The sequence below is a fragment of the Actinomycetota bacterium genome (assembly GCA_030776625.1).
Classification (GTDB): domain Bacteria; phylum Actinomycetota; class CADDZG01; order CADDZG01; family WHSQ01; genus MB1-2.
Window position 1 is genome coordinate 224,231 of sequence record JALYHL010000001.1, and the last position, 230,686, is coordinate 454,916.

At 65.8% G+C, this 230,686-nt stretch carries 204 protein-coding genes and 5 pseudogenes (2 of these 209 cut by a window edge); 74 read left to right on the top strand and 135 right to left on the bottom strand.

The features are described 5' to 3' along the window. Both M3N53_01195 and M3N53_01200 read right to left on the bottom strand, forming a co-directional pair. A protein-coding gene (locus tag M3N53_01195; GenBank protein ID MDP9066949.1) for a metallophosphoesterase crosses the window boundary here: on the bottom strand, positions 1-129 show its beginning. Its footprint begins 807 nt before the window's first position; only the first 129 of its 936 coding nucleotides appear in the window; its start codon is at positions 127-129; the stop codon falls past the left edge of the window. Then, complete coding sequence (locus M3N53_01200) at positions 126-752, bottom strand: protein-L-isoaspartate(D-aspartate) O-methyltransferase (GenBank protein MDP9066950.1); 627 nt, start codon at positions 750-752, stop codon at positions 126-128. Before M3N53_01200 ends, M3N53_01195 begins: the two co-directional genes overlap by 4 nt. A 36-nt stretch (positions 753-788) precedes the next feature. Between M3N53_01200 and M3N53_01205 the strand changes: the two genes are divergently transcribed. Continuing rightward, positions 789-2,171: a wax ester/triacylglycerol synthase family O-acyltransferase gene (locus M3N53_01205; protein ID MDP9066951.1), complete on the top strand. Its 1,383-nt coding sequence runs from the start codon at positions 789-791 to the stop codon at positions 2,169-2,171. A 4-nt stretch (positions 2,172-2,175) separates the two neighbouring features. Here the strand turns inward: M3N53_01205 and M3N53_01210 are convergent, their stop codons facing one another. Continuing rightward, a complete protein-coding gene (locus M3N53_01210) occupies positions 2,176-2,850 on the bottom strand; it encodes a hypothetical protein (protein ID MDP9066952.1) in 675 nt (224 codons plus the stop codon). Positions 2,851-2,894: 44 nt separating this feature from the next. On the opposite strand from M3N53_01210, the gene M3N53_01215 reads away from it, so the two are divergent. Both M3N53_01215 and M3N53_01220 read left to right on the top strand, forming a co-directional pair. Then, positions 2,895-3,386, top strand: a complete 492-nt coding sequence (locus tag M3N53_01215; protein MDP9066953.1) for a cupin domain-containing protein — start codon at positions 2,895-2,897, stop codon at positions 3,384-3,386. A 2-nt stretch (positions 3,387-3,388) separates the two neighbouring features. Continuing rightward, on the top strand, positions 3,389-4,171 hold the full coding sequence (locus M3N53_01220; protein ID MDP9066954.1) for an SDR family oxidoreductase: 783 nt from the start codon (positions 3,389-3,391) through the stop codon (positions 4,169-4,171). A 16-nt stretch (positions 4,172-4,187) separates the two neighbouring features. Here the strand turns inward: M3N53_01220 and M3N53_01225 are convergent, their stop codons facing one another. From M3N53_01225 to M3N53_01240, 4 genes are read right to left on the bottom strand one after another with little or no spacing between them, the layout of a single operon-like run. Next, entirely contained in the window at positions 4,188-4,844 is a 657-nt protein-coding gene (locus M3N53_01225) for a 2-dehydro-3-deoxyphosphogluconate aldolase (protein MDP9066955.1), read from the bottom strand. A 27-nt stretch (positions 4,845-4,871) separates the two neighbouring features. Beyond that, on the bottom strand, positions 4,872-5,831 hold the full coding sequence (locus M3N53_01230) for a hypothetical protein (GenBank protein MDP9066956.1): 960 nt from the start codon (positions 5,829-5,831) through the stop codon (positions 4,872-4,874). Beyond that, complete coding sequence (locus tag M3N53_01235) at positions 5,828-8,221, bottom strand: SMC family ATPase (GenBank protein ID MDP9066957.1); 2,394 nt, start codon at positions 8,219-8,221, stop codon at positions 5,828-5,830. The genes M3N53_01230 and M3N53_01235 overlap by 4 nt, the downstream gene beginning before the upstream one ends. Continuing rightward, complete coding sequence (locus M3N53_01240) at positions 8,202-9,383, bottom strand: exonuclease SbcCD subunit D (GenBank protein MDP9066958.1); 1,182 nt, start codon at positions 9,381-9,383, stop codon at positions 8,202-8,204. The genes M3N53_01235 and M3N53_01240 overlap by 20 nt, the downstream gene beginning before the upstream one ends. A 101-nt stretch (positions 9,384-9,484) precedes the next feature. Between M3N53_01240 and M3N53_01245 the strand changes: the two genes are divergently transcribed. Together M3N53_01245 and M3N53_01250 are read left to right on the top strand one after the other, a co-directional pair. Next, positions 9,485-11,182, top strand: a complete 1,698-nt coding sequence (locus M3N53_01245; GenBank protein ID MDP9066959.1) for an ATP-binding cassette domain-containing protein — start codon at positions 9,485-9,487, stop codon at positions 11,180-11,182. 91 nt (positions 11,183-11,273) lie between these two features. Next, a complete protein-coding gene (locus tag M3N53_01250; GenBank protein ID MDP9066960.1) occupies positions 11,274-13,055 on the top strand; it encodes a VCBS repeat-containing protein in 1,782 nt (593 codons plus the stop codon). On the opposite strand, the gene M3N53_01255 is transcribed toward M3N53_01250, so the two are convergent. Continuing rightward, complete coding sequence (locus M3N53_01255; protein ID MDP9066961.1) at positions 13,052-14,716, bottom strand: ATP-binding protein; 1,665 nt, start codon at positions 14,714-14,716, stop codon at positions 13,052-13,054. The genes M3N53_01250 and M3N53_01255 overlap by 4 nt on opposite strands. 199 nt (positions 14,717-14,915) lie before the next feature. Then, entirely contained in the window at positions 14,916-15,410 is a 495-nt protein-coding gene (locus M3N53_01260; protein ID MDP9066962.1) for a flavin reductase family protein, read from the bottom strand. 64 nt (positions 15,411-15,474) lie between these two features. Here M3N53_01260 and M3N53_01265 point away from each other — a divergent pair, with 64 nt between their 5' ends. Then, complete coding sequence (locus M3N53_01265; GenBank protein ID MDP9066963.1) at positions 15,475-16,800, top strand: adenylate/guanylate cyclase domain-containing protein; 1,326 nt, start codon at positions 15,475-15,477, stop codon at positions 16,798-16,800. Between the two features lie 2 nt (positions 16,801-16,802). On the opposite strand, the gene M3N53_01270 is transcribed toward M3N53_01265, so the two are convergent. Both M3N53_01270 and M3N53_01275 read right to left on the bottom strand, forming a co-directional pair. After that, positions 16,803-18,038 (bottom strand): hypothetical protein, encoded by a 1,236-nt coding sequence (locus M3N53_01270; protein MDP9066964.1) that lies wholly within the window; start codon positions 18,036-18,038, stop codon positions 16,803-16,805. A 91-nt stretch (positions 18,039-18,129) separates the two neighbouring features. After that, positions 18,130-19,797 (bottom strand): HD-GYP domain-containing protein, encoded by a 1,668-nt coding sequence (locus M3N53_01275; protein MDP9066965.1) that lies wholly within the window; start codon positions 19,795-19,797, stop codon positions 18,130-18,132. Positions 19,798-19,867: 70 nt separating this feature from the next. Between M3N53_01275 and M3N53_01280 the strand changes: the two genes are divergently transcribed. Continuing rightward, on the top strand, positions 19,868-21,448 hold the full coding sequence (locus M3N53_01280) for a M14 family metallopeptidase (protein MDP9066966.1): 1,581 nt from the start codon (positions 19,868-19,870) through the stop codon (positions 21,446-21,448). Between the two features lie 38 nt (positions 21,449-21,486). After that, a complete protein-coding gene (locus tag M3N53_01285; GenBank protein ID MDP9066967.1) occupies positions 21,487-22,164 on the top strand; it encodes an alpha-ketoglutarate-dependent dioxygenase AlkB in 678 nt (225 codons plus the stop codon). 7 nt (positions 22,165-22,171) lie between these two features. Here the strand turns inward: M3N53_01285 and M3N53_01290 are convergent, their stop codons facing one another. After that, complete coding sequence (locus tag M3N53_01290; GenBank protein MDP9066968.1) at positions 22,172-22,696, bottom strand: hypothetical protein; 525 nt, start codon at positions 22,694-22,696, stop codon at positions 22,172-22,174. 109 nt (positions 22,697-22,805) lie between these two features. Further along, positions 22,806-26,027, bottom strand: coding sequence for an AAA family ATPase (locus M3N53_01295; GenBank protein ID MDP9066969.1), 3,222 nt, complete (start codon positions 26,025-26,027; stop codon positions 22,806-22,808). A 98-nt stretch (positions 26,028-26,125) separates the two neighbouring features. On the opposite strand from M3N53_01295, the gene M3N53_01300 reads away from it, so the two are divergent. Continuing rightward, positions 26,126-26,881: an N-acetyltransferase gene (locus M3N53_01300; protein ID MDP9066970.1), complete on the top strand. Its 756-nt coding sequence runs from the start codon at positions 26,126-26,128 to the stop codon at positions 26,879-26,881. A gap of 125 nt (positions 26,882-27,006) precedes the next feature. On the opposite strand, the gene M3N53_01305 is transcribed toward M3N53_01300, so the two are convergent. After that, positions 27,007-27,735 carry a S1 family peptidase gene (locus M3N53_01305; protein ID MDP9066971.1) on the bottom strand — a complete coding sequence of 243 codons (729 nt, stop codon included), beginning with the start codon at positions 27,733-27,735 and terminating at the stop codon, positions 27,007-27,009. 90 nt (positions 27,736-27,825) lie between these two features. Here M3N53_01305 and M3N53_01310 point away from each other — a divergent pair, with 90 nt between their 5' ends. The 3 genes from M3N53_01310 (at position 27,826) to M3N53_01320 (ending at position 30,877) form a co-directional block, all read left to right on the top strand. Further along, entirely contained in the window at positions 27,826-29,454 is a 1,629-nt protein-coding gene (locus M3N53_01310) for a phospholipase D-like domain-containing protein (protein MDP9066972.1), read from the top strand. Beyond that, the gene (locus M3N53_01315; protein MDP9066973.1) at positions 29,455-30,162 is read left to right on the top strand and encodes an MBL fold metallo-hydrolase; all 708 of its coding nucleotides are present in this window, start codon (positions 29,455-29,457) and stop codon (positions 30,160-30,162) included. Between the two features lie 157 nt (positions 30,163-30,319). Then, positions 30,320-30,877 carry a hypothetical protein gene (locus tag M3N53_01320; protein MDP9066974.1) on the top strand — a complete coding sequence of 186 codons (558 nt, stop codon included), beginning with the start codon at positions 30,320-30,322 and terminating at the stop codon, positions 30,875-30,877. 71 nt (positions 30,878-30,948) lie between these two features. Here M3N53_01320 and M3N53_01325 read toward each other — a convergent pair whose 3' ends face one another. The 4 genes from M3N53_01325 to M3N53_01340 form a co-directional block, all read right to left on the bottom strand. Next, on the bottom strand, positions 30,949-32,049 hold the full coding sequence (locus tag M3N53_01325) for an aminotransferase class V-fold PLP-dependent enzyme (GenBank protein ID MDP9066975.1): 1,101 nt from the start codon (positions 32,047-32,049) through the stop codon (positions 30,949-30,951). Between the two features lie 86 nt (positions 32,050-32,135). Then, the gene (locus M3N53_01330) at positions 32,136-32,351 is read right to left on the bottom strand and encodes a hypothetical protein (protein ID MDP9066976.1); all 216 of its coding nucleotides are present in this window, start codon (positions 32,349-32,351) and stop codon (positions 32,136-32,138) included. A 196-nt stretch (positions 32,352-32,547) separates the two neighbouring features. Then, entirely contained in the window at positions 32,548-32,688 is a 141-nt protein-coding gene (locus tag M3N53_01335) for a hypothetical protein (protein MDP9066977.1), read from the bottom strand. Positions 32,689-32,943: 255 nt separating this feature from the next. Beyond that, complete coding sequence (locus M3N53_01340) at positions 32,944-35,577, bottom strand: penicillin acylase family protein (protein ID MDP9066978.1); 2,634 nt, start codon at positions 35,575-35,577, stop codon at positions 32,944-32,946. 185 nt (positions 35,578-35,762) lie between these two features. Between M3N53_01340 and M3N53_01345 the strand changes: the two are divergent. After that, positions 35,763-36,407, top strand: a pseudogene (locus tag M3N53_01345) (serine/threonine protein kinase). Between the two features lie 465 nt (positions 36,408-36,872). Then, a pseudogene (locus M3N53_01350) lies at positions 36,873-36,977 on the top strand (energy transducer TonB). A 20-nt stretch (positions 36,978-36,997) separates the two neighbouring features. Here M3N53_01350 and M3N53_01355 read toward each other — a convergent pair. Then, a complete protein-coding gene (locus tag M3N53_01355) occupies positions 36,998-37,621 on the bottom strand; it encodes a response regulator (protein ID MDP9066979.1) in 624 nt (207 codons plus the stop codon). A gap of 267 nt (positions 37,622-37,888) precedes the next feature. On the opposite strand from M3N53_01355, the gene M3N53_01360 reads away from it, so the two are divergent. Then, the gene (locus M3N53_01360) at positions 37,889-39,475 is read left to right on the top strand and encodes a S8 family serine peptidase (GenBank protein ID MDP9066980.1); all 1,587 of its coding nucleotides are present in this window, start codon (positions 37,889-37,891) and stop codon (positions 39,473-39,475) included. Between the two features lie 202 nt (positions 39,476-39,677). On the opposite strand, the gene M3N53_01365 is transcribed toward M3N53_01360, so the two are convergent. Beyond that, complete coding sequence (locus tag M3N53_01365) at positions 39,678-40,781, bottom strand: hypothetical protein (GenBank protein ID MDP9066981.1); 1,104 nt, start codon at positions 40,779-40,781, stop codon at positions 39,678-39,680. 63 nt (positions 40,782-40,844) lie between these two features. Further along, positions 40,845-42,548: a CocE/NonD family hydrolase gene (locus M3N53_01370; protein MDP9066982.1), complete on the bottom strand. Its 1,704-nt coding sequence runs from the start codon at positions 42,546-42,548 to the stop codon at positions 40,845-40,847. Positions 42,549-42,778: 230 nt separating this feature from the next. Here M3N53_01370 and M3N53_01375 point away from each other — a divergent pair, with 230 nt between their 5' ends. Then, complete coding sequence (locus M3N53_01375) at positions 42,779-43,312, top strand: Lrp/AsnC family transcriptional regulator (GenBank protein MDP9066983.1); 534 nt, start codon at positions 42,779-42,781, stop codon at positions 43,310-43,312. Positions 43,313-43,437: 125 nt separating this feature from the next. On the opposite strand, the gene M3N53_01380 is transcribed toward M3N53_01375, so the two are convergent. Further along, positions 43,438-43,983 carry a hypothetical protein gene (locus M3N53_01380; protein ID MDP9066984.1) on the bottom strand — a complete coding sequence of 182 codons (546 nt, stop codon included), beginning with the start codon at positions 43,981-43,983 and terminating at the stop codon, positions 43,438-43,440. Positions 43,984-44,616: 633 nt separating this feature from the next. Further along, a complete protein-coding gene (locus M3N53_01385; protein MDP9066985.1) occupies positions 44,617-45,801 on the bottom strand; it encodes a branched-chain amino acid ABC transporter substrate-binding protein in 1,185 nt (394 codons plus the stop codon). A gap of 402 nt (positions 45,802-46,203) precedes the next feature. Here M3N53_01385 and M3N53_01390 point away from each other — a divergent pair, with 402 nt between their 5' ends. Then, positions 46,204-46,695, top strand: a complete 492-nt coding sequence (locus M3N53_01390; protein ID MDP9066986.1) for an RNA polymerase sigma factor — start codon at positions 46,204-46,206, stop codon at positions 46,693-46,695. 1,199 nt (positions 46,696-47,894) lie between these two features. Here M3N53_01390 and M3N53_01395 read toward each other — a convergent pair. Further along, complete coding sequence (locus tag M3N53_01395) at positions 47,895-49,049, bottom strand: LuxR C-terminal-related transcriptional regulator (GenBank protein ID MDP9066987.1); 1,155 nt, start codon at positions 49,047-49,049, stop codon at positions 47,895-47,897. Between the two features lie 86 nt (positions 49,050-49,135). Between M3N53_01395 and M3N53_01400 the strand changes: the two genes are divergently transcribed. Both M3N53_01400 and M3N53_01405 read left to right on the top strand, forming a co-directional pair. Then, on the top strand, positions 49,136-49,492 hold the full coding sequence (locus tag M3N53_01400; GenBank protein ID MDP9066988.1) for a hypothetical protein: 357 nt from the start codon (positions 49,136-49,138) through the stop codon (positions 49,490-49,492). Continuing rightward, positions 49,489-49,983 carry a quercetin 2,3-dioxygenase gene (locus tag M3N53_01405; GenBank protein MDP9066989.1) on the top strand — a complete coding sequence of 165 codons (495 nt, stop codon included), beginning with the start codon at positions 49,489-49,491 and terminating at the stop codon, positions 49,981-49,983. The genes M3N53_01400 and M3N53_01405 overlap by 4 nt, the downstream gene beginning before the upstream one ends. A 577-nt stretch (positions 49,984-50,560) precedes the next feature. On the opposite strand, the gene M3N53_01410 is transcribed toward M3N53_01405, so the two are convergent. Then, entirely contained in the window at positions 50,561-51,445 is an 885-nt protein-coding gene (locus M3N53_01410) for a glycoside hydrolase (protein ID MDP9066990.1), read from the bottom strand. A 791-nt stretch (positions 51,446-52,236) separates the two neighbouring features. Here M3N53_01410 and M3N53_01415 point away from each other — a divergent pair. From M3N53_01415 to M3N53_01425, 3 genes are all read left to right on the top strand, one after another. Further along, the gene (locus M3N53_01415; GenBank protein ID MDP9066991.1) at positions 52,237-52,590 is read left to right on the top strand and encodes a response regulator transcription factor; all 354 of its coding nucleotides are present in this window, start codon (positions 52,237-52,239) and stop codon (positions 52,588-52,590) included. Between the two features lie 210 nt (positions 52,591-52,800). Then, the gene (locus M3N53_01420; GenBank protein MDP9066992.1) at positions 52,801-54,372 is read left to right on the top strand and encodes a sensor histidine kinase; all 1,572 of its coding nucleotides are present in this window, start codon (positions 52,801-52,803) and stop codon (positions 54,370-54,372) included. Further along, entirely contained in the window at positions 54,360-55,016 is a 657-nt protein-coding gene (locus M3N53_01425; protein ID MDP9066993.1) for a response regulator transcription factor, read from the top strand. Before M3N53_01420 ends, M3N53_01425 begins: the two co-directional genes overlap by 13 nt. An 11-nt stretch (positions 55,017-55,027) precedes the next feature. Here M3N53_01425 and M3N53_01430 read toward each other — a convergent pair whose 3' ends face one another. The 3 genes from M3N53_01430 to M3N53_01440 form a co-directional block, all read right to left on the bottom strand. Further along, positions 55,028-55,606 (bottom strand): thermonuclease family protein, encoded by a 579-nt coding sequence (locus M3N53_01430; protein MDP9066994.1) that lies wholly within the window; start codon positions 55,604-55,606, stop codon positions 55,028-55,030. A 123-nt stretch (positions 55,607-55,729) separates the two neighbouring features. Continuing rightward, entirely contained in the window at positions 55,730-56,188 is a 459-nt protein-coding gene (locus M3N53_01435) for a PKD domain-containing protein (protein ID MDP9066995.1), read from the bottom strand. Positions 56,189-56,529: 341 nt separating this feature from the next. Beyond that, positions 56,530-57,108: a hypothetical protein gene (locus tag M3N53_01440; protein MDP9066996.1), complete on the bottom strand. Its 579-nt coding sequence runs from the start codon at positions 57,106-57,108 to the stop codon at positions 56,530-56,532. Between the two features lie 280 nt (positions 57,109-57,388). On the opposite strand from M3N53_01440, the gene M3N53_01445 reads away from it, so the two are divergent. The 6 genes from M3N53_01445 to M3N53_01470 all read left to right on the top strand — a co-directional run bounded on the left by M3N53_01445 (position 57,389) and on the right by M3N53_01470 (position 65,769). Next, positions 57,389-57,610, top strand: coding sequence for a hypothetical protein (locus M3N53_01445; protein MDP9066997.1), 222 nt, complete (start codon positions 57,389-57,391; stop codon positions 57,608-57,610). Positions 57,611-57,769: 159 nt separating this feature from the next. After that, the gene (locus tag M3N53_01450) at positions 57,770-59,566 is read left to right on the top strand and encodes a hypothetical protein (GenBank protein ID MDP9066998.1); all 1,797 of its coding nucleotides are present in this window, start codon (positions 57,770-57,772) and stop codon (positions 59,564-59,566) included. Between the two features lie 6 nt (positions 59,567-59,572). After that, positions 59,573-61,075 carry a CehA/McbA family metallohydrolase gene (locus M3N53_01455; protein MDP9066999.1) on the top strand — a complete coding sequence of 501 codons (1,503 nt, stop codon included), beginning with the start codon at positions 59,573-59,575 and terminating at the stop codon, positions 61,073-61,075. Between the two features lie 68 nt (positions 61,076-61,143). After that, complete coding sequence (locus M3N53_01460) at positions 61,144-61,386, top strand: dodecin family protein (GenBank protein ID MDP9067000.1); 243 nt, start codon at positions 61,144-61,146, stop codon at positions 61,384-61,386. Positions 61,387-61,496: 110 nt separating this feature from the next. Next, a complete protein-coding gene (locus M3N53_01465; protein MDP9067001.1) occupies positions 61,497-64,478 on the top strand; it encodes a hypothetical protein in 2,982 nt (993 codons plus the stop codon). A 127-nt stretch (positions 64,479-64,605) separates the two neighbouring features. Continuing rightward, complete coding sequence (locus M3N53_01470; GenBank protein MDP9067002.1) at positions 64,606-65,769, top strand: acetyl-CoA C-acyltransferase; 1,164 nt, start codon at positions 64,606-64,608, stop codon at positions 65,767-65,769. 9 nt (positions 65,770-65,778) lie between these two features. Here M3N53_01470 and M3N53_01475 read toward each other — a convergent pair whose 3' ends face one another. Further along, complete coding sequence (locus M3N53_01475) at positions 65,779-67,194, bottom strand: ATP-binding protein (protein MDP9067003.1); 1,416 nt, start codon at positions 67,192-67,194, stop codon at positions 65,779-65,781. 202 nt (positions 67,195-67,396) lie between these two features. Here M3N53_01475 and M3N53_01480 point away from each other — a divergent pair, with 202 nt between their 5' ends. Beyond that, positions 67,397-68,872, top strand: coding sequence for a glycoside hydrolase (locus M3N53_01480; GenBank protein MDP9067004.1), 1,476 nt, complete (start codon positions 67,397-67,399; stop codon positions 68,870-68,872). Positions 68,873-68,901: 29 nt separating this feature from the next. Next, positions 68,902-69,498, top strand: a complete 597-nt coding sequence (locus M3N53_01485) for a hypothetical protein (GenBank protein ID MDP9067005.1) — start codon at positions 68,902-68,904, stop codon at positions 69,496-69,498. An 11-nt stretch (positions 69,499-69,509) separates the two neighbouring features. Here M3N53_01485 and M3N53_01490 read toward each other — a convergent pair whose 3' ends face one another. The 5 genes from M3N53_01490 to M3N53_01510 form a co-directional block, all read right to left on the bottom strand. Then, positions 69,510-70,397 carry a haloalkane dehalogenase gene (locus M3N53_01490; GenBank protein MDP9067006.1) on the bottom strand — a complete coding sequence of 296 codons (888 nt, stop codon included), beginning with the start codon at positions 70,395-70,397 and terminating at the stop codon, positions 69,510-69,512. Between the two features lie 14 nt (positions 70,398-70,411). Next, positions 70,412-73,081 carry a pyruvate dehydrogenase (acetyl-transferring), homodimeric type gene (gene aceE, locus M3N53_01495; GenBank protein ID MDP9067007.1) on the bottom strand — a complete coding sequence of 890 codons (2,670 nt, stop codon included), beginning with the start codon at positions 73,079-73,081 and terminating at the stop codon, positions 70,412-70,414. Between the two features lie 70 nt (positions 73,082-73,151). Then, positions 73,152-73,466, bottom strand: a complete 315-nt coding sequence (locus M3N53_01500) for a CBS domain-containing protein (GenBank protein MDP9067008.1) — start codon at positions 73,464-73,466, stop codon at positions 73,152-73,154. Between the two features lie 2 nt (positions 73,467-73,468). Continuing rightward, positions 73,469-74,299, bottom strand: a complete 831-nt coding sequence (locus M3N53_01505; protein MDP9067009.1) for a DNA glycosylase — start codon at positions 74,297-74,299, stop codon at positions 73,469-73,471. Beyond that, positions 74,292-78,704 carry a DEAD/DEAH box helicase gene (locus tag M3N53_01510; protein MDP9067010.1) on the bottom strand — a complete coding sequence of 1,471 codons (4,413 nt, stop codon included), beginning with the start codon at positions 78,702-78,704 and terminating at the stop codon, positions 74,292-74,294. The genes M3N53_01505 and M3N53_01510 overlap by 8 nt, the downstream gene beginning before the upstream one ends. A 113-nt stretch (positions 78,705-78,817) precedes the next feature. Between M3N53_01510 and M3N53_01515 the strand changes: the two genes are divergently transcribed. Continuing rightward, positions 78,818-79,672 (top strand): class I SAM-dependent methyltransferase, encoded by an 855-nt coding sequence (locus tag M3N53_01515; GenBank protein ID MDP9067011.1) that lies wholly within the window; start codon positions 78,818-78,820, stop codon positions 79,670-79,672. Between the two features lie 61 nt (positions 79,673-79,733). On the opposite strand, the gene M3N53_01520 is transcribed toward M3N53_01515, so the two are convergent. Continuing rightward, positions 79,734-82,874, bottom strand: coding sequence for an ATP-dependent helicase (locus tag M3N53_01520; GenBank protein ID MDP9067012.1), 3,141 nt, complete (start codon positions 82,872-82,874; stop codon positions 79,734-79,736). After that, positions 82,871-85,936 (bottom strand): ATP-dependent helicase, encoded by a 3,066-nt coding sequence (locus tag M3N53_01525; GenBank protein MDP9067013.1) that lies wholly within the window; start codon positions 85,934-85,936, stop codon positions 82,871-82,873. The genes M3N53_01520 and M3N53_01525 overlap by 4 nt, the downstream gene beginning before the upstream one ends. 95 nt (positions 85,937-86,031) lie before the next feature. On the opposite strand from M3N53_01525, the gene M3N53_01530 reads away from it, so the two are divergent. Beyond that, positions 86,032-86,322: a hypothetical protein gene (locus M3N53_01530; GenBank protein MDP9067014.1), complete on the top strand. Its 291-nt coding sequence runs from the start codon at positions 86,032-86,034 to the stop codon at positions 86,320-86,322. A 27-nt stretch (positions 86,323-86,349) separates the two neighbouring features. On the opposite strand, the gene M3N53_01535 is transcribed toward M3N53_01530, so the two are convergent. The 3 genes from M3N53_01535 to M3N53_01545 form a co-directional block, all read right to left on the bottom strand. Continuing rightward, entirely contained in the window at positions 86,350-87,573 is a 1,224-nt protein-coding gene (locus M3N53_01535) for a hypothetical protein (GenBank protein ID MDP9067015.1), read from the bottom strand. A 113-nt stretch (positions 87,574-87,686) separates the two neighbouring features. Then, positions 87,687-89,084, bottom strand: a complete 1,398-nt coding sequence (locus tag M3N53_01540; GenBank protein ID MDP9067016.1) for a hypothetical protein — start codon at positions 89,082-89,084, stop codon at positions 87,687-87,689. Between the two features lie 39 nt (positions 89,085-89,123). After that, a complete protein-coding gene (locus M3N53_01545) occupies positions 89,124-91,349 on the bottom strand; it encodes a hypothetical protein (GenBank protein ID MDP9067017.1) in 2,226 nt (741 codons plus the stop codon). A gap of 85 nt (positions 91,350-91,434) precedes the next feature. Between M3N53_01545 and M3N53_01550 the strand changes: the two genes are divergently transcribed. After that, positions 91,435-93,261 carry a TIGR03767 family metallophosphoesterase gene (locus M3N53_01550; GenBank protein ID MDP9067018.1) on the top strand — a complete coding sequence of 609 codons (1,827 nt, stop codon included), beginning with the start codon at positions 91,435-91,437 and terminating at the stop codon, positions 93,259-93,261. Between the two features lie 6 nt (positions 93,262-93,267). Here the strand turns inward: M3N53_01550 and M3N53_01555 are convergent, their stop codons facing one another. Then, positions 93,268-93,558 (bottom strand): hypothetical protein, encoded by a 291-nt coding sequence (locus M3N53_01555; protein ID MDP9067019.1) that lies wholly within the window; start codon positions 93,556-93,558, stop codon positions 93,268-93,270. A 24-nt stretch (positions 93,559-93,582) separates the two neighbouring features. Beyond that, positions 93,583-94,791: pseudogene (locus M3N53_01560) on the bottom strand (S8 family peptidase). A 156-nt stretch (positions 94,792-94,947) separates the two neighbouring features. Between M3N53_01560 and M3N53_01565 the strand changes: the two are divergent. From M3N53_01565 to M3N53_01580, 4 genes are all read left to right on the top strand, one after another. Beyond that, complete coding sequence (locus tag M3N53_01565) at positions 94,948-96,189, top strand: mandelate racemase/muconate lactonizing enzyme family protein (protein ID MDP9067020.1); 1,242 nt, start codon at positions 94,948-94,950, stop codon at positions 96,187-96,189. A gap of 107 nt (positions 96,190-96,296) precedes the next feature. Next, on the top strand, positions 96,297-98,201 hold the full coding sequence (locus tag M3N53_01570) for a DUF1929 domain-containing protein (protein MDP9067021.1): 1,905 nt from the start codon (positions 96,297-96,299) through the stop codon (positions 98,199-98,201). Positions 98,202-98,317: 116 nt separating this feature from the next. Then, a complete protein-coding gene (locus M3N53_01575; GenBank protein MDP9067022.1) occupies positions 98,318-98,572 on the top strand; it encodes a hypothetical protein in 255 nt (84 codons plus the stop codon). Between the two features lie 26 nt (positions 98,573-98,598). Further along, complete coding sequence (locus M3N53_01580) at positions 98,599-99,804, top strand: D-alanyl-D-alanine carboxypeptidase (GenBank protein MDP9067023.1); 1,206 nt, start codon at positions 98,599-98,601, stop codon at positions 99,802-99,804. On the opposite strand, the gene M3N53_01585 is transcribed toward M3N53_01580, so the two are convergent. Next, on the bottom strand, positions 99,785-99,988 hold the full coding sequence (locus M3N53_01585) for a hypothetical protein (GenBank protein ID MDP9067024.1): 204 nt from the start codon (positions 99,986-99,988) through the stop codon (positions 99,785-99,787). The genes M3N53_01580 and M3N53_01585 overlap by 20 nt on opposite strands. A 108-nt stretch (positions 99,989-100,096) precedes the next feature. Between M3N53_01585 and M3N53_01590 the strand changes: the two genes are divergently transcribed. Continuing rightward, positions 100,097-102,661, top strand: a complete 2,565-nt coding sequence (locus M3N53_01590; GenBank protein ID MDP9067025.1) for a hypothetical protein — start codon at positions 100,097-100,099, stop codon at positions 102,659-102,661. Between the two features lie 14 nt (positions 102,662-102,675). Beyond that, positions 102,676-103,380: a DUF6081 family protein gene (locus M3N53_01595; protein MDP9067026.1), complete on the top strand. Its 705-nt coding sequence runs from the start codon at positions 102,676-102,678 to the stop codon at positions 103,378-103,380. Positions 103,381-103,518: 138 nt separating this feature from the next. Here M3N53_01595 and M3N53_01600 read toward each other — a convergent pair whose 3' ends face one another. After that, positions 103,519-103,770, bottom strand: a complete 252-nt coding sequence (locus tag M3N53_01600; protein MDP9067027.1) for a hypothetical protein — start codon at positions 103,768-103,770, stop codon at positions 103,519-103,521. 125 nt (positions 103,771-103,895) lie between these two features. Between M3N53_01600 and M3N53_01605 the strand changes: the two genes are divergently transcribed. Next, the gene (locus M3N53_01605; GenBank protein MDP9067028.1) at positions 103,896-104,591 is read left to right on the top strand and encodes a PAS domain S-box protein; all 696 of its coding nucleotides are present in this window, start codon (positions 103,896-103,898) and stop codon (positions 104,589-104,591) included. Here M3N53_01605 and M3N53_01610 read toward each other — a convergent pair. Together M3N53_01610 and M3N53_01615 are read right to left on the bottom strand one after the other, a co-directional pair. Continuing rightward, positions 104,576-106,141 carry an NAD(P)/FAD-dependent oxidoreductase gene (locus M3N53_01610; protein MDP9067029.1) on the bottom strand — a complete coding sequence of 522 codons (1,566 nt, stop codon included), beginning with the start codon at positions 106,139-106,141 and terminating at the stop codon, positions 104,576-104,578. The two genes, M3N53_01605 and M3N53_01610, sit on opposite strands and share 16 nt — an antisense overlap. A 216-nt stretch (positions 106,142-106,357) precedes the next feature. Continuing rightward, complete coding sequence (locus tag M3N53_01615; GenBank protein MDP9067030.1) at positions 106,358-106,957, bottom strand: histidine phosphatase family protein; 600 nt, start codon at positions 106,955-106,957, stop codon at positions 106,358-106,360. A 29-nt stretch (positions 106,958-106,986) separates the two neighbouring features. Between M3N53_01615 and M3N53_01620 the strand changes: the two genes are divergently transcribed. The 5 genes from M3N53_01620 (at position 106,987) to M3N53_01640 (ending at position 110,653) form a co-directional block, all read left to right on the top strand. Next, the gene (locus tag M3N53_01620) at positions 106,987-108,063 is read left to right on the top strand and encodes a saccharopine dehydrogenase NADP-binding domain-containing protein (GenBank protein ID MDP9067031.1); all 1,077 of its coding nucleotides are present in this window, start codon (positions 106,987-106,989) and stop codon (positions 108,061-108,063) included. Positions 108,064-108,074: 11 nt separating this feature from the next. Continuing rightward, entirely contained in the window at positions 108,075-108,470 is a 396-nt protein-coding gene (locus tag M3N53_01625) for a hypothetical protein (GenBank protein ID MDP9067032.1), read from the top strand. A 92-nt stretch (positions 108,471-108,562) separates the two neighbouring features. Next, positions 108,563-108,877 (top strand): hypothetical protein, encoded by a 315-nt coding sequence (locus M3N53_01630; protein MDP9067033.1) that lies wholly within the window; start codon positions 108,563-108,565, stop codon positions 108,875-108,877. A 104-nt stretch (positions 108,878-108,981) separates the two neighbouring features. Further along, positions 108,982-109,773, top strand: coding sequence for an alpha/beta hydrolase (locus M3N53_01635; protein ID MDP9067034.1), 792 nt, complete (start codon positions 108,982-108,984; stop codon positions 109,771-109,773). A 49-nt stretch (positions 109,774-109,822) separates the two neighbouring features. Next, positions 109,823-110,653 carry a PD-(D/E)XK nuclease family protein gene (locus tag M3N53_01640; protein MDP9067035.1) on the top strand — a complete coding sequence of 277 codons (831 nt, stop codon included), beginning with the start codon at positions 109,823-109,825 and terminating at the stop codon, positions 110,651-110,653. Between the two features lie 161 nt (positions 110,654-110,814). Here the strand turns inward: M3N53_01640 and M3N53_01645 are convergent, their stop codons facing one another. Both M3N53_01645 and M3N53_01650 read right to left on the bottom strand, forming a co-directional pair. Beyond that, positions 110,815-111,207 (bottom strand): DoxX family membrane protein, encoded by a 393-nt coding sequence (locus tag M3N53_01645; protein ID MDP9067036.1) that lies wholly within the window; start codon positions 111,205-111,207, stop codon positions 110,815-110,817. 8 nt (positions 111,208-111,215) lie between these two features. Then, complete coding sequence (locus M3N53_01650; protein ID MDP9067037.1) at positions 111,216-111,974, bottom strand: enoyl-CoA hydratase/isomerase family protein; 759 nt, start codon at positions 111,972-111,974, stop codon at positions 111,216-111,218. A 25-nt stretch (positions 111,975-111,999) separates the two neighbouring features. Here M3N53_01650 and M3N53_01655 point away from each other — a divergent pair, with 25 nt between their 5' ends. Continuing rightward, a complete protein-coding gene (locus tag M3N53_01655) occupies positions 112,000-112,809 on the top strand; it encodes a thioesterase family protein (GenBank protein MDP9067038.1) in 810 nt (269 codons plus the stop codon). 59 nt (positions 112,810-112,868) lie between these two features. Here M3N53_01655 and M3N53_01660 read toward each other — a convergent pair whose 3' ends face one another. From M3N53_01660 to M3N53_01680, 5 genes and pseudogenes are all read right to left on the bottom strand, one after another. After that, positions 112,869-113,024 (bottom strand): DUF5679 domain-containing protein, encoded by a 156-nt coding sequence (locus M3N53_01660; GenBank protein MDP9067039.1) that lies wholly within the window; start codon positions 113,022-113,024, stop codon positions 112,869-112,871. A gap of 90 nt (positions 113,025-113,114) precedes the next feature. Beyond that, positions 113,115-114,209 (bottom strand): prolipoprotein diacylglyceryl transferase, encoded by a 1,095-nt coding sequence (locus M3N53_01665; GenBank protein MDP9067040.1) that lies wholly within the window; start codon positions 114,207-114,209, stop codon positions 113,115-113,117. Continuing rightward, positions 114,182-114,805 (bottom strand): annotated as a pseudogene (thyX, locus tag M3N53_01670) (FAD-dependent thymidylate synthase). Before thyX ends, M3N53_01665 begins: the two are co-directional and overlap by 28 nt. Positions 114,806-116,121: 1,316 nt before the next feature. After that, on the bottom strand, positions 116,122-116,577 hold the full coding sequence (locus M3N53_01675) for a YbjN domain-containing protein (protein ID MDP9067041.1): 456 nt from the start codon (positions 116,575-116,577) through the stop codon (positions 116,122-116,124). A gap of 71 nt (positions 116,578-116,648) precedes the next feature. Further along, positions 116,649-117,155: a DinB family protein gene (locus M3N53_01680; GenBank protein ID MDP9067042.1), complete on the bottom strand. Its 507-nt coding sequence runs from the start codon at positions 117,153-117,155 to the stop codon at positions 116,649-116,651. A gap of 84 nt (positions 117,156-117,239) precedes the next feature. On the opposite strand from M3N53_01680, the gene M3N53_01685 reads away from it, so the two are divergent. Continuing rightward, positions 117,240-117,560, top strand: coding sequence for a hypothetical protein (locus M3N53_01685; GenBank protein ID MDP9067043.1), 321 nt, complete (start codon positions 117,240-117,242; stop codon positions 117,558-117,560). Positions 117,561-117,579: 19 nt separating this feature from the next. On the opposite strand, the gene M3N53_01690 is transcribed toward M3N53_01685, so the two are convergent. Further along, on the bottom strand, positions 117,580-118,221 hold the full coding sequence (locus tag M3N53_01690; protein MDP9067044.1) for an FMN-binding negative transcriptional regulator: 642 nt from the start codon (positions 118,219-118,221) through the stop codon (positions 117,580-117,582). 70 nt (positions 118,222-118,291) lie between these two features. Next, positions 118,292-118,765, bottom strand: coding sequence for an isochorismatase (locus M3N53_01695; GenBank protein MDP9067045.1), 474 nt, complete (start codon positions 118,763-118,765; stop codon positions 118,292-118,294). Between the two features lie 104 nt (positions 118,766-118,869). Between M3N53_01695 and M3N53_01700 the strand changes: the two genes are divergently transcribed. Continuing rightward, positions 118,870-119,331: a hypothetical protein gene (locus M3N53_01700; protein ID MDP9067046.1), complete on the top strand. Its 462-nt coding sequence runs from the start codon at positions 118,870-118,872 to the stop codon at positions 119,329-119,331. A gap of 12 nt (positions 119,332-119,343) precedes the next feature. Here the strand turns inward: M3N53_01700 and M3N53_01705 are convergent, their stop codons facing one another. Next, the gene (locus tag M3N53_01705) at positions 119,344-119,754 is read right to left on the bottom strand and encodes an arsenate reductase ArsC (protein ID MDP9067047.1); all 411 of its coding nucleotides are present in this window, start codon (positions 119,752-119,754) and stop codon (positions 119,344-119,346) included. A 112-nt stretch (positions 119,755-119,866) separates the two neighbouring features. Between M3N53_01705 and hutU the strand changes: the two genes are divergently transcribed. Next, positions 119,867-121,516: a urocanate hydratase gene (gene hutU, locus M3N53_01710; protein MDP9067048.1), complete on the top strand. Its 1,650-nt coding sequence runs from the start codon at positions 119,867-119,869 to the stop codon at positions 121,514-121,516. Positions 121,517-121,519: 3 nt separating this feature from the next. On the opposite strand, the gene M3N53_01715 is transcribed toward hutU, so the two are convergent. Further along, complete coding sequence (locus M3N53_01715) at positions 121,520-122,839, bottom strand: amidohydrolase family protein (protein MDP9067049.1); 1,320 nt, start codon at positions 122,837-122,839, stop codon at positions 121,520-121,522. Between the two features lie 43 nt (positions 122,840-122,882). Here M3N53_01715 and hutH point away from each other — a divergent pair, with 43 nt between their 5' ends. The 3 genes from hutH (at position 122,883) to M3N53_01730 (ending at position 126,356) form a co-directional block, all read left to right on the top strand. Then, positions 122,883-124,409, top strand: a complete 1,527-nt coding sequence (gene hutH / locus M3N53_01720) for a histidine ammonia-lyase (protein MDP9067050.1) — start codon at positions 122,883-122,885, stop codon at positions 124,407-124,409. A gap of 136 nt (positions 124,410-124,545) precedes the next feature. After that, positions 124,546-125,289: a fibronectin type III domain-containing protein gene (locus M3N53_01725; protein ID MDP9067051.1), complete on the top strand. Its 744-nt coding sequence runs from the start codon at positions 124,546-124,548 to the stop codon at positions 125,287-125,289. 323 nt (positions 125,290-125,612) lie between these two features. Further along, positions 125,613-126,356, top strand: a complete 744-nt coding sequence (locus M3N53_01730) for a fibronectin type III domain-containing protein (protein ID MDP9067052.1) — start codon at positions 125,613-125,615, stop codon at positions 126,354-126,356. A gap of 62 nt (positions 126,357-126,418) precedes the next feature. On the opposite strand, the gene M3N53_01735 is transcribed toward M3N53_01730, so the two are convergent. Next, positions 126,419-127,087, bottom strand: coding sequence for a Crp/Fnr family transcriptional regulator (locus M3N53_01735; protein MDP9067053.1), 669 nt, complete (start codon positions 127,085-127,087; stop codon positions 126,419-126,421). A 51-nt stretch (positions 127,088-127,138) separates the two neighbouring features. Here M3N53_01735 and M3N53_01740 point away from each other — a divergent pair, with 51 nt between their 5' ends. Next, a complete protein-coding gene (locus M3N53_01740) occupies positions 127,139-130,627 on the top strand; it encodes an AAA family ATPase (GenBank protein MDP9067054.1) in 3,489 nt (1,162 codons plus the stop codon). A 1-nt stretch (position 130,628) separates the two neighbouring features. Here the strand turns inward: M3N53_01740 and M3N53_01745 are convergent, their stop codons facing one another. Beyond that, the gene (locus tag M3N53_01745) at positions 130,629-130,832 is read right to left on the bottom strand and encodes a hypothetical protein (GenBank protein MDP9067055.1); all 204 of its coding nucleotides are present in this window, start codon (positions 130,830-130,832) and stop codon (positions 130,629-130,631) included. 2,866 nt (positions 130,833-133,698) lie between these two features. Here M3N53_01745 and M3N53_01750 point away from each other — a divergent pair. After that, a pseudogene (locus tag M3N53_01750) lies at positions 133,699-133,904 on the top strand (calcium-binding protein). 202 nt (positions 133,905-134,106) lie between these two features. Next, complete coding sequence (locus M3N53_01755; protein MDP9067056.1) at positions 134,107-134,778, top strand: response regulator transcription factor; 672 nt, start codon at positions 134,107-134,109, stop codon at positions 134,776-134,778. A 96-nt stretch (positions 134,779-134,874) separates the two neighbouring features. Here the strand turns inward: M3N53_01755 and hutI are convergent, their stop codons facing one another. From hutI to M3N53_01775, 4 genes are read right to left on the bottom strand one after another with little or no spacing between them, the layout of a single operon-like run. Continuing rightward, a complete protein-coding gene (gene hutI, locus M3N53_01760) occupies positions 134,875-136,125 on the bottom strand; it encodes an imidazolonepropionase (protein MDP9067057.1) in 1,251 nt (416 codons plus the stop codon). Continuing rightward, a complete protein-coding gene (locus M3N53_01765) occupies positions 136,122-137,150 on the bottom strand; it encodes an MBL fold metallo-hydrolase (protein ID MDP9067058.1) in 1,029 nt (342 codons plus the stop codon). Before M3N53_01765 ends, hutI begins: the two co-directional genes overlap by 4 nt. Positions 137,151-137,156: 6 nt before the next feature. Then, the gene (locus M3N53_01770; GenBank protein MDP9067059.1) at positions 137,157-137,366 is read right to left on the bottom strand and encodes a dodecin family protein; all 210 of its coding nucleotides are present in this window, start codon (positions 137,364-137,366) and stop codon (positions 137,157-137,159) included. Between the two features lie 59 nt (positions 137,367-137,425). Next, the gene (locus M3N53_01775; protein MDP9067060.1) at positions 137,426-137,626 is read right to left on the bottom strand and encodes a hypothetical protein; all 201 of its coding nucleotides are present in this window, start codon (positions 137,624-137,626) and stop codon (positions 137,426-137,428) included. A 197-nt stretch (positions 137,627-137,823) separates the two neighbouring features. Between M3N53_01775 and M3N53_01780 the strand changes: the two genes are divergently transcribed. After that, complete coding sequence (locus tag M3N53_01780) at positions 137,824-138,321, top strand: hypothetical protein (protein MDP9067061.1); 498 nt, start codon at positions 137,824-137,826, stop codon at positions 138,319-138,321. 7 nt (positions 138,322-138,328) lie between these two features. Here M3N53_01780 and M3N53_01785 read toward each other — a convergent pair whose 3' ends face one another. The 6 genes from M3N53_01785 to M3N53_01810 form a co-directional block, all read right to left on the bottom strand. Then, the gene (locus M3N53_01785; protein ID MDP9067062.1) at positions 138,329-139,654 is read right to left on the bottom strand and encodes a glutamate dehydrogenase; all 1,326 of its coding nucleotides are present in this window, start codon (positions 139,652-139,654) and stop codon (positions 138,329-138,331) included. A gap of 9 nt (positions 139,655-139,663) precedes the next feature. Continuing rightward, positions 139,664-140,524 (bottom strand): patatin-like phospholipase family protein, encoded by an 861-nt coding sequence (locus M3N53_01790; GenBank protein MDP9067063.1) that lies wholly within the window; start codon positions 140,522-140,524, stop codon positions 139,664-139,666. A 121-nt stretch (positions 140,525-140,645) separates the two neighbouring features. After that, positions 140,646-141,170, bottom strand: coding sequence for a hypothetical protein (locus M3N53_01795; GenBank protein MDP9067064.1), 525 nt, complete (start codon positions 141,168-141,170; stop codon positions 140,646-140,648). Positions 141,171-141,230: 60 nt separating this feature from the next. Continuing rightward, positions 141,231-141,467, bottom strand: coding sequence for a hypothetical protein (locus M3N53_01800; GenBank protein MDP9067065.1), 237 nt, complete (start codon positions 141,465-141,467; stop codon positions 141,231-141,233). Continuing rightward, positions 141,464-142,225 carry an AAA family ATPase gene (locus M3N53_01805; GenBank protein ID MDP9067066.1) on the bottom strand — a complete coding sequence of 254 codons (762 nt, stop codon included), beginning with the start codon at positions 142,223-142,225 and terminating at the stop codon, positions 141,464-141,466. Before M3N53_01805 ends, M3N53_01800 begins: the two co-directional genes overlap by 4 nt. 2 nt (positions 142,226-142,227) lie before the next feature. Beyond that, positions 142,228-142,695: a DUF5319 domain-containing protein gene (locus M3N53_01810; protein MDP9067067.1), complete on the bottom strand. Its 468-nt coding sequence runs from the start codon at positions 142,693-142,695 to the stop codon at positions 142,228-142,230. Between the two features lie 113 nt (positions 142,696-142,808). Between M3N53_01810 and M3N53_01815 the strand changes: the two genes are divergently transcribed. Then, positions 142,809-143,996: a diguanylate cyclase gene (locus M3N53_01815; GenBank protein MDP9067068.1), complete on the top strand. Its 1,188-nt coding sequence runs from the start codon at positions 142,809-142,811 to the stop codon at positions 143,994-143,996. Next, on the top strand, positions 143,993-145,018 hold the full coding sequence (locus M3N53_01820) for an HD domain-containing protein (GenBank protein MDP9067069.1): 1,026 nt from the start codon (positions 143,993-143,995) through the stop codon (positions 145,016-145,018). The genes M3N53_01815 and M3N53_01820 overlap by 4 nt, the downstream gene beginning before the upstream one ends. Here M3N53_01820 and M3N53_01825 read toward each other — a convergent pair. The 4 genes from M3N53_01825 to M3N53_01840 form a co-directional block, all read right to left on the bottom strand. Further along, complete coding sequence (locus tag M3N53_01825; protein ID MDP9067070.1) at positions 145,015-145,812, bottom strand: prepilin peptidase; 798 nt, start codon at positions 145,810-145,812, stop codon at positions 145,015-145,017. The two genes, M3N53_01820 and M3N53_01825, sit on opposite strands and share 4 nt — an antisense overlap. A 12-nt stretch (positions 145,813-145,824) precedes the next feature. Beyond that, on the bottom strand, positions 145,825-146,196 hold the full coding sequence (locus M3N53_01830; protein MDP9067071.1) for a response regulator: 372 nt from the start codon (positions 146,194-146,196) through the stop codon (positions 145,825-145,827). Between the two features lie 69 nt (positions 146,197-146,265). Beyond that, positions 146,266-147,096 (bottom strand): dihydropteroate synthase, encoded by an 831-nt coding sequence (folP, locus tag M3N53_01835; protein ID MDP9067072.1) that lies wholly within the window; start codon positions 147,094-147,096, stop codon positions 146,266-146,268. Then, complete coding sequence (locus M3N53_01840) at positions 147,093-148,001, bottom strand: DMT family transporter (GenBank protein MDP9067073.1); 909 nt, start codon at positions 147,999-148,001, stop codon at positions 147,093-147,095. The genes folP and M3N53_01840 overlap by 4 nt, the downstream gene beginning before the upstream one ends. Before the next feature lie 18 nt (positions 148,002-148,019). Between M3N53_01840 and M3N53_01845 the strand changes: the two genes are divergently transcribed. Both M3N53_01845 and M3N53_01850 read left to right on the top strand, forming a co-directional pair. Continuing rightward, positions 148,020-148,412 carry an NUDIX hydrolase gene (locus tag M3N53_01845; GenBank protein ID MDP9067074.1) on the top strand — a complete coding sequence of 131 codons (393 nt, stop codon included), beginning with the start codon at positions 148,020-148,022 and terminating at the stop codon, positions 148,410-148,412. Positions 148,413-148,637: 225 nt separating this feature from the next. Next, complete coding sequence (locus M3N53_01850; GenBank protein ID MDP9067075.1) at positions 148,638-150,239, top strand: S8/S53 family peptidase; 1,602 nt, start codon at positions 148,638-148,640, stop codon at positions 150,237-150,239. A 112-nt stretch (positions 150,240-150,351) separates the two neighbouring features. Here M3N53_01850 and M3N53_01855 read toward each other — a convergent pair whose 3' ends face one another. Then, positions 150,352-151,518: a hypothetical protein gene (locus tag M3N53_01855; protein ID MDP9067076.1), complete on the bottom strand. Its 1,167-nt coding sequence runs from the start codon at positions 151,516-151,518 to the stop codon at positions 150,352-150,354. A 393-nt stretch (positions 151,519-151,911) separates the two neighbouring features. Between M3N53_01855 and M3N53_01860 the strand changes: the two genes are divergently transcribed. Next, positions 151,912-152,133 carry a hypothetical protein gene (locus M3N53_01860; protein ID MDP9067077.1) on the top strand — a complete coding sequence of 74 codons (222 nt, stop codon included), beginning with the start codon at positions 151,912-151,914 and terminating at the stop codon, positions 152,131-152,133. 265 nt (positions 152,134-152,398) lie between these two features. On the opposite strand, the gene M3N53_01865 is transcribed toward M3N53_01860, so the two are convergent. The 5 genes from M3N53_01865 to M3N53_01885 form a co-directional block, all read right to left on the bottom strand. After that, positions 152,399-153,754, bottom strand: coding sequence for a PQQ-like beta-propeller repeat protein (locus tag M3N53_01865; protein MDP9067078.1), 1,356 nt, complete (start codon positions 153,752-153,754; stop codon positions 152,399-152,401). A gap of 278 nt (positions 153,755-154,032) precedes the next feature. After that, on the bottom strand, positions 154,033-155,484 hold the full coding sequence (locus M3N53_01870; protein MDP9067079.1) for a S8 family serine peptidase: 1,452 nt from the start codon (positions 155,482-155,484) through the stop codon (positions 154,033-154,035). 176 nt (positions 155,485-155,660) lie between these two features. After that, positions 155,661-157,505 carry a Stk1 family PASTA domain-containing Ser/Thr kinase gene (pknB, locus tag M3N53_01875; GenBank protein ID MDP9067080.1) on the bottom strand — a complete coding sequence of 615 codons (1,845 nt, stop codon included), beginning with the start codon at positions 157,503-157,505 and terminating at the stop codon, positions 155,661-155,663. A gap of 28 nt (positions 157,506-157,533) precedes the next feature. Beyond that, entirely contained in the window at positions 157,534-157,965 is a 432-nt protein-coding gene (locus M3N53_01880; protein MDP9067081.1) for a hypothetical protein, read from the bottom strand. 116 nt (positions 157,966-158,081) lie between these two features. Then, a complete protein-coding gene (locus M3N53_01885; protein ID MDP9067082.1) occupies positions 158,082-158,756 on the bottom strand; it encodes an endonuclease/exonuclease/phosphatase family protein in 675 nt (224 codons plus the stop codon). A 39-nt stretch (positions 158,757-158,795) separates the two neighbouring features. Here M3N53_01885 and M3N53_01890 point away from each other — a divergent pair, with 39 nt between their 5' ends. Continuing rightward, positions 158,796-159,632, top strand: a complete 837-nt coding sequence (locus M3N53_01890; protein MDP9067083.1) for a rhomboid family intramembrane serine protease — start codon at positions 158,796-158,798, stop codon at positions 159,630-159,632. A 3-nt stretch (positions 159,633-159,635) separates the two neighbouring features. On the opposite strand, the gene M3N53_01895 is transcribed toward M3N53_01890, so the two are convergent. From M3N53_01895 to M3N53_01930, 8 genes are all read right to left on the bottom strand, one after another. Next, positions 159,636-160,739, bottom strand: coding sequence for a hypothetical protein (locus M3N53_01895; GenBank protein ID MDP9067084.1), 1,104 nt, complete (start codon positions 160,737-160,739; stop codon positions 159,636-159,638). 157 nt (positions 160,740-160,896) lie between these two features. Then, positions 160,897-161,736 (bottom strand): MaoC family dehydratase N-terminal domain-containing protein, encoded by an 840-nt coding sequence (locus M3N53_01900; GenBank protein MDP9067085.1) that lies wholly within the window; start codon positions 161,734-161,736, stop codon positions 160,897-160,899. A gap of 15 nt (positions 161,737-161,751) precedes the next feature. Continuing rightward, positions 161,752-162,237, bottom strand: a complete 486-nt coding sequence (locus M3N53_01905) for a MaoC family dehydratase N-terminal domain-containing protein (protein MDP9067086.1) — start codon at positions 162,235-162,237, stop codon at positions 161,752-161,754. Continuing rightward, positions 162,234-162,683 (bottom strand): MaoC family dehydratase N-terminal domain-containing protein, encoded by a 450-nt coding sequence (locus M3N53_01910; GenBank protein MDP9067087.1) that lies wholly within the window; start codon positions 162,681-162,683, stop codon positions 162,234-162,236. The genes M3N53_01905 and M3N53_01910 overlap by 4 nt, the downstream gene beginning before the upstream one ends. Before the next feature lie 20 nt (positions 162,684-162,703). Next, positions 162,704-163,636, bottom strand: coding sequence for an SDR family oxidoreductase (locus tag M3N53_01915; protein ID MDP9067088.1), 933 nt, complete (start codon positions 163,634-163,636; stop codon positions 162,704-162,706). Between the two features lie 467 nt (positions 163,637-164,103). After that, entirely contained in the window at positions 164,104-164,583 is a 480-nt protein-coding gene (locus M3N53_01920) for a phosphate-starvation-inducible PsiE family protein (protein MDP9067089.1), read from the bottom strand. 32 nt (positions 164,584-164,615) lie between these two features. Then, positions 164,616-166,610: an NAD-dependent DNA ligase LigA gene (gene ligA, locus M3N53_01925; protein MDP9067090.1), complete on the bottom strand. Its 1,995-nt coding sequence runs from the start codon at positions 166,608-166,610 to the stop codon at positions 164,616-164,618. Between the two features lie 140 nt (positions 166,611-166,750). Further along, complete coding sequence (locus tag M3N53_01930; protein MDP9067091.1) at positions 166,751-168,337, bottom strand: hypothetical protein; 1,587 nt, start codon at positions 168,335-168,337, stop codon at positions 166,751-166,753. A gap of 222 nt (positions 168,338-168,559) precedes the next feature. Here M3N53_01930 and M3N53_01935 point away from each other — a divergent pair, with 222 nt between their 5' ends. Continuing rightward, positions 168,560-169,216: an MOSC domain-containing protein gene (locus M3N53_01935; GenBank protein MDP9067092.1), complete on the top strand. Its 657-nt coding sequence runs from the start codon at positions 168,560-168,562 to the stop codon at positions 169,214-169,216. On the opposite strand, the gene M3N53_01940 is transcribed toward M3N53_01935, so the two are convergent. The 10 genes from M3N53_01940 to M3N53_01985 form a co-directional block, all read right to left on the bottom strand. Further along, positions 169,213-169,956, bottom strand: coding sequence for a class I SAM-dependent methyltransferase (locus tag M3N53_01940; GenBank protein ID MDP9067093.1), 744 nt, complete (start codon positions 169,954-169,956; stop codon positions 169,213-169,215). The genes M3N53_01935 and M3N53_01940 overlap by 4 nt on opposite strands. A 1-nt stretch (position 169,957) precedes the next feature. Next, entirely contained in the window at positions 169,958-171,028 is a 1,071-nt protein-coding gene (mnmA, locus tag M3N53_01945) for a tRNA 2-thiouridine(34) synthase MnmA (protein ID MDP9067094.1), read from the bottom strand. Positions 171,029-171,051: 23 nt separating this feature from the next. Further along, entirely contained in the window at positions 171,052-172,197 is a 1,146-nt protein-coding gene (locus M3N53_01950; protein MDP9067095.1) for a cysteine desulfurase, read from the bottom strand. 112 nt (positions 172,198-172,309) lie between these two features. After that, positions 172,310-172,861, bottom strand: a complete 552-nt coding sequence (locus M3N53_01955) for a hypothetical protein (protein MDP9067096.1) — start codon at positions 172,859-172,861, stop codon at positions 172,310-172,312. 81 nt (positions 172,862-172,942) lie between these two features. Further along, positions 172,943-173,326 (bottom strand): oxidoreductase, encoded by a 384-nt coding sequence (locus M3N53_01960; protein MDP9067097.1) that lies wholly within the window; start codon positions 173,324-173,326, stop codon positions 172,943-172,945. A gap of 5 nt (positions 173,327-173,331) precedes the next feature. Continuing rightward, positions 173,332-174,285, bottom strand: a complete 954-nt coding sequence (locus tag M3N53_01965) for an electron transfer flavoprotein subunit alpha/FixB family protein (GenBank protein MDP9067098.1) — start codon at positions 174,283-174,285, stop codon at positions 173,332-173,334. Beyond that, the gene (locus M3N53_01970; GenBank protein MDP9067099.1) at positions 174,286-175,053 is read right to left on the bottom strand and encodes an electron transfer flavoprotein subunit beta/FixA family protein; all 768 of its coding nucleotides are present in this window, start codon (positions 175,051-175,053) and stop codon (positions 174,286-174,288) included. A gap of 62 nt (positions 175,054-175,115) precedes the next feature. Next, the gene (locus M3N53_01975; protein ID MDP9067100.1) at positions 175,116-176,087 is read right to left on the bottom strand and encodes an MBL fold metallo-hydrolase; all 972 of its coding nucleotides are present in this window, start codon (positions 176,085-176,087) and stop codon (positions 175,116-175,118) included. 103 nt (positions 176,088-176,190) lie between these two features. After that, entirely contained in the window at positions 176,191-178,122 is a 1,932-nt protein-coding gene (locus M3N53_01980; GenBank protein MDP9067101.1) for a hypothetical protein, read from the bottom strand. Between the two features lie 110 nt (positions 178,123-178,232). Continuing rightward, positions 178,233-179,015: an enoyl-CoA hydratase-related protein gene (locus tag M3N53_01985; protein ID MDP9067102.1), complete on the bottom strand. Its 783-nt coding sequence runs from the start codon at positions 179,013-179,015 to the stop codon at positions 178,233-178,235. A 67-nt stretch (positions 179,016-179,082) separates the two neighbouring features. On the opposite strand from M3N53_01985, the gene M3N53_01990 reads away from it, so the two are divergent. Both M3N53_01990 and M3N53_01995 read left to right on the top strand, forming a co-directional pair. Beyond that, the gene (locus M3N53_01990; GenBank protein MDP9067103.1) at positions 179,083-179,715 is read left to right on the top strand and encodes a CoA pyrophosphatase; all 633 of its coding nucleotides are present in this window, start codon (positions 179,083-179,085) and stop codon (positions 179,713-179,715) included. A gap of 160 nt (positions 179,716-179,875) precedes the next feature. Next, on the top strand, positions 179,876-180,688 hold the full coding sequence (locus tag M3N53_01995; GenBank protein ID MDP9067104.1) for a hypothetical protein: 813 nt from the start codon (positions 179,876-179,878) through the stop codon (positions 180,686-180,688). A gap of 17 nt (positions 180,689-180,705) precedes the next feature. On the opposite strand, the gene M3N53_02000 is transcribed toward M3N53_01995, so the two are convergent. From M3N53_02000 to murA, 7 genes are all read right to left on the bottom strand, one after another. Further along, entirely contained in the window at positions 180,706-182,535 is a 1,830-nt protein-coding gene (locus M3N53_02000; protein ID MDP9067105.1) for an AAA family ATPase, read from the bottom strand. 140 nt (positions 182,536-182,675) lie between these two features. Next, positions 182,676-184,331 carry a methylmalonyl-CoA mutase family protein gene (locus M3N53_02005; GenBank protein MDP9067106.1) on the bottom strand — a complete coding sequence of 552 codons (1,656 nt, stop codon included), beginning with the start codon at positions 184,329-184,331 and terminating at the stop codon, positions 182,676-182,678. Between the two features lie 40 nt (positions 184,332-184,371). Further along, a complete protein-coding gene (gene meaB / locus M3N53_02010; GenBank protein ID MDP9067107.1) occupies positions 184,372-185,307 on the bottom strand; it encodes a methylmalonyl Co-A mutase-associated GTPase MeaB in 936 nt (311 codons plus the stop codon). Between the two features lie 11 nt (positions 185,308-185,318). Next, positions 185,319-185,561 carry a NifU family protein gene (locus M3N53_02015; protein MDP9067108.1) on the bottom strand — a complete coding sequence of 81 codons (243 nt, stop codon included), beginning with the start codon at positions 185,559-185,561 and terminating at the stop codon, positions 185,319-185,321. After that, positions 185,558-187,249 carry a SpoIID/LytB domain-containing protein gene (locus M3N53_02020; GenBank protein ID MDP9067109.1) on the bottom strand — a complete coding sequence of 564 codons (1,692 nt, stop codon included), beginning with the start codon at positions 187,247-187,249 and terminating at the stop codon, positions 185,558-185,560. Before M3N53_02020 ends, M3N53_02015 begins: the two co-directional genes overlap by 4 nt. Before the next feature lie 5 nt (positions 187,250-187,254). Beyond that, a complete protein-coding gene (locus tag M3N53_02025; protein MDP9067110.1) occupies positions 187,255-187,734 on the bottom strand; it encodes a hypothetical protein in 480 nt (159 codons plus the stop codon). Further along, positions 187,731-188,990: a UDP-N-acetylglucosamine 1-carboxyvinyltransferase gene (gene murA / locus M3N53_02030; GenBank protein ID MDP9067111.1), complete on the bottom strand. Its 1,260-nt coding sequence runs from the start codon at positions 188,988-188,990 to the stop codon at positions 187,731-187,733. The genes M3N53_02025 and murA overlap by 4 nt, the downstream gene beginning before the upstream one ends. A 92-nt stretch (positions 188,991-189,082) precedes the next feature. Between murA and M3N53_02035 the strand changes: the two genes are divergently transcribed. Next, the gene (locus M3N53_02035; GenBank protein ID MDP9067112.1) at positions 189,083-190,021 is read left to right on the top strand and encodes a hypothetical protein; all 939 of its coding nucleotides are present in this window, start codon (positions 189,083-189,085) and stop codon (positions 190,019-190,021) included. A gap of 38 nt (positions 190,022-190,059) precedes the next feature. Next, positions 190,060-190,566 carry a hypothetical protein gene (locus tag M3N53_02040; GenBank protein MDP9067113.1) on the top strand — a complete coding sequence of 169 codons (507 nt, stop codon included), beginning with the start codon at positions 190,060-190,062 and terminating at the stop codon, positions 190,564-190,566. Between the two features lie 109 nt (positions 190,567-190,675). On the opposite strand, the gene M3N53_02045 is transcribed toward M3N53_02040, so the two are convergent. The 18 genes from M3N53_02045 to M3N53_02130 form a co-directional block, all read right to left on the bottom strand. Then, positions 190,676-191,962, bottom strand: a complete 1,287-nt coding sequence (locus M3N53_02045; GenBank protein MDP9067114.1) for a hypothetical protein — start codon at positions 191,960-191,962, stop codon at positions 190,676-190,678. Positions 191,963-192,036: 74 nt separating this feature from the next. Then, positions 192,037-194,133, bottom strand: a complete 2,097-nt coding sequence (locus M3N53_02050; protein ID MDP9067115.1) for a protein kinase — start codon at positions 194,131-194,133, stop codon at positions 192,037-192,039. 39 nt (positions 194,134-194,172) lie between these two features. Then, positions 194,173-196,266 (bottom strand): AAA family ATPase, encoded by a 2,094-nt coding sequence (locus tag M3N53_02055; protein MDP9067116.1) that lies wholly within the window; start codon positions 196,264-196,266, stop codon positions 194,173-194,175. A 228-nt stretch (positions 196,267-196,494) separates the two neighbouring features. Beyond that, positions 196,495-196,704 carry a hypothetical protein gene (locus M3N53_02060; protein ID MDP9067117.1) on the bottom strand — a complete coding sequence of 70 codons (210 nt, stop codon included), beginning with the start codon at positions 196,702-196,704 and terminating at the stop codon, positions 196,495-196,497. Between the two features lie 26 nt (positions 196,705-196,730). Beyond that, positions 196,731-197,132 carry an ATP synthase F1 subunit epsilon gene (gene atpC, locus M3N53_02065; GenBank protein ID MDP9067118.1) on the bottom strand — a complete coding sequence of 134 codons (402 nt, stop codon included), beginning with the start codon at positions 197,130-197,132 and terminating at the stop codon, positions 196,731-196,733. After that, positions 197,132-198,580 (bottom strand): F0F1 ATP synthase subunit beta, encoded by a 1,449-nt coding sequence (gene atpD / locus M3N53_02070; protein ID MDP9067119.1) that lies wholly within the window; start codon positions 198,578-198,580, stop codon positions 197,132-197,134. The genes atpC and atpD overlap by 1 nt, the downstream gene beginning before the upstream one ends. A 24-nt stretch (positions 198,581-198,604) precedes the next feature. After that, positions 198,605-199,525 carry a F0F1 ATP synthase subunit gamma gene (locus M3N53_02075; GenBank protein ID MDP9067120.1) on the bottom strand — a complete coding sequence of 307 codons (921 nt, stop codon included), beginning with the start codon at positions 199,523-199,525 and terminating at the stop codon, positions 198,605-198,607. Continuing rightward, positions 199,526-201,226 carry a F0F1 ATP synthase subunit alpha gene (gene atpA, locus M3N53_02080; protein ID MDP9067121.1) on the bottom strand — a complete coding sequence of 567 codons (1,701 nt, stop codon included), beginning with the start codon at positions 201,224-201,226 and terminating at the stop codon, positions 199,526-199,528. Next, on the bottom strand, positions 201,227-201,772 hold the full coding sequence (gene atpH, locus M3N53_02085; GenBank protein MDP9067122.1) for an ATP synthase F1 subunit delta: 546 nt from the start codon (positions 201,770-201,772) through the stop codon (positions 201,227-201,229). Continuing rightward, positions 201,772-202,341: a F0F1 ATP synthase subunit B gene (atpF, locus tag M3N53_02090; GenBank protein MDP9067123.1), complete on the bottom strand. Its 570-nt coding sequence runs from the start codon at positions 202,339-202,341 to the stop codon at positions 201,772-201,774. Before atpF ends, atpH begins: the two co-directional genes overlap by 1 nt. 18 nt (positions 202,342-202,359) lie before the next feature. After that, positions 202,360-202,620 carry an ATP synthase F0 subunit C gene (gene atpE / locus M3N53_02095; GenBank protein MDP9067124.1) on the bottom strand — a complete coding sequence of 87 codons (261 nt, stop codon included), beginning with the start codon at positions 202,618-202,620 and terminating at the stop codon, positions 202,360-202,362. 33 nt (positions 202,621-202,653) lie between these two features. Further along, positions 202,654-203,508, bottom strand: coding sequence for a F0F1 ATP synthase subunit A (gene atpB / locus M3N53_02100; protein ID MDP9067125.1), 855 nt, complete (start codon positions 203,506-203,508; stop codon positions 202,654-202,656). Between the two features lie 14 nt (positions 203,509-203,522). Next, the gene (locus M3N53_02105) at positions 203,523-203,924 is read right to left on the bottom strand and encodes a hypothetical protein (GenBank protein MDP9067126.1); all 402 of its coding nucleotides are present in this window, start codon (positions 203,922-203,924) and stop codon (positions 203,523-203,525) included. Positions 203,925-203,942: 18 nt separating this feature from the next. After that, positions 203,943-204,143 (bottom strand): AtpZ/AtpI family protein, encoded by a 201-nt coding sequence (locus M3N53_02110; GenBank protein MDP9067127.1) that lies wholly within the window; start codon positions 204,141-204,143, stop codon positions 203,943-203,945. 221 nt (positions 204,144-204,364) lie between these two features. Continuing rightward, on the bottom strand, positions 204,365-205,498 hold the full coding sequence (locus M3N53_02115) for an undecaprenyl/decaprenyl-phosphate alpha-N-acetylglucosaminyl 1-phosphate transferase (GenBank protein MDP9067128.1): 1,134 nt from the start codon (positions 205,496-205,498) through the stop codon (positions 204,365-204,367). 12 nt (positions 205,499-205,510) lie between these two features. Beyond that, positions 205,511-206,707: a serine hydroxymethyltransferase gene (locus tag M3N53_02120; protein MDP9067129.1), complete on the bottom strand. Its 1,197-nt coding sequence runs from the start codon at positions 206,705-206,707 to the stop codon at positions 205,511-205,513. Between the two features lie 65 nt (positions 206,708-206,772). After that, entirely contained in the window at positions 206,773-207,222 is a 450-nt protein-coding gene (gene rpiB / locus M3N53_02125) for a ribose 5-phosphate isomerase B (GenBank protein ID MDP9067130.1), read from the bottom strand. 224 nt (positions 207,223-207,446) lie between these two features. After that, a complete protein-coding gene (locus M3N53_02130) occupies positions 207,447-207,983 on the bottom strand; it encodes a low molecular weight phosphotyrosine protein phosphatase (protein ID MDP9067131.1) in 537 nt (178 codons plus the stop codon). Between the two features lie 50 nt (positions 207,984-208,033). On the opposite strand from M3N53_02130, the gene M3N53_02135 reads away from it, so the two are divergent. Beyond that, positions 208,034-209,533, top strand: a complete 1,500-nt coding sequence (locus tag M3N53_02135; GenBank protein ID MDP9067132.1) for a carboxypeptidase M32 — start codon at positions 208,034-208,036, stop codon at positions 209,531-209,533. A 57-nt stretch (positions 209,534-209,590) separates the two neighbouring features. Here the strand turns inward: M3N53_02135 and M3N53_02140 are convergent, their stop codons facing one another. Next, on the bottom strand, positions 209,591-210,649 hold the full coding sequence (locus M3N53_02140) for a GerMN domain-containing protein (protein ID MDP9067133.1): 1,059 nt from the start codon (positions 210,647-210,649) through the stop codon (positions 209,591-209,593). A 71-nt stretch (positions 210,650-210,720) separates the two neighbouring features. Next, the gene (locus M3N53_02145) at positions 210,721-211,233 is read right to left on the bottom strand and encodes a hypothetical protein (protein ID MDP9067134.1); all 513 of its coding nucleotides are present in this window, start codon (positions 211,231-211,233) and stop codon (positions 210,721-210,723) included. Positions 211,234-211,446: 213 nt separating this feature from the next. Between M3N53_02145 and M3N53_02150 the strand changes: the two genes are divergently transcribed. Beyond that, positions 211,447-213,495 carry a CocE/NonD family hydrolase gene (locus tag M3N53_02150; protein MDP9067135.1) on the top strand — a complete coding sequence of 683 codons (2,049 nt, stop codon included), beginning with the start codon at positions 211,447-211,449 and terminating at the stop codon, positions 213,493-213,495. A 25-nt stretch (positions 213,496-213,520) separates the two neighbouring features. Here the strand turns inward: M3N53_02150 and M3N53_02155 are convergent, their stop codons facing one another. The 3 genes from M3N53_02155 to prfA all read right to left on the bottom strand — a co-directional run bounded on the left by M3N53_02155 (position 213,521) and on the right by prfA (position 215,972). Continuing rightward, on the bottom strand, positions 213,521-214,120 hold the full coding sequence (locus tag M3N53_02155) for an L-threonylcarbamoyladenylate synthase (protein MDP9067136.1): 600 nt from the start codon (positions 214,118-214,120) through the stop codon (positions 213,521-213,523). Then, a complete protein-coding gene (gene prmC, locus M3N53_02160; protein ID MDP9067137.1) occupies positions 214,108-214,818 on the bottom strand; it encodes a peptide chain release factor N(5)-glutamine methyltransferase in 711 nt (236 codons plus the stop codon). Before prmC ends, M3N53_02155 begins: the two co-directional genes overlap by 13 nt. Positions 214,819-214,898: 80 nt before the next feature. Further along, complete coding sequence (prfA, locus tag M3N53_02165) at positions 214,899-215,972, bottom strand: peptide chain release factor 1 (GenBank protein ID MDP9067138.1); 1,074 nt, start codon at positions 215,970-215,972, stop codon at positions 214,899-214,901. Positions 215,973-216,101: 129 nt separating this feature from the next. Between prfA and M3N53_02170 the strand changes: the two genes are divergently transcribed. Then, positions 216,102-218,072 (top strand): hypothetical protein, encoded by a 1,971-nt coding sequence (locus tag M3N53_02170; GenBank protein MDP9067139.1) that lies wholly within the window; start codon positions 216,102-216,104, stop codon positions 218,070-218,072. Positions 218,073-218,083: 11 nt separating this feature from the next. Here the strand turns inward: M3N53_02170 and M3N53_02175 are convergent, their stop codons facing one another. The 6 genes from M3N53_02175 to M3N53_02200 form a co-directional block, all read right to left on the bottom strand. After that, positions 218,084-218,965 (bottom strand): DUF1385 domain-containing protein, encoded by an 882-nt coding sequence (locus tag M3N53_02175; GenBank protein ID MDP9067140.1) that lies wholly within the window; start codon positions 218,963-218,965, stop codon positions 218,084-218,086. Positions 218,966-219,036: 71 nt separating this feature from the next. After that, positions 219,037-219,255 (bottom strand): 50S ribosomal protein L31, encoded by a 219-nt coding sequence (rpmE, locus tag M3N53_02180; protein MDP9067141.1) that lies wholly within the window; start codon positions 219,253-219,255, stop codon positions 219,037-219,039. 167 nt (positions 219,256-219,422) lie between these two features. Continuing rightward, a complete protein-coding gene (rho, locus tag M3N53_02185) occupies positions 219,423-221,153 on the bottom strand; it encodes a transcription termination factor Rho (protein MDP9067142.1) in 1,731 nt (576 codons plus the stop codon). A 12-nt stretch (positions 221,154-221,165) separates the two neighbouring features. Further along, the gene (gene fsa, locus M3N53_02190; GenBank protein MDP9067143.1) at positions 221,166-221,846 is read right to left on the bottom strand and encodes a fructose-6-phosphate aldolase; all 681 of its coding nucleotides are present in this window, start codon (positions 221,844-221,846) and stop codon (positions 221,166-221,168) included. Then, positions 221,843-222,892, bottom strand: coding sequence for a 2-phosphoglycerate kinase (locus M3N53_02195; GenBank protein MDP9067144.1), 1,050 nt, complete (start codon positions 222,890-222,892; stop codon positions 221,843-221,845). Before M3N53_02195 ends, fsa begins: the two co-directional genes overlap by 4 nt. Further along, positions 222,889-224,250: a 2,3-diphosphoglycerate synthetase gene (locus tag M3N53_02200; protein ID MDP9067145.1), complete on the bottom strand. Its 1,362-nt coding sequence runs from the start codon at positions 224,248-224,250 to the stop codon at positions 222,889-222,891. Before M3N53_02200 ends, M3N53_02195 begins: the two co-directional genes overlap by 4 nt. A gap of 88 nt (positions 224,251-224,338) precedes the next feature. Here M3N53_02200 and M3N53_02205 point away from each other — a divergent pair, with 88 nt between their 5' ends. Together M3N53_02205 and M3N53_02210 are read left to right on the top strand one after the other, a co-directional pair. Beyond that, a complete protein-coding gene (locus M3N53_02205) occupies positions 224,339-225,034 on the top strand; it encodes a hypothetical protein (protein ID MDP9067146.1) in 696 nt (231 codons plus the stop codon). A gap of 101 nt (positions 225,035-225,135) precedes the next feature. Next, positions 225,136-225,576: a hypothetical protein gene (locus M3N53_02210; protein MDP9067147.1), complete on the top strand. Its 441-nt coding sequence runs from the start codon at positions 225,136-225,138 to the stop codon at positions 225,574-225,576. A 7-nt stretch (positions 225,577-225,583) separates the two neighbouring features. On the opposite strand, the gene thrB is transcribed toward M3N53_02210, so the two are convergent. The 3 genes from thrB to M3N53_02225 all read right to left on the bottom strand — a co-directional run bounded on the left by thrB (position 225,584) and on the right by M3N53_02225 (position 228,929). Beyond that, positions 225,584-226,498, bottom strand: a complete 915-nt coding sequence (gene thrB, locus M3N53_02215; GenBank protein MDP9067148.1) for a homoserine kinase — start codon at positions 226,496-226,498, stop codon at positions 225,584-225,586. 68 nt (positions 226,499-226,566) lie between these two features. Further along, positions 226,567-227,640, bottom strand: a complete 1,074-nt coding sequence (gene thrC, locus M3N53_02220; protein ID MDP9067149.1) for a threonine synthase — start codon at positions 227,638-227,640, stop codon at positions 226,567-226,569. Further along, positions 227,637-228,929, bottom strand: coding sequence for a homoserine dehydrogenase (locus tag M3N53_02225; GenBank protein MDP9067150.1), 1,293 nt, complete (start codon positions 228,927-228,929; stop codon positions 227,637-227,639). The genes thrC and M3N53_02225 overlap by 4 nt, the downstream gene beginning before the upstream one ends. Before the next feature lie 71 nt (positions 228,930-229,000). On the opposite strand from M3N53_02225, the gene M3N53_02230 reads away from it, so the two are divergent. After that, a complete protein-coding gene (locus M3N53_02230; protein ID MDP9067151.1) occupies positions 229,001-229,831 on the top strand; it encodes an Fpg/Nei family DNA glycosylase in 831 nt (276 codons plus the stop codon). After that, positions 229,828-230,686, top strand: the 5' portion of a protein-coding gene (locus tag M3N53_02235; GenBank protein ID MDP9067152.1) for a DNA-3-methyladenine glycosylase 2 family protein. Its footprint extends 35 nt past the window's final position; the window shows 859 of its 894 coding nt (coding positions 1-859); its start codon is at positions 229,828-229,830; its stop codon lies off the right edge, out of view. Before M3N53_02230 ends, M3N53_02235 begins: the two co-directional genes overlap by 4 nt.

Below are 230,686 nucleotides of genomic sequence, written 5' to 3' on the forward strand. Positions count from 1 at the left end.
CGACGTCGCAGGCGCGGTCTCTGTGGGAGTTGCCGTAGTCGTGGCCACCTGGGCCGGGACGTCAACGGTGGCGTCTGCGCAGGAAACTACTGCGAGCAGAGCGCACAACACGAGAGCGACTCGTCTCATTGCACCCCATCCTTCACGAGAGGCACGAAACGAGCCGGCGTTAGCAAGGCGATCCTCTCGACGCTTCCACCGCGCCTGACGAAGAGCAAGACCTCGTCGCTGGATGCGCCCTTAACCGGGATCACGAGCCGTCCTCCCTCCGCGAGCTGATCCTGGAGCGCCGGAGGGACCTCGGTGGCCGCGGCGGACACAACTATCGCGTCGAAAGGTGCTTCCTCCGGTACGCCTTTCCACCCGTCACCGACGAGCACGGCCACCTTTTCTATGCCCGCTTGCTCGAGATTCTTGCGCGCCTGCTCGGCAAGGAGCGCCGAGCGCTCTATAGAGACCACCTGGTCCGCCAACTGCGCGAGCAGCGCCGTCTGATACCCGAACCCCGTCCCCACCTCGAGCACGCGATCGCGCGGACCCACCTTCGCGGCTTCGATCATCCTCGCGATCAGAGAGGGTTGGCTGGTGGTCTGACCTTCGGGCAACACCACGGGACGATCCGAGTAAGCCTCCGCACGCGCTGCCTCCGGCACGAAGTCCACTCTCGCGACCCGGGTGAACGCCTCCACAACCCGAGGATCGATGCGCTGTCGCTTGAGCAGCCGGACCAGACCTTCCTTGCTCCGGGGCATCGTATGACCCTACCCAGGCGCGCTAGCATCGGTCGCATGTCCCGCTACCAGCGCCTCAGCGTGCTCGACGAACTGTTCCTCCATCTCGAGGGGCCCAACACGCACATGCACGTGGGCGGAGTTGCGGTGTTCGAGGGACCTCCGCCCGAGTACGACGACGTCATCGACACGATCGAGCGTCGCCTATCAGAGGTGCCGCGCTTCCGTCAGAAGCTGGCGACGGTGCCGTTCGGGGTCGGGCGCCCCGTGTGGGTGGACGACACCCACTTCAACATCGAGTACCACGTCCGCCACACCGCCCTTCCGGCACCGGGGAACGACGAGAAGTTCAAGGCGCTCGTATCGCGGATCATGTCGCAGCAGCTCGACCGTTCGAAGCCTCTGTGGGAGATGTGGTTCGCCGAGGGCCTCGGCGGCGGACGCACCGCCTTGATCACCAAGACGCACCACTGCCTGGTCGATGGCGTTTCCGGCGCCGACATCATGTCGGTGTTGCTGGATCTCACGCCCGAGCCGCGACGGGTCGAGCGGAGCCGGTGGATCCCAGAGCCCGAGCCGACGCCGGACGCGCTGTTGATGGACGCGTTGAGGGAACGGATCACGTCACCAGCGGAGGGGATCAGAACCCTCCAGTCGGCCGTGCTGGACCCCGCGAAGCTCCCGAACCGCGTCATCGAAGGGGCGAGGGCGCTCGGCGCTTTCGTCGGCGGAACCCTGGATTTCGCGCCCGAGTCGACGCTGAACCAAGCGATCGGTCCGCACCGGCGGTTCGAGACGGTGCTGGCGAACCTCGACGACATAAAGCGGATCAAGAACGATCACGGGGGGACCGTCAATGACGTTGTTCTGTCGGTCGTAGCTGGGGGGCTGCGGAGACTTTTGAAAGGCCGCGGCGAACGGGTCGAAGGGCTGGAGCTGCGCGCGATGGTCCCCGTGTCGGTGCGGGCCGAGCACGAGAAGGGCGCACTGGGCAATCGGGTCGCTTCTATCTGGGCGCCGTTGCCGATCTGGGAGGCGGACCCGGTGATGCGTCTGCACGCGGTGAGCGAGCGGATGAGCGCTCTGAAGGAGAGCGGTCAGGCGGTCGGCGCCCAGCTGCTGACGACCCTCGGCGAGTACGCGCCGCCGACGATCCTTGCCCAGGCATCGCGCCTCGTGGCGCGCCAGCGCGCTTACAACCTGGTGGTCACCAACGTTCCCGGCCCCCAGATCCCCCTGTACTCGATGGGACGAGAGATGCTCGAGGTCTACCCGGTGGTGCCGCTGAGCGACAACACCACGATCGGGATCGCCCTGCTCTCCTACAACGGCCAGATCGGCTTCGGGCTCCTCGGCGACTACGACGCGGCACGCGACCTCGGCGTTCTGGCCGAAGGGATAGAGAAGTCGATCGCGGAGCTGCTGGAGACGGTCGGCTAGGAGACTAGCGGGGAAAAACGAAGCGGAGCTTGGAGAAGTCGCCAGCCTTCATCGCGTCGAGGTTCCGCTTCATGTCGCACTCGGTGATCATCACACCGGTCTCCATGAAGGCGCCGAAGAAGCCTTTGCTCGTCAGCTCGTGGCCGAAGGCGTCGACGGTCGCGGTTGCCGGTTGGAACGAGCCCCCGCCGTGGCCCTCGCCACTCTCCTCCTCCTCGCCGTTGCTGCCGAGGGTGACGCACCCCTCTGTGGCCGAGTAGAACCCGGCGGGCCCCGCCGCCTCCCAGGCCACCCGGTAGGTCGTTCCCTTGTTCTTCAGCTCCAACGATGCGGCCCGCATCAGGGGGTCCATCTGGAACTCCCGATCGGTGAGTTCGCCGTGCACCCCCGCGGTGCCTCGGCACGTCGTCATCGATCCGTTCTTGACCTTCTCGTGGATGCAGCGCATCCGAAACAGTGCGCCGAAGAGCGCCTCATCGGCGGGCTCGTCCTCGCCGCGCTCGCCCCAGACGAAGGCGCCCACCGCGGTGAAGCGATCCGCACCCCGTGGACCGATACGCCAGAAGCCGTGGGCGGCTCGCTCGATCTGGACGTGGTCGGGAACCCGAGCAGACGCGACGGGAGCCGATCCCATCACGAGGAGCGCCACCAGGGCCAGAGAGAGCCTGCTCACCTTCACCCGGCACTGGTTCGCCGCCCGATGACGCTTTCCCTCCCCGCGCCATGACATCTGCGTGCGCCGTAGCCTGTAGCGACATCTACAGAGAGGACCAGCATCCAGTGTCCAAGGACGCCAGATATTTCGCGCAACAAGCGGGCGCGCAGCCTGCCGGACGAGGATCGTTCTTCAAGTGGGACGATCAGGAGCAGATCGAGATCCTGCCCGGTCTTCTGTTCCAACCCATACTCGGCGAGCAGCTGATGGCGAACTTCGTGTCGTTCGAGGCGAACGTGGTCGCGCCGGTCCATTGGCACGACGAAGAGCAGATGTCGATCGTGCTCGAGGGCGAGTTCGAGTTCGAGGTGGACGGCGAGAAGAAGCTGATCCGCCGCGGAGAGGCCGTCCTCATCCCGCCCAACGTGCCGCACGGCGCCCGCACCTACGACTCCACCTGTCTGGAGCTCGACATCTTCAACCCGCCGCGTAGCGGGCTGCTGGAGCTGATGGGGTTGATCGGTCCCGACGGGCAACGCCTCTCCCCCGGGACCGCCTAGCCGTGGACCTGGGGCTGCTCGGGCGCAAAGCCGTCGTCACAGGTGGATCGAAGGGGCTCGGCCGCGCCATCGCGGAAGAGCTGGCGCGGGAGGGTGCGGACGTCGCGATCTGCGCGCGGAACGAAGAGGAGGTGGCGCGGGCCGCGAGCGAGCTGGACTCCCTGGGCGTCGAAGTCTTCGCGCAGGTTGCCGACGTGACGGACGCCGATCAGGTCAAGCGGTTCATCGCCGGCTCCGCCGGCGCGCTCGGCGGGATCGACATCCTCGTGAACAACGCGGGCCGCGCCCGTCCCGGGACGTTCGCGACGCTGACGGATCAAGACTGGCACGAGGACCTCGACGTAAAGCTGTTCTCGATGATCAGGTGCTCCCGCGAGGCATTGCCTCACCTGCGCACCAGGGGCGGCGGGCGGATCATCAACATCAACGCGGTCCATGCGAAGGCGCCGGACCATCGCTTCTTCGCGACGTCCACCAACCGCGCCGCCTGTCTCGCCTTCACGAAGGCGCTATCGCTGGAGGTAGCGGCAGACAACATCCTCGTGAACGCGGTGAACATCGGCTACGTCGTCACGCCGCAGTGGAAGAACATCCACCAACGCCGCGCGCCGGACCTGTCCGAAGAGGAGTTCTTCAGCCAGATGGCCGCGGAAGAGGTGCCGCTAAGGCGCTTCGGTCAACCAGACGAGGTTTCGGGCATCGTCGCCTTCCTCGCCAGCGACCGCGCCAGCTTCATCACCGGGACCAGCGTCGACGTGGGTGGAGGCATGGGCCGCTTCCTGTGACCCAGGAGGAAGTGACCTAGCCGCCGGCGGTGTACATGTCAAGGCGACGCGTGACCTCTAGTGCCCGGCGCTCCAGCTCCTCGTAGTCGCCCTCGGCCGCGATCTCGGCGTCGAACACCGTGCCGGCGAAACCAACGAGCTCGGCCCCCGCGTGCAGGTAGCCGAGGTAGTTCTCGGCCGTGAGACCACCGGTCACCAGGATCGGGGTCCCGTCCAGAGGCCCCAGGACGTCGGCGATGTAGTCCGGCCCGCCGAGGCTCTCGCCGGGGAACACCTTGACCCAGTCCGCGCCGGCTTGGCGCGCGTGGAAGATCTCGGTCGGAGTTGAAGCCCCCATACAAACCGGGATCGAGAGTGAGTGCGCCGCCTCGACCACGTCGGGGACCACCACGGGAGTCACCACGAACTCCGCGCCGGCGTCGTACGCCTCCTTGACCTGCTCCGGAGCAAGGATCGTCCCGACCCCCACGATGGCTTCGCCTCTCATCGCCATCTCCGCAACCGCGTCGGTCGCGCCTGGCGTGTTCATCGTGACCTCCAGCGCCTCGAAACCCCCGCGCACCGCGGCCGCCGACGATTCCACCGCCTGCTCGGCAGAACGCGCGCGGAATATCGCGATCACGGTCGCGTCGCGCAGGCGCTGCTTGCGGGATTCGAAGAGCTTGGGGTTCATGCTCACGAGGCTACCCGAGCCCCCGGCCTACCCGGTCAAGCGGTCTACGGGTGCGGGAACGCTGGCACGTTGTTGTGCCGCAGCCACGCGCAGTCCGCGATACAGCAGCGCGGGGTCGCCGAGCCTGCGGCGCAGGTCGCGCTCCAAGCCGGCGATCGGGTACAGGTTCTGCGGAGCGCGCGGGTCTTTGTGTTCCTCGGATGCGTAGCGAGGCAGTGCCGCGGTCACCTTCGCCGCCAGCGCGATAGCGGCCGCGGTCTCGTGATCGGCTGCGGTCTCGCACCGCACGACGCCCGACCACGGGTGACCCCCCGGCCCCCCCGGAAGCTTCACGTACCACGAGAACCGCCCCCACCGCCCGAGGGTGAGAAACAGCGGCGTCCGTTGACCCGGGCGCAGACGGGCCACGACGCCCGAGACGGCGGCCGGCAGATAAGAGACGTGATGGGTCTTCACGTAGCCGACCGCGTTCGGCAGTGACTGCCCGCCCTTCAACGGCCCGTCCACCACCACCAGATCAGCCTTGATCGCGGCCGCGATCTTCGCCTCGAGCTCGCCCATCCTCTGCTGGATCGCCAGCCATAGCTGCTCCGGGGCGTCCCCCTCAGCGCGACGCACCTTGTAGGTCCCGTGACGGCACTCGATCGAGCTCGCATCCCGCACCGCGGAGAAGAAGCCGCGCTCTACCTGGAAGTCGATGAGCTTGGCCCTGCCGTCGCAGCAGACCGCACCGGCCGCGTACGTCGCGCATACGCCCGGCCGGCTCTGTCCGGCCTCGTCGTCCACCCACACGCGCGCGTCGATCCTCCGCACCCCATCGGTGAACAGAACCCGCTCTGGAGCGTTTTCGGCCGCAGGAGTCAGCGGCTCCCAGCGATCGATCGTCCGTTCGACCTCGCAGTCGATCTTGTCCTCGGACAGCTCGAGCAGCTCTGCCTCCATCGGGGTCCCGTAATCCGTCGCCCATGCCTCGACCGCGAACCTCATGCGACCACTCTCTCGACCGTCGACGACCGGAGGTCTTTCTTCACGCGGAACTGGACCGGGACCCGCTCCGCCAGCTCGCGCACGTGCGTCACGATCCCGACCATTCGCCCGCTCTCGGCGAGGTTCTCGACGGTGGCCGCGACAGTGTCGAGCGTGTCGGGGTCAAGCGTTCCGAAGCCTTCGTCCAGGAAGATCGCCTCCAGGCTCGCGGCCCCGTCAGAAGCGAGGTCGGCCAGCTGATCCGCGAGTGCGAGCGCGAGCGACAACGACGCCAGGAACGTCTCTCCTCCAGACAGCGTCTTCGCCGAGCGGGTCTCGTCGGCGTTGTGCCGGTCGATCACGTGGAAGGAACCCTGATCGTCCGTCGTCAGCGCGTACTGGCCGTTCGACAGTTGATCGAGGATCCGGGTCGCGCCGTCTACCAAGCGCCGGAGCGCGGCATTCACCAACCAGGTCTCGAAACGACCGGGACGCGCCGACAGATGAAGCGCCAGCTCCTCTGCCGTCTTGTGCTCTATCTCGAGCGTCTTCAGCGCGCGGCGGAGTGTCTTCGCCGCTTCGATCCCGCTGGCTATCTCCTGTGCCTGCTGCTTCGCGCGGGCTTGAGCCTCCACCACCACCTCGAGCGGGTCTTCCTCGCGCGCGACCTCCAGCTCGCATTCGCTGCACGCCGACAGCAGCTCGTCGACGAGCGCACCGCGATCGCGTTCGGCCGCGGCCGCAGCCTCCTCGGACGCGTCCGCGTCTTCCGCCAGCTCGAGCGCCCGGGACGACGCCCACGCCGACAGCTCCCGCCAGTCGGCCGCGAGGCTTTGTCGCTGAGCGGAAGGCGGGCCCAACTGGGCGACCCGGTCGCGATCGCTCTCGAAACGCGCCCGCGCCTTTGCCTCCTGCTGCTGCAAGGCGGCGAGGTCGCGGCGTGCGCGATCCGCCTCCTTCCGAGCAGCGTCCTCCTGCGAGCGCGCCGCGTCGACCACGCGTTCTGCCTCCTCGATGGCTTCCAGAGCGGCGGCTACGGCAACTCGGTCGGGATGGCCCGCAAGCTCCCGTTCGAGCTCCGCGAGCTGAGCCTCGAGCACGTCCAGCTCGGCCTGCGTCTTCGCGTGGACGGCCGACTTCCGCTGGGCTGCCTTGCCCGCCGCGCTCACAGCGGTGCGTGCGCGCTCTACATCTGCAGCCGCTTTATCGAGGCCTGCGACGTCCTCGTGCTTCGGAAGCTTCGCGACCGGCTGCAGGCACACGGGGCAGGGCTCGCCCTTCTCTAGATGCGTCGCCACGTGTTGTGCCGCGTGTGCCCGTTCGATCTCGCCCCGCGCCCGCTCGGCGACCGCCACGGCTGCCTCGGCCTCCTCCAGCGCCTTCAGCGCCGCGGCCTCCTCCATCGCGGCGACCGTCGAAGCTGCCGAGATCGGCTCCACCTTCGCCGCTAGGGATGACCTCCGGTCGTGAGCTGCGAGCGCGGTAGACAGAGGCCCCCGCTCGGGCAGCTTCACGCGGGCGTCCAGCGCAGCCTCGACCTCTGCGCGCGCCTCGGTCACCCGGCGCTCGGCGCCCGTGACCGCTTCGGCGGCAACGGCAACCTTGTCGCCGAGCTCGTCGACCCCATCAGGCACCTCCAGCGCAGACACCAGCTTCACCCAGCGCCGCGATTCCTCGGCCCTGGCCCGAGCCTCCCGGGCGGCCGCCGCCACCTGGTCGAGCCGCGGCTTCGCCTCGTTCACACGCTTGCGGAGCTGGTCCAGTCGCTTCACTGTGGCCTTCGCCTGGCCCAGCGCTTCGGTAGTGGCGAAGGCCAGATCGCCGCCCAGCCTCTCTTGCCCTCTCTCGAGGTCGAACTTCTTCGTCGCGGCGCGCGCTGTAGCCGCCTGCCGCATCCGTTCGTAAACCCCGAGGTTCAAGAGCTTCACGACCAGGTCTTGTCGTTCGCCGGGCTTGTCGTGGAGGAACCGGGCGAACTCGCCCTGCGGCAGCACCACGCACCTCGTGAAGTGCTCGAAGCTGAGCCCCACGAGCCGCGTCACCTGCTCGGTGAGCTCGTCGGCCGTACCTGCCAGCACCTCACCACCCGATTCGAGGCGCGCCTCCTTGGTGGTGGCGCCCTTACCCGAACGCTTCACCACCCGCACCGCCGTGTAGTCCTTGCCGTCGATCGAGAAGTCCAGAAGCACCTTCGCCTCGACCTTCCCGTGACTGATCACAGGCGCGACCAGATTGCGGTTGTCGTAGCGCGGAACGCTGCCGTAGAGCGCGAAGCACATCGCGTCGATCACCGACGACTTACCGGACCCGGTCGCGCCGACGAGCGCGAAGAAGTCACTGCCTTCGAAATCGATGTCGGTGGGCTCCTTGAAGCTGGTGAAGCCCGCGAGCTCAAGCCGTCGAGGTCGCATGTGCCTCCTCGTGCAGCTCGTCGAACAACGCCACAAGGCCGTCGTCTTCGACCTCTTTCTCGCCCAGGTAGAGAAGGAACAGCTCGTGAGGGGTCAGGCTCGACCGATCGAGCTGAGTCTTGCGGCCATCGCCGCCGGTGGCCTCGTAGTCGATGATGACCTTCACGGCGTTCGGGAACAGCTCTCGCACCTCTTCGCCGAGGCCGACCCGCGCCTTTTCGTTCACGATCACCCTGAGGTAGTCGTCACCGGTGGTTCCCGCGAGTGGCTCGAGGTCCGCCAGCTTCCCCCTGAGCGTCCGCAGCCGGCGGCCCGCCTGAAGCTTCACCGGCTCGGTCGTCGCCGGCACGCCCGCGGCCGCCTCGACGAGCAGCGCATAGCGGTTCAGGTCGGTCTCGCCGAAGTCGAGCTGCAAAGGGGACCCGGGGTAGTGGATCGGGCACGGCCCGATCACCGACTGCATCTTGTGCAGGTGCCCGAGCGCCACGTAGTGGGCATCGCTGGGGAACAATGTCGAGTTGACCCAATAGTCGAAGATCGTCTGCGCGGTCCGCTCTCCCCCGCCGATCTCCGCCCCCACCATCGGCAGATGAGCCATCACGATGTTCACCGCATCCCGCTGGAAAGACTTCGTCAGGCTCTCTACCACGAGCGCCATCCGCTCCTCGTAGCGCGCGCGGCTGTCCGCGGCCTCTTCATCCATCAGATGAGCGGCCTTCACGATGTACCGCTGGCTGAGCCACGGTACGCATGCGACGCGGACCGTTCCGCCCGCGGTCTGCACCTCTACGGGATCACGGCTGACACCGGCGCGGATCGTCACCCGGGCGAGATCGAACAGCGGTGCGAGCGCGGAGAGACGCCGGTCCGAGTCGTGGTTGCCCGGTATGGCCACCACCGGTGCCAGCTCCGACAGCGCCAGCAGGCCGCGGTACACGATCCGCTCGGCCTCCGGCGTGGGGGCCGAGGTGTCGAAGAGATCGCCCGCCACCAGCACAAGATCGACCTTCTCCCGGGCCGCGACCGCCGCCAGCTCCGCGAGCACCGCCTCGTGCTCGTGCGCTCTGCTCTGCCCTTGGATGGTCTTTCCGACATGCCAGTCGGCGGTATGGAGGATCTTCACGTTCGGCCGCCGCTTCGGTCGCTGATTTTCAGCTCGCATCCCCTCTTCTTTGCAGTTTCGATTCACCCTACCGACGCCCTGTGACAGAAACCTGGGAATCCCGGTTGTTTGCGGGTGCGGAGTCGGGGATGCTGCCGGACATGGCGAAGGCGGCAGTGCAGGCGAGGGCGCTGGACGCTGTCGGGGGGATCTGCCTCGACGCCTACCGCCTGACGCGGACGGCTGCAGGCAGGCGCATCCTGAGCGACGTCTCCTTGCGGATCCACCCCGGCGAGATCGTGGCCGTCGTCGGAGGCAGTGGGGCCGGCAAGTCCACTCTGGTCGAGACGCTCGCCGGCGTGAACCCCCCGGATAGAGGACGCGTGCTCCTGGGCCGTACCGATCTCTACGACAACCTCGAGTCCGTGCGGCCCTGGGTCGGCTACGTGCCGCAGGAAGACATCATCCACATGGACCTCCCGCTCGAACGAACGCTGCGGTACGCGGCCGCGCTGCGCATGCCGCCGGCGTCCAGCGAAGGCGAGATAGCCGCGGCCGTCGAAGCATCGCTGGCAGCGCTGGATCTGATGGAGCGCCGAGATACCCCAGTGGCGGCGCTGAGCGGCGGTCAACGTAAACGGGCCAGCATCGCGGTCGAGCTCCTGACGCGGCCTCGCGTGTTCTTCCTCGACGAACCCACCTCGGGGTTAGACCCGGCAACTTCGGCAGGCCTGCTGCGGGTGCTCGTGGGTCTCGCGCAGGCAGGCACGACCGTGATCTTCACGACGCACGCGGTCCAGGACCTCTCCTACTGCGACCGAGTGCTCTTCCTCGCGCCCGGAGGGCGACTAGCTTTCGCAGGCAGCGTGGGCGAGGCTCTGCAGCATTTCGGCGTGGAGAGGGTGGAACAGGTCTATGAACGTCTGCTGGATCCGGCGATCACCGCGGTCGCCGCGAGCCTGGAGCCGCCGCCTTCCACGGGTCGCTTGGTGCCCACGCCCGATACCGCCGCGCGCCCCGGTCCGCTGCGTCAGCTACGGACGCTGACGGCGCGGACGGCAGAGGCCCTCACGCGCAACAAGCTGACGCTGGCGATCCTGCTCGGCTCCCCCGCGATGATCGTGGCACTGTTCGTGATCCTGTTCCGCCCCGACGCGTTCGCCTTTTCGGATCCGCAACCGACCGCCATCCTGATGATCCTGTTCTGGATCACCTTCGGCGCGTTCTTCTTCGGTCTCACCTACGGACTGCTGCAGATCGTCGTCGAGAGACCCATCCTGAGACGCGAGCGACTGGCCGGGCTGAAGCTCAGCTCCTATCTGGTGTCGAAGATCGCGGTGATGCTGCCATTCCTCGCCGCGGTGAACATCACGATGCTGTTCGTTCTTCGGCTACTGGACCGGTTGCCGTCTGCAAGTCTCGCCACCTACGCGTCGGTCGCCTTCACGCTGATACTCACGTCACTCGCCGCGCTAATGCTGGGCCTCCTCGCTTCCGCGGCGGCCGACAACCCGTCGCAAGCGACGCTGACCTTGCCGATGCTGTGCTTCCCGGCCGTCCTGTTCTCGGGCGCGATCCTGCCGGTCAACATCATGGCGACCGTCGGCAGGTGGATAGCCGCGGTCGTGCCGAGCCGGTGGGCGTTCGAGGCCGTGGGTCATGACCTGGGCATCCGACAGCTGATGGCAGAGGGAGGCTCGCCGCTGGGTCCGCCGCTGCTCGAGACCTTCGGGTCGGCCGGACAGCGAGCGACGACCACCTACTGGGCGATCCTCGGCGCGTTCGCGCTGCTGTTCTTCATCGGCGCGTGGGCCGTGCTGGTTCGCAACAGCGCCCGTAGCCCCCGCGCCGCCCGCTAAGAATCGTCGTCGCCACGATGCATCGTCCCCGCGTACCCGTGCGTCTCCTTATCAGAACCGGACATAACCGGCATAGGAGAGGGACAGGGGGATGGATCTCAACCTGGGGCCGCGCGCGATCCTGCTCGGGATGATCACCGTTGCGATCGCCTCACCGGCGTTCGCGATCGCGCCGGAACCAGCAGAGACGACCCGGGTCACTCCAGCGGCTGCGGATGACCCTCTCCTACAAGACATCGTCCAACTGTCGTTCCCCTCGCCTGCATCGACATCTCGCGAGCTACTGAGCCACACGGTCCGAAGGACCCGGACTTACTACGACCCCGTCCCGGACATGAACGGAGACGGCTACCTGGATGTGCTCAGGCAGACCCGCAGCTTTGAGATGTTCGACGACGCCTCGGCTCCCGGCGACTACTCCTACAGCCTGGCACTAGAGGTCCTGGACGGAACGGACGGCACGACGCTATGGAAGGCGTACGAGAGCGCCTACGACAAGCTCTTCTTCCCGGCTCTAGCGAAGGTCGGGCGCGGGGTCCGCAACGGGCTGCATATCTTCGAGTACGACGAACGTTCTTATCCGGCGACGGTAAGCGTCACCGCCCTGCATGGGTCCGGGAAGAAGGCGTGGCGGCAGACCATTCCGGAGCGCAGGATCGTCGCGCTCGACCACATCAACTCGGCGCCAGGGCGAGCAACCGATCTGCTGGTCGGTTACTTGCTGCGTCAAACCCAAGCGGGCCATCTGCGAGAGCCGCTGTTGACGTCGACCTCGGCCCTGGTCATCGACGGCAGAGGTGGCAGGATCGTGCGTCACCCCTCGATCGAGACGCGGGTAGGCAGACGCGCCGTTCCGCTTGCTGCCCCCGACCTAGATGGAGACAAGCTCGAGGACTACGTGTTCGTCGACGAGTGGGACCCATACGCCCGCGTGTTCACTCAAGGCGAAGGCCACGTCGTAGCGCGGGAGGGCCGCGAGGGCGACGAGCTCTGGGAGAGCGAGCCCGTGCTTACGGGACACAGCTCCTGGGTGACCGGAGTCGCCGACCTCGACGGCAATCAGAGATCCGATCTCGTGCTCGAGACGGAGCTCGGGGACGGGTACGGGTACGGCGCCGAGTCGGATGCTCCACTACACGCCCTGGAGGGAAAGGCAGGGAGCGTGTTGTGGAGCCACACGGGGTGGCTCTTTGAAGAAATCGGGGACATAGATCGCGATGGGACCTCGGAACTGATGACGGCAACCCCCGTCAAGGAACAGCGCGGATCCGGAGTTCGCGTGACGGCGCGGGGCGGCAGCGGCAGGGCCATCTACAGCAAGTTCCTCGAGGTCGAGGACGCTCCGCTGGGCGCCGAGTTCTACGCCGGCTTGTATAGCCCGGGGGATCTGGACGGAGACGGTCACCCCGATCTGTTGGCAAAGCAGACGGCCTACTCGGGGCGGAAAGCGTTGCGCGACGCCACCACCGTCAGCAGCAGAACAGGACGTGCGATGTCCACGCCGGAAGCGGCGCTCCCGGCGTACGCGGGCTTCTCTCAGGGCCGCGACGACCTGTTGCTACTCGACCGGACAGACGATGACGTGATCGAGGTCGAGGCACCCTGGCGCAACGGTTGGTCGGACGTGTTCGAGGGGCGCATCACTGCCACCGGCCTGGGCGAGTACCCCTACTCTTCGGTCCAAGGAGGACACTTCTACCCGGGCGCCTGTCCCGGCCTCTTCATCACATTGGAGTCCTCATCCGAGTACGGCGGCCCCTCCGCCGCGCTGATGGTGGACGCGGCCACGGGCCGCGCTCGGTGGTCTCACGGTTCCGTCGAAGGAGTGAGCCTGTCCACCGAAGGCACCTTGACATCGGGGTGCGCAAGCTAGGGCGTCGGCAGGCCCTCTAGTGGGTCGTCGGGATGATCCGCCGCATCGGGGTTGGCTCCGGCCTCCGAATGGCGGGTCGCCCAGGCTGGGAAGGGGAACTCGAGCACGAGCGGGATCGGGATCTCCGGTTGGCTGAGCATCATCGTGCCCGGCTTCATGATCGTGGCGCGCTCGCGCTGGGGGCCGCGCAGGAACCCGTACTGACCCCGTTCGGCCTCGGCGGAATCCAGTCGACCGACCACGCGGATCGCGCTCTGCCCGACTATCCGCGGCTCCACCTCGCTGGCGGTCTGTTGTGCACCGATCAGGATGATCCCCAGCGAGCGGCCGCGCTCGGCTACGTCAAGCAGGATCTCTTTGATCGGCGAGTTGCCCTCGCGCGGAGCGTACTTGTTCAGCTCGTCCAGCACGACGAACAGCTGCGGCCGGGCCTTACCAGAGCGCTCCTTCTCCTCGAACGAGCGCCGGAGGATGACGCCCACGACGAAGCGCTTGGCCCGGTCGGGCAGGTTGTGCAGGTCCACCACCGTCACCTGCTTCGACAGCCGCACCTTGTGCTTCTCGGCGTCCGAGATATCGCCGCGGATCAGCCGCTCGAGCGGACGCCGCGCCGATACGAGGCGACGAACGAAAGCGTTGATCGTCCCCGCGCCGATGACCGGCCCCGCCCAGTCGTCCACCTGGACCTTCTGCATGATGAGGTCGATGAGCTCCGCGAACGTGCGGATCGCACTCCCGTCGATGGAAACGCCGCCGTCACCCACGGGGGTGTGCTCGTTCTTGAGCTTCGCCGCGACGTTGTGCACGACCATCGTGTAGTGCTGCCGGTCGTCTTCGGCGTCCGCGAACACGAACGGCAAAAGCTCGTCCTTGCAGAACTCCTCGATCGTCCAGAAGAAGGACGTCACGCCGCGCTGGCGCGTAGCAACGTCGGGAGAAGCGTTGCGGTCGTCCAGCTTGGGCGGTGCGAAGAAAGCGGTAGACGGAAACGGCCCCGGTTCGAGCTCGAGCGCCCGGAACCGAGACCGGTCGTCGTCGGTCAGCTCGATGTTGTGGTGGTCGAGGAACAGAAGGTCCTCGCCTTTCACGTTGAAGATCAAGGCCTTCGTGTTCAGCGCGTCGCGGCCCAGCGCGCCCGAGTTGAACAAGCTGTAGAGGAGGAACGTGGCGTAGCTGGTCTTCGTCGCGATCCCGGAGATCCCCGAGATGTTGACGTGCGCCCCCTTGGTTCCGTCCAGGAACTCGAGGTTGATGTAGATGGGCTCGTTGTCGCGCGTCACGCCCGCAGGGAGCTTCTTGGTCATGCCGTCGAAGAACAGCGCTCTCTCGCGCTCCTTCCCGCGGGCCTTCTGCACCGCGGCCCCCGGAAGAGGCGGCACGTAGACCTCGGGCTCCACCCGGGTCGCGGTCACCTGCGCGGCCTCCGAGAGATCGCCGGGCAGGATGCCGTCTTCGATCAAGAAGATGTCGGAGTCGAAGCGGGCGCCGTCGATCTTCGCCGTCACCTGCGTCACGACGCCCGCGATCTGCACGGGCTCACCGCCCGGTGGGGTCCTCTCGGTCGTCACGACCTCGTCCAGCTGCAGGTACTCGCCCTCCGCCACGCCCACCCAGAACTCCAGAGGGGTCGAGGGCTCGGTCCCGAGGACCCTCCCCACCATCGGCTCCCGTCCCGCTTCCGCTTCTTCCGCCACCCGTCACAGCCCCCTTCGGCACCGCCACAACCGCCTTTGGAACAGCCTACTTAGGGGGTGTGACAGGTTCACGGACATCGAACGGAGTCACGGATCATGGGCGTGATCCCGGCGTTCTGTGGTCAAGATCAGGCGCAGGGCGCCATCTGACGCGCGGGTTTGGAGGTCAGGCCTCGTGACCGGGCTCCAGCTCCTTCGCCTGCGAGAACGCAAGGAAGGAGCCGCCGCCGGCGTAAGCCTCCAGCGGCTCGAGCACGAATCCGACGTGGTCCCCACCCTGGGTCGAGAAACGGTCGACGATCCGGCCCACGAACCGGTCCGCGCATCCGTCCACCACCGGCAGACCTAGTGGCCCCTCAATCCATCCGCAACGCTCGAACTTGTCGACCTCGTCACCGGTCTCTTCACCGAACAGACTCGCCAAGTCCCCGGCATCGGCGGGGACGACGTGTACCGCCAGAGCTTCGGCGTCCAGGGCCACCCGATAGGTGAAGTTCTTGTTGGATAGGAAGACCACGAAGCGCGGCGGGTCGATGCTGCACTGCGTGCAGAACCCGACAAGGCATCCCGCTCGCCGGGCGCCATCCGACGTCGTGACGATGAACATCGGGTAGTCGAGGTGCGCGACGAGCTCCTGGAACCGCTCCTCCACCTCGGCCATCCCGACTTACTTCCCCTCTCGGTGCTCTTGCAACCGCCGCGGGGCGTCGTAGGAAGATGGCCCTATGGCCTCGCCCGTCCACTACGCCAAGAACGGCGACATCCACATCGCCTATCGCGTTCTCGGTGACGGACCGATAGACATCCTGTTCGTCCCGATCTGGACCTCGAACCTGGACCTGTACGACGCGTGGGCTCCCGTGGCTCAAAGCCTCGAGGCGGTGACCAGCTTCGCGAGACTGATCGTCGTGGACCGCCGCGGGACGGGCCTCTCCGACCGCACGCACGGGATCGCGACGCTGGAAGAGGGCATCGACGACATGCTGGCGGTCCTGGATGACGTGGGCAGCGAACAGACCGCGCTGATCGGATTCAACGAATCCGGCTCGCTGTGCGCATTGATGGCGGCCACGCATCCCGATCGCATCTCGGCGCTGATCCTCTACAGCTCGTATGCCGCCACCGTTCGCCAGGACGACTACCCCTGGGCCCCTACTCCTGAGGAACGAGACGCTCAGATCCAGTTCATGATCGAGGTGTGGGGGTCGGAGGAGTTCGCCTTCATCCTGAACCCGGCCAGCCACAGCGATCCCGACTTCCGCGAGTGGGCGGCGAAGTGGCAACGAAACTCGGTCACGAGGGATGCGCTCCCGGCCGCGTACGACGTGCTGGCTCGAACCGACGTCCGCCACGTATTACCTCTCATCCGCGTTCCCGCCCTCGTGCTTCACCGCAAGGACGACCCGCTCGTGATCGTCGACAACGGCCGCTACCTCGCGGAGAAGATCCCCGGAGCTAGATACGTGGAGCTCGAGGGGGAGGACCACATCCCCTTCCTCGGTGACTGGCAAGCGATCGTGGACGAGATCGAGGAGTTCCTCACCGGCGCACGGCGAGCCCGCGAACCCGACCGGGTCCTCGCGACGATCCTCTTCACCGACATCGTCGGCTCTTCGCGCACCGCGGCAGAGCTCGGCGACCGCCGCTGGAAAGAGCTTCTGGACCGGCACGATGAGGTCGTTCGGAACGAGCTCGCTCGCTTCAACGGGCGGCTCGTGAAGACGGTCGGGGACGGCGCCCTCGCCACCTTCGACGGACCAGCGCGGGCGATCCGGTGTGCCTGCCGGATCCGTGAGCGCGTTAAGGAGCTCGGGTTGGAGACCCGCGCCGGACTGCACACGGGTGAGGTGGAGGTGCGCGGTGACGACGTCGGCGGCATCGCCGTGCACATCGGTGCCCGCGTGGCCGAGAAAGCGCAAGCCGGAGACCTGCTGGTATCGGGGGCGGTCCCGTCGCTCGTCGCAGGGTCGGGGATCCGGTTCGAGAAGGTGGACGAAACCGAGCTCAGAGGCATCGAAGGCAGCTTCAGCCTCTATCGCGCCGTGCTGTAGAGCTAGGAGCAGCTCGGCGGGCGTCGAAGAACGACCTCGCTTCCGCCGCCGGTAGATCGATACCCGGCAGCGAAGACGCTTCCGTTGCCCGCGTGCTCGACATCTTCCAGGTGGGTGGAGTCCTCGAACCTGTTCACGTCCTCTTGGACGAACCTCTGTCCGTTCCACTCGAGTATCAGCGCCTCGAAACCGTCGCGGGGCGTGCTTACGTAGCCGACGGCGACGACCTCGTCGCCCCAGGATGAAACACCTCGCAGCTCGGCTTCGCTCCTTCCCCCGAGGTCAGGGAGGTCCACCAAGCGCCAGCGGGTCCCGTTCCAGTGCATAGCGATCGGAACGTCGCCGTAGTGGTAACCGACGGCCCAGGCATCGTTCGGTCCGGCAGCGTGAACCGCGTTCAAGATGTGGGGCCGGTCGTTGACGTTCGGGCTCGGAACCTGTTTCCAGCGTCGACCGTTGAAGTGCAAGATCAGCGTCCGCAGCAGACCTCTGCGAACGGTGCGACCCACCGCCCATACATCTTTCGCCGTTCTGGCGTGCACGCCATGGAGCAAACCGTTCATGCCCACCGACGCGACCGACCAGCGTCGCCCGTTCCAACGCTCGACCAGAACAAGGTGATTGCCCGAAGCGTCCCAGCGCGTCCCGACCGCCCACGCTCTTCGGCCCGACAGGACCGACACGTGGTCGAGGGCATTCAAGCTCGCGCTCGGGTCCGCGCTGTCCATCCGTCGCCAGCCGCCCCCGGGCCGGCGCCTGATGACGAAGGTGCGCGACACCGTCCTGCTGTGCTGGCCCACAGCGAACACTCCGCCGCGACCCACGTCGATGTCGCTCAGGATCGTCGCGTTCCCGCGGACCGACGGAGTGTCCTCCCGGCGCCAGCGCCGCCCGTTCCACCTTCGAACCAGCGACCGCTCCCAAGTGTTCCCGCTGTAGTCCGTGCCGGCTCCCCAGACGCGATCCGCGGAGGCGACGGCGACGCCGGACAACCAGTGGTCCGAACGGCGGTCGTCGGTGTCGATGCGGTGCCACTCATCGTCGCACGGTGGTGGGGTCGGCGTCGGCGTAGGCCCGGGTGTCACTGTGGGCGTGGGTGTCGGAGTTCCCGTCGCGTACGGCGCAACGGCCGGCGGAGCCACGATGGCCTGCGCGGGTGATGTGTCGCCAGACGCCTGCGCGAACAGCAAGGACAAGGATGCCGTGAACGCGCCGAACGCAACCCCCACCCGCCTCACGCGGGGAATCGTTCCCGTCTTCGGCTGATCTACTCCTCGCTACGTGAGGCCTGCAGGCGCCTCCCGCCGGCGCTGCCATCGCAGGGGGAAATCAGTTGTCCTTCCCTTCTGTGTCGGTTGCCGGCGCCGCCGGTTCCGGAGCCTCGGGAGCGGTGTCTTCTACCTTGTCGGTAACGGCCGCAGCAGCATCGTCCGGCGCCGGGGCGGGTCCGGGCTCGTTCTTCACCGCGCCCGCGTCGCCGTCGGTGGAGGTGCCCGAGGCGGCCGTGACCTCCTCGGATCGCTCCGAGCCCTCGGACTCCGGCCGCTTGTCGTCCGCGGCTGCCCCCTCGTTCTTCTTCAAAGTCTCGCGGTCCCGCTCGCCCCCGGAGCGCCCTGTTCCGTCGCCATCCGACCGTCGCGACCGCTTGGTGTTGCTGTCGTTGGAGGCCGCTCGTGCATGGGAGGTGGAGACACCGTCCGAGGCTTCGCCCGCCGCGTATAGCACCGGCGGCTTCTTCCCGTCTCTCTTCGACTCGCGCACCTGTCGCTGACGCCCGTCGGGCTGTGCTCGCTCCGTCTCAACGAGGCCGTGCATCATCGCTCCGGCCGCGAACACCACGGCTGCTCCACCCACCGCGGCCGCGTTCGCCACGCCCACGAGGCCGAACCTCGGCAGACCGACGAGGAGCGCATCGAGACCGTGGCGCCATCCGGCCATGAGGAAGAACCACCACCGGATCGAACGACGACCCGAGTAGTAGGCGTTGAAGGCGTGCACGACCTCCACGTCCAGTTGTCTTCCCGCCTCGCGCTGCAGGATCTCGATAGCGGCCTTGTGCCTGGACGCGGCGCGGTAGGGGCGACGCGAGGTGATGGCGTCGAAGGTATCCGCAACCGCGATGATGCGCGCGCCCAGGGGGATCTCCTCCGCTCGGCGGCGCTCGGGGTAGCCGCTCCCGTCGATCCGCTCGTGGTGGTAGCGGATCATCGCGGTGAGCTCGTCGTCGCCCAGGACCTCAACCATGTCGGCGCCCGCGGAGGGATGCCTTTTCACGACTTCGAACTCAGCTTCTGTCAGGCGGCCAGGATTGTTCAGGACCTCCCGTGGCACGCGCAGCTTCCCGACGTCGTGCAGCAACGCCGCCAACCTGACCTTCTCGCGCTCCTTGCGGGGAAGCTGCATCGCCCTGGCGATCATGTCCGCGTGACGCGCCACCCGCTGGCTGTGCCCGTGCGTGTACTGATCACCCCGCTCCAGATCGGCAGCGAGTACCTTGAACAGCTTCAACTGCCGCTCACGCGTGAGTCCTTGCTTCTCCGCTGACGCCCCGACATCTAGTCCCAGGCGCCGGACGTTTTCGATCAAGGCGCGTTCCGAACGCAGCCGGCGCAGGAAGCTCCAGGCAAGCAGGTCGTCGAATACGAGGTCCTGGGAAGCCTCGGTGCGGATCCACAACGCGGCTCCCACGCGACCGACAACAAGGGCGAGCACTATCGAGACGACGGTGGCACCGACGGGATGACCGTCGGTCAGCCACAGCCCCAGCCACAGTGGCGCCACAGCAACAACCGTCGTAACGCACAGGACCAGCGGAAGAAAACGTTGAAGATCTACCTCGTCGGGCTGTGCTTCGACCTTGATGTGTGCCCCCGTCGCTCGGTCTCCCAGATGAACGACCCTCCCAGTTACAGAGCCACCTTCCGTATCGGCAGGTCGCGCCGCCTCTGAAGCGGCTCCAACGGCTTCACGACCGATTTCGGCGTCGGTTGATGTCAACGACCGAGATGTCCGATTCGCGACGGGGGCCGCAGCAGGAGGTCCGCGGCGGCGGGCGAACCATAGGCGCATGACCCTCCGCCACCGCGCGCTCGTCGCGGCCCTAGTCGGTCTGCTGGTCCTCGCGCTGAGCCCCATCGGCAGGACGGATCCGGCCCGACCCATGATCGTGCGCGTGCACGTGGAAGATGCCGAGCAGGCGGGCTTTCTCTTCGAGAGCTTCGACGAGACCCACAACCACTCGCATGGTGAGATCGAGCTCCTGCTGTGGCCCGGCGACCTCGCTCGCCTCGATGCGCTGGGAATGGACTACGAGGTCGTCATCGAGGACCTCTACGCGCACGATATGGCCGAAGCGGCACGTCCAAAGCCGGTGCTGTCGCTGCCGGGCCCGAACCGGAGTGACTACCGCCGCCTTGCCGACTACAACGCCGAGATGAAGCAGCTGGCTAAGAAGAAGCCGGATCTGGTCAAGCTCGTCGAGCTGCCTCGCCCGTCGCTCGAGGGTCGCAAGATCTTCGGCGTCGAGATCGCGTCGAACGTCAACGCTACGGCGACCGACGGCCGGCCGATCTTCTACATCGACGGCCTCCACCATGCGCGCGAATGGCCGGCCTCGGAATACACGATGCTCTTCATCCATCACCTAGCCGAGAACTACGGCAAAGACAAAGAGATCACATCGCTTCTGCGGAAGGTGCGTGTGATCGCGATCCCGATCGTCAACGTCGACGGCTTCGACTACTCGAGGGAGTCTCTGGCTCAGGTCTCGCTCCTCGGCGCCGGGAACGGGTTCGAGGGCTACTGGAGGAAGAACCGCCGTTCCTTCACGGGTGCCACGGTCCCCGTCGTGCAGAAGAACCCCGACGCGTACGGTGTGGACCCGAACCGCAACTACGCCTACCTGTGGGGTGACCAGGAAGGTGGCTCTTCGGGACTGATCATCAACCAGACGTACCGCGGCGCGGCCCCCTTCTCGGAGCCGGAGACCCAGAACGTGCGCGACGTCATCCTCGGGCGCAATGTGGTCGGAGTGATCACGAACCACACGTACCAGGCGACCGTGCTGCGCGCGGGCGGCGGCAGAGCTCCAGAGGACAGCCTCTTGGAGGCGATCGGGGCGAAGATGGCAGCCATCTTGGGCTACCAGAACAACGGCTCGGTCGGCTACCCCACCACCGGGACCACCGACGACTACGCCTACTCGACCACCGGCGCGCTTGGCTTCACCATCGAGAACGGCTCGCTCGGGTTCCACCCCGCCTACGACCGCGAGGTCGGCGCCTTCACGGAGGAGCACATGGAGGCCTTCGAGGTCATGCTGGACGTCAGCGCGAACCCTCGCTACCACTCGGTGATCAAGGGCCGCGTGGCGGGCGGAGCGGCCCAGCTGGTGCTGACGAAAACCTTCAAAACGCCCCTGTCGCCCGGCAACCCGACCGGCGAGAAGTTCTTCATCGAGAAGATCAACAGGACGCTGAAGACCCGTCCCGACGGAAGCTTCGAATGGCACCTCGGTCCCTCCAGCCGTCCGTACGAGTCCAAGGCAGAGAGCTACACGCTGAAGATCGACGGCGCCTCGGGGACCAAGACGATCCAGATCCGCGTGGACCGAGGCGAGACCATCAACCTCGGATCGATCCAGCTCTAGCGTTCGCAGCTCGCTCCGCCCCCTCCTATCCTCGAACCATGTCCCCTTCCCCGGGCTTCGTGTGGCAGCCGTCGCTGCTGGGGGCCGGCGAGGCTCCAGCCGTTGACGCGCGCTTCGCTTCGCTCACCCGCGTCGATCTGGACACGGAGTCATGGGTAGACCACGCGCCCGGGTGGGTGAGCGGGTCCGACGCGCTGTTCGGCGAGCTGGTCGAGCGGCTCGACTGGGGGCAGCGGTCGCGCAAGATGTACGACCGCGAAGTGACCGAGCCTCGCCTCACGTCGCTGTGGCGCAAGAGTTCCGGCTCGCCGCTCGAGCCGGAGATCCTCGAGGAGATGCGCGCCCTGCTCTCGCAGCGCTACGGCATCGAGTTCGACTCCGCCGGCTTCAACCTCTACCGCGACGGCCGCGACAGCGTGGCGTGGCACGGCGATCGCATCCGCAAGGGCATCGCCGAGCCGCTGGTCGCGCTGGTGTCGGTCGGCGAGCCGCGGCGGTTCCTGTTGAAGCCACGCGAAGGCGGATCATCGCGCGCCTTCATGCTGGGCCGAGGAGACCTCTTGGTCACGGGCGGGCGCACCCAGCGCACCTGGTTGCACAGCGTGCCGAAGGTCGCATCCGCCGGTCCGCGCATCAGCATCGCCTTCAGGCACGGGCTGGACCCGACGATCTACGACAACTCCGACGCGACGAGCGAAGGGTTGAGCGAGAGCTAGGTCGGCGTCAGCAGTACTCGTAAGGTGCGGCCTCAAGCTGCACGACGACATCGTCTACGACCTTCGCCAGCAGCTTGGTGCCGTAGCGTCCCTCGCCCAGCTTGTAATGGGTGTGGCCAGCATGCGTCATCGGGTCGGCGTTCGGATACAGCTCCCGCAGGCGCCGCTGGGAGTCGCCGACCCTCAAGCCACGACGGGTGTGGAAGGTGTAGCTGGACCCGTCTGCGGCTTCGACCTCGCGCGCCAGCACCCTCACGTCTACGACGCGCCGCTGCTCGTCGGCCCGGTACGCGAAACTCTGGATCTGCCCCCTCCAGCGGAGCCTCACGACGCGGCTGCACCCGACCCGGATGACGTCTCTATACGAGGGGCGCCCGAACATGTCTCTCATGTCGGCGTTGTTCGTGCGGCCGTTCTGGATAGGCCCAACCTTCCCGCCAGCGGTGATCAGATCCCGCTGGTGGGCGACGCCTGGACCCGTCATCAACGCGAGCGCTACCAAAGTCGTCGTCGCCACCGTCTTTACGCTCATAGCCTCACCTTCGTCTTTCGTGCGGGGTCTCTTCAACAGCACTGCCATAGACGCCGGACTGGCCGTAAAGGTTCCTCCAGAGGCGCCCCACGCTCAGAAACATCGTGAGCTAGTGCGAGGCGCCTGGTGCCAACTTGCTATCCCGCTCCAGGCGAAGCTGGTCCATCAAATGCTCCACGCGGCGTGCTCCGGCAGTGTGTTCCTTCGTCTTGTACAACGAAAACGCCCGCCGAGCCTGTTCGAATGCCTCTTCGTGCCGTCGCCCACGGGCAATCACCTCGGCCAGGTTCGCGAGCAGGTCCGCCTGCAAGAACAACCAATCCGTCTGCCTAACCCGCTCAAGCGCCGCGTGCAAGATCCGCTCTCCCCGCGAGACGTCCCCGCGGTGGGCGAGGACACGTCCAAGCGTGGAGCCGCAACGGATCTGAACGTCCCAGTCATCCGGCGCAGCCAGTCGTTGCGCCTCTTCCGCCAGCTCTTCGGCTTCGTCATACCGGCGCTGTTCGAGTAGCAGGCTTGCCAGCCTGACAGCGATGCTGGCGCTGACGCCGGTTTCGCCGGTCTCGCTTAGGGACGCCAAACTTCGCTGTAGATCTTGCTCACCCCTTCGCGGGTCAGCGACGCATTGTGCAATGTCGTAGGACACCAAGCCAGTCACGGCCGCGTCGGGGACGCCACCGACATCGTGGAGGATCGTCTTAGCGAGACGGAAAGAGTCGGCAGCGGCATCGACCAGGCCCAGATAGGCCTGAGCTCTTGCCAGCGCCGCGAGCGCTTCTCCTTCGTTGGCACGGATCTGAACCACTCTCGACCACTCCACGAACTCCTCAGCTGCCTGAAGCGCCTCGCGGACACCAACCAGGCCGTGAAGCATGGAAGACGTTATGCGCCGGCGCGCCCAGCCCTCCTCCAGAACGTTATGGATCTTTCGAGCATGCCCGAGGGTCTTCCCGGCGAGGACAAGAGCCGCCTCTTCATTGCCGCTGACCGCATACAGGTAGGCGAGATAGTTCCCCGCTCGAGCAAGGCCCTCGTCGTCATCGAGCGCGTCGAAGATTTTCAAGGCCTGTTCCGACTCCCGGATCGGTTCAGCCGTACCGAAGACATCCCACCTCGTCGACTGATGGGAACGGAACAACAGCAGTTCCGCCTGGGCGCGGGAATCGCCGAGTTCGGCAGCGCGCTCGAGCTCCGTGATCGCCAGCTGGCTGTCGGCGGCTCGGTCGGAGAAGACGAGAGCGTCCGTAAATGCCGCAAGCACCCGGAAGGGTACGGGTCCCAGCCGCGCGAGCAGTTGTACTGCTCGGCTGAGGATCGCGGACGCAGACGGCATGTCGTGCCGCGCATGCGCCTCCAGCCCAGCCGCGGCCAGGTGCTCACCTGCACGACGGGCAAGTTCAAGGAGGCGCCGACTAGCAACTCCTACTGCTACTAGATTTTCATACGCCTGTTCGAAGTGATGACCGATCACTTCCTCGGGCTCGTCGATCCCTCGCCCGCGCCTGGCTTCGAGCCACTCTCCAAGCCGCTCGTGAAGCTGCGCGCGTCGCTCCCGTGAGATAGCTCGGTAGGCGGCATCGCGGATGAGCGCGTGTCGGAAGCGAAAAGTTTCAGCACCCGGCACCTCCCAGCGAAGCGGTGCGATGAATTCCCTCGTTACGAGCGAATGCAGGTGCACCCGTAGCTCCCCCGACGGTAGTTCCGGCGTGAGGTCCTCCACGGCCGCTCGTGAAAATTCGCCCCCGGCAACAGCACCGGCTTCCAAGACGGCACGCTCCTCGCGCGACAACGCGTCCAGACGGGCAGTGAGCAGCGCATGGATCGACGGAGGGATGGAGAGCTCCAGAGGCGCCACGAGCACCGACTTCCCGCCCTGGTTATGGATGGCACCTTCCTCTATGAGCATCGACAACATCTGCTCGATAAAAAGCGGATTGCCGCCGGTGACCTCCGCCACGTGAGCGGCGGTGTCCGTTCCGGCTTCAAGATCACCGAGGATGTTCCGCATCAATTGCTCGGAGTCGCTTCTGTTGAGGGGTGTCAGATTGATCAACGCCGAGGCTTTTCTGCTCCAGTTCGGATGGTCGTCCACGAATTCAGGTCGGGTGGAGCAAATGATCAGAAGAGGACCACCCCCCCACCAATCCGTGATGTGCTCCAGCAGCTGAAGCGTGGGGCTCTCCGCCCAATGCAAGTCTTCGATCAAAACGAGTGTGGGCTGCTCACGCGCAACCACTTCGAGAAATTTGCGCACGGCCCAGAAGATCTCGTCGCTTGTCGTCGTTACCTCGCTGACACCGAGCAGTTGACAAACTCTTGGAATGATCAGTGATGCATGCTGGTGTGCTCCCACAACCGCCGCAACCTTCGACTCGCTGCTTCGCTCATCATCTTGATCGTGGATGCCGGCTGCCTGCTTGAGCATCTCGACGACCAGCGAATAGGTGACCGCGTCGCCGTAAGCGGCGGTTGCTCCGGCCAGTACGCGCGCCCGGGGCTGAGCAGTCTCGGCGGCCTCTCGAAGCAGGCGGCTCTTGCCGACGCCGGGGCCAGCGACCACGAGTACCAACTTGCATGACTCGTCCGCGATTACGCGAGCGAGGCCGTCATGGATCCTCGCTAACTCCTCCGCGCGTCCGACGACCGGTCGGGTGAAGTCGCGCGTGACTCCTGTGGCATCCGAAGCCACACGCAGCAGCGCGTACGCAGTAACGGGATTGGACTTGCCCTTGAGCTCTAGTAACGTCGCTTCTACCTCGACGGCGTCCCTAACGAGACGGTACGTGGACTCACCCATCAAGATCTGCCCAGGCAAAGCCGCCTGTTCCAAACGCGCCGCGACGTTGATGGGATCCCCAACGGCGAAAGCTTCCTCGTCGAGCTCGGGGGTCAGTACCTCGCCCGTGTTGATACCCGTGCGCGCTGACAATGCGACGTTGTAGTGGATCAGCACCTCTTCGTTCAACCTCGCCAGCGCCTCGCGCATCTCGACCGCGGCGCGGACCGCCCTCAACGCGTCGTCCTCATGAGCTCTTACCAGGCCGAAACTCGCCTTGACTCCGTCTCCGACGAACTTCTCGACCGAACCCCCGTGGCGCTCGACCACCGCGGCCATTTCGTCGAAGAAGGCAGTGAGAACCTTCCTGTAGGGCTCGGGGTCCAGCTTTTCTGCCAATGAGGTAGAGCCGACGACGTCGCAGAAGACAGCGGTGATGATCCTCCGAGCCGAATCCGTTCGCCCGTCCGCGTCGAGCGCGAGTTTCGCACCGCAGGTACCACAGTAGGTCGACTCCGCTGGATTGCTAGATCCACACGCCCGGCAGAACGCCATCTGATCAGCGTATTCCCGGCCGGGCGCCGCGAGAAGAGCAGGCAACTACCCGTAAGCCGTCCACCGCTGTGCCGCGGTGTAGCCGCTACGCTGCGTTCGTGATCCGGCGCGTGCTCTACTCCGAGCGCCCCGAGCTCTGGGAGCGGATCGAGGACCTGTCAGAGCAGGTGTGGCCCGAGTACAACCGGCACGGCGACACGCTCAATCAGTTCTGGGGGCGGCTCTACGAGGTCTTCCCCGAGTTCCAATTCGTGCTCCACGATGACGACTCCGACGAGGTCCTGGCTGAGGGTCACACGATCCCGTGCGCCTGGGACGGCAGCGAGGACGACCTGCCCGAGGGGATCGACGCCGTGCTCGCGGACGCCTTCGCGCTGCATGAGCGCGGGAAGTCACCCAACACCTTGTGTGCCCTGGCGGTCGAGATCCCGCCCCACCACCGCCGCCGGCGCTTGAGCCCGCAAGCACTGGGGGCGATGCGCCAGATCGCGTCGGAGCACGGGCTCCGCGACCTGCTAGCCCCCCTGCGGCCCAACTGGAAGGATCGCTACCCGTTGAACCCGATCGAGCGGTACGCCCGGTGGAGAAGGGACGACGGCTCGCTCTTCGACCCGTGGCTGAGGGTGCACGTGCAGCTCGGAGCAGACGTTCTCAAGCCGGCGCCGCGATCGCTCCTCATCACGGGCAGCGTGGGCGAGTGGGAGTCCTGGACCGGGATGGCTTTCCCGGAGACGGGGACGTATGTCTTCCCGGAGGGACTTGCCCCCGTCGAGATCGACCGCGACGCGGACCAGGGAAGGTACTGGGAGCCGAACATCTGGGTGCGCCATCGCGTGGAGGCGGCAGGCCCCTAGGGTCGCGCGAAAGCTCCACCCACCTGCATCCGGCGACGCAGCGCCGTCTAGACCTTGCGTGGGGGGTGTCCCGTCTCACCCTGATAACCGGCCCGCTGGGCGTCAGCCGTAACCGCCGAAGGGCCTCAGCGCGAGACGGTCGCGAGCCGGACGTTGAAGCCGGCCGCCTTCAGCTCCTCGAAGATCCACGGCATCAACGGGCCGAGATCCGTCGACGGCGGGATCGCGATCCCGTAGCGGCTGATGATGCCGAGGGCCGCACCGGTCTCGTGGTGGATAAGGGGTGAGCCGCTGTCGCCGTTAACGGCGGGCATGTCCGCCTGGTACTCCTTCTCGTTGTAACCGACCAGGAACCCGTAGCGCGGTCGGGTCTGCTCCGTCGCCCCGAGACCCACGCCGTAGCCATAGATATCGATGCGGTCGCCGATGGCGAGGTCATCGGCGGTGATGGACCGGGTCGGTCCGCCCCAGTGGAGGACCTCGGGGTTGGTCTGCGAGACCTTGTCGCGGTCGATCTCGATCAATGTGAAGTCGACCTCGCTGTTCACGAGGTCCGAGTCGTACACGACGGTGCCGATCTCGCCGACGCTCGCATGCTCGACACGCTCCCCTACCTTGTCGGTGCAGTGAGCGGCGGTACCTATGAAAGCGCGCGGCTGCTTCCTCACGGTTCCGGGGGTGTAGAAGACGAAGTTGAAGGTGCACCCGCCCATCGAGGAACCGGGGCGGATCGGGCTATCGGCGCCGCCCCACGCGGGTTGCGTGGCCCGCCTCTTGCCGTGCACGGGCGCTACTGCCACACCGAGGACCAACGCGCAGGCGGTGACCACGCCCAGGACCCGCCGAAGAACCATCTCTGCTCCTTGAGTTGTCGTCTGCGGGAGGGTTCGACCTCGGTCAGCGAGGACCTGCCGCGGGGCGGATGACCCTCTATCGTGCAGGCGATGACAGACGAGGATCTCGCGGGTTCAGACGCAGCGCGCACGAAGTGGTTCCTCATGCCGCAGGAGCGCGGGAACCCCTGGACCAAGATCGACAGCCGGCGCGGCGACGGAACCGCGTGGACCACTGGTAATCACCTGACCCCACTGGTCCACGGCGCCACCTACTTCAAGCGGCTCTACGAGGCGATCTGTGAGCTGGAGCCGGGCGACTGGGTCCACTTCACCGACTGGCGCGGCGATCACGACGAGCTGCTGACGGGGTCCGGGACCGAGGTTGGGAAGGTCCTTGCCGACGTCGCCGAACGCGGCGTCCACGTCCGCGGCCTGATCTGGCGCTCACACCCAGCGATCATGAAGTTCAGCGAGGAGGAGCATCTCGAGCTTGCCAAGATGATCAACACGAAGGGGGGCGAGGTCCTGCTCGACGAGCGGGTGCGTCGCGGGGGATCCCACCACCAGAAGCTCTTCCTCATCCGGCACCCGCGCGACGAGGACCGAGACGTGGCCTTCATGGGGGGCATCGACCTCTGCCACGGCCGCCGCGACGACGAGCGCCACCTGGGAGACCCTCAGGTCTACGAGTTAGATGAGCGCTACGGCGAGACGCCGCCGTGGCACGACGTCCAGCTAGAGGTGAAAGGTCCCGCGATCGACGACCTCGCCTACACGTTCCGCGAGCGGTGGGAGGACCCGACACCGCTGGATCATCGCAACCCCGTCCGCAAGCTGTTCGCGGACCGCGCGCACGAACCGGATGAGCCCTCGCCTCTGCCGCCCATGCCGGACGCACCGAAGCCCATGGGGACGCAGGCGGTGCAGGTGCTGCGGACGTATCCCGCGAAGAAGCCGCCGTTCCCGTTCGCGCCGAACGGCGAGCGCAGCATCGCCCGGGCGTACCACAAGGCCTACAGGCGGGCAAAGAAACTGATCTACCTCGAAGACCAGTACTTCTGGTCGCGCGAGGTGCCCGGCGTGCTGGCAGAGAGCCTGCGGCGATCGCCGGACCTGCGGTTGATCGTGATCCTGCCCCGTTATCCGGAACAGGACGGGGCCGTGGCGGGCGTCACGAACAGGATCGGGCAACGACAAGCCATCCAGACCGTTCAAGACGCGGGGGGCGACCGCGTCGCCTTCTACGACATCGAGAACGAGCACGGCACGCCGATCTACGTTCACGCGAAGGTGTGCGTCGTGGACGACGTCTGGTGCGCCATCGGCTCGGACAACATCAACCTGCGCTCGTGGACGCACGACTCGGAGCTGTCCTGCGCGATCCTCGACGAGGCGCGCGATCAGCGGGAGCCGACGGATCCGGCCGGGCTCGGCGACGGAGCCAGGGTCTTCGCCCGCGACCTGCGGCTCCTGCTCTGGCGGGAGCACCTCGGTCTGGATTCGGACGAGGAGATGATCGATCCCCACGAGGGGTTCGACCTCTTCAAGACGCACGCCGATGCTCTCGATTCGTGGCATGCGCGGGGTCGCGTGGGGCCGCGGCCCCCAGGTCAGGTGCGCGCCCATCATCTCGAGCACGATGCTGCGATCATGCAGAAGCTGACCGCACCCGTGTATCGGGTCGCGCTCGACCCCGACGGTCGGCCGCGCAGGTTGCGCAAGAGGAACACCTTCTAGATGAGAGACCTCGAGAGCGTCGCGGCAGACGTCTGGCTGCTGCGCGGCGGGGTCCCGCCCACGATGAACGTCTACTTCCTGCGCGGCGTCGACGGCGTCACGCTGTTCGACGCGGGAATCGCGCCGATGGCCAAGCAGATCGCGGCTGCGGGGGCGCGCCTCGGCGGAATCAACCGGATCGTGCTGGGTCACAGTCACGTAGATCACCGCGGCGCCGCTCCCGCGCTGGACGCGCCCGTGTTCTGCCACCCGTCCGAGCGCGCGGACGCCGAAGGCGACGGCGGTCGTCACTACGCCGACTTCTCGAAGTTGCCGCCACCGGCCCGCTGGGTCTACCCGCAGCTGTTCCGGCTGTGGGACGGCGGACCCGTCACGATCGAAGGCACCGTCAACGAGGGCGATCGCGTGGCCGGCTTCGAGGTGATCCACCTCCCGGGGCACGCGCCCGGACAGATCGCTCTATGGCGCGAGCACGACCGCCTCGCGTTGACAACCGACTGCTTCTACACGCTGGATCCGCGCACCGGCCTGAAGGGACGGCCGCGCCTCGCGCCCGACGCCTTCAACCTCCATACGGAAGAAGCGGTGGAAAGCATCCGGAAGCTTGCGACACTGAAACCTTCGGCTGCCTGGCCCGGCCACGCCGATCCGCTGACCGGAGACGTGCAAGGTCAGCTCGAGCGCGCGGCTGACCGCGCACGCCGTTGATTCAGGGAACAGTGGGATCAGCAAGGCGAGGGGCTGTTCCTCGAAGGGAAAACCATGTGGCATCCGTACCTCGTATATGAGGGAAAGAAGGATTCGTCGCAGGCGGGCAGCAGCACACGGCGAACCAAGCGCTAGACGCCACGGAAGGATCGGATAAATGAAACGAACCTTGCGCTCGACCTTGGGTGGAATGCTCCTCACCCTGGCCCTCATCACCAGTGCCAGCGCCGCAACCACCACAAGCGCTAACGATCCAGATGACACCGGCGGACGTCTGGACATCCGCTACGTCGAGTTCCGGCGCGACGCCGGCAAAGTGACTTTGACCCTCCGCACCGCCGAGAAGTGGCGCTGCCACCTGCTCGAAGACGACACCTCTACCGCCCAAGGAGCGGCGGAGGCCTACGACGACGGGAAAGCCGCGTTTCTCCTGTGGAGCTTTGAGAACGAGCGGCACAACAACGACGATCATTCCGGGTTCTTCCGCTGCAAGAACGGGCGCCTGAAGTTCCAGTTCGATCGACCGGAGATCTCGTACGACGTTCGCAGGCCCAACGGACGGACGGTCAAGGTGACGCTACCCGTCGACCGCTTCGGCCTCGATCATCGGGGTTTGCGTCTCCACGCCATCAGTCAACTGAATGGGCAGTTCGGCGACCGAACGTTCTTCGAAGAGCGCGACGACTCACCGCGCCTGCGCCCATACAACAACTGAGGGAACGGCGGTCGGCCCCTCGAAGCTGAGTGGGGCCAACCACTGGGAGAACGAGCGACTCGCCTCCGCGGCTAGCGGTTCAGCGCCTCCTCCACCAGCGACAGCACGCGGTCGACCATCTCCGGTGTCGCGGTGCGGCCCATGAGCCCGACCCTGATCGCCTTTCCCATCGTCGGGTCGAGGCCGCCCGAGATCATCAGCCCGTTCGCGAGCAGGTGCTTCTGGATCGAGGCTGGATCGTCTGCCCAGGCCGCAACCACTAGGTTCGCCTCGGCCCCCGCCTCCGGAACCGGATCCAGCCCGAGGTCCCGCAGCCCTTCACGGCACCTCTTCGCAAGATCGGCGCGCGCCGCCACCCACGCCTCGATGCCGGCCTCGTCGATGCGGGCGAGGCTTGATACCAGAGCCATGATGAGGTTCGTCGGCATCGTCACGGGATGGGGGTGCCAGGCTCCCCATTCGTCGCGGTACTGATCCCACACCTTGAGGTCGAGGTACCAGGAGTCGGGTCGCTGGCTGCGCGCCTCGACGCGGGCTCTGCCCCCCGGACTCAGGGCGATGATGCCGAGCCCCGGCGGCGCCTCGAGGCCCTTCTGCGTCCCCGTCACGAGGAGATCGATCTCCATCTCGTCGACGTGGATCAGCTCGCCGCCCGCGGACGCGATCGCATCGACCATGCAGACGGCACCAGCGCGGTGCGCGACCTCCGCGATCTCCTGGATCGGGTGGCGAACTCCGGTAGCGGTCTCGACGTGGGTTGTGAGCACACCGTCGAGTCCTTGGACAACGTCTGCCACCCGCGTTGGATCCACCGGAGCGCCGACGTCGACCGGAACCTCCACCACCTCGAGACGGTGTTGGCGGGCGATGCCGATCAGGCGGGCGCCGAAGAACCCGGTGTTACACACCGCTACCTTCTGGCCCGGCTCGAACAGGTTGAAGAACCCCGCGTCGAGACAGGTCGTCCCGGTTCCGGGCACGAGATAGGGAAGATCGGCCGCCCCAAGGAACTTGCCGACGGCGGCAACGGCGTCGGTATGGATCTGCGTCCATACGTCGCCGTAGTGGGCGATGACCTGTTGGCCGAGGACCGCGCGGTCTTGCTCGTGTAGCTCGCCGGGCCCGGCGATCATCAGCTCCGGCATCGGCGGAAGCTTCCTTGCATCCGTCATGCGAGCGAGACTACTCGACCCCTTTAACGGTGAGAGGCCGCAGCGCGTTCACGCGGCGGCCTCTCGATGGTGCTTAAGCCGTGTCTCTAGAGCGGGTTCCTCGTGCTGACGCTGCGGGAGCGATCGGGCAGACAGACGATCTGTTCGCCGCCGGCCGTTGTGACCTGTTGACGAGGCGTCTTCGTGTAGAAGCGGCGGCCCTTGTCGTCGGGCAACGGGATCCGGTACTTGCCTTCTCGGTTCGTAACCGTCGCCGCCACCCGGGGGTCGCGGCCCTGCTTGCGGTCGCGCTTCAGGATCACTCGGCGTCCTCGCTCGCAGACGGCCTTGCCCGACCTGACTTCGCCGCTGAAGCGCTGTCTGTTGCCGCTGTACTGGAGCGTGATCTGGGATTCACACCTTGTCGTGCTGTCCGGCGGTGGGTTCACGGGTGATTCACTCGGCGATCCTGTGGGTGTGGCGGTGGTCTGCGCGGGTAACGGAGCCTGCTGGGGTGGCTCACTCGCGCTCGGCGAGGCCGTCGGCGAGGCCGTCGGCGAGGGGCTCCGGCTCGGCAACAGGTTGGTCGGGAGCAGGCCCGGCGTGGTCGTGGATGTGGAGGTCGGCGATGGCGAGCCTTCGCCTCCTCCCCCACTGCAACGTGGAGGCGCTGCTAGCGCGGTGTCGCCCTGCTGTCCCAGAATCGGCGCGGTGCTTAGCACCAGCGCCAGCGCGACGGCGCTCGCGACGGCCGTCCCGAGTACGGCCAGTGAAGTTGACGCTGGCTTGCTGTGGCCCATCCGCCGGTCTCCCCTCGATGTCGGTTTTCAGGGTGATTACCCCGAAATGTCCCCTCAGACACCAGGTACCACACAGGGGGCCCCATCCCTGCACCGGCGGCCACTTCGATCGCGGTCAGCGACCTGCGTCCGAGAGCACCTCCACGACGTGGTTGTGGGTTCCTCGGTTCTGCCACGGGATCGGGTCGACCGAGCCTGCCCCGAGCTCCTGGAAGACGATGTTCTCCGCCTCCTTGGTCCACTTGCTCATGTCGTCTCCCTGCTCTTTGCGCACCTGCGCCAGCGCAGCAACGAAGGACGCGGCGATCTGGTCCCGGCAGCTCTCGCTCTTGCCCGTCGACATGTCGTCGCAGTAGTTGCGTGCGTAGGTCTTGCGCGTGGAGCCCCGGAACAGGTTCTCGAGGTAGCTCGAGAAGTCGAAGAAGAAGCTGTTGCCCTGGTGCCTCGGATTGCGGTGCGTGATCGGGGCGGGAACCAGGTCGTAAGCATCGGGACCGATCTCATCATCGAAGATCTTGTGGACTAAGGTCTCGTACCAGGTGTCGAAGAGGACGAGGGCCGCGGCGTCGTCCATCTGGTCATCGCGGTCGAGGTTCTTCCGATGGGCACCCCCCGCTATCCACTTGCGAACGACCTCTAACGCCTCGGCGTCCTTCACGTCTCCACCGGCGAGCGCATCCTCGGTAGCAGCAACCATCTTCGGCCCGAGATACCGGCCCCGCGCGTCTTGCGTCGCCGCCACCCGTATGACGTCGACGAGATCCGACAGCTCTGCTTTGCGCTCACCCTCGAGGAGAGCCCGCATCTGGTCTTGCAGCAACTCCACTCGATGCACCGACCCGAACTTGAAGCCGTCGAAGTTGTTCCACTTCTGTGCAGGCTTGTTGTTCCAGTTCGCGACCCACCCCTGCGCCGGGTTGATCACTTTCGGGTGCCGGCTGAAAGGAAGCCGCCCCTGCCACTCCCACCGACCGGTCCCCCAGGTGGGAAGCGACGGATGTACGCCCCGTGCGCGCTTGGGATAGAAGCCGACGTGGAAGTAAGCGATGTCGTCGGAGTCCGCGTAGAAGGAGTTGAACGACATCGTGAAGTCGGCGGCCGCGGCGGCGAAGTCATCGATGTCTTTGATCTGGGTGTTCCACCGGTAGAACTGCGGGACCGAGTCGAGCTCCTTCATCCAGAAGAAGCGCTGCTTGACGAACGCGACCGGCTTCCCCTTCACCTTCCCGCGCTCGAAGACGGGTCCGTGCTTGGTCCTATAGAAGGTGCGCGTCTCTTGCCGCGGCGGGCCCGGATCGACCGGAGTCGGTTTCGCCACGAAGGTCTCTTTCCGAGACTGCATCTCGCGGCACTCGCCCTTGAACATGTAGCCAGTGGAGTCCATCGTCGGCTCGCCCCCCTTTGGGTCACACAGCAGCTCGACGCGCGTGTCCACCGCATCCGAGTAGCCGGTGGTGAGGGACCACGCATAGTCCGCCCCGCGGCCCAGGGGAACGAGGGCCGAGGCGCCCGGCACGGCCGGACCCCGGAAATCGACGCCGGGAGCATGCACGTCGATGTCCATGAAGAAGGACGGAACCGCGTAGCCGACCTGCGGTGCTCCGATCTGAAGCGGGTTGCCCGACGTCGACTCGTTACCCGCTACCAACAACGCGTTCGACATCGACCCCGTTGGGAACCCGATGCTGCGCAGCACCTCGAGACGGTTCTTCTCTGCCAGCTCAGTATCACGTGCGAGCTTTTCGGCATCGTCCGGGATGGCGAATGAAGCACGCTGAACCTTCCCGGTCCTCTGCGACGGGAATCCCGCTTCGTCCGGCGCGATAGAGGTAGCGGCAGAGGGATCGTTCTGTGGAGCAAGGTCGTTGTAGAGCTTCTTTCCGAGCTTCTTGCCGAGCTTCTTCGTCAGGTGCGCGTACAGCCCCGCCTGGTCCAGCTCGCCGCCCGCGGTCTCTCCGAACACCCTCAGCTGAAGCACCACGAGGTGAAGTGTGTCGACGATCTCCCAGTCCTCGGGGTGGGGCGGACACGCGTTCCCGGTCGCTTGGTATGCCGCGTCGCACCGCGCGGGGTTCGCCCGGATCTCTTCGATCTTGGCGTTGATGCCGTCGACGTATGCCTGAAGGCCCGTCTGCACCTCTTTGCCGACCTCGCCGAACTTCTCGTCGAAGCGATCGAAGAGCTTCTGCACCTCTTCGTCGGTGTAGCTCTCGCGTCGGGTCTGGATGTCCATCTTTAGGTACTGGTCGTCCTCGCCGGGGCCGATGAACTCCGCGAGGGTGCCTCTGGCTGCGTGCCGGAACACGTCCATCTCGAACATCCGATCCTCGGCCGAGACGTACCCGAGCGCGAAGCTCGCGTTCTCGAGGGAGGTCCCGTAGATGTGGGGGATGCCGAACGTGTCCCGGTAAACGGTCACGCCTTCTCTGGGCGAGTACTCGTTTTCTATCTCGGCCCCCGGCCCGAACTGCATCGAGTGGAAGTACTTGCCGAGCTCGTCGTCCGTGACGTCGTCGTCCTCGATCAACTTCGCGTACATCTCGAGCTGGTCGGCGTAGTGGGGACCGTAGTCACCGGACAGGAGCTCCGCAGGCGTCACGTTTCCCTCTTGACCCGGCGGAACGATCGAGTAGGCGCGCAGGTGATCGGGAACCTTCGGCGGGCCCGTCTGGGCGGCGCCTACAGATTGCAGGACCGACGCCGAAAAGAAAGAGGCAAGAAGGAGCAGGCTGAGAGCACGACGAAGCAAGGGAAACCTCCGCGTTTGTTTGTCGGGCGCGTCGAAGCTGAGAAGGAAGATTTCACCTCTTTGCCCCGTTTTCCTGCGGGCGGAGCGTTCATAGAGTGCCGGTTTGGGAGACTCAACCAGAGATGCGTGCGGACGAGTTCATCCAGGGGCGATATCGCCTCCAACACACCCTCGGCAAGGGCGGTATGGCCGAGGTCTGGTGCGCGCGCGACGAACGCCTTGCGAGGCCGGTCGCCATCAAGTTCCTGGCGCCTCAGTTCCACGACGATCCTGAGTTCCTGGTGCGTTTCTTCTCCGAGGCGCAGTCGGTAGCGCAGCTCTCCCACCCGAACGTGGTGGGCGTGCTGGACTTCGGCGACTACGAGGATCGGCCGTATCTGGTGATGGAGTACGTCGCGGGCGGGTCCGCAGCAGATCTGACCGGGCAACCAGTGCTCCCGGAACGAGCCGCGGAGATCGTGGCGGGCGCCGCTCGGGGGGCCGGAGCCGCCCACGCGCAGGGCCTCGTGCACCGGGACATCAAGCCCGCCAACATCCTGCTGACGGAGGAAGGCGACCCCAAGCTCGCGGACTTCGGCATCGCTTCTTCCAAAGGTGGCGAGAAGTTCACCGCCACCGGCCAGGCGATCGGCTCGCCGCACTACATCTCTCCAGAGCAGGCGACCGGCGCCGGCACGAGCCCGCGCTCCGACGTTTACGCGCTCGGCGTCGTCCTGTACGAGCTCCTGACGGGCAGACCCCCCTTCGACGCGGAGAACGTGACGGCGATCGCCATCGCCCACGTCGACAAGCAACCGGCGGCGCCGGGCACGATCGTGGCGGGGATCGACCCGCACCTCGAGGCGCTGGTCATGAGATGCCTGGCGAAGGATCCGGAGGAACGTTTCGGCGACGGGACGGAGCTCGCTATAGCTCTGGAAGACCCCGCTGAGGCGCCCGCGCTGTTCCCTGTTGGTTTCGGTGAGCCCGCTACGTTCGACGATCAGCGGCCGGGCGGGCGGCGCGTCCTGACGGGCCTTTTGATCGCGGGAGCCTTGGTCGGGCTCCTCGCCGTGGGCGTATGGGCGAGTGGAGACGGAGACGAGGTCCGGCCTCGCTCCTTCGACTCAGAGACCGTCGACCGGCGCGAGGCCAAGCCCGAGGACAAGAAGGCGCCGTCGCCCACGGTCCCAACGGTGACGGAGCAGAACGATGTTGCTTCGTCGCCGACGCCCACACCGTCTCCGACCAAGACTAGAGACGCTTCCGACCAGGGCTCGGCGCGGGGCTCAGGCGCGGGCTCTGGAGGTAGCGATCCCCAGCCGCAGCCCGTTCCGAGCTCGAAGCCGACGGTGGAGCCGACGCCCGAACCAACCGCCGAGCCGACACCCGAGCCGACGCCGGAGCCGACCACCTCTCCTTAGCGGCTTAGGTTCGCCGGCTACGCGTCGTCAAGGGCGGTCACCACGCGTATATGCGCCTTGCTCACCTGAACGAACGGTGCCTCGTACAGGACCTGCCCATCGAACGTCATCGCCCGCACCGCGGTCATCGGGACGAAGGATCGTCCATCCACCATCAGCTCCTCGACGCCGTCCGAGAACCGGTTGCCCCCGCGGGGAAGATAGACATTTCCCTCCAGCGCGAACGAATCGAGGACCACCCGCGCAGCGTGCGTTAGAAGCTGTGCCTTTCGGTCGTAGCCGATTAGGTGCTGGACGCGCGCAAGGAGATCATCTGGTTCGAACGGTTTCTGCATAAGGTCGCAGCGAAGCTCCGAGGCCTTGCGCAGGTCACGCTGGTCGATACCGCCTGACACGATGAGAACCGGCAATCGCTCGCGGGTGCGGTCTCGCCGGAGCCGCTCGATGAACTCCCAGCCGTGGACATCCGGAAGATGAACGTCCACGATCGCCGCGTCGAAGTGCCGCTCCTGCACTCTTTGCCACGCGTCGCCGACGGTCCGAGCCTCGACGGTGCGGAATCCAACGGTACCGAGCTGGACCTCCAAGAGCCTCATCAACAACGGGTCGTCCTCTAGAAGAAGGATCGTTCGCTCGGTCATCGACGCCGCTCCTGCCGGACTTCCTGTTACCGGTTGCAGACGGAGCTATTCAAGCATGAAACAGGTTCTGCACCGGTCGGGCGAAAGCTGTCGCTCCCGCAGACTTCCCAACCGAAGGACGGCCCCTCGAGTCATGTTCCGGCCGGTCCCGCCTCGAATCTGCGCACCGGAAAAGACACGCCAGTGGTGTGCAAAACGGGATGGAACAAGTGTTCCGTTGTAGCTCACGCTCCTCCGATAGGTAGCCACCGACACAGGGGGAACAACATGAACTCGGTCCTTGCAGGACGCGCCCGAGCTGGGATCATTCTCGTCCTGACCTTCACGCTGATCGCCTCCTTCACGGCGGGAGCCGCGGCCTCGGGGCCGGCAATGGATACGACGACCTGGCCCGCTCCGCAAGGCGACGATGGACCTCCGGTCCACGACGGCCTCCACGTAGTCGTGGAATTCGGGCCCACCGCGCACGCTGCCGACCGCGCCGTCGCTCACGCGGCCGCGAATGCGACGGCGGTGAACCGGATGGACTGGGCGAACGCGGACGTCGTGCGGGTCGCCTCGGGCGACGATCCCGATGACGTCGCAGAGCGGTACCTGCGCAACCCGAAGGTCGCCTCCGCGGAGCCCAACTGGCTGCTGCGACCGGCCTCCATCCCGAACGACTACTTCTTCGACTACCAATGGAACCTCCACAACACGGGACAGGCGCTCTATGGCGGGGATGAGTACGGCACCGCCGACGCCGACATCGACGCACCCGAGGCCTGGGACCTCGCTTTCGGTTCCGGGGAGTTCCCGCAGACCGGCGGCATCCGCGTCGGCATCCTCGACACGGGGATAGATCAGGATCACGAGGACCTTGTGGGCAAGACCCAGGCGTGCGCACAGGCGGTGCTTGGCATCGGCGTGGTCGAAGAGGGCGTCTGTCACGATGACGACCGCCACGGCACCCACATCGCGGGGATCATCACGGCGCACACGAACAACTGGAAGGGCGTTGCGGGAGTAGCCCCGAACACCGAGCTCGCTGTATTCAACTTCTTCTCGGGAGGCGTCGGCTACTTGGCGGATGCCATCGCGGGGATCCGATGGCTGCGCACGACCGGCCAGGCACGGATCATCAACATGAGCTTCAATGGCGGAAAGCTGCTGGGGGTGGGAACCCTCGACACCGAGCTTTCGGAGGCGTACGCCGCGGGGACGCTCCTGGTCGGTGCCGCCGGCAACTCCGGCTGCTACCCGTGCTACTCCTACCCCGCCTCACATCCCGATGTGATCTCCGTGGCCGCCACAGACAAAGACGACGTCGACGCGTACTTCAGCAACTGCAACGACGACGTCGAGATCGCGGCGCCGGGGGTGCGGGTCGGGTCGACGTGGCCCGCCAACAGCTATGGGGAAGGGAGCGGGACCTCATTGGCCACGGCACACGTCACGGGCGCGGCGGCCCTGGTGATGTCGGAGTTGGCGACGTCCGCCGCCGACACGAGGGCGATCCTTACCTCGACCGCCGACGACCTCGGGCCGGAGGGGCGCGACGTCTGTTTCGGCGCCGGCCGGGTGAACCTGCTCCGAGCCCTGGGAGGTACGCCTGAGTCTGTGCCTCTACCGGGCGCGCTGGCGGGGACGATCACCGATCAATCCGGGAACCTGCTCTCGGGCTGGGTCAACTGCGGAGACGGTTACTACGACGATGCGGGAGTCGGCTACTACGAGATCCGCCCCATCGCCGCCGGCTCGTACACGTGCACCGCGGACGCGTACGGCAGTTACCGGAGCAAGAGCCAGCATGTGACGGTGACGGAGGGCGCGACGACGACCGCGAACTTCATCCTCAGGAAGGGCAACGGGTAGTCCCGGCTCTTGGTTGGTGCCGGAGTTGATTTCACGGACGCATACATAACGTCGGGATCCGGTAGCAACGTCCTGGGGTACCGCCCGGGACGTTGGGCCGAAGCGTCCGTCTTCACGGGCGGGGACAACTGCATCAAGACGATGCTGTCGACCGGAGACCTCGCCGGGTTGGATGTTTCCCGGCGAACGAAGACTTTGGCTTCTAGAGGTCTGTCGCGTCCAGGATCCAAGCACCGGATGCCGAGTTGACCCAGACGCGGTCTTTGTAGAAGTAGGACGACCAAGCGGCATGCGTGTCTGGCTGGAAGAATGAGACCTCTTTCGGCTTCGCGACGTTCGAGATATCGATCACTGACGTTCCCGCCTGCCACCAGGCGACCACTATGGTGCGGTTATCGACAAAGTTGAAATTGTGCGCCCAACACACCGACGGACCTCGTGGCGCATTCATGAATCCGACCAACCTTGGTTTTCCGCGGTTCTGAATGTCGTAGATCGACAGAGCACCCAGCTCGCGCGTGTCCGTGTTGCCCGAACATGATCCGCCGCTGTCTTCGTCGCCGATCAACAGGTACCGCCCGTCCGGCGTCGCCATCGCCTCGTGGTGGTACGCGATCTGCTCGTCGCTGATGGTGGAAATCACGGCAGGCGCGAGAGGAGAGGACACGTCCCAGATCTGGGTGTTGGGGCTGCCTCCAGCGCAGAATGCGAGTTCCTCGTTCTTTGTGAAGTGAAAGGTGATGTCATGGCACGTCTGCATGCCGGTCGGTATCGGAATCGGCGTCATGGGATTGCTCACGTCGATGACGAAAGTCGGGTCGTTGATCGAGTTCGATGCGTAGATCAACGGCTCGGTAGGGTGCGCCGTCAGCGTGTGAGTCCCCACCGGTAGCAGCGCGAATCCGAGCTGCTTGGGGTTCTTCGGGTCGCTCACGTCAAGCAGGTTGATGCCGCTGGCGGGCTGAGCCATGCACCTTCCGAAATGGCTTCCGACGGCGATGATGTTTTCGCTCAGCGCTGCGATGTCGTTCTGGGTTCCTCCACAGGCAAACTCGCCAATCAACTTCGGCTTCAAACCCGACGTTTCGAAGATCCTGACCCGACCGTTCGTGACACCGCTCTGCGTGAAGAAGGCCCTGTCGCCGGCGAAGGTGATGTCCGTGCCACCCGAATAAGCGACGTGCTTCAACAACTTCAGAGCGCGAGCAGGGCGTTTGGCTACGACCGGCTGGTGGAGCGTCAACAGCAAAAAACCAACCAGCGCCATCGCGACGACGCTGTGGCTCCTCCTCGTTAGACCTGTCATGACCGGAGGTTCTTCTCCATCCTGGCTCTCCTCTGTGAACGGGCGGGGTCCACCCCGGCTTCGCTAGACCTTCGCGACCGGCAAGACAAGACGCGTGCGGCCGGCACCCTCTTTGACAGTGACTTTAGCGGCCGTCGTGTCAGACACCACACCCGAGGAGCTGCAGTGCGCCCGGCCGATGCTTCCCCCGATGGCCCACGTGCAACTGTCACTCGAGGCAAGCAGGACCTGGAGCCGGTGCCCTTTCTCGAAGACATAGTCGCGCGCATGCAAGACGATCTGATAGCCATACTCTTTGCCGGGCTTGACGTCCTTCGGCTTGGTCAACCCGTCGCGATGACGAGCGTCTAGGTATCCCCGTGACACATACTCGGCGGTGCCGTCGGCCGCGACGTCGTATAGAAGCGCGGCGAAGTTCGTATCGCGCTTGTCTATCGAAGCGACCACGTCGAAGATCGGCGAACCGTAAAGCCGGGTTGAGGCTGTCAATCGCGTACCGGTATAGATGAGCCGTGCGCCTTGCGCCTCTCTCAAGGCGCCGCGATAAAGACCCGGCACGTCTTGGTAGTTGGCGGAACCACTGGCCGCGTCCTCCTGCAGCTCTCCTTTGGCGGCATGCAGAACCATCTGTTGGCCGGGTCGCGCTGGCCACGCGTCGGCCGTCCGCACCCGATCCTTCTGGTCGATCGTCGTAATGGCCGGCTCATCCATCATCCCCGTGTCGTTGTCGTTGAGCCAGTGCTCGTACCAACGCAGAGCAGTGAGGTACCAGTGGTCGACGGGTGGCTCCTGATGATCCCACGGTCCGATCAGCGCCTTTCGAGGCACGTCATGTCGTTCCAGCCCGTCCCACATCGCCGCGAAGTGGTCCATCTTTACGTTCTCGTCTCGGGTCCCGTGGACGTGAAACACGGCCGCACGAATCTTCCCGGCCATCGACGGGTAGTCCCGTTGTCTCCAATACTTCGTCATCGTTCCGTCGAGCGACATGCCCCGCACCACGTTTTCTCCACTGCATGAGGTCTGCACCAGATTGGAGAAGTAATTCGGCGCACTGGCGTTGGTGGGCGGTGGAGCCGCCGTGAGACCCTCGTACGCGGCCGGAGTGAGCATGTTCGTCTCGTAGTGGACTCCGCCGTTATAGAGATACCGGTAGAACGACGTCACAGGCGCGATCGGAATGATCGCCTTCAGTGCCGGAGGGGAAGCTACCGCCGCCGCATACTGACTCATCCCGACGTGGCTGACGCCATACATCCCGACCTTCCCGTTAGACCACTTTTGATCTGCGATCCATTCGACCGTGGCGTAACCATCCTGTTGGTCGCCGGGTCCGCCGTAATCGAAGCAGCCATCGGAGTTGTGTGTTCCCCGCATGTCCGCGGCGACCACCGCATAGCCCCGCGGCAGGAAGTACTCAGCTACACATTGGGCCCGCTGCAGTACCCCGGCATCCTCGAGCTCCTTGTAATAGATCCCGAAGAAAGCGTGGTACGGCGACATCACCAGGATGGTCGGGAGGGGTCTTCCCTCGAAAGCATCAGGGCGATAAACGCGAGCAGAGATGAGCGTCCCATCCCGACTCTCGATCTGTACGTCGCTCTTCGTGACGCGAGTCTCTCGGGGTTCGGGCATCTGTGATGCCCACTCCGGCGCCTTGCTCTTCGATTCCGGCTCGTAGCACGGCAACACTGCGGCAGTCGGACGAGCCATAGCGACGGGAACGAGCGCGGCCAGTACGACCACGATCGCAAGTACTGAACCCAACCTGAATCTCCGCACAAAAGCCCCCGCTCTTCGTCTCTTTCCGCCTGGTCTAGAGGTATTTGCCGCCTCTCACCCCTTCTCCTGCTCGGTCACAGCGGAATGTCACACTTGTTTTGCCCAGGGAAGAAGATATTGTCTGTGAAGTGTGCCAACCGTCGAAGAAGTCTGCGGTTTTGCGCCTTGACCCCGACGTTTTATTAGGATGAGACATCCCAGGAGACGTATCGAACGTGGCCCGTAAGCCGAAGGCCCGACAGCCGGATAGGCAGCCAGATCCAGACGCTCGTCTGGACGACGCAGACCTGGCGCTACTCGCTGCGCTAAGGGATGAGGGGCGTACGACGATCCAGGCGTTGGCTGCGCTAGCAGGGATCGGATCTGCGACTGCTTCCGTTCGTGTTCAGTCTCTGAGGAACCGGAAGGTCATCCGAGGGATCCACGCTCGGATCGATTACTCCGCTCTCGGCTACGCGCTCTGCGCCTACGTTTTGCTGGAGGTGAAGGAGGTCACAGGCCGGCGCGGCGGAGTGTCTCGGCAGCTTCTCGCGCTCCCGGAAGTAGAGGAGGTCGCATGGATCACTGGCGAGTACGACGTCATTCTCAAGATCTGGGCGAAAGACACGAGTCACCTCGAAGCGATCGTCGTCAGCATCGATGAGATCGGTGCCCGCAGCAAGACATTGATCGTGTTAGGTGAAGGACTCCAGAAGTCTGGGATCACTTTTGAGGCTCCGGTCACGAAACTCGAACCAGGCGACCCGTAGCGCCTCCGAGGCACCACCGATCGTTCCGGTCGAGGAAGCTCGCGCGCGGGTCGTCGCAGGGAAAGGGCGGCGGTGGGAGGTGCAAAGGAGGGAGCAGCGAACTACGAGCGCTGAGCAACGGGCTGCTACTCCTCGAGCGGGATCCGGAACGGCCGCCGCGGCCAGGTGACGATCGCCCGCCTGATCTTGTAGCGGAGTCGGCCTCGGTCGATCGTCACGCCCATCGCGGCTGCCAGTTCCTCGCAGCGATCCAGCTCTTCATCCACCTTGTCCGGGTTCGGCGAGCCCGCCCAGTCGATGCGCACGCCATCGGTCCACGCTGTGAACCGATCGCCGAGGTCCTCCCACAGCGTCGCGTCGCGGCCTACGCCGAGGGCCGCTGTCACCGTGTCGGAAGGCTGGGGACCCCAGCCGACGTCCTCGGGTGTGAAGCGACAGTCGAAGCCCTCGGCGGTGAAGATCATCGGAGCCGTCTTCATCTCCTCACCGCGCGCGGTCAGGACTTCCTCCGCCTCGGTCCGGCTCAGTCCGCCGACGTCCAGGTCTTCGACGGCAACACCGCGATGGATCCGACCCGCGTTCACCGCAAGATCGACAAGGACCAGGTAAGCCGCCGCCGCAACGACCAGGACGAGAACCAGAACCGTCTTCACGGGCGGCGACAACTGCATCAAGACGATGCTACGACCGGACGTTCAGTTTGGGTCAACCAGCCATCATCGAAATGCCAAACCAGGACCTTGACCTCCCACCGCTCCTCCGTCGCGGCTCCCCCTGATCTGTCCTGCGGCTTCAGGAGCTTTTTCAACCGCTGCAAGAAGACAATCGCGAGTCGGCGCTAGCGTGCCAAGTGGTTGCGCAGAAAGGCGGTTACGGCAGCTGCATAGGCGGTTGGATGTCCCTACCTCATCGAAGGTTAGGCGGCGGCCGCCCACGACGACCGATCTCATGTCCATGATGGTAAGCAGCACCCGCATCGTCGGCGAAATGAGCGCGAGCAACCACCAGCGCACTCATCGTCGTCCGCAGATGGTCGTGGAGAAGGTCGCTCGATAGAGACCTTCGACTCCCCCTCGTACAACTCACACCTGCTGCCGCACCCGTGGATCGGTAGATCTCGCCCAACTACAAGTCTTAGCGGACCAACCGCCCCCTGCCGTTGTCCCGACCCGCTCTCTCCAGCTGCACGAACAACTCCGAATGGCGAACGTTCGTCGAGTATCGCTAGATGTAGCCGTGGGCGATGAGCCTCGGCTCCGCCGTCGAGGGCCCAGACCAGGTGGTAGAGGCTGCTGGGCGCTCGCTCAAGGCTGGTCGATCAGCTCTGAGACCCTTCCGACGTATTCGAAACGCCGTGCTCGGTCCAGCCACTTCCAGATGAAGACGTCGCTATCGTCGGCAACGAGCTCGCCGCGCTCGTTCCACGTGTAGTCCTTGACCGTGCCGTCGATGCCGTCCGCTGCGTCGAAGTACGACACGACGTGAGCTCGGACTTGCTCGAGCGTCTCGGTCCCTGAGAGCCCTCGCAGGGCGTCGATGGCGATGTTCGTGACGTCGAACGCATCCGCTGCGTAGATCCTCGGCCGCTCGCCGAAGCTGGTTTCGTACTCGGCGACGAATGTCGATGCCGCTTCGATCTCGGTTGGATCGGAGCAGGGACACGCGGCCTTGGTTCGGGCACGCCCGTCATACCCCTGAAGAGGGCGCCCGAGGCCCCCGTGCATGGCTCCGTCGGCGGTAACGAATACAGATCGGACCCGCACCTCTCGCAACTGGCGCAGCAGCATGCCGGCCTGGGGCCAGTACCCACCGAAGTAGACGACGTCGGGGTTCCGTCGCTTGATCTGAGCCACGACCGCGCTGTAGTCGCTTTCTTCCGGATTGATCACGTAAAGGCCGTCCAAACGATCGCCTACGCCGGCCGCGACATCTTTGGCGAGCCCTTTTGAATAGTCCTGGTTGTCGTGCACGACACTCACGGATCCCGCTGGGAGGGCATCGACGATGTATCTCGCAGTGGCGGCACCCTGTTTCGGATCGGCAGCGATCGCCCGGAACCACGTGCCGAATCCCTGTTGATCGATGACCCGGTTGGTCCCGGTCGACGCCATTAGCAGACCGCCCTCGTCGAAGATCGAGCCGGTAGCGAGCGTCTCTCCGGAGAAGAAGCCGCAGATACAGGCGACGACCTGATCGTCCTCCACCAATTCCCGGGCCTGCGGGACGGCCTGGTTAGGGTCTCCTTGACTGTCCTTGACGTGTAAGGCAAGAGCACAGGCGAGGTCCCGTTCGCGATTGGCGAGGTCGACGGCCAAACGGATGCCGTTCGCGATTGGCCTTCCGAGGCGAGCCGCGGGACCGCTGAGCGCTCCCATCACCCCGATCGACCACGTGCACGTCGGCGGGGTCTGCGCACGTCCCGACCCCGCGAGGGGGACGACCAGTTGTGTCGCCGCGACCAATCCGGCAAGTACCCGGCGGAAGCCCATTGCTCCAGACTTACACATCGGGGCCGGGGGGTCGCAGCCGCTAACCGTGCAACACCCCTTGTCATCCTCGTCATTCGCGGTCTCTCATTGCCGCTTGGAGCGGTCGCCGTTCACCGACGCAAAGGACCAGACTAGGGATTGCCGCTACATGTATCCGGGGACCAGAGACCGCGGTTTTCCTCCCGGGCCTCACGTTGGAGTTGCACGAATATTTCCGAATGACGTTCGTCAGGTTTCGCTAAATGTAGTCGTGCCCTTTCGGCGTGGCAGACCCGTCGGCGCCGGCCTCCGCCTTCCTGCGCCTAGCTAAGTCGTCGATCAGTCTGTGGATTCAGACTCTGATGAAACGAAGTGAAGGGTTCAAGCGTGTTGGATATGTGACAGATCAACACGGGGAGACCTTTGGACGACGAGGTGACCGAGTTCTGCCGGCAGAACCATCCGCGCCTGGTCGGGGCCCTCGACCTCTACTGCGGCAGTCTCGCCGTAGCGGAAGAACTCGCCCAGGAGGCCCTGACGCGAGCGTGGCTCCGATGGTCCAAGGTGAGGCGGATGGAGCGGCCCGAGGCGTGGGTCACGCACGTGGCTTTCAACCTCGCTCGGTCGCACCTGCGCCGCGCGATAGTCGAGCGGCGTCTTGGCCCGAAGGTGCAAAGCCTGAGCAGCTTCGACTACCGGGATCCTGCGGATGCGCTAGCGCTGCGGGCGTCTCTTTCGAGGCTTCGTCGTCGCCCGCGGGAGGCCCTGATCCTGCGGTTCTTCCTGCAATTCACCTACGCCGAGATCGGCGAAACGTTGAATATCCCCGCAGCATCGGCTCGGACCCTGGTGCACCGAGCCCTTCCGAGGCTTCGGAAGGACTTGCAGCAAGAGGACATATCTGATGCCGATTGACCTAGAGCACTTGTTCGAGCGCGCTGCTCGCTCCCCAACTCGCCCTCCGGACCTCCACGCGGTCCAAGAGAGAGCTCAGAGGCTCCGGAAACGGAGACTTATCTCGGTTGGAGCCGCGTGCACGGTGGTCATCGGCGGAGGAGCCTACCTAGCCATGAACTCCCTATCCGGGTTGAACAAGCCGCCCGCGCACGAGATCGACACCGTTGCCCCACCGCCTATTCGCGGCGTTGCGCCATCCGAGTCCGCGACCACCGCGGAAGAAGGGGGCGAATCTAAAGGTCCCGAGGGCCCGCCACCTGTCACGATTCACTACGGAAGCGAGTCATCGCGGCTCCAACCGTGGAGCTATTGCTACAACACAGGCTGCATCTCCGGCTTTCCCCCAGCCGCGCCCCTTCATGTAGGTAGCCCCGGCGAGATCGTGGTCGAGTACCCCCTTGAGGACTGGACATTCACGGCCTGGTTCCAGCGAGCTGAGGATGATTGCGGACGTCGGCAAGAAGCGCCTCTTGAACGTGACGATGCCGGACGATTCATCCTGCGGCCCGCGGGATATGCCGACACCTACGACGTCACTCTGTTCGGCCGCGGTGACGGTGACCTATCCGTCACTTTCAGATGGTCGACACCAACCGACGGGCCCCTACCGGAACCTCAGGCCTACCTTGGAGTCGTCTCGGACGACAGCGACGAAATAGTCAGCTACGGCGTGGAGATGTCGATCACGAACCTGGCAAGCGATCCGCGATCGGTCGACGCACAGATCACGGTCACATCACGTGAAGGCCGCTCAGTCACGTTCGAACCACGGCTAAGACGGGGGAGGTGTCGACCGGAGGGGTCACTTTTCTGGGACGGACCCGACGATTGGGGTCAGGAAGCGACAAAGCTCGGATCTGCGCCGTTCGAATACGAGGTCCGCTTGAAACTCGACGGAAACCGATATCTCGGAAGAGGCACCTGGCCCACGAACGAGATTCGCGGTGAGGAACCGTACGTGCGGCTCGAATTCGACCCACCTCTTCCACGGCTTCAGTAACCCGGCCCCGGCGTCAGCTGTTACCGCTGCACGTGTCAGGCGCCCACAGTCCTCGATCGTTCTCACGAGCCTCTCGCTCCAGTTGCACGAAGAGGGCCGAGTGGCGGACGTTTCGTCAAGTCTCGCTAAATGTAGTCGTGAGCTCCGGAGTGCCGACCTAACTCTTTGCTTGGGCCGGCATCGGGCCGCCCCGCAACGGCCGACCTTCGGCTGCGCGGCGCTCGTTGTCACGCAGGCGCGGCTCGTAGTGATTAAAGAACACCTTGCCCACGAGCTCGCGCCGACTGCGGACGCCCGTCTTCTCGAACACGTTTTTCAGATGCTCCTGGACGGTATGCGGTGAAAGGAACAGACGTTCGGCGATCTGTCGCGTCGAGTCGCCCGACAGGACGAGACGCGTGACCTCCTGCTCGCGGTCGGTGAGCCCGTACGCGGCCATGAGCAGTGGCGTGATCCGGATCGAATCCGCAGGCTCCACGATCACGGCGACGCGGCGAGTCGCCTTTGTCACGAGCGCGGCGCCGTGGAGGACCAGCCAGCGTCCCTCGCTCGACAGAACTCGCGCAACCGCGACCTCGCCTGGTGCGTCGTCCCCCTCGACCGTGCGAAGTGCACGACCGGCCACGGCAAGCACTGCCGGAGGCAGACGCTTCTGACGTTCCCAGTCGCCGTCGGGCAACTCGTTGAGCCAGGTCTCCGCCCCCGGTGTGAGTGAGTCCACGCTCCAATCGTCGTTCAGGACGACGAGCCCGGGTGGCTCCGGTCCTTCCGGGTCTGACGCCTCGCCAACAAGCAGCCCGCGTCTCGCGCCCTGGGCAAGGTGTGGCGCCACCGCTCGCAGGAACTCCAGCTCGTCGGCGTCGAACCACGGCTTTCCTGTTTCTCGATACAGACCCATCAGGCCCCAGGCCTCACCTGTGCGCGTGCGGAGAGCTACAAGGACCTCCTGGTCACCTCCGTACTGGATGTTTGTTTGCCAGCGGGGGGTCTGACTGGGGTCTCCGCCGGCGGCTTCATGCAGCGTCGAGATCCCCGGGTCCGAACGCGCGACGCTGGCGATGTTGTGAACGTCGTCCTCGTAGTACTCGTGAGCGAGCCACTCAGGAGGAAGGCTGGGGATCTGCCCGTGGTCGTAGTGGCTGGTCACGAGCAGTGAGGCAGGATCGAGCGTGAACCAGCATGGCGCACCGAAATGCGGGACGACGCCGGACAGAACCTCCGCCGAACCGTCCCAGAAGGCCTTCAGGTCCAGGCCTCGGCCCGCGAGCTCGGAGATCCGGTCCGTCGCTCGTTCTTTGGCATCCGTCCTCACACGAGCATGCTAGGTCGCTCCGCCGCTCAACGGAATACCAACTTCTTGGTATCGACCTCGACCGTGTGTCCTCCTACCTTGCTGGAATGAGATCAGGAGCGCGAACCCCCGAGGAGCTCGAGATCCTTCTGGAGGACGCCTTCCTGACGGGTGATCCGCAGGCCCTTTGCGACATCTTCGAGCAGGGCGCGGTCTTGGTTGCCGGCAGTCCCCCTCGGGAGGCTCATGGCGCAGACGCGATCTGCCGTCTTGCACGGGCGATCGTGGAAAGCGGTTTGAGCTACCTCGCCGAGCCAGTCAGGGTCGTGCAAGCGCGTGACACGGCGGTGGTCCTTGCGAACGGCGGGATCAATGTTGTCCACCGCGGAAGCGACGGCGACTGGCGCTACGCAATCGCGGTTCTGGCACATGAGGAGACGGCTCACAAGGAGGAGGAAAGATGACGCAGCAAAGCGAAACGGCCCTACAGCCGTCGATCGTCCGAAAGGGCGAGGGGGAGGCGCGTTGGTGGTTCGGTGGGCTGGCAGAGATCAAGGCCACGGCCGCCGACACCGGCGGACTGATGTCCATCATCGAGGTGACTGAACCGCCCGGCATAGAGGCTCCGCTTCACGTCCACTACCGCGACGACGAGGGGTTCTGGATCCTGGACGGCGACGTCACGTTCGAGGTCGGCGACATGACCATCGAGGCGAGCGCCGGCGACTACGTCTTCGGCCCCCGCGACATCCCGCATCGGTACACCGTGGGTGACCAGGGCTGCCGGATGCTGTTCATCATGGTGCCAGGAGGTCTCGAGAACGTCCTAAGGGCGACCAGTGAGCCCGCCGCGAGCCGCACGATTCCGCCCCCCGCCGAGGAGGAGCCGAGTCCCGAGGAGATGGAGAGACTCAAGGCGATCATCAAGGAGCACGGCTACGAGTTTCTTGGCTGACATCGCTCAGTCGGTCAGGGTTGCGACGTCAAAGGAGTCACCATAAAGAGGAGCACCGCCCGGCGCCCGTGATCCTGTTCCAACTTCTCGTGCGAGAGCGCTAAGAGTCGCCGCCGCAGGTGTCGGGGGACCACAGCCCGCGGCGGCTCTCTCTCGCTTCTTGTTGGAGTTGCAGGAATAATTCCGAGTGGCGGATGTTGGTCGGGTATCGCTAAATGTAGTCATCTGCAAGGAGCCGCAACCAAGAAGCGAGGCAACTCTGATCAGCAGCGGGCGCCTGTCTCGCGTCCAACCTCTGTTGGAATCATCGCAAGCACGTAGCGGTCTTGTGAGCGGCGCATTTCCGCCGCCAACCACTCGCGAACCGTGCGGAGCCAACCACGCCGCGTCGTCCCTCTCTTGATCACGAAGGGTGCCGCAACAAGACGAGTCTCAACCTGGGACATCTGATCTCCTCCTTTACCTACGGGACGCGCTGCGCGTTCCCCCGACTTTCAAACCTCTACGTGGTGATCATCTGCATCTCCCGACGCCGAGTCGTCGGGGCGCGCCCGTGTTTTCGCGTAGGGGTAAGGCCCTAGAAACCGCCACGAGGTTGTGCGGAAGGCTCATCGGAATCAGCGCGACGATGCCGGCACCCCTCACCATTTATCTCCGAGGGCACGGCTGCTGTACCCACAAACATGTCCGCACTGCCATCGACTGCGTAGGGTCGGCCCAGCGCGAAGATGGCGGTGAGCCCGCATTTCGTGGCAACCACGCTCTGGTGATCGCCTAGGTATGGATTGTGAGACTCGAAGGGCGTGCCTTCAGCAAACGTCACCCAATCGCCGTCTTCGACGGAGAATGACGATGCAAGGGTTAGTTCCTCCCATGTCGCCCCTCCGTCCGTGGACTGGAGTAACCGGACCTCTGCTGTCTTCCCTTCGTCGCCCTCTTGATCGTTGCGCAGATCATCGAACACGACCCCGACAGTGCCATTGGGCGCCACCGTGACCGCTGGCAGGAATGCCGAGAAATGGGCGGCTTCGATGTGTCGCGCCGGCAACCACGTGGCCCCGCCGTCACTTGATCGACTAATCACCAAACCGGGTCGGCCTTCAACCTCCGGCGTCTCCCAGACAACGTAAACGGAGCCGTCGGGCGCGACAACCGAAGCGTGGATTCCTTCTATGTGTTGACCTATCGTCGCCGGATCGGACCAGGACTCGCCTCCATCCTCCGAACGAATCGCGAAGAGACCCAGTTCCCCGCCTTGCAACCCACCAGCGATGAATCCAGGCGTCGAGAACGATTGATAGGTGATGAGCAGATCACTATTCGGCAATACCTGGACATGGTTGAGAGCGATCTCATCCGGATGTAAACGAATGGCGCGGGCGGGCGTCCACGTCAAACCACCGTCGGCGGTGCTAGAGAAGGCCGTCAAGAGCGGGGCGTTCTGCCAGACGAGATGCGCCACACCCGGGCGACGGGGATCGGCCGCGATCGTGGGAAAGTCGTTACCCCCAGCGGCCACTACGACTGGATCTGAAAAATTGCGTCCCCCGTCGACAGAACGGCTCACGACTACTCTCGTATCCGCCGAGCGCGGGTCGGGAAACGGCTGTCCCTGTTGCGTCGCAACTACATAAACGATTCCCTCAGGATGCTCGCTGCTGCTTGGGCCGATGGACACCCGGACGTCGTAAACGGTTCGGTATTGATGCGGACCTCCGGTACAAGACGTGATTCCGGGCAGAGGTGCGGTCGTCCAGGTATCGCCCGCATCGTGTGACACAGATGTCATGACGGCGAGACCTCCATCCTGAAGCCATACCGCCACTAGATTCTCTGGGTCCGTGGGACTTGCCGCCAGCGTCGGCTCCGCCTCCACGTCTCTCGCGAGGTCCCATAGGTTCGCATTGACGTCAAAAGCGCAGCCGCCCACATCCCCAGCGGTTTCGGGGAGAGGGCTGGGTCCGGATATGCGCGATAGCGAGGTGCGGACGGGAGAAGACGCAAGGCCGGGAAGCGCTAATGAGAGAAGCGTCACCACACCGGCCGTAACGACGCACAACCCACGCAGGTTTATGTGTCCCCGCTTGTCCATTCGCCACCTCCACCTTGCTTTGAATGAAGTTGCTCTTAGAGTCACTTTGGGCGAACGTCAAGACGGAGTCGTCGGGGGGCTCCCTGAAATCAACGGCGCCGAACAAGAATCAGGGAATGCCCCTATAGCACCCGAGCGAGGGCTTACTTCATGATCGGAATGTGAACACGACTGTTCTGATAGTGGACGATCACCCTTCCTTCCGCGGAGCTGCTAGACGTCTTCTGGAAAAGGCAGGGTTCAACGTCACAGGCGAGGCCGCCGACGGCCAGACCGCCATCGAAGAGAGCCTTCGTCTGGCCCCCGACATCGTTCTTCTGGACATCCAGTTACCCGACATGGATGGATTCGAGGTCGCTCGTCGATTAGCGTCCTATCCCGGATGTCCCATCGTCATCCTTGTATCGACACGTGAGCCAGCTGACTACGGTGACGAGGTCGAGCGGGCTCCCGCCCGCGGATTCATCAGTAAGGCCGAGCTATCAGCCGCAAAGATCTCGGAGCTGTTCCGCTGAATGAATAGTTCCGTTTTGGTTGGACTCATTGGGGCTGCTGCTGTCCTCGGCGGCATCCTCCTGCTACCCCACGCCTTCGATCCCATCCACCCGATGGCGGACGGACCGCTTTGGGGGCGACTCCTGCACGTCGCGGTTGGGTGGGCCTTTATCGGGGCCGGTCTGACAGCTTGGGTCAAACGACACGAGAAACGAACTGGGATCGTTATGGTGGCCTGCGGTTGGGCGTTCTGGTTGGCGCTCCTGATCGGCACCAGGATCCCATTGCTTTGGACGCTCTCATACTCCTTCCAAACCCTGTTGCTGCCCCTGCTCTATTACTTATTGCTGGCTTACCCAGACGGAAAGCTCCGCTCTCGGTGGAGCCGGGCTTTGGTAGGCGCCGAAGTCATATCCAGCTCAGGCAACGCCCTATTCGCCGCGTTTTTCGACCCCAGGGCATTCGGATGCTCCGATTGCCAACGCGGACTGAACCTCCTTCTCGTACGAAACGACTTCGAGTTGATCAACTTGAAGGACCAGATCTTCGGGCGGATCGGTCTCGTCGTTCTCATCCTTATAATGTCGACACTCATATCTCGCTGGGTACGCGCAACCACCCCGATGAAGCGAGTGATCAATCCGATATTCATCCCGGCCCTCGTTTGGGGATCGGCGTATCTCACGTACCTTCTCTTTCTCCAGTTCCAGCAGGTGGGCCTTTACGACCCGCCTGTGCGTCTCTATCACGTTCTTCTCGTGATCTTCTCGAGTTCGCTCGTAGCTCTCCCGCTCATGTTCCTGGTGGGCTTCGCGCGCCTGCGTGGACGGCGCGCTCGAGTTAGTGACCTCGTGGTCGAGCTTGGCGACTTCCCGACGGCGGGGCAATTGGAAAGAGCGCTGGAGCGCGCCTTGGGCGACCCCTCACTTGAGGTGGGCATCTGGGATTCGGCGACCGCGCATTACCTCACGCCTGAAGGGGACGCCCTTGTCTTACCTGATGCCGACGACGATCGCATCGCTACCAAGCTTGAAAGAGGCGGCGCACCCATAGGGGTCATAGTTCACGACCCAGCATTGCTGGACGACCCAGGACTTGTCGCAGCCGTGACCGCCGCGGCCAGGCTCGCGGTAGAAAACGAACGTCTTCAAGCAGAGGTACTCGAGCAACTTTCAGAAGTCCACGCGTCCAGAGCTCGCATCGTTGAAGCCGCAGATGCGGAACGGCGGCGGATCGAGCGAAACCTGCACGACGGGGCCCAACAGCGTCTCGTTTCGCTCTCACTCGCCCTTCAGATGGCGGAAAGCGAGCTTCAAGAAGGAAAGGAGGGAGCAGCTAGCTCGCTGAAGGAGGCGAGCGTTGAACTAAAGGAGGCTTTGACTGACCTGCGCGAGTTGGCACGTGGGATGTATCCCGCTGTCTTGACAGATCAAGGCTTGCCTGCGGCAGTCGCGGCACTCGCGCAACGAACGCCGATCCCCCTCCAGGTTGCCCTGTCGAGCCTCGCGGAAAGAGACTTTCCAGAAAAGGCCGAAGCGACCGCTTACTTCGTGATAGCCGAATCGATCACGAACGTCATCAAATACTCGGGCGCGTCGAAAGCACAGATAACAGGCACCTTTGAGGACGGATTCCTCCGAGTCGTTATCGAAGACGACGGGGTCGGAGGTGCCGATCTGGCTTCCGGCGGTGGATTGCGTGGACTGAGGGATCGCGTAGAAGCCCTGGATGGCCAATTCGAGGTGGAGAGTCGAGTGGGCGAAGGAACCCGAATCACTGCGAGGATCCCGTGCGTCTCGTGATCGCAGAGGATTCAGTGCTGCTTCGCGAAGGCCTCTCTCGTATCGTGGCGGACAACGGAATGACCGTTGTTGCGCAGGTCTCGGACGCGCACGCGCTTCGAGCAGCGGTCGATGAACATCAACCAGATGCGGTGCTGACCGACATAAAGATGCCGCCGGGCTTCCGGACTGAAGGTCTAGAGGCGGCGGCTGACATCAAAAGCCGCTTCCCTAGGATCGGGGTCCTCGTGTTGTCTCAGTACGTCGAAGCCGACTATGCGATGAAGGTAATGAACAGCGGGGGGGGTGTGGGTTACCTGCTCAAGGAACGTCTGGGGAAGGTCGACGAGCTTCTGGACGCCATCCGCCGCGTTGGAGTCGGCGGCAACGTCATCGATCCCGAAGTGGTCGACGCGTTGATCTCTCAGGAACAGGCAAAGAGCCATTTCGCCGAAATGACCCCGCGGGAGAAGGAGATCCTTGGTCTGATGGCGCAGGGTTGGTCGAACACTGCGCTATCCGACCGGCTGCATGTGAGCCCCAAGACCGTCGAAACACACATCGGACGGATCTTCAACAAGCTGGGATTGCATCCCGCTCCGGAAGGCCACCGGCGCGTCCTCGCGGTGCTCGCCTACCTCTCATCAACTGCTGCGAGGACCTAGCGCGCTAAGGGTTACGGACCCCCATTCTCCTCCGCACAGCTGGCTGCAGACCAAAGGCCACGGCCGTTCTCCCGCGCCTCCCGTTGCAGCTGCACGAAGAGACTCGACCACCTTATGTTTGGTGGGTAGGTGTAAGCCGCCGCGTAGCCGTTGACAACCAGGCGCGCGTTTGCCATCTCGGCCTCTAGATAGACGTACCGCAGTAGACGGTCGTAGCGGTCCGTTTCTTCGACGTCTTTCACGAGCCGCACCGTCTTCCCGTCCAGTAGAGCCTTGGCTGCGCTGGAGGCCTCGCGCCCGAAGCACTCGACGGGCGTGCCGGGCTTCACCGATTCAGGTGTGTCGATCCCGATGAGGCGGACCGGATATTCCCTGCCCACCTCTGCTAGCCCGGCGCCGGGGCCGTCACTGCGACCCGTGATCTCGACCTCGATCGTGTCGCCGTCGACCACGCGCACGACGCTCGCGGCCTCATACCCCCCCGGCTCCTCGGCGAGGGTCGCGGGAGCCTGCGTCATGAGATCGACCTGGTGGCCTGCACACGCCGTCACCACGAGGCACGACAGCAAGAGGTAGCGGACCCGAGTCATCCGGGAAGGCTAGCCACGGGGTGTGACATCGCGGTGTGACGCTTACCTCTTGCAGTCGCTCACGTGTTCTTAGAGACGTAGTTGCCGCTCAGCTCAGGCCACTCGCATCCCGAAGAAGACTCGTCAGCGGCGTTGGCGCAGCATCGCCACCATCTGGCGAACGTGGTAACTCACCGAGTCGTCGTTACTGAAGTAGCCGAGGTGCTGCCACCCTCCCCCGCCCATGCGCCAGCTCGCGCGCCATAGAACCTCTACCGAGACCGGGTAGACGCCGCGCCGCTCGTACATGTGGCCGATGTTCCCGTTGCGACTCCGCGTCCACCGGCGGCCCGTGTGGTTCGTCGTGCGCGTCGCTCCCTCGCCGAACGACCACGTGTAGGAGATCGGTTCCGCATACGCCGTCACGACCAGTCCGGGAACGGAAGCGCTGGCGGAGACGGGTCTAGGTTCAGCCTCGAGCCAGAAGAACGAGCGGAGGCCGGTGAGCCCGGTTTGCCGAGGCGCGATCTGAAGCTCGGGCCACTCCGCGATGGACATAGCTCGATCGGCCGCGATCCACGCAAGCTCCCACGGCGACGGCATGTCTTCAGGGGCTCGCGGGTCCGGTGCTTCGGGCGGCATCCGACATGCGGATTGATCGAGAGAGACAACGACGTCGCCGCTCCCTTCCGGAAGCGCGACACAAGTAAGAGGAAGGTACCGATAAGGGGGCCGCCCCGAACTAACTGGCGCTTCACCGGGCATTGATCTTCCTGAAGGGCCCCCTGAGGTCGTCGGCGGGTGGTAGCCCGTGGCTGTTGTGCCAACGCCGGGCAAGCTCTTGGCGCCCCACGTTGTGACCACGGCGGTCGCCTTACCTGGATCCGCCACCGCGCCTGTAGCGATTAGCAGGACGGGCGCCGCGAGCAGACCGGAACATCTCCTCATTCCGACAGCCGCCTAGCAGCCGTGATTGTCCCCTCGTACAACAGCCAACGACCCGCCTGCGGCTGTATCACCCACTCGAGTGTCTGCCGTTCAACCGCGCCGGTTGAGGTCACGTCTCGGCCGGATTTGTCAAAGAATCGTGTCTCAATGACCACGATCTGACGAATCCTGATGTCCCGCGGTTCGTTCGAAAGGACGTCTACCCGAAGAACGTCGTACCGGGTCGCCTTCATTCGCACGGAGTCGCGACGAAGCTTCCGAATCGTCTTCAGTACTCGCCTCTCCGCCGGGCTGTTCGAAACGAACGCCGCGGATACAAGGTCTCTATCGCGCCCCTCAATTGCTTCCACGCGGAGGGCGTCTAGTTCTTTGAAGCGGGCTATCGCTTCGGCGTCTGTTAGTTGGTGGTCTGTCGCGGAGGCAGTGGGGCTCGCAGCGGGGCGCGCTGGCTCCGCCCCCTCGCCGCTCGGCCTCGTCAGCAGGATCCCTGCTCCCAGAGCGATGACGAACGTGAGCAGGACGCCGAAGACGAGGAGCGGGGCGAAGGCTCCGAGCCGGCTCCCTTGGTTGCTCATACGGGCGATTGTGGCAACCCGGCCCGATCCAGGCAATCGAGACTCACGCGACCCAACGCGGGCAACACAGAAGGATGCGAATACAAGCTCAGACAGGCAAAGCACACTTCTGGGGCTGAAGTTGCTCGGCCCGCCCGCCGGCAACCGACCCACTGCTTTTCGCAGTCTGCTCGCACTACCCGCAAAGGGAACCGAAGGCTGTGTGGCACCGAGCGGCCTCACCACAGGACGCGCCGCCGGACGCTCTTAGACCTGACAGTCAAGTAACCAATCGCTACCTTTGGGAGTCCAAGGCACCGGCGGCGAGAAGGAGGTGGATGGTTTGGCGATAGCAACCGAGGAGCTGGTGCAGGCGGGCCTGTGCGATGGCTCCGGCGGGCTCCACCTGACGGCCAAGGGCCGCGACTGGCTGCACGCCCTCGAGGAGATGCAGATGCAAGAGGTCACGCTGGACGACGCAGCAGCGGACCTGATCCTCTCGACGAACGGCCTCTTCCGCTAACTCTCACATCATCAAGCTTCTTCAGGGCCTCGCCTGCAGGCGGGGCCTTTTGCGTTCCAGATGGGACCTGACCACAGCCTGGCAGCTGGAGTTAGAGGAATCACGGCACGCGGGGCGAAAGGGGAATTTCAACCCATTTGTCCCCGCGGAGGAGTCCCGATGACATTCGACTGGAAGAACCCGCCCGGCGCGCCGGCGGCTCGGAGGGCGCTGAAAGGTCCCGTCAAGAAGATCTTGACTTCGTTCCTGGTCGGCGTCATCTCCGTGGGCGTGGCGTGGGCAGGCGCCGGATTGGTTCCTGTCAACGACCTGACCGGCGAGCTCGGAACGACCGAGCAGGTGCCCGGAGCGACCAACCCGAAGCGCTCACACGTCAGCGACGGGAGAGTGGCCGCGGGCTTCTCCGCAGAAGACCTAGCGGCAGGTCAGCTGCTCGCGGGAGCAGCGAAGGTTTCGTTGCGACCGACACCTGAGGCGTATCAAGAACAGTTCCCCGGTGCCCGGTGGGAGACCGACCCCAAGAAGTGCAAGACGCTCACCGACGAGCAAGGCTTCCAAGAAGGCCTCCAGGACGCGGACGATCTCCGTGTGAGATGGGCGGAGAACACCGACTGCATCTACATGGGCGGTTACGGGATCGGCCCGATGTTCCCGATCGTCGCGTGGGATGACGAGTACGGCCTCTACTCGCGATCGATCGCGATGAGTGACGGCAGCGAAACCCTGGTTCTCACTCTGCTCGACGCGGTCTATTGGGAAGCGCACTACGACAACCTCTGCAAAGGGTGTGGCTTCATCGACCTCGCCCAGTCATTGTCGAAACAAACGGGACTGGCACCGGAAAGCTTCGTGTTCGCCTCGACGCACAGCCACACGTCGCCCGACTTCATCGGCGGCTGGGGCGGGGTCCCCCGCTGGTACATGCAACAGACGACGGACGCGATGCAGACCTCCGTACAAGCCGCCCTGGCTTCGATGCAACCCGCCGTGCTGGAGACGGGCGAGGTCATAGCGCGCCAGTTCAACGGAGAGCGTCGCGACTTCTACCGGTCCGCAGAAGATGACGGAGTGTCGTGGTTCCGTCTGGTCGCGGCCTCAGATCAACCTACGACCGAAACCTGCAGCAACCCCGGCGGGGCGGCCGCTCCGGCCGCCAAGCCCATCTGTGAGCCGGCAGACTCCGGCACTGCGATCGCGACCGTCGGCGCCTACGCGGCGCACCCGGTGACCGCCGACGCTGGTGCCGGTATCGGAGACGCAGACTTCCCCGGCGTGTTCGCGAAACGTGTCGAAGAATCCTTTGGAGGCGTGGGGATGTTCGTCCAGACCGGGCTCGGCAACATGTCTCCCCGCGGCGGAAAGGTCGAGATGGGAACCGGCCTGGCACAGCAGATCCCGGCGATGGGCACCGGTCGCCTCGTTGAGAACCCCAACATCACCATCGGGCGGAGGTTCTGGGACCAGCCCGTCACGAACGTCCCACTCGGTCACCTGGGGGCCGCGGGTGTGTTCGACCGCACGTTCAACAAGACGCCCGCGGCGATCAGCGTCGGCAAGAGCAAGTACGAGAACAAGCAGTGCCACTCGGCGTCTCACATCTCCGTCAGGACCTCCGTCAGCGCAGCAAAGATCGGTCCGCTCTGGATCACGGGGGGCCCCGGCGAGGTCTTCTCGAACCTCACCAACACGATCGAGGAGCGTAATCCCGGTGGTGTGACGATGGCGCTGGGTCTCGTCAACGACGGGCTCGGCTACATCATCCAGAGCTTCGAGACCGATCACGTCGGGCGGCAAGGAGTGGGTTTCGTGGGCACGGCAGACGTCCCGGACCAGTCGCCGGTCGGTCCTGGGCAGCCGCTCCTCGGACTGTCGGAATACGAGGACGCTTACTCGATCGACCACTGCTTCGGCGACGCGGTTCTCGAATACACGATCCAGCTTCTGGGGCAGATCTAAGCAACCATGAGAGACCGCATTCTCACCGTCGCACTCGCTGCGGCAGCGGTGGTGGCGGCGACGCTGCCTTGGGGTGGCGGCGGGACCGCGACCGCGGCCGAACCGTGCGACTGGCTCGCAGGCGATCTGCACGTTCACACGACCTACTCGCACGATTCATACGGCGGACCTGAAGACGACAACACAGGGCATGAGGACGCCTACACCCTCGGCTGGGGAGTGGGTGACGAGGGAGCGCTCGCCGCGTCGCGCGGCCTCGATTACGTCGCGATCACGGATCACAACGACATCCGCGCTCAGGCCGACTACGACCAGATCCGCTCGCATGGAGTTATCCCCATCCCCAGCTACGAGAACTCGATGGGCGGCCACGCTCAGATGCACGGCGCCACGAAGCTTTACGACAACGGCTCCAACACGCTCGCCGACGTAGAACGGGTGGCCGCGGAGCTGCGCGCGGCGGGCGGTGCCTTCCAGATCAATCACCCGTCCGATTACGAATGGGTCACTAAATACCGTCACGCTTTCGTCCCAGACGCCGTAGAGATCTGGAACATCGGCGTGTGGGCCTACGAGCCACCGGCGCCGGGGACGAACGATCACGAGTACCCGCTGAAGTTCTACGACAGGTTCCTCGAGGCGGGGCACCGCGTCGCCGCGACGGCCGGCAGCGACAGCCACTGGCGCTCAACCACCGCGGCTCAAGGTGTGGGTCAGCCCACCACCTGGATATGTGCAGACGACGCGACCGCACAGGGCTTGGTAGATGGCATCAAGGCCGGGCGCACCACGATGTCCCACCAGCCCCCGGCGTACGGCGGCCCGTTCGCCGAAGTGCGCGCCGACGGCAACGGCGATGGGACGTTCGAAGCGATGCTGGGCGACGTCGTCGCGCCGAAATCGCCCGTGCAGGTGCGCGTGGCGCGCTCTGCAGGAGCAATTCTGCGGCTCGTCACCGACGCGGGACGGCGGGAGGTCATCGTGACGTCGGACGATTTCTCGCATGTTTTCGAGATGCCGCGCGGAGCAACGTTTGCCCGTGCCGAGGTCTTCTACGAAGACGCACAGGAGTCGCGACAGCAGTTGCAGAGCATCTGCGACGCGCTGGAGACGATCACCACGTACTTCGGCCAGAACGAGGTCTCGTACTGCGACGTGCGGCTGGCGGTAGCCGCTCTGACGTCACCTATCTACTTCCAAGAGCCAGATCTCGATCCGTCGACCACACTCACGTACAACGGTGCCACGTCCGGCCGGGTGGGATCCACCACAAGGCTGAGTGCCGTACTCACGGATTCCGCGGGTGCACCTGTCGGAGGGGAGGCCGTCCGGTTCGACTTCCGCGGGACCTCCTATGAAGCGACAACGGCGGTCGACGGAACCGCTTCGACCTCTGTGAGGCTGACGGGTCCCCCAGGCACGTATGACGTGAGATCGATCTATGAAGGGTCGAGCATCTACCTCCCATCGCAGGACCTCGACCCCGTCACCGTCACCACCCCCAGCTAGAGGTTTCCTCCGCCCTTCGCGGCGGGTAGGCCAGTGCCGGTCCGTCGAACCGAGCGAAGGGGGCAGTCATGTCGCACCACGAAGAGCCCGGTGGCACCGTCAAGGTCATCGAGCTGGTCGGAAGCTCACCGAATTCCTTCAGCGACGCGGTTCGCAACGCGGTGAAGACCGCCTCGCGCACGATCCGCAACATCAAGGGCGTAGAGGTCTACTCGAGCACCGCGTCGGTCGGCGACGACGGCGACATCACCAACTACAAGGTCCAGGTGAAGATCGCTTTCCTGATCGACGAAGGCGGCGCCGCCAGCTAGCGCACCAGCTACAAGAGGCTCCTCCGACGAGGGGCCTCTTGTGCGCCGCAGGAAGCGGACGGGTTTGTGGCGAAAGGTCCCATATCTGTCCCCTCGGAAACGGAGCTGCGGTGAAGCGACGAACTGCTTTGTGGGTGCCGCTCGCCCTCATCGCGTCGTCGTTCCCGGCCGCGGGGCTGAGCCGCGCTCTTGCGCAGGTTCCGCCTGAACACTCCTCACCTGTCGCCGCGGCTCGAGACACTGAGCCGGTCGTGCTTAGCGGCGCGAGTTTCCCGACCTGGGCGACGGTCGGCGACGTCGCTCTCGAAGCTCCCCATCACCAGGGAAAGCAGTGCGAGGCTCAGGGCGGTGAGCCCGGTGAGGATCCCTGTACTCATAACCAGTACGAAGACCCCGACTTCTCGTCGTCCGAATACCTGAAGAACTCAGGTGTCCCCGTGGATCAGCTGCTCGGCTACCGCTGGACCGGCGCGGCCTTCGAGCAGATCCCGTTCCAGGTCGACGAGATGTTCCAGCACTACATCTCGAACAACAACTCCGGGTTCGCCTGGTATTCCGAGACCGACCCACACCTGACCTACGCCTTCGACCGCGAGGGCTTCCGGTGGACCAAAGAGGACGCGAGCAATCCGTGTCTGGCGGCACCTGCGAGCGAGCCGGCGACCGATCCCGTGCCCGGACTCGATACCGACGACGAGCTCGCGTTCATGGCGAAGGACGCGGGACCCGCGGCCGGAGACGACGCGCCTCTACCCCCGGGGATCGTTGATTCATACGAGGTCACGATTGCGGATCCGGCGAACGCGAGCGTGAGCTACGTCTACGTGATGAAGGCGACCGCCGGCGGACCAACCCCTGCCTTCGATGCGTCGAATGGCTACGTCCGATACCAGCGGGACGCCGATGCTGACGTTTTCTTGTTCTCCCAGAGCTCGTACAGCAATTACGGCGCGACCTACAAAGGCGCGTACTTCGATCCCGCGACGGGGACATGCGTAACGCAGGACGATCCGGCGACGGAAGAGGTCGAGTACCCGCGGCAACATCGGCCCGGAGACCAAGCGACGATCACCACCCCGCGCTACCGGTTCCGATACGAGGGCCGCTGGCTGCTCACCGAGCTCCAGGTATCGAAGAACGACGACTGGACCTACGGCCCCGACCTGGTCGACCAGTGGAAGGCGCGTGCGTTCCAGCAGCGGCCCTCCGGCCGGACGCCCTGTTGCGGCTTCGAAGAAGAGGTCAACAACTGGGGCGGGTCATCCATCCTGATGGGCGAGCTGTCGGGACCCGTCCGTACGATCCGCGAGACGTGGGGCGCCGACTCCGGAACGAACGTCGTTCGCCGCGAAGTCTTCTACCGCGATGAGATCCGGATGGTCGCGTTCCTGCGCGTCCACGTGATCCCACCGCTAGACGGCATCTACGCGCAGTGGGACTACAACGCGGGCATGGTCGAGACCTACTACAACCCTTACAACCCGAACGGCGCCCCTATCGACGGCAAGAACGACGAGCGCTTCGGAAACTCGCGCCTGCACGTCGGTCCCGACGGAGTGACATACGACGGCAACGATGAAGTCTCTGACACGCTCGATGACGTCACGGGTGACGAGACCCAAGGTGTGGGCGAACCCAACGACCCGAGCTGCAGCCCCACGGGCGAGGCGAAGCCGTACTACGACCAGTTGCCACAGCAGCTTCGGAACGAGCTCCAAGACGCGTGCATCTACAACGACATCGACAGCCCGGACCCGACCTTCTCCGGTGCCAACTCGGGGCTCAACTGGGAGCAGATCGCCGGTCGCAACGGGACGCTCGTCTTCCGGACCGCGATCAAGCAGGTGACGCCGGGCTCGGCACACGCCGCGGTCGCGGTGCCCTACTACCGCGATGACTCCTGTTTCGATGACGGCACCGGCTCGAACCCCGGGCCCCACCTTGACGGGCGCAGCGTCGACGACGGCGACGATGCTCGGTACGACAGCGACGGTGACGGAAGTCTGGACGCCGAACGCGTTTGCTGGGACGCCGCTACCGACCCCCCACCCCCGCCGGAGGGCGATCGGCAGTACTCGCAGGGCTCGATCGGCACCCACGGCGTTCACCTCCTGCTGATCGCCGACTCCGACAACGCCGGAACCACGGTGCCGCTGACCGAGCTGGACACCGAACAGCGGATCGTCGTGCTGCCCCCAACGCCGCAGAACGTCGGCGAGCTTTACGGGCGTCACACTGAAAAACCTCTGGCGGCGGTGGCGACGCCCGAGCAACGAAGCGAGCATCAGCCGACACCCACGCCGACACCCACGCCGACACCCACGCCGACACCCACGCCGACACCCACGCCGACCTCGTCACCCACGGCATCTCCGTCCGCGAGTGAGAGCCCCTCTCCCACGCCGTCGGCAACGCAGCCCACGGATCCACCGACCGCACCGCCGTCGGAGAGTCCGGCGCCCGGCTCCACCCCAACGGAACCTCCGGCACAGTCACCCTCGGCCACGCCGTCCTCGAGCACCGCGGCCAGCCATACCGCACCCTCCGAGCCCCCGGGAACGGCCACTGCGACGATCGAAGCGAGCCGTGACCGGGTCGAGTACAAGCAGTCGTTCACCTTGAGCGGCCGCGTCGACACGGAGAACTGTGCCGTGTCCGCGGTGCAGCTGCTCAAGAGAGAGCACGGCGAGCACGCGCTGGGGCACGTAGCGGTGGCAGACGTTGCCGCTGATGGAAGCTGGGCGAGAGGGATGCGGTCCGGCATCAGCGCGGGGTACGTGGCTCGGGCGGTGACTCGCGGCAACTGCACGTCGAGCGCCTCGATCCCGGTCGACGTCTTCGTTCGAGCGGACGTGAGGTTGCTCCGTCAATCGTGCCGGAAGGCGAGCGGGGAGGTAAGACCCCCTAAGCCCGGCAGCGTCGTGCAACTCCAGAGAAAGCGCCGTGGGAACTGGAACCTCGTAGACGTCGATCGGCTCGATAGGCGGTCGCGGTTTGTCGTCGTCCCCCGAGCCTGCCGCGGTTCGTATCGCGTGGTGTGGAAGCAACAAGACGTGCGGAACCTTGCTGGGGCCGTGCTCTTCCGTCTCTAGAGATCCAGCCGGGGTAGAGCTTCTCTTCCACCGGGGTTTCGCTGGGCGAGCGAGGTGTGAAAAGAAGGCGCGGTGGGGGCGGTTTAGGCTCTCGTTCCTAAGCTGATCGAGCTAAAGGAGCTCTCACATGCCCGAAGCAGTCATCGTTGCCGCCGCGCGTACTCCCATCGGTCGCGCTAAGAAGGGCTCGCTGCAAGACGTACGCCCCGACGACCTTCTCGCCTTCGCGATCAAGTCCGTGATGGAGAAGGCGCCGGAGGTGAACCCCGGTGAGGTCGTCGACGTCATGGCCGGCTGCGGCTTCCCAGAGGCGAAGCAAGGAATGAACCTCGCGCGTCGCGCGGCCCTGCTCTCCGGCCTCCCCGAGCACGTGCCCGGCACCACCGTGAACCGCTTCTGCGCCTCGAGCCTCCAGACGATCAGGATGGCGTTCCACGCGATCAAGGCTGGAGAGGGTGACGCCTTCGTGGCATGCGGCGTGGAGTCGATCTCGCAGGTCGACGGCTACCCGAAGGACATGGACGAGCTGCACCCCAAGCTGTTCGGCGACGATGCCGAGATCGCGAACGTCTACATCCCGATGGGGATGACGGCGGAGAACGTGGCGGAGAAGTACGACGTGTCGCGCGAAGACATGGACAGGTTCGCGCAGCGCTCTCAGGAGCGGGCGGTGCAGTCACAGAACGACGGCTTCTTCGATCGCGAGATCACCGCTTACACGAAGGCGGACGGGACCGTCGTCGAGAAGGACGACGGGCCGCGGGCGAGCTCGACGCTCGAGAAGCTCCAGGGCCTGCAGCCGGCTTTCAAGCCCGACGGCAGGGTCACGGCAGGGAACTCATGCCCACTGAATGACGGCGCCGCCGCGGTCCTGGTGATGAGCGAGGAGCGTGCCGGGCAGCTCGGCCTAAAGCCGCTGGCGCGCATCATCGCCTCGTCCGTCTCCGGTCTCGCTCCCGAGATCATGGGCGTCGGACCGATCGAGGCGATCCGCAAGGTCCTAAAGCAGTCCGGCATGTCGATCGACGACGTCGATTACGTCGAGCTGAACGAGGCGTTCGCGGCGCAGGTGATCCCGGTGTGCCGCGAGGTGGGCATCGACCCGTTCGGCGACAAGCTGAACGTCCACGGCGGAGCCATCGCTCTCGGACATCCCTACGGGATGACGGGCGCCCGCATCATGTGCACGCTGCTGAACGACCTGCACTCGGATGACAACGCGTCGATCGGCCTCGAGACGATGTGCGTGGGCGGCGGCCAGGGCATGGCCATGATCATCGAGAAGCTCTAGACGCTCGGGCTATATCGCCTGGATCATCCCTCGCGGGTGTGCAGTCATCCCACTGATGCGGCTTCCGGTCGTCCGCGGGAGCTTGATAGCGATGCTGGTGCCCGTCGAGCCGCTGCGGATCTCCCCTCGGCCCCCATGGCTCCCGACCAGGGTCCTGACGATGTGCAAGCCGAGCCCGGTGCCGCTCTGGACGTTCTCGTCGATGCGGTAGAGCGGCTCCAGAACGAGGTTCAGCTGCTTCGGATCGATCCCGTCTCCGTGGTCGGTGACGGACATCGTGACGGAGCTCCGATAGCAGTCCAATGACACCCTGACGTCGCCGCTGGTGTACCGAAGCGCGTTGTCCACCAGGTTCGAAAGCACCTGATCCACCACGAAAGGATCGATCTCCGCCTCAACCGGGCCGTCCGGGAGCCCCAGCTTGATCCGATGCCCTTCGGTGGCGACGAACGGGGCCAGCGCCTTCTGAACAGACGTCCGCACATCGTGCGGAATAGGCTGGATCACCACCCCCTGGAGCTCCACGCGCGCGGCCTCCAGGATCCGCTCGACCAGCCTCCGCAACCGGCTCCCCTGCTTGTCGATCTCTCGCACGAACTCCCGCTTCTGCTCGGGCTCCAGGCGGTCCCAGTGGTTATCCAACGTCTTCGTGTAGCCGATGATCGACGTCAACGGCGTGCGCAGCTCGTGCGAGATTGTCGTCAAGAAGCGTGACTTCACCAGGTTCGAGGCCTCGAGATACGCAGCCGATGCGTGCTCCGCTCCCACGGTCTTCGCCCGCTCGATGAGCTTCGCCGCGCGGCCGGCGAACCGCTCGAGCGCGTGCAGCCTGACGCGGTCCAGCGCTTCGGACGGCTTGGAAAGGTGAAGGGTCAACAGCCCGACCAGCTGCTCGTGCAGGACGAGCGGGATCTCGACCGACGGAAGGCGTGGCCAACCCACCTCGGTTGCCGGATCGCTGCTGATGGTCTGGACGACGGCGACGTCATGGTCCTTCTGCTCGAAGAAGTCGATCGTTCCATCCTGCGCGCCGGCGCCGTCCACTGCTGCCTGCAGGAGCAACCTCATGACGTCCTCCAGCGGTAATCCGCCCTTCAGCCGATCCGGCCCCTCGACGAGCCGCTCGATGATGGCGAGCCGGCTGTCGAGGAGGGTGTCGAGCAGGACCCGCCGGCGCTCGGCCGCGGCCGCGGCAGCCGCGCGCCGGTGCTCTCTCCAGGTGATCCCGACGAAGACGCCGACGAGGAGGAGAACCGTCACCCGCACCGCCGGCCCCGAGTCGCTCAGCCACCGGAACGGGTCGTCGACGAAGTAGCTGAACACGAACGGCACCAAAGCTGCCGTCCCGAACAGCAACAAGACGGCTGGGAAGAAGGTCCCCCTCGGCACCCGGCCATCGCCCCCCGAGACCGGCTTCACCGTCACTCTCCGTGGCTAGAAGTGCTCTAGTTCCGATGAACTAGTCACTGTGTGCATCGGCTCATCCCGCTGACGGCTTGAGGCTTCGACGTTGGTCCGGTGTGGGCGTGGCGGAATCGGGCAAAACAGACGCGTACCGCAGGAGCGTCCCCTAACGGGGCGAACCTTGACGCAACCCATCAAAACCGACATTGCGGAGGTTCCTCGGATGAGACTGCAGGCGCGACGCCCCCTGTTCCTGGCTGCTCTTGCGGTCACCTTCGCCATGGCCTTCAGCGCACTCCCCGAGGTGCCACCCGCCGACGCCAGCTCCAACGACGGATCGGGAGGACGCGCTGTCGCCCACCGCAGTGGAGCCGCCGAGGTGAACACCGCCGCGGCCCGTGCCAATGCACCCGACGCGAAGCTCCACCGCATCAAGGTCGACGGGACGCAGCTCCAGGGCGTGGAGCCGACGCTGGGCCTCACGAAGAACGGCGACGTCTATTACGCCGCGTTCCAGACGAACACCAGGATCGAGGTGGCCCACTCGGGTGACAACGGGCAGACCTGGGACCTCCGCTCGCCGGAGCTCCCCGGCGGCCGTAACACGCACGCTCTGTCGTTCGACCCGTACGTGTACGTGGACCCGCGGACCGACCGCATCTTCACGATCGACCTGACGGTAGCGTGCTCCTACCTGTCGTTTAGCGACGACAAGGGGAAGTCGTACATCACCAACCCCATCGCCTGCGGCCGCCCGGTCAACGACCACCAGACGCTGTTCGCGGGGCCACCGGTCAACAGCCCGACTGTCGGTTACAAGAACATCGTCTACTACTGCTGGAACGACGTTGGTAGCTCGTCGTGCTCGAAGTCGCTCGACGGTGGTTTGTCCTTCTCGCCCACGGGGGCTCCCGCTTACCCCGGCATCGACCCCGAAGCCGGAGAGCAGGACGACAACTTCTGCGGCGGGCTCCACGCCCACGGCTACGTCGGACACGACGGAACCGTGTACCTCCCCAAGGGCCACTGCGGGCAGCCGTTCCTCTCGATCAGCAAGGACGAGGGAAAGACGTGGAACCGCGTACAGGTTGCGAAGATCGGCACCTCGACGCACGAGGCCGGTGTCGCCACCGACTCCAAGGGCAACATCTACTACGCGTGGGTCGCTCGGGACCGTCTGCCGTACCTCGTGATCTCCAAGAACGGCGGCAAGACCTGGTCGAAGCCCCAGATGATCGCTCCCCCAGGTGTGAAAGAGGCCAACCTGCCGGGTCTGGACGTGGGTGCACCCGGGAAGGTCGCGATCGTGTACATGGGCAGCGAGAACTCGCCGTTCCGTCCCGGCAGGGAAGAGAACGCAAACGAATGCACCGCACTGGGTTCCTGTACCCGAGAGGGATACAAGAAGGTCACGTGGAACGGTTACATGACGATCAGCGCGAACGCGCTGGACGACGAGCCCCTGTTCTACAGCGGCACGGTGAACGAGAAGAAAGACCCGCTGATCCGAGACACCTGCGGACCGGGTCGTTGTCGAGCCGTCTTCGACTTCATCGATATCGTGATCGGTCGCGACGGCACCCCGTGGGCGGCGTTCGTCGACGGATGCACGTCGATCTGCGCAACGGCCGCCGGGGCGAGCAACCTCGGGTCTGACGCGGTCGTCGGTCGCCTCGTCGGAGGCCCGAAGCTCAGATAAAAGACAACCCATCCGGCCTCACCCGCTGGGTGAGGCTGCTTCTGGGGTTGTGGCTGTTCGCGCTCGGAACCGTCATGTTCCTGCGCGCGTCGCTCGGGCTGTCACCGTGGGACGTGCTGGCCGACGGGGTGAGACGCAACTCGCCGGTCACGTTCGGTCAGGCCGTGATCCTCATCGGGCTCGTCCTCGTGCTGGGAAGCCTCGTCGCGGGGATCAAGCCCGGCCCCGGGACCATCGCGAACATGATCCTTATAGGTGCGTTCGCCGACCTGATGTTGGCGACGGGGATCGGCGCGGGCCTCGATGACATGTCGGTGTGGATCCGGTTCATCGTCATGCTCGGCGGGATCGTGGTCACGGGGATCGGCTCCGCGCTCTACATAGGCGCCGGTCTCGGCGCGGGACCGCGCGACAGCCTCATGATCGCGGTCGCGACCCGTGCGGGGATCCGTGTGGGGATAGCACGAGCCATCATCGAGGGCACGGCTCTCCTGCTCGGGTTCCTGCTCGGGGGAAGCATCGGCGTCGGCACCGCGGTGTTCGCGCTCGGCATCGGCCTGTCCGTCGATGTGGCCTTTCAGCTGTTCGGTATGGATGCCTCGGGCCGGAAGGTCCAGCCCGCCTAGTTCCCGTTGCTTCAGATGCCGAGCCAGTCGCGCACCAACGCAGCGATCTCTTGACCCTTGTCTTCCTGCAGGAAATGCGAGGCGCCGGAGATCGGTACGAATATCGCCGAAGGTATGCGCTGAGCAAGCTTCTCTCCGGCGCGTTGCGGAAAGACAGGGTCCTGGTCCGAGAAGGCGACGAGCGCGGGCTTGTTCCACATCTCCAGCGCGTCGCCCGTATGCGCCATCTCTGCAGCGCCCGGGTCACCCTCGCGCAGGGGGACCAACAACGGGAAGGCGGCGGCGCCGGCCTTCGACTCCGCGGTAGGGAACGGAGCTTCGTAAGCCGCGATCACCTCTTCCGATAGGTCGGTAGAGGTCGCCCCCTGCAGCACGAAACCAACAGGAAGGTCCGGGTTGCGCTCCGCGAAGTTGCGCCACCTCATGAAGCCTTCGGTCGGCCAGTTCGGGCCGGGCCGGAAGATGCCGGTGTTCAGGATCACGAGGTTCGCGAACCGGTCCCGATGAGTCACCGCCACCCGCAACCCGATCGGACCGCCCCAGTCCTGTACCACCAGCGTGATCGACTGGAGATCCAGGTGCTGGATCAGCTGGACGATCGAGTCGACGTGACGTTCGTAGCTGTACCAGTCGCGCTCGGTCGGCTTGTCCGAGCGTCCGAAGCCGATCAGGTCCGGGACCACCACGCGTGCGCCCTCCGCCAGCGGCGGGATCATCTTGCGGTAGAGATAGGCCCAGGTCGGCTCGCCGTGGAGAAGAAGGATCGGGGCGCCCTGACCCTCGTCGACGTAGTGCATCCGCAACCCGTCGAGGGCCCCGCCGAGATCTAGATAGTGCGGGTCGAAGTCGTATCCGGGCAGGTGCTCGAAGCGCGCATCATCTGTGCGGAAGATCTCCATCAGACGCCGATCGCTCAGGCGAAGAACGGCGGGGTGCGGTCGGGTTCGATCCCGTAGCGCGTGATGGCTTCTGTGACCGTCTCGGGCTTCAGGTCACCGAACTCGGCGAGCGCCGCGAGCGTTGCGACGACGATGCTCTCCGCGTCGATCTCGAAGTGGCGCCGCAGCGCTGCGCGCGTGTCGGAGCGTCCGAAGCCGTCGGTCCCAAGCGGAACGAACGGAGCGGGGATCCAGCGCGCGACCTGATCGGGGACCGCCTTGATCGAGTCGCTCGCGGCGATGACAGGACCCTCCGCGTTCTCGAGAGCCCGCGACACGTACGGCATCCGGCGCGGCTCTTCCGGATGCAGGCGGTTCCATCGCTCGGCCTCCAGCGCGTCGACCCGAAGTTGCTGGTACGACGGAACGCTCCATACGTCGGCGCTCACGTCCCACTCGTCCACCAGCAGCTGCTGCGCCTTCAGCGTCTGCGGCACCATGTTGCCCGAACCGAACAGCTGCACCTTGTGCTTGCGCTCTGGGGCCTCGCTGAACCTGTAGATGCCACGCAGGATCCCCTCTTCGACGCCGTCCGGCATCACGGGCTGCGGGTAAGGCTCGTTGTAGAGCGTGACGTAGTAGAAGACGTCCTCGTCCTGCTCGTACATCCTGCGCATCCCCTCGCGCACGATCGTCGCGACCTCGTACGCGAACGCCGGGTCGTACGACAGACACGCTGGATTCGTCGTCGCCATCAACAAGGTGTGTCCGTCCTGGTGTTGGAGTCCCTCGCCGTTCAGCGCGGTGCGCCCGTAAGTGGCACCGAGCAGGAACCCGCGGCCCCTCTGGTCGCCGAAGGACCAGATCTGATCCGCGATGCGCTGGAAGCCGAACATCGAGTAGAAGATGAAGAACGGGATCATCGGCTCGCCGTGGGTCGCGTACGACGTGCCGGCCGCGGTGAACGAACCCATCGACCCCGCCTCGGTGATGCCCTCTTCGAGAATCTGGCCTTGCTGTGATTCCCGGTACGCGAGCAAGAGGGCCGAGTCGACGGGGTCGTAGAGCTGCCCGTTGGCCGCGTAGATCTTGAAGTCCGGGAACAGTGACTCCATCCCGAAGGTGCGCGCCTCGTCGGGGATGATCGGCACCACGCGCTTGCCGATCTTCTTGTCCCTCAGCAACTTCCGCAGCAAGCGAACGAAGGCCATGGTCGTGGCAACGTTCTGCTTCGTGCCCTTCGAGAACTCGTCATAGAGGTCGCTCTTGGGGAACTCGATCTCGACGTGCCGGCTGCGGCGCTCGGGGATGAAGCCACCGAGCGCGTGACGTCTCGCGATCATGTACTGGATCTCGGTCGAGTCCTTGCCCGGGTGGTAGTAGGGCGCGCAGCCCTCGCTGATGTCCTTGTCCTCGATGGGGATCTCGAGCCGGTCGCGGAACACGCGCAGCTCTTCCTCGGCGAGCTTCTTCATCTGGTGCGTCACGTTGCGCGCCTCGAACGACTGGCCCAGGCCCCACCCCTTGACCGTCTTGGCCAGGATCACGACCGGCTTCTCCTTGAGGTCGATCGCGGTGCGGTACGCGGCGTAGAGCTTCCGGTAGTCGTGGCCCCCACGCTTCAGCTTGCGCAGGTCGTCATCCGACAGGTGCTTCACCATCTCCTGCAGGCGCGGGTCGGGACCAAAGAAGTGCTCCCGGATATAGGCGCCGGACTCGACGACGTACTTCTGGAACTCGCCATCGAGCGTGGAGTTCATCTTGTGCACCAACGCCCCGTCCGAATCGCGCGCCAGGAGGTCGTCCCACTCCCGGCCCCACACGACCTTGATGACGTGCCAGCCGGCGCCGCGGAAGATCGACTCGAGCTCCTGAATGACCTTGCCGTTGCCGCGCACCGGCCCGTCGAGGCGCTGAAGGTTGCAGTTGACGACGAAGATGAGGTTGTCGAGCCGCTCACGTGCCGCCAGCGACAACCCCGCCATCGACTCGGGCTCGTCCATCTCGCCGTCGCCGAGAAACGACCACACGCGCTGCTGCGACGTGTCCTTGATGCCGCGGTGCTGCAGGTACCTGTTGAAGCGGGCCTGGTAAACGGCGTTCAGAGGAGACAGCCCCATCGATACGGTCGGGAACTCCCAGAAGTTCGGCATGAGCCGCGGGTGCGGGTAGGACGACAACCCTTTCCCGCCGCTCTCCTGGCGGAAGTTCTCGAGCTGGTCCTCGCTGATGCGGCCCTCCAGGAAGGCCCGGGCATAGATCCCCGGGGCGCCGTGGCCTTGGATGAAGACCTGGTCACCACCCCCGGTCGCGTCACGGCCGCGGAAGAAGTGATTGAAGCCGACCTCGTACAGGGCCGCCGACGACGCATAGGTGGAGATGTGCCCGCCGATGCCGTCGTGCGCCTTGTTCGCGCGCGTCACCATGACGGCCGCGTTCCACCGAACGATCTGCCGGATCCGTCGCTCTATGTCCTCGTTGCCCGGGAAGTAAGGCTCCTGTTCGGGAGCGATCGTGTTGATGTAGTCGGTGGAGACCATCGACGGCAGCCCGATCTGGCGCGAGCGCGCGTGCAACATGATCCTGTGGAGCAGGAAGCGAGCGCGAGCCGGAGAGTGATCGATCACCTGATCAAGCGACTCGATCCAGTCTTGTGTCTCGTCCGGATCGATGTCGGGCAGCTGGTCTTTGAAAGCGTCGTACATCAGGCCTCCTGACCCCCTGGTCGTGACGTCCAGCCTAGGGCTTTCGGCGAGCCGGCGGAACCAGCCTCCTTTAGCCCGGGAGCACCTCTCCCGAATCGAGGTCCTCGCGGCGCGCAAGCTCGACGAGATCGACCACCCCGATCAGAACGCCGTCCGCGAGCACGGGCAGGAGCCGGATGTGGTGGTGCGCCATCCGCCTCTGCACCTCGAGCACGTCCGAGTCCGCCTGCACGAAGACCGGGGTGCCGCGCTTTAGCTCCTCCTCGGTGACGTCCATCAGGTTCATTCCCTCGTCACAGAGAAGGCTGGCCAACCAGGTCATCGTGTCCGACGAACCGGCGTCTCCCCACGGTCCCGGGGTGACGACTTCACCCGTTCTTCGCAAGCTCAGCCCTCTCTCATCGCCGTTGACGTGGTGCGGGCTATCGATGCAGGGGCGACAGGCTGGCACGTCGGGCACCAGAAGGTCACTCTGTCGCCGCCGAACCCGTCCTGCTCCCTCCGCCGGATCCGGGTCCCGCATCTGAAACAAGGTTGTTCCGCGCGACCGTATACCCACCGCTGACGACCCGGCCGGAGGTCGCCGGTCGTGATCTGGGTGCCGGTGGTTCGATTCGCCAGCATCAGCCGCGCCAGCAGATCCACCAGTCGATCGAGGTCCGCCACCTTGCCCGCCGGGGTCTGCGGGTCGACGCCCGCCAGGAAGCACACCTCGGATTTGTAGACGTTACCCGGACCCGCAACGATCCGTTGGTCGAGCAACAACGCGCCGATCTCTTCGTCCGGATGCGCGCGCAGCGATGCGACCACGCGCGCTGCGTCCCAGTCTTCGCCCAGAGGGTCAGGGCCCAGATGCCCGACGACCTGAACCTCGTGCTTGGTCTCGATCAGCTGGACGATCGCAAGGCGGAACCCGACCGCAACACGCGAGCGGTTCTTCAACACGGCTCGCACCTCGAACTGCGGCCCCCTCCATCTCTCGCCGTGACGGTACAGGTGCCAGCTCCCGTCCATCTTGTAGTGCGTGTGGAGCGTGAGCCCGCCTTGGATCCGGAAGAGGAGGTGCTTGCCACGCGGCACTACGTCTTCCACCGCACGTCCAGACAGATCGATCGTTGCAAGCGCGGGCACGCGGAAGTCGGACTTCGTCAGCTGCTCGTCTCGCAGCGCGGCGCGCAGCCGTGTCGCCGAGAGATAGACGGTGTCGCCTTCAGGCACGCAACCTCAACCCACGCGACGTCGGACGGAACCCTGCCTCTACCAATGCTCCGGCGAACGGCGCATCGAGGACCGGTTCGCCATCCGCCTTCTCCACCGCCAACTTGCCGAGGATCCCGTCGTGAGCCGCCAGCACCAGCGCGTCCACCGCCGGCTCGATGACGTCATCCGCGTGCGGGTACGACAACAGGCTCTTGCCGCCCTTCTCCACATAGAAGACCAGGTGCCCGTTCACGATCACCACGACGGCACCTGCCTTCCGCCCGGGGCGGTGCCCTCGTTCGCCCTCACGCTCGGGCCACGGCAGCGCTGCACCGTAGGGATTCGCCGGGTCTGCCGCTGCGAGCACCTGCGTCACCGCGTCGGACCGTGTGTCGGCCAGCGCGCGCATGCGATCGACGGCCCCCGCCAGTGCGAACTGTGCGCCGCCCAGGCCCTCGACGAAGTAACCGCGACGGCAACGACCCGCGTCTTCGAACGCTTTCAGCACGCCGTAGACCGCGGCGAAGCCTCCGGAGACGCGTTCCGCTTGTACGGAGCCGCGAGTAACGATGCCGTAGCGGGTCAGAAGTTGCTGCGCGGTGGCGTGCAAGCGGCGGGTGGACGAAGCGGCGCGCTCGGGGACAAGGCTCCAACGTCCGGACCCCGAAGGGGGCCCGAGGCGCGACGGGAGGTTGGGTCCACGCCGGCGGCGCCCGGATGTTCGCCGCGGCCTTCCGGCAAGGAGTGCCCGCAGCGGTGACAAGGTGTCGTTGGTGATCCGTCCGGCCCAAACGAGCTCCCACAGCGCAAGAAGGAGAGCGGCGTCGTCTACGGAACCGGCGGCTTGGCTCAGCTGTCGGAAGAAGAGAGCCCCGCCGCCGGCAAGCGCATCGAGAACCTGCTGCGCGGTTGGCGAGGGCTCGTCTTCGCCGGGCGGAGGCAACAGAAGCGGCGCTTCGCTCGCGAGCGCGAGCGTCACCCATCCGTCGGTCGATCCGATCGCGCCCGCACCGGCCCACACGATCTCTCCCGCGGCCCCGAGCTCGTCGAGAAGGGCCGGCGAGTACCCGGGCAGACGCGCAGGCAGAACTTGAGTCTCCAGGGCGGAAGCGGGAACCGGCGCGCCCTGTAACTGCTGGAGGACCGAGTACAGCGCCTCGACCGACGCGTCGCGCGGTCCGGCCGGCCCTATCCCCTGCCACGCGAGTGCGAACCGGGCCAGCACGTCGGGCGCCACCGGCTCGACCTCCTTGCGGAAGGCCGCCAACGAGCGACGCCGTAGCTTCCGCAGGACCTCCACGTCTACCCATTCGGAGCCGCTGCCGCCGGGGCGGAACTCCCCCGCCATCACACGTCCCTCGGCAGCTAGCTGCTCCAACGCGCGCTGCACGACCGCCGCACCGAGCCCCAGCCGCCGCGCCGCCGCCTCGGGAACGAACGGGCCTCGCGTTCGCGCGAAGCGCCCGACGACGTCGCCCAGCGGATCCTGCACGGGCTCGAGGAAAGCCTGCGGCAAACCCATCGGCAACGGAACGCCGAGCGCGTCGCGGAGCCGCGCCGCGTCCTCCACCGCGACCCAGCGTTCTTCACCCGCCACACGCAGCCGCAAGACCCGCCGCGCCCGCTCGAGCTCGCCTAACCAACTGTCTGCGAGCGATGGATCCTCCAGACGCGCGGCTACCTCGTCCGTCGTCAGGTCCCCGAGCGCGCGAAGCGCGTCGTGCAGGAAGTCGTAGGTGCGGATCTTCCTGTCGTCCGACAACATCTGAAGATCCAGCTCGAGTGAGACGAGGGCTTCCTCGTCGATCAGCTCGCGGAGCTCGTGACGGCCCATGATCTCGGACAACAGCGACCTGTCGAGCGACAACGCTTGCGCTCTCCGTTCGGCGAGCGGCACGTCGCCTTCGTACATGAACGCGCTGACGTAGGAGAACTGCAACGAGCTTGCGAACGGAGACGGCTGCTGGGTCTCCACTTCCACCACCCGGACCTCACGTGTGTCGATGCTGCGCAATAACCCCACCAGCGCGGGGACGTCGAAGACGTCCTGGAGACACTCCCGGAACGTCTCGAGCACGATGGGGAAAGAGCCGTAACGTCCCGCGACCTGAAGGAGATGCGCGCTTCGTTGCCGTTGCTGCCACAGAGGCGTGCGCGACCCGGGCCGCCTCTTGGGCAGCAGAAGAGCTCTCGCCGCGCACTCGCGGAAGCGGCTGGCGAACAAAGCGGAGCCGCCGAGGATGCCGACCACCAACTCCTCGACCTCTTCGGGGTCGAACAGCACGAGGTCATTCGGAGGAGGTTCGTCCGCGTCCGGCAGACGGATCACGATCCCGTCGTCGGTGTACATCGACTGAACCTCGAGGCCGAGGCGATCACGCACCTTCGCCTCGATCGCCTGCGCCCACGGAGCATGCACGCGCGCGCCGAAAGGTGAGTGGATGCACACGCGCCAATCCCCGAGCTCGTCGCGGAAACGTTCGACGACGATCGTGCGATCGTCCGGCAGCACACCTACAGCGTCCTTCTGCTCCTGCAGGTAAGCGACGAGGTTGTTGGCCGCGAGGTCGTCGAGCCCCGCGGCCGCAAGACGTTCAGCCTGCGCGTCCCGCTCGAGGCTCGTCAGCTCGCGGATGAACCCGCCGATAGCGCGGCCGAGCTCCGGGTCGCGCCCGGGCGCGTCGCCGTGCCAGAAAGGCATCTTTCCAACTTGGCCCGGTGCGGGCGTCACGAGCACGCGGTCGTGTGTGATCTCCTCGATCAGCCACGTCGACGCACCGAGGACGAAGGTGTCGCCGACACGGCTCTCGTACACCATCTCCTCGTCGAGCTCGCCGACGCGCGAGCCCTTCTCGCCTGCGATGAAGACGCCGAAGAGGCCGCGGTCGGGGATCGTCCCTCCGGACGTGACCGCGAGCCGCTGCGCCTGCGGCCGAGCCGTAAGCACGTCCGAGGTCCTGTCCCAGTTGATCCTTGGACGCAGCTCGGCGAACTCGTCCGACGGGTACCGTCCCGAGAGCATGTCGAGCACACCTTCGAGGGCGGAGCGCGGGAGCTCCGCGAACGGAGCGGAACGTCGTACCAGCCCCTCCAGCTCGTCGACCTTCCACTCGTCCATCGCGACCAGCGCCACGATCTGTTGGGCCAACACGTCCAGCGGGTTGCGCGGGAACGAGATCGCTTCGATCTCACCTGCGGCGATGCGCTCGGCGACCACCGCACACTCGACGAGGTCACCGCGGTACTTCGGATAGAAGACACCGCTGCTAACGGCGCCTACCTGGTGACCGCCCCGCCCGAACCGTTGGAGACCGGAGGCGACGCTGTCCGGCGCTTCCACCTGGACCACGAGGTCTACCGCACCCATGTCGATCCCCAGCTCCAGCGAGCTGGTCGCGACCACCGCCGGAAGCCGCCCCGCTTTTAGTTCGTCCTCGATCAACATTCGCTGCTCGCGGCTTACGGAACCGTGGTGCGCTCGCGCCACCTCTTCCTCCGCCAGCTCGTTCAGACGTCCGCACAGACGTTCCGCCAACCGCCGCGAGTTCGCGAACACGATGGTGCTGTTGTGCTCGCGGATCAGAGACAGCAGCGACTCCTCGACGTGCGGCCAGATGCTGGTGCGTTCCTCTGGACCGACGACGTCGCCGCTGCGGAGGTCTCCGGTGAGCTCGCCGATCGCACCCATGTCCTCCACCGGCACAACCACCGACAGATCGAAACGCTTATCGGTCGGAGGAGCGACCACGTCCACGCCACGGCCCCCAGCGAGGAACCGGGCAACCTCCTCCACCGGCCGAACCGTGGCCGACAGCCCGATCCGTTGGGCCGGCTGCGGAAGCAACTCGTCCAGGCGTTCAAGACTGAGCGCGAGATGGGCGCCGCGCTTGGTCGCAGCAACGGCATGGACCTCGTCGACGATGACGGTGTCGACGAAGCGCAGCGCCTCGCGTGCCTGCGAGGTCAACAACAGGAACAGAGACTCCGGCGTGGTGATCAAGATGTCTGGCGGCGTCGACGCGAACCGTCTCCTCTCCTCCTGAGGGGTGTCGCCGGTTCGGATCCCGACCGCTATGTCGGGAGGCTCGATCTCGAGGCGCAGCGCGGCCCCCCTGATGCCTGCGAGGGGTGAACGTAGGTTGCGCTCGACGTCTACGGCCAACGCCTTCAGAGGGGAGACGTAGAGCACCCGGAGGCGCTCCTTCGGAGGCGGCGGCGCGGCCGTCGCCAGCTTGTCCAGCGACCACAGGAACGCAGCGAGCGTCTTGCCGGATCCCGTCGGGGCGATCACGAGAGCGTCGCGTCCAGAAGAGATCGCCTCCCACGCACCGGACTGCGCCGCGGTCGGCGACTCGAACGCGCTCGAGAACCACGCTGTGGTGGGGGCCGAGAAACGATCCAGCGGAGCGGCCGAAGCGGTCATCGAACCATCATCCCGTACCGAATCCCGCCCCTGGTTCTGTCTCACTGGAACCCCTTGAACGTGTCGCTCGTGGGGGCGAAACTGAGGACATCATCTGGCTCCGAGGAGGCACCGTGGAACAGTCCGATCGCAGAGAAGAGCGTGGCGGAGCGGATGCCTACATCGAGAGCAATCGCGGCTTGTGGGACGAGCGGACCCGCGTCCACGTATCCAGCGACTTCTACGACGTCGCTAGCTTCAAGGACGGCAGCCGGACCAACCGCCTGCGCCCGTACGAGATGGAAGAGGTCGGTGACGTGCGGGGGAAAGACCTGCTTCACGTCCAGTGTCACTTCGGGCTCGACACGCTGTCGTGGGCGCAGCTCGGAGCCACCGTCACCGGCATCGACTTCTCCGCCGAATCCATCGGTGAGGCCCGCCGGCTCGCCGCCGAGGTCGGCCTCGACGCGACGTTCGTGCAGTCGGACGTGTACGACCTCCCGAACAACCTCACCGGTGACTTCGACATCGTCTACACGTCACGCGGGGTACTGGGATGGCTTCCGGATATCGGTGAGTGGGCGCGGGTCCTCGCTCGCTTCGTGCGGCCCGGGGGCTTCCTCTACGTGACCGAGGTCCACCCCGTCCTGCAGGCCTTCGACGACGAAGTAGAGCTTGGGGAGCTGAAGCTCCGGTATCGCTACTGGAGCGGCGACGTCATACGGATGCCGGTGGAAGGTTCCTACGCCGACCCATCGGCCGAGTTCGCGACTACTCACGAGCATGGCTGGAACCACTCGTTGGGAGAGATCGTGACGGCGGTGGCGACCGCGGGGCTACACATAGAGCACCTCCACGAGTTCCCCTTCCTCGAGTGGCCGTCCCCGCTTCTCGAAGAACAAGAGGATGGGACCTGGCGACTCCCCGGCGAGCTCGACGAGAAGCTGCCGCTGTTCTTCTCGTTGAAGGCGACGAAACCGGAGCTCTAGCCAGCTACGACGCGCGTGTGAGCCAGCTGAGTCTGGAGGTGAGGCCGCTGCCAGCTCGTCCCTAGACCGGAAGAGCACGGCTCAGCGGCGGCTCCCCGTCGAGGAACAGGTAGGTGAGGGTGACCTCCTGATCCTCGGACACCAGCCGGTTGGCGCGAAGAGCCCGCGCGTAGAGCGCAAGCTGGTCGCCGTCGCCAAGGTCTTCGTAACCGCTGCGGCTCCCCGTCTTGAAGTCGACGATCTCCACTCCGTCGTCACCGCGCTTGTACACCGCGTCGATCCGTCCTCTGACGATCCGGTCGCCGTCCCGCATCGTGAAGGGGAGCTCCACCATGGGCTCGCCGCTCGCCAACACCGCCAACTCGCGCTCCGCGTAGCCGGATGCCTCGAAGTTGTCGAGCAGCTGCCGGACGAGAGCGGGATCCGACACGGCCGCGGGCTCGTCGAGCTCCTGTTCCTCAGGATAGGGCGCGAGACCGCGCGCCTTCTCTTCGATCAACCGGTGCACCTCGGTCCCGAGACGCCGCTGCATCGTCGGTCGATGAGGAAGCGGCCGCACAAGCTCCCAGGCGTCGAGCTCGCCCTTGTTCAAACGGACCAGGCTGGTCGCGGACACGATGTCGGGCACCTGGGGCTTGACCTCTGCCCGCGAACCAAGAGCGGCGGCGATCACCTCCAGGTCGCGCCCGTGTGCTGCAACGGTCTCGGTCGCACGTCGGGAGGCGTCCTCGGGCAGCCGCTCCAGCAGGTCGACGACGGACACCGTTCCGGATACGACGGCGTCGGCCGCAGTGCCCCACCCGTCCTCGAACAGCGGATCGTCGATGGCAGCGCGCGGCGGTGGCGGCCACAGGCGACGGTCCTCCATCGCGCCGAACAGCGGGTTCTCTTCGGGGCGGTCGTCGCGTCGCACGACCTCCAGGAGGCCGCGTTCGGCCAGAGCCTCTAGTTCCTCCCAGAACTCCGAGGGCCCCTTCGGCGTCTTGTCACGGCCGTACCACCACGAGGCGCTGACCGCGAGGCGCTGCTTCGCCCGCGTCAGCGAGACGTAGAAGAGCCGGCGCTCGTCCTCGATCACCCTGTCTTTGACCGCGGCCTTGAACTTGCTGAGGTTCCCCTCGAACGCCGGAAGATGCGCGGCGTCCTCGCGCACCTCGTACGGGAGCTCCGCGTAACTGGTGAGCGGGTTCGACCCGCGCGTGTTCGGAAAGATCGAGTAGACCTTGTCCCCGCCCCGCCCCTCCGCCGCGGCCACGGACGGCACGAACACGCACTCGAACTCCAATCCCTTGGCCGAGTGCACGGTCATCAGCTTCACCGAGTCCTGGTCTGCAGGCTGCGTCGCATCCAGCGTCTCCTCTGCAACCTCGGCCGCATCGAGGTACGCGATGAACGAACGCAGCGTCGCCTCGCCCTCGACCGGAGCGAAGCTCGCCACCTGGTCGAGGAAGTTCGAGATGTTCTGGCGCGCCGCCCCCGCGGTGCGCGAGGTGGACGACTGCAACGCGGCCTCGATCCCGGTTCTCTGGATGATCTCTTGCACCAGCTCCAGCAGCGGCGCGTTCGACTTCTTGCGGATCTCGGCCAGGCGCTGCGAGAACGCGGTCAGCCGCTTCTTGGCCTCGGCCCCCAGATGCTCGATCTCGTCTAGATGACCGAGCGCCTCCGCGAGCGAGTAAGCGACGTCACCGGGCTCCATGTCGCGCGCGAGCTCCTCGTCGCCGCCGGCGAGCCGCAGCCGCAGATCCCAGTTCTGCGAGGTGGCCCAGCGCGCCAACAGCGACAGGTCCCGGTAGTGGATGCGCCAGCGGGGCCCGAGCAGGATCCGTCCGAGCCACCTGTTCGCCCCCGGCTTCGATTCGAGAGCCCGCAGCCAAGCGACGATCTCGGTGACCTCGGGGGTCTTCAGCAAGCCACCGAGCCCGATCACCTCGACCGGGATCTCCTTCTCTTCGAGCGCGTGGAGGATCGCATCCATCGCGGCTTTGCGGCGCACGAGGATCGCGATGTCCTTCCACGCCACCGGGTCACGTTCCTCCGCCGTCGGCTCGCCGTGCAGCCGCTCGCATTCCGAGGCGATCCAGTCCGCTTCCGTGCGCTCGTCAGAGAACAGAGTCAACGCGACCGCGCCCGTTCCGTTCTCCGGCTGAGCCCGCAGCGGGTCACCCGGGCGCCGCTCGGGATCGATCCGGCCGACCACTTCGTTGGCCACGTCCAGGATGTTCGAGCCGGACCGGAAGTTCTCCGACAGAGACACCGGGTCGTAGGGCGCGCCATCGGACCGCGGGAAGTCGTCGGGGAAGCCGATGAGGTTGTACATCGTGGCCCCGCGCCAAGCGAAGATCGCCTGGCGCGCGTCTCCCACGGCAGTCACGGCGCCGCCGGCTCCGATCAGGGCCTGCAGCATGCGGCGCTGCGCGACGTTCGTGTCCTGGTACTCGTCGAGCAGCACGAACGGAAAGCGGCGGCGGTACGCCTCGCGAACCTCGTCGTTCCCCTCTAGGACCTCGACGGCTTTAGAGATCTGATCGCCGAAATCGATCCTTCCCGCGCGCTGCTTCGCCCCGATGTAGGCGCCGACGGCGGTGATCAACTCCTTGCGCTTGGCTGCGGTATCCACCATCGCTTCGTCCGCTCCGGTCAACGAAAGGATCCGATCCGCGGCGGCGTCGATCGCGTCGAGGCCGACCATGTGATCGGCGACCGAGGATGCGAGTCCCAGAGCTCTCCCGACGACGTAGGAGGAGCGGATCTCCAACGCCTCGAACGGCGGCAGGTCATCGAGACAGGACAGCAGCAACTGCCACTGTTGGGCGTCCGACAACAGGCCGGCTTCGGGCTCGATCCCGACGAGCAGTCCGTGATCCCGTACGACTCCGGCGGCGAACGCGTTGTAGGTCTGCACGGTTACGTCCTCGCCGCTCTCGTCGTGGATCTCCGCCAGCGCCCGGTGCACGCGTTCCGTTAACTCCTCCGCGGCCTTGTTCGTGAAGGTGAGGCCCAGGATCTGCGACGGCGAGAACGGCTGTGTCTCGAGAGCCCACGCGATGCGCGCGGCCATGACCGCGGTCTTGCCGGAGCCTGCACCGGCGATCAGGTACAACGGCTCGAGTGGATGCGAGATCGCGCGCCACTGCTCGTCGGTCGGGTCGTACCCCTTGAGGGCCGCGCGGATGGCGGCGGAACGCCGCGGGTCGCTCACGCCGGCAGCTCCTTACCCTCGGCCCACAGCGGACACAGCGGCTTGAACTTGCACCAGGTGCAGTCGGCCTCGGGATTGGGCCTGAAGTCTTCTGCGAGCACACCCTCGATGAGGCCCGGTAGGCGCTTGATCGCCTCTTGCGCCTCCTCCGGTGTCTGCGCGCGCTTGGCGACCTGCCCCCGTGACAACGCAGCACCCGGATACACCAACTGCATCGCGTTCGGCTCGCCCAGGGCCTTCAGCTCGGGATCGGCCGAAGCGGCCAGGTGGTAGATCGCCAGCTGCAACGACCGCTTCGCTTCCTCCCACTGAACGGGGCTGCGCGAGGTCTTGTAGTCGGTGACGATCAGGTTCTTGCCGATCACGTCGACGCGGTCGATCCGGCCCGTGATGCGGTGCCCGTCGAGGTCGACCTTGAAGCTGACCTCGGCCATCGCGGCCTGAGTCGGCTTCAAGAGGTTCACGTATCGCTCGATCATGATCTGGCCGTCGCGCCGGAACTGCCGCGCCATCGCCTTGTTCGGGAAGACGTCTTCCTTGAAGAGCTCGTTGTAGCGGTCCCGCAGCGCGGCCCAGTCGCCCGGCGGGATAACGCCTGTCTCGATCTCTTCGAAGATCTTGTGCACCCACGAGCCGAACGCCATGTTGTGCGAGCTCTCGGGGTCGAGCCCCAGGACGACGGAGCACAGGTACTGCAGGCCACAGTTGTCGTAGGTCGAGATCCGCGAGTAGCTGGTGCGCAGCTTGTCCGGGGGGAGGTCGTCGATCTTGTCTGCCTGCTGCGCGCGGATCGGCAGCGCACCTTCCGTCCAGTCCCAGCGCCACCACCACTCGCTGGGGTGCGCCGAGCTACAGCCTGGGTCCATGCGACAGATCTCCGCGATGGCGGCGAGGGCCGCGATGCGTTCCTCCGGTGGCTGCGAGACATCGGCAAGCGTCTGGCGGTGGCGAGCCGCTGCTTCGGCGAAGGTCAGCGGCGGCAGGTCCTCGACTGCCCCGACCTCCGGGATCTCGCCGACCAGCTCGGCGATGAACCGGCTCGGCTCGCCGCGGCGCGTCGGCCCCGGCGACGTCGTAACGATGCAGCGTTCGGTGGCCCGGGTGAGCGCGACGTAGAAGACGCGGCGATCCTCCATCTCGTTCTTGCGCGTCCTCCGCACGGGGTCGGTCTCGTCGAGGTAGTACGGGTCGAACAACCCGGTCGCGCGACGTCCCTTGGGGATCGATCCCTCGACGACGCCGCACACCGCGACGAGCGACCACTCCTTGCCCTTCGCCCCGTGGAACGAGACGACGGTCACCCCGCCGCTAGAGCGCTCCGGGGGAAGCCACGGGTCGGAGCCGAAGTCGGCGCGGCCGATCGCCTCCAGGTAATCGGCGAACGTCCCGGTACCGCGCCGCCGTTCGACGAAGCGCCCGAGCGCGCGGCTGAATGCAACGAGCGCATCGAGGTCTCGGTGCGCCGGATCGCTCAAGCTGGTCCGGGCGCGCTCCTGCAGGGAGCGGCACACCACCGAGCGGTCCCACACGACCCAGAAGGCTTCGTCGGCGGGGGCATCCTTCTTCGCCCGCAGCAGATCGCGCAGCTCGATCAACTCCCGGATCTTCGCGGGCGCATCGGGATCCTTGCCGAGCTTCGGCACCTCTTCGACGACCTCTGCCAACGTGCGACCGGAGATACGCGCGATGCGTTCCAGCTCGCGGACCGAAGCGTCCTCGAGGTCGATCAGCGGCGACCGCAGCAGCTGCGCTACCTGCTCGTTGTCGACCTGGTCCGAGCATGCGAACCGGGCGAGGTCCGCGAAAGCCTGCACGATCGCCTCCCTCCCCAGCGGGCGATCCGGTGCGCTGACCGAGAAAGGCACCTCGAGGGCGGTCAGCGCGCGCTCCAGCGGGGGCAGCATCGAGCGAGGTGACGTCAAGAGGATCGCCATGTCTTCGTAGGGGACGTTCTGAGTCAGGTGCGCGAGCCGCACCGCGCGCGCCACGGCCTCCACTTCCGCCGCGAGGCTGCCAAAACGCTTGACCTCCAGCGTGGAGGTGCCGGCGAACGCGGACGGCCTGTGGTCGCGATCGTCGTTGCGCGCGATCAGCGTGCTGGTCGCCACGCCGAGCTGCGGCCCCAGCCGATAAGAGGTCCGCAAGGTGACCGTCTCGTGCTGACCGAGCTCCTTCTCGAAATCCTCGATCCAGTCTGGCTCGGCGCCCCTGAACGTCTCGATGGCGGAGTCGGGATCCCCCGCCAGCACCAGCGAGCGCCCCGCGCCGCCGCCCGTAGTGAAGCCCGTCAGGAAGTGCAGCAACCGCTGTTGCACCAACGCCAGCTCCTGACCGTCGTCCACCAGGATGTGCTGGAAGCGCAGGTGCAACGAGGCCCGCACGTCTTCGTAGTTCGCGATCAGCTCCACCGCATCGCGCAGAAGCGTCGGGTAGTCGACGCGGCTCCGCTGCCTGAGGTGCGTGTGGTGACGCTTGTGGAAGGCGATCAGCTCGGCCCACGCTGGGCGCACCCGCGCCAGCGGCTCCAGCTCCGGAGGATCCATCGCCCGCTGCCCCACGCGGATGAAGAAGTCGACGACCTCGTCGACGAAGCCGCGGTTGCGCAGCAGGTGCTTGTGATGCGGCCAGTTCGCCTCGTTCTCGGCCGCCAGCGCATCCCGCACCGCCCCCCACTGCTCGGGGCTGGTGAGGAGAACCGGCGGCTCGGAGTAGTCGAGCTTGTCGTAGTGCCGGGACACGAGGTGATACGCGAGGCCGTGCCACGTGTACACGGGCACCTCGATCAGCGCGTCGAGCCCCTCCTCGAACAGCAGGCGGCGCGTGATGCGATCCTGGAGCGCCATCTTCTGAGCGCGGTTCGGAACCAGGAACAAGATCCGATCGGACGAGCAGCCGGGCTCCTGCGCGAGCCGCACGAACCGCTCCTCCAACAACCTGGTCTTGCCGGTGCCAGGACCGCCCAACGCGAGCAACGGACCGGTGTCGTGATCCACGACCTGCTGTTGATCCGGGTCCGGCTCCAGCCGCGTTCCGGAGCGGGTCAACTCCCCCACTTCTGTCATCGACTCAACTTAGCGCGCCCCTAAGACAGAAAACACGTGGTGCGCGAAAAGCCGCGGGTGGATCTCCGCGCTCGGCTCGCTTCTACACTGCGGCCATGCGTGGCACCTCGCCGGACAAAGGTCGAGTGAGCTCCAGCGTCGACCGCACCCGTCTACAACGGACGCTCGCGTTGCTTGCATCGCTCGGACTATGGCTAGTCGCCGCGGGCCCGCCCGACGACGAACCCATCGCTCGTTGGGCAGGCATGCTTGTCTTCCACCTGCTCGCTGCGTTGTTGATCAGGTGGCTGTTGGTGCGAACGCAGAAACCGCGACCCCGTCTGTGGTCACCCTGGTTGTTCGTGATCGCGGCGGGCGTCGCCCTGCTCCGGCGACTCGGCCCCTGACCGCAAGGCTCTCGGCGCCCCTCCCGCCTACCTCTCCGGCTCGAACGGGTTGCTGATCGCGAGGATCACGGCGTAGCGGCGGAGCAACTCGACCGCCTCTCGCTGCCTAGGCCCGAACCGCTCGACCGACACTTCGCAGTCGACGTTGTTCTCGCCGTTCAGGCACCGGTCGGTCCCCGCGCCACCGTTCAAAGCGTCCCGGTGGCCCGCGCCCTCCAGGACGTCGTCGCCACCAAGGCCCGAAAGGAGATCGTTGCCGGACGGGCCTCCATAGAGGTAGTTGTTCGTTCCGTCACCGGTCAGGCTGTCGTTGCCGTAGCCGCCGGCCAGGCCCTCGAAACCAGCTATCAGGATCTGCTGCCCGAAACCACAAGCTCCGCGCGTGGCCGTGCCCGTCTCCAGACTGGCCGTAACGGTCGAGTAAGAGACACGGAACGACGCGACATCTGCGCTGCCGGCGCCGCCGTGGAGTTCGTCCGCGCCGCAGTAGCCGTCGATCAGGTCGTTGCCGCCGAGACCGTAGATGTGATCGACGCCGAGCCCTCCGACGAGGATGTTGTCCTCCCCATCACCTCGGATCACCGGATCGAGCCCGCGCTCCCGCCCACGGTCCACCGTTCCTTCGTACCCGAGCACGTTCTCGACCCCACTCACCGAGTCGACCGTGTCGTTCTCAGACACCGCGACGCCCTCCGTGAGGTCAATCAGCGCTACACCGGCGCCATACCCGAGCGAGTCATTCCCCTCGCCACCGACGAAAGCATCGAGTCCGCCGCTGTCCAGGAGTAGGTCGTTCCCAAAGCCACCGATCACTTCGTCGCGGTCGAGCGACACGGTGTCGTATTCAGGACCGCCGCGGACGACGTCGTCTCCGGCGTCACCCATGACGAGATCGACGTCCGCGCCTCCGTAGGTGTGGTCGTTGCCCTCACTGCTAGCGAGCTCGTCGTCGCCCTCGCCGCCGAACGTGAAGTCCGCTCCATCGCCGGCCATCACGAAGTCGTCACCTTCACCCGCACAGATGTAGTCGTCGCCGCCGAGCCCTAGTACAGAATCATCACCCGACAACCCGGCGATGACATCTGCACCCTCCGTCCCCTTCAGGAGGTCATCGCCCGGCGTTCCGATAACCGTGGCCGCAGACCCCAAGCAGTAATGATGTGAATCCTGGTGTGCAGCGTTCGCGATCCCCGGCGCGAGGAGAACCAGCACAAGGGATGAGATTCCGAGCTGCAAACGGTGCGCCGCCACAGCGCCTCCTTCGTCCGCTGGAGCGCTTTCGGCTCCACCGCTAGAGGAGACGAGCGGATCCGGACGAACGTTGCATAGGGGGTGCCGTAACCGAAGCGCGAAGAGGTAGAGGGCTAGGGAACCTCGACGATCGAGTAAGCCACCGGGCTAGGGAGGTTGCGCACCTTGCGGATCTGACCGTCCGGCAGACGCACCTTCAGCAACGCGCCACCGTAGTTGGTCCCGAGGGCCGTCCTCCCGATGACGGTGGGCTCGCGGGCTTCCCAGCGACCGAACCTCGACACCGTCCGCAGCCGCAGGTCGAACACGTAGCTCCGCGTGGGAGACGAGATGAAGGCCGCCGGGCGGCGGGGGCCCATCCAACCGGGATACCCGTAGAACTCACCGGTACCGAGAGACCGCGTCCTGAGCGTGGCTCGTCGCCTCGACACGTCGACGGTGTAGAAGACCGTTGGCTCGCTCTCCATCCGATCCCACGGTGGGGAGGCGATCCCGGCGAGCTTGTCCCCATCGGGGCTCGGCACCAGCGCGCTGGAGAACCGAGGCGGAAGCTTGATCACCGAACGTTCGGCGCGCGTGCGCAGCGATAGCCGGACCAGGTCCCGCCCCCAGCGCCCTTCCTGCAGATAGAGATGCGGGCCGACGAACGTGGCGCTGCGCGCCGTGCCGCTGTGGATGACGGTGCCGGTGCGACCTTCGATCTCCAACACCAGGCTCTTCGCCTCCGGCTCCCCATAGGCCGTCGAGAAGATCACGACGCGTCGCCCGAGTCGGTTCCGACAATCGAGAGCGGTCGGATCGTGCCTCGGGTACTTCTGCCGCCGTCCGTACGGCAAGCTCACCTGACGCACCACCTCGAAGGTCGCGAGGTCGCGCACGAACAGCTGCGGAGGATCGGGATACCTCTGGCCGATCTCAAGCGAGCGCTGCCCCCCCGGACAGACATCCATCCGGTAGACGTCGGTGCCGCCGTACCCGTACGCGACGGTGCGACCGCGGCGATCGAGCCCCATCACCTGCGCCTCGCCGAAGCTTCCACCGACCAGCATCCGCACGGGCGGCTCACCGGTCGGTGCCGGTAGCGGCGAGGCCGCCTCGCGCATCTCTTCGGGCGTCGTCTGTCTGCAGAGGCTGGAGCTCCACGCGCCGTCTTTTCGCTGCTCCAGGAAAAGGCCGTACTGCTCGCCCTCCCGCGTCTCCAACCCGCAGCTCGCGCCGGAGAAGGCTGAATGGACCTCCACGATGTCGCCGGGCTCGCCGAGCTCGCCCTTGTACTCCTCGTCCAGCCTGAAGGAGTAGATGGTGTCTGCGCCGGAGCTTGAGATCCCGCTCGGATCCGGCGGCTCCGCAAGATGTTTCTCCAGGAAGGTCCCCACGAAAGCTGCGTCGGCTTCGGCGAAGGCATCGCGGGGATCGCCGAATGCGCAGGAGCAAGCCTTCGCCGCCTGGACCGGAAGCAACAGGAGAACGCCTGCGATGCAGGCGACGCGGATCGTCCGACCGAGCCTCATACCCTCATTAGACGACGGAACGAGCAGAAAGTTCCAAGCTCAGTCTCGGAAATCCACCCTCAACGAAAGGGGCGAGACCGGGATCTCGATGCTGGCACCCGAGTAGGTGACGGTCGAGGGGAAATTGTCCCGGCGCAGGAAGGGCTGATCCGACTGCGTGACCTCGATGACGATCTTGTGCCCTTTCTCGAAGATCCAGGCGTTCCCGAAGAGGTCGAAGTGGCGGCAGTTCCTGTCCGGAGCAACCGCCGTATTCACGCGGCACACGCCACGGGTCACCATCGTCATGGTGCCGTTGGGCGCCTTGTCGAACAGCCGCGCCGCGAGCCAGTAGTCCGGCGCGCTGCTCTGATGCTCCAGCTTCAGCGTCGGGATGCCCATCATCGTGAAGGGCTCTTTGACGTCGTCCTCGTACACGACGACGCCGGGGCCGGGGCTCGCCTGAGACGTGGTGAAGCACTTGTCGGCGGTGCGGTCGCGCGCGACCGGATCGCTCTCCTGCGCATGCCCGTCGAGCGCGCCGTTGCTGGTCGTCCCACCCGCGCCCCATCCGAAGGTCACTCTCTGCGGCGCGAGAGCACGCCACGAGCGGGCGCGGTGCTCGGCCCCCGGCTCATCGGCCTTGTACTTGTCGGTGGCGTTGGCAGGACAGATCGTGGTCGTCGCGGAGACGTCTTTCTTCGGCCGCCGCCCCTTGTCGCGCAGGTAGAAGTCCAGGAACTTGTTCATCCGGAAGTTCACGCCCTTGCGCACCCGCGCCGGCGACCTCATGAGGTTCACCGACCCGTCGGGCCGTGTGAAGTCCTTGACCGTGCAGACGTGGTGGTCGTCACCGCAGATGTCGTCCCATTCCTTCGGCTTGTTCTGCGTGAAGTGCTGGTAATCGCCGAGATACATCGTGATCGGGTAGTCCCGGTTCAACGAGCGAAGCTTGTTGTAGAAGCGGATCGTCTCCATCGTCGGAAACAGCGGGTCCGTCCACGTCGCCGCGGCATACACAGGAACGGTCATCCCGTTCCCGACCCGCCGCCAGTACTTCTGCTGGAAGTACGCGGATCGGTCGCGCAGGAACATCTCGAGCACCTTTTCCAGGTTCGGGTCGCCGTCGTACGGCTCACCCGCCTGAAGGCGCGAGTACGCGTCATGGAGGTAATCGGGAAAGGTCGTGTGGTTCGTCGCCGCCAGGTTCCCGCTGGCGTACAAGCCCGCCACGATGCTCTGCTTCTCCACCCCGATCGGGTCGCGTGACAGCGCCTTCGCCGCATCGGTCGGAGCGACGAACGTCTTGCCGCTACGCGGGTCGCGATCGAAGTAGTGGCCCGAAGGCACCAGGGCTTCGACGAGGTCGGTCCAGCCGTACTTCGTCACCGCCGCGCCGAGCTTGATCGGGACGTCCAGCGCCGGGCTCTTCCAGGTCGGATCCGTCAGCGCCAACCACGAGAACCCGCCGCCGTAGGAGCCTCCGACCGCGCCGACGTTGCGCGGGTCGATCCGGAAGAGCGGCGCCTGCCCCTCGGAGCGCCGCATCGCGTCGTGGTCTGCCAGAAGCCCCACGAGGTACTGGTAGTCGTTGATCTCGTACCGACGCGAGTCAAGCTGCGTCGTGCCGGTGGAGCCACGATCTTCGCTGTTGCGGAAGCCGCGGGCGGTGTAGGTGATGACCACGTAACCGCGCGACGCGAACCACGCGTTCGAGTGATGCCACTGCTCGTTGGATGCATCGACGGTCGACGCCTCCCACGACCGCTTGTTGCCACCGCAGCACCCGTGCATGAACACGATCACCGGATAACCGTTCTTCGGTGGCCTCATCGTGGCGAAGTCACCGCCGACGAGCTTCTTCATCGCGGGAGACGGAGGAAGCGTCACGTCCACGTCCAGGCTGATCCGGTTCTCCCGTTCCGGACGAAGGTCGTCCTTCGCCGTGGCCTCCGCCGCTTCCTCGATCGACGCCGGCTTCGGAAGTCCGGTGAAGTCGTCGCCGTCGCTACGCGCCGCGTACTTCACCGGGACCGGGATCGCGCCCTCTCCTCCGCCGCGGGGCGGCACGCCGTCGTCGCAGAAGACGTAGGGAAGCTGGAGCCCGTTCGCGGCGTCGTCGTCGAGCGCGTCCCTCACGGAGCAGGCTGCCTTGTCCACGAGACCCGATAGCGCCGCAAGCGAGTCCCCGACCAGGGGGTCTGGCTCTGCCTGCGCGCGCACGCTCGCGCCCGGCAGCAGCGAGGCGAGAAGAGCCGGGATCACGAGGAGGCGAAGCCGCTTCATCCGGAGCCAATCCTCCCACCTGGGGTCGCGCAGGTGGACCAGAAATGAACAGGAACTGTCCCCGAGATGTCGAATCCACCCCCTCATGGACATGACCCGCCGCGACTTCCTGCGCGCCACCGGCGCGGCCGCGGCAGGAGCGGCCCTTCCGGGGTTGTGGAGGCCTCGCCTCGCCACCGCCCTGGCCGCCGAGCTCACGGTCGCCGACCTCACCACGCTCGCCCGCACGATCGTGAAGGGCTCTGCGCTGCGCGAAGGCTCGATGGGCAAGTACTACCGCCTCTCGGAGGGCCCGGGCGAGCCGCACATCGTGCGCGAGGAGCTCGCCCGCAGACGTTCCGCCGGATCGCAGCGCGATCTCGGAAGCGCCCGGCGTCCGCTGCTGAACTTCGCCCACTTCACCGACATCCACATCATCGACGCAGAGTCTCCGGCCCGGGTCGAGTGGTTCGATCGCTACTCGGACGACCGTTGCTCGAGCATCCCGTTCTCGTCCGCGCAGCGACCGCAGGAGACGATGACCCTCCAGGTGCTGGAGGCGATGATCCGCCAGATCAGATCGATCCGCGTGAGCCCGCTCACCGGATCCCCGCTGGCATCCGTCGTCTGCACGGGCGACAACATCGACAACGAGCAGTTCAACGAGCTCCGCTGGTTCATCGATGCGATGGACGGCGGCAAGAACATCACCCCCGACTCCGGCGCTAGCGGCTATGAGGGCGTGCAGTCGGCGGACTGGAACGACCCCGAGTACTGGCACCCGGACCCCAAAGTCCAGGACAAGTACAAGCAGCAGTGGGGCTTCCCCGACTACCCGGGTCTCCTCGATTCCGCGATGAAGCCGTTCAGCGCCACCGGCGTCGGCATCCCCTGGTACCAGACCTTCGGCAACCACGATGGCCTCGTCCAGGGAAACGTGCAGCGCAACGCCTTCTTCGAAGCCGGCGCCACGGGGCCTGCGAAGATCTCCGGACCTCCCCCCGGGCTGCAGCCGTGTGACGGCTTCCAGACCCTGCGCGACAACCCGAACGCGCTCCTGACGGCGCCAGTCCGGGTCGTCTCGCCGGACCCCGCGCGGCGCTTCGTGTCGCGGATGGAATACATCGAGGAGATGTTCAAGACGACCGGAACGCCCGTGGGCCACGGCTTCACCAAGGCGAACCGGGACGCCGCCACCGCCTACTGGTTCACCGACGACCATCCCGGCTTCCGCTTCATCGGGCTCGACACCGTGAACCCCGGCGGCTTCTCCGAGGGGAGCATCGGGCGCGCTCAGTTCAGGTGGCTCGAGGAGCGCCTTCTCGAGGTCTCCAGCCGGGTGCGCGACTCAGACGGCAAGGACTCCTCCAACGACAAAGCCAAGGAAGACCGCCTCGTCATCCTGTTCAGCCACCACGGTCTGCGTTCGCTGGATAACCCGAACCACGCGCCCGACCCGCTCCACCCCGACGAGAACGACGAGCCGCGCGTGCTCGCGCCGGAGATCGAGGCGCTGGTGCACCGGTTCCCGAACGTCATCGCGTGGGTCAACGGTCACACCCACAACAACATCATCGAGCCGCGCAAGAACAAGAACGGCGGCGGCTTCTGGGACATCGGAACCGCGGCCCACATCGACTGGGCCTGCCAGTCGCGGCTGATCGAGGTCATCGACAACCGCGACGGGACCCTGTCGATCTTCTGCACGATGGTGGACCACGCCGCTCCGGTGACACCAAGCGGCACCGATTCCGTCCTAGATCTCGCCTCCATCTCGCGCGAGCTCGCGGCGAACGACCCTCAGTATGGCTTCGAGGGCAAGGGCCGCGGCGAAGCCAAGGACCGCAACGTCGAGCTGGTGATCGCGGCGCCCTTCAACGTCCGCAGCATGAAGCGGCAGCAGCGGCGGTCGCTGGTCGGAGCCCCCGCCTAGCCCTTCTTAGAAGGTAACGGTGGCCTCGTTGGAGCACGTTGTCGTCGAGCCGGCGTCGCACAGCTTGTAGGTGTAGCTCCCGCCGCCCTTCTGGGTGATCGTGTCGGTGTGGGCGCCGTCGTTAGGGGTCGTCGTCACCTTCGCACCGTTGCGGTAGACCTCGACACTCGAGGCACTGCTGCCGCTCCAGGTGAGATCGACCTTCTTCGTCCCCTTCACCTTGTATCCCGTCGCGCTCAGCGTGAAGGAGGCGATCGGCTCCCCGCCGCCACCGCCGCCCGAGCCCGTCCCGACCATCACAGGGTTGAACACGAGCGCGTCCGAGACGTCCAGCAACGGCTCCTGTGTCGCGTCGCCGTCGTCGAGGTTGCTCCAGACGTAGTTACCCTCGCTCTGTAGAGCCGCCTGGACCGTCGCCGGGCTCGCCGTCGGGTTCGTCGCCTTGTAGAGAGCGGCCGCCCCCGCGACGTGCGGGCTAGCCATCGACGTCCCACTGATCGTGTTGTAGCCGCCGTCCTTCCACGTCGACTTGATGCACACGCCCGGCGCGATCAGGTCGACGTCGTCGCCAAAGTTCGAAAAGTTCGCGAACGTGTCGTCGAGGTCGGTCCGGCACGTCGGAAGCCCCGCTCCACCGGGCTCGCCGTCGAAATCGGCGAGGGCCGAGACGGTGATGACCTCGTCATAGGCAGCCGGCACATGGTTCGCGGTGTCGTCGGTCTCGTTGCCGGCTGCAACCGCGTACGTCACGCCCGCCCCAACCGAGTTGCAGATGGCGAGGTGGAGCGACGAGCTATCACAGGGCCCGTCGGAGCCAGATCCGGCGAGGCTCATGTTGGCGACCTCGATGGTGCTCGCGTTCGCGGTGACCCAGTCGATTCCGCAGATGACCGTCGACCATGAACCACTCCCGGAGTTGTCCAGCACGCGCACCGCCCACAAACGCGCTCCGGGAGCCATGCCGACAACTCCGTTGCCATTGTCCAGACCCGCTGCCGTTCCTGCGACGTGGGTTCCGTGCCCGTTGCCGTCGTCGTAGCTCGGCCCGTTCTGGCAGTTCTTCCCGCCGGCCAGGTTCAGGTCTGCGTGAGAGGTGTCGATGCCGGTGTCGATGATCGCCACGTCGACGTCGACCCTTTGGTCGTCGATGCCGTCGATCCCGACCTCGGCGTTGTGAGGCGCATAGGCGCGGTGCACTCCCGTGGGCGGTTTGCCCAGGTTGGTCGCCGAGTGGCCTGTCGCCTGGACCGCTCGATCAAGTTCCACCAACTGAACCCGATCGTCGAGCGCCACCTGCTGCGCGGCCCGCTCGGTCATCGACGCCGCGTAGCCCTTCAGCGCGAACCGGTACACGTGGCTGATCTCGGCACCATGGCTGCGCTCGTGCTCCGACGCGAGCGAGCCGGGGTCCGCCACCGCCGGATCCAACACGACGATGTACTGCCCGCGGGCATCCGACCCCGCGCGAGCTGCCGGCGCGAAAGCCGCTGCCAACACGCCGACCACGACGAAAACCATGAGCTTGCGCAGCACGAAGAGACCTCCCGATTAGATGTGGCGTAAAGGTAATGACCAGCGGGCGGTTTTTCTAGAGGAGACGGCGAATCCGTCTGGGTTCCTCGGCCGGTTCGCCGCATTCGCCCGGTATCGCCCAGAAACGAGCGCCCGTCTCGGTACGCTCCATCCATGTCGCGCGTCGCTCGGGTCGACCTCTGGCACTTCGCCGCCCCGCTCCCGGCGACCTTTCGGCCCAGCTGGATCCCGGGCTTCCCACAGAACGAGAACCGGGCAACGCTGCTGAAAGTCACGACCGAGGACGGCGTCGAGGGCTGGAGCGCGGGACCGGCCCTCGGTAAGGAACGTCAGGGCCTTGGCCAGCTGCTAGGGCCGTACCTGATCGGCGAGGACGCCACCGACATCGCGCTGGTCCAACAGCGTCTACGCGAGATGGGCTACCTCGGCTGGCGGAACTGGTGGATCGAGCCCGCGTTCTGGGACATCAAAGGAAAGATCGAAGGACGGCCGGTGTGCGAACTGCTGGGAGGAGCGCCCCGCGACATCAAGCTGTACGCGTCGACGGGTGAGGTGCGGTCGCCGGAGGCGCGCATCGCCGAGGCCGAGCAACGCTACGAAGAAGGTTTCCGGACGATCAAGATCCGCGTGCACGAAGACGAGGACCAGGACGAGAAGCAGGTACGGGTGCTCGCCGACGCGATGGGCGACCGCATGAAGATCGGCGTCGATGCGAACCAGGCTTGGCGTGTGACCGCGGTCGCCGACGCGCCCCTGTGGGACCTTCCTCGAGCGCGACGGTTCGCAGACGTCTGCGCCGGCAGCGGCGTAGCGTGGCTAGAGGAGCCGCTGCCGATGGACGCATACGACGATCTCGCCGAGCTCACGGAGTACTCGAAGGTGCCGATCGCCGGCGGCGAGCTCCACACAGGCGCTTATCCCGAGCTGAAGATGATGATCGAGCGGCGTTGCTATTCGGTGTTTCAGCCGGATGCGATGTTCACGGGCGGCATCGACCAGACCTTCAAGATCATCGAGCTGTGCCGCGAGCAGGGCCTCGGCTACACGCCGCACACGTGGACGAACGGGGTCGGCTTCGCGGTCAACCTCCAGCTGATGGGGGCCTCCGGCTTCGCCGACGAGAAGGAGCTGGAGTACCCACTGGACCCGCCGGGGTGGGTGCCGGAGGCTCGCGACGCGATGCTCGAAGAGCCCTTCTTGCACGAGCGAGGGAAGCTCACGATGACCAACCGTCCGGGCCTGGGCATCACGATCGACCAGCGGGCGCTCAAGAAGCACGGCGAGCACTTCTTCAAGATGGACCGCAAGCGGCTGATCTTCTTCGCGCTGAGAGACCGCGGCATCAAGGCGGCGAAGGAGATGGACGCAGCGAAGCGGGCGCGTCTCAACCGCTGACTGGCGCCTCGGTTCGCGCGTCGCCTTCCTCGAACACCGGCCCCAGGTGATCCGACCAATCCGGCGAACCATCCCTCATCGAACGACATCGCGGAGAGGGAGATGTCATGGCATCCAGCGGACCGCAGGTCAGAACAGCCCGTAGCTTCCTAGGCGCGGCCCTCGTTTCCGTGCTCGTTCTGGCGCTCGGCTCGCCCTCCACCGCAGCTAATGAGCCGAAAGCCCGAGTAGGAAGCTTCTCGCGCGCGTTCGCCGAGCCGACGATCCAAGGCAAAGCGTCGAAGAAGAACTGCGTCAGGGATCACGACGGAAACCTCCAGTGCAAGCCCACCGCCGGCAGCATCGCGGTGCTGCCCGACGGCAGGATCCTTTACTGGAACGCCCTCGAGGGAACCGAGAACGTCAAGGACTCGATCGGAGCGGAATACGGCAAGGTCTCGATCAACGACCAGACACGCGTCCTGGATCTGTCGGGAGACCAGCCGCGCTGGAGCGAGCCGTCGCCCTTGCGCGCGGGCGCGAACCCCGACGGCTATGAGACGGAACCGCTGCTGGGGGAAGGCGCCAGCAAGGAGAAGTACAACGACGGCGCGCTCTTCTGCTCCGACCTCACCGTGCTGGCCGACGGCTCCGTGCTGGCGGTCGGTGGGACCGCGTACTACAACGACCCCGAGGTCGGTCCCGTGCAGCAGGTCGAGCTCGAGGGACTGCGGAACTCGCGGATCTTCCACCCTGAGACCAACACGTGGACCCAGTCCGGCGACATGAAGCACGGGCGCTGGTACCCGACGCTCGTCACGCTGGGCAACGGCGACGTCTTCGTGGCGAGCGGCGTACAGAAGCTGCTGAAGCCGGTCTACCCGTCACATCCTGAGGACTCCGGACGCAACATCGTGCAGACCGAGACCTACGACCCGAAGTCCGGCAAGTGGTCCTACAACGGCACCACCGCCGACCGCTCGTTGCCTCTCTACCCGCGGCTGCACCTGCTACCGAACGGACACGTCTTCTACAACGCCGCGGGACAGGCGTTCAACCCCGCGGGCGAGTCCTACGACGAGGCGCTGTGGAACCTCACGGCCACATACGACCCGAAGTCCGCGTCCTGGACGAACCTCGGCCTGGCCGGCCTCGGTACGCAGACCCCTGGCTTCCGTGGCTCATCGTTCTCCATCATGCTGCCGCTGGAGCCGGACAAGGAGGGCCGCTACACACGCGCCGAGTTCCTTTCCGCCGGTGGCGTGTTGGGGACCAGTCCTGGCGGTTATGTCGCCGTCCCGACCAGCGCGATCACTTCGGTGGCGACTGGATCCAAGGTCGCCGTGGCGAGCCGCCCGACGTCGTCGCTCAACCACTCGCGCTGGTACTCCACCGCGATCGCGCTGCCCACCGGGGAGGTCGTCGCTTTCTCCGGCGCCGACAGGGATGAGGTCGTCGCCCCCGGCACGGGTTTCCCGATCACGCAGGCCGAGCTGTTCGATCCAGAGACCGAAGAGTGGCGGCCGGTCGCAACATCGACCCATGCGCGCACGTACCACAACTCCGCGACGTTGCTCCCGGACGGCCGCGTGCTGGTGGGTGGGCACGCGCCGATCACCACGCTGTACGGCAAGCACCAGACGCTGCCGGGAGGCTTCTCTCCCAACGACGGCCGCGACCCGTCCTTCGAGATCTTCAGCCCCCCGTACATGTTCGCCGGCGACCGCCCCGCGATCCGCAACGCGCCTAGCAAGGTCGGATACGACGACACGTTCCGGGTTGTCGTAGACCGCAGTGCCGCGGCGATCGACAGCGTGGTTCTCGTGCGGAACCCGTCGCTCACGCACCTGATGGACGCCGATCAGCGCACGGTGAGCCTTCCCGTGATCTCCCGCAACGGCAACGTGCTCCGGGTCGCCGCTCCCCCCAACGGCAACGTGGCCCCTCCCGGCCCTTACATGCTCTTCGCGAACGGTCGCGTAGGTGACTCCGTGGTCCCGTCGGTGTCCGCCCCCGTCTTCGTGGGTCGCTGATCCACTAGTTACAGCGCAGCCGAATTACAAAACCGCTCAAATCCGTCTTCGCTCGGGTCGCTCGGCCGATACTCCGGCTCCCGCCGCGCGCGGCGGCACCTTCGAGGAACGGGGACATGGGAGGCGAGATGGAGCAGCAGGCGATGATGCCTGAATGGGAGTCCCAGCTGGTCGAGGAAGCGATCGCGGCCGCCGAACAGCGGAACGAGGACGAGAAGCGCAAAGCTCGCAAGAGAGCTATCCAGCTGGCCCGCGAGCAGGCGTACCACCGGCTGGCGGTCGAGATCGACCGCCCCAGCCGGCACCAGCCCGGGCCCGGACAGCTTTCCTTCTTCCCCGTGGATCCGACGCTGTTCGACGTGAAGGAGTAGCGCCGCGCGTCGATAACACTGTGCATATGCGGCGCGTCTTCACCGGCCTCCTGGCCACCTCGATCCTGCTTGCTGCTCCCACCGCGGCTTCGGCGCGCGAGCTGTGGAAACAGCGCCTGGACGAGCTAACCGCGGGGAAGGCGATCGGCGTCGCGGTCCGGGAGGAGGGACGTTTCCTCTACCGGCGCACGAGTGCCCAGCGGCGGATCCCGGCCTCGAACCAGAAGCTGCTTTTGTCGATGGCGTTGTTCGACACGCTCGAGCCGACCAAAACGATAGAGACCACCGCGGCAACCGCGGGGCTCATCGGGAGCGTCGTCGACGGAGACCTCTGGATCCTGGGGCGCGGCGATCCCACCATTACCGCGGGTGCGGCGTACGGGCGACAGCTCCCGTTCACGCCGACACGTTTGCGCGCTCTCGCTCTTGCCATCACCTCGGCCGGTATCACGAGGGTCGAGGGAAGCGTCGTCGGCAACACCGGCTACTTCGAGCATGACTGGGACGCGCCGGGATGGAAGCACGACTTCGCGTCGGAGTACATCCCGCTGCCGTCCGCCCTCACCTTCGAGGGCAACGTCCGGCGCGGCGATCACATCTCGAACCCCGAGCACCGAGCGGCAGCCGCTCTGACGCGCAAGTTGGAGAACCTGGGTGTAGAGGTGACGGGAGATCCCGGCTCGGGACAGGCGCCGGCAGGTTTGATCGATGTCGCCAGCGTGTCGTCGCAGCCCCTGACGACGATGGTCCGCTACATGAACCGCGGCTCGTCGAACTTCTTCGCCGAGGTCTTCGGCAAGCGGCTCGGGCTCGAGCGCTTCGGCGTCCCCGGCACGATCGCAAAGGGGGCCGCAGCGATCGCCGGGTGGGCGGAGCGCCAGGAGGTCCCCCTGGTGGCTCACGACTCGTCGGGACTGTCCTATGAGAACAAGGTCTCGCCGGGAGCCCTGGTGCGGCTGCTAGGGATCGCCGAAGATCGCACGTGGGGCGAGACCCTGCGGCGCAGCCTTCCTACCGGAGGTCAAGGAACCCTCGAGGACCGGCTGACGGATGTGCGCGTGCGAGCGAAGACCGGAACGCTGGAGAACATCTCGGCTCTGTCCGGTTACGTGTGGCTGCGGCAGCGGGACACCTGGGCCGAGTTCTCGATCCTGTCCCGCGGGATGTCGAAGGCCTTCGCCTCCGCGGTGGAAGACGACATCGTCAGAACCCTCACGCGCTACGGGCGCTGAACGCCGCCGTCTGCGCCGCTAAGAGCTGACGAACGCGCTCGGGCGACAGCGCCACGACGGTTCCGCACTCGCACTCCAGGTAGAGGTTCGCCTCATCCTGGGTGACGACCAGAACCAGCTCGCAGTCGCAGTCCCGACAGATGTCGCCGGTCGGGTGCTCGTGAACCATCGGTGACTGCTTCATAGGGCTAAGGTAGCCAGGGGGTACGACAAAAAGCGGATTTCGCCGTCCTGCGGCGAAATATCCCTGTTGGTCACCACAGGCGGAAGGCTCTACGAAGGGGGTCCATCCATGCGACGCACGATCGTCGCTTGTCTCGTCGCCATATCTCTGCTCGCGTTCCTCGCTACGCCGGCTCTCTCCACGCCGGTCGCGGGATCACCGCCGGAGTACCAGGCCCTGGGGCGGATCTTCCCGGACCCTCACGCTTGCAACGAGCCGGCGCCGGGCACGTCGCCGTTCGCCAAGGGGCGCGTGTGTGCGACCGACTTCATCCAGTTCTCCGAGCTGGAGAAAGGGATCGCCTTCCTCGAGGAGACGTTCCCCCGCTTCGTCGAGGTCTACCAGCTGGACAAGGACTTCGACTGCCAGGGGAAGCCGGTCAAGAACGAAGACGCTGCCTGCAAGGAGTTCCGGTCGGCGGGTCTTCCGAACACTCTTCCCGAGCAGCAAGGGACGGGTTTCTCGCGCGATCGCCGACCGTTGTACATGGTGCGCATCACCGACGAGACGGTGCCCAACAACGGCAAGAAGTACTTCGTCTTCCCGCTGTCGATCCACGGGATCGAGAGAGCCGGCGTCGAGGGCGGAACGCGGGCGGCGGAGGATCTCGCGACCTGGGGAGCGTGCGAGGCGAAGGTGGCCCCGGACTACGTCGACTGTGAGTCGGAGGACAACAAAGCACCGCACCCGTTGCTGGAGGCAACGCCGAAGAAGTCACTCACCGCAGGGTCCGTGCTGAAGCGATCGGTCACCTACATGATCTACCCGAATCCCGACGGCTGGATCCGCGGCGAGCGCACGGAGGGCCCGCAGTTCTTCCAGCGCTACAACGGCAACGGCGTCGACCTGAACCGCGACTGGCCGGAACAGGGCTTCACCTTCCGGCCCTACACGCCGTGGTCGGAGCCCGAATCGCGTGGCTTCGGCCGGGTGCTGCAGCAGATCGGTCCGAAGGACGCACAAGGAGACCCCAAGTGGACCGGCGGCATCGACCTGCACGGACAGCTCATCGACCGCGCGTTCTCCTTCACCCTCATCGGCGGGTCAGAACGGCCCTTCGACAAGAACCAGCGCGTCTTGCAAACGGTCAAGGGCGCGTGGGCCGACGCAGAAAAGCGCCTCGCCTACTCCCCGATCATCAAGTCGAACGACCAGCCGCGCGACGACCCGCGCCTCTACGGCGTGCAGTGGGGAACGATCTGGGACACGATCGACTACACCGTCACGGGGGCGCTCGGGAACTGGATCGACTCCCCTATCGGCCTCAACGCCGACGGGATCGACAACGAGATGTCGCTGTCGCACTTGATCAACTGCGGCGTCGGAAGCTGCTTCGATCCCGATGCCGAGCAGCTCCACGTCGACGGCAACAAGTCGCTGATCTACTCGATGCTCAACTACTCACTCAAGCCCGAGAACACGGCGTTCCACACGAAGGGCCGCGTCGGCTACATCCACAACCGCGGTGTCGTGTCGCGGCGATCCGACCGCACGACGACTCCCCCGCGGTTCGCGAAGCTGCCCCCACAGAAGGACATCCCGACCTTCCGCCTGACCGAGGCCGAGGAGTTCATCAAGGAGTTCACGGTCAAGGGGCCGAGCGACGGCGTCTACAACGGCGGCATCGTGGTCCCGATCACGTGCGCGAACCTCCAGGGCGTTAGCCAGTGCTCGCTGTCGCAGGCGCTGCTCGAGCGCAAGGCGAAGGGCCCCCACAAGGACGAGTCGGAGGGCGAGTGGGAGGTCGTGAACTCCTACTACAACCAGTCTTCGATCTACATCCAGGCGGGCCAAGCGCTCCATGCAAACCTCCCGACGCCCGGTCGCTACCGGGTCCGCATCGAGGGCGCCTCGCCGACCGACATCTACGACGCGGAGGTGGACTTCACCAAGGAGAAGGGGTGGCCGGATCCGGGCCAGATCGGCTACCGCGTCACGAACATGAACTTCTGGAAGGACCTCAAGCCGTTCGCGAAGCCGGGGCTCGTGAAGCTCCGCCCGCGGACGATCGCAACCCGTAACTCATGGAAGAGGCTGGACACGATCGTGGTGACGAACAAGGTCTACCCGAAGCTGGCGCGAAAGCTCCGTCTGTGGGTGTCACGGAACGACGGCAACCTGGTCCTGACCGACAAGGCCCTGAAGATGCTCGGCCCGATGCGCGTCGCCAAGGGGGTCGGCGTCGACCACCACTACGCGGGCTACGTGAACTTCGCCACGCGCAAGAGGGAGGAGACCTACAAGGACCCGCTGGCTCGCAAGATCAACCAGCCCGGGGCCGCCGAGGGTCAATCACGCGGCGAGAACAGGCGACGGCAGACGTACGAACCGGTGCCGATCGGCATGGCGATCCAGACGCCCGACGACCGCGACGACTTCAACTCGCCGGTATGGCACGTGACCGCGGCCGCGTGGAAGAAGGCGAAGGGCCTACAGCGGGCGGTCGCCACAACCGGAGACACGTCCAAGATCTCGTTCGGCGAGATCAGGCTCTACGGCGGACGGATCCGGATCATCGGCGGCCTGCTGCCGATGCCGGTCGACAAGTTCGACCATCCGTACGGTTTGGCCAACTACGGGTTGACCTACTCCGGCTACCAGATGCTCCAGAACGCGCTTACCTGGAACCGATAGAACCGCATACCCGCGTGTACGCGGGCTTCGACTCGCTACTGGAGCCGAAGCCCGCGTGGCGTATCGGCGAGTTCCCGCTGTCCCGCGGCGGCACGGTTCAGTTGCGCGAGCCGGACGCGGTGAGCATCGTTCAGAACGGTGGCCTCAGAACGGGTGTGTCGCGCTTCACCAGGCGTCACGACAAGGTCCAGATACTCGACAACGCGAAGCACGTGGTGTTCTCGACCGAGACGTTCGACGTACCCGACAGCGGGATCACGTTCACCATCGAGATGTCGGCCGAGGGACGCGGCTGTCTGCCGGGGGACATCTATGACGGCTTCGCGTCGTTCCTGTGTCTCGACTTCTCGACCGGAACGGCGATCGACCTCTTCTGTCGCGACGACCTCTGCGCTGCTGTGTTCGCGCGACTGCCCTTTCCGGGACTCTCTCTCCCCGACCTGCAGCCTTTGAAGTACTGGGCGCTGTTCAGCGAAGAGCGCCTCGCTAGCGCCGGCGCCCACACCTACGAGATCGCCATACGACCGCGCGAGAGCCGGATCACATGGAGCGTCGACGGGGCGCTGCTGCGCGCCCAGGCGCTGCCGGATTACCGGTTGGGCCCTCTCATGCTCGGGCTCGGCCTCATGACCGAGAAGGACATCGGAAGCGACGGCAGCGTGTCATGTCACGGCCAAGGTGTGCGTGCGGAATGGAGCCCGATCCACATCACTACCTGAGTCGGCGAGCCGACTCAAGCCACGGTGACGCGCAAAACGTGCGTTAAACGAACGTTTTGTGCAAAAGCTGCGGTGGGGACGCGCAAAGGGCCGCCTGTGGGGCGGCCCTTTGCAACCAGCTCCTGTTGCGCGGCACAGCTAGACGATGTCTCGCTCTCGGTCGCGGATCACGGTGGTGCGCTCGTCGCGCCGGCCACCGGGCCCACCCCAGCTGCTCCAGAACATCATCGACAGAAGTATGCCTACAGCTCCGATGACCATCAGGATGATTCCGATCGTGTCGATGTTGAAGATGCCGCTGCCATCAGAGTCGACGTTGATCCCGAACGACAGGATGGCTCCGAGCGCCAGCAGGAAGATGCTCGCTCCGATACCCATGGTGTTCCTCACCTCCCGAGGCGAGAGCCTCATTAAGGTTGGGTTGCTTCGTTCTTGCTCGTCTTGAATACCCTCGTCGCGCGCGCTCAAACCCCGGCGCAACCCGCTGGGTAGGGTGGCCGCGTGGAGCTGAGTGGATGAGTGAGCGCGAACAGATCACCCTCGAGCAACTCGGCTTCGGCAGGCTGTTCCAGCGGGTCCGCGACGCTATCATCGTGGCGAACGCGCGCACGGAGCGGATAGTCGCGTGGAACAGCGGCGCGGCGGCGATGTTCGGCTACACCGAGGAGGAGGCCAGGGACCTCCTGCTGCACGAGCTCGTACCGGAGAACCTACGGACGCTCCACAGGACCGGGATCGCGCGCTACCAGGAGACGGGGTCGGGAAACCTGATCGACTCGGCCACCGCTGTGGAACTGGTGGGGCTGCACAAAGACGGGCACGAGGTGCCGGTCGAGCTCACCCTCACCGGGATCCCCGATCCGATCGGACGCGGGGATCGATACGCGCTCGCGATCCTGCGGGACATCGCGGATCGCAAAGCCGCCGAGGTTGCCGCGCTGCAGCTACGGGACTCGCAACTGCGCCAACAACAGGCGTTCGAGCTGAACGACACGATCGTCCAGGGTCTAACCGTCGCCAAGATGTCATTGGAGGCCGCCCGCACCGACGAGGCGCTCGAAGCCATCACGGTGACGCTCGAGCGTGTGAAAGCGTGGGTGGGCGAGCTGCTCGCGCAGATCGGTGACGAGAATCCGGTGCAGCCGGGGGACCTCGTCCGCTCGCGCCCGGCGACGGTGGTCGCCGAGGAAGAGGGTCAGGCCGGCGCCTGATCCAGCTCGGGCATCGTCACTCCGGAATCGGCCGTGAGATCCGCCAGCACGGCGCGCGCGGCATTGCGTCCGGGCGCACCGCACACACCGCCGCCGGGGTGGGCGCCGGAGCCGCAGAGATAGAACCCGGGCAGCGGCGAGCGGTACCGGTGCCACACGTTGGCCGGACGCTTCTCGAACAGCCAGTCCGGCAAGAGCTCGCCGTGAAAGATGTTGCCACCCGTCAGACCGAACCGAGCTTCGAGGTCGGGGGGGCCGAGGACCATCCGGTCCTCCACGAGATCCCCGAGGCCGGGGGCGTAGCGCTCCAGGGCCGCCAGCACCAGATCGCCGATCTCCTCACGCCGCTCATCCCAGGTTCCTTCGGCGAGGTCGTAGGGCGCGTACTGCGCGAACACCGAAAGCGTGTGCTTGCCTTCGGGAGCGAGCTGGGGCTCGGAGGCGGTCTGGATCCAGGCCTCGCAGAACATGTTCCGCGCCGGAACGCCGCGCCCCGCTTCCTGCGCAGCTTCCTCGAGATAGTCGATCGACGGCGCGACGGTGATCGTTCCGAGGTGCTCGGGCCCGGGCGCGTCACCGTTGCGCTGCATACCGCGAAACCTTGGAAGACCGCTCAGCGCGCAGTTGACCTTGACCACCGTCCCCTGTGTCGGCAGAAGGTCTATGTCTTCGGTGAACTCCTGGGGGAGTTGGACCGCGCGCAGGAGGCTGAGGGCGCGCTTCGGGTCCGCGTTGCAACACACCAGCGGCGCGTCCACCTCGGCTCCAGAGGTCAACACGACTCCGGCTGTGCGCCGTTTCGTGCCCGCTTTCACCTCCGCCACCTCGGACTCCAGCAACAGTTCGCCGCCGGAGGCTCGGAAGATGTCCGCGAGCTGTGCGGTGATCGCACCCATCCCGCCCCGGACGAAACCCCACTGTCCCGTCTCGCCGGCCGCCTGACCAAAGGCATGGTGGAGATAGATGTATGCCGTGCCCGGAGTACGCGGGCCCGCCGCCGAGCCGATGATCCCCTGCGAAGCCATCAGGCCGCGCATGAGATCGGACTCGAAGTACTCCTCGCACAGCTCCGCGATCGAACCCGTCACGGTCTTGTTGAAGAGCTTGTCGACATCCGATTGCCGGAACGCGCGCCGCGCCTGCTTGCGGGTCGCTGCGAAAGCGAGGAGCGGCTGGAACACTCGTGCGGCCTCCTGCCACAGGGCGTCCCACCGCTCGTAGGCGGCCGCATCCGCTTCGGACACGCCCGCTATCGCCTCCCGGCGGCGCGCGGGGTCCCTCCACAGCGTGAGGCCGCCGCCTGTCTCGAATGGAGCGAACAGCTCGGGGTCTTTCACCCTGACGTCTAGCTTCAGTCCGAGCTCGGTGACCAGCTCGGGCACGAGGAGCGAGAGCGAGTACGACGCGGTAGAGATGCGGAAACCGGGCCAGAGCTCCTCCGTAACGCAGGCCCCGCCGATGCGGTCGCTCCGCTCGACGATCAGGACCTTCAACCCGGCCCGTGCGAGGTAGCAGCCGCACACGAGCCCGTTGTGCCCTGCGCCGATCACGATCGCGTCGTACCGCTGATTCAGGAGAATCCGCCCCTTTTGGTGGATTAAAGAACCAAGGCAGGCTACCGTTTCCGAGATGACGCTCAAGGCTTTCTGCTCGACCTGCCAACGCACCGTCTACGTGACCCAAGGTGACACTCCGGTGTGCCCCGTTTGCTCGTCGCCTCTTCTCGAGACGCTCGAGCGCGAGGACGAACAGGTCCGGGATTGACGTCAGATAGGCGGCGCGAAGTAGGCGGCCTTCAGCACCCTTCCCTCTTCTAGAACGAGCGTCGTCACAGACCCCGTCCCACAGGGGGTGAATGCCAGCCAAGGCGGGACGCGTCGCCGCGCGAGCGCGAGACGCGCGACCAGCACGGGTGTCTGGTGCGACACGATCGTTACCTCCTTGCCGTCCGCCTGGCGGAGAGCGTCCTGGATCGCGTCCAACATGCGCGCTCTGATATCCCCGAAGCTCTCACCCCAGGACGGCCCCATCGGGTTCCGGAAGTGCCACCAGTGCTTCGGCGAGCGAAGCAGCGCCAGCAGGTCCCGCCCAACACCCTCGACGGTGGTCCCGCTTTCGATGATCCGGTCGTCCGTCCAGATCTCCAGGCCCGGGTGGCGCGAGGCGATCGCCTGCGCCGTCTCCTGAGCCCTTTCCAAAGGGCTTGCCCACAGCGCGCCGATGTCAGCTTTCGCCAGTCGGTCGGCTGCGGCTTCGGCTTGACGCCGCCCGCGTTCGGACAGGTTGTAGCCGGGGAGACGGCCGTAGATGATCCCCTTCGGGTTCTCGACCTCACCATGGCGGACGAGATGAACCGTGACACTCATCGGCGAAGGGTAGTGGGTAGTCTCCGACGATGCCGGACATCTTGCTCTTTGGTGCGACCGGCTACACCGGGCGTCTCACCGCGCACGCGCTGGCGCGACGCGGCGCCAGCTTTGCGATCGCGGGGCGGAACCCCGACAAGCTGCGGTCTGTGGCGCGCGACACCGGTGAGCCCGAGGTGCGGGTTGCCGCGGTAGGAGACGTTGGCGCGTTGGTGCGCGCGCTCCACGACGTGAAGGTGATGATCACCTGCGTCGGCCCTTTTGCCGAGCTGGGCTGGACGGCCGTCGAAGCCGCGCTGCAAGCCGGCGTCCACTACATCGACTCGACCGGCGAGGGCGTCTTCATCGAGCAGTTGCTCACGCGCCATTCCGTGGCAGCGCGCGAGCGGGGCATAGCGATGGCGCCGGCCATGGGTTTCGACGAGGTGCCCGCGGATGTCGCCGCGACCGTCGCGACCGAAGGAATGGGGCGCGCACGGCTGGTGCTCACCTACGCGTTCCCCAGCTCCGGCTCCAGAGGGACGATGGCATCCGCGCTCGGGATCGCGGGGTCGGAGGGCACCTGGATCGAGAACGGAGAGACGCGCCGCGTGAGGCCCGGTGAGGAGTCGCGCTGGGCGCCGATGCCGGCGCCGCTGGGGCCCAAGCCCGCGCTGTCGTTCCCGCTGGCGGAGGCGCATCTTGCGCCTCTTCATATCGACCTGGAGTCGCTGCAGCTCTACATCACGACCGATCCCCTCCAGCGGTTCCTGTTGCGCGCCGGTTTCCCGTTCCTGAAGCTCGCCTCGACCGCGCCGGGTCGGAAGATCGCCACCACGGTCGTAGATCGCCTTCCGGAGGGGCCGAGCGAGCGCCAACGCACGGCCGGCCGTTGGACGATCCTCGCGGAAGCGCGAACCGATCCCCGCTGGCGCAACGTGGTGCTGACGGGGCGCGACGTCTACGGCCTCACCGCCGAGTTCCTCAGCGCCGGCGCGATGCGGATGACCGAAGACGACTTCGACCTGCGCGGAGTCGTTTCGCCGGTGCAGGTGATGGGCATCGACAGGTGGCGGAAAGAGTTCCTCGATCACGACGTGGTGGTCGACGTTTACGAGCAGCGATAAAAGGAGGCTCCGTGGGGGCAAGGCTGGTCTACGCAAAGGTGATCGACAGGGAGCGCTTCGTGATGAAGGGCGCCGAGGTCCACCCCGGCTTGGAGAACGAGGTGCTGTTGCGTGAGGAACCCGGGGAGGCCGGCGCGTTCCTCGTGCTGAGGGCGTGGAGTGAGAACCACGGCAGCTTCACCGAGCAATGGAGGCTGGACGGACCGGGCGGGATCACCATCTACGAAAGCGTCCCACGCGAGCTCCACCTGCCGACGGAGACGCACATCGAGCGACTCGAAGACGAAGTCGTCGACGTCAAGTTCGATTACGCCGGCGACTACACGGTCGTGTTCACTCTTGACGAGATCGAGGTAGCGCGGGTGGACTTCCCGGTCACGCTCGGCAACGACACCGGACCCCTGTAAGTGACTATTTGCATGTAACGCGCCGCTATCCCCGGCGTCTAAACAACTGCCACGGACGGAATGGCCGTCCAAGGGGACACGGAGGTGCACAGGTGTACGAGTTCGGGATCGTTGTTCTTCTCGGGATCGGCACGTTCAAGGTCGTAGACATGCTGAACGAGTACGTGGATCTGTCGAAGATCCAGTCCATCCTGACGATCGCGTTGGGCGCGCTCGTGGCATGGGCGCTGGAGTTCTCGCTGTTCGCTCAGTGGAACATCGAGGTCCGCACGGAGATGCTCGGCTACGTAGGCACCGGTCTCATGATCGCGGCCGCGGGCTACGCCCTGCCGAAGGTCTTCGAGCACGTCGGCGAGGTGCTCGGTCACCGGAAGGACACGACCGGTCGCAGCGTCAAGGCCGCCTAACCAGCGCGAGCCGGCTCTACAGAAGCCCCCGGACCAGCTCCGGGGGCTTCTTGCGTTGGGGCTATCCTCCCGAAGTCGTCACGCACCCCTTAGGAGGTTCAGACATGCCCGAGCTCAACGTCGCCGGAAGAACGCTCCACTACACCGACACCGGTAGCTCGGGCAGCCCGGTCCTGCTTCTCCACGCGTTCCCGCTCAACTCGCAGATGTGGGAGCCGCAGATCGAGTCCCTCGGGGACCGGTTCCGTTTCATTGCACCCGATCTCACCGGTTTCGGCGAGTCGGATGCACCCGACGACGGATACAGCCTCGGCAGGTGGGCCGAGGAGATCGAGGCCCTGCTGGATGAGCTAGGGCTCGACCGCGTGGTGCTCGTGGGTCTGTCCATGGGCGGATACCTCGCCTTCGAGTGCTTGCGCCGCTCGCGAGAACGCTTCTCTGCTCTGGTGCTCGCCGACACGAAAGCCGAGGCCGATCCACCCGAGGCGATAGAGAAGCGCACCAAGCAACAGGCGATGGTGCGCGAGGGGGGCCGGGACGATCTGATCGCGGCTCTCACCGGTGCGCTGTTGGGCGAGGCTACCAACGAGAAGAAACCCGATGTGGTCGAGCGCGTGCGAACGCTGATGGACAACCCTTCGGCCGGGTTCATCGGGGCTCTTCAGGCGATGAAGCAGCGACCCGACTCCTCCGGCGAGCTCGCTGCTATCGACATTCCGACCCTGATCATCGTCGGCGAGAACGACGCCGTGACCCCGCCGGATGCATCGCGCAAGATGCACGAGCACATCGGAGGCTCGCGTCTGGTGGTTCTTCCGGAGGCGGGACACCTGTCGAACCTGGAGGCTCCGGAAGCCTTCAACGGCGCGCTGGCAGAGTTCCTCGGAAGCCTCTAATACGCCCGAAATCCGCGTCATGGCCCGGTAACCCACCTAGGGTTTGGCCATGGATGAAGCGGATCTGAGGCTTTCTCCCTCCAGCGTCACCGACTTCAAGAGCTGCCCCCAGCTCTTCAAGTTCAGGAAGATCGACCACCTTCCCGAGCCCGTATCGGGCGCAGCCGCCCGCGGGTCGCTGATCCATGCCGTGCTCGAGCGGCTCTTCAGCGAGCAAGCCTCCGCGCGCACACCCGATCGGGCCCAAGAGCTGTTGGATGCCCTGTGGCGACAGGTGCGCGAGGACCCGGAGTTCCGTCCCGCGGGGATGGGGATGGACGAAGAGGCGGCGTGGCTGAAGGAAGGCCGAACGCTCCTTCGCAACTACTTCAAGTTGGAGGACCCGCGCGCGCTGCAAGCGAGTGAGCTCGAGTGGTGGATCGAGTACAGCCTCAGCGAGGTACAGCTACGCGGCATCATCGATCGGCTCGAGAAGCGCAACGACGGCTCGTGGGTCCTCACCGACTACAAGACGGGACGCGTCCCGGGCGAGTCGCGCGAGCTCGCGGCGTTCTTCGGCCTGCGCTTCTACGCGCTCGTGTGCTGGAGAGCGTTCGGCGTGATCCCCAAAGAGATAAGGCTGGTGTACCTAGCAGACCCCGTCGTCTTGACGCTGAACCCGAACGAGCGGATGTTGCTCGCGTTCGAGCGCCAGATGCGCGCTCTGGCGAAGGCCGTTCAGCGGGCGGTCCAGACGAACGACTGGCGCACGCGGCCGTCGCCCTACTGCATGAATTGCTCGTTCCAGGACCGCTGCCCCGCGTGGGCGGGAGTCGCGGCAGAGTCGACCGAGCGCACCGAGACGGAACAGACCGGAACGGGCGAGATAGCCGGCGACTAAGCCGCCGTCAGAACACTCGCAATGACCTAGCCCGCAGGCTAGGCCGAACGCAACGTGACACTGCCGTCGAGGTCCTCTTGGCGCAAGCCCAAAGCTCCGTCCGCAGCCTGCAGATGCACATCGTTCACATCGACCGGGCGCGCTTTGGGATGAAATGTTCGTTAAGCGAATGTTTTGCGCGACGACGCTGCATCGTGGGAGCGCAGCGTTCCGATCCACACGAGGTACAGGAACAGCAACTGCAGCGGGAGACGCGCTAGGAGCGCGCACTGCGGGATCGACGGGAACAGCTCCGCGTTGAGCGCCATCCACACGTTCGCGGGGAACACGGAGACGAGGGTCCCGAGCAAGATCCACCCGCCGGCACGCCGCGTGCGAGGGTGCATCGTCGCGAGTGCTCCGACCATCTCGGCGACACCGGAGATGTAGACGAGCGCCGTCGGCGCCGGAAGCCCCTCCGGGATGATCTTCTCGTAGAAGCTCGGATTGAGGAAGTGATTGAGGCCGGCAGCGAACATCACCGGACCCGAGAAGAACCGGGCGATCGTGCGCATCAGTCGGCCTAGCCGAGGCGAGCGCGCACGGCGGCTTTGAACTCCGCCGATGTGAACCGTGTCGGCTGGACCTGGCGCGCGTGATCCAGCGCGGCATCTAGTTGCGCCTGTGTCGCGTTCACCATCGCCCTCTTGTTCGCCACGACCCCCTCCGGCGGATGGCGGAGTATCCGCTCGGCGAGCGCGCGGGCCGCGTCCATCAGGCGCTCCGGAGGTACAACCTCGTTCACGAGCCCCGCCCGCAGGGCCTCCTCTGCCCTGATGAGGTCCCCGGTCAGCAAGAGCTCCGCGGCGCGCGTGGGACCCGCCAGCGCCTGGGTCATCCAGGCACCGCCCGTTCCCGGGATCACGCCGAGGCCCACCCAGACCTGGCCCAGCTTCGCCCGCTCCGAAGCCACACGGAGGTCACACGCGAGCGCGAGGTCCATGCCGGCGCCGACCGCGGCGCCGTCGATAGCGGCGATCACTATCGAATCCGAGGCCCGGATGGAGCGGATCATCCTCTGGAACGAGGCGTAGAGGACCGACGCGATCTCGCCCGGCTCGAGCTCGCTCCAGCGCGCCAGCTCCTCGAGGTCGCCGCCCGCACAGAAAGCACCGCCGGACCCGGTGAGGATGATGATCCTGGCGTCGGCCGTCTCTTTGATCGCATCACCGAGCGCGGCCGCGGTCGCAGAGTCGAGAGCGTTTCGCTTCTCCGGTCTCTCGATCGTGACGGTGGCTATGTCGCCGTCACGCGATACCGTCACCGTGGCCCGATCGATCATCGGGTCACTCTAGACGGGAGCCGGTATGGGTTCTTTCGCCGACACGACCGCGGTCTTCCGAAATGAAGACGGGTCTTACGAAGCGACGGTGGACGGCAAGTGGTGGGTGTTCCGCGGCCCCCACGGCGGATACCTCACTGCGATGATCCTGCGCGCGCTGACAGAGGCGATCGATGATCCAGTCCGAGCGATCCGTTCCTTCACGACGCACTTCATCGCGCCTCCCAAAGAGGGCCCGGTCGAGATCTTTCCTACGATCGAGCGGACCGGACGGTCGATCACATATGCCTCCGCGCGGTTGGTGCAGGAAGGGCGCACCATGGCCACGTCGCTGGCGGCGTTCGCGACCCCGTGGGAGAGCGACATCTCCTACGACTACGCGAGTCCGCCGGCGGTCCCACCACCCGACGAGTGCGCGCGGATGCCGGAGGCGAACGCGATGCTGCCGGCGTTCGTGCAGAACTTCGACATGCGCTGGGGCATCGGGCCGATGCCGTACTCAGGCTCGCAAGAGACGACCGTCGGCGGATGGCTGCGCTTCGCGGAGCCCGGCGCCGTAGACGCTTCGGCCGCGGCCTGCCTGCTCGACGTGTGGGCGCCGGCGATCTTGCCGCGTGCGACGCAGCCGGTGGTCGCCCCGACGATCGACATCACGATGCACTTCAGGACGCCGCTCCCGCTGCCGGACGCCGGAGTCGAAGACTTCTATCTCTTCAGGCTCACTTCACGGCTGGCGCGCGACGGGTTCTTCGAAGAGGACGGCGACCTGTGGGCCGCGGACGGGACCTTGATCGCGCAGTGCCGCCAGCTCGCGATCGCACTTCCTGTCCGGTAGGCGCCGGACGCGCCGGAGGCCGCCCCCACAGAGCGGCCTCCGAGAAAGATCGGTAGGTGTTAAGCGTTCTTCGGCAACATGCGAGTCATCTTGGTCCCGCAGACGGGACACTGCCCCTGCGCCGCCTTCGAGCCGTTAGCCAGCTCCTTGACCTCGCCTTCGAAATCACGCTTCTCCCGACACTTCACGCAGTAGCCGTTGTAGCTGTCGGCCACGGTTCACGCTCCTTTCTGAACGAGCTCACGACCTGCTCTCGTTTCCCGGCCTATCGTGCCATCTCGCAGGGGCGGCGTCCGGATTTTTGGTTACGGAGCGTCGTCGGAACGCCCGTAAGCGACCGAATCGTCGTCACGCAGCGCGTTTTCTTGCGCCTCGTCCTCGGTCGGAGCCGTGTGGGGCTCCGCGGGGGCGCTCTCGGGTTGCCGTCCGGCCTCGGCCGGGGCTAGCTCGGGCTCCGGCTCGGGCCCTGCGGGGGCGGCAGCGAAACGTGGAGGAGCGCCCCGGTAGCGAGCCAGCAGCACTAGACACGTGAGCCCGACCGCGAGCGTCATCAGCTGACTGCCGGTGAGACCGAAGTACCGCTTGTCGACGCGTAGGAAATCGGTCACCACCCGCATCGCCGAGTACCAGATCGTGAAGACGAGGATCATGAAGCCGGTTCTGTGGCTCCTGCGTCCGAGCCACAGCAAGACCCCGAGCAAGACCAGCGTGGACAAGAAGTCGTAGATCGCGGTCTGGTGCAGCGTGAGGTCGAAGCACCCCAGCGACGGGGGCTGTCCCCGCTCGAAGGCCGCGACATAGGTCTCGGCGGGAGTAGGGGGCACGCCGCCCACCTCTCCCAGGCAGCGCCATCCGAGCGCGAAGTCCGTCGGCTTCCCGAGGTGGTCGCCGATGATCAGGTCGCCGATGCGCCCGATGACGATGCCCAGCGCGAGGCCGGGCGCGGCGAGGTCGGTCGTCCTCCAGAAGCCCATCCTGTGCCGGAACAGATACGGCAGAGCGAAGAGCACCGCGCCGGTGATCCCGCCGATCAACGAGATCCCGCCCTCCCAGATCCTGAAGACGCCCAGGAGGTCGTCACCGCCGGCCGTCACCTCCGAGAAGTGACCGAGGACGTAGCCGACGCGGGCGCCGACGATCGCCCCGATCAGCGCGTAGAACAGCGAGTTCCAGATGTCTTCTTCCTTGGGGCCGCCCAATCTGCGCGCCCGGCGGACCATCACCTGCGCGCCGGCGAGGAAACCAAGGGCTATACCGATCCCATGAGGTGAGATCGCAAGGGGGCCGAGCTCGATGCGCGGCAGGATCCGCCACTCCAACAGAGCGTGGACCTCTTCGCCTCCGTGTGCGAGGAACCAGCCGAGCAGCGCGATCAAACCTTCCGGTACTCGGTCGTCCACGCGCCGTCTTCGACGACGAAGTCACCGAAGAGCAGCGGGGCTTCGGCGAGCATGATCTCGCCCACGCGGTTGAACACGGTCCGCAGCTCCTCTTCCGCGCTGGGGTGCGTGCGCATCTGGATGACGTGGCGAAGCGTTCTGATGTTCGCGGTCCAGAAGATGACGGTCGAGACACCCTCGGGGGCAAGGCGGCGCATCGCCGAGGTGATCTCTTTCTTCACATGGAACGGGACACCCTCGCCGTCAAGGTCGAAGTGCTCGGCCGCCGCGATCTGGAACTCCTCCAGCGTCTCGACGATCGACACGATCTGGCCGCGCAGCGGCTCCATCACCTCGGGGATGCGGAACGGGATCTCGTCGAGCCGCACGAAGCGCAGACTCTCCTGCGAGAATGCCGACCCCGCACGATGCCTCGTGAGCTCGTGCGTAAATACACGACTTACGTCATAGAGAATGAAGCTGTAGTTGGCGTGTTCTAGGACCGAGCCGTGGCCGGAGTTCAGCAGGTTCAGGAAGTACTGGGCCTGGTCCTTGCGGATCCGGGTGACGTTCGGGTTGAGCCCTTCTTCCCACGACCGGTAGCAATTGCCGGAGAAGTGAACCAAGCCTTTGCGCCGCACAAGAACGATTCCATTCTGCGTCGTGCAACAGAAGACTTCGCCGTCGTACGGAACGCGTTGCATCCGGGTCCTACCGGTGCGATTGACGATGGCTGGGCCACGTCGCTTCTCGAAGACGTTGGTACAGCCACGCGGGTCTTGAACCTGCGACGACGCCTTGCCTAGCTTCGAGAGGATCTCCTGAGCAGCGTCGACGAGATAGGGCGAAATGGTTACGAGCTTCTTGCGCCCACTGGCCGTCTCAGAACCATCCGTCTCCACCAACAGATCCCATACCTCTTGGAGCAGTTCTTTTGGTAGATCTAGGATCCAGCGAGGAAGTTTCTTGTTGCGTGAATGACGCCCGCACGTCTCTTCGACGAATCTAGCCAGTGGCAGACCGCCGGAAACTTTCATCGCCTTCACGCCGTTGCGCGGGGCGCGCGTCGTAGTGACCTTTAATCCGAGCTTGTCACAGACCGCTCGGACGCCTTCTTCGTGGTCGCCATAGATCGTGATTCCGCGACCGGATCCGGGTTGGTCGACGAGGGACCCTTCGGTCGCGTAATAGACCAGCAGCTTCGCCAGGGCCCAAATGTCGTCCGGCGAGGTAAGGGTTCTTCCCCCGCTGACTCCGTGTCTCTGCCCAAGAGAACCCGTCTGGTTGGCCAACGACTGCGTCCAGTTCACGTCCGGGATCACTACCTGATCAGGGAATCGCCCCTTCCATCCATCCGCACCCAGCATCACCTTGACCTCAGATCTCCCGATCGTCTCTGCGGTGTGGAAGCGGAAAGGAGCGAAGTAGTCGCCTTCCTCCAAATCCGCATCCCGAAAAGTGCGCCGCGACGCCCATAGCCTGTGCTCGGGGGTCACCGAAAAGGAGACGTCTCTCCCCTCGACCTGGTACATGTGACCGACGTACGGGTAGCGCCAGCACGCGAGGACGGGTTGATATTCGAGAAGCATCGTGTGCCGATTGAGGGTGGCAACCTCTTCTCCGACCTGTAGCTCCTCAAATGTCTTCCACCCCGTAGCCGTGAGGATGTCGGTCTGATCGTCGAAGCACGCCCGCCCCGCTGCTTCGATCAAGGTCTGTCCGGCATTGACTTCTTGGCTGTCAGCGGTCCTCATCTGCAGCCACGACTCGCCTCCGACCGCCTTCAAGAAGCGCTCCAGGGCGGCCAGGTCGAGCGAGGGCCGGGCGATCAGCTCGACCTGGGGCTGCGTTTCCCTCACGTCACAGAGTCCCTTCGGTAGTCACCAGCCGGAGCTGCCTAACGTATCCGGTACATACGACAAACCCCTGGTTCTCAGAGGTAGCCGGGCATCACCGGCGCCGGGAGCTCGTCCTCCGGCGACTCTATGTAGAGGCGGCCCCCGAAGCGGGACTTGATCTCGTCGTCGAAGCGGTCCGCGGTCTGGGCGACAGCGCCCACCGTCGTCTCCAGCTCGTCGGGCGTCATGTGATCGCCCAGCAGGTTGTGGTTGAACCAGATCGCGCCTTCGCCCGCGTCAAGAGCGAACGCCCCGAGGACGAACTCGAGGTTCTTCTGGAGCAGGTACGCGGTCAGATCCGCCGTCACCCGGACCCCCAGGTTCGTGATGGCGAAGACGCGGGCGACCGTCGTCTCGTCTTCCAGCCATGTCGGCACGATGAAGATCCGCGCCGACTCGAAGCCGAAGACGTAGCTGCCGTGCTCGTCCACGGCATAGCCCTCGGCGATCTCGGCGAGCTTGCCCTCGATCGTCTCTCGGAGCTTGGCCACCGAAGCCGGCTCTCCCTGCGGTCTCGGCTTGAGGTTCGCGCTCTGGCTCGAGCCCTCGCTCGCCTGCTCGCTCAGGAGTAACCAGCCCCGGTACGGCCGTCGATCTGCTCGCGCAGGATGTCGGCGTGGCCGACGTGGCGCGCCGTCTCTTCGATCATGTGGACGGTCACCCAGCGAACGTTGTAGTCCCTGCTCCGTTTCGGGTTCTGGATGAGATCGTCGAGCGATGCCTCCTCGAGCGCCCTCCTCGAACGCTCGCATGCCTGGCGATAGAGGTCGAAAATCTCCTTTGAGGTCTCCCCTTCTTCTATGCGGAAGTCGACGTCGGGATCGTGAACGTCGAACGGATACTCGAACGGCTCGTTCGCCACGGCCTCCTGGAACCAACCCCGCTCGACGTAGACGAGGTGCTTGACGAGCCCGAGCAGCGACGTGCCGGACGGCACCATCGGTCGCCGCAGCTCCTCCTCGCTAAGTCCCTCGCAGATCTCCAGCAGCGTTCGCCGGTAGTGGTCCAGGAACCCCGCCAGGACCTCTTTCTCGGCGCCCGCCACCGGCACCCCATAACGCGTCTGCACCCAGCCACCCTATAGAGGCGCGCCCGGCGGGGGTAGAAGGAGGCGCCACTCGTGATCTACGGCTTGAAAAACTAGAGTTACCGAATGACTCACCAGGAACTCCCGATCGCGTGCTCGCTCGACGGCTCGCAGATGGGTACCCGCGAGCAGCAGTGGAAGGAGCTGCTCGGCGCCGCATTGGTTGCGCGTCGCGCGATAGCCGGAGGTGTGGAACTCCGGTTCGATCCGTCGCCCGAGACGGTCTCGCAGCTGCGACGGCTCATCGACCTGGAGAATCACTGCTGCGCCTGGATCCAGTGGGCGGTTCGCGAAGAAGACGCTCTTGTTGTCGAGGCGATCGCCTCTCGAGACGAAGGCGTCCGGCTCCTTTCGCAGTGGTTCGGAGTGGGAACGACCACCTCCTAGCCGCTGGGTGAATGCATGCTCAATCCGCAGCCTGTCTCGTCTGATCCAGGCGATTTCGCTGGATCGCAGCCGCTTCAGAGTCGAGCCCGCGTCCGCGTTCCAAGAGAGCGGCGTTGATCTCCAGCTGATGTTCGACGGTTCGGTTGCCGCCGAACTTGAACTTCGCTCTGACGCTCTCCACCTCGAATCGAACGCCTTGGATCGCGTTCAGAGACTTCCCATAGACGTTGTCGGTGGCCACGGGAGGACCTACCCGGTCGGGCTCAAAATGGTCCATCTGTCGGTTCAGAAGAGCGGCGAGCTCTTCCGGGTCCGGGACGGCGCGGGCGCGTCCCTGCAGCTGGACTGCGGCGTAATAGCTGGTCGGGATCCCGAACTCCGCCGATGTCCCCGGAGGCGTGTTCATCTCCGAGGTGACATATGTGTACGCGCCAACGACGGTGAACACCCCCAGCGGCGACTCGCTGAGGGCCTCCCATACAGGGTTGCTGCGCATGAGATGGAACCAGATGATGTCGTCGGCATATACGAAATGCGTCGGCACGACGATCGGCCATCTACGACCTTCGCCCGCGGCGATGAACTGGCCGAAGTCATGCGTGCGGAGGAAGTGCTTCCACTCCTCCTCGGACAAAGCCTCGTCAACCTTCTTGATCAACATCTACATCTCCGTCCTCGACCCTCACCGTCGTTGCTCATCAGTGTGGCGCCGGCCGCTCCTATCGGTCCGGTCAGACGTCTTCGTTCAGGTGCGCGTTTAGGTACGCCTGGAGGTCTGGCTCCTGCGCCTGCAGGATGTGGCGGACCCAGGCATTTCGCTCGAAGCCCATCACCGCAAGATCCCAGCTACACGCCGTCAGTTCGTCCTCGAGCGCGGGGCGAAGTCTGGAGAGGTCGTGTTCGTCCGCGATGAACATCTTGTGGTGTAGTTCGTCTTCGTTCTCCCACCAGTCGACGAAACCGATCGAGACGGTGCGTCCCTGGTGGGCGCAGACGAAACCAACTCCATACCGCGCTTCGGTGACTGCCGGTTCCGGCAAGACACCTTCGGCGGCCGCCTTCAGCCCCGCGACGAGTTTTGCGGCGGGTGCCGCAGCGCCATGCGCGATCCCATAGACCTTGATCCGCCAACCACTCGGCTCCCAGATCTCTTGGAACCGGACGGGGCGAGGCTCATATCGGCCGTGCAGTCGAATAGGCGGCACCAGCAACTCCTTGGATAGTGCTGCGTCGCGATGATGACTCATGGCGCTGTCTCTCCCGTGGCTCGGCACCAGCACCTGTGCGGGCGACCTCCTACAGTGTCGGTGTGAGAGCGGCATGGCTGCGGTGGGGCGGGATGTGGGGCGCTCTGCTCGTGGTCGCAGCGGTGACCGCGATCGCCACTGCGGGAGCGGCGAGGGACCGGTGGCTTTCATTCGGAGCCGCAACCCTCGTGCTGACGAGCATCGCGCACTCGGTATTGGGCGAGCGGTTCATCCTGCGACCGTTGGTCCGGCGCAGTCAGCTGCCCAAGCTGTTCGGCGACGAGCTGTTCCTCCCGCGGACCGTCCGCTTCGTGTGGCACCTGTTCAGCATCCTGCTGCTCGGCCTCGCGACCCTGCTCCTCGCGACGACGAACGAACAGGTACCGACCGCCACCTTCCTCCGGATCATCAGCGCCACCGCCGCGGCGTGCGCGGTGGTGGCGGCGGCGATATCGCGGGGCCGGCACCTGTCGTGGCTGGCCTTTTCGGGGGTGGCGGTCGCGACGTGGCTCGCCGGCAGCTAAGCCGCCCCACCCCTACGAAGCGGAAGGGACCAGCTCCTCCAGCAGTTCGCGGACGCGGCGATCGATCTCGTCGCGGATCTCCCGCACCTCCTCGAGCGGCTTGTTTGCGGGGTCCTCTAGCTCCCAGTCCAGGTACCTCTTGCCCGGATACACCGGGCAGGCGTCGCCACAGCCCATCGTTATCACGACGTCTGCCGCGCGCACGGCGTCGTTGGTCAGCGGTTTCGGGAACTCCTGCGAGATGTCCAGACCGATCTCGGCCATCGCCTCGCGTACGCCGGCATGGATCTCGTTGGCCGGTGCCGAACCTGCCGAACGAACGTGAACCTTCCCTTCGGCGGCGTCGTGGAGAAGCGCAGCCGCCATCTGTGACCGACCCGCGTTATGAACGCACACGAACAGCACCTCTGGTACTTCCTTCATCGAACCTCCCTCGCACCCAAGACTAAGAAGGTGATGTGAACCGCAGATGAACGATGGTGTGGCGGAAGGCGCGGCAGTATAAGGAGAGGGTGGATCACGATCGGAGGATGAGCTGAAGGCGCCACGAGGCGCCGAGCTGTCTTGTAAGGGGTGGCCGCAAGAGGCCGCTCTCAGGATGCTCATGAACAACCTCGATCCCGAAGTCGCGGAGCGTCCGGACGACCTCATCGTCTACGGCGGATCCGGCAAAGCGGCACGGAATCACGAGGCGCTGGGCGCGATCATCGAAGAGCTCCGCCGGCTCGAAGGCGACGAGACGTTGTTGATCCAGTCCGGCAAGCCCGTCGGCGTGTTCCGAACGCACGAGCGCGCGCCACGGGTCCTGATCTCGAACTCGATGCTCGTGCCGGAGTGGGCGAACTGGGACGAGTTCCACCGACTCGAGGCACTCGGCCTGACGATGTACGGCCAGATGACGGCGGGTTCCTGGATCTACATCGGGACGCAGGGGATCCTCCAGGGGACCTACGAGACGCTGGCCGAGCTCGCCGCCCGCTCGTTCGGCGGCTCACTCGAGGGAAAGATCGTTCTCACCGCGGGTCTCGGGGGCATGGGCGGCGCGCAACCGCTGGCGGTCACGATGAACGGCGGGGTCGCGTTGTGCGTCGAGGCCGACCCGAGCCGGATCGAGCGTCGCGTCGAGCACCGTTACCTGGACCGGTGGACGGACGAGGTGTACGAGGCGATGCAATGGGCCGAGGAGGCCGCGGAAGAGGGACGCTCGGAGTCGATCGGACTGCTCGCCAACGCCGCCGACGCCTTTGCGGATCTGCTCCGCAACGGGTTCGCCCCCGCGGTGGTGACCGACCAGACCTCCGCGCACGATCTGCTGGACGGATACATCCCCGCGGGTATGCCTCTCGACGAGGCCCAGGTGCTCCGGCGGGAGGACCCCGAGACGTACGTGAAGCGGTCACTGGAATCAGTGGCGCGGCATGTGGAAGCGTGGCTCGGCTTCCAGCAGGCCGGCGCGATCTGTTTCGAGTACGGCAACAACATCAGGACGCAGGCGAAGAAGGCGGGGGTCGAGAACGCGTTCGAGATCCCGGGCTTCGTCGAGGCCTACGTGCGCCCGCTGTTTTGCGAGGGCAAAGGGCCGTTCAGGTGGGTCGCGCTGTCGGGAGACCCCGCCGACATCGCCGCGACCGATCGCGCCATCCTCGAGCTGTTCCCCGAGGACGAACGACTGCGGCGATGGATCGAGATGGCGTCGGAGCGCGTGGCGTTCCAGGGACTGCCGGCGCGGATCTGCTGGCTCGGCTACGGAGAGCGGGCGCGAGCCGGTGCTGCTTTCAACGAGCTCGTGCGGACCGGCGCGGTCTCGGCGCCCATCGTGATCGGTCGCGACCACCTAGATACCGGCTCGGTCGCGTCGCCCTACCGCGAGACCGAGGGCATGATCGACGGATCCGACGCGATCGCCGACTGGCCGATCCTGAACGCTCTATTGAACACGTCGGCGGGTGCGCACTGGGTGTCGGTCCACCACGGCGGCGGCGTCGGCATGGGCTATTCGATCCACGCCGGGATGGTGATCGTGGCCGACGGCACCGACGACGCCGCGGCGCGGCTCGAGCGGGTGCTCGATGTCGATCCCGGCTCGGGCGTGATGAGGCACGCAGACGCCGGCTACCGCCGCGCCATAGAGGTCGCCGGCGAGCGCGGAGTCCGGATCCCCATGACGCCTCAGCCGCGCGACTGATTCCTAGCTAGGCCGGCTCCAACCCCGCGTCACCTCGTCGATCCTGCGGCTCAGCTGCCCGCGGTTCAGCTTCGTGGGCCGACCCGCCTCCGCGACCACCTCTCCCCCCACCATCACCCGCGTCACCGCGCTCTGCTGCATCGAGTTCACGATCTGGCGCTCGAACGTTGCCCGCGGCTGCAGCGAGAGGTCTTCGAGGTCCAGCGCGACGAGGTCGGCGTGCTGTCCGGCTTGGATCCCGCCCACCGGAAGGCGAAGCAACTCTCCCCCGGCGCTGGTCCCGAGGCGGAACGCCGTCGGCGCGTCGAGAGCGGAGCCATCGGTGACCCGCGCTTTCGCGAACAACGAGCCGAGCCTCATCTCTTCGAAGATGCTCTGGCGGTTGTTGGCGCAGCCGCCGTCGGGGCCCAGCGCGACCCGGATGCCGCGGTGCAGCATCTCGGGTAGGCGCGCGATGCCGTCGCCGAGGAACGCGTTGGCACCGGGACAGTGGACGACCGCGGTGTCGGCCGCGGCTACGAGATCGAGCTCTTCGTCGTCTAGCCACACTGCGTGCACCGCGACCAGATCGCGATCCAGCAGCCCCTCCCGCTGCAGCAGCCGTACCGGCGTGGTCCCGTACCGCTCTCGCACCTGGTCGACCTCGTAGGCCGCCTCGGCGAGGTGCAGGTGGCACGGGACGTCCACCTCGCGCGCGGCGTCGAGGGCGAGGCGGATCGTCTCCGGCGAGGCCGCGTGCAACGAGTGCGGGGCCGGCTGCACGGAGACCAGTGGATCGTCTTCGAGGTCGCGAGCCAGCGCGAGGAAACGATCTCTCGCGTCCTGGGGTGACTCTCGGTACCTCGCGGGAGCCTTCGTGGGCGCGTCCAGGTCGTAGAAGGCCCGCGCCAGGACCAGGCGGACCCCGAGATCACGCGCGGCCTGCGCCACCGCCAGCGCGTTCTCGTTGCCGTCGTCGTGCAGGTAGAAGAAGTCGACGATCGTGGTCACGCCGGCCGACACGGCCTCGGCGAACGCGAACGCGGCCCCCGTGTAGATCGCATCGCGGTCCAGCTCCGCCGAGAACGGGTAGAGGACGTCGTCGCGCCACCTGTCGAAGGGCAGGTCGTCGGCGAAACCCTTGAACAGGTTCTGGAAGGCGTGGCCGTGGCAGTTGACGGTGCCCGGCACGATCGCGACGTCGCCCCAGTCCGCCACCTGGACATCGGAGGGCACGTCGCCCGCCGGCACCACGGACTGGATACGACCGCCGTCGATGACTACGGCGACATCGGGGACGAAGCCCTCGCCGGTGAACGTTGCCTCGCCCCGGATCGCCAGCACTCCGGGATTATGCCTCCGGGACCGGGTGAATATCCTCTCGCCCATGACGATCCAGGTCGGCTCGACGTTGACGACCGACGACGTCGTTGCGGCCGCGGGCGGAGCCCACGTGTCGCTCGCGCCGGGGCTCGCGGAGCAGATGGAGCCTGCTCGTCGCCTGATCGAAGAGGTCGTCGCGTCGGAGCGCACGGTCTACGGCGTCACCACCGGCTTCGGCTACCTCGCCAACGTTCGTATCTCGGCCCCCGAAACCAGGGCCCTCCAGCGCGACATCGTGTTGTCACACGCGACTGCGGTCGGCGAAGAGCTTCCGGAAGAGGTCGTTCGGGCGATGCTGCTGTTGAAGGCGCGCACCTTCGGGTTCGGCATCTCCGGCGTCCGCTTCGAGCTGGTCGAGCGCCTCGTGGACATGCTGCGGCACGGGATGCACCCGGTCGTCCCGTCGCAGGGATCCCTCGGCGCCTCGGGGGACCTGGCGCCGCTGGCCCACCTCGCGCTCCCGTTGATCGGGCGCGGCGAGGTCCGTCTGCGCGGCGAGCGCCTCCCGACCGAGGATGCGCTGCGGCGACTGGGATGGGCTCCTCTGGAGCTCACCTACAAAGAGGGCCTGTCGCTCGTGAACGGCACCGAGGGGATGCTCGCGCTCGGCATCTTGACGCTGCACCGCGTCGAGCGCCTGGCACGGGCCGCCGACATCACCGGGGCGATGACCGTCGAGGCCTGTCTCGGCACCGACCAGGCGTTCGCGGAGGCTCTCGTCGGGTTGCGGAAGCACGCCGGGCCGCTGGTGACCGCCGCCAACCTGCGGAAGCTGCTCGCGGGCAGCGAGATCGTCCAGTCGCACCGGGAATCGGAGCACCTGGTCCAAGACGCCTATTCGCTCCGTTGCATCCCGCAGGTCCACGGGGCCTACCGCGATGCTCTTGCCTACGTCCGTACCACGTTGGAGGCCGAGCTCGCCTCTGCTATCGATAACCCGAGCGTGCTGGCCGACGAGGGCGTCGTGGGCTCCGCTGGTAACTTCCACGGCGAGGCGCTGGCTCTGGCGCTGGACCACCTGGGCCTCCTCACGGCCGGGTTCGCCACGATCTCCGAACGCAGGGTCGCTCGGCTGGTCGACCCTGAGCTAAACAACGGGCTGCCCGCGTTCCTGACGAAGGATCCCGGGCGGCGCTCCGGGTTCATGCTCGTCCAGTACACGGCGGCCGCCCTCGTGTCGGAGAACCGCAGCCTCTGCTTCTCCGCGTCTTCGGATTCGATCCCGACCTCGGCGGGCCAGGAGGACCACGTCAGCATGGGCATGACGTCCGCCCGAAAGAGCGTCCAGATCGCCACGAACACCGAGCGAGCGCTCGCGGTCGAGGCGCTCGCCGCGGCTCAAGGCATCGGGCTGCGCCACCCACTGAAGGCGGCCCCGGGAACCGGGGCCGGGTTCGAAACAGTCCGCGCTCTGTCGCCGGAGCTCGAAGAGGACCGGCCCCTCTCCGGCGATATAGAAGCGATGGCCCAGATGATCGCGGGCCGTGTCTTCGAGGGGGCGGTCGAAGCCGCAGTAGGGCCACTCGCCTAAAACGGGCATTAGTACACATTCCCATTGTGCACCAACGCGTAGAACCCATTCCCGTTTCTCGAGACATTGACCCCGTTAGGAAGTCAGTCGTGGCTGGGTCCATGGGGGACGGCCACAAGAGAGTGGGAGGGGAAACATGTTCAAGAAGACGGTTGCGATCATCACGATGGCGCTGCTGGCGGTACCGGCGGTTGGATATGCAGCGGCAGGCAACAGCAAGAAGAGCAACGGCCCCGAGCCGGTGTGCGTTCCGCTGCCGGTTTCGACCGACGCGAAGGACATCCACATCGGAACCACGCACATCCACGTCCCGGGCCTCAAGGACATCCGCGGCTGCGTAACCGCCAACGAGAAGGTCAGCGGCACCCCCACGGTTACCTCGTACAGCAACTGCGGGAGCGCCTGCTTCGCCGTTCGAGTGGCCGACGTCAACGCTTCCGCCGACCTGAAGGTCGAGCTCCTCTACAAGGAGGACGGGACGCAGAAGAGCGTTGCGGTCGACCCGGACCCCGTCGATGTCGCACGGGACGTCGAAGAGGTGTGCATCAGCAACCACGCCGCCGGCACTCCCGATCCGTGCGTCGTCACGCTCACCAGCCCCAGCAACCTCAAGGCCAAAGGCGGAAGCAAGCAGGTCGCGCTGCGCTGGAGCGCCGCCGGTGAGGCCTACGGCCGGCAAGTGTCCACGACCTACGAGGTGTGGCGGAGCACGACCGGCGAACTCGACAGCTTCGAGATGATCGCCGAGCAGGTCACCGACACCAGCTTCCTCGACACGGCGCTCGCTCGCAGGACCACCTACTCCTACTTCGTGGTGGCGGTCGACGAGAGCGGCAATCGCAGCGGAGGCTCGAACGTAGCGACGGCAACGACGAACTGATCCAAGGTCCCCCCGCTCGGGCCGGTGGAGCTAGACGCTCCACCGGCTCCTGCGCGTCCAGGGTTACTTGATGACTGCGGCCTGAGCGCCCCGAGGGAGCTCGAGCAGGGGGGCGGGCGCCGTAAGCGGTTGAGACCAAGCCGTCGCCGACCACCGGCTGCCAGTCCGGCGCCCGAAGCCCCCTCAGCTGAACCCGTATTAGTACACATTCGAACGTGCACCAGGGCGTAGAGCGGAGTCCCGTTTCTCGCGAGAGTGAACCCCGTAAGCAGATGAGTGGTCCGGATCCATGGGGGACGGCCACAAGAGAGCGGGAGGGAAACATGTTCAAGAAGACGGTTGCGATCATCACGATGGCGCTGCTCGCGGTACCGGCGGTTGGATATGCAGCGGCAGGCAACAGCAAGAAGAGCAACGGCCCCGAGCCGGTGTGCGTTCCGCTGCCGGTTTCGACCGATGCGAAGGACATCCACATCGGCACCACCAAGATCCACCTCGCCGGCTACACCAACATCCGCGGTTGTGTGACGGCCGACGAGACCGTCAGCGGCACGCCGACGATCACCGCCTACAGCAACTGCGGGAGCGCCTGCTTCGCCGTCCGGGTGGCCGACGTAAAGGCTTCCGCCGACCTGAAGGTCGAGCTCCTCTACAAGGAGGACCGGACAGACAAGAGCATCGCAATCGACCCCGGCCCCGTCGACGTCGCACGGGACCTGGAAGAGGTGTGCATCAGCAACCACGCCGCCGGCACGCCGGACCCCTGCGTGGTGTCGCTCACCAGCCCCAGCGACCTCAAGGCCAAGGGCGGAAGCAAGCAGGTGGCACTGCGCTGGACCGCCGCCGGCGAGGCCTACGGCCGGCAAGTTTCCACGACCTACGAGGTGTGGCGGAGCACGACCGGAGAGCTCGACAGCTTCGAGATGATCGCCGAGCAGGTCACCGAGACCAGCTTCCTCGACATGGGACTCACCCGTCGGACCACCTACTCCTACTTCGTGGTGGCGGTCGACGAGAGCGGCAACCGCAGCGGAGGCTCGAACGTAGCGACGGCAACGACCAACTGATCCAAGTCCCCCCGCTCGGGCCGGTGGAGCTAGACGCTCCGCCGGCTCCTGCGCGTCCAGGGTTATTTGATCCGAGCGCGCAACCCCTCGAGGTCCTTCACAGTCACGCCCCTGCGGTGGGTCTCGATCAGGTTCTTGTTCCTCAAGGATTGGAGTGCCTTGGCCACCGCCTCACGAGAGGAGCCGGTCCAACCGGCGAGCTCCTCCTGCGAGAGCGGAAGTGAGATCCGCACACCGTCATAGGTGTCCTCGCCAAAGTTCTCCGCCAGCTCGACCAGCCGGCTGGCCACCCGGCCCACGGAGTCATAGGCGGCGAACTCCACCCGCTTGCGATCCGCATCCCGAAGCTTTCGGCTGAGGGTCTTGAACAGGGTGAGCGCAACGTCCGGTTCTTCCCGCAACACGGTCCGGAACTGCTCGACGGTCATCATCAGAGCTTCGATGTCTTCGAGCGCGGTCACGGTGGCGGAGAAGGGCTCACCGTCGAGCGCGGCGAACTCCCCCAACAGGTCACCGGGCCCCCTGACCGCGAGAAGCACCTCGCGGCCTTCGTCGGTGAAGTAGGAGACCTTCGCCTGGCCGCTGACGATGATGGCCATACGCTCGGACCGGTCCCCCTCGTTCAGCAAGGTCGACCCGCGCGGATAGCGCCGTCGCGTGCCCGGCAGGTGGGTCCCCTCGCCTGCGGACTGAAGAACGGCGATGAAGTCTTCTTGAACCGGCGAGTCCATGTGTCCCATTTTGACTGGATTCGCACGCGAGGCAACCCGTATCCTCCAGCTATGGCAGTTTGCCTGCATTGCTCCGCCGACAATCCTGCAGGAGCTCGGTTCTGCATGTCCTGTGGCACCCCCATAGGAGCAACCTGCGGGAACTGCGGCTCGCCGGCGCCGACGGAGGCGAAGTTCTGCCCTGCCTGCGGCGGGTCGATGGGTCCTTCAGAGGACCAGGCGCCGGAGATGATCAAGATCGCCACCACGTTGTTCGCCGACGTCGTCGGGTCTACCGCGATGGGTGAGAGGCTGGGACCGGACGAGTTACGGGCATTGCTCGCGGAGCTGTTCGGCATCCTGTCCGAGCAGATCATCGCCCACAGCGGCACGATCGAAAAGGTGCTCGGCGACGCCATCACGGGCGTGTTCGGCGTCCCCGTCGCACACGAGGACGACCCTTGCCGAGCCGTGACGTGCGCACTCCGGATGCTGGAGCGGGTGGACAACATGAACGGCTCCAGGCCCGAGGACAAACAGATCCGCATCCGCATCGGCATCAATACGGGAGAAGTGTCGGCCCACGGCTCTTTCGCCCCACAGCTCTTGGTGGTCGGCGATTCCGTGAACGTGGCGGCCCGGCTGGAGAGCGCAGCCGAGCCCGGAACGATCCTGATCGGCGAACGCACGGCGCGGGCAGTACGCGATCTCTTCCACCTTCGCGAGGTCGAGTCGATCGCGGCGAAAGGAAAGACGGGCCCAGTCAGGGCCTTCACCGTCGAGGGCCAGCGAGAGAAACCGGCGGACCCGATCGGTCAGGCGCCGATGATCGGCCGACAGCGCGAGCTCGACACTTTGCGCAGCATCTTGTCGGCCACGGCGACCGAGGGCACCGCACACCTGGTGATGACGCTCGGGGAGCCGGGACTCGGAAAGAGTCGCTTGGTCGCAGAGTTCTTGAGGACCGTCGCGGATTCCGCCATGGTCGTGCGGTCGAAGTGTCTGCCCTACGGCGACGGGGTCACGCTGTGGCCGCTGCGAGAGATCCTAGGGGCCCGGGCGGGCTTCCGAGCGTCGGACGCACCCTGGCAGGTCCGGACCCGAGTCGCTGAGTTGGTCTCCACTTTCGAAGGGATCGAGGACTCGGACCGTCTTGCCGCGGGGCTCATGTCGAGCATCGCGGTCGATACCGAGCACGACCCTCTTGCCTCACTGGACCCGCGCCGGCTGAGGGGCGAGATCTTCCGCGCCTGGCGGGCCTTCTTGGCCGCGACGGCCCGCGAGAAGCCGCTCGTGGTCGTCATCGACGACCTGCATTGGGCCGACGAGATGATGCTGGAATTGCTCTCACACCTGGTCCAGTCGGTCAGCGCCCCCGTCCTCTTCCTCTGTCCGAGCCGACCCGAGATCCTCGCTTCCCGACCTGAGTGGATCGCCGAGTTGAAGGGTTACTCGGTCATCAGGTTAGAGCCGCTGGACGCCGGCGAACTGCAAGACCTCATCTCCACTCTCGCAGGCGACCTCGACCTTCCCGACACGTTGAGGTCGCGACTGATCGAGAAGGTGGGAGGCAACCCCTTCTTCCTCGGCGAGATCCTCAAGCAACTGTCAGAAGGGTCCGTTTTGGAACGCGGTTCACAGGGATGGCGGCTGGCTGAGGAAGGGGCCGACGTCATCATCCCGGACAACGTGCAAACGGTCATCGTCGCCCGCCTGGACCTGCTGTCCAACGAGGAGAAGCGGGCTATCCAACGCGCTTCTGTGATCGGCGCGTCCTTCTCCAGGAGAGCACTGTCCGCACTATGTGAGGGAAGCAACCTGGATGCGATCCTGCGGACCCTGCAACGACGCGAGCTGATCTTGCACGATCCGGTCTCTGAAGCTCGTGACGACGTGGAGTACAGCTTCAAGCACATGCTGATCCGCGACGTCTCATACGAAAGCCTCCCGCGCCGGACCCGGGGCGAGATCCATGCGCGCCTGGTCGCGTGGATCGAAAACCTGCACAAAGACCGGACACAGGACGCTGCGGAGATACTCGCGCACCACTCGAACATGGCTTACGAGTTGCTCGATGATTCCGCATTCCGTCTGCGCGCCCGGATCTACTACCTCACCGCGGCGCGTGCGGCCGCCCGGCGTCTCGCCGGCATCCAAGCCGAGCAGCTGGTATGGCAGGCGGTCGATCTTGCAACCGCGCCCGGCGAGCGTGTCGACGCTCTGGAAACAGCCGCCGAGATCTACTACCTGGGCGGGAAGAGCGAAGCGGCCTGGGCCGTCTACGCCGACGCCCTGAAAGAGCTCACATCTCTTCCAGAACCCGACCCGCGCGCCATCGGCCGGATCTGCGCGGGGGCCGCAATCATCCCGACACGACAGTGGGGGTCGGTCGAGGAAAGACCTGCAGACGAAGAGATACAGGCCACGATCGACCTCGGTCTGCAATCCGTCGGGGACGGCGATAATGCATCCAAGGCCTTGCTTCTGGTCAGCAAGGCTTTCTTCGACGCCGAGTCCCACCGCTCTGAAGACGCGGTAACAGCCGCCAACGAGGCCCTTGCCACGGCGGAACGGCTGGATGACGCCGACCTCATCTCGGCGGCCCTCGATGCGTTGAGCGCCTGCCACATGCACCCCCACGGCCGCTATGCCGAAGTGAGGCGGATCGCGGAAAGGCGGATGCAACTCGTCCCCCGACTGTCGGACCTGTCCGAGACCTGTGACGTGTATGGGATGGCCGCGGTGAGCGAGACCCTGCTCGGCATGTACCCGGAAGCCGTCGAACACGCCACGCGGAGTGCGGAGATCGGCAAAGAGCTAGACCTCGGTGCCTATCTTCACGGGCTGAACTGGCGCGTCCACGCCAGAGTCATGGCGGGGGATTGGGACGGGGCGATCGAGGACGAGGCGACGATCGCCCGGTTCGAAAACCGCGAACCCATCAGCCTCCCAGGGGCTTACAGCGCGCGCGCCGCCGCGGCGATCGCCTTTTGCCTGGAGCTGCGCGGGGATCCCGCAGCAACTGCCCGGCTCGATGTCCTACGGGATTACAAACGAGAGCTCGAGAGCGCGATCAACACATTGCCGCTGCCGGCCCGGGCTCTGGCCCACAGGGGCCTAATCGAGGAGGCGTGGGGTTGGAACGACCTGTCCCGACGCATGTACCGGGCCGCGCATCTGGAAGCCGCCTGCGAGATCGTGGCGGCCGAGCAAGATTGGGACCGGGCAGCCGACATCATCCAAGAGGCGCGGCGCGAGACAGCGGAGTGCGGACTGCTCGCGCTCGGTTTCTTCGCCGACCGGCTCGAGGGGCGTCGCCTCGCCGCGTCCGCAGAGGCGGAGCGTGCCGCGTCGTTCCTACGGGGATCCGCGGATGGGTTCGCACAGATCGGTTCTCCCTGGGAGGAAGCGTTTTCTCGCCTGCTATTGGCCGAGACGCTGGCCGGGACCAACGAAGACGAGGCGGAGGGTCAGGTCTTGCAGGCGGCGCCGGTCTTCCAGCGACTCGGGTCGGTCCAGGAACTGGCGCGGAGCCGTCAATTACTGAGAGCCCCGGCCTGACCTAGTAGGTGACGTCTTGGTCCTGCTCTCCCGTGGGCACTAACTCATCCACACCGAGGACCGTGAGCAGCTGATTACAGCGGCCCTCCAGATAGTCCGCATCCTGATCCTTCAGGTGATTGATCACGTTGACCAGCGTGTCGACGTGACTCTGTCCAGAGGGGATAGGCGCGTGGCCGCTACCGGGCACGGGGCAGTTGGGCATGTCCGATTCCTTTCGATATGTCCGCTCTTGCCCATCTTGCACCGGATAGCGGAGCTTGGCTAGGTAGTTTTGCACGGTCGATATGTGCAAAATGACATGCACAGAGCCAGACGGGCAGGGTGGAGGATATGGGGCGATGAAACGAAGTGCGGTCTGGCTCCTGTGCGCCCTGACGATCTCCGCGGTCGGCATCGGCACGGCCCGAAGTAGCGAGCCGAGCAGCGGAACGGTGGGACCGGGGGAACTGGGAGCTCAGACCTCCATCTCCTGGAAGGGTCCTCCGCCTCCCGGCGGTGTCTCCGGCCCGAACGTCGCCGGTTGCGATCAACCGAACATGTACTGCGACACCTTCGATCTTGAGGTAGCGGTCCCGCCCGAGTACTGGACCGGCAAGTCCGGTGGCGTCGAGATCGAGATCACCTGGCCCGACCCCGCGGACCAATACAGGGTATGTAACGTAGATACAAAGACTTGCGAGTCAAGTGATGACGTAGACGCGACCGACCCCGAATTCGGCTCGCTCCAGATGTTCGTGGACCGCCCCAGCGGTCCGCTGCGCATTCGCGTCCAGTACGACCAGGTCGTCGATGACCGGGACGGATATACCGGGGTGGCTCGGTTCGTGTCCAGCTCGGCAGCGACGCCCGCCATCTTCGACGAACAGACGACGCTGGATTTCGGCCCGGCCACGATCGTGTCCGCGCACTTCCTGGGGCCCGAGCCCCAGCTGTCAGTCGAGCGGCCATCCCAAAGTCAGGAAGGGGGGCCCCTGGACCCGAATCGGATGTTCGTCGACTGGCCGATGGGTCTCGCCTCGACGAGCAGTCAGCTGCACCGCTCGGAGGATGGAGGAGACAGCTTCAGGCTCCTCTTCGACATGAAGTGCCCGGAACGCAATCGGCCTGGCTGCGCGACCGCGGGGGGTGCCGACAGTGACGCGGCGGTGAACCCGGTCAACGGCAACGTGTACTTCGCCGACCTAGAGACCGGAAACGTGGCGTTCGCGACCTCGAATAACCACGGCGATGACTTCCCCGTCGACCAGCAGAAGGCGATCTCGAACCCCGCGATCCCACCCGCCGATCGACAGTGGGTTACGGGCGCCGATCCAAGCAGGTTCCAGCTATCCGACCCCGGCACGGGGAGCCCCATCTCCTTGCAAGCCTTCCTGGCCTACGACGAGGGTTTGATCACCAAGGTGATCCAGGGCATCGACCGCGCCGGGAACCCCATCCCCCAGCCGGCTCCTCAGATCCCGGCCTTCAGCGGAGAGAAGGGTCCCTTACTGGCCGACTCGACCCGTGGCCCCGGTGCGGGGTGGCTCTATCTCGGGGGCGGCGATCGCGTGGCCACCGTCCACGCGTCGAACTACCAGAAACCCGAGGGGACCGAGGGCGGGTGGCGAGTACATCAGATCATGCCCATCCCCCACAACGGCGTCGAGCTGTTTCAGTGGCTGACTCTGGATGAGGCAGGGAACGCGTACGCGACGTGGGTCCCAAGCCAGCCAGAGGACTCCAGCGAACCGGCGGTCGTGATGTTCAGCGCGTCGCCCATCGACGACCCGGGCAACGACCCGCGGGACGGTGGATGGCCGGGAACCCATTGGACCGAACCGATACAGGTCAGCCTTCCCGACCTAGGGAGCGCGATCTTCGCGACGGTGACCGCCGGGTCCGAGGGCCGAGTGGGCCTGGCTTACATGGGGACCGACGACCACGTGGGGCCCGCAGGGGCTGCTCCGCCCCGAGCCGAATGGAAGACCTACGGAGCCGTAATCACGAACGCCTTGGAGGAGGAGGGAGCGCGCGTCGTACGCACCGGCGAGGTCAGCGAGCGGATCGCACACCTGGGCCCCATCTGCACAGGGGGTCTGATCGGATGTGACCCACAAACAGGAGATCGATCGCTGCTGGACCTGATCGACGTCTCTTTCGACGCCGACGGCCGCCTCACGGTGGTTTCGATGGACAACCACAGCTCGTTCGGCGAGCGCATCGCGGGTATGCCGATCGTGGGCCAGAAGATCGGGCCCTTCGCCCACTTCAGCAAGCAGGTGACCGGTCCCTCACTGTTCGCGGGCCCGGACCTCAACGTTCCGGTCCCCGACCGTGTCGCCACCGATCCAACCGGCGATGCCAAGTGGCCGAACAGGGTGACGGGTGGCAACCTGCCGGCGCTCGACATCGGTGCCGCGTCGTTGGAGATGCACGGGTCTGAGCTGGTAGCGCGTATCCACTTGGCCGATGTGACGCCTGCCGGCATGCAGCGTGATCTCGATGCTTACCAGGCTTCGTACCCGGCAGGGGCTCCAGAAGCTCGGCGAGTCCAGTACACGCTCCGATTCGCTACCGAGCACGAGATCTTTCACCTGTCGATGGAGCATCGAGAGGATGGGGTGCGGCGGGCATTTGGGGGTCGGCTCGATGACAACGACCGACTCGAAACCAGCCCCGCCAACGGTCGTGTCAATGGGGCGGGCTATCACACCGACGATGTGCAGGTGGACCTGGCCTTCGAGGACGACGCGCTGGTCCTGAGAACACCCGCAGCGAGCTTGGGCCTCGTGGCAGGGCAGCGCCTTTTCAGCGTCACTGCGTATTCCATGGCGGGGCCTCTCGAAGAGGAAGAGCGAACGATACAGAACATCATGCGAACCGTCGACGCGTCGCCGCCTTTCGACGGGACCCTTGGGGTCAACCCCCTTCCCGACCCGACCCCGACCCCGACTCCGACTCCCACTCCGACTCCGACTCCAACGCCTTCTCCGTCTCCCACCGCGGACGGACGCTGCGACATCGTGGGCACGCGCGGGCACGACTACCTGCCGGGCACCGAAGACGGCGAGACGATCTGTGGTCGCGGGGGCAACGACGTCCTGGTGGGTGGTGGAGGCGATGACGTGCTGCGCGGGGGGAAGGGCAACGACCGTCTCTTTGGCGAAGCCGATGACGACCTTCTCGAGGGACAGGGCGGCAGCGATGAGCTGCGCGGCGGCTCCGGGAGAGACGGGCTCTTCGGCCGGAAGGGCTACGACGACCTCTATGGAGGCCGGGCTCGCGACTCGCTCCGCGGTGGCCACGGCCTCGATCGATGCCGTGGAGGGGCCAGTAGGGACCGCCGCTCCAGCTGCGAGCACTAGAAACAGTTCGTTTCAAGCATCGTTGTGCGTAGTTCTACACACTCACGCGTGGAGTAGTGCGTAGTCCGCTAACCGGCTCTTCGTCACAGTGTCCTCAAGCTGCAATAGCAACGAGGGCGAGAGGGCGGAGAGATGATCGACGAGCTGAACTTTCCTCAGTTCGGTGACGAGAGCGACGACGGGAGGGCGCAGCGCCCGAGGGTGGTCATCGTGGACGACCACCCGTCCTATGCGGAGGGCATGGCGACCCTCCTCAGAGCGATAGGCGATCTGGATGTCGTCGGGATCGCGCACGATGGCAACGAGGCGATCACGCAGACGGAGGCGCATCGACCCGATCTCGTGTTGATGGACATCCGCTTGCCCGAGCGCAGTGGGATCGAAGCGACGCGCAAGATCCGCAGCTTGTTTCCGGACGTGAAGGTTGTTGTCTTGTCGGCGTCTACCGAGCCCTCGGATGTTCAGGATGCGATGAAAGCCGGCGCCTGCGGTTACCTGCTGAAGCAATCACATGCGGGACGGCTGGCCTCGGCAGTCCGGGCCGCGCTGGCGGGCGAAACCGTCATCGACCAGTCTCTGATGACCGACCTCGTCGAACCCGAAGAAGGACGGGGTGCTCTCGACGAAGGAGAGCTCCACCTCCTGAAGCTCCTGTCGCGGGGCCTCGAGATCTCCACCATCGCGCGCCAGATCTCGGTCAGCGAATCCACCGTCAAACGCCAGATCGCGCAGGTCCAGAAGAAGCTCGGCGTCGACAACCGGATCCAAGCCGTCGTGGCCGCGGCCAAGAGGGGCTTGCTGTGAGGCACTAGCAGCTCCCGAGCTCGGGCTGGGGGTGCTCTTGCACTACCCGGTCACACGAAGACGGCCCCGGTTCTCCGCCCGGGGTCGTCTTCTTTTCTACGCGACCCTTACCCGGTGCTCGGCCCGAGCCGTCACGTGCACCAGGTCACCGCCGCAGACGACGGCGGCCACGGGGTCGTGATCGGGGCGGTACGCGAGCGAGCCGAGGTCATCGAGGTCGAGCACCAGGAGGTCGGCGCGATGACCCTCCTGGATTCGGCCGACGCGGTCATCGAGCCGGAGAGCGAAAGCCGCGTTCACCGTCGCCGCCGCGAGCGCCTCCGTCGGCCGCAACCCGTAGGTGCGGCACGCGAGCGCGATCACGAACGGCATCGAATGGATCGGTGAGGTCCCCGGGTTGAGGTCGCTACCCAGCGCGACGACCGCCCCCGCGTCGACCAATGCGCGTGCCGGCGGCTTCGCGTCTTGGCGAAGCGTGAAGGTGGCGCCCGGAAGCAGCACCGCTACGGTGTCGGAGCCCGCCAGGTCTGCGACGCCACCGGCGGAGCAGTGATTGAGATGGTCGACGCTGGCGAAGCCCCAGCGCGCGGCGAAGGACGCGGTCTGGTTGTCTGCGAGCTGGTCTCCGTGCACCCGCATCCGCAGACCCAGCTCTTCCGCGCCGTGCGCGAGACGGGCGGCGTGTTCTAGCGCGAAGGCGATCGTCTCGACGTAGATGTCGCACGCTTCGGCCAGCTTCTCCTCGACCACCACAGGTAGGAGGTCTTGAGCGACCTCGCCCACCCACTCCCCCTCCGACTTCCCCTTTGGCACCGCGTGCGCCGCGAGACAGGTGGTCTGCACCGTCTGCGGAACGCGCTGCGCCAGAGCGCGTGCGAGGCGAAGCTGGCGTAGCTCGGCATCGACCGATATACCGTAGCCGGACTTGGTCTCGAACGTGGTGGTGCCATGCGTAAGCATCGATCGCGCCAGCTGCTCGGAGAAGCTCAGCACCTCTTCGTCGGCCGCGCCGCTGAGCAGCCGCGACGACCTGAAGATCCCGCCCTCCTCGCGATGCAACGTCTCGTAGCGCAACCCGGCGAGGCGCGCCGCGTCTTCGTCGGCGCGCCAGCCGAAGAACGGGAGGTGCGTGTGCGGGTCCACGAAACCCGGCACGACCAGGCAGCCCGTCGCGTCCAGCTCGACCTCGGCGGAAACGGCGTCACCAACGGACGTGATCGCGGCGTCTTCGCACAAGACCGCTGCGCCCTCCAGGACCTCGAGGTTCGAAAGGTCGTCCCCGCGCAGGGGGCCGGTGCCGGACAGCGGGATGACTTGAGCGGCGTTGTGTATGGAGAGGCTCGTCACTCGTCGTCGTCTCGGGGCATCCGCCGCTTGATCTTCTGGTACATGATCGCCCCGCCGTCGTCGATCCTCTCGATCTCGCCGCGACGCCGCAGATAGGCAAGGTGCGCCAGCGCCTCTCCGAGCGCGAGCCGATGCTCGAAGTGCAGAAGGCTGTCGCCGAAGATCTCGTCCGTGATCGTGTCGGCGCTCGCAGGCCGGTGACGGATCACCTGCAAGATGGAGCCGAGTCGGCGATCGTGATGGCGCGCCACGACCCGCGCGCGCTCGGCCCCCTCGTCGAACGGCCCTCCGTGACCCGGCAAGACGACCTTCGGGTCGAGACGCTCGACCTTTTCCAGCGAGGCCAGGAAATCTCCGAGTGGATCCTCGTCGGCGCCCCGCTTGAAGTCGATGTGCGGCGTGATGGTCCCAAGCAGGTGGTCCCCCGAGATCAGGATGCCGTCGCCCTCCGACCAGAGGCAGATATGCGAGCGGGCATGCCCGGGGGTGTAGACGATCTCCCAGCGCCGCTCCCCTATCTGGACGGTCTCGCCGTCCACCCCCTGATGCGATGCGTTGACGACACCAGAGACGAACGGACGCCAGTCCTCATACTGTGTCAGCTCCTGGAGCTCGTCCTCGCCGACGCCGTGTTCGAGGAACATCTGGCGTAAGCGCTCGACGATCGCCTGCGGGTCGCGGTAGAGCTCCAGGTCCTCGTCCGCGGCCTCGTGCATCCACAGTTCCGCCCCCGTCGTCTCGACGAGCCGGGCCGCCATCCCGTAGTGGTCGATGTGGGGGTGCGTGACGATCAACCGCGTGATCGCGGCGGGGTCGGCATCGCACGCCGCGAGCGCCTCGACCACGTCATCCCAGCCGTGATCCCGCGCCGGGTCCGGCAGGTAGATCCCGCAATCGACAAGGGTGAACGAGCCGTCCCCGTGGGCCAGGAGGTAGGCATTCACGCGATCCAGCCCCGGGAAGGGCAACGGCAGCACGAGCCTGAAGATGCCCGGCGCCGGCTCGCGCCGGCGGTGTTCGATCACGAGGCGTTACTCGTGCATCTTCTCTTTGATCACGAACCAGATCCGCACCAGAACCTTGTAAGAAAGCTCGCCGTCCTCGATCGTGCCTTCGATGCGTTCGACCGTAAACGAGGTAAGTCCCTTCAACGTCAGAGACGCGCGGTGGATCGCGGAGGACACGGCTTCGTCCAGCGTCGCACCGGTTGCGGTCAGGTCGATCGATTTCTCGACTGGCATGGAAAACCCCCTCCGGGTCAGCGAAGGGGGTTGAGTCTAGTGCCGAGACACCGCCACGCTTAGGGCGCGGGGTGCTCGATCGGCGAGGAGAAGGTCGGCGTGCGACGGCAGCGAACCGGCGTCCGGCTCTGAAGTGACTGCCGCCGGAGGTCCTTCACGAGAGCGTCGCGAGAGATCGCCAGCCACCACTTGACGGCCGAGACCTTGAGAGCCGCATCCTTGGGTCCCGACATCCAGTTGCAGGGATTCCCGCTTCGCATCTCGGTCGCCTTTCCTCGTCTTGCTGCCGTGGGGGTCCGGAGCATTCGCTGTCTCGAAGGTTCGTCGCGCCCCACGGGGTCTCCTCCCCTCCATGCGGTAGAAATATCGCTTCGACCTGCGCAAACGCGCCCTATGTCCCTTTTGCGGAGAACTTTCCTGCGCAGGAGTGAGCGGGCGCGGGGAGAAACAGACGGACATGAGAACGAGTCTCGTGGTGCGAACGCTGCTGGCGATCGCGCTGTCCGCTGCGCTGCTGCCGGCCACGGGAGGAACCGCAGCCGCCGCATCGTGCGGCGGCTCGACGGCCACGGTCTTCCGCACCTTCTACGTGACCGCGAAGCCACACAAGAAGACGTACCCGTTGGGAGACGTCGTAAAGGTGGATATCACCGTGACGCGGCCCGCGCACGAGGATCCCGTCGGCGCAGGCGTGACGTTCGAGCCGCCCGCGTCGCTTCCGGCAGCAGATGTCGACGTAAGCGTCGGGCTCTACCTCGGGAACAACTATCTCTACGGGCTCGGCGTCACCGACTCGAACGGTGAAGCCACTGTCTCGATCAAGCTGAACGCGTCACAGACGGGGTGGGTGCTGGGCGAGATCGCCGCGCGGGAGTTCTACAACCGCGGCGGTTGCCCGGATATCGAAGAAGAGGGATACGTCTCGTACCCGAAGTTCTTCAAAGCGACGCTCTGACCGCGATCTAGAGGTAGCCGCGCAGCTCCGCCGCGTGCGCGACCCTTTCCACCGCGATGTCGAACGCGGCGTCGCGCAACATCGTGTTGTCGGACCGGCTGCGCTCGAACACCTGCTCGCTCGCCGTCGTCATCTTCTTTCCGAGCTCGGCGTTCACCTGTTCGACGTCCCAGACGAAACGCTGGGTGTTCTGCACCCACTCGAAATAGGAGACCGTTACACCTCCCGCGTTCGCGAGGATGTCGGGAACGACCGGGATACCGCGCTCACACAGGATCCTGTCGGCGGCCGGGGTGGTCGGCCCGTTCGCGGCCTCCACAAGCAGCCTCGTCTTGATCCGGTCGGCGTTGCCGGTATGGATCACGCCCTGGATCGCGGCAGGGATCAAGATGTCGCACTCCAGCTCCAAGAGGTCCTCGTTGCTGATCGCGTCCGCCTCGGGGAACCCTTTCAGCCCGCCCTCGCCGCGGTAGTGCTTCAGAACGGCTTCCAGATCGAGGCCGTTCGGGTTGTAGATGCCGCCGGCGACGTCGGAGACGGCGCACACCTTCGCGCCCTGCTCGGCCGCCAGAACCGCAGCCCAGTAGCCCACGTTTCCGAACCCCTGGATCACGACCGACGCCCCGTCGAAGGGAACGTCCAGCCGCCGAGCCATCTCGCCCGTGCACATGATCACGCCTCTGCCGGTCGCCTCCTCGCGCCCGGGCGAGCCACCGAGCTCGACAGGCTTGCCGGTCACGATGCCGGGCGTGTAGCCGTACTTCTGGCCGTACGCGTCCATCATCCAGGCCATCGTCTGCGCGTTCGTCCCCATGTCGGGCGCCGGGATGTCCCTGTTCACGCCGATGATGTACGAGATCATCGCCGTGAAGCGGCGGGTCAGCCGCTCCTGCTCCATCTTCGAGAGCTCGCGCGGGTCGCATTGAACGCCTCCCTTGGCGCCGCCGAACGGCACGTCGATCAGAGCGTTCTTCCAGGTCATCAACGCGGCGAGCGCGCGAACCTCGTCTAGATCGGCCGACGGGTGGTATCGGATACCGCCCTTGTACGGGCCGCGGGCGCCGTTGTGCTGCACCCGGTACCCGCGCGCGACGGTCATGCTCCCGTCGTCCATACGCAGCGGGACCTGAACCGCGAGCTCCCGGTAGCTGCTGGCCAGCACCTGACGCCGGTGGTCGGCCAGCCCGAGCCGTTCGGCCGACGTCTGGAAGAAGTACGTCGCCGCCTCGAAAGGCGTCATGTTGTCGGTCGGCTCGCGCGACGGTTGGGTCAGCCCGCGCGCATCGGCCTCCTGGTCCTTCGCCTTCGCCGCTTGGTCGCCCCCGTCGCCCACATGGCGAGACTAACGGCCGGAGGTGATCGTTTCCACAGACCCGTCGGGGGACGTCTCCTCGATGACCTCGGTGCGCCCGTCGAGGAACCTGGCGGTCTGCTCGTACGAGATCTCGATGAGCTTGCCCGTGTGCTCCATCGACGCGAACGGGACGAAGAAATCCAGCGTGATCGTCGGCAACATGACGAGCTTCACCTTGTCGGCGAGGTACAGCTGCTCGAGCGTGAGGCGCTGAGCGCGGGCGAGAGTGAACGCGTGAAGCAGGTAATCCATCGGCCTGTTCAATGGCCGGCGCTGCCGTGTGTGACTGGTCGAGTTCATGACGTAGATCGTCGTTGCCCCCAGCGTGGCAGCGGGCGCGATCGGAACGTTGTTCGCGACGCCTCCATCGATGTAGACACGCCCCTCCACCTCTACAGGAGGAAAGATCCCGGGCATCGCCGTCGAGGCGAGCAAGGGCTCCAAGACACGCCCGGTGGTGAAGAGCATCTCGGCCCCCGTCTCCAGCTCCGTCGCCGTGACCGCGAGCGGGATCTGGGTGTCCTCGAACCGGGCCGGACCGAGCGTCTTCTCTATCGTGCGGCGAAGCCCGCTGTTCTCGAAGACCCTGTTGCCCTTGACCAGCATCCGGGCCCACGAGGCTTTGAACCTCCCGCCGGGGAACAGGTCTCCTTCTTTCATGTTCCGCCACGACGACTCGAGATGCGCCACCCCGGCCGCCGTCGGGTCCATCGCCAGCCAGGTCGCGTTGAGAGCGCCGACCGAGGTCCCTACGGCCAGATCGGGCCGTATGTCCCGTTCGAACAGAGCGTGCATCGCCCCCACCTGAAGCGCGCCCAGCGGGCCGCCACCGGAGAGGACGAAGCCCACATGATCGCGCCGTCGCGAGGCGAGACGGCGTAGCCACTGGGCTCGAGAGGGATGAGGACGCGCCTGGTTGCTCACAACTCAGTTATCGGTACGACCGACGCTCTGGATGAGCGTGGACTGGCTAGCGCGCGGCCTTCTTCTTCGCCTGCGCGGTCTTCGCCTGCGCCGTCTTCACCGCGGCCGAGGAGGATTTGCGAGCCTTTGTCGCACCGGTCGCGGCCCGCGCCTGAGCCCGCTTCGCGGCCGCCGCCGACGACTTCTGCGCGGCCTTGGCCGTGACGTCGGCCTGCTTGCGGACGTTCTTGGTCGTAGAGCGGGCCGCCTTCTTGCTGGCGTCGCTGGCGCGTCGCACGCTCTTCGACGCCGTCTTGACCTCCTTGGATCCGGCGAGGCCGCGAGCGCTCTTCTTGCCCACATCGACCGCCGTCTTGACTAGCTGCACGCCGGCTCCGGCAGCAGCCGTGACGGCCGCCTTGGCGACCTTCGTCTGAGCCTTCGCCGTCTTCGCGTCCCGCGTCTTGGCAACCTCTTTGACCGCCTTGCCCGCGGTCTTCACAGCGGCTTTCCCGACCCCGCGCACGCTTCCTGCCGCCTTGCCTACCTGCTTACGGGCCCTCGCGATGTCCTTCGACGGCTTCCTCGCCATGATCCAGCCTCCCTTTGGATTTCTTTCGACCCTAACCGAGCACGTGTCGCGACGGATGGATCAACGGTCGAAGTGCAGCCGGACCCACGTCCGTCTCCCGCACGACGGACACCGCAGCCAGGAGTGGTGATACCGAACGAGTGGGACGTGGAAGTGGACCGGCCACAGCAGCGCCGCCAGCTCGAGGTAGTTCACGCGCGTCTCCTCGCGACACGAGGAACACTCGATCGTGCAGGTCCCGCGGCGTCTTTGGGTCTTCGTGTAGAGGGAGTGCCTGTTCGGCGCTTCGCGGCTCATTGGCTGCCCTTCCGCTCGTCGATCTGGCGGGCCAGCTCACGGTATGCGTCCGCACCGGGATGCGTCGGGGCGAAGGACAGGATCGAGACGCCCGCCTGCGACGCCTCGGCGAAGCGGATCGATTTCCGCACGGGAGGCTCCAACACCGCGAGGTCGTACCTGGAGCCGACGTCCGCGAGCACCTGACGCGCGTGTTTGGAGCGTCCGTCGTACATCGTCGGAATCACTCCGGTGATCGAGAGGTTCGGATTCGTGAAGTGACGTATGTCTCCCAGCGTCTCCACCAGCTGGCCCACACCGCGATGAGACAGTGCCTCGCACTGGAGCGGGATCACGACCTCGTTCGCTGCCGTGAGGCCATTGATCGTCAGGATCCCGAGCGACGGGGGGCAGTCGATGACGATGTAGTCGTACCGTCCGCTCACATCACGAAGCGCTCGTTCCAGCGCGTACTCACGTCCCGTCTTCGCGAGCAGTATCGCCTCGGCCCCGGCGAGGTCGATGTTCGCCGGAACCAGGTCGACCTCGCGCGAGATCAAGACCTTCTCCAAGGGAAGCCTTCGGACCAAAACGTCGTTGACGGTCTCCGCGAGCGCATCGGGATCGACGCCCATCGAATAGGTGAGCGCGGCCTGTGGGTCGAGGTCGATCGCCAACACGGCCTTGCCCATCTCCGCTAAGGCTGCGCCGATGGACAGCGTGGTGGTGGTCTTCGCCACCCCGCCCTTCTGGTTGGCGAACGCGAGGACCCGCTCCAACGCTAGGAACCTCCCGCTGCCGAGCCCTCTTCGCCGATCCTGATATCGAGGTCGGTCGCGGCGAGGAACGACTTCACCTGTTCGGGGGTCCAGCCGCGGTCGCGGAGCTCGAGGATGACCCGGTTGATCGCATCACCGGCGTCCTCTTGTTCGTATGACTCGTACCCGTCAAGGAAGCCGCGCGCGTAATCCCACGAGACGTACTCGTCCGGGTCTGGCTGAAAGGCGGGTTCGTGGACCGGAGACTCGCCGGCATCCAGAAGCTCGCGCAGGTTCCCCGCGAGCAGATCCCACGCTAGGAAATGGTCTTCGTCGCAGTCGGGGCAGTAGAAGACGACACCCTTGATCCCCTTCGGCCCCAGAAGCTCCTTCAGAGACTGGACGTCAACGAGGTCCTGGTGCAGCATCTCGCGCTCGTCGTCGTCGAGCGGGGCCTCGTCGTCTCCGGGCTGCTCTAGCTCGTCATCCATCCGGTCATCGTAAGCCGCGGCCAGGGCCACCTCCCGAGGTGGCTCCTTGTGACTACGTTATTTAGGCCTTTCTGTTCATTTCCCCGGCGGCCGCCGTGCCGCATCTTTGGCATATGGCTGTGCGTGCCGATAGCGCCCACATGGGGAAGGTTGATTCGTCCGATTCATCCCGTCCGGTCGTACTGGTCGTGGACGACGATCCCGATCTTCGGATGCTCGCGAACGTGCAGCTCGGCGAGGGCTTCGATGTCATCCAGGCCGAGAACGGCGAGGAGTGCATTCGAAAGGCGCGCAGCGAATCGCCCGACGTCATCCTCCTGGACATGATGATGCCGGGGATGAACGGGGCGGAGGTTCTGACCGCCCTATCCGATGACCCCGCCACTCGGAACATCCCGGTGATCTTCCTGTCCGGTCTGGGGACGACCGAAGACCGGGTCGCCGGCCTCGAGCGCGGCGCCGTCGACTACATCACGAAGCCGCCTCATCCCAAGGAACTGGTGGCCCGGGTTGGTGCGGCAGCGCGAACGAGAGCTCGCCGAGAGGAGACCGCCAGTCGCACGTCTGCAGCCTGGGTGGTGGGGCTCCCGCAGAGGAAGTCGTTCGAGCAAAGGCTCTCGCAGGAGATCTCTCGCTCCGAACGAAGCGGCGCCGCGCTCTCGATCCTTCTGATCGACCTCGACCAGCTCGAGGAGGTCAACGAGCAGATGGGCCGAGAGGCGGGCGATCAGGTGCTCGCCGAGGTGGCCGACGCTCTGGGCACGACGCTTCGCACCTCCGACACCCTCTACCGCTATGGGGGTGACGAGTTCGCCGCGATCCTGCCCGACACCGAGCTCGCGACCGCCTATCTCGCGGCGGAACGTTGTCGTGCGGCGATGAAGGAGATCAAGGCCGGTGGAAGGGCGACATCCGCTTCCGTCGGAGTCGCGCAGTTCTCGTCCGGCAGGACCGCCGAGGAAGTCATCGCGCGCGCCGAGATCGCGCTCTTCCGGGCCAAGGAGTCCGGCGGGAGCCGCACCTGGCGAGCCGACGATCCGCGCAGACATGGGCTCAACCCCGTAGCACTATCGGAGGAGCTGACCGAGCGCGAGTGGGACGTGGTGTTCCACCTGTCTCACCGCCGCACGGAGCAAGAGATCGCGAGGCGGTTGGGCATCTCCCGGGGAACCGTTCGAAGCCACAAGGCGCGGATCCGCAGGAAGTTGCACGTATCGCCCGACATCCGACTCTCCGACTTCGTGCGGACGAACTTCAGGGACCTTGTCGACCGGCTCCCCGATGACAGCGGGGCGAAGTGAAGGCCGACGCATCTACGCGCGTGCTGCTCATCGGCGCCGATGCGTCGCTGTGGATCGGGCTCTCCTCCACGATGGGAGGCGCGTCCCGGATCTTCGTGCCGAACGCCGTCGATGCCGACAGCATCTCGTCGGCGGCAGCGAACGTCGACGTGATCGTTGTCGTGCTGGGGAGCGAAGGGCCAGACTGCCTGCAACCGCTGCATCTGATCGGCCACCTGGGCTTACAGCGACGAACGGTCGTGCTGGCGCAACCCGAAGATCAGACCGCGGCGGCCGAAGCGGCCCTTCTCGGCATCGCCGGATATCTCCAGCAGGGGTCGAGCCCGGAACAACTCGCCGCCGCGGTGCAGCAAGTGACGGAACAGGGCGTGATGTATGACGCCTGGGGAGCGGCCGAGCTGCACTCGCGCCTGGAGCTTACGGACCATCGCGAAGCGGCCAACATCGGCGCGGCGAAGGCTCTCGCGGCGGCACTCGAGCTGAAAGACACCTACACCGGTGGGCATGCCGAGCGTGTGACGGCTATGGCCATGAGGCTTGCCCGCGTCGCGATGCTTGAGGGGGCGCTGCCGAGCGAGGTGCTCGAGGCCGCCTTCCTTCTTCACGACGTCGGCAAGATCGGGATCCCCGAGTCGATCCTCAGCAAGCCTGGGGGACTGACGGATACCGAGCGCCGTGTGCTCCAGACGCATCCGATCCTCGGCGAGCGCGTGGTCGCGCCGCTCGGCTTCCCATGCTGCGTCCGAGACGTCATCCGTCACCACCACGAGCGCTGGGACGGGAAGGGATACCCCGACGGGTTGGCGGGAACCGCTATCCCTGCTGCGGCGCGGTTGTTCTCGATCGCGGACGTGCTGGATGCGATGACGTCGATGCGTCCGTACCGCAAGCCCGTCAGCTTCCACAACGCCATCAGGGAGATCAAAGCCAACGCGGGGACGCAGTTCGACCCGCACCTGTGCGCGCTGGTTGACGAGACGTTCCTCGCGCGCGACGAGATCGCCGCTCCGGCGGCCGGCTAGAACGTCCCGAGGTACGCCTCCAGAAGGTCCCGACCTGCGAAGACGCCCAGCACCGTTCCGAGCGCGAGGAACGGGCCGAAGGGGACCTGCATCTTGCGGCCGCCGCCGCTTCGTGCCATCACCCCGACACCCACGATGCCCCCGATGAAGAACGACAGGAACATCCCCACGACGACCACTCCCGGACCGCCGGCGTAGCCGAGGAAGGTCCCCAGGACGAAGGCGAGCTTGACGTCGCCTCCACCCATCCCGGCCGGATACAAGAACGCGACGAGGAGGAAGAAGCCGCCGAAGATGACCGCCCCGACGGCAGCATCGATCAGCCGCCGCGGGTCTCCCCCGGCCAGCGCAGCGATCGCAAGAGCGATCCAGCCCGCGATGGCGGTGGGGAACACGATCTTGTTCGGCAAGAGCTTGTACTCGAGGTCGATCACGGTCAGGACCACCAGGGTCCAGAAGAAACCCGCGTAGATGATGGCCTCGGCAGAGAGCTGGAACTTCAAGGCCGCGCCGACGAACAGAGCGCCGGTAACGAGCTCGATCAGCGGGTAGCGGATCGAGATCCGGTTGCCGCAGTGCTTACAGCGCCCGCGCAGCACGACGTAGCTGAACACCGGCACATTCTGGATCGCGGTGATCGTGTTGCCGCAGTTCGGGCACTTGCTCCGGCCGGATGCGATGGATTCCTGGCGCGGAAGTCGGTAAGCAACCGCGGTCGCGAAGCTTCCGAAGATGAGGCCGAGCACCCCTGCGGCCGCGACGTAGAACGCGGCGAGCGGACCGGGGAGAGTCAAGTCATCGGCTACTTAGGCGGGGTCGCCGATGTGGTCTCGGATCCTTCCCAAGAGCGTGTCGGCTTCGAACGGCTTCATGATCACGTTGTCCGGCCCGATGGCGTCGTCGAACATCTCGTGCGCGTCGGGCTTCCCCGTCACCACGATGATCGGGATGCCGGTGGTGGTCGGGTGCCGCTTCATCTCGTCGAACATCCGCCCGCCTGAGACGTCGGGCATCATCAGGTCCAACAGGATCAGGTCCGGCTTGCGGAACTCGGCCTTCGCCAGTCCCTCGAGACCGTCGCGCGCCTCCATGACGTCGTAGCCCTGCTGCTCGAGGATGAATTTCTCGAGCTCGCGGACGGCTTCTTCGTCTTCCACGATCAAGATCGTCTTGCCCATGGCGGAAAGTTACCAGCTACACCCTCGCCCAAGCTGCTTTGAGAGCGACGCCAGAAACGTGCGGACCGATCACTCCCACAGTCCTCGTACGGGGGCCTCGGGACGCCGACGTCCCTCAACCGCTTCGACCATCCGCACGACGCGAACGGTCGCCTCGACGTCGTGCACCCGAACGATCGCCGCCCCATGAAGGACCGAGAGGGCGACGAGCGCGAGCGTCCCCTCCAACCGCTCTTCGAGCGGAAGCGCCAGCGTCTCGCCCACCACGTCCTTGCGGGACGGCGCGATCAAGACGCGGTCGCGTTGCGATGTCAGCTCCGGCAGCCTCCGCATCAGCTCGAGGGAGTGGAACGTGTTCTTGCCGAAGTCGAGGCCGGGATCGAAGATCAGCCGTTCGCTCGGCACCCCTTGTTCCGCGGCAAGTGCCTCCGACTCGCGCCACATGCGAGCTACGTCGGCCACGACGTCCGCGTAGACCGGTGAGCGCGGACGCCCTCTGATCTGGCCGCCGTGATGCATGAGCACCAGGTCGACTCCCGCTTGTGCACACGCGGACGGGAGCTCCGGGTCTGCTAGCGCCGTGACGTCGTTGAGGATGCCAGCTCCGGCCGCGGCGGCCGCGGTCGCGACGGCGGGACGAGCCGTCTCCACCGAGAGGGTGACATCGGTCTCCTCCCGCACCGCCTCGATCAGAGGGATAACCCGCGCCAGCTCCTCGTCCTCTGACACCTCGGGTCCCGGGCCCGCCTTCACGCCCCCGACGTCGAGGATGTCGGCGCCCTGCTCCACCAGACGAAGCGCATGTGCCACGGACTCCTCCAGTCCCGTGCGGCCACCGTCATAGAAGGAGTCGGGCGTCCGGTTCAAGATCCCCATCACCAGACAGCGATCCGGGCTCACTCCAGGATCTCGGGTGCTTGCCGCCGCCCGACGGAGACCATGAGGATCCCGATCAGGATGGCGAGACCGCCGGGGTACACGAGCAGCGACGGCGTTCCCTGGAACAGGAAGAACGCGAGCGCGATGGCTATCGGCGGCTCGGCCATCACCGCCACGTAGACGGTCGTGGCATCGAGGTCTTTGACCACGTAGTTCAGGACCGTGTGGCCCAGGATCTGCGGCCCGATCACGATCCCCGCGATCGCCGCCCACGTCTGCGCCGTATACCCCCACAGCTCCACGCCCGTCGCGACGCATACCGGCAAGAGCACCGCCGCCGCGATCCCATACGTGATGACCGCGTACTCGATGATGCCGAGCTCGCGCCGCGCCACCTGCCCCGCGAGCGCGTAGCCGGCCACGGCCACCGCTCCGATAAGTGCGAGGAGATCTCCTCGCAGCGAGGCCTCGCCCCCCTCGGCTCCGCCCGCGATCGCGGCCGCGCCGGCGAACGCTAGAGCGATGCCGATCCACACGATCGCCTTCATCCGTTCCTTCAACACGTATCTGGCGGCGATCGCCACGAAGATCGGCGCTGTCGTGACCAATAGGACTGAGTTCGCCACGCTCGTGAGCTCGAGGGAAGTGATCCAGGTTGCGAAATGGAGCGCGAGGAAGACACCGGCGACCGATGGAAGCACCCATCCGCTTCTTTGCATCCTGCGGAAGCCGCCGCGCGTGAAGGGCAGGAGCAATGCTGCCCCGGCCGCGCATCTCCAGAACGAGATCGCCAGCGGATGGGCCTCCTGCGCGTACCGGATCAGGATCGCCGAGACCGAAGCCCCCAGAACTCCCACCACCAACAGCGTCCACGTCACCCATCCCACGGTCCCGGGGCGCGCGGGAGCAAGGGTCGCTTCGGCCATGCCCGCTACCCTAAGTCGGTGGCCGCGCCGCAGATCGCAGTCGGAGCCGTCGTCGTGCGCGACGGGAAGCTGCTGATGGTGCAGCGCAACCAGGAGCCGGGAAAGGGGCTGTGGTCGGTGCCCGGCGGGCGCCTCGAGCGTGGCGAGTATCTCCAACAAGCCGTCGTGCGCGAGGTCCAGGAGGAGACGGGGCTAGCGGTCGAGGTTGGAGACCTTCTGGGGATCCTCGAGGTCGTCGGCGACCCTCACTACGTGATCCTCGACTTCGAGGCGACGCCGCGCGCTGAGATAGAGCCGCGGCCAGGAGACGACGTCGCCGCGGTGAGGTGGGTCGCTCTCGAGGACGTCGCGAGACTCGACTGCACGCCGCGCTTCGTCGAAACGCTTCGCGGCTGGGGCATAGGGATCTAAGTAGTGATAGCAATATCCGTCATCTGACGGATAGGAACCAGCAGAGCTTCGGCGTGAGCTGCTACGTGCGGCGGGTTCTCCTCGCTTCGAACCGGAGTAGCCTCCTGGGAGCCGATCCTGCTGCCATAAGTGGCCACGTCAGGCCCTTGCCCGACAAACAGGAGCCCCAGGCCGATCCGGCGAACCTGCAGTCCGTAGGGAGCTCTATCGTGGGGGAAGACGAGTATGCGTCGCTGTTTCGTGGCAGCCATAACGTTGCTGTGCCTGGCGGCTTCGCTGTCGCCGGCTGTGGCAACACCGCCCAAGGAGCCGCGTGCGGAGGCAGGCCGGCCGCCCATGGTCTTGCCCAAGGGTCCCGACGATGTGACGGTCGTAGCCACGATCGATCGCAACTTCGTGCCCTATCACTGGGATTTCCTCGCTTCGAAGATGCCTCAAGCTCTGGACAACGACTCCTCCAACGACCTCCCGCTCGATCGCCCACCCCACGAGTGGCTCCCCGGTTTCCCGCATCCGGACAAAGCCTTCAAGTCCTATAACCGCTTCGACCTGACCCTTGATGAGAAGAACCCCGACGCCCCATTGATGGAGCTCGACGCCAAGGACAAGGCGGAATGGCACAAGGTCAAGAAGAGCACCTTCGACGAGGTCAACTACTACTGGATGCCGGGCACGAAGGTGATCGGGGCGGTGGAGTTCGGCGCCAACAAGCTCCACGGCGAGCCAAGGGCTCACGGCCTGGGAGTGACGAGTGTCTCGGTGGGCAACATCCATGGGACCTGTCCCGAGTGCCTCCTCGTATTCATCAACAACGATGACAACACCGATGAGGACGACACGGCGGACGCGTTCCGCTGGGCGATGGCTCAGCCGTGGATCGACGTGGTTTCGAACTCCTACGGAGACGGGGTGGCGAAGGTCTACAACGGACCTGGGGTGACGGAGAGCCTCGAGGCGAGTGAGCGCGGCCAAAGCGTGGTCTTCTCGGCCGGGAACGGTATCGAGAACCTCTTCACCGTCCCCAACAGCACCTATGCGTCGTCGGAGAAGGGGCCGGACTGGATCATCACCGTTGGAGCCGTATCTCCCGGCAAGGACAATCCTTACGGTCCCCCCAACCCGGGCGCCGGCGAGCACAGCTCCTACGTGGGGGCAGGCAAGCCCGTCGACGTCGCCGGTTTGGGACGCCGCTATCCGTCTGCTTACGATTCGCAGACCGTGGGTGGTACAGGAGCCTCCGGCTTCGACGGCACATCAAACGCTGCTCCGACAATCGCCGGCACCTATGCCCGGGCCCTTTACATGGCGCGCCTCGAGCTGAAGGGCCCGAGCCGCATCCAGGAAGGAGGTGTCGTTGCGGTTGGGCGACCTTACAAGTGTGGTTCCGCCCGCCCGAAGTGCGAGCTGAAGGACGGAAAGCTAACCGCGATCGAGCTTCGCAACCGTCTCTTCAAGGGAGCGATCCATACCGCAGGTGGCACGACAACCCTTGTCGGGGGAGAGGTTCCACCCGTCGGCGAAGAAGAATTCATGAGCGAGGGCCACGGCACCTATTTCGCGCGGGAGACCCGCGACGACGACGAGTGGCTGAAGGAGTTCGCCCGTATCACGGGACCGATGTTCGGATACGCCAAGGAGTTGGAGCGGCCCGAGGGCGAGAAGGAGTGGATGATCGTGGATTCCTACTGCCGCCAAGAGATCTGGGCCACCTGGACGGACGGCTACTACAACATGGACAAGACGCCCTTGCCCGGACCCGACCCCCAGTACCCGATACGTTCGGCTCTGGAGGAATCGTGCCCCGCACTCCCGCAGCCCCCCGGGTGAAGTCCAGGGTTGAACTTGCAGCTCTCGTGGTGCGGCGAGAACGTTGATCTAAAAAGGGCGGCTTCCGCTTTCTAGGAACATTTGCCTAACTCTTGGTCAGGTGGCTGCTCTGTCACCGGAAGGAGTACTTGAACACGTCGCTGTCCAGATTCGTGTCGCCGGGGACAAGATTCGAGTCGTACGAGGTGAAGAACGCTCGTCCGCCCCTAGCAGCGAGGTCCACATCCCAAATGGAGCCCACGCTGTCGGAGCCGTCGTAGCTGTTGTTCGCGACGCTGATCCGGTTCGTGCGTCGATCGTAGACATAGACGGACGCGCCTGAACCCTTCGCGGCTCGAGCGAGTTTTGTCGCCGAGAAGGCGATGTAGCGGCCGCTGTGGGATATCGCTCCATGTCCCATCGCTACATAGCGGCTGATCTGGTGACCCTCCGGCGTCACGCTCAGGACGCGTGTTCTATCGGACCTGATGTCGTGCAGGAAGATGTCCCATTCACGATCGCGGTCGGACGTGGACCAGTTGCGACCTTTCGAGTTGAAGACGATGAACCGACCGTTGCCCGAAAGGTGGAGCCGTTGGGGACCGTACTTGCCGTCGTCGACGCCGACCAGACGCACCTTGCCCGACTGCCGGTCCAGCAAGAAGAGCCCGGTTCCGACTGCTCCCCCTTTGTCCCGTGCCCGCGCGCTGATGAGGAGCAGTGACCCGTCCGCCGACGCGTCGACGAGCGCCGAACCAGCTCGTCGTGTGCCGCGTCCAAAGGAACGATGTAGGTCGATGTAGCGATCCCGGAACGTGTCCCACAGCATCGCTCTGCTGTACGGCTTCGTGTTCGATGTGGCGGTGAAGCCGATGAACCGGCCATCTCCGATGGGGAACGGGCTCGACACGCTAGAGCCGGCCGGCCCCTCGACCTGGCGGCGTGCCCTGTCGGCTATGTCGTAGAGGGAGTAGGAGTCCGGACCGTCGTAATAATTGCCTTCCGCGTACAGGACCCGGCTGCCATCACTCGATATCTGAGGATCGAAGATGTCCTCGTGGTAGGCGGTGTCACCGCCGAGATCCAACCGGTGCACGCCACCTGTCCTGAGGTCCTTGACGAAGATCGTGTAGTCGTGGAACGAGCACCTCTCGGTGAGGTTGGACGCGGACGCCTCGAAGGCGACGAACCTTCCCGTCCTTGAGACCGAGACGTCCTTCGTTCCTCGGTTCGCCTGCTGCTCGGCGGGTGAGACGTTTACACGAGAGAGGCTCCCGGACTCGCGCACCAGGCTTGGCACAGGCGCGTCGCGGAACCTACGGATACGGTAGGTCGTGCCTGGACCGGCTTCGTCAACGACGTCGTTAAGGACGGCGGTCGGCTGCAGGGTCCGGGCTGTCGGTTGGAGCAGATAACTGCAATCGCTGAATGTATCAGTTAGCCGACGGGCCACTTTCCAAGACACGATCGCCGAGCCATCATCGAGTGAGGTAAGGGTGACGGCAGCGAACCGTGGTTGGACGCCATTGCACTTGTCCACGAAGCGACCGCTCGTGCCGGGGTCGGCTCCGTGAAAGTTCGCGTTGAAACGGAAGCAGATATGCGGCGCCGTCCTGAGTCCACGTTGGGGAGGCTCCGCCCGGACCACGTACGTCACCGAGCTATCACTTGGGGGAGCGGCCGCGATATGCATGTGAGCCCTGAATTCCTGCGCGCCGTTGTCGAACCAGACGTTCAGGATGTCGGCTTCGGGAACGTAGGTTGCAGCGGTTGCGACCGCGCGGGGTCGATGAGCGTCGCCACGGGGATCCTCTATCTGGACCTTCTCTGGCACCGCGGGCGCACCCACGGCGGTTGGCGGATGCACCACACCGAGCAGAGACGCGAGGAGAGTCAAACCCAGTACCGCAGGTAACCGCCTTTTGACCGCCATATAGGACAAGACACTCGGCGGCCTCGAAACCATGCCTGCAATGACCGAGATGTCCCGAACCAGCGCAGCCCCAAGCGTTCCACGGCGCCAGTCCGACGTCGGGATCGAACCGGTGTAGCCGTTCGAGCGAAGCCCGCAGAGCCGTTGACAAGCAAGACGCTCCGGGCGCAGCAAGTAGTTTTTGTAGTTCGTGCTTCTCCTGCAGCCGATGAACCCCCCGGGCGTCACACAAGAGGCTCGACGAAGTTCAGGGATCTCGATAGGTGATCGCGCTCACGTACCCATCCCTCGGCTCCTCCGGAGCGGCGAGGACGGATATTTGCTCAGCGGCGGCGTCCAGGGTGATCTCGCGGTTGCACCCCAGGTCGCTCGCGGGGCTTTCGTATCGCGCTATCCACCGTCTGCTGCGCGAAGGCTTATCGAGGGCGATGGTCACGAGCTCACATGGAGGCTCGGCTGTGCCAGAGAGGTAGATCCGGTCATTGCGGGCTGGCGCGAGGACCATGTCATCAAGGATGGTCTCGTCCTCGACAGTCCAGAGTTCTCGCCCCGAGCGCCAGCGATACGCGGCTGCGAACGAGCTCTCGCCATCCTCACTGTGCCCCGCCACGAGAACGGCCCGCCGCTCCTCGTCGACAACGAACGTCCTCGGAGTACCGGCGACGGGATAGAACGTCTTCCACAGACGCTCACCGGAGGAAACGTCGAAGGCAACGGTCGCCAGCCGACCGCCCTCTCGGCCCCCGTATCCCGTGACGGCGACGGTTTCTCCAACATCGGTGATCGGGCCTGCGGGAGCCGTGCGCCGGAGCACCGCCTCCCAGCGAAGGCTGGGTCGTCGAGGATCCGGGTTCACAGCGAGCAGGACCGTCCGGATTCCTGAGTCATCAATGTCGATGTCCACCAGAGCTTTGACAAAGAGCGTTCTCTCACTGTGCGAGAAGGCGATGCGGGGAAGCAGGTCGTGGAGGCCACGAGGCCCGTCGTATACGAGCCGGGCGAGCCGGTCCCCTGTCGCGGCTCGGTAGGAGGTCAGAAAGACGTCGGAGTCAAATCCGGTCGGCTCCGGGGTCTCGCCCGCAACGAACAGGATCCTCCCGTCCCCGCGCGCTAGCACCTGCCGAGGTTTGTCGCCGGTTCCTCCCGTGCCCAAACGACTCTTCCAGACGACGGCTCCCGTGGCCACAGAGAAAGCCACGACATTGGCCTCCCTCGGACGCTGCCGCGCACTGATGCTTGTCACCACGACGTGACGACCATCGGGCAGAGGTTCGATGTCGGTCGGAAGCCCTCCCGACGTTCCGTGCCGACCGACCCATCGGCTCTCTCCGGTCCGCGCGTCGTAAGCACCGATCTCATAGTTTGCCTCGGAGTGCCGGCCAGCGACGAACACGATCGAACCATCCGGGCTGGTGGCGACTACCTCGCGCTGCTCGAGCTGCGCGGCTACGTCCGCCGCCGTTTCCTCACACTTGTCGTCTTGGCCCTCTACTACACAGACGGGGACCGGCGCGGTGCCCGCAGCTGCACCTGGACCGGCTGATCCCGAAACCAGCAGAACCATCGCGAGGATCGCTCCTAGCGTCGACGCCTTCCTGTTCATGTCTTCTCTCGCTGGCTGACCCAAACCTCGATAGTTCGACCGGCAGCAGGTTTCGCCTGCACCATCACTAGCCAGACGAGCTGGCGGCTCCTGGCGTTGCATCGGCCCAGGAAGGTCTTGACGAGGAGGCCGCGTCCGCACCTGACCGATGACTTCGCCGCAGGAGAAGACGAGCGTCGACGCGATCCGCACGTTGCTGAAGTCCGCGAGTCTCCGGCTGCGGAAAGATCGTGCTCAGGATCGCACTGCCGCTCCTGGGCGCTCCGGCACCTCCGCGCTCACCGTGGGGATCTGGGTCGTCTTCCCTTCTTTTTCCGCGGCGGTTGCGTAGTACTCCGCTCTTGCAGGAGCTCCAGGGCGGCAACCGCGTCGACGAGCCCGGCCCCCTTGTCGAAGGAAACGGTTCCTCCCGGGTTCTGCGGATCGGGTTCGTAGGGAGCGCCGTCGGCGAACTTGTGCGCAGCGTCCTGTAGCAGATCTTCGACCTGTGCCGGCGTCAGGGCCGGCTGAGCTTGATATAGCAGTGCGGCGATGCCCGCAACGTGCGGTGCTGCCATCGAGGTCCCCTGGATCGTCGAGTACCAGGGGTGGTAGGCGGTGGTAACTCCGAAGCCCAGGTTGCACACCGGCTGTATCTCTTGGATGCAAGTAGAGGTGATGTGGGTCCCCGGCGCGACAACGTCCGGATACGTCTCAGGTGACCCCGCGCGTCCTCGGCTCGAGCTCGAGTACATCAAGCCATCTCGAGAACCGGAATCGAGATCGTCGTAGTTGCCCACAGAGATCACGCCCGGCAGAGGATTCTTGGCATCAGACACCAACCTGTCGGCAGAGCCGTTCCCTCCGCTGTTGCCGGCGGCCCAAACCACGGTCGTACCTCGATCAACCAGCTCGCCGACGAGTCTCGAGATCGTGCTGTCGGGGTCGAACTCTCTGGGGCGGCCGTAGGAGTTCGTCACGACCCGGATGCGCGGGTCGAAGTTGTCGTAATGCTGGACGATGTGATCGAACGCAACTGCGGCCCAGAGCATGTACAACGTCTCTCCTCCGCCGTAGCCGTAGAGCGACACCCCCGGCGCGGCACCCGCAAACCGACCTTGCGATTGAGCGCCGGTCCCGGCCACGATGCCGGCTACATGCGTGCCGTGTCCTGAGGTCGTGTCGGTGACTGGTGTTTCGATCAGCGGACAACCGTCGCACACGATCTTGTAGTTCCTGGCCATCCTGGTGCTTAGATCAGGGTGCGTCCCCAGGATCCCGGTGTCGAGCACCGCCACTCCCACGCCGCTGCCGTCGATCGGCCCGCCACTGGGGCTGCGATACGGGGCCTCGGGAGTTCGAAGCTCTTGCACACGGGTGGCAACCGTTGCGCTCTCGTTGAGAAGGGGCAACTGTCTGTTCGCCTCTAGGCGCAGCACCCGTGGGTCGCGCGAGATCGTGCTGAAAGCGCGGCTGGTGCCCTCCGCGTAGACGACGTCGATGCTCGTTAGAGCGACTACGGGTCGTAGGCCACGGCGGCGCAGGAAGTCGCGTTGGTGTCGGGTTCCCGCCTTGAAGTGCACGAACGCGCCCCGGACACCCGCGTATGTGGGACCCGCGTTGCTTACGCCGCGTACTACTTGATCGGTCGCCTCCCACGGCGTCCTCGCACCCACGGCGCTTGCCGGGAGATAGGACGCGGTCAGCACGAGACCGATCAGGGCCAGGTGTCCTGACCGGGAAAGGCGCAATTCGGTTGTCCCCCGTTCTCCGCGAGAAGCTTTGGTCGTGGATTCTCCCCGCGACCCGCCATCCCTCTAGCGGAGCAGCACTATCCGCCAGAGATCCGGCACCCGGGCCAGGCTACGCCCTGGTTCCGATGTCGCAGAACAACCCTTGGGAGGTGGCCCAGTTAGCAGAGAAGGGGCTAGCAGAGGAAGAGCGCTACCTGGCTTCCCTCGCGGATCTTCGAGCCCGGTGTCGGGTCGGTCTCGACGACCGTTGCCGACGACCCTCCGCACGGCCGCCGCACGACCACCCGTAGCCCCTGGCTCTCGAGCTCGTTCCTCGCCGCGGTGGCGCTCATACCGCGCACGTCGGGCATCTTGATCAGCTCGAACTCCGGCCCTATCGACACGTAGATCTCGACCTTGCTGGCCTCGTCCGCGATCTCCGCCGGGCCGGGAGAGGTCGAGATCACGAGGCCTTCCTCGACCTTGTCCGAATACGCGTCCACCAGGACGGGCTCGAACCCTGCGTCCTTCACCCTGGCTGCGGCTTTCGCTCCGGGCAGCCCGGTCACGTCGGGGATCTCCAGCGGCTTCGGCCCCCTGCTGACGACCAGCGTCACCTTGGAACCGACGACCAGCCGTCCCTCCGAAGGACTCTGCTCCAGAACCGTTCCCTCTTCCTCCAGAGAGAACTCCTTCGTGACCGGACCGGGCAAGAGGTCGGCACCCACCAGCTTCTCCTCGGCCTCTTCCAGCGCCATGCCCGTAACGTCCGGGAGCTTCACCTTCGGGGGCCCGAGAGACATCACTACCTCGACGCCGGAGCCCTCCTCTAGCTCGTCTCGGGCCGCGGGAGATTGCTCGAGAACCGAGCCCTTCGGGACCTCCAGGTCGTGCTCCCGATCGACGACCAGAAGCTCCAGCTCCAGCTGTTCCAGGACGCGTGCCGCCTCCTGCTTCCGCATGCCTTCGACGTCGGGCACGGTCACCATCTGTGGCATGACGAACCGTCCGACGGCTCCGGCCGTCCCGGCGAGCAGCAGGAGGATCAACAGGGCGGCGAAGACCGTCTTCAGCCGCGTCTTGCGGCGGCTGCGCCGGGCGGGGCCGTCGTGAACGTAGGAGGCGAGGTCGTCGTCGCCGACCACCGCGATCTCGCCGGTGACCTGGTCCAGAAGGCTGTCCAGTGGGGGCGACTCTGGCAGACGGAACACGGCGAGGCGGCGCAGCGCGCCGGCCATCTCGGCCGCGCTTCCGAAGCGCTGCGCGGGATCGACGGCACAGGCGCGCAGCACGATGTCATCGAGCTCGTGCGGGATGCCCTTGTCCCACGACGACGGCGGCCGCGGAGGCTCGTGGGCGCGTCGCTGCAGCAGGTCCCCTCCCGCCCCCTGAAGGGGAGGGAGCCCCGTGAGCAGCTCGGATAACACTGCACCGGCGGCCCAGAGATCCGACGCAGCCGTGGCCTCCGCACCGCGTGCTTGTTCGGGCGACAGGTAGCGAAGCGTCCCCGGGATCATCCCGCCGGGCGCGGTGCGGTCCGCGTCGGCGACGATCGCGATCCCGAAGTCCGCGACCTTCACCTCGCCGCCGCGGTTGAGAAGGATGTTCTCGGGCTTGACGTCCCTGTGGACCAACCCTTTGGAGTGCGCGACCTGGAGTGCCTCGCACACCCCGGCGACGATCTCGACCGCCTGGCGAGGCTCGAGGTTGCCGCGCGCGACGAGGATGTCGCGCAGATCGGTTCCGGAGACGTACTCCATCACCATGTAATAGGTGCGGTCGCCTTCGCAGCCCCAGTCGTGGACGCCGACGATGTTCGGGTGCGTGAGACGCGCGGCGGCGCGGGCCTCGGCCCGGAAACGCTCCACGAGCTCTGGATCGGATGCGAGCGAAGGTTGCAGGATCTTCACCGCCACCGACCGGTCTAGAAGCAGGTCGTGGCCCCGGTAGACCTCGCCCATCCCGCCGCCCGCCACGCGAGCGACGAGCCGGTACCGCTGCGACAACGTCTCTCCGACGAGATCCCGCATCACCTTCATCGGCATCCCCCTTCAGGGTTCGTCAACGTCAACTGCCGCCGTGTTGGCGCAGGTGGTACTCGAACCGGTTGTCCAGAACGGCGATGGCCCGCGCCGCCGCGTCCGCCTGACCCAGCGCGGAAGCAACATCGGACGAGGCCGAGTCCCCCGCCGCCTTGGCGTCGGCGACCGCGGCTCTGAGATTCGAGAGCGAGCTCCAGAGCCGCTCGGTGGCACGATCCAGCCTCTTCGAGGTACGGACCCGCTCGTCTTCGAGCGACTCCACCCGCTGTTCCAGCTCCTCGATCTGCTCCTCGAGCGCGTCGAGGGCGGCCAGCGCGTCCGCCGCCTGCTCTCGAGCTTGCTCGTCGCCGACGTCCAACAGGGGTGCGTCTCCCTCCTCCCCTCGGCCGCAACTCGTCGAGAGCGCGAGCGCCACGCCAAGGACGACCAGGCCCCATCTCATAGGTCGCATCGTCACACGAGCCTCCCCGGCCCCTTCGGCATTCGTACAGCTATCCGCACCTCAGAAGCTAACAGAAATCACAGAAGTAACAAACCAACTTCTGGATGGAAAACGGCAGAGCTCCGGCGGCTTCAGGCGGAGCCGGTCAGCTCCAGCTCCGCTATCAGGGGGAGGTGGTCCGATGCTCTGGTTCGAAGGGTCCAGGAGCTCACGATGTCGATGTCGCTCGAGACCAGGATGTGGTCGATCTGGCGCTTCGGAAACCTGCGCGGCAGCGTGCCGTGGCCGAAAGCGCCGCGGAAGCCTCCCACGAGCAGAGGGGTCAGATGTCGGGCGGTGCGGTTCAGGTCCCCCAGCACGACGGCGGGCGGGGACAGGCCTGCCGCGAACGTTGCAAGAGCCGGGACCTGCGCGTTCAGAACGCGGGGCTTCGTGCCCAGGTGAGCGCACGCGACGTGTAAACCCGACCAGATCGCGGTGATCACCCCCCTGGGCTCTTCTTCGCCTACCTGCGGCAGAGCGTGGAAACCCGCGTCCGACGCACCAGGCCGCGCCGCGATGCCGATCCCGTACTCGCCGCCATCCCTATGCAGCGTGGGAAAGAAAGCCACCTCCATCTGCAGCAAGGTTGCGAGTTCAGCCGGTTGATCCATACCGCCCGACCGTTCCATGCCGCGGTCGAGCTCCTGGAGCGCCACCAAGTCGGCCTCCGTCGTCGCGATGACACCTGCGACGCGGGCGACATCGACGCGTCCGTCCGAGCCGCGGCAATGGTGCACGTTGAAGGTCGCTACTCGGAACCTCATGCGGGAAAGATAGGTCCAACACCGTGCGACGATTGCGGGATGAGTACCTCTGACACCCAGGTCGCCGAACAGGACGACCAGCTCTACTGCTACGGCCATCCCAAAGAGCCGACGAGGCTGCGGTGCTCCCGCTGCGAGCGACCGATCTGCGGACGCTGCGCGATCCCCGCTTCCGTCGGACAGCACTGCCCCGAGTGCGTCGCGGACGCCCGCCGGACCGCGCCGAAGATCCGTTCGACCATGCAGGCGACGGCACCGGCGGTGATGACGATCATCGGGATCGACGTCTTCGTCTACCTGCTGCAGATCCTGGTTGGCAGAGAGGTGGTCCAGACGCTCGCGCTAAGCCCGTCGCTCGTCTCGACCGGCGAGTGGTGGCGCCTGTTGACGCCGATGCTGGTGCACGGCGGGCCGCTCCACCTCTTCTTGAACATGTACATCTTGTTCATCTACGGGCCGAACGTGGAACAAGCTTTCGGGACGGTCCGCTTCATCATCATGTTCCTGATAGCGGGCTTCATGGGCAGCGCCTTCTCCTACGCCTTCCCGCCGGACGTGGGCAGCGTTGGCGCGTCGGGCGCGATCTTCGGAGTGGTCGGCGTGCTGGTGGTCTACCTGTTCAACCGCCGGCGCAGCCAGTTCATGGCGGGTTACCTGCGCGGGATGGGCTTCTTCGTCATCGCCAACCTGATCCTGGGGTTTCTCCCGGGGCTCAACATCGACAACTTCGCGCACATCGGAGGCCTCCTCGGCGGCGTGCTGCTGGGGCTGGGCTTCGACCGAGGCCGCGGCGGTGAGGCGCGGTCTCCGCTGGCGCTTCAGGTAGCCACGGCCGTTGCGGTCACCGCGCTCGGGCTATTGCTCGTTCTCTCCTAGGGCTTAGTCGGCCTCCGCCAGCCCCGCCGGGTCCGGCTCTACGCGGCACTCGGGATCCGCTCCGCTCCCACATGCCACCAAGAACGCAGCACCGTCCGCGTCCATGATGTCCCACCAGCGATCCGCCAACGCCACCGCCAGCGACCGACGCCCCTCCACGTCCAGGTGAACCGGGTCGCGGAACGCGGCGGGCGTCCCGAACGCGCCCTCTGCGTCGATCAGCGTCACGCCGGTCTCGGAGACGAAGCGGGTGAGGGCTTCATGATAGGCGAGACGGTCGGAAACAGCGTCCTCGTGGGCCTCCCAGTAGTCGTCCGTGACCGGCATGTTCAACAGGACCAAGCGGACACCGCGGGCGCTCAGCTCTCTCTCCAGGTCCACCAGCGCTTGATACTCCGGCCCCCCCACCGCGAAGTCCACGAGCGTCTTCTCATAGAGGCCCCGGATCAGCTTCGGGGGCCTGTGGTACTCCCGCGGCTCCTCTAGCCGCGTCCCCCGCGGCCCGATCACCTGGCGCGTGGCCGCCTCCGCCAACGACTGCTCGGAGTCGGCTTGGAAGAGCTGCCCCGGCTCTCTCAAGGCGCGGCGATAGCGCATGAAGTAGCTGAGGTTCTCGAGCTCGCCCTCGAGGCGGCTCACGATGCTGCCGGTCGCCTGCTTGTATCCGGGCGACGCGACGAACTTCTCGTACATCACGAGGTTCTTCGGCCCGTTGTCGCTGAGCTCCCGGCTCTGGATCCCGACGACCACCACCTCCGGCGACAACAGAGGCTGAACGATGTCGACGACCCACGGCGTCACCGTCCGCATCGAGGGCCCGGCGAAAGCGGCGTTGTAGCTGCTGGCCCCCGATGCCTCCGTGAACGCGACCGCATCCACGCCCCCGGCCATCATGGAGCTGCCCGCGAAGACGACGTCGACCTGCTGGCCCTCGTTCGCGTAGTGGCGGATCTGGTTGAGCTTCTGGGCGATCTCTATCCGGGGCCACTTCCCCGGATCGATCGGAAGGCTCGGCGCCAGCAGCCTTGCGCCCGCCTCAACGCCGACGATGACCACGAGGAAGGTCGCCAGCGTGATGTAGCCAGACCTCGCCCGCGTGGACCGCATCTTTCCCCTCGGCTCGATCGTCCGTGACCTCCAGCGTCCCCCACTTTGGTCGTGTTTCGTCCCGGATTTCGGGACATTCCGCGACCAAAACGGGTGGAGCCGATCAGTTAGACGCTTCGGTGCCGGGAAACATTGCTCGAGAAGAGATGCTTCCTAGCTACGCGATCTCGACCTGCCCGTTCTTGATCACGGCCTCACCATCGGGATTGTAGGTCTCGAACCCGTAGGTCTTCGTGTCTCCGCCGCCGGATAGCTCCCAGAACTTCGTCGTCAGCTCCTGGCCGGGGAGAACCGGCTTCGAGAACCTGACCGACACCCGCCTCACCCGCGTCGGGTCGCCCGCTGCGAGACCATCGACCGCGCCCTTGGTCGCCATCGCCATCGTGCACATCCCGTGCAGGATGATCCCGGGAAGACCCGCCATCTTGGCGAAGGCCTCGTCTTGGTGGATCGGGTTCTGATCGCCCGACGCTTCCGCGTAGCGGAATGTCTGATCCTCGTCGACCTTTACCGAGTCCTGGAACACGGCGGTGTGCTCGGCAGCGGTGGGGCCACCGGTGGAGGGCTTCTTGCCCCCGCCGCCGGAGCCGCGGATGAACGACGTCGCCCTGACCTCCGCCACCTTCTCGTCGTTCTGGTTCGTGACGTCGATCTTCACCGTGAAGGTCTCGCCCGTGTCCTTCTGCTCGATCGACTCGATCACGGGGTGGACCGTCAACGTGTCGCCTGGGCGGATCGGCCCGTGGAGGACGTGCTCCTCCTCGCCGTGCACGAGCCGCATCAGATCCGCTTGAAGCTCGGGATCCATCGCGGCCTGCATCAGGAACTGGAACGCGGGGACGATCGGGAAGATCGGCGACGCCACCGAATCGTCCCCCGCCAGGTAACGCTCGTTCAGGTCGTTCGTCGCCCGCGCGTACTTCTCGATGGCCTCCGCGGTAACCGGGAACGTCTGCGGGTCGTAGGTCTTGCCGACAAGAGCGGTGTTCAGCGGCATCTGGTCGTTCCTCCTCTACTCGGCGGGTAGCTCGACGTCGGCCTCGCCGACGATCGCCGTCTGCTCGTTGTCCAGGTTCAACCCCTCGGGTCCGGCGCCGCGACGCCGCGCCTCTAGGGCGATCCTCACGAGGCCGTCGTCCTCGATCGAAACGACACGGCCGGTACAGGCGAGCTCGTCACCTGCCCACACCCGGTTCGTGAACCGAGTCTTGTAACGACGGATGTTCTGCGGGCCGCCGACCCAGTGTCCAAGCGCGGTCGCGAGGAAGCCCGCGTTCAACATGCCCATGGCGAAGACGGTGGGTGCGCCCTGGCTGCGCGCGTACTCCTCGTCCTGGTGGATCGGGTTGTCGTCGCCCGACGCGTCGGCGTACCGGACGAAGTCGTCGCGGGTAAGCGGGCCGAACACGACCTCTTCGAACTCCATGCCGGGCATGACGCCGTCGCGCGTCAGGCGCACGGGGAAGATCCGGTTCGTATCGATCCTGTTCTCGCTCATCCGACATCCTTTGCCGTTTGCAGAAGCGTGTAGTACGCGGTCATGACCTCGTCGCCGTCGGCGTCGGTGAAGACCGTCTCGTAGGTGACGAAGCGCATCGTGCCGCCGCGTTTCCCCTCTTTCTCGAAGTCTTTCGAGATGCGCATCCGCCCCTTCAAGGTCTCGCCCACGAGCGGCAGGCGCTTGATCACGAACTCCTGCTCGCCGTGCAGGACGCGGCCGTAGTCCAGGTTCGCACCGAGCTTGGATTCTCGCTCCTCGCGAGGGACCTGGAAGATCTGCGTCACCCCGAAGGTGGGTGGCGCAACCGGGCCGGGGAACCCCAGCTCGAGAGCTGCCTGGGGATCGGCGTAGATCGGATTGGCCTCGTCGCCGACCGCCGCCGCGAAACGCTTCACGTGCTCTGCCTCGACCGGGAGGTCGAACTCGATCGTGTCCTCGGTCATCAGTGCCCCTTCCGATCCACCTAGCCGGCCTGTCCCGCGGCGCGTCCCAGCATCTCCATCATCCCGACCGGAGCAATGCCGTTCGGGAACGCTTGCTTCAGCTGAGCCGCCAGCTGATCGGGATCCCACATGTTGTCCCCCTGCTGGATGAAGGTCCCGACGTTCCACGGCTTGAGGACATTCACGGTGCTTCCGTAGATGAAGAAGCACTGGCCGGTGATGTCCTTGGCTTCATCGGTGCAGAGCGCGACGACCACGGGAGAGATGTTCGCGGGGTCGAGCGGGTCGTACTCACCCGGCGCGGGGGCCGGAAGCGCGCCGAAGATGTTCTCGGTCATCCGCGTCCGCGCGTTCGGCGCGAGGCAGTTCACGGTGACGCCGTAGCGGGCCAGCTCCTGCGCCGCGATCACCGTGAACGCCGCGATCCCCGCCTTGGCCGATCCGTAGTTGGTCTGACCGACATTGCCGAAGACCCCCGACGGGCTGGACGTGTTGATGACGCGCGCGTTCACAGTCTCCCCCGCCTTCGACTGCTGCCGCCAGTAGTTCGCTGCGTGGTGCGTCGGAGCGAAGTGACCCTTCAGGTGCACGGTGATCACGGCATCCCACTCGTCTTCTGTCATCGACACCAGCATGCGGTCCCGTAGGATGCCGGCGTTGTTGACGAGGATGTCCAGTCGCCCGAAGTCGCTGACGGCTTGCGCGATCATCCTGCCGGCGCCCTCGAAGTCCGCGACGTTGTCGTAGTTGGCGGTCGCCTCACCGCCGCGGCCCTTGATCTCGTCGGCCACCTGCTGCGCCGGCGTCTGATCGGAACCCTCTCCCGCGGTGGATCCGCCGAGATCGTTCACGACGATCTTCGCGCCGGCGTTCGCCAGCGCCAGCGCGTGCTCGCGGCCGATCCCGCGCCCCGCCCCGGTCACGATCGCCACCCTTCCATCCAGAGATGGCATGCGCATATACCTCCCGTAGTCGTCTTAGCTATGCCGGTTCAAGCGACCGGCTCGAGCGGGCTCCACCGGGTCCGGTCAAGCCGCCGACGGAGTCTATAGGTCGCCCACCAAACCGACCAAAAAAGTTGCAGAAAGTTCTCACGAAGTGGCGCGCACAGGGGTCGCGGATGTGCTTTCATTTCTCCTACGTGAGAAAGGAGGTGGTCCAAACTGTTACCTAGTTTCGACGGACCTCACGAGGTGACCGGCTGCTAGTGGCCTAAGCCTTTCGTAGTACTGGGTTCTGACCACCTGCAACAGGCCACTGGCCAGAATCCCAACCGGTTCACCGACATCGTTCGTTCCGGTCTGGTCCACCGGGCGTCAACCGACGAAGTACGGACGGTGCAGAGCCGAAATAAAGAAGAGCCCCCGGAGGACCCGGGGGCTCTTCTGCTTTCAGATGCGATCGCTTCGCGGGTGCAGGCCTACCCGGGCTCGTGCGTGGGTCGAGGCTCGGAATGTTCGGTGTGGCGCAGCATGAAGATCGTGGCGCCGAGTGCCAGCACGGTCCCCGTCAGTACGCCGATCTCGAGCATGGCGTCCCCGAAGTCCGGCTTGCCGAAGAGGTCCTTCGCCTCGGCGCTCACTACGACCAGGCGCCGGATCGCAGCGACGATGCCCACGACCAAGAACGGCTCACTGACCAGGATCTTCTCGTCAATCACGACACGGATCGTATGGATGATCTCCGTGATGATGAAGACCAAGAGCAGACCGTCGAGAAGACTCAGGATGATGCTGGACAGCTCCTCACTCTTGATCTTGTCGACGAACTCGTACACGGCGTAACCGAAGAGGGCGATACCCGCCAGCGAAAGAGCCAGAGCCACCAGAACATACAGAAGGTCCTCTACGAACCCGAAGGCTTGCTCGGTCTTGTCGCGGAGCCATCTCTCTGAGGCCATCGGTGCAACCTACTTGCCTGGAGAGCCGAGGGCTACGCCAACAGCTTTTTGAAGGCGGCCTCGTCTAGAAGAGGGACCTTGAGGGCTACGGCCTTGTCGTACTTCGATGCGCCGGGGTTGTCACCGACGACGACGTAATCGGTCTTCTTCGAGACGCTGGACGTGACCTTTCCGCCTCGCTCCTCGATCGCCTTCTGGGCTTCGTCGCGGGTGAAGTCCGCCAGCGTTCCCGTGATGACGAAGCTCTTGCCCAGCAGCGGGCCCTCTTTCTTCTTCGGCGCCTCCCTCGGGTCGACACCGGCTCGCCGCAGCTTCTCAATGACCTCCTGATTGCGGGGCTCGGCGAAGAAACGCGCGACCGACGCGGCGACCACAGGCCCTATCCCCTCTATGGCTTCGAGCTCGGCTTGCGTCATCTGCGCCAGGCGGCCTACCGAGCCAACCTCCCCCGCGAGGTCGCGGGCGACGGTGCCGCCGACGTGCGGGATCGTCAGGCCGAACAGCAGGTTACCCAGCGGGCGGGTCTTCGACTTCTCGATCGCAGACATCAGGTTGTTGACCGAGATCTCGCCCCAGTTCTCCAGATTCAGAATCTCCGCGGGGTCGAGCGAGTAGATGTCGCCGACGTCTCTAAGCCACCCGCGCTGGATGAACTCCATCAAGGTCTTGTAACCGAGCCCCTCGATGTCCATCGCGCCGCGCGAGGCGAAGCGGAAGAGCCGCTCTAGCCGTTGCGAGGGGCAGTCGGAGTTCATGCAGCGCGCCACGGCCTCGCCCTCGGGCCGGACGATCTCGGCACCGCAGGACGGGCAGTTCGTGGGCATCTTGAACTTGCGCTCCTTGCCGGTGCGGGTCGCGGTCACGGGCCCGACGACCTCGGGGATGACGTCCCCGGCGCGGCGCACGATGACCGTGTCACCGATCCGGACGTCCTTGCGCGCCACCTCGTCCTCGTTGTGCAGCGTCGCAGTCGAGACCGTGACCCCGCCGACGAAGACCGGCTCCAGTTGCGCCCACGGCGTCGCCGCCCCCGTGGCGCCGACGTGCACCTTGATGTCCTTCAACAACGTCGTCCGCTCCTCGGGCGGGAACTTGTAGGCGATGGCCCAGCGCGGTGCTTTGGCGGTCCACCCCAGCTCCTCTTGCTGAGCGATGGAGTCCACCTTCACGACCACGCCGTCGATCTCGTATGGAACGTCGTGTCGATGCTTCTCCCAGTTCCGGCAGAAGTCGTAGACGGCGTCGAGGTCCGCCACCCGGCGGTTCTCGGGATTCGTCCTAAGCCCCCACTCCCGCACCATCTCCAGCGCTTTGGAGTGGGCGGTCAGCCGCAATCCCTCGACGTACCCGACGCCGTGGCAGATCAAAGACAGGTTGCGTTCGGCGGTGACCTTGGGGTCCTTCTGCCGCAGCGAGCCCGCGGCCGCGTTGCGCGGGTTGGCGAAGGTCTTTAGGTCTCGCTCCCCCAGCGCGCTGTTGAGCTTCTCGAAATCGTCGGTGCGCATGTAAACCTCGCCCCGCACCTCCAGGACCTTCGGAGGAGTGCCGCGGAGTTTCAGGGGAACCGCCCGGACCGTCTTCAGGTTCGCGGTGATGTCCTCGCCGGTCCGACCGTCGCCCCGGGTGGCGCCCTTCACGAACACGCCGTCCTCGTAGATCAGGTTGCAGGCGACGCCGTCCATCTTCAGCTCGACGATGAAGCCGTCGGGGTCGCCGATGCCGCGCTCCACCCGCCGGCCCCACGCCTGGAGCTCGTCGAGCGAGAAGCAGTTGTCCAGAGACATCATCGGGCTGCGGTGACGGACCGGCGCGAACAGATCCGAGGGTGGAGCACCCACCCGCTGCGTCGGCGAATCGGGCGTGACGAGGTCGGGGAACTGGGCCTCGATCTCGATGAGCTGGCCTACCAGCGCGTCGTATTCGGCGTCCGCGATCTCGGGATCGTCCAGCACGTGGTAGCGGTACGAGTGGTGGTCAATCGCGTCGCGCAGCTCGGCCGCGCGCCGCTGCGCCTCTGTCTTGGTCACGGAGCTATCTTCCCAGCCAGTTACGAGACGTCTCCGCCCTATGACGCGTCTCAGCGTCCAAAGGGGGTCCCGCCGCCCGGCGGCGATCCCGCCGCCGGGCATACAGGCAAGGTCTGCGACGGTACGAAACCGGAGGATTGCTATTCTGGCGGCCCCGCCTCGCCGGTGGTCGGTGTTGGACATTCGGCGCTGGCAGGAGCCTGGCTGGTCTGCTGGATCGTCCACCAGAACGGCTCGGTCTTGCTCTCGCTGTGCGGGTCCCACGGACTCGCCCCGAAACCGCGTTCACAGATGACGATCCGATCTCCCGTTAGCACATCCCCTTCGATCACCTTGATGAGGGCATAACCAGTGTTGTCGCCATCGTTCGTCTCGACGATGTGACCGTTGGGATCGACGGTGATGCGGAGGAGGTAGAAGCCCGGCGCCATACTGCCGTCTGCTTCTGCCACCGAAGCGTAGTCGACGTACTGATCGGGCACGTCCCACGGGTATAGGTCCCCCCAACCTTTGTCGAGAGATAGATCGTCGTCGCAATCGCCGCCGACCTGTCTCTTGATCGTCCGGTACGGGTCCTGGTTGAAGTGATCCCATTCGCCGATCCCGTATTCGTACGTGCAAACGCCATGTTTGGCACCGGTGCCCAGCTGGATCAGTCTGTTCCCAGATGGGTCATACGGCGGGGCGGGTGATGCGTCTGTCACCTTGAATAGCTCGAAAAGGAAGAAGTCGGCTATGTGGCGATGGCCGTGGGCGGGGTGAGATTCACCGCTACCGGCGGGTGACTCTTCGTAGAGGTTGTCGGAGTAGTCGCCGTCGGGAGATTCTGTCGGATCCGAATACGCATCTGAATAGTAGGTGCGCTGAACCGCGGATCCATCCTCGAGAAAGTCGATATAAAGGGGGCCGTCGCCGGTGTTGTGCACGCCCGACGAGAACCGCAGACAGCGGCGCGCATTCTCCTCGACGGTGCAAGAGATCGGCCGGACCGAGCTTCCGCCGACGTTTCCGCGGATCGTTCCGTATCTCGGGCTCGCCGGCGCGGCAAAGCCGAACTCGTAGGGCAGCCACGGTGTCAGGTTGGGTGCGAGGAGCGATGGCTCGTCAGTGTGTAATGGCTCGAGGGTGGCGCGCATGCGGAACGCCCAGTCGACCGTGTCGGCCGGAATGACCTTCGCCTGCCAGCGTCCGACAACGGGGCTTTTTATGAACGCCTCGATATTGAACGTCTCACTTGTTGGATACCCACCCGTAACCAGAGGACATCCAAAGGGGAACCGGCGTTGTGTACCAGCGGGATCAATCAGCTCGAGCGCGTAGCAATCCTCCTTCGAAGAGGACTCCAGAGCTACCTGGAGCTGGTATTCGTCAGCGGCTTCGGTGATGTCGAATGAGTAAAGCCAGCAGGGCGAAATGCCGGTCGCGCATTGGTCGCTGACACCAGGGCGATCAGGCACGGTGGTTCGCTCAAAGAAGTACAGCGTCGACAGTGGCAGGTATCGCGCCTCGCGGACGTAACCACCGTCCCAGAACAAGCTCCCGCCGCGGCTGAGAGTGCCGACGTGGAACGGCTCTGGCGTCTCGTTGGCCGCCGCCGAACCGGCGGGGATCAGCAAGGCCAGAGCCAGAAGCGACGCGACGGTGATATTTATGCGACGAACCTTGACGCTGCGTCGGCCCTTGCGCTCCGCACAGACGCCGCCCGTGTTTGCAAACCCTGGTCTCATGTCGACTCCTTCCGTTCGGTCCGCCTGAGGGACCTCGTGTACGTGGCTGATCGAGCGCGGCTCTCGAGCTACAGGCGTGCGAAACGAGGGAACAGGTGTGCGGTTACGGCGCCAGCGGGCGGAACCGGCACGACCAGCCTCGGGTACCCGCACCAGGTACCAGCCCATCTGCACGTTCCGGACATCTCGTGCAAACAGCGCCCTGGGCGGTAGCTTGAAGGGATGGGCAAGGTCGGCAGGCTGGTGTCGGTGAACGTCGGGCGGCCTCGGCCGGTTCAGATGGGCAAGCGCACGCGGGTCACGGGGATCTTCAAGGAGCCACAGAAGGGACCCGTGCGCGTCGCTGGCGTCACCGTCGGCGACGACGTGCAGGTGGACAAGAGACACCACGGTGGCGCCGACAAAGCCGTGTACGCGTACGCGCTCGAGGACTACCGCTGGTGGGAGGAGCAGCTCGAGCGGGAGCTGCCACCGGGCACGTTCGGGGACAACCTCACCACCGAGGGACTCGATGTCACCGGGTGCCTGATCGGCGAGCGCTGGAGGATCGGTGACGTCGTGCTGGAGGTGACCGATCCACGCATCCCGTGTTCGACCTTGCGCGCGCGGATGGGGATCCCCGGCTTCGTGAAGACCTTCGCCGCGGCCCGCAGGTTCGGCGCATACATGAGGATCGTGGCGGAGGGCGACGTGCAGCCGGGTGATTCGATCGAGGTCGTCGAGCGGCCTTCCCATGGCATCTCGATCGCGAGAATGGGAGGCGTCTACTTCGACGGCGACCTCGGCGAGGCCGAGGCGATATACGAGGCGTTGGGGCATCCGGAAAGCCGACGCGCCTGGGTGGAAGACCTACGACGCGGCGCGGGAGCCGCTGTCTAGCCGCCGCGCTTCGCGAGCAGCATGATCCGGCGCCGTGTGAAGACCCAGTCGTCGCCGTCGCGATCGAAGTTCATTCCCGTCTCACCTCCGAACCTCTCGACGAAGTCGCGGGTCGCGTCGATGCGCTCCTGAGGAAACTCGCCGGGCCACATCCACTTCGAGAACCGGCTCTGTTCTTCGTGCAACCTCTCGTCGACGATCTCGAGACCGGCTGCCATAACGATGGCGCGGAACGCGGATGGGGGCCGGGACATCGCGTGCGACGGGTCGCGGATGACCTCCAGCTGGTTCATGAAGGCGATCTGCTCGTAGCTCTCGGTCGCGGCTTGGTCCACGATCAAGACCTTCCCGTCGGGCGCGCACACCCTCCTCATCTCCTTGACGAACCCGAGGGGCTCGAAGACGTGATGGAGCGCTTGCGCGGAGGCGACGATGTCAACCGAAGCGCTGCGGAAGGGCAAGCGGAGCCCGTCGCCCACGATGGAATCCAGCCACGGGTAACGCGCGGCCCCCTCGCGCAACATCCCCTCGGTCAGATCGAGCGCCACGAGCCGCGCCACGTGCCCCTCGAACAGAGACAGGAAGTTTCCCGTCCCGGCTCCGACCTCGACCACGGTGTCCTGCGGATCGACCCGGGCGAACTCGACAACGCGCATGCTGTCGAAGCGGCCCGCAGTCCGCGCCGCGAACCCTTTGGCCGCACGCTCGAACTCCTCGTTGAGCGTCTCGCGGTCGGCCACGTCAGGCCGTAGCGCGTGCGGGAACCGTCATCGCGATGACGCCTCCCCCGAGCAACACGTCTGGCTCCGCGGCCGAGTAGAACGCGGCCGACTGTCCACGGGCCAGGGCGCGCACCGGCCGGTCGTATTCCACGTGTACAACGCCGTCGCTCGCCGCCGCGATGCGGCCCGGGTTGACGTCGCCATGGGCGCGGTGCTGGACCAATATCGCAGCCCCGGGCGCGGGGGCCGCGGCGGCGAAGCTGCTTTCGGTGGTCGTGAAGGACGAGACCTCCAGCTGCTCAGTGCCGCCGACGTGGAGCGTGTTGGTCGACGCGTCGATGGCGGTCACGAACACCGGCACCCCGAGGGCCACGCCGAGGCCCTTCCGCTGCCCGACCGTGTACCGGGCGATCCCGCGGTGCCGCCCGACCTCGTTCCCAGCCGCGTCCACGACCGGACCCGGCAATGAAGCGGTGGCCACGTTGGCCTCCATATAGGCGCCGAGGTCGCCGTCTCTCACGAAGCAGATCTCTTGGGAATCCGGCTTGTTCGCGGTCCGCAGTCCGAGATCTTCGGCGATGCGGCGCGTCTCGCTCTTGGTGAGCTCGCCGACGGGGAACGATGTGTGCGCCAGCTCCTTCTGACCCAGCATCCACAGGACGTACGACTGATCCTTCGCGGGATCGACACCCCGCAGGAGCTGAAAGCCGTCCGCGCCCCAGCGGATGCGGGCGTAGTGACCGGTCGCGAGGACGTCGGCGCCGAGGGCGCGACCCCGCTCCAGGAGCGCACCGAACTTCACCCACTGGTTGCACCTCACGCACGGGTTCGGGGTACGCCCCTGCGCGTAGTCGTCGTGGAAGTTCCGCACGACCGTGTCCTCGAAGTGCTCCGCGAAGTTCAGGACGTAGAAGGGGATCCCCAGGACGTCGGCGACGCGACGAGCATCTTCGGCTGCGCCGAGGTTGCAGCAACCGGAGTTGTTGTTGGCCGCCTCGCCGCGCCACAGCTTGAGCATGATCCCGGTCACGTCGTAGCCCCGCTCGACCAGCAACGCGGCGGCCACGGAGGAGTCCACGCCGCCGGACATGGCCACGACTGCCTTCTTCTTCGTCACGCAGCTCTCCGAGCTTGCTGAACGATCCCGGGCAGGACCTCCAAGACGGCATCGACATCGTCGTCGGTCGAGGGACGTCCCAGAGAGAATCGCAAGCTTCCCAGCGCGAGCTTCTTGGGGACCCCCATCGCCATGAGGACATGCGAGGGATCGACGGCTCCCGACGCACAAGCCGAGCCAGATGAGCACGCGATCCCGGCCTGATCCAACAACAGCAACAACGTTTCGCCCTCGGTGCCGGGGATCGAGACGTTCACCGTCCCGGGCACGCGCGCGTCCACACTGCCGTTGACCGTCAGGTCGGGGATCTGAGAGCGGAGACCGGCCAACAAACGGTCGCGCAGCGCGCCCACCCGCTCCGACTTCTCGTCTACTTCCTTGGCCGCGGTCTGCGCGGCCAGACCGAAGCCCGCGATGCCCGCCACGTTCAACGTCCCGGAACGCAGGCCGCGCTCTTGGCCGCCGCCGTGGACGGTCGCTTCGACGGCCACACCGGAACGTACGAACAAGGCGCCCACGCCCTTCGGGCCTCCGATCTTGTGGGCCGCGAAGGCGGCGAGGTCCACGCCCCAGCGATGCAGGTCGACGGGCATGTTGCCCAGCGCCTGAACCGCATCTGTATGGATCAACGCGTTGGGATTGGCGGCGCGGACCGCAGCCGTGACCTCGGCGATCGGCTGGATCGTGCCCACCTCGTTGTTGACGGCCATCACGGAAACCAGGATCGTGGCGGGCCGAACCAGCTCAGCCACCGCCCCGGGATCGACCAGTCCGTCCCGCCCCACGGGGGCGAGAGAGACCTCGAAGGCTTGGCCCTCGAGCCAGTGCGCAGCGTCGAGGACGGCGTGATGCTCGAAGGCGCTGACGACGACGTGGTTGCCGTTGCCCCGTAGCTTCGCCGCGGCCCCCTTCAGGGCCAGGTTGTCCGCCTCCGTCCCTCCACCGGTGAAGACGATCTCGTCCGGCCGGGCCCCGACGGAAGCGGCCACCTGCTCGCGGGCGTCCTCGACCAGCTCCTTGGCGCGTCGACCGAAGCCGTGCACGGAAGACGGGTTGCCGAAGTCCTCCCGGAGGACCTTGACCACCAGGTCGGTTACCTCGGGCAGAACAGGCGTGGTGGCGGCGTGATCCAGATAATGCATAACCCCAGGATACGGGGCGGCCGGGAGGCCATCTCGCCCGCGCCGTCGCCGCGCCGGGCCTAAAGGGTGCCCTTATCGACGGCCTGGCGGCACCGTCCCCGGCCCTCGGAGGTCACCGGGTCATGTCGATCTCGATGACCGCGACGGCATCTTGATCTACGGGCGGCCGCGCTTCCACAGAGTCGACGGACCTGAACGCTTGTGCTTCCCACACCAACACGTGAACTCTTGCGGAGCCGTCGCCCAGATCCTTCGTTCCCGAGATCGTGCAGACGGGTCCCTCCGCTGACGGCCTGCTTCCGAACGCGATGGTCGACGCGGCGAGCCTCCACGAAGCCACCGAGTTCCTAAGGGTTTCGCAGGTTCGGCCGGTGGAGTCTCGACCCTCGAAGAACCTTGTCACGTCGGGGCGGTCCCCCCAGAAACCCAGGTTCCCGCCATCCGACCGCTCCTCGACCAGGACGAACCCCGCAGGCACCGGAAACTCGTCGAGGCTCGAGCGCATCTCGTTCACTGGGTCCACTGCGTCGAAGAGGGAACGGATCACGAGAAAGAACCCGAATGCGAGGATGAAACCTACGAGGGCAAGGCCTGCTATGACCAACGCGATGCTTTGGCCGCGGGCTCGCGCTGGCGACGGCTCGTCATCATCCTGAGCCTGCATCTGGTGCAGCCTACGGCGGCAGGGTGCTGCTAAACGTGCGGTGAACTCGGTTCTGGGGCACCATCACGGGAGCCCGGCTCATCAGTTGTCGGGCGTGTCCGGGTGCTCTTGTGCGAGACGCTTCTCCAGCTCGGCGATGTCTTCGTCGAGGGACACGATCTCGCCCGAGCGGCGTCTCTTATCGAAGTCCTTCATCCGCTTGGGATATCCGATGACCTGCGCGTCGTAGACCGGGATCGACAGCTTCGAGCAGAACGCGGCGGCGTCCTCGGGCTCCTTGACCGGTGCGCGCAGGTGGTCGCCGTCCCGGTCAACGAGCAGCAACGTCGTCGGGTTCGTGGCCGTGCGCGGTTCGATGTAGCCCTCGACGCCTTTGCGCTCGGCCGCGAACACCTCCAGCTCTGCGAGAGCCGGATTGGACCGCTTGCTGAAGAAGCCCCTGATCTTGTCGCCGAAGGAAGCCACTGGGATCAGCCCTTGCGGGACTTAACCTCTTCGATCAGCGCCGGGATGATCTTCAGCGCGTCGCCCACGACGCCGAGGTCCGAGATCTGGAAGATCGGCGCCTCTTCGTCCTTGTTGATGGCGATGATGCGCTTGGCACCCTTCATCCCGACGATGTGCTGCGTCGCGCCGCTGATCCCGAAGGCGATGTACACGCTCGGCTTCACGGTTTTGCCGGTCTGGCCGATCTGGTACGAGTAAGGGACCCATCCCGCGTCGACCACCGCGCGCGTCGCGCCCACGGCGGCATTGCCGATCGCCGAAGCCAGCTCCTCGAGGTTCTTGAAGTTCCCCGGCTCGCCGAGGCCGCGGCCCCCCGAAAGCACGACCGGAGCGTCCTCCAGCTTCGGGCCGCTCGCGGCTTCCTCGTGGCGCTCCACGCGCTTTGCCTTCTTGGCTTCCTCGGGGATGTTGACCTCGACCGGAACGACGGTAGCTTCACCGCCCACGGACTCGGCCACGAACGACTTCGCCCGCGCGAGCAGGATCTTCGGCGAGCCCTGCAGCTCGACGTCGACGATCACGGCCCCACCGATGATCGCCGTCTTGGCGCGGTCCACCGACTCGATCTCCAACACGTTGCTCATCAACGTCGAGCCGAGGCGCGCAGACAGCCTCCCCGCGATGTCACGTGAGTCGTAGTTCATCGCGAACAACAGCATGTCGGGGGCGTTCTCACCGATCAGCTCGGTCAGCGCGTGCACGTGAGGCTGCGCCACGTAGTCCGCGTAGACCTGGTCGTCGCTCGCGTAGACGATCTCGGCTCCGTATTCGCCCAGAGTGTTCGCCGCCTCCGTAGCACCGGGCCCCAGCGCGACGGCCTCCACGTCTCCCAGCTGGCGCGCCTTTGTCACGAGCTCCAGCGCGGCCGGATCGAGCTTGCCGTTGTCGATCTCTGCATAAACCCAGATCGTGGGCATTTAGATCACCTTCGCTTCCTGCAAGAAGTCGGCGATCCGCTTGGCCGCGGTGCCGTCGTCGGTAATGACCTCGCCCGCCTTGCGCTCCTCGGCCGGAGTCGTGTCGGCGACGTCCTGCTTGACCGCCACGTCGTCGCTGGACAGACCCAGGTCGGCCACCGACCAGTTCTCCACCGGCTTCTTCTTGGCGGCCATGATCCCCTTGAACGAGGCGTAGCGAGGCTCGTTGACGCCCGCCGTCACGGTCAAGAGCGCCGGGAGCGGGCACTCGACGACGTGATAGCCCTCTGCGGTCTGACGGTTCACCCTGAGGGTTCCGTCGGCGACGTCGATCGTCTTCGCGAACGTGACCTGGGGAAGGCCCAGCAGCTCGGCCAGAGTCGCGGGCATCGTCCCGGTGTAGCCGTCGGTCGACTCGACACCTGCGATAACGAGGTCGAAGTCACCCGACTTGCGGACCGCCGCGGCAACTACCCGCGCCGTCACCAGCGCGTCTGCGCCCTTCAGCTGGTCATCGGTCACCAGGACGCCCTTGTCGGCGCCCATCGAGAGCCCGCGCCGGATCGCCTCCTGCGCCGCCACCGGGCCCATCGAGACGAGAGTGACCTCGCCGCCGTGCGCCTCCTTCAGCTGCAGCGCCGCCTCTACGCCGAACTCGTCGCCGGGGTCCAGAACGCCCTGAACGCCCTCGCGCTTCAGGTACTTGCCGTCCAGCTCCGGGGGGACGTTCGGGTCCGGGATGTGTTTCACGCACACCGCGATGTTCAAGGCGTAGGACCTCCTGGGATCTCTGGAAGAGAGTGCTTGCTATAGCAAGCAACGGTACCAAATCACGCCGGGGCCGAGCGGTAGACGGTGACTCCCTCGACGGTTCCCACGAGCGCGTCGCCGTCCTCTACGACCAGGTCCAGGTGAGCCACGACCTCGGATACCGACAAAAACACGTCGTAGCCGCTCACATCGGGATAGATCTCGGTCGCGATCGCGTAGACGGTCTTCGGCTCGCGCCCCAGATGGCCCGCCACCTCTGCCTTGCGCTTGAGGTGATGCTCAACCGTACTGCGGATCAGCTCGCCGGGCTCGGAGACGGGGTGGCCGTGCCCGGGGTAAGCGAGCTCGAGGTCGAGTCCATCCATCCGCTCCAGCGAGCCGAGGTATTCCTTCAAGGACCGTCGTCTCTCGCCGGGCTCGTCGAGCGACGGCTCGAGCAGCGGGTTCGGCGACACCTCCGGCAGCAGCTGATCGCCCGCGAACAGCGTCGCGGTCTCAGGTTCGTGGAACACGACGTGCCCGCCCGTGTGCCCCGGCATGTGCAAGGTGGTGAGCTCGAAGTCGCCCGAGGGGGCCGAGAACGAGAACCGATCGCCCTCGTCGATAGGCACCACCTCGTCGTGATGGATGCCCGGCTTCGGCCCCGCTTTGCGCTGCTGGTCCATCTTGAACAAGAGCTCGAGCGGCATACCGGCCTCCAGCAGAAGCCGTCCGACCTCGAACAGCATCTGCTTGTCGCGCACCCGCGCGATCTCGCGCTTCGGGAAGTAAACGGTGGCGCCGGAGCGATCTTGCAGGAAGCTCACGAGGCCGTAGTGGTCCGGGTGCGCGTGTGTGATGAGGATGCGTTCGATGTCCTCCGGCGACCTTCCCTGTCGCTCCAGGCCCACCACCAACTCGCGCTGCGCCTCCGGAGTGTTGATGCCCGCATCCACCAGCGTCAGCGGCTCGGCCTCGATCAGGTAGCAGTTGACCGGCCCCACCGCGTACGGCGTGGGCATCGTTATGCGGTGGACGGGGAGGGCTTGCATCGAAACGACAACCTATGCGCGTGATCGAACATCCGGCGCACGATGGGACCGAAAAGACAACGAGGGCGGGTCGCCCCGCCCTCGTCTTAGAACGTCTCCTCTATCAGGGGTGTGTGTGGGTGTCCCGGAAGATCCACAGGCCGCTGTCGCGGTCGCTGCCGAGCACGTACGTCTGCCCATCGCGGACGAAGGTCTCCACGCCCCAGAAATCGTTGCCGTTGGGGTCGAGATAACCGCCGGTCTCTACCAGGTCGCACGTACTCGTATCGGCGGGGTTGGTGCAGTCGATCTCGATCGAGCGCATCCCGGCCGAGTAGTACGCGAGGTACGCGCCGGTTGAGTTCGTCGGGTGCGTCGCAACCTCGTGGACAGAAAGGTCGCCGAAGCCGAATGCCTTCGACTCCTGATGCGCCTCGGGGACGGCATAAGTGTCCAGGCCCGCCAGCGTGTTCGCATCGAACAGGTGGACGTAGCCCCAGCCGTCGAAGACGGGCGTGAAGCTGACGCTCTGACCGACGTCACCGACAGCGGGAGAGGCCTCCGGGTAGGCGTAGCTCAGCGGGCTGTCGAAGAGCAGGTGCATCGCGCGGTGCCCGATGCACACTGCAGGAGCGGTCTTCTCGTACTCGTGTCCCTGGCCGCCGCAGAAGTGCGCGTCGGGGGCCGACCCCCCTTGCGCGCCGGAGTGATGGTTCGCGATCACCACGGCGTCGTAGCCGGCGAGCTGTCCGGACTCGATCTTCTCGGAGAAGAAGCAGGCGTCGCCGGACGCGTCGGGATCGTTGACCGGCCCGCGCTCGAACACGATGATCCGCTCCTCGTCCGCTCCGACGCTCGGGAAGACCGTGGTCGCCGCCGGGATCGAGTCACGGTCGCCGGGACACCCGTAACCGCCAAAGACGGTGGGCCCGTTCAGCTTGCCGTCCGAGAGGGTGGTCTGCACCGGTGGGGTGAAGCCGAACTCACCGGCCTGGTACTCGCCGGCGTTCGGGCCCGTGTCGATCGTAAAGATCGACCGGTAGGGCGAAAAGTCCTCGTCCGTCGCGATGAAGAAGCGGTTGTCGGGGGTGAACTCGGCCTGGTGACCGTTGCCCTCCGGTGGCAGAGACGTGCCGGTTGCCGCCAGCAGCTCGGGGTCGACCGCGGCGTAGTCGGTGTCGCCGAGGATCTGCGCCGCCGCGGGGTTCGTGACGTCGAACTTCACATACCCGCCATCCCAGTACGACAGCAGCATGATCCAGCGACCATCGATCAACTTGACCGTCATGTCGTGGAGTGACGACTCCTGGAGACCGAGCGTCGGCTGGTCGATCGGGTTCCCCTGCGCTCTCGACAGAGCGTTCAGGTTGTACTCCGCGATCAGACGCGGCCGCTTCGGATTCGTGATGTCGAGGATGTCGACGTCGCTGCTCTCGAAGTTATCGACCACGACGACATACGCATTGTCGCCCGCATCCCACGCGAAGGCGCTGTGGATGTCGTTCGTGTCGGCGGAGCCGCGGTCACCGAAGTGCTCCGACAGCTTCTTCGGGGTCGTCGGGTCGCTAACGTCGAAGAGCGAGACGCCGCCCTTGCCGTTCTTGCCACACTGCTCGTTGTTCGTCACCAGCATCGTGCCGGTGAAGAACTTGGTCGTGACGTCCACGACCTGCACGCCCTCACCGGGACGACTGTCCTGCGAGTGCGCGATGAAGCCGACCTGCTGAGGGTTTTCCAGATCGCGGATGTCCACGACGTAGACACCAGCATCCGGGTTGTTCGTCCCACCAGCCTCGGAGTTGGCGTCACAATCCGCCCTGCCCCAGTTCGCGAGGTAGGCGTACTCCCCCCTCGGGTCAACACCCACGTCGGCGACGAGGTCGTTGACGTTGGTGACCGTCGCCTTGCTGACGAGGTCGAAGTCGCCCCAGCTGCCCGAGCCCGTGAGATGCCCGTCCGGCGTCCCGTGCTGGTCGGGATGGGCCGCCGCGATCGGCGTCACGAGCAACATGACAAGGGTCGCGGCCGCGATCGACCGAATAGTGCGTCTATGCACCGATGCTCCTCCTTCTCCGCACCCGCAGTGCGGTGACCGAATAACCGCACCCCGCTGTGCGGTAACTAGTCACTCTCGCAGAGGGAAGATAGTCAGGTAAAGCCCTTTTTTTACCGGCCGACGAACTTGGCTTTGCCGGGCCCCTCCTCCACGAACGACGTCATGCCGATCTTCTGGTCTTCGGTCGCGAAGAGCGCGGCGAATGCCTGCCGTTCGATCAGGAGCCCCGACGCCTGGTCCACCTCGAGCCCGTTCTGGATCGCCTGCTTCGCGGCCATCAGCGCCACGCGCGGGCCGGCTGCATAGCGCTCGGCCCAGCGGACCGCCGTCGGGTACACCTCTGCGGCAGGAACGACCTCGTTGACGAGCCCGATCGTGACCGCCTCGGCCGCTGGAACGAACCGACCGGAGTAGATGAGGTCCTTCGCGCGTCCCGAGCCGATCAGGCGCGGGAGTCGCTGCGTCCCGCCCGCGCCGGGGATCACGCCGAGGAGGATCTCGGGCTGGCCCAGCTGCGAGTCCTCCGCGCAGATCCGGAAGTCGCACGCAAGCGCAAGCTCGCAGCCGCCTCCGAGCGCGTACCCGTTGATCGCGGCGATGGTGATGACGGGCAGGTTCTCGAGGCGCGTGAAGACGTCTTGGAAATAGCCGATGTAGCGGTACATCGTGACGGCGTCGCGCTCGCCCATCTCTTTGATATCGGCTCCGGCCGCGAACACGCGCTCTCCCCCCCACACCACCAGCGCCCGCACGTTGTCGTCGGCGGCCGCGGCGTCCACCGCCTCGCCGATCTCGGTCGCAACCTGGCGGTTGAGAGGATTGAGCTTCGGACGGTCGAGCCGCAAGGTTGCAACTCCCGATCCCGCGACCTCGAGGTTCACGAACTCACCCACGGTGTTCTCCTTTGGATCGCCGAGCATGGGATGGCCGAGCAGGACCGAAGGCTACGATGCCTTGACGATGGCTAGCGAGTTGGAGCAACGGTTGCGAGCTGCCTTCGCCGACCACTCTCCGGCCTCCGTCACCCTCCCCGATGCACGGGCCGCAGCCGTGTTGGTGCCGTTCTATCCCGCGCCGGAGCCGACCTTGATCTTCACCGTGCGGAGTGAGCACCTCTCGAAGCACAAGGGCCAGATCTCGTTTCCCGGCGGCTCGATCGATGCCACCGACGCGTCGGCGGCGGATGCAGCACTGCGGGAAGCGCACGAAGAGATCGGCCTCGATCCGGCGGCCGTCACCGTGGTCGGGCAGCTGGACGACACTCCCACCTTCGTCAGCGGGTACGTCGTCACGCCCGTCGTAGGCGTCCTCGGCGAGCGCCCACGGCTGTCGCCGAACCCGGCCGAGGTGGCCAAGGTGCTCGAGGTGCCACTCGACGACCTCGTCGAGGACATCCGCAGAGAGCCCGGGTTCTCGGAGCGCGGGCGGACGTACCCCACCGAGGCGTGGGTCTGGCATGGGCATGTCATCTGGGGCGTGACCGCGCGGCTCCTGCGCGTCCTCCTCGGGCGGTTGTCGGATGCAGGCTTGACGAAACCCCCCGGAGCGACGACCTCGTGGACCACGTGGCCGCCGCCCGTGGCCGCCCCATGACGAGGGTGTGGCTTGCAGCGGCCTCGCCATCGCCGTCGCCGACCGTCGTGGATCTCCCCGCGGCCGATCCGCTCCAGACCGCAGGCGCCGTCATCGCGATCGTGTTGGCGCTGGCAGCGGGGATACTGGGTTATCGAATCCTCCGAGGGGGCCGAGGCCTGTGACGACAACCAGATCGCTGATCGCGCTGTGTGCTGCAGTGGCGCTGGTCGCGGCCGCCTGCTCTAGCTCTCCTCCGGCGCCGCCCGAACAAGGCGACGGAACCCGGCTCGGTCAGAAGGACGACGACAAGAAGAAGGGTCCGGCGGGCAAGAAGCCGGGCCGCGCCGCCGGAAAGAAGGGCGGTGGCTCGGGCAAGGGCACGGAGGCTGGAGGCCCGGCCTCCGGCAACGGCGGGGGTGGCGGCGTCGCAGCACCTCCACCGGCGGCCGGCGGTCAGGGCGCGCCGACGGGATTCGCCTCCGACGGGCCGCCGAGCCCGGTCGATCCGACGCTGGCGCGTCGGTCTTCGTTCGTCGACGAACCAGAGCCGGACGCGAAGAAGGAAGGGGCCATCGTCCCGGACTATGCCGAGCTGTTACGAGCGGGCGTCCAGGGCCTCGGCGAGGAGTTCGAGATGCGTCTGACGTTCAACGGCGACGTGCCGGAGCAAACGCCGGACAAGAACACGATCATGGTGATCGGCTTCGGCATCTCTGCCGGAGGAGACGACACCTACGGCTTCACCGCGCAGGGCAACCAGGACGGGTGGAAGGCGTACGCGGGAGCCAAGGACGGAGCCAGAAAGCTCCCCGGGCAGTTCCTGATCGACGGCGACACGATCATCATGCGCGTCCCGTGGAGCACGATCAACGGCCCCCGCGAGTTCAAGTGGCAGGTGAACTCGACCTGGTTCCGTTCGGTCGCGAGCACGACCCACTACGCGTTCGACCAGTGCCCGAACGGAGAAGCCGCGCAGTTCCCCGGCTCCTGAGCCCGCGTGCCGCGAACTCAGCTGGTTCTGCGGCTCCCTCGCGTCGTCTCGAGCACGGTCAGGATCTCGTCGCCCAGCAGCTCGTCGTGCTCCAACAGCGCGTCGCGCAGTGCCTCGACCAGATCCCGGTTCTCCTCCAGGAGAGCTATCGCCTCCGCCTTCTGAGCGTGAAGTAGCTCGTCCACCTCGCGGCGAGAGTCCTCGTTGCTCATGACCTTCGCGACGATGTTGGCGCCGCCGTGCGGCCCCGCCTGAACCGCCTCGTAGGAGATCAAGCTGGAGCCCATCCCGTAGGAGCCGACCATCTGCGCCGCAAGCGCGGTCGCGGCGGTGAGGTCGGATGAGGGGCCGGTTCCCGATTCTCCGAAGAAGACCTGCTCGGCGGCCATACCTCCCAGCATCACCTTCAGCGTCGCCAGCAGCTCGGAGCGCTTCTTCGTGAAGCGCTCCTCGACATCGGAGTGCGCGAGGAGGCCGAGTGCCGAGCGCCGCTTGATGATCGAGAGGACCTCGAGCTTGCGATCCTTGCTACACAGGTAAGCGGCGGCGGCGTGGCCTGCCTCGTGCGTCGCTATCAGCTCTCGTTCTTGATCGGTGTACGCCACAGGCTGCCCGAGGCCGATCTCTTCGGTCAGGCGGGCCCGCTGGATGTCTCTCCACGTGATGTCGCGGCGGCCGTCGCGGATCGCCCACACGATCGCTTCGTCGAGCACATGCTCGAGCATCGCCGGGGTGTAGCCGAGGGTCATCGACGCGAGCTCGTTACGTCTCTCGTCGGTGTCCATCTCGGGGTCGTGCGCGCGGCGGGCGAGGAAGTAATCCACGAGGTCACGGCGCCCCGCGCGCGACGGCAGATCGAAGTAGAGGATGCGATCGAAGCGGCCGGGTCGGAGCAGTGCGGCATCCAGGGAGTCGGCGCGGTTCGTCGCCCCGATGATCAACACATTGCTGTAGTCCTGTTTCTTCTTCTTCAGCTGGTGGGTGGCGGGCAGGAGCAGGTTCAGCATGTCCTTGCCCCAGTTGCGAACGCGGCCCCAGAACGGTGGAACGTCGAAGGATTGCAGCTGGATCAGGAGCTCGTTCACCATCCCACCCGAACCCGAATCGACCATCGTGTGGGAGCGGGTCGCTCCGTCGGGCGCCGCGGCGTGAACGCCGCCTCGCGAGATGCCAACGGCGTCGATCTCCTCGATGAAGCCGATCGCACCACCCTCTTTGCGGGCCGCCTTCTTCAGCGCTTTGAAGAACGCCCTGATCTTGAAAGCCGTCATCCCGAACCACATGCTCTGGAATGCCGGTGCCGAGACGAAGAAGAACGGAACACCGGCCTCCGCGGCCATCGCTTTAGCCAGGTGGGTCTTTCCCGTTCCGGGCGCTCCCTCGAAGAGGATGCCGCGTCTGGGGTTCCCGCCCAGGTCGTCGCGGAAGGTCTTGTAGGTGAGGAAGATCTGAAGCGTCCGAGCAACCTCTTCCAAGACGATGTCGATCCCACGTACGTCGTGAAAGGTCATCCCGATCTGCTCCGGGCTGAAGCGGATGTGCGGCGAGCGGCCGTTCGCCAGCGGCAGGAGCAGAAAGCTCGCCATCATGACCAGGATCAAGACCGGGAAGAGCCACAGCATCGCGTCCGGGCCGAGCTCCGGAAGCCCGAACTGCAGCGGGCGCCCCTCGATCACGCGGCGCATCAGCCACGCGAACACCAGGACGTTCAGATAGAGGAGGTAGCGCAGCCGCCGCTGCCGGTTCCGCTCGCGGATCTTCCGTAGATCGGTGCGGTGGCGCTCCGCGACGGTTCGGAACGCGTCGGTAGGCCCCGCCGCGACCGCTTGAGCTTGAAGCTTGTCCATCGAACTCCCAGGAAGTTGCTCTGCTCTCCTACGAGAGGTCGGCGCGAGCGGCGAAAAGCTGAAGGAGCAGCGTAGCGGCCGCGGAGCTTTACAACAAAACGTGCGTTAAGCGCACGTTTTGTCGAAAAGCGCGGGCCGAGCTAGAACATCGGGGGCTCGGTGTAGACCCCCCACTCCTGTTTCAGGATCTCGACCATCTCGCCGAGGGTTACATAGGCCTTTGCGGCCTCCACCAGGACCGGGATCGAGTTCTGCTTCTCGTCGTGCGCCATCTCGCGCAGCGCCTGCATGGCGTCCTCGGCTTTCTTCGCGTCCCGGTTCGCCCGGACCTCGGCGACCGCCTTCTTCTGGCGCTCCTCGAAGTCCGGCGAGATGACGAGGACCTCGGGCATCTCCTGGACCGTCTTGGTGAAGCGGTTGACGCCTACCATCACCTTCTTGCCCTGCTCGAGGAGCTGCTGGTACTTGAAGGCGGCGTCCGCCATCTCCTTCTGGAAGTAGCCCTGCTCGATCCCGTAGAGCATGCCGTCGAGGATGGAGCCCTGCCCCATCTCGTCGATCTTCGCGAAGTAAGCCTCCGCCTGTTCTTCAGTGCGTCGCGTCAGCTCCTCGACGAACCACGAGCCGCCGAGTGGGTCGACCACGTTCGTCACCTCGGTCTCGTAGGCGATCACCTGCTGCGTGCGGAGCGCGATCTCGACGGATTCGTCGCTGGGGAGGGCAAGGACCTCGTCGAGCGAGTTCGTGTGCAGCGACTGCGTGCCGCCGAGGACCGCGGCCAGTGCCTCGGTCGCGGTGCGCACCACGTTGTTGTACGGCTGCTGCGCGGTCAGCGAGACACCGGCGGTCTGCGTGTGGAACTTCAGCATCCAGGAGCGTTCCTTCTTCGCGCCGTACCGCTCCTTCATCCAGCGTGCCCAGATCTTGCGGGCGGCGCGGAACTTGGCGATCTCCTCGAAGAAGTCGATGTGGGAGTTGAAGAAGAACGAGAGCCCGGGCGCGAAGGCGTCGATGTCGAGGCCGCGGCGCAGCCCGAGCTCGACGTGCGCGAAACCGGACGCAACGGTGAACGCCAGCTCCTGCACCGCGGTGGAGCCGGCCTCGCGGATGTGATAGCCGGAGATGGAAAGCGGGTGGTACTTCGGCACCTCGTCGACGCAGAACGCCATCATGTCGGCCGTCATCCGCAGGTGCGGCTCGGGCGGGAAGAGCCACTCCTTCTGCGCGATGTACTCCTTCAAGATGTCGGTTTGGCAGGTTCCCCCCAGCTTCGAGATCGTCGCGCCCTGCTTCTCGGCAGCGGCGATATAGAAGGCGAAGAGCATGGGGGCCGGGCCCGAGATCGTCATCGAGGTCGTGATCTGCTCGAGGTCGAGATCCTGGAAGAGGATCTCCATGTCGGCGAGCGAGTCGACCGCCACGCCACAACGGCCGACCTCGCCTAGCGAATGCGGGTCGTCGGAGTCACGCCCCATAAGCGTCGGCATGTCGAAAGCAACCGACAGACCCGTTTGGCCGTGGTCGACCAGGAACTTGAAGCGCTCGTTCGTGTCCTCGGGCGTTCCGAAGCCCGCGAACTGACGCATCGTCCACAGCCGCCCGCGGTAGCCGGTGGGGTAGATGCCGCGGGTGAACGGGTACTCGCCGGGGACTCCGATCTCCGGATCGAGCTGGCCATCGGGAGGTCCGTACAGCGGCTCGAGCGGCTCACTGGAGAGTGTGTCGAAGTCCTTGTCGTCTCGCAGCTTCGCTTGCTCGTACCGCTCGCGCCAGCGTCTGCGCAGGTCGTCGGCCATGTTCGAGAGTTTACCGGCAGCCAGTAGCGGAACGGCCGCGCTAGTCGGTGATCGCGGCGGCTACCTGATCGGCGGCTGAATACGGGTCCAGTCGGCGGGAGACGACCTCGTCCGTCAATCGCGATAGAAGCTCGGCGGCGTCGCTCTCTACTTTTCGGCGGAAGCGCTCGGCGACGATCTCTTTGATCTCTCGCTCGATGCGCCGACGACGCCGGCTGGCGAGTAAACCGTTCTCTTCCTGGTAGGCCCGGTGCTTCTCGATCGCCGCCCAGAGCTCGGTGATGCCCTCGCCCTTGGTGGCGACCGTCTGCACGATCTGAGGCTTCCAGTCGCTCTCGGACAGAGACAGCATCTGCTTCAGCTCGCGCACCGCGTCGCGAGCACCGCTGCGGTCGGCCTTGTTGACCACGAAGATGTCGGCGATCTCCATCAATCCGGCTTTCGCGGCCTGCACCGCGTCTCCCCACCCAGGGTTCACCACGACCAAGGTCGTGTCGCAGGCGTCGGTGATCTCGACCTCCGCCTGTCCCACCCCTACGGTCTCGATGATGACGATGTCTTTTCCGGAGGCCTCGAGCACCCGAACCGCCTCCGGCGTGGCGAGGGAGATCCCACCGAGATGGCCCCTCGTCGCCATCGAGCGGATGAAAACGTCTTCGTCCAGCGCGTGGCTCTGCATCCGGACGCGGTCGCCGAGGAGCGCTCCTCCCGAGAACGGGCTCGAGGGGTCGATCGCAAGGACACCGACCTTCAGGGCGTCCTCCCTGGCGCGAGCGATCAGCTTTTCCGTCAGCGTCGACTTCCCCGCCCCCGGAGCACCGGTGATGCCGATCGAGTAGGCGGCGCCGGTGCGCGGATACAGATCGCGCATCACGCGCCCCAGATCTGCACCGCCGTCCTCCACCAGCGAGATGAGGCGACCGACGGCGAGGCGGTGGCCCTCGAGGGCGCGCTCGATGAGGGTGGTGGTTTCCACTGCGGAGCCGCTCAGGCTTCGATCGCGATGACCTGCGTGATGCCCGGAACCCGCTCCCGCAGGATCCTCTCGACCCCCTGCTTCAGGGTGACCGGCGAGATCGGGCAGCTCTCGCAGGTCCCGAGCAGCTGGACGGTGACCGTGTCTCCCTCGACGCTGTCCAGCCGGATGTCGCCGCCGTCCATCTGTATCGCCGGTCGGATCAGCTCGAGCGCCGCCCGGACCTGATCCTCCAACGTCATGACAGAGCTCATCGACCGAGTTTACGGCGACCCGATAGCGAGAGGGCGAAACCAACTAGGAGCGCGAGGGCCGCCGCCGCTCCGACCAGCAAGAGCGGGAACCGCGCGTCCCCAACCCGCGAATCCTCCTCGGGATCCTCTCCCGGCTCGCCGACGTCGATCGGTGGCGGTGCCGCGACCTCGATCGTCACCGGCTGGGTGCGGCTCCGGCGCCCGGCCGCCGTCGCCTCGATCCGCACCTCGAACCTGCCGGGCTCGAGCGGTGCCAGCCACACGATCCTGCGCCTCCCCGCGCGCGCGATCTTCGCTCCGGGATCGTCGTATCCTGAAGCAGCGGCAGTAACGGTCCGGACGCGGGCAGCCCGGGACAACGCGACGGTGAGATAGGCGGGCTCCCCCACCTCGACCACGTCCGGCGCCTTCACCAGCCCCACGCGGAGCGGAAGCCCGTAGCCCGCGGGTGGGTCGATGCTGACCACGCCGGTGCCGGACCAATCGAAACGCCAACGGCCGAGCGCGCCGTTCACCAGCGTGCGGCCGCGAGCGTCCACGATGTCGAACGCGCCGGTCACGGCGACGGAACCCGACCCCCACGCGAGGCCGACCTCGAGGCGACCAGGATCTCGCACCGGGCCGACCTGCACGCCCGTGTAGTAGTGGGTCAGGATGTCGACGTAGCCGGCGCCGCGAGCCGCTAGCCCATAGGCGCCCCACTGCGACATGCCGACGCCGTGTCCCCACCCCCTCCCAACGACGCGCACGACGCCGCGAGTGGTGAAGACATCGACGCGGTTCGACGGAAGCGTCTCTGGAAGCCGACCGGTAGAGGTAGGGCCGGGTGACGGGTAAGCAGCCGGGAACATCTGCGGCGCAAGATCGCGAACCACGTCGCGCACCTCCTCCGCGGTGGCGACGGCTGTGCCCTTCTTGCCGCGCAGGACTAGATCGGGGTAGTGGAAGCCCGCACTAGACGGGCGCGACGTCACCTTTATCAGCTTCCCGTAACCAGGCGGGTACAGCCCGCCTCGCTCCAACATCGTCTGGAGGCGACGAAGCGGGAACTCCACGGTCCAGCGGAACAACGGCGCGGCCTCCTCGTCCGGGCTCGGCACCCCCTGCAGGTACGGGTAGGGGGGCTCGTCCGGGAAAGCCTGTGGGTTGTCCAGCGTGGCGCCGCCAGAGGTGGAGTGATACCGGGCGAGGATCGGCTGTCCGCGATAGAGAACGGCTTGTCCTTTGGTGGATGCGACCGCGGCGTGCCAGCGGTCGCCGAGGAGCGGCGTCCCCACGTCCGCGCCCGTGTACACCTGACATTCGACCGACGCGCAGATATCGAAGTCGTAGATGGCCGCGCTGCCACCCCGCGGCTGCGCCAACGTGTAAAGCGCGTACGTCCGCGCCGCGACGGCTTGCGCCTTGAGGGCTTCTGCAGGCCAGGTGGAAGGAACCTCCGCGAGGCCCAAGAGGTAGCTCTCGAGCGACAGCCGGTTGGAGACGACCAGGCCGTCGCTGGCCGCGTCCAGCTCGAGCGACCCGTGATAGCGATGAAGCCCCTCCACCGACAACGGCTCGGAGCCGGTCGGGACGAGCCTGAGCGGGGCTACCGCCGCGCCCAGCTTCTCGGCGCGCGGCTTCGCCACCGACGGTGCCTGCACGAACGACAGCGTCAGGATGGCCACCGTCGCGGCGGCGCGTCTCACGCGACTCAGCCCGTGTCTGCGAACCGCTTCAGCCCCCACGACGCGATCAACAGCCCGATCCCGACCAAGACGCAGTAGGAGACGAGACCGGCTAGCCACTGCGCCGGGACGCCGCGAAGCTCCATCAGAAAGATGATCGCGAGGGCGATGCTGCACGCGCTGTAGACGTAGAGCGAGCGGGCGACCCACGTCGGCCACCTCACCTTGCCGATCGAGCCGCGGAAGCGGATCAGCGGACGGGAGATGAGCACGAGCCCCGCGCCCGCGAGGACGAAGAACATGCTGCCGAGCAGCAGCGCCAACGCCGCCTTGTTTAGATCGTCGGTCATGCAGCACCGCTCCAACGTGCTGAGCCCCCAGCCCGTCTGCGTCTGGACCGCGGTCATGATCGCGTATCCGGTGCCCAGGCCTCCCATCACGAGCCCGCTGAGACCCAGCCACTTCAACAATGCTCCGACGATGCGGAAGCTCGGGCCGTCGGTCACGCGTTCTCCTGAACGAGGGTGAGGTCGGCGCCGAGCGCGCTGAGCTTCGAGACGAAGTCTTCGTACCCGCGCGCGATGTGGCCGACGTCGTAAACCTGCGTCTCACCCTCCGCGCAGAGGCCGCCGAGGACGAGGGCCGCGCCGGCGCGGATGTCGGGCGCGCGGACGGGTGCACCTGAGAGCCTCTCGACACCGCGGATGACCGCGTGGTGGCCCTCGACCCGGATCTGCGAGCCCATCCGGTTCAACTCGTCCACGAACAAGAAGCGAGCCTCGAAGACGTTCTCAGTCAGGATCGAAGAGCCGTCCGCCTGCGCCAGCAGGACCATCATCGGAGGCTGCAGGTCCGTCGGGAAGCCCGGATATGGAAGCGTCACCATGTCGATCGCGCTGGGCCGCCGCGACATCGAAACCCGCACCTCTCCCTCGCCGCAGCTCACCTCGGCGCCGGCATCGGTGAGCTTCTGCAACGGCAACTCGAGATGGTCCGGACGGACGTCCAGCAATCGGACGTCTCCGCGCGTGGCCGCGGCGCCGATGGCGAACGTCCCCGCCTCGATGCGGTCGGGCACCACCTCGTGTTGAGACGAACCCAGCTGCTCGACCCCCTCGATGTTGAGCGTCGGCGTGCCCACGCCCGTGATCCGCGCACCACAACCGTTGAGGAACTTCGCCAGGTCCTGGATCTCGGGCTCACGCGCCGCGTTCTCGATCTGCGACGTTCCCTCCGCGGTGACGGCGGCCATGATCAGGTTCTCGGTCGCGCCGACCGACGGGAACTCGAGCAGCACGCGCGTGCCGCGCAGGCGGTCGGCTACACCTTCGACGTAGCCGTGTTGCGAGGTGAACTTCGCGCCCATACGCTCCAAGCCCTGCAGGTGCATGTCGATCGGACGCGACCCGATGGCGTCACCGCCGGGCATCGCGACCCTCGCTCTGCCGAGCCGGGCGAGCAGGGGGCCGAGCACCTGGATCGACGCTCTCATCTTCGTCACGAGGTCGTACGGCGTCTCCTCGAGGAGGTCGCCGGAGGCGTCGATCCTCACGTCGTTCCCGTCGAAGACGACCGACGCGCCAAGACGCTCCAACACCTCGGCCATCAAGAAGACGTCGGTGATCCTGGGAACCCTCCCGAGCGTCACCTCGGCCGGTACGAGGAGGGCCGCCGCCATCATCTTCAGAGCCGAGTTCTTGGCACCGCTGATGCGCACGTCACCGGTCAGCGCGTGGGGGCCGCGCAGCACGTAATGCCTCATCCAGCCATCCTAGTTACGGCTACGGCGCCCGCGAAAAAGGCGGCCCCCGGAGGAGCCGCCTGTGGATCTCTCTGCGTGGTTACCGCGAGCGGTTGGACTTCCTGCCGGTGTTCTTGGCCGTGCTCTTCGCCCTTCCGGTCGCCTTCTTCGCCGTCGAGCGGGTGCCGCGCGACGCGGAACGAGCGCCTGCGGCTGCACCCCGCGTCGTCTTGCGCGCCGCGCTTCCGCCCCTGCGTGCGGTCTTCTTGGCGCCCGAGGAGGCGCGGCCGGTGGCCTTCTTCGGGGTCGACCTGCCGCCCGTGGACCTCGAGGTCGTCTTGCGCCCGGTGCTCTTCTTCGCGCCGGTGGACTTGCGGCCGGTGCTCTTTTTGGCTCCGGACCTTCCACCCGTGGACTTCGAAGTCGTCTTGCGCCCGGTGCTCTTCTTGGCGGTCGACTTGCGGCCCGTGGACTTCTTGGCCGTCGACTTGCGGCCGGTGGACTTCTTTGCGCCGGTGGACTTGCGGCCCGTGGACTTCTTGGCTGTCGACTTGCGGCCGGTGGACTTCTTTGCGCCGGTCGACTTGCGGCCGGTGGACTTCTTGGCCGTGGACTTGCGGCCGGTCGACTTCTTCGCCGTCGACTTCTTCGCCGTCGACTTCTTCGCCGTCGACTTCCTGCCGGTGGACTTCTTTGCGCTCGACTTACTCCGGCCCGAAGACGACTTCGACGACGAGCCGCGGCCGCTGGACTTCTTCGCGCTGGACGTCCCGCCCCGGGAACCGCCGGAACCGCCGGATCCTCCAGAGCCGCCCGATCCAGACGACGAATCGCCGCCCGAGGAACCGCCTGCGCTCGCGCCGGACGCATCTCCGCTGTCACTGGGGCGAACGACATCGGCAGTGACCTCTGCCACCGTGCTCACGACCCCGCCCGCGGTCTCGGCGACGTTCGCTACGGTCTCGCGCGCTGTATCGATGAGACCTCTGTCTTCAGCCATGCCCTCCCCTTTCCGTGAAGTTCAGAGATACAAGCAACTGTTTACCCATTAAACACAGAAGAAACAAGTTGAGAACGTTCATTCGTGGGCATGACATCGTTCATGGAAACCAACAAGTTGCTGCGCATCTACTTGAACGATCACTACGCGGGGTCCGTCGCCGGCGACGAGCTCGCGAAGAGAAGCCTCAAGAACAATCAAGGAACGCCGCTCGGCGACTACCTGTCGCAGTTCATCGCCGAGCTCGAAGAGGATCAACGAGTGCTTCTGAAGGTTCTCGATGCGATCGACGCCAAGCCCGATCGCATCAAGCAGATGGCAGCGTGGATCGCGGAGAAGGCAGGCCGGTTCAAGCTCAACGGACAGGTAACCGGGTACTCCGATCTCAGCAGGCTGCTAGAGATCGAAGGCCTGGCTCTCGCGGTGGAAGGCAAGGTCTCGCTGTGGCGCTCTCTCGAGCGGGTCCGGGACGATCACCCAGAGCTATCAGACATCGACCTCGCAACGCTGATCGAACGAGGCGAGCGACAGCGAGAGCAGCTAGAACGGTTCCGGCTCGAAGCAGCCGTCATCGCGCTGAAGCACACTGAATCATGACGCGGGAGGCGGGTCGCGGTCGCTAGACCGCGCCAGCCAGGTCGATACGGTCGTATCCGCTCTGATCGTGGGCGGGAGTTGGCCCCGGAACGCGTGGGCAAGCGCCCCGCTACAGATCACCGGTGTAGCGCAGGATGTCGATCCCCCTGTGAGAATCGATGGTGTAGATCACGCGATCCGTCACCCAGACGGAGTTCAGGGTGCTGCCTCCGTGCGGAAGGAACCACCCGTGTTGGCTGATGCGACCGGCGCGGTCGACCTCCAGGAGTTTCATGCCATGCCCGCGCGTCGCGACCGCAGCCAAGTAGGTTCCGCCTCGCGACCGCCGGACGTGGAAGTACCCCACGGCGCAACCTCCGCCGTATGCGATATTCGATCCGCTCACTGCGGGATCACCATCCGTGTACGTGCCATTCCGGGGGCGGTACTGATCGACGCGAGTCAAGAGGTTCGATTTCCGCCAGTGGCTGCCGTCCCAGGTAGCGAACAAGCTGTCCTTCGAGCTGCCCTCATCCTCTGCCGCCACGCCGCAGTGCTCACGTCCGGCGCCGATACCCCCGACGTTGGAGGTCAACAGGGGCCCGCCAGCAGCGAAATCCGGCCACGCGATGCTTCCTCGGGTGGAAGGCGACCCATCCGAGCGGGCCAAGACCCGCGGCTTCGTCGGGCGGCTGACGTCTAGGACATACATGGGAACCGTCCCGGTGGCAACAACGCCGCGCGCTATCTCGACGATGTCGGTCGCTGCCGGTCCCTTGGTGAAGTGCGCGCTGTGAAAGCGCAAGCCTTTCAGCCAGTTGCCGGCGGGCTTCGGTGCGCTCGGGTCGCGCAGATCGATTATCCCGCCACCCCTGTCATAGGCCCACTTGCAATCGAGGATGCAGAAGGCGCCCCCGTAATGATGCGCGAGCTTCCGCGTGAGCTTCCCGAGACGCTGGGGATTGGCGGGATCCGAGACATCGAAGACGTAGAGCGTCATCGTCGCCTCCTCCCCCGGAAAATACCGGGAGTCTTCGTCGTAGCCAGCCTGCAGCAGGATCTTCCCGTTGGTTGTGTATCTCCCGTAGGTGATGTAAGCACCCACCTGATCCGGGTAAAAGCTCGGCCCCGGCGTGTTCAGCTCCGCCACCAGGAGCGGGTTCAACGGGTCCGACACGTCATAGATGTTGACGCCCTGGACCCCGTCACTGAGGAAGAGCGTGTCACCGAAGACGCTCGCGTAACCGGGGACCTGGGTAGGAACGGTGTCGATGACGACGGTTTTCACCCACTCGAGGTTGTTGCCCAGTCCGCCCGCAGCCGACGGCAGCTGGGCCTGAGCCAGCCCGGGAAGCAACACGACGAGCACGAACGCCGCCGTCGCGGCGAACCTCGAACGACTACCGGTCGTGCTCACGATCGCCCCTTCGTCATGGCAGATCCCCGAAGTGGTGGTTCTCCTGCGCTCCACGCCTCTCCTGCCCCCTCTGGTCAATCTCGGTACCCCGGCCCGCGAGTGAGAAGAGTTCGGAAGTTAGCCTCATAGGAGACACCTTCTTCACCCGTTGTGGAACGAACGTATCCGGTCGTTTCGACCGCCAGGAGCGTTTCTGGGTCTATGTGGGAGACCGTCTCGAGAACGCCTGCGTGGCTCCCGCCCCATCGCACAACGTTCTTGACCTGCACCGTCCGGACGATCTCGCTCCCGACCCTGGTACGTCCGCGACCGAGGACCTTTCCGAAGTAACGGCCCTCGACGGGCGAACTGGTCCAAGATCCCTCCCACCGGCGCTGCGGCTTCAGCGGCAAGAGCAAAAGATCCGTGGATGGACGCGGCCGAAGCCGCACCGTATAGGCACCATCGCTGGTAGAGAACGACATCACGGACTCCAGCAACCCAACCCGGCCGCCGCTGTAGGTGAGCCGCGACGTGACGCTGAATCGTGGTGAGACCTCCACGGTGTTGACGGCTTCGGTGGGGCTTGTCGACGACACCGAACTGATCCGAACCTCCTGAGTCTCGGGTAGGTCAGCGCCCTCCGTACATCCCGCGTCCTCTGGACAGATCGCTTCGTGGCCGGTCTGTTCGAATACGTACGTTCCGGAGCGGGGCTGTCGTACCGACGTCTCAGCCCGCTCGTCCGAATCGGTTGACCCCGAGTCGCCCGAGGGCCGCGCGAGCGAATCAGCCCCTTCCTTGTCGGACGTTGCAGCACCTGACCCTGCGGAACGCGGTCCCGCGGAGGCGCGCAGCGCGGGCTCACCTGAAGCAGCCGAGGCCGTGCGACCTCTGTCCCCGCGCGCGTCGGCGGTCGTTCCTCCGATCGCCGCCTGAGCCGGATCCTCCTTCGTGAACGCAGAGCTCACCTTGACGCCCGCATCCAGGATCTCGGTTCCGACCGCGGCAGCAACGTCCGTCACCGCACCTCGAACACCACGAGGATGAGCGAACTGCACCAGCGCCGCCGCGAGAAGGCACAGGATCGAGGTCACCCCGGCGACCTGGATCCAGTTGACCTTGTTCGAGACCTTCTTGATGCGGGAGAGCTCTGGGAAGTAGTTCGGCGCCCATACCTCGCGTTCGGTCTTTGCGCGTGGGATCCGTTTCACAAGCGGACGCACGATCGGCATGACAACGGGGCGGTGCTTGCGGTCGACGCCTTTCTCCAGTTCCTCGACCAGCTCGCCGCAGGTGAGGAACCGATCCTCCGGCCGCTTCGCAAGGGCCGTCGCGACGACAGAGTCAAGGCCGCCAGGAAGCTCCGGGCGAATATCCGTCACCCGTGCGGGCGCTTCGTGCACGTGTGCCCACAGGACCGCCACCTCGTTCGGGCGGTCGAAGGGGATCTGACCCGTCAGGCACTCGAACAGGACGCATCCGAGCGCGTACACGTCGGCTCGCCCATCAACCGGCATCCCCTCGACCTGCTCGGGGGCCATGTACTGGATGCTCCCGAAGACCTGCCCGGTACGACTGGCCGTTGACTCCGACCCTGCCGGTCTCACGAGGCCGAAGTCGGTGACGTAGGCGGTCTCGGAATTGCCGTCGACTGCATCGAGCAGGATGTTCTGAGGCTTTACGTCGTGGTGGACAAGCCCTGATTCATGCGCCGCGTCGAGCGCGGCCGCCACCTGACGCATGAGGGAGACGACCCGCTTCGGATCGAGCGGTCCCTCCTCCTCGATCAACGTCTTCAGATCGCGTCCTTCAACGAGCCTCATCGCGATGAAGAGGCTTCCGGCGTCCTCGCCGGCGTCGTATATCGGCACGATGTTCGGGTGGTCGAGATCCGACCCCAGCGACGCCTCTCGCACGAAGCGTGCACGGAAGTGGTTGTTGGCGGCGATCTCAGGAAGCATCAGCTTCACGGCGACCGTCTCGCCCGTGTCAGCGCGTCTCGCCCGGTACACCACCCCCATGCCGCCGCGGCCGATCTCCTCCTCGAGGAGGTAGCAACCGACGGTGCGCCTGAGCGCTTGCATCGTCAGGTCACCAGACACGAGAGTCGCCCGGTTGGTATGGGTCGGAGCGGCCGCTATCGACGTTCCCCGTGGGTCGGGTTGCTGCTCGCGCCGAAAGGTACTCATGGTCAGGAAGCGTGAGAAACGACCGCACGGGCGTAACCCTCACAACTGCCAGATCGCAGGGACGCGGGGGTCGGGCGTGTACGAGCAGTAGGTTCCGGTGCGGATCGTCGAGCCGAGGTGGGCCCCCAACGCCTGGTCGTTCTCGGCGATCTTCTTCAGGGCGTCTTTGATCGTCTTCGTCACGCTGACCCGGGCCCGCTCGGCCACCGAGGCGGCTTTCCGGTCCCGCCCCCCGAGACCGACCGCACCGGCCAGCTGCTGGATCAGCGCGTCTTTCTCGTCCTGCAGCCGCTCGGCCCGAGCGGGATCGTTGAAAGCCTCGGCCTCTTCGATCTCCTCCTGCAGCTCGTCCAGCCGCCGCTTGTACGCGGCCTTCGCGGCGGGATCGAGGACATCGCCGGCGTCCCCCAGTCCGTCCGAGTCCAGTGGCACGGCCCGATCGACGGTCGCCGCGTCTCGCTGTTGACCCTCGACCTGGGCGACGAGGTCGAGGACGTGGATCTCCGCCCCCGGGTTACGTAGGAGGTGCGCGAGGAAGCGAAGTCCTTTGCTGTCCTTCAGACGCGACGTGGTGCCGTGGTAGGTCACGGTCCAGAAGTCCCCCTCACGCTCGAACCGGTCCTCCGACTGCGCGGCAGGAGCGGTGCCCGCGGACGCCTCTCCGACCTTGGCCTGAGCCGCCGCGAGCAACGCCTCCAGGTCCTTGCGCACCGCGGGAGCCACCGCCGCCATGTCTGCGGCCTTTAGAGCACGCTGGTAGAGCCGCGCGCCCTCCTCGAAAGCGAGGTGCGCGGTCGCTTCCTGCGCGGCCCGGGTCGCGTACTCCATCGTCTTTTTGCTGTCGCCCGCCTGGGCCGCCTTGAACCAGTGGTGCGCCAGCTCCGCGAGCCGGGCCTCGAGGTTCCCCTCGTACATGTCCTCCAACACCTCGGCGGCGCGCCGGTGCAGGCGCATCCGCTTGGCCGCGGTGAGATCCTCGTACAGCGTCTCGCGGATCAAGATGTGGGAGAACCGGTAGCGCCCGAGCGCGCCCGCTTCCTCGACAACGTCTTGATCGACCCCTTCCGTGACGAGGTCCAAAACCTCATCGACGTCGAGATCGCACATCCTCTGGAGGACGCCCACCTCGAACTCGCGCCCCAGAACGGAGGCGATGCTGAGAACGGCGCCGGTTTCCTGCGACAGGGTTTCCAGTCGCCGCCGGATCATGTCGCCGACCCCACTCGGCACCCGGAAGCCGACCGAGTAGTCGGGCCGGTGGATATCGCCTTTCGCCGTCAACATCTTGGTCGCCTCGGCCACGAAGAGAGGGTTGCCTTCGCTGGCGCGGAAGACAGCATGGGCGATAGCGGGCGGCGCCTCCTCCCCCGCGATCGCCTCATAGAGCTCCGCGACGGCTCGCTCGCCCAGACCCGAGAGCGAGATGTGGTGCCCCTCGCGACCGATGTCCGAGAGGATCCGAGCGTGCGTGCCTCTGCGGCGGGCCGCGGCCTCGTCGTAGGTGGCCGCGACCATGATGCGACTGTCACGGATCTCCCGCCCGAAGAACTGCAACATCAGAAGAGACGAGTCGTCCGCGGCGTGGAGGTCCTCGAGCATCAGCACCAGCGGCCGGCGGTCGGCGACATCCTTCATGAACCTCGTGAGGGAATCGAACTCCGCGAGGCGGCTGCCGTCCTGCTGTCCAGGCGTAGGAGCCGGGATCTCCGGGAGGAGGCGGCCACCCCCACTTGGGTCGACAACGTCCGGACGGCCAAGCTCGGTCACCATCTGTCGGACCACCTGCGCCCAGGGCCAGAACGGCGGTGTGTCGATGGCCTCCCAGCAACGTCCCCACAGCACGGCGGCGGCCCTCTCAGCGGCCCTGTCGGAGAGCCACTCGGCCAGGCTGGTCTTGCCCATACCTGCGTCACCGACGAGGGTGAAGACGCGCCCTCGTCCGGCGAGGGCGTCTTCGAGCCCGGCGCTAAGCGCGGCGAGCTCCCGCTCTCGGCCGAGCAACGGCGGCGAGGACCTATGACTCACTGATGAAGACGTGGCGGACCCCTTCGTCACGACGCGCTCCGGCGCAGCGTGCAGCGCCGTGGGAACGCGGCCACCCGCGGCCAACCCGGCGCTAGAGCGCGACGCCATCGAACACCTCTCGCGTGACGCGGACTCATCTCGCAGCGTCCACTCGGCGGGCTCCGCGAACTCCCTCCGGGTGTCTCCGCAGACGCCCGACCACACGATTCGCTACCTGCAGCGGCCCACCTGCACCCTGAATGTCGACCCCTGGCGGAAATGGTGGGGTATGTCCGGAAAAAAATCTAGGGGGGTGGCCGAATTTTCGGGTGAACTTCTATTCCCCTGCGGAAGCGGCTAGAAACCCGAACTCGGGTCGATGTCGAGGCGAGCCTCGATCAGCCACAGGTTCCGGCGCACGCACTCGGGACACAGGGCAAGGTGACGTCCGTTCGCATCTGGCATCTCCTGCCAGCCCAGCGGGATGGACCCGTGGCGCCGCTGGTCCGAACGACCGCACGAGGAACAGAAGACGCGGTTGCGCAGATTGGCCGGCTGATCGCTCAACCGCTTCCCCCCCGTTCGCTTTGTGTCTAGTCGCGGCCCAACTCGGGTCGAGCCAGCGCCGCGCGCATACCGGCCTCGGCTCGCTCGTCTACGTCCTCGTCTCTCCGTCGCTGTGCCTCTTGGATGCGCCGGCGCGCTTCGCCGGCGTCGATGTCTCCGGCCTCATCGGCGTCATCGGCCAGAACGATCACGTGATAGCCGTCCCCGTCTCGCGAGGCCTCGAGGAAGCCTCCGGGAACGATGTACGAGTGCCGGCTGCCACCGGCCACGATCGTCACGAGCCCCGGCGTCAGCGCCGCCAGGAACGGGACGTGGTCGTTCATGATCCCGAACTCGCCCTCGGGCGACCGCGCGATTACCAGCTCGGCGTCGCCCGAGAAGATCTCCTCCTCGGGCGTGACCACGCTCACTGCAAACGGAGTTGCCACTAGTCGGCGAGCTCCTTGGCCTTCGCTTGTGCCTCTTCGATGCCACCCACCATGTAGAAGGCCTGCTCGGGAAGGTCGTCGTACTCGCCCTCGGCGAGCCCCTTGAAGGATTGGATGGTCTCGTCGACCGGCACGTACTTACCGGGGATGCCGGTGAACTGCTCCGCGACGAAGAACGGCTGCGAGAGGAACCTCTGGATCTTGCGCGCCCGCTGAACCGTGATGCGGTCCTCTTCGGAGAGCTCGTCGATCCCGAGGATGGCGATGATGTCCTGGAGGTCCTTGTACCTCTGCAGGATCCTCTGCACGGTCAATGCCACGTTGTAGTGCTCGTCGCCGACATAGCGCGGGTCCAGGATCCGGCTGGTGGAGTCCAGCGGGTCGACCGCCGGGTAGATGCCCAGCTCGGAGATCTGGCGGGAGAGCACCGTGGTCGCGTCGAGGTGGGCGAACGTGGTGTGTGGGGCGGGGTCGGTGATGTCGTCGGCCGGCACGTAGATCGCCTGCAGAGAGGTGATCGAGCGGCCCTTGGTGGACGTGATCCGCTCCTGCAGCTCGCCCATCTCCTCGGACAGCGTCGGCTGGTAACCGACGGCCGACGGCATCCGGCCCAACAACGTAGACACCTCGGAGCCGGCCTGGACGAAGCGGAAGATGTTGTCGATGAAGAGGAGCACATCCTGGTGCTCACGGTCGCGGAAGTACTCCGCCATGGTCAGCGCGGCCAGCGCAACCCGCAGGCGCACGCCCGGAGGCTCGTCCATCTGGCCATACACGAGAGCGGTCTTCTCGAGCACGCCTGACTCTTTCATCTCGAGCCACAGGTCGGTCCCCTCACGCGTGCGCTCGCCTACGCCTGCAAAGACGGAGACACCACCGTGCTCCTGAGCGACGCGCTGGATCATCTCCATGATGACGACGGTCTTGCCGACGCCGGCTCCGCCGAACATCCCGATCTTTCCGCCCTGGACGTACGGCTCGAGGAGGTCGATGACCTTGATGCCGGTCTCGAACATCTCGGTCTGCGGCTCGAGGTCCTCGAAGTCCGGCGCCTGACGGTGGATCGGCCAGCGCTCGACGTCGTCTGGGATCGTGGACTCGTCGACGGGCTCGCCGAGGACGTTGTAGACGTGGCCCAAGGTGGCCGGGCCCACCGGGACGGTGATGGGCTGTCCGGTGTTGGTCACCCTGGCGCCGCGCACGAGGCCGTCGGTGGCCTTCATGCAGATCGCCTTGACCGTGCTCTCACCGATGTGCTGGCTGACCTCGGCCGTGATGACGTCGGTCTTGCCGGCGATCGTGCGATCCACGACGAGCGCGTATCCGATCTCGGGCAGCTGGCCCGGCGGGAACTCGACCTCGATGACGGGACCCGTGATCGTGAGGATCCGGCCCTCGCTCGTGCGGAGCTCGTCTCCGCCGGAAAGTCTCTCTTCGGTGATGGCCACTGCTCTACCTCCTGCTTCCTTTGATCAGTCAGCGTTGAATGCTGCGCGGTGTACTTGGGTTCCTTTGTCCACGCGGCCTCCGGAGAGCGCCTCCGCGCCACCGATGACCTCCATGATCTCCGTGGTGATCTCCGCCTGGCGCGCCTGGTTGTAGACCCGCGTGAGCCCTTCGATCAGCTCGTCGGCGTTGTCCGTCGCGGCCTTCATGGCCCGGCGTCGAGCGGCGTGCTCCGACGCTGCCGCCTCGAGCATCGCCTGAAGCACGGCGCCCTCGACGTAGCGCGGAAGCAGGAGGCCCAGGATGTCCGCGGGCTCCGGCTCGAAGACGTAGTTCGCTCGCTTCGTTTCTTCTGGACCGTCCGTCACGTCCTCGGTCGAGGCTGGCAGCAGCTTCACGACCACCGGTCTCTGGATCACCACAGACTGGAACTGCGTGTAGGCGAGGCGGACCTCGTCGATCTCGCCCTTGGCGAACGCCTCTACGGCCGCGCGAGCGACCGTGCGAGCGTTGTCGATCTTCGGCTGGTCCGAATAGCCCTCCCACGCGTCCGAGAAGTCGTAGCCCCGGAACTTGAAGTAAGAGATCGCCTTCTTGCCTGACAGGAACAGCTTGGTGTCGTCATGGTCGGCCATGTCCCGCTCGGCCGCGCGGATGACGTTGGAGTTGTACGCCCCTGCCAACCCCCGGTCGGCGGTGATGACGATCATCCCGATCCGGCTGGAGCCCTCGCGCTGCCTGAGCAGCGGATGGTCGATGTTGCCCGCGTTGCGTGTCACCGAAGCCATCAGATTGCGCAGTTGCTCGGCGTAGGGACGAGCCGCCTCCACGCGACGTTGTGCCTTGATGATGCGCGACGAGGCGATGAGCTCCATGGCGCGCGTGATCTTCTGGGTCGACTTGACCGACCCGATCCTGCGCTTGACCGCCCGAAGCTGCTGCGCCATCTAGCTACCGGTAGCGGAGGGGCCGGTGGACTGGGTTGCGTCCGACGGCGTGGTGGTGTTGGTCGGCGCTCCGCCGCCCGAACCCACCGCGGCCGCGTCCACCACGGGGCTGTTCGTCTCCGGAGCTCCCTCGGCCGCGGCGGTCGTCTCGACGGTCTCCTCGCTGTCGGTCCAGGAGGCCTTGAAGTCTTCGACCGCCGACTTCAGCTGGGCAGTGGTGTCATCGTCGAGCTTCCCGGTCGACACGATGGTCTGGCCGATCCCCGAGTGACGCGACTTCACTTGCTCGATCAGCCGCTGCTCGAAGTCGTTGACCTTGCCGAGAGGAACGTCGTCCATGTAGCCATTGGTGACGGCCCAGATCGAGATGACCTGGTCCTCGACAGGGTACGGCGTGTACTGACGCTGCTTGAGCACCTCGACCACGCGGGCTCCGCGGTCCAGCTGGGCTTGGGAGGCCTTGTCTAGGTCCGAGCCGAACTCGGCGAAGGCCTCGAGCTCACGGAACTGCGCGAGGTCCAAACGGAGGCGACCGGCGACCTGCTTCATCGCCTTGATCTGCGCGTTACCGCCCACTCGGGAGACCGAGATACCGACGTTGATCGCGGGACGTACACCGGAGAAGAAGAGGTCCGACTCCAGGAAGATCTGACCGTCGGTGATCGAGATGACGTTCGTGGGGATGTAGGCGGAAACGTCTCCGCCCTTGGTCTCGATGATCGGGAGAGCCGTCAGGGAACCCCCGCCGTTCTCGTCCGACAGCTTCGCGGCACGCTCCAGCAACCGGGAGTGGAGGTAGAAGACGTCGCCTGGATAAGCCTCGCGGCCCGGCGGACGACGAAGTAGCAGCGACAGCTGACGATACGCGATCGCCTGCTTGGAGAGGTCGTCGTAGATGATCAGCGCGTGCTGGCCGTTCTCCATCCAGTGCTGTCCCATTGCGCAACCTGAGAAGGGGGCCAGGTACTGGAAGGGCGCGGGATCCGACGCGGGAGCGTTCACGACCACCGTGTACTCCAGGGCACCGCGTGACTCCAGAGCTGCAACGACCTCTGCCACCGTCGAGGCTTTCTGACCCACGGCAACGTAGATGCACTTCACGGCTTGGTCCGTGCCCCAGAGCTGGCGCTGGTTGATGATCGCGTCGATGGCGATCGCGGTCTTGCCGGTCTGGCGGTCGCCGATGATCAGCTCGCGTTGGCCCCGGCCGACCGGAATCATGCCGTCGATCGCCTTGATCCCCGTCTGAAGGGGCTCGCTCACGGGCTGGCGGGCGGTCACGCCGGGCGCCTGAACCTCGAGGGCGCGAGTGGTCTCGTATTGGATCGGCCCCTTGCCGTCGATGGGTTCGCCGAGAGCGTTCACGACGCGGCCCAACAGGCCGTCGCCGACACCGACCGAGAGGATGCGGCCCGTCTGCTTGACCGGGTTGCCCTCTTCGATGTGCGAGGCCTCCCCGAGGATGACGCAACCGATCTCGTCCTCGTCGAGGTTCATGGCGAGACCGATGATCCCCCCGGGGAATTCCAGCATCTCGTTGGCCATGACGCCGGGAAGACCGGTGACACGAGCGATGCCGTCTCCTACTTCATTGACGCGGCCGACCTCTTCCTTCTGAACCGAGGGCTGGAAGTCGGTGACGTAGCGCTGGAGAACCGCAGAGATCTCCGATGCGTCGATGTTGAGCTCGCGTTGAGACACTTAACTCCTCACCTGCTCCTTCAGTTGCTCGAGACGGCGCCGAACGGTGCCGTCGATGACCGTGTCCCCGACCTTGGCGACGACCCCTCCCAGGACCTCGGGATCCACGATGACCTTGAGTTCGACCTTCTTGCCCGTCGTCTTGGACAGAGCTTGCGCCAGGCTGGTCTTCTGCTGGTCATCCAGCGGGATGGCGCTGCGGACCTCCGCGACGACCGAATCGCGCGCAGCGGCGGCCAGATCGCTGAGCTCGCTAAGGATCTGTGGCAACTGCCGGGCGCGTCCCTGCTCGACGACGAAGCCGAGCAGCCCCAGCGTGTGCGCCGAGACCTTGCTGTCGAGCAGCTCGTTCAGGACCTTCTTGCGCTGGTCGGTGTCGATCGCTTGGTCGCTCAAAACCTGCTTCAGCTCGTTGTTGGTCTCCAGCAGCTTGCCGAAGCGGTAGAGCTCGTCCTCGACACGTTCCAGCTCGCCCTCCGCCTGCACGACCTGGAACAGCGCGTTGGCGTAACCCTGGATGAGCTCCTGCGACATCACGTTCGCCACTAGTTACTGCTCCCGTTCCCCATCCCGGCGACGTCACGGATGTAGGCGTCGACCATCTCTTTCTGTGCATTCGCATCGATCGACCGGCCGACCACCTTCTCGGCCAGCTGGATGGAAAGAGCGGCGACGGTTGACTGCAGCTCTTGCATCGTGCTGGCGCGCTCGGCGGCGATCGACTCCTGAGCCCGAGTGGTGATCGCTTCCGCCTCGGCCTGGGCCTTGGCGATTAGATCCTTGCGCACCTGCTCGGCCTGCTGGCGCGCCTCTTCGACGATGCGGTTGGCCTCGCCGCGCGAGTCGGCGATCTGCTGCTGGTATTGACGCTTCTCGCTCTCGGCCTCCGTCTTGGCGCGTTCGGCGGCCTCGAGGTCGGACTGGATCTGCTTCTCGCGGGCCTCTACGGCTTCACGCAGCTTCGGGAACGCGAACTTGTTGAGGACGAAGAGCACGATCGAGAACGCAACGGCGCCCCAGATCAGCTCGTCGATCGCCGGCAGGATCAGGTCGGTTCCCGACGGCTCCTCGGCTCCCTCGGCTGCGGCCAGGAGGACCTTGCCTACGTATGTCATCAGTCGATCTCCCGCCTACTAGAGGATGAATGCGAGAACGAAACCGAACAGGGCAAGTGCCTCGATCAGCGCGAACCCGAGGAACATCGTGGTCCGCGTTTCGCCTGCCGTCTCGGGCTGTCGGGCCATGGCCTCGATGGCGCTGGCGAAGACGAGCCCGATGCCGATGCCGGGGCCGATAGCGGCCAACCCATACACCAGCCCGTGTGCGACGGACCTCAGTCCCTCGTCGGTGACCCCTCCCGCTTCCTGGGCCAACTGGAAGATCTCGCTGGTCATCTCTCTGCTCCCTCCTGTTTCGGTGCGGGCCGCTTAAGCGGCTACGCCTTCTAGTGCCGGTCGTCTGTCTTCCTGAGGTGTTTCGTGAGCGGTCTCGTCGTGCGTGAGGTGGTCTTCGGCGCCGTGGCCGTGGATCGCCTCGGCGATGTAGAACGCCGACAACATCGTGAAGATGTAGGCCTGCATCACCACGACCAGCATCTCGAGCATCATCAGCGCGGTAGCGACCGCCAGTGTGACGAGCCCGAGCGGCGCGGTTGGGCCGATGTTGGTGACGAGGAACTCGTGCGTGAACAAGAAGAAGATCGTCAAAAGGACGTGGCCGGCCATCATGTTCGCGAGCAACCGGACCATCAGGGTCAGCGGGCGGACGACGAACACCGAGAAGAACTCGATAGGCGTCAGCAAGATGTAGACGGGCTTAGGCACGCCGGGCGGGAACAGGGTGCCCTTGAGGTAGTGGCCCGGCCCCTGCTTAACGAGGCCCACGACGTTGAAGATGATCCAGGTCAGGATCGCCAGCATGAACGGGATCGCCATCCTCGAGGTGGGGGCGAAGTGGATCCCCGGCAGGATCGCGAGGACGTTCGAGAACAAGATAAAGAAGAAGACCGACGCGAGGTAGCCGGCGTACTTCGCGCCCTCCGGGCCGATCACGTCGATCGCGATGTTGTTCCGAACGAAGAGGTACAGGGTCTCGGCGAGGTTGCTCGCGCCCTTCGGCACCAGCGCCTTCTTGGCCGCGCCATAGAGGAAGAAGCCGATGCACAAGGCCGCCGCGAGCAGCGTCAGGATCCCGACGCGGTTCAGAGCGTAGGGCGTTCCCTCGAACAGGAGGGGATCCCAGAAGAACAGGTGGTTGATATCCAGTTCCAACGCAAGAACCATCGCCGCTCCTTCTCCTATGTCTTCTGTGGTTGGGGTTGTGGCTGGTTCGGCTGGACCTTGTACGCGCCGGCGCCCTCCCACAGCACGAGCAGGAGGTGCGATCCGACCAGTGTCAGGCCCGTGACCGGGAAGTAGACGATGTCGGTGGCCTTCAGCGCGAAGGAGAGACCGGTGAGGATCGCGAGGCCGATGGTGAAGGCGACCATGGCCGCCGGCAACAGGAGCCGCGGTGACGTCTCCGCAACGCCGCCGATGACGCGCGCCGCGAACAACAGGTTGATCAGGGTCATGCCAAGCCCGATCGCGCCGGAGAGGGCGTAGTTAGGGCCGTTCCAGATCCACAGAGCCGCGATGAGCACGGGAGCCACGACGACACTCCGGACGATCATCCTCCGGACCATCTGCAGCTCGACCACTGAGTTCTGCCCCTCCCGTTACTGCCTGTGACGCACCGCGTAGAAGACGGTCACCACGCCGAGCGCCCAACCGACGATCGCCCCGAAGATCTGGAGCCAAGGCTCTGTGCCGAGCCAGCCATCGAGTGCCCGGCCCCCGAACCAAAAGACCAGCACCACGAGCACGAATCCGAAGGCGACCGACAGTCCTTGGGACGCCTGCGACATCCCCTTCGCCATGTCTGAACCCCGACCCCGTGAGGAGCCGGGACCCTGCCGCCGTCGGGGAAACTGGCTCACGAAGGATGCACCTTAACCCACGAAACGACCTTGTGAAACTTTTCACAAGCTACCGCACGCGGGCCTCGCGCGCAAACCACGCCGTCGCTCGGATGACGCTGCGCGGTGTCCGCGGATGCTTGATTTCCCGCGCACCGGTCGGCAACTCGACCTAGACGCCGCTAGGGCGCGATCCGCTCCTGGATCACCTTCGTAAGCAACGGGAACAAGGTGTAGAGCACGATCGCGGCGACCAACACCGGCAGCGAGAAGATGACGTCGTTGCGGTCGAAGAAGGTGAAGGCGAGGCCGGCGCCCGCGGCCAGCGCAGACCAGATGTACATGACGACTACGGCTTGACGATGCCCGTGCCCCAGGTCCATGAGCCGGTGATGCAGGTGCTCTTTGTCCGCGTGGAAGACGCTCGTGCGCCTGCGCGCCCGCCGCACCACGGCCAGCACGGCGTCGGCCAACGGTAATGCGAGCACGAGCAGTGGGATCAAGAGCGGCGAATAAGCCAAGAAGACCTGCGGCGTTGACGTCTGCGCCAGTGTCGAGATGAACGAGGTGTTGGTGATGCCCACGACGGTCGCGCCGCCGAGGACGAGCCCGAGCAGCATGCTTCCGGAGTCACCCATGAAGATCCTCGCGGGGTGGAAGTTGTAGCGCAGGAATCCCAGTGTTGCTCCGACAAGAGCTATCGCAAGCAACGGAGGCGGCGCCGCCAGAGCGGCCAGGCTCTCGCCTTGCGTGACGCTCAGCTGGTAGGTGTAGACGAAGAACGCCGAGGCCGCGATCGCGACGAGCCCGGCGGCCAAACCGTCCAAACCGTCGATCAGGTTGACCGCGTTGATCATCGCGACAAGCCACCCGACGGTGACCAGGAACGACACATCGTCGCTCAGAGGGACGAAGGTTCCACTCGGCAGCAAGACGTACTGCATCTTCACCCCCGCGAGGAACAACATCCCGGAGGCAAACACCTGTCCCGCGAGCTTGACGGGGGCGGGGAGATCCCTCAGGTCGTCGACCATCCCGAGAAGGAAGATCACGACTCCCCCGCCGAGGATCCCCAGCATCTGTGACGTCTGGCTGAAGATGCCTTCGAAGAACGGAAGCCGCGAAGCTATGGCCCCAGCGGCCATGATGCCGAGGAACATCGCGATCCCGCCCAGCGTGGGTGTGGGATGCGCGTGGACCTTGCGGTCGTTCGGGCGGTCGATCGCACCCAGCTTCGTCGACAGCCGGCACACGAGCGGCGTCGTGAAGAAAGAGACGAAGAAGGCGACCAGTCCAACGGTCAGGTAAGGCCTCAAACCAGCCGCTCCTTACACCACGTCCGGGTAGGGACGGAACCGGTTGGTCAGCTCCTTGACCCTGGCGGCGACGTCGGCGCGGACCTGCGCGGAGTCGTCCTTCAATGTCGTAGCGATCAGCCGCGCCACCTCGCGGACCTCTTCCTCCTTCATCCCCGTCGTCGTGGCGGCGGGCGTGCCGATGCGGAGGCCCGACGCGATGAAGGGCTTCTCGGGGTCGTACGGGATCGCGTTCTTGTTGACGGTGATGCCGACCGCGTCCAAACGAGCCTCTGCCTCCTTGCCCGTCAGCCCCACCGGGCGAAGATCGACGAGCATCAGATGGTTGTCCGTACCTCCAGAGACGATCCGGAGGCCGTGTTCGTTGAGCGCGTCGGCCATCGCGCGCGCGTTCGCCACCACCTGTTCGGCGTAGGCGCGGAAGCCGTCTCCGGCGGCTTCCTTGAAAGCGACGGCTTTCGCCGCGATGACGTGCATCATCGGGCCGCCCTGCCAGCCCGGGAACACGCTCTTGTCGATCACCGACGCGTGCTCTTCCTTGCACATGATCATGGCGCCGCGGGGGCCGCGCAGCGTCTTGTGCGTGGTGCAGGTGACCACGTCCGCGTGCTCCACCGGGTTCGGGTGCACCCCACCCGCAACGAGGCCGATGAAGTGCGCCGCATCGACGAGGAATATCGCGCCGACCTCGTCGGCGATCGAGCGGAACGCGGGGAAGTCCCAGATCCGCGAGTAGGCGGTCGCGCCCGCGACGATCAACTTCGGCTTCTCGCGGAGCGCGATGTCACGCACCTCGTCGAGGTCGATCCGCTCGTCCGACTCGCGCACGCCGTATGACACCACCTTGAAGAGCTTGCCCGTGAAGTTGACGCGCGACCCGTGGGTCAGGTGGCCGCCCATGGCCAGATCCATCCCCATGAAGGTGTCACCCGGCTGTAGGAAAGCGAAGTACGCAGCTGCGTTCGCTTGTGCACCGGCATGCGGCTGCACGTTCACGTGATCCGCCCCAAACAGCGCCTTCGCCCGCTCGATCGCCAGGTTCTCGGCGACGTCGACATGCTCGCAGCCGCCGTAATAGCGCTTGCCGGGATACCCCTCCGCGTATTTGTTCGTGAGCGGGGTCCCCAGCGCCGCCAGCACGGCGGGAGACGAGAAGTTCTCCGATGCGATCAGCTCGATCTTCGAGTTCTCGCGGTGGACCTCGTCCATCACGGCATCCGCCAGCTCGGGATCGATCTTCTCGACCGCGGCCCAGTCGCTCCACCCAGGGTTGCTCATCGACATTCCTCTTTCTCTATCTCCGCGATCAGGGCAAGGCGCCGGTCGTGGCGTCCGGACTCGAACTCGGTCGTGAGGAAGACGTCCAGGATCGCGCACGCCATGTGCTCGGCAACGATCCTTCCGCCGAGAGACAAGACGTTCGCGTCATTGTGCTGTCTTGCCAGCCGCGCCGTGAACTCGTCCAGACACAGCGCGGCGCGGACGCCATGGACCTTGTTGGCCGCGATCTGCTCGCCCTGGCCGCTGCCGCCCATGACGACGCCGAGGTCGGCTTCCGCGTTCACGACCGCCCGTCCCACCGCGGCGCAGTAAGGCGGGTAGTCGACCGCCTCTTCCGAGTCGGTGCCGAGGTCGACGATGTCGTGGCCGAGATCGACGAGATGCTTAGCGACGGCCACCTTCAGCCGGTATCCGGCATGGTCGGCTCCGAGGGCGATCCTCACCAGTGTCCCGTCGCGTAAGCAGCGTGAATGTCCAGAGCGACACTGCGCGCCGAGGGCAAGGCGCGAGGAGGGCGCATACCCGCAGGGTATGTAACCGACGAGGAACGCAGCCATCGGTGATGCAGGGGCGTTCTGGCGTCACGGTGATCTACGCGTCGGGGCACCTACGCAGCATATCCATGGACCCTTCGCGACCTGCGGTATCCGGCGAGGAACGGGTGGACCTAGACCCCCGACCCGCACAGCAGATCCGCCAGTCTGCGGACGCCGATCTCGATCTCTCCCGCGGCTCGCTCGTAGGCGAAGACCGGCAGGCCCATCGGGTCGTCGAGGTCGAGCGCCCGGCGCGGTTCCGGCCGACCGGCACGCAGCAACGTCTGCAAGCGGGCCGTCGCCTCCGTCGAGGGGCATTCCTCGACCTCCATCTCCGCGAGCTCCTTCATGAGGATCATCTTGGTTCCGACGTCCTTCGCGACCTCGCGGAGCTCCCGTGCATGCACGCTCGTCATGGCGACGACCAGATCCGCCTCCGCCAGCTCCGCGGGGTCGACGGGACGGGAGCGGTGGTCGTCGAACTCGATCCCCCGGTCCCTAAGGACCTCCAAAGCCTCGGGCTGCGCCGGGTTCCCGAAGCCGGCCCAGGTGCCCGCAGAGGCAACCTCGATGTCACGGCACCCGCGGCGCGCCAGCTCCTCTCGAAGCATCACCTCCGCCATCGGCGACCGGCAGATGTTCCCCGTGCACACCATCAGCACCTTCATCGCCCCTGTATACCGTCCGGTCGCCGACACTCGGTCAGTAGGGTGGAGCGATGAGCAACGCTTGGTCGAAGCTGCGCCCGCACATCGCGGAGCTGTCGGATCTAAGCAGCGCCCTGCGCCTGCTGGGGTGGGATCAGCACGTCATGATGCCGGTGGGCGGCGGAGCCGCTCGGGCATCGGCGATCGCGACGCTGCAAGGGCTCGCTCATGCCCGTCTGTCCTCACCCGAGACCGGCGAGCTCGTCGCCGCGGCCGAAGCTGACGAGTCCCTCGGCGACATAGAACGCGCGTCGGTCGCCCTTCTGAGGCGGGACTACGACAAGGCGACGAAGCTCCCCGAAGCGCTGGTTCGTGAGCTTGCCGAGGTCGAGGCGTTGTCCTTCCAGGCGTGGACGCAGGCGCGTCCCGCCAACGACTTCTCCATCCTCGAGCCGCATCTCGCCCGCCTCGTGGTGCTGAAGAAGCAGGCGGCGGACGCGATCGGCTGGGAGCAAGAGAGGTACGACGCCCTGCTGGACGACTACGAACCGGGTATCACGACGGCAGAAGTCGAAACCCTGTTCGACAGCCTGGTCCCGGCGTTGAAGCCGGTGGCAGAGACGATCCTGGGCGCGGCGGGCGAACGGCCCGAGTTCCTGTCGCGGACGTACGAGCCGGACAAGCAACAGTCTTTCTGCAACTGGCTCGTCAGAACGCTCGGCTTCGACCTGCAAGAGGGACGGTTCGACGTCTCGCCACACCCTTTCACCATCCACATCGGGCGCGGCGACGTTCGTCAGACCACGCGCTACGAGCCGCGGGCATTGATGATGTCGGTGCGCGCCTCGATCCACGAGACCGGCCACGCCTTGTACGAGCAAGGCATCCCCAAGGAGATGGTCGGTCTCCCGGCGGGAGAGGTGCGGTCGCTCGGGCTACACGAGTCGCAGTCGAGGATCTGGGAGATCCAGGTCGGCACCGGGCGGCCGTTCGTCGAGTTCATGCTCCCCCATCTGAAAGACCGGTTCCCAGAGGAGCTCGGGCGACTGACCCCGGACGAGTTCTATCGCGGGGTCAACCATCCCGACAGGAGCCTTATCCGCGTGCAGGCGGACGAGGTGACATACAACCTGCACATCGCGCTGCGCGCCGAGCTGGAGCTGGCTCTGTTCCGAGACCAGCTGTCGGTTGCGGACCTTCCCGACGCCTTCGAAGCCGCGATGGAGAAGTACGTGGGCGTACGACCCGACAGTCACGCCGATGGCGTCTTACAAGACATGCACTGGGCCGCGGGAGGATTCGGCTACTTCCCCACCTACACGCTCGGAACGCTGTATGCCGCCGCGCTCTTTGACAAGGCGCGAAGCGACCTGGGTGATCTCGAGCAGGAGTTCCGCAACGGCGATACGTCGCGGCTGCTCGAGTGGTTGCGGGAGAAGATCTACAGCCGCGGCGGCTGCGGTTCCGGCACCGAGATCGCGCAGGACGCTATCGGTGCGCCGCTAAGCGCGGACCCCTTCCTCAACCACCTGAAGAACAAGTACGCGGAGATCTACGACATCTCCTTCTAGTCGTCTGTATAGGTCATCCTCGAGCCGCCGAGGTTGGTCTCTCTCGTCCGCTAGCGGTCACGGAACCAGCATCACGGGGATCGAGATCACGTCGCGCTCGGATCCATCCTCGGCCGAGTGGGTCAGCACCTCCAGGCGCCCTTCCTGGGGCGCTTCGACCTGGAAGTCCAGCTCATAGGTGAAGTCGCCCCAGCAACCGCTGCCGCAGGTGGCGGTGGTGAAATCCTTTACCAGCAGCTTTCCCTCGGCGCCCCGCAACCTGATCGAGACGTTCGCCTCGAAGACGTTCGCGAACCCTGACACGATCGCCCCGTCGGCGATCTCCTGTTCGGGGCGTGGCTCTTCCACCACGATCGCGGGGGCCCGCTCCTGGAAGTCCCGGCGCGTCAGCGGGTCGGAGTGGTCGAGCCGTTCACCGCCGATCGCTTCGAGCTGCTGTCCGTCGATCAAGATCCGGGCCGCGTCGATGCCTTCGAACTGCGTGGCGGTGTAGATCACCTGCGCGACGCGCAGCTGTCTCGCGAGACTGCCTCCACCCGAGGTGAAACCGGAGCTGAGGTCGACCGTCAACGTCCGTCCGTCGCGCCCTACGTGGAGCAGCTCGGTCTTGTGCGGAATCGCGGTGGTCGCGCCTACCTCTCGGTCCGGCCCGGTCGGGCCGCCCACGAGGATCGTCAGCCAGAACGCCGCCTTCTGCGCGATCGCATCGTCGTCCGCGAGATCCGCCGAGATGCGACCCCCGAGCGCGGTGGTTCCCCACGACAGGCGCCCGTCCATGACGAACCACAGTTCGGACTCCGACATCGGCACCTTGACCTGCTGCTTGGAGGCTGCAGTCGCCTCGGGCTGAGGTGAGGCCGGAGTGTCGACCGGAGACAGCGGGGCGGGATCGAGGTCGGGCGCAGGGCGCAAGGTCACGGCCGCGAACACCGCGATGACCACGAGCGCGACGGCACCGAGGGCGGCGGTGGCCCGCCGGGCGTAGAGCGACCAGTGGGCGCGTCGCACGAAGTCGTTCCAGTCTGCTTCGCCGGTAATCGTCGCCAGCCGCAGCAGGCGCGGCGACTCGACTCGATAGAAGTCCTTGAACGCTGCATCACGTTCTCTGGTCCGCATGTCACCTCACAGACCCTCCGAGGCGTCGAAAGGTTGCAGTCATGTGTCGGCGCCGCGCCGGGTGCCGGTGGTCAGTAGCAGACGCCGTCGAGGCCCTCCCAGAGCAGATTCAAGGTCCCGCTCTCGAGCGTCGCCGAACCCTGCGCGGGTGCGGTTCCGTCCAGCCTCCACTGCACGTCGAAGGCGGTGCCGTGGCCGCCGACGGCCCGGCGCGTCACGAAGACGAAAGACGACGTGCCGTGGAAGCGCACCGCCCCGGGACGCATCACGCCTTCTGGCTCGGTGCAGTCCTCGCACACCACAAGGGGGTCATCCATGACCACCCGAACGTCAACTGGGCTGGAGCCCTCTGCCAACTCGAGGCTCACCGTCGCGGTCGTCGAAGCGTCCTCCTGGCATCCTGTCCCCAACGACAGCTCCGGGATCGTGGTCCACTCCGAGCTCGATGTGGACACGGGCGTGTTGGTCCACCGGAACGTCTGGCTGTCGATCGCGCCACCTCCCCTGCCGGTGCGAGCGACCACCGCCGTCGCACCAATCACCAGCAGCAAGAGCGCACCCGCCACGATCAGCCACCTGCGCATAACCACTCCTCTCTTCCCTGCCCGTTCGGAACGTTGGACGAGGCATACACCAGTTCCGTTCCCGCCATCAGACCTCTAGCGGGCGCGCGTTCGGCCGCAGCACTACGTCGGCGAGCAAGAGCTCTCTCGCGGAGGATCGTGGGGCCGGCCAGCAGGCTCACTTCGGCGGAACGGCCGCGGGTAGGGGAACCGACGGCTGATGTCGAACTGATCATGACGAGGCAGTCGCTGCGGGGGGCTAGAGAGAAGTTGCGCGGGATCATGCTGAGGGTGCTGGTGACGGGAGCGATATGTGTCGCGGCGACCGCTGTGTCAGCCGTCATCGTCTCGGCCCCCGCTGAAGCCAAATCTCCACCCGACCGCGGCACCGCCTTCGAGCCGCGAGCGTTATCGAAGCCGCTTTATGGAACAAAGCCGCCGTCCAAAGACCCCAGCCGACAGCAGCATTACGTCGAAGCTCACGACGGGGTCGACCTGTACGTCGAAACCTGGCTGCCCGCAGCGAAGGATGGGAACAGACCGCCCGGCAGGGTCGCGACGATCCTGGTCATGACGCCCTACGTCGACGCGGGCGAAGAGGAGTACGCGTACGAGAGGCCTTTTCTCATCGACTACTTCACCGCGCGCGGTTACGCGGTCGCGCAGCACCACGTGCGCGGCTCGGGTGAGTCCGGCGGCTGCCTCGAGCAGACCGGGCCGAACCAGATAAAGGACGGGGCGCGCGTCGTGGAGTACCTCGGCCGCGATGCTCCGTGGTCGAACGGCAAGGTCGGGATGTACGGGATCTCCTACGACGCGGAGACGCAGATATCGACGGCGGGACTCGGCGACCCGGAACGCACGAAGTACCTCAAGGCGATCGTGCCGACCTCTTCGGTGGGAGGGCAATACGACTGGAACTTCTTCGACGGCGTCAACTGGTACACACAGCCTCTACTGGGGAACACGAGCTACCTCTTGGGCAGCGTGATGCCGGGTAACACCTTCGCTCCCCAACACACTCCCGAGAGGGTGGAGTGCCAGGGACACATCATGCGTGAGTCGCTGAACTTCACCGGCGACTACACCGAGTACTGGCGCGAGCGCGAGTACCGGCCCGGAGCGCCGAAGACGAAAGCGGCGACCTTGTACGTGCACGGATTGCGCGACTTCGGCGTTCAGCCGATCACGCTCGCCGGCTGGTTCAACCGACTTCCCGAGGACACCCCGCACAAGGGCGTCTTCGGCGTGTGGGGCCACGAGTTCCCCGACAGCCACGGCTTCATCGAGCCGGACTGGGAGCGAACGGATTGGTTCGACATGGTGGCGGCGTGGTTCGACCGCTATCTGAAGGGCCTTCCCACAGCGGTGGAGAAGTGGCCAGACGTCCAGGTGCAGGACAACCTGGGGCAGTGGCGGGCGGTGGAGGAATTCCCGACGAGCGGAGGACCGCCCGGGCAGCTGGCGCTGGGGCCGGGAGGCAAGCTCGGGGTGACGACACCGGAAGGATCGACCGGCTACCGCGAGCAGCTTCACATGGGACCCGCAGCTCCCGGCCAGCAGATCGTGTTCGAGACCGCTCCCCTGAACGAACCGCTCCACCTGAGCGGACAGCCAATCCTCGATCTGTGGGTGGTTCTGGATCGTCCCGATGCCCACGTCACGGCCGCGCTGGAGGTGATCGGCCGCGACGGCGAGGTCATGCGCCACCAGCGAGGTGATTCGCCTTTCAACCCGCTCCTGGCTCCGGATCCTCCGATGGCGACCTACGGCGCTCGCTCGCTCCAGCACCTCGAGCCGATGCAGCGTGGATGGTTCGAGCAGGAAAACGCGGTCGCTCCTCCTACCGACCGCCCGCTTCAGGTGAACGTTCGGTTCCTGCCCACGGATCTCGTTGTCCCGAGCGGAGCCCGCCTGCGCCTCACGATCTCGGGGTCGGTTGCGTATTCGAGCTACATCGAGCAGCTCTTCGACCGGCGGACGCTGCCGTCGGGCAGCGCGACCCAGGTCACGGTCCTACATGACTGCAAACACCCGAGCGCGCTCCGCTTCCTGTTGCCGGATCCGCGCGACCAGTTGTTGAACGTGCGAGAGAAAGACGAACGCAAGGAACCACTCACATCACGACCGCTCGCCGCGGGACGTCAGGATGGGGCGGGCCTAGCGACGAAGCCGGTTTGCGGTGAGCAACCTGCAAAGGTGAGCCTCCTCCGCGACGGGACCGAGCACGGACCCAGCAGAGAGACCGGCGCGGGTCCGGCCGCAGCGTCCGGTGATCGGTGAGGCAGACACGCCGATCTAGCTTGGACTAGCGCGGCCCGGCTGCTCGGAGCACTAGATCGGCAGCGAGACCCCCCGCGCGCAGGACCTTCGGCTCGCCCAGCAAGCTCAGAACGGTGGACGGGGCCCCGGCCGCCGGCCCGCCGTCGATGTAGACAGCCACGCTGTCTCGGAGAGCGGCTCTCGCTTCGGCGACGGTCACGGCCGCCGCCTGACCGGAGATGTTTGCGCTCGTGACGGCGAGCGGACCGGAGCGCTCGAGCACAGCAAGAGCATGGGGAGAGGCAGGCACGCGCACCGCGACGCTCCCATCCTGGATGCCGCCGAGGTCGAAACCGAAACCGGTAGCGCGCGGCAAGACCAGTGTGAGGGGGCCGGGCCAGAACGTCGCCGCCAGCTCCAGAGCGCGCTGGTCGAAGGCAGCCACCGAGCGGAGCGCCGCCACGTTCGCCCCGAGCACCGGCAAAGCCCGCTCCTTCGGCCGCTCCTTGGCGGCGAAGATGGCCTCGACCGCATGCGGGAGGTCGGCGCGGGCCGCGACCCCGTACAGGGTGTCGGTAGGGATCACGACGAGCGAGCCGCTCTCTAGCGCGGCGACGGCCTCGTCGATCTGGTTCAGGGTCGCCACGTCGCCTCCGCGATGCGCGGCCGTCCCACCAGGTCGGGACGGATCGTCGGAGAGCTGTAGCCGAGGTGGGCCAAGACGCGGTGGACGACGTCGGCCTGGCGATCGCCGATCTCCGAGAGGAGGACGCCGCCGCTGCGCAACCATCCCTTCGCGCTGACCGCGATCCGCTCGAAGACTTCGAGGCCGTCGCGCGGTGAGAACAACGCCACGCCGGGCTCGTGATCGACGACCTCGGTCGGAAGCGCGCTTCTTTCTGCTTCGGAGACGTAGGGCGGGTTCGAAACGATCACATCGACGTTGCGACGCAACCGGTTGGCGACACCTTCGAAGAGATCACACACGATCAGCTCGACCGCGAGGCCGAGCCGGTCGCGGTTCTTTCGCGCCCACTCCAAAGCCTCTTCTGAGATGTCGGTGCCGACTACTCGCGCATCTGGTCGTTCGTGCGCGATGGAAAGAGCTATCGGCCCGGCGCCCGTGCCGATGTCGATGACGGTCCCGTTCGGGGGGAGGACCTCGATCGCGCGGCCCGCGAGCGACTCGGTCTCGGGTCGGGGCACCAGCGCGCCCGGGCCGATCTGCAACTCGAGGTGCCGGAAGCCGGCCAGGCCGGTGATGTACTGGAGGGGCTCGCCGGCCACCCGTCTCTGAACGAGCTCCATCAGTCTGGCGTCGTCGTCGGGCGCGGCCTCGATCAACCAGCGCGCCTCTTGATCCGCGTTGTGGATCCCGGCCTCGAGAAGCGGCTTCGAGACCCGCCGGACCCGCTCCGCGTCGGTCAGGAGGCATCCTCCAGGCCTGCGGCTCGATCCTCCGCAACCAGGCGGTCGATGAGATCGTCCAGGTCGCCTTCCAGGATCTCGCCGAGCCGGTGAACGGTGTAGTTGATCCGATGATCAGACACGCGGTTCTCCGCGAAGTTGTACGTCCGGATGCGCTCGGACCGGTCGGCGCTTCGGTACTGAGACTTCCGTTCCGCCGCTTGCTCCGCAAGCTGCTTCTCCTGTTCGATCTGAAGCAACCGCGCTCGCAAGATGCGCATGCCCTTCTCTTTGTTCTGTAACTGAGACTTCTCGTCCTGACAGGCGACCTCGACGCCCGTCGGCAGGTGTTTGATCCGCACCGCAGAGTCCGTGGTGTTGACCGACTGGCCTCCCGGGCCGCTGGAGCGGTAGACGTCGATCCGCAGGTCGTTCGGGTTGATCTCGACCTCTACCTCTTCCGCTTCGGGCATGACGAGAACGCCGGCGGCCGACGTGTGGATGCGGCCACTCGACTCCGTAACCGGGACGCGCTGGACGCGGTGCACGCCGCCCTCGTGCTTCAGTCGTGAGTACGCGCCCTTGCCCTTGACCGCAAAGACCACCTCTTTGACGCCGCCGACACCGCTGGGATTCGACGAGAGGACCTCCGTCTTCCACCGGTGCCGCTCGGCGTAGCGCGTGTACATCCGGAAGAGCTCCGCGGCGAACAGCCCAGCCTCGTCTCCGCCGGCCCCCGCTCTGACCTCGACGATCACGTCGCGCTCGTCGTTGGGGTCCTTGGGAAGAAGCGCCTCGGTGATCTGCTCCTCCAGCGCTCGCAACGTCGCCCGCTGCGTGGCGATCTCCTCTTCGATGTAGGTCTTCTCATCTCCCGAGGCGCCCGCCAGCATCTGCTTGGCTTCGTCTAGGTCCTCCGAGGCGCGCCGGTAGGTCCGCCACGCCTCGACGGTGGGCTTCAGCTCGGCATGCTCCTTGCCCAGCGCCTTCAGCTTGTCGGGACGTCCGCCGAGCGAAGGATCCGCCAACTCGCGCTCGACTTGCTCGAAGCGGGTTTCCAGGTCCTTCAGGCGGGCCTCTGGTAGGTGCATAAGGCCTTTCCTCTTGAGATGCTGCCCCTGTGGGCGCGCCGGAGCCTGAGTATTCTCCGGGACTCGCTCAAGGATACATCCGAGCTACCGACGAACAATGAGGCGAGGTCGGCTCTTCTGGGGGCAACGATGGATAGATCGAGGCGAACGTTCATACGAGGCACGCTGGCCGCGGTCGGCGCCGCGGCCACGCGTTTCGCTCCCGCGCAGGCTCTCGCTCGCCGCCGCCGCAAGAACGAGCCTCTGTTCGCGGACGAGTTCAAGCGCCGGAACCGGGATGGGTGGGGTGGCGTCTGGTTCAACCAGAGATACGGCCGTTCCTGGCGGGTCGAGTCGGGTCGCGGCATCTATCGCATGCCCGAGACGGAGAACCGCAACCCGTATCGGCCGAACCCGGTACTGGTCCTGGACCGCGACGTCGCCGACATCGACGTGCGGACGACGCTCTCCACCACCAACGCCACCGCGCGCATCGGCGTAGCTGCTCGCGCCACCGGCTATGCCGATTACTACGTCGCATACCTCTCGCCCGACAACCTTCTGAGGATCGGGCGCTGTGGCCATCACGACCTCCGGAAGATAGGCACGAAGCAGATGCGCTACGTCGCCAACCGCCGCTACCGGATCCGGTTCCAGGTGCGCGGTAGTGGCCCCGTCAGGCTGCGAGCGAAGGCATGGCCGGCAGGATCGGCCGAGCCGTTGAAATGGACGCTCGAGGTGATCGACAGCGCGCCGGACGCCATCAGGACCAAGGGCGCCTTCGGCGTCTGCTTCCAGCACGCGACCGACAGGCGGTCGGCCGCGGCCAGAGTCGTGGACTTCGTCGCCCGCTCCGACGAGAGGGGCTCCACCACCCCGCCGGCCCTCACCTTCTCGTTCGTGGGGCCGCCCAGCGGGTCGTCGGCCACCGCAGTGGCGAAGACGGCGGTGCCCGCAGAGATCCGCTTCGAGGTCGCGCGCGACCCCGCCTTCACGCAGCTGGTTCAGACGACGACCACGAAGCGCACGAACCGCGCTCTCGCGGTCAAAGGGCGTCTCGACTTCTCGAGCTTCGGCGAGTCGAGCGTCGTCTACTGGCGCGCGGTGGCCACGCGGAAAGGCGCGACGGTTGTCGGACCTACCTCGAGTTTCAGGACCGGGCCGGCCGCGGGGCTTCCAGTGCGATTCACGTTTGGCTCGTGCACCCGCTGGGACCCAACCCCGAAAAAATCCTTCGAGCACGCGCGGTTGAAGTTCCCCGACTTCTACCTGCACCAAGGGGACTTCGGGTACGTGTTCAGCAAGGTCGTCGCACAGGCGCCCGACACCTACCACGACCACTGGACGCGGATGCTGCTGGACCCCGCGCTTGCGGGCCTAACCAGAGAGGTGCCCCTGGGACTCGCCCGTGATGACGCGGAGTACGGCAACAACCGCGCCGACAGCCACACCATGCGCCGCTTCACGGTCAGAACGCACGACGACATGAACGGGAACCCGGGCCCCTACTACGAAACCCGCTACGGTGACGTGGCGGTCTTCTCGATCGACTGTCGCGGGTTCTCAACGGGGCGCGGCGTCCCGCTGGAGACCCGATCGAAGCTCGGGGATGCGCAGAAGCAGTGGCTGAAGGAGTCGATGGTCGGCGCGGTCTCCGAGGGAATGGCCCTGCTGGCGGTTTCGTCGCCGATGGCCTTCGGCTCCGACGCGAGCCCCGAGAGCTGGCGCCGCCAGTACACCTTCGAGTGGTCCGAGCTGATGGATTTCTTCCAGACGCTCGGCGCGCCCGTCTTGATCCTGTCGGGCGACGCGCACGGGCACCGGCTCCACGAGTTCCCCCAGAAGAACCTGTCGCCGGATGTCCCCCGGATCGTCGAGATGGTGTCCTCAGGAACCGAGCAGAACAAGTTCTTCGACGACATCGACCCGCGCTTTTTGATCAAGAAGGCCAAGGGCTCGGGATTCGGGCTCGTCGAGCTGGGGGCCGAGCAAGACGTCGGCGGCCAGCGCACCCGCACCCTCACGTTGACGGCGGTGAAGACCTCCGACGGGAGCCCCTACTGGACGGCGAGCTACCTAGTCGTACGCGGAGTGGGCCTCCTGCCGATAGCCGGCGGGTAGGTCCGCACAGATCAGTCCAGCGGTTCGGGCGCGTCCTCCTCGACGGGCGCGTCGATGTCCTTGGCGACGGCCTGCATCGCCGCGATCGCTACCTCGATCTGGTCCAGCGACGGTGGCTTCGTCGTGATCTTCTGCAGCGCCAGGCCCGGCAGCATCGATACGCGGAAGAACAACGAGTCCTCGTTCTTGGATCCCAACTTGATCGCCTCGTAGGAGACGCCCGCCAACACAGGAATGGCCAGGAGTCGCATCCCGATCCGCGGCAGTAGAGCCTCGGGGAGGAAGAGATCCATGATGAAGTGGGCCAGGATCGTCAGGAAGAGGACGATGAAGAGGAAATTCGTTCCGCACCGGACGTGCAGCGTCGAGTACTTCCGATCGATCTCCGCGGGGTCCAGGTCGTCGCCGTTCTCGTAGGCATAGATCGTCTTGTGCTCAGCGCCGTGGTACTGGAACACGCGTCGGATGTCTTTGAACTGCCCGATCACGAACAGGTAACCGACGAACATCGTGAGACGGACCGCGCCCTCGATCAGATTGAAGACGAGCTTCGACTCGCCGGTGAACCCCGCGACCAGCGACTGGATCAGACGCGTTCCGAACACCGGCAACACGATGAAGATGGCCGAGAACAACAGCATCGCAGTCCCCATGGTCCAGCCGAGCTGCTTGTCGCTGAGCTGCTCTTCCTCCTCGAGCGCGTGGTTCGCCGAGATCATCAGGGCCTTGATCCCGATCTGCAGCGACTCCACGAGAACCAACACACCCCGCGCGAGCGGCTTCTTCAGCCACGGATGACGCGATGCCAGGGTCGGCAGGTCGTGACGCTCGACCGCGATCGTCTGGTCGGGCCGGCGGCACGCAACCGACCACGACGCCGGCCCGCGCATCATCACGCCCTCTAGAACGGCCTGCCCTCCGATGGACGGCCGTTGGTGGTCGTGGGGTGGCGGCACTTAGCGGATCAGCTCTGGTTCGACGTCGGCTTCTTGCCGTACTTCTTCTGGAAGCGCTCGACGCGGCCCCCGGTGTCGACCAGCTTCTGCTTCCCCGTGTAGAAGGGATGGCAGTTGTTGCAGAGCTCGACGTGCAGCTCCTCCTTCACGCTGCGCGTCACGAAGGTGTTGCCGCAGGAACAAGTGACCTTCGTCTCTTTGAAGTCCGGGTGGATCCCCTGTTTCATGTCGATTCCTCTCTCGGTTCTGATTGCGCTAGCTCCCTGGCTTCCCGGGCCCGGCGCGCCTTGTCGTAGGCCACAGAGGCTCGCGCCATGATCCGAAAAGTCAGCCACAAGCCGCCGACCAGGCCGATGATAAGCAGCCATTGCGGCCAACCCAAGCCCAGCACCGGCTATTCCCCCTTCACGGGCGCCTTCGCGATCTCGCGCAGGAACTGCGCGTTGCCCTGAGTGGCCTTCATCTTGTCGATCAGGAGCTCCAGCGCACCACCGTCGGCAAGCGCGTGCAGAACGCGGCGGAGGCGCCAGACCAGCTGAAGCTCCTCCGGTGTGAGCAGCAGCTCCTCCTTCCGCGTTCCGGAGGCGGAGATGTCGATGGCGGGAAAGATCCGCTTCTCGGAGAGCTTCCGGTCGAGCTTGAGCTCCCAGTTACCGGTCCCTTTGAACTCCTCGAAGATGACCTCGTCCATCCGCGACCCGGTTTCGACCAGAGCGGTAGCGAGGATGGTGAGAGAGCCGCCGTGCTCGATGTTCCTGGCCGCACCGAAGAAGCGCTTGGGCGGGTACAGCGCGGTCGAGTCCACACCACCCGAGAGGATCCGGCCGGACGCGGGCGTCGCTAGGTTGTACGCACGCGACAACCGCGTGATCCCATCCAGCAGGATCATCACGTCTTTGCCCATCTCGACGAGACGCTTGGCGCGCTCCAGGGTCAGCTCCGTGACCTGGATGTGGTCGTCGGACGGACGGTCGAACGTGGAGTAGATGACTTCACCGTCAACCGACCGCTGCATGTCAGTCACTTCTTCGGGACGCTCGTCGACGAGCAACACGATCAGGTGCGTCTCGGGGTTGTTCGTGCGAACGGCGTTCGCGATCTCCTTCATCACCGTCGTCTTCCCGGCCTTCGGAGGACTCACAATCATTCCGCGCTGACCCTTGCCGATGGGAGCGATCAGATCGATGATGCGCGCCGTCACGAGTCGCGGGCTGTCCGGCTGCTCCAGAGTCAAACGGTCCTGCGGGTACAGCGGCGTCAGGTCCGCGAACCTAGGCCTCCGCTGCGCGTGCTCCGGCTCTTGCCCGTTGATCTGATGGATCTTGAGGAGAGCCTGGTACTTCTCGGACTCCTTCGGCGAACGCACGGAGCCTTGGACCTCGTCGCCCTTCCGCAGGTGGAACCGGCGGACTTGCGACACGGAGACGTAAACGTCTTTATCGCCGGGTAGGTAGCCGCTGGTCCGCAGGAACCCGTAGCCCTCCGGCAGGAGGTCGAGGATCCCGGTGCGGACCTCTGCGTTCGGGTCGTCTTCGGCCTCGGCGTCCTCCCACCGATCCTCTCGCATGTAGTGCGGGACGTTCGGACCACCCGGGCCGCCTGGGCCCCCCTGGCCCCCGCGGCCGCGGCGCCTCCTGCGTCCGCGCCCCTCACCGCGCGGCTCGGCCTTCTCGCGCGGCCGGTTGCCGCGGTTGTCACGGCCCCCTTGTTGCGGCCGGCGGCGCTGGTTGCGATCGTCGTTGCGGTGGTCACGCTCGTCTACAGCGGACTCATCGCGCACCGCGCCCGTCCCCGAGCCGCCCGACCCGCCGTTGTCGGGAGTGCCCGACGCGGCCGACGAGGGCGTTGAAGACTCGGCGCCGTTCGTGCCCGTTGTAGGTGCGGGCGGCGCGGTCTCGCGCCTAACCGGAGCCTGCGCTTCAGAAGGAGCGGCGGCCGAACTCTCGCCGGCACCTGCGGACGGATCCGGTGGCGCCGGCCGGTTTGGCTTGGGCGACCCGTTGCCGCCGCCGGAGATCCGGTCGATGATCTCTGCCTTCTTCAACCCGGTCACCTTCATGTCCAGTGACTTCGCGATCTCCTTCAGCTCGGCAACACCCTTGGTCTCGAGGACCGAGCGATCCATGGCTACCAACTCCTATGCCTCCTGCATCGAGGGAGGGAGCTCGCCCAGGTGGGGCTTCGCCTTCTCCCAGTCTTCTGTGAACTTCTTGAAACCCGAGTCGGTGAGTGGGTGCTTCACCAGAGACTCGAAAACCTTGAATGGCATCGTCCCGATGTCCGCGCCCATCCGGGCCGCCTCGACCACGTGCACCGGGTGTCTGAGGCTCGCCGCCAGCACCTGGGTTCCGTATGCCTGAGCGGCGTAGATCTCGCAGATGTCCGACAGCAGCCTGAGGCCGTCGGTCGCGACATCGTCAAGCCTACCTACAAATGGCGAGACTATGTAAGCACCCGCCTCGGCAGCAAGTATCGCCTGCGCCGGCGAGAAGCACAGGGTCACGTTCACCTTGATGCCGTCGTCCGACAACCTGCGGGTCGCGGCGAGACCATTCGGCGTCAGCGCGATCTTCACGACCGCGTTGTCGGCGATCTGCATGATCTCGCGGCCCTGGTTCACCAGCGACTCGGTTTCGTCGCCCGAGACCTCGATCGAGACGTCCCCTTCGACGATCGAGCAGATCTCCTTCACGAGGGGCAGGAAGCCTTGCTCGGCCTTGCCGATCAACGACGGGTTCGTCGTCACGCCTTTCAAGACGCCCCAGCGCACGCCCTCTCTGATCTCGTCGAGGTCCGCGGTGTCTAGGAACAGCTTCATGCGTGTTGCTCCCTTCCTTCGTGATCTAGGGGCACGCCGTTGCCGGGTGCCGTCTGTTTGGCTTCTTCGCGTTGCCTTCCGACGACTTCCACCGCTTGCTCCAACAGGACCTCGTCGGTTCCCTGCAGCTCGACACCGCGCTCGGCCGACTCGAGAGCCCGCGTGATGACGTGGTCGATGACCTGCGTCAGCGTCTCGTCGAGGTCGTAGTGCTCGATCTGTGGAACCCCGCGCATCGCGGCCGAGGAGATCATGTACTTCTGGATCCGCCTGATCTTCTTGAACGCGTTCAGGTAGCGCTCCTGACCGCGCGTGTTGTTGTCACGTCCTCTTCTGTAGAAGTGGCTGCGGTGAACCTCCTCGTCGTCGATCGTCACCAGAAGAGGGACGATCACGGCCTTGTCGCTCTCGATCTTCTCGAGGAACCCGGGCACGAGGTGAGCGCCCTCCAAGATCATGTCCGTCCCCTCGTCTATCGCCCGGTCGATCAAAGCCTGAGCCCCGACCGCCACCGCGGCCGCTTGCTCGCGGAAGCCGATGATCAACCGATCTCCCGAATGAGGGATCGGTTGACGGACCTCGTGGTCGGCCTCGAAAGACGACGAGTAGAGGGTCGGGAACATCTCCTTCGTGAACGCGCTCCGCAACACCTCGCGAACGGCGTCGGTGGATACCACCCTCGTGATGCCGAGTCGCGTCGCGAGCTGCGTCGCGATCGTCGACTTCCCAACTCCCGTGCCACCGCCGATCAAGATGATCAATGGGAGGTCTAGGCGGGCGACGGATTGCCACTTGATGAAGGCCTCGGCGTAGCGGTCTCCGGCCTCTCGACGCAGCACCTCTAGCGTCAGCTCGCGGAGGCGTTCCTGTGAGATGACCTCGTGGTCGAGGGCGCGTAGCTCTTCTTCGACCTTGTTCGCGACCGCGTAGCACTTGGCAGGGCCGAGTCCCGTCACCATCAACGAAGAGGCGGCGAGCCCCTTCGAGTAAGGGAGCCCGGACTCCTCTTCCGCGATGAAGATGTGCTTGCGCCGCGGCTCGGTCACGCATTCCCCTGTTCGAATCGGGTTCGGGCGACGTCTGCGGCCCACCGGGTCGTGCCCGCGGGATCGTCGCCGTCGATCCCGACGGGGACGTTGTCCATGTAGACGACGTCCATGCCACAAGCGAGCGCGCTGCGCGTCGCTACGTCTATGGCTGCCGCTTTGACCTCACACAGAAGGATATCTGCCTCTTTCCTGACGTCGGCTATCTCTTCTTCCAACTTCTTGCGGTCCGAGAGCGAATGCGTGATCCCTACGACCTTGCACCCGTGCTCGTCTTCTAGGTGCTTCCTGATCGGCGTCGATGCCTCCTTGGGGGCGGTGGTCGCCACGAAGACCTTGAGTCCGTCTACCGAACGGGTCGGCGCGGGGCGGAAGACGGTTCGAACGACCCGGATCTCGTCTCTGTCGCGGGGGCCGCGGAAAGCTGTGCGGACCTGAGAAGTGATCTGTGAGATCTGGGAGGGAGAACCGAAAGGTTCCTCGCACATAGTAACCACCACGTAATCCGATAGCAAGAGGCGGTACGGACCGAGGTACCCGGCGAGGTACTCGAGCGGCACCGAAGCGGCCACCACAAGGCCCGTCGCGTCCGCGTGCACGGGCGGGATCGCAGAGCCGGATCCCTCGAGGATCAATAGATCTCCGTTCAGCTCGTTCGCGACCTCGACGCCTTCGCTGACGTTCGAGAACTCGACGCCGCCCGCGAGACCTCCGCCACAGCGGCGACACCCCACCGTCTGGACCCGCCCAAGGAGAGCGTCCTCGATGTAGTCAGACGCCGCATGTTTGCCCGCGTCGGCGAGCTCCAGGAGGTCGGACGGCCCGATCTCGATCTCGTCGCCGCGCATCACCTCGGGTTCGGGCGGTCCCCCGCGCCCCATCGAGACGATCACCGGCCTCACCCCCGCGCCCGTCAACGTGCGTGCGGTAAAGCCTCCTAACGCGGTCTTGCCGGTTCGCTTGCCGGTCCCGATGATGGCAAGAGAGGGCTTGGTCGCCAGGCGCGGGCGCGGAGGCGCGCTGAAGCTGAAGTCGGCACCTTCGTATGTGAGGTTGTGGTGCAGCGCGACGGCGATGAGCTCGTGGCGTCGGCGGTAGTCCAGAACCGGCTCGTCGGAGAGGTCCAGGACGCCGTCCGGCGACAGCTCGCGCAATGCCTCGTCCAGCGTCACCCGGGGGTCGTCTCCGGTGCGGATGGCCACATCGCCGAATGCCTCTACGCCGGCTGCGGGAAGCTTCTCGCGGCCCCCCACCAACACGGCTCCCGCGATTTCGTGGCCTTCCGCCACGACGTCATCCAACGCCGCCTGCACGACCGGTGGATAGTGCTCGCCATCGACCAACACCACGTAGCGCATGGGGTACCCCAGGGATCGAGGGCGATTAAGGGAAGGACGTACGGGGTAACCCTACGTGACGAAGCAACTACTCCTGAAGGAGGGTCCTATGTTCGGAAACAGGTCCGGCCACGCGCACGGGACCACCGGCGCTACGCATGGGACGACGGCCGAGCCCCTCGCCCGAGGCGGTATCGCCTTCGGCCCGATCCTCACCGGAGTCGTGGTCGCGTTCGGCTGCATGTTCCTTCTGTCGGCGATCGTCGGCGGCGTGCTCGCCGCGCTCGGCCTCGCGGAAACCAACGTCACGGAGGGTGAAGCGATCGAGGCCGGTATCGGCGCGGGTATCGCACTGGTGATCGCCCAGTTCCTCTCGTACCTATGGGGCGGCTACACGGCCGGGCGCATGGCGCGCGGGTCGGGTATCGGTAACGGCCTGCTGGTCCCCCTCACGGCGCTGATCGTTGCAGCGGTCGTCGGCGCGATCGCGACTGGACTCGGAGCCACGGCAAACCTGAACCTCCCCTTCACGACGAACCAGCTCCCACTGGAGAACAACAACCTCGTCGACTGGGGCATCGGCATCGGCATCGCCTCACTCGTCGCCATGTTCCTCGGCGGGGCACTCGGCGGTGGGATGGGCGCCCGCTGGCACAGCAAGCTCGAGCGGAACGCCGCGGAAGACGCCACGGCGAGCCACCACGAGGTGGATCTCCGCGATGACACTCCTCCTAGCGGCACCCATACGACGACGCAGGCGGACACGGCCGACGAGCGTGCGCACGACAGCGCCGTACGACGCTGACGCTCTAGACGATCCAAGGCGACCTGATCCCGTCCGGACACACCGGGCGGGATCATTCGCGTCCGCAGGAGGCGCGCCGGACGCGGAGAACCGCATGTCGTATGAGGAAGCTCATCGGGGTCCTGACCGCGCTCGCCTTGCTTGCGGCGTTCGGGGGCCGCGCGGCCGCGGGCTCACCGTTGACCGCGTCCGGTGCCGACGTCACGGTGTACGCGGCCGGAGGCACGCAGCTGAGCAACGGCTTCTTCTTCCCTGGAACCGCCATCGCGAACGGCAACGACTACATCGGCGAGCCGTTGGTGGTTCCCGAGGGCTCGAACCTGCGCTTCTTCAACCTGGACGTGTCGGCGTTCGCCGGCGCGCACAAGATCACGTCGTTCAAGCGCGTGAAACGGGCGGGCAAGAAGGTGCCGCTGTTCGCGTCGAAGCTCGTCGACGGCCCCGGCGAGGACCTGGTGATCACCTCGCACGTGAAGCCGGGGACCTATCCCTACTTCTGCCCGATCCACGCCGGGATGTTCGGGCTCATCGAGGTTCGCTAGACGCGGTTCAGGCCTCGGACCGGGCGCCCTCAGGCTCCCACTCGCTCACGAACACTCTCCAACCGCTGTCGCGTTCGCGGCAGACGCGGCGCACCTGCTCGGCTCGCGTCACCGCCTCCGGACGCGGGATGACGAGGACCAGCGACGGCCCCGCCCCAGCCAACGCGACCGGAAGCCCCGCCTCTCGCAGCTCCTGATGGACCGCCTTCGTCTCCGGCATGAGCTTCAAGCGGTGGGGCTCGTGCAGCCGGTCGTTCATCGCATCGCTCAAGATCTCCGCGCCAGCACCCGTCGTGATAGCGGCGACCAACAACGCGGCGCGAGACGCGGTGAACTGCGCGTCCGCGAAACCCACCTTCGCGGGAAGAGCGCGCCGCGCCTCCTCCGTCGGGAACCCACCCCGCGGCACCGCCACGATCGGAACGAGCCGCTCGTTCGGCGGCAGCCGGAAATGCTTCAGCTCACCGTCCGCCCTGGCGTGATAGCAGACGACGAGCCCGCCCAACAGCGCCGGCAGCACGTTGTCTGGGTGTCCCTCCATGCTGGTGGCCAGTTGCACCATCTCGATCTGAGGAACGTTCCTGCCCGTCACCGCGCGAGCCGCGTACAGGCCGCCGACGACCGCGGCGGCGGAAGATCCGAGACCGGCCGCGAGCGGGATCCGGTTCTTGATCCTGACGGCGTACCCCGGTGGCCGTCGCCCGACGTGGTCGAAGAATGTGTTCATCGATCGGATGACGAGATTCGTCTCGTCGGCGGGAAGCGTGTCGGCTCCCTCGCCCTCGACAACGATCTCGATCGAGTCCCGGCGCGGCTCGATGTCTATCTCGAGGTGCATCGCGATAGCGACGCCGAGCGAATCGAAGCCGGGACCGAGATTGGCAACCGTCGCCGGCACGCGCACCTTCACCGCTGCAGGCATCTCACCTCGTCTCTTTCTTTTCTGTAGCAGGGGATCTCAGGGCCGGAGGCTATAACCGAAGCATCGGCTCAAGCGAGCTCCAGCTCCTGCAGGATCGGTCCCAGTTCCGGCCGCACCAGCTTCGGCCGAGCCGCACCCGCGATCGCCCAGTCGGGGTCCTTCAAGCCGTGGCCCGTCAGCACGCAAGTCACGGTCGCTCCCGCCGGGATGAGACCGCGTTGTTTCAGTTGTCGCAGGCCGGCAACGCCCGCGGCCGACGCCAGCTCGACGAACACCCCCTGCTCGGCCAAGCCCTTGTAAGCCTCGACGATCTCCTTGTCCCGTACCGAAGAGATCGCTCCACCCGAGCTCGCGGCGGCATCGGTGGCTCCCTTCCACGATGCGGGATTACCTATCCGGATAGCGGTGGCCACGGTCTTCGGCTCCGCGATCGCTTCCCCTCGAACGATGGGGTTCGCGCCCTCCGCCTGGAACCCGTACATCTTCGGGAGCCCGTCACACCAACCGGCCTCCTGGGCCTCGCGATACCCGCGCCAGTAGGCGGTGATGTTCCCCGCGTTCCCCACCGGCATAACGTGGATGTCGGGAGCGCGACCGAGGTCTTCCACCACCTCGAACGCAGCCGTCTTCTGTCCTTCGATCCGGTGTGGGTTCACCGAGTTCACCAGCGTCATCGGATGCGCCGCGGCCATCTCCTTCGTGAGGTTGAGGGCGAGATCGAAGTTGCCGTCGATCTCGAGGACCCGCGCGCCGTGCACCAGGGCCTGTGCAAGCTTTCCCAACGGGACGTTCCCGCGCGGGATCAGAACCGCGCACACGACTCCCGCCCGTCCGGCGTATGCGGCTGCCGATGCGCTGGTGTTGCCCGTTGAAGCGCAGACGACGGCTTGCGAGCCCTCTTCGAGCGCTTTGGAGATCGCTACGGTCATGCCGCGGTCCTTGAACGAGCCGGTCGGGTTCAAACCCTCGTACTTCAGCCAGACCTGCGCGCCGATCTCATCCGACAGCCGCGCCGAGTGGATCAAGGGCGTGGCGCCCTCGTGCAGGGTGACGATCGGGGTGGCGTCGCTTACCGGAAGGCGGTCGTAGTAGCGGCGGATGATCCCACGGCGCGCCGCGGCCGGCGGGATCTCGGTCCTCATGCCTCGCTCGTTCCCTCGACGCGCATCTTCGACGCGATCTCCTTCACGACCTCGAGCCCCTGCAGCCGTTCGAAAGTAGCGCGGTGGCGTCCCTCGCCGGCGAGGTGGGTGATCAGCACCAACGTTGCCTGATCGCCCGTCCCTTCTTGGCGGACGCTGGAGATGGAGATCCCCTGGTCGGCGAATGCGCCTGCGACCGCGGCCAGCACGCCGGGCTGATCCAGCACCGACAAGACGAGGTAGTAGCGAACCGGCGCCTGCTCTTGCGGGAGGATCGTGGCGCGCCGCGAGTAGCCGGCGCTCGCGGGAGAGCGGCCGCCCGACACGATGTTGCGCGCGATCTCGACAACGTCACCTGTCACCGCGGAAGCGGTTGGTGCTCCCCCGGCACCCCGTCCCAGGAACATGAGCTCGCCGACGTTCTCGCCCTCGACAAAGATCGCATTGAAGACGTCGCGCACGGCCGCCAACGGATGGGTGCGAGGGAGCATCGCGGGGTGGACGCGCACGGAGACGCTGTCGCCGGCAGCCTCGGCAACCGCGAGGAGCTTCACCTCGTAACCGAGCTCGTGCGCCGCCGCGATGTCGGCCGGAGTCACGCGGGTGATCCCTTCAGTCTCGATGTCGTCGGGGACCACGGTCGAGCCAAAGGCGAGCGTCGCGAGGATCGCGAGCTTCGACGCGGCATCGGACCCCTCCACGTCGGCCGAAGGATCCGCTTCCGCGTAACCAAGCACGACGGCCTCTGCGAGAGCGTCCTCGAACGACTCGCCCGTCTCCGACATGCGCGTGAGGATGAAGTTCGTGGTGCCGTTGACTATGCCCATCACCTTGTGGACCCGGTCCCCGGCGAGAGACTCGCGCAGGGGGCGGAGGATCGGGATCCCGCCGCCGACGGCACCCTCGAACAGCACGTCGACCCCCGCGGCCGCGGCCGCCTCCAGCACCTCTCCTCCGGCGCTCGCGAGGAGCTCCTTGTTAGCGGTAACGACGTGTTTGCCAGACGCGATGGCCCGCAGGATCAGGTCGCGGGCCGCGGTCACTCCGCCCATCGCCTCGACCACGATGTGGATCGAGGGGTTGTCCACCACCTCCCCAGGATCCGAGGTCGCCCGCCTGGGATCGAGCTCGACGGAACGGGCGCGGCCCGGGTCCCGAACCGCAACCTTGACGACCTCGATCGGCGCCCCGACGCGAGCGGCGAGTTCGTCGGCGTTGTCGTTCAGGATCCGAAGCGTCGCCCCTCCAACCACGCCGCATCCGAGCAGACCCACCTTGACCGTTTCCATCGCGGAACGCTAAACCGTGCTGGGGCTCTCCAGAAGCGGCTTCTACCGATCGCTACCTCTAGGCTGGAGAGGTGCCAGAGCTACCGGAGATGCAGGCGCTCGCCGAGCGACTGACCGATGCTTACGGCGGCCAGACGCTGAGCTCCTTCGCCCTCCTGCAGTTCTCGGCTCTGAAGACGTTCGAGCCCGATCCGCTGGCGCTGCGTGGCCGAACCCTTGGCTCCGTCGGCCGGCGCGGCAAGTACCTGCTGCTGCCGTTCGGCGACCACCGCCTCATCGTGCACCTGTCGCAAGGAGGGCGGATCGACTTCGAGGCGCCGCCCAAGACAACGAAGCCGAAGGGAGCCGTCGCCCGGTTGGGCTTTGACCACGCGTCGCTGTTGATCAAGGAGTTCGGAACCGAACGAAAGGCGTCACTCTGGGTTGTGGCGGCGGACGATCCCGGACCCTTGGAGGGTTTGGGTCCGGAGCCTTTCTCCGACGCGTTCGAGGAGCTGGTGCTATCGAGCGACGAGCGGCGACGCATCCACACGTTGTTGCGCGATCAACGCTTCGTCGCCGGGATCGGGCGCGGTTTCAGCGACGACGTGCTGCACCACGCGCAACTGTCACCTTTCGACTCGCTGGCCTCTCTCGACGAGACCAAGAGGCGGGCCTTGATCGAGTCCATCCGCACGGTGCTCCAAGAGGCGACGCAGCGAGAGCGAGAGCGGACCGGGGGCCTCCCCGCGAAGATGGGTGACAGGTTCACGATCCATAACCGGCACGGGCAGCCGTGCCCCCGCTGCGGACACGAGATGCATCGCATCTCCTACGAGTCACACGAGGTCACCTACTGCCCGGTCTGTCAAACGGGGGGCCGCGTCGTGGCCGATCGCCGCCTGTCGCGGCTGCTGAAATGAAGCGGATCCTGAGGCTCGACGCCCCACTCGATCTGGGACTCACGTTGCGGCCGTTCGTGCGCGGCCGCGGAGATCCGACGATGCGGCTGGAGCGCACGGAGGCATGGAGGGCGACGAGAACACCGTTTGGACCCGCCGCCGAACACCTGCGCGTCCGCTGCGGGGCCGTGGAGGTCGAGGCGTGGGGGCTGGGGGCAGAGTGGCTCCTCGATCGCGCTCCGGCCCTCCTCGGGATGCACGACGATCCCGCCGGGTTCAAGCCGCGACATCCACAGCTACGAGAGGCCCACCGCCTGCATCCGGGTCTTCGCATCGGCCGCTCCGACTCCGTGGTTGAGTCGCTCGTCCCGACGATCCTCGAGCAGAAGGTCACGGGCACCGGAGCCCGCCGTTCGTTCCGCGCTCTCGTCCGTGCCTACGGGGAGCCGGCGCCCGGGCCGTGGTCGCTCCTGCTGTGTCCGGAGCCGACGCTCTTGGCGTCGCTCCCGTACCAGGAGTTCCACCCGCTCGGCGTCGAGCGCCGGCGAGCGGCCGCGATAAAGATCGCCTGCTCGTACGCGACGCGTCTGGAGGAAACGATTGGGCTTGACTCCGCTACAGCATGGCGCCGCCTCCTGGCGCTACCCGGTGTCGGCCCGTGGACGGCTGCGCTGGTCGCGGGTGCCGCATGGGGCGACGCCGACGCGGTCGAGGTGGGCGATCTTCACGTCCCCCACAGCGTGTGCTGGTTCTTGGCGCGCGAACCGAGAGGAAGCGACGCCAGAATGCTCCAGCTGCTCGAGCGATACGCGGGCCAGCGGGGGCGCGTCATACGGCTGATCGGGGCCTCGGGGATGCGCGCTCCGCGCTACGGGC

What these genes read in the sequence shown, in the direction of transcription:
- M3N53_01530 (MDP9067014.1), top strand. Translation starts at nt 86,032, where the DNA reads ATGCGTGGCACCTCGCCGGACAAAGGTCGAGTGAGCTCCAGCGTCGAC.
- M3N53_01890 (MDP9067083.1), top strand. Translation starts at nt 158,796, where the DNA reads ATGAGTACCTCTGACACCCAGGTCGCCGAACAGGACGACCAGCTCTAC.
- M3N53_01355 (MDP9066979.1), bottom strand. Translation starts at nt 37,621, where the DNA reads ATGACCGAGCGAACGATCCTTCTTCTAGAGGACGACCCGTTGTTGATG.
- M3N53_01235 (MDP9066957.1), bottom strand. Translation starts at nt 8,221, where the DNA reads ATGCGACCTCGACGGCTTGAGCTCGCGGGCTTCACCAGCTTCAAGGAG.
- fsa (MDP9067143.1), bottom strand. Translation starts at nt 221,846, where the DNA reads ATGAAGCTGTTCCTAGACACCGCGGACCTCGACGAGATCAGAGAGGGC.
- M3N53_01280 (MDP9066966.1), top strand. Translation starts at nt 19,868, where the DNA reads ATGACCCTCCGCCACCGCGCGCTCGTCGCGGCCCTAGTCGGTCTGCTG.
- M3N53_01865 (MDP9067078.1), bottom strand. Translation starts at nt 153,754, where the DNA reads ATGAACAGGAAGGCGTCGACGCTAGGAGCGATCCTCGCGATGGTTCTG.
- M3N53_01590 (MDP9067025.1), top strand. Translation starts at nt 100,097, where the DNA reads ATGCGACGCACGATCGTCGCTTGTCTCGTCGCCATATCTCTGCTCGCG.
- rpmE (MDP9067141.1), bottom strand. Translation starts at nt 219,255, where the DNA reads ATGAAACAGGGGATCCACCCGGACTTCAAAGAGACGAAGGTCACTTGT.
- M3N53_01910 (MDP9067087.1), bottom strand. Translation starts at nt 162,683, where the DNA reads ATGACCGAGGACACGATCGAGTTCGACCTCCCGGTCGAGGCAGAGCAC.
- M3N53_01580 (MDP9067023.1), top strand. Translation starts at nt 98,599, where the DNA reads ATGCGGCGCGTCTTCACCGGCCTCCTGGCCACCTCGATCCTGCTTGCT.
- rho (MDP9067142.1), bottom strand. Translation starts at nt 221,153, where the DNA reads ATGGATCGCTCGGTCCTCGAGACCAAGGGTGTTGCCGAGCTGAAGGAG.
- M3N53_01570 (MDP9067021.1), top strand. Translation starts at nt 96,297, where the DNA reads ATGGCATCCAGCGGACCGCAGGTCAGAACAGCCCGTAGCTTCCTAGGC.
- M3N53_01800 (MDP9067065.1), bottom strand. Translation starts at nt 141,467, where the DNA reads ATGAGCCGCGAAGCGCCGAACAGGCACTCCCTCTACACGAAGACCCAA.
- M3N53_01510 (MDP9067010.1), bottom strand. Translation starts at nt 78,704, where the DNA reads ATGACCGCTTCGGCCGCTCCGCTGGATCGTTTCTCGGCCCCCACCACA.
- M3N53_01450 (MDP9066998.1), top strand. Translation starts at nt 57,770, where the DNA reads ATGACATTCGACTGGAAGAACCCGCCCGGCGCGCCGGCGGCTCGGAGG.
- M3N53_02175 (MDP9067140.1), bottom strand. Translation starts at nt 218,965, where the DNA reads ATGATGCGCGGGCCGGCGTCGTGGTCGGTTGCGTGCCGCCGGCCCGAC.
- M3N53_01905 (MDP9067086.1), bottom strand. Translation starts at nt 162,237, where the DNA reads ATGAGCGAGAACAGGATCGATACGAACCGGATCTTCCCCGTGCGCCTG.
- M3N53_01955 (MDP9067096.1), bottom strand. Translation starts at nt 172,861, where the DNA reads ATGCAGGCTCAGGATGATGACGAGCCGTCGCCAGCGCGAGCCCGCGGC.
- pknB (MDP9067080.1), bottom strand. Translation starts at nt 157,505, where the DNA reads ATGAAGGTGATGCGGGATCTCGTCGGAGAGACGTTGTCGCAGCGGTAC.
- M3N53_01200 (MDP9066950.1), bottom strand. Translation starts at nt 752, where the DNA reads ATGCCCCGGAGCAAGGAAGGTCTGGTCCGGCTGCTCAAGCGACAGCGC.
- M3N53_01380 (MDP9066984.1), bottom strand. Translation starts at nt 43,983, where the DNA reads ATGCAGTTGTCGCCGCCCGTGAAGACGGTTCTGGTTCTCGTCCTGGTC.
- M3N53_01620 (MDP9067031.1), top strand. Translation starts at nt 106,987, where the DNA reads ATGCCGGACATCTTGCTCTTTGGTGCGACCGGCTACACCGGGCGTCTC.
- M3N53_01400 (MDP9066988.1), top strand. Translation starts at nt 49,136, where the DNA reads ATGAGATCAGGAGCGCGAACCCCCGAGGAGCTCGAGATCCTTCTGGAG.
- M3N53_01315 (MDP9066973.1), top strand. Translation starts at nt 29,455, where the DNA reads ATGAGAGACCTCGAGAGCGTCGCGGCAGACGTCTGGCTGCTGCGCGGC.
- M3N53_01310 (MDP9066972.1), top strand. Translation starts at nt 27,826, where the DNA reads ATGACAGACGAGGATCTCGCGGGTTCAGACGCAGCGCGCACGAAGTGG.
- M3N53_01455 (MDP9066999.1), top strand. Translation starts at nt 59,573, where the DNA reads ATGAGAGACCGCATTCTCACCGTCGCACTCGCTGCGGCAGCGGTGGTG.
- M3N53_01830 (MDP9067071.1), bottom strand. Translation starts at nt 146,196, where the DNA reads ATGGGCAAGACGATCTTGATCGTGGAAGACGAAGAAGCCGTCCGCGAG.
- M3N53_01525 (MDP9067013.1), bottom strand. Translation starts at nt 85,936, where the DNA reads ATGACAGAAGTGGGGGAGTTGACCCGCTCCGGAACGCGGCTGGAGCCG.
- M3N53_01460 (MDP9067000.1), top strand. Translation starts at nt 61,144, where the DNA reads ATGTCGCACCACGAAGAGCCCGGTGGCACCGTCAAGGTCATCGAGCTG.
- M3N53_02170 (MDP9067139.1), top strand. Translation starts at nt 216,102, where the DNA reads ATGGATAGATCGAGGCGAACGTTCATACGAGGCACGCTGGCCGCGGTC.
- M3N53_02150 (MDP9067135.1), top strand. Translation starts at nt 211,447, where the DNA reads ATGACGAGGCAGTCGCTGCGGGGGGCTAGAGAGAAGTTGCGCGGGATC.
- atpE (MDP9067124.1), bottom strand. Translation starts at nt 202,620, where the DNA reads ATGACCAGCGAGATCTTCCAGTTGGCCCAGGAAGCGGGAGGGGTCACC.
- M3N53_01895 (MDP9067084.1), bottom strand. Translation starts at nt 160,739, where the DNA reads ATGCGGTCCACGCGGGCGAGGTCTGGCTACATCACGCTGGCGACCTTC.
- M3N53_01470 (MDP9067002.1), top strand. Translation starts at nt 64,606, where the DNA reads ATGCCCGAAGCAGTCATCGTTGCCGCCGCGCGTACTCCCATCGGTCGC.
- M3N53_01780 (MDP9067061.1), top strand. Translation starts at nt 137,824, where the DNA reads ATGAGAACGAGTCTCGTGGTGCGAACGCTGCTGGCGATCGCGCTGTCC.
- M3N53_01360 (MDP9066980.1), top strand. Translation starts at nt 37,889, where the DNA reads ATGAACTCGGTCCTTGCAGGACGCGCCCGAGCTGGGATCATTCTCGTC.
- M3N53_01480 (MDP9067004.1), top strand. Translation starts at nt 67,397, where the DNA reads ATGAGACTGCAGGCGCGACGCCCCCTGTTCCTGGCTGCTCTTGCGGTC.
- M3N53_01205 (MDP9066951.1), top strand. Translation starts at nt 789, where the DNA reads ATGTCCCGCTACCAGCGCCTCAGCGTGCTCGACGAACTGTTCCTCCAT.
- M3N53_02210 (MDP9067147.1), top strand. Translation starts at nt 225,136, where the DNA reads ATGAGGAAGCTCATCGGGGTCCTGACCGCGCTCGCCTTGCTTGCGGCG.
- hutH (MDP9067050.1), top strand. Translation starts at nt 122,883, where the DNA reads ATGACGATCCAGGTCGGCTCGACGTTGACGACCGACGACGTCGTTGCG.
- M3N53_01645 (MDP9067036.1), bottom strand. Translation starts at nt 111,207, where the DNA reads ATGCGCACGATCGCCCGGTTCTTCTCGGGTCCGGTGATGTTCGCTGCC.
- mnmA (MDP9067094.1), bottom strand. Translation starts at nt 171,028, where the DNA reads ATGTCCGGCGGCGTGGACTCCTCCGTGGCCGCCGCGTTGCTGGTCGAG.
- M3N53_01850 (MDP9067075.1), top strand. Translation starts at nt 148,638, where the DNA reads ATGCGTCGCTGTTTCGTGGCAGCCATAACGTTGCTGTGCCTGGCGGCT.
- M3N53_01915 (MDP9067088.1), bottom strand. Translation starts at nt 163,636, where the DNA reads ATGCCATCTCTGGATGGAAGGGTGGCGATCGTGACCGGGGCGGGGCGC.
- M3N53_01810 (MDP9067067.1), bottom strand. Translation starts at nt 142,695, where the DNA reads ATGGATGACGAGCTAGAGCAGCCCGGAGACGACGAGGCCCCGCTCGAC.
- M3N53_01405 (MDP9066989.1), top strand. Translation starts at nt 49,489, where the DNA reads ATGACGCAGCAAAGCGAAACGGCCCTACAGCCGTCGATCGTCCGAAAG.
- M3N53_01575 (MDP9067022.1), top strand. Translation starts at nt 98,318, where the DNA reads ATGGGAGGCGAGATGGAGCAGCAGGCGATGATGCCTGAATGGGAGTCC.
- M3N53_01815 (MDP9067068.1), top strand. Translation starts at nt 142,809, where the DNA reads ATGGCTGTGCGTGCCGATAGCGCCCACATGGGGAAGGTTGATTCGTCC.
- M3N53_01705 (MDP9067047.1), bottom strand. Translation starts at nt 119,754, where the DNA reads ATGAAGGAAGTACCAGAGGTGCTGTTCGTGTGCGTTCATAACGCGGGT.
- M3N53_01290 (MDP9066968.1), bottom strand. Translation starts at nt 22,696, where the DNA reads ATGAGCGTAAAGACGGTGGCGACGACGACTTTGGTAGCGCTCGCGTTG.
- M3N53_01770 (MDP9067059.1), bottom strand. Translation starts at nt 137,366, where the DNA reads ATGCCAGTCGAGAAATCGATCGACCTGACCGCAACCGGTGCGACGCTG.
- M3N53_01885 (MDP9067082.1), bottom strand. Translation starts at nt 158,756, where the DNA reads ATGAGGTTCCGAGTAGCGACCTTCAACGTGCACCATTGCCGCGGCTCG.
- M3N53_02015 (MDP9067108.1), bottom strand. Translation starts at nt 185,561, where the DNA reads ATGAGCTCTGTCATGACGTTGGAGGATCAGGTCCGGGCGGCGCTCGAG.
- M3N53_02140 (MDP9067133.1), bottom strand. Translation starts at nt 210,649, where the DNA reads ATGCGGACCAGAGAACGTGATGCAGCGTTCAAGGACTTCTATCGAGTC.
- M3N53_01545 (MDP9067017.1), bottom strand. Translation starts at nt 91,349, where the DNA reads ATGAAGCGGCTTCGCCTCCTCGTGATCCCGGCTCTTCTCGCCTCGCTG.
- M3N53_01320 (MDP9066974.1), top strand. Translation starts at nt 30,320, where the DNA reads ATGAAACGAACCTTGCGCTCGACCTTGGGTGGAATGCTCCTCACCCTG.
- M3N53_02145 (MDP9067134.1), bottom strand. Translation starts at nt 211,233, where the DNA reads ATGCGCAGGTGGCTGATCGTGGCGGGTGCGCTCTTGCTGCTGGTGATT.
- M3N53_01965 (MDP9067098.1), bottom strand. Translation starts at nt 174,285, where the DNA reads ATGCCCACGATCTGGGTTTATGCAGAGATCGACAACGGCAAGCTCGAT.
- M3N53_01725 (MDP9067051.1), top strand. Translation starts at nt 124,546, where the DNA reads ATGTTCAAGAAGACGGTTGCGATCATCACGATGGCGCTGCTGGCGGTA.
- M3N53_01430 (MDP9066994.1), bottom strand. Translation starts at nt 55,606, where the DNA reads ATGACTCGGGTCCGCTACCTCTTGCTGTCGTGCCTCGTGGTGACGGCG.
- M3N53_02120 (MDP9067129.1), bottom strand. Translation starts at nt 206,707, where the DNA reads ATGGACGAGGTCCACCGCGAGAACTCGAAGATCGAGCTGATCGCATCG.
- M3N53_01655 (MDP9067038.1), top strand. Translation starts at nt 112,000, where the DNA reads ATGGGTTCTTTCGCCGACACGACCGCGGTCTTCCGAAATGAAGACGGG.
- M3N53_01935 (MDP9067092.1), top strand. Translation starts at nt 168,560, where the DNA reads ATGGGCAAGGTCGGCAGGCTGGTGTCGGTGAACGTCGGGCGGCCTCGG.
- M3N53_01740 (MDP9067054.1), top strand. Translation starts at nt 127,139, where the DNA reads ATGGCAGTTTGCCTGCATTGCTCCGCCGACAATCCTGCAGGAGCTCGG.
- M3N53_01920 (MDP9067089.1), bottom strand. Translation starts at nt 164,583, where the DNA reads ATGGCCTCAGAGAGATGGCTCCGCGACAAGACCGAGCAAGCCTTCGGG.
- M3N53_01440 (MDP9066996.1), bottom strand. Translation starts at nt 57,108, where the DNA reads ATGAGCAACCAAGGGAGCCGGCTCGGAGCCTTCGCCCCGCTCCTCGTC.
- murA (MDP9067111.1), bottom strand. Translation starts at nt 188,990, where the DNA reads ATGAGGCATTACGTGCTGCGCGGCCCCCACGCGCTGACCGGTGACGTG.
- aceE (MDP9067007.1), bottom strand. Translation starts at nt 73,081, where the DNA reads ATGTACGACGCTTTCAAAGACCAGCTGCCCGACATCGATCCGGACGAG.
- atpF (MDP9067123.1), bottom strand. Translation starts at nt 202,341, where the DNA reads ATGACATACGTAGGCAAGGTCCTCCTGGCCGCAGCCGAGGGAGCCGAG.
- M3N53_01635 (MDP9067034.1), top strand. Translation starts at nt 108,982, where the DNA reads ATGCCCGAGCTCAACGTCGCCGGAAGAACGCTCCACTACACCGACACC.
- M3N53_02205 (MDP9067146.1), top strand. Translation starts at nt 224,339, where the DNA reads ATGTTCGGAAACAGGTCCGGCCACGCGCACGGGACCACCGGCGCTACG.
- thrB (MDP9067148.1), bottom strand. Translation starts at nt 226,498, where the DNA reads ATGCCTGCAGCGGTGAAGGTGCGCGTGCCGGCGACGGTTGCCAATCTC.
- M3N53_01795 (MDP9067064.1), bottom strand. Translation starts at nt 141,170, where the DNA reads ATGGCGAGGAAGCCGTCGAAGGACATCGCGAGGGCCCGTAAGCAGGTA.
- M3N53_01215 (MDP9066953.1), top strand. Translation starts at nt 2,895, where the DNA reads ATGACATCTGCGTGCGCCGTAGCCTGTAGCGACATCTACAGAGAGGAC.
- M3N53_01435 (MDP9066995.1), bottom strand. Translation starts at nt 56,188, where the DNA reads ATGCCGTCGCCGTGGGAGCTTGCGTGGATCGCGGCCGATCGAGCTATG.
- M3N53_01240 (MDP9066958.1), bottom strand. Translation starts at nt 9,383, where the DNA reads ATGCGAGCTGAAAATCAGCGACCGAAGCGGCGGCCGAACGTGAAGATC.
- M3N53_01540 (MDP9067016.1), bottom strand. Translation starts at nt 89,084, where the DNA reads ATGAGGCTCGGTCGGACGATCCGCGTCGCCTGCATCGCAGGCGTTCTC.
- atpB (MDP9067125.1), bottom strand. Translation starts at nt 203,508, where the DNA reads ATGGTTCTTGCGTTGGAACTGGATATCAACCACCTGTTCTTCTGGGAT.
- M3N53_02110 (MDP9067127.1), bottom strand. Translation starts at nt 204,143, where the DNA reads ATGGCGAAGGGGATGTCGCAGGCGTCCCAAGGACTGTCGGTCGCCTTC.
- M3N53_01930 (MDP9067091.1), bottom strand. Translation starts at nt 168,337, where the DNA reads ATGAGACCAGGGTTTGCAAACACGGGCGGCGTCTGTGCGGAGCGCAAG.
- M3N53_01950 (MDP9067095.1), bottom strand. Translation starts at nt 172,197, where the DNA reads ATGCATTATCTGGATCACGCCGCCACCACGCCTGTTCTGCCCGAGGTA.
- M3N53_01285 (MDP9066967.1), top strand. Translation starts at nt 21,487, where the DNA reads ATGTCCCCTTCCCCGGGCTTCGTGTGGCAGCCGTCGCTGCTGGGGGCC.
- M3N53_01975 (MDP9067100.1), bottom strand. Translation starts at nt 176,087, where the DNA reads ATGCAAGCCCTCCCCGTCCACCGCATAACGATGCCCACGCCGTACGCG.
- M3N53_02005 (MDP9067106.1), bottom strand. Translation starts at nt 184,331, where the DNA reads ATGGCCGACGACCTGCGCAGACGCTGGCGCGAGCGGTACGAGCAAGCG.
- M3N53_01260 (MDP9066962.1), bottom strand. Translation starts at nt 15,410, where the DNA reads ATGGCCGAGGTGGAGGAGCGGTTCCAGGAGCTCGTCGCGCACCTCGAC.
- M3N53_02050 (MDP9067115.1), bottom strand. Translation starts at nt 194,133, where the DNA reads ATGAGTACCTTTCGGCGCGAGCAGCAACCCGACCCACGGGGAACGTCG.
- M3N53_01605 (MDP9067028.1), top strand. Translation starts at nt 103,896, where the DNA reads ATGAGTGAGCGCGAACAGATCACCCTCGAGCAACTCGGCTTCGGCAGG.
- M3N53_02135 (MDP9067132.1), top strand. Translation starts at nt 208,034, where the DNA reads ATGAGCAACGCTTGGTCGAAGCTGCGCCCGCACATCGCGGAGCTGTCG.
- M3N53_01755 (MDP9067056.1), top strand. Translation starts at nt 134,107, where the DNA reads ATGATCGACGAGCTGAACTTTCCTCAGTTCGGTGACGAGAGCGACGAC.
- M3N53_01690 (MDP9067044.1), bottom strand. Translation starts at nt 118,221, where the DNA reads ATGTTGATCAAGAAGGTTGACGAGGCTTTGTCCGAGGAGGAGTGGAAG.
- M3N53_01730 (MDP9067052.1), top strand. Translation starts at nt 125,613, where the DNA reads ATGTTCAAGAAGACGGTTGCGATCATCACGATGGCGCTGCTCGCGGTA.
- M3N53_01230 (MDP9066956.1), bottom strand. Translation starts at nt 5,831, where the DNA reads ATGAGGTTCGCGGTCGAGGCATGGGCGACGGATTACGGGACCCCGATG.
- M3N53_01305 (MDP9066971.1), bottom strand. Translation starts at nt 27,735, where the DNA reads ATGGTTCTTCGGCGGGTCCTGGGCGTGGTCACCGCCTGCGCGTTGGTC.
- M3N53_01640 (MDP9067035.1), top strand. Translation starts at nt 109,823, where the DNA reads ATGGATGAAGCGGATCTGAGGCTTTCTCCCTCCAGCGTCACCGACTTC.
- M3N53_01650 (MDP9067037.1), bottom strand. Translation starts at nt 111,974, where the DNA reads ATGATCGATCGGGCCACGGTGACGGTATCGCGTGACGGCGACATAGCC.
- M3N53_02040 (MDP9067113.1), top strand. Translation starts at nt 190,060, where the DNA reads ATGACATCGTTCATGGAAACCAACAAGTTGCTGCGCATCTACTTGAAC.
- thrC (MDP9067149.1), bottom strand. Translation starts at nt 227,640, where the DNA reads ATGAGGACCGAGATCCCGCCGGCCGCGGCGCGCCGTGGGATCATCCGC.
- M3N53_01550 (MDP9067018.1), top strand. Translation starts at nt 91,435, where the DNA reads ATGGACATGACCCGCCGCGACTTCCTGCGCGCCACCGGCGCGGCCGCG.
- M3N53_01365 (MDP9066981.1), bottom strand. Translation starts at nt 40,781, where the DNA reads ATGACAGGTCTAACGAGGAGGAGCCACAGCGTCGTCGCGATGGCGCTG.
- M3N53_02000 (MDP9067105.1), bottom strand. Translation starts at nt 182,535, where the DNA reads ATGGACAAGCTTCAAGCTCAAGCGGTCGCGGCGGGGCCTACCGACGCG.
- M3N53_01775 (MDP9067060.1), bottom strand. Translation starts at nt 137,626, where the DNA reads ATGCGAAGCGGGAATCCCTGCAACTGGATGTCGGGACCCAAGGATGCG.
- M3N53_01265 (MDP9066963.1), top strand. Translation starts at nt 15,475, where the DNA reads ATGGCCTCGCCCGTCCACTACGCCAAGAACGGCGACATCCACATCGCC.
- M3N53_01555 (MDP9067019.1), bottom strand. Translation starts at nt 93,558, where the DNA reads ATGGTCGGGACGGGCTCGGGCGGCGGTGGCGGCGGGGAGCCGATCGCC.
- M3N53_01325 (MDP9066975.1), bottom strand. Translation starts at nt 32,049, where the DNA reads ATGACGGATGCAAGGAAGCTTCCGCCGATGCCGGAGCTGATGATCGCC.
- M3N53_01685 (MDP9067043.1), top strand. Translation starts at nt 117,240, where the DNA reads ATGACTCACCAGGAACTCCCGATCGCGTGCTCGCTCGACGGCTCGCAG.
- M3N53_02055 (MDP9067116.1), bottom strand. Translation starts at nt 196,266, where the DNA reads ATGGCGTCGCGCTCTAGCGCCGGGTTGGCCGCGGGTGGCCGCGTTCCC.
- M3N53_01735 (MDP9067053.1), bottom strand. Translation starts at nt 127,087, where the DNA reads ATGGACTCGCCGGTTCAAGAAGACTTCATCGCCGTTCTTCAGTCCGCA.
- M3N53_01245 (MDP9066959.1), top strand. Translation starts at nt 9,485, where the DNA reads ATGGCGAAGGCGGCAGTGCAGGCGAGGGCGCTGGACGCTGTCGGGGGG.
- M3N53_01295 (MDP9066969.1), bottom strand. Translation starts at nt 26,027, where the DNA reads ATGGCGTTCTGCCGGGCGTGTGGATCTAGCAATCCAGCGGAGTCGACC.
- M3N53_01585 (MDP9067024.1), bottom strand. Translation starts at nt 99,988, where the DNA reads ATGAAGCAGTCACCGATGGTTCACGAGCACCCGACCGGCGACATCTGT.
- prfA (MDP9067138.1), bottom strand. Translation starts at nt 215,972, where the DNA reads ATGCACCTACCAGAGGCCCGCCTGAAGGACCTGGAAACCCGCTTCGAG.
- M3N53_01565 (MDP9067020.1), top strand. Translation starts at nt 94,948, where the DNA reads ATGTCGCGCGTCGCTCGGGTCGACCTCTGGCACTTCGCCGCCCCGCTC.
- M3N53_01250 (MDP9066960.1), top strand. Translation starts at nt 11,274, where the DNA reads ATGGATCTCAACCTGGGGCCGCGCGCGATCCTGCTCGGGATGATCACC.
- M3N53_01225 (MDP9066955.1), bottom strand. Translation starts at nt 4,844, where the DNA reads ATGAACCCCAAGCTCTTCGAATCCCGCAAGCAGCGCCTGCGCGACGCG.
- M3N53_02130 (MDP9067131.1), bottom strand. Translation starts at nt 207,983, where the DNA reads ATGAAGGTGCTGATGGTGTGCACGGGGAACATCTGCCGGTCGCCGATG.
- M3N53_02225 (MDP9067150.1), bottom strand. Translation starts at nt 228,929, where the DNA reads ATGGAAACGGTCAAGGTGGGTCTGCTCGGATGCGGCGTGGTTGGAGGG.
- M3N53_01900 (MDP9067085.1), bottom strand. Translation starts at nt 161,736, where the DNA reads ATGCCGCTGAACACCGCTCTTGTCGGCAAGACCTACGACCCGCAGACG.
- M3N53_01745 (MDP9067055.1), bottom strand. Translation starts at nt 130,832, where the DNA reads ATGCCCAACTGCCCCGTGCCCGGTAGCGGCCACGCGCCTATCCCCTCT.
- M3N53_01840 (MDP9067073.1), bottom strand. Translation starts at nt 148,001, where the DNA reads ATGGCCGAAGCGACCCTTGCTCCCGCGCGCCCCGGGACCGTGGGATGG.
- M3N53_01990 (MDP9067103.1), top strand. Translation starts at nt 179,083, where the DNA reads ATGGCTAGCGAGTTGGAGCAACGGTTGCGAGCTGCCTTCGCCGACCAC.
- M3N53_02075 (MDP9067120.1), bottom strand. Translation starts at nt 199,525, where the DNA reads ATGGCGCAGCAGCTTCGGGCGGTCAAGCGCAGGATCGGGTCGGTCAAG.
- M3N53_01615 (MDP9067030.1), bottom strand. Translation starts at nt 106,957, where the DNA reads ATGAGTGTCACGGTTCATCTCGTCCGCCATGGTGAGGTCGAGAACCCG.
- M3N53_01490 (MDP9067006.1), bottom strand. Translation starts at nt 70,397, where the DNA reads ATGGAGATCTTCCGCACAGATGATGCGCGCTTCGAGCACCTGCCCGGA.
- M3N53_01255 (MDP9066961.1), bottom strand. Translation starts at nt 14,716, where the DNA reads ATGGTGGGGAGGGTCCTCGGGACCGAGCCCTCGACCCCTCTGGAGTTC.
- M3N53_02200 (MDP9067145.1), bottom strand. Translation starts at nt 224,250, where the DNA reads ATGCGCTACGTGGTGTTGGTCGATGGCGAGCACTATCCACCGGTCGTG.
- M3N53_01385 (MDP9066985.1), bottom strand. Translation starts at nt 45,801, where the DNA reads ATGGGCTTCCGCCGGGTACTTGCCGGATTGGTCGCGGCGACACAACTG.